Origin of the sequence: Pectobacterium parmentieri (assembly GCF_001742145.1) — a bacterium.
Taxonomy (GTDB): domain Bacteria; phylum Pseudomonadota; class Gammaproteobacteria; order Enterobacterales; family Enterobacteriaceae; genus Pectobacterium; species Pectobacterium parmentieri.
This window is the reverse complement of sequence record NZ_CP015749.1, coordinates 3918630-4149315: the sequence shown is the minus strand read 5'-3', so window position 1 is coordinate 4149315 and position 230686 is coordinate 3918630. Positions and strand designations below refer to the sequence as shown.

Here is a 230686-nt window from a genome sequence, read left to right as displayed (position 1 = left end):
TCCTACGCCAGTGGCGTCAGGCTGGACATGACGAACCGGTACTGATTCTGACCGCCCGTGATGCGCTGGAACAGCGCGTGGAAGGGTTGCAACAGGGTGCCGATGATTATTTATGTAAGCCCTTTGCACTGACGGAAGTTGCCGCTCGTCTACAGGCACTGATTCGCCGCCGTCACGGTCAGCTCCAACCTGAATTAACGCACGGTTCGGTTTCCCTTGAACCGGGCTCGCGGAGCGTCACGCTTAACTGCGAGCCGTTGATACTAAAATCCCGCGAACTGGCGCTGCTGGAACTGTTTTTGCTCAATCCAAACCGTGTACTCACCCGTGCGCAGTTAGAAGAAAAGCTCTATGGGTGGGACGATGATGTCTCCAGCAATGCGGTCGAAGTACATATCCACCACCTGCGCAAAAAGCTGGGCAGCGGGTTTATCCGTACCGTGCATGGCATTGGCTATATTCTGGGGGACGCACCATGAACCGACTCAGCCTGCGTTTACGCCTGGTTGCGGGTTTTACGCTGCTGACAGTAATGTGCTGGGGTGTAGCCAGTCTGCTTGCGTGGTCTCAAACGCGCCATAACATCAATGAACTATTTGATACCCAGCAAATGCTGTTTGCCAAACGTCTGGCCACCATGAATCCCGATGAATTGCGAATCCAGCCAGCATCTCTGCCCAAGACCAAAAGCCTGGTACATAAAAACCGAGGTAAACAGGATGATGATGCGCTGGCTTTCGCCATTTTTACCCACGATGGAAAAATGGTGTTGAACGATGGTGAAAACGGCAAAGATTTCATTTTTGACGCTACACGCAACGGCTTCACCGACGGCAAACTGCGCGATGATAACGACGCATGGCGTATCGTCTGGCTGACGACAGAGGATAATCGTTACGTGATTGCAGTGGGTCAGGAATGGGAATACCGTCAGGATATGACACTAGATATTGTGAAAACCAACCTGATGCCCTGGCTGTTCGCCCTGCCGATCATGCTGGCACTGCTGTTCTGGCTGGTGACACGTGAACTCTCGCCGCTAAAACGCATTACCGCCGAACTTCAGCAGCGCTCCCCCGACGACAGCACATCGCTGGCGACACAGCATATCCCACAAGAAGTCCGCCCACTGGTCAACGCGCTGAACCTCCTGTTTTCCCGCATCAGCGATATGTTGCTTCGCGAACGCCGTTTTACCTCTGATGCGGCTCATGAATTGCGTAGCCCGCTGGCGGCCCTGAAAGTTCAAACCGAAGTCGCTCAGCTAGCGCATGACGATGAGGCCATGCGTCGCCATGCATTAATGAATCTGGATAAAGGTATCGATCGCGCCACCCGGCTGGTAGATCAACTCCTGACGCTGTCGCGGCTGGATGCAGAATCACATCCCGAGGGAATGCAGCCCGTTCAGTTCAATGAATTACTGCAACAGGCCGCCATCGCGCATTACCACACGGCACAAACCGCAGATATTGAACTGACGCTGGATTTACCGGATACCCCAGTTATTCGGCAAGGTCATCCACTGCTGCTGACCCTGCTGGTGCGCAATCTGTTAGATAACGCCATTCGCTACAGCAATGCAGGGGGAACGGTCAGTCTGACGCTGACAGGACGCGGCTTTAAAGTAGCCGATAACGGGCCGGGCATCAGCGATGAAGCGCTGGCAAGAATCGGCGAGCGTTTTTATCGCCCACCAGGGCAGGAAAAATCTGGCAGCGGTCTGGGAATTTCCATCGTGAACAATATCGCCGCGCTGCATCACATGCGGGTTGCTTTCACCAACCAGCCCGGAGGCGGGCTGATTGTGTCGGTGAATTGGTAGAAGCTGTAGGATGTTACGTTAAGGTGTTGGGATAAGATCGAGATATACGGTCGACCACGGGGCGAGGTATCCCTGCGGGAACCTCATCCCCGTGTTTCCCTAATAACCAACAACGAGTCGCTGCATACGTGTTAGTGATAGCGAGTACAGAGAGATCACTTAAATCTCGACCTGTATCCCTAGCTCGATCAGTCTGTTTGGCGGTATTTCAAACTGATCCGCCGCCCGTAGCGCATTGCGGCTGAGCATCATGAACAGCTTACCGCGCAAGCGCAGATACCATGGACGCTCACCGATAATCAGCGATTCATTGGACATAAAGAAAGATGTTTCCATCATCTGGCAGGTTAACCCATCCTGCCAACAGCGCTGAAAGACCTCTTCTACATCCGGCGTTTCACGCCAGCCATAGCTGGCGATCACGCGCCAAAATGTTGGAGAAAGCTGTTCAACCGTCACGCGGCGGGCATTCAGCACATAAGGAGCATCTTCCGTTCGCATGGTCAACAGCACCACCCGTTCGTGCAGGATTTTGTTGTGTTTGAGGTTATGCAGCAACGCGAACGGGATCACACGAGTCGCACGCGAGAAATACACTGCCGTACCAGGAACCCGTGTCGGTGGCGATTTCTCCAGCGAGGCAATCATGGCATCCAGCGAGTTACCATGCTCATGCAACCGACGCAGTAACCTGAAACGCTCACTTTTCCATGTCGTCATGATAATAAACATCACCATGCCCAGCGCCAGCGGCAGCCAACCGCCGGACAAGATCTTGACCACGTTTGCCAAAAACATTGGCAGGTCAATCATCAGCAAACCCGCCAACAAAACCCATGCCAGATAGCGATTCCAAAGCCAGTTCTTCACCGCGACCGTACAGAACAGAATGCTGGTAATCACCATCGTGCCCGTTACCGCAATACCGTAAGCCGCAGCCAGGCTGCTCGAATGCTCAAAGCTAACAATCACGATGACGACCGCGATATAAAGCATCCAGTTAATGGCAGGAATATAAATCTGACCGGATTCCATATCTGACGTGTGTACGATACGCATCGGCGGCAAATAACCCAGCCGCACTGCCTGACGCGTCAGGGAGAAAACGCCTGAAATCACTGCCTGTGAGGCAATAATCGTCGCCAGAGTCGCCAGTATCATCAGTGGTATTAATGCCCAATCTGGCGCCAACAGAAAGAACGGGTTTTTGATGGCTTCCGGGTCTTTTAACAGCAGCGCACCCTGCCCGAAGTAATTTAATACCAACGACGGCAGCACTACCGTAAACCACGCCAGACGAATCGGGAATTTACCGAAGTGGCCCATATCGGCATACAGCGCCTCGACACCGGTAATCGCCAACACCACCGCGCCCAGCGCAAAGAACGACACCGCTTTGTATTCGATAAAGAAGCGAACGGCATACATCGGATTCAACGCCTGCAAGACTTCCGGGCTAGCGATAATGCTGCGCGCACCCAGTACGCCGAGCGTCAAAAACCAAATCAGCATCACGGGTGCAAACAGCTTACCGACGCTGCCAGTACCGTGTTTTTGAATGATAAACAGTAATGTCAGAACGACAATCGAGAGCGGGACGATATAACTGTCCATCGACGGCGCGGCGATTTCCAGCCCTTCCATCGCCGACATCACCGAGATGGCTGGCGTGATGACGACTTCCCCATAGAAGAAGCTGCCGCCGATCAACCCCATAATGACCAGCACGGACGTCATGCGATCGGAGGTATTGCGCCCGGCTAACGACATGAGGGTGAGAATCCCACCTTCGCCTGCGTTATCGGCACGCATCACATAGGTGAGATATTTCAGCGAAACCACGAGGACTAACAGCCAAAAGATCAGTGAAAGAAAGCCAAAGACCGAATCAGGCTCGACCCCAAAACCAAACTGCCCGGATAAACATTCCCTTAACGTATAAAGAGGGCTGGTTCCTATATCTCCATAAACCACCCCGATGGCCGCCAGCGTGACAGCCGGGAGCGAACGTTTATGTTCTGAGCTCATAAACCTATCTTCTGTTATTAATCAGTCCGCGAAGCGCATCATTCACAGCAACTCGTCCAAAAGAGCACAGTATGCACAAATCAGGGTAAAAACCCATTTTTATTGTGTGAGCCCTCGTACACGAAACATCCTGTAAAAGGTGGTTTATTGCTTACCTACCCCTTTAGGGTGTAATAATCCGTAAAAGTATTCTAATAAAAATCTGTGATCTGCCGTTTATTATTACTATTGTCTTTCTGAAAGTAGGTTTTTTCTGATGCACTACTTTCAATAAAGCAGTCGGATTCAAAAATAAACGATTTCAGTACATCACATCATGGGACTAACGGATTAATTATGCGTCAAACTGCGGCATTGGCTGAAAGAATTTCTCGTCTCAGCCATGCGCTAGAACATGGGCTCTACGAAAGACAGCATGCTATTCGCCTCTGTCTGCTGGCCGCACTGAGCGGAGAAAGTGTTTTTCTGCTGGGGCCACCAGGTATAGCCAAAAGTATGATCGCCCGGCGTCTTAAGTTCGCGTTTCGTCATGCGAACGCATTTGAGTACCTGATGACCCGCTTTTCCACCCCGGAAGAAGTGTTTGGTCCCCTGTCCATTCAGGCACTGAAAGATGAAGGCCGCTACCAACGCCTGACGGCAGGTTATCTGCCAGAAGCCGAGATCGTGTTTCTGGATGAAATCTGGAAAGCGGGTCCCGCTATTTTGAATACCCTACTGACGGCCATTAACGAACGACGTTTCCGTAATGGCAACAGCGAAGACACTATCCCCATGCGCCTGCTGGTCGCAGCCTCGAATGAACTGCCTGAGGCAGATGGCGGTTTGGAAGCGCTTTACGACCGAATGCTCATCCGCCTATGGCTCGATCGCGTGCAGGAAAAGCAAAATTTCCGGGCGCTGCTCGTGAATACCAGCAACGATCGCGATAACCCCGTACCTCCAGCGCTCAGCGTCAGCAATGAAGAGTATCAACAGTGGCAGAAAGACATTGATCACGTCGCATTGCCGGAAGCGGGCTTCGAACTGATTTACACGCTGCGTCAACAGTTAGATAGGCTGGAACAAGCACCCTACATTTCCGATCGACGCTGGAAGAAAGCCCTGCGCCTGCTTCAGGCCAGCGCCTTTTTCTGCGGTCGGGATGCCATTACCCCCGTTGATATTATTCTGCTGAAGGACTGCCTCTGGCATGACCAAAGCACACTGATGCTCATCGAACGCCAGCTTGAGTTATTGATTACCGAGCATGCCTATCAGCAAAAAAGCCTGCTGTTCCGTCTTCAGCAGGTGAATACCAAGCGTCAACAATACCAGCGCGAACAAAGTGAATTACAGGCATTTTCGGTAGAGAAACAGGGGCACTTTCTGGGCCGAAAATTCCATTACACCTTACCTGACACGATCGCGGCTGAAACATTGGATCTCGTGCTGCAACGCCCGTTGATCCTGCACGATATTGAAGTCAACCACCTGATCATTGAAAAGAGCGCCTTACAAGGCTGGCTGCAAAAAGGCGGGGAAATCCGGGGTAAGCTCAACGGTATTGGTTTTACCCAACGTCTCGATCTGCTGGTGGACGATCGCCAGCACCTGACTATCCGCGATATCAGCCTGCAATCCTCTATTCTTTCTCTGCCGGAAAAACGTGACTGTGCGCTTCCTGCCGAAATTACCGATGAGTATGAAAAACTGAACATGCAACTGCGCGAGCAGCGTCGCTTGTTCAGTCAGCATCAGCCTTGCCTGTTCGCCCCTAGTGAGTGGCTGGCTAAAATAGAAGCCAGCCTGCAACAGATTGCCGAGCAGATCCAGCAATCAGAGCAACAGGACTAACGCAGATGATCACGCTGGAATCACTGGAAATGCTGCTGTCTATTGATGAAAACGAGTTGTTGGACGATCTTGTCGTCACGCTGCTGGCGACACCGCAGCTCGCTTTCTTCTTTGAAAAATATCCCAGCCTGAAATCCGCGTTACTCAACGACCTCCCTCACTGGAAAGAAACCTTAAAGCAGCGCTTGCGCACCACGCAGGTGCCGCCAGAGCTGGAAAAAGAATTTAGCTGCTACCAACGTTCACAATCGATCGACAACCAGGCATTTCAGACACGCCTGCCCGCGATTATGGATACGCTGAACAACGTGGAATCACCGTTTTTGACACAGGCCTCACAGCTTATTACCTCTCCAGAGAGAACTTTAGGGCAGAAGGTAACGAGTGGGCTCCATGCGCTCTTTCTTCAGCGCTGGCGGCTGAGTCTGACACTGCAAACCATTTCACTGCATCAGCAATTGATGGATCAGGAGCGGGAAATTCTGCTGGATGAATTGCAACAGCGCCTGACCCTTAGCGGTAAACTCGAGCCGATTTTAGCGGAAAATGAAAACGCGGCCGGACGGCTCTGGGATCTCAGCGCCGCACAGCGTATTCACACCGATCCCCGCTCTCTACTGGATTTCGGCGCTTTCCTGCAACGTCAGCCCGCATTGCAAAAACTGGCGGAACGCTTGGGCCGCAGCCGGGAAACCAAATCCATCCTCACCCAGGAAGCGCCACAAGAAGCCTTCCGGGTAAGAGTACGGGAACCCGCCACCGTGCCCGAGCAGGTGAGCGGCGTGCATCAGAGCGATGATATTTTGCGTCTGATGCCCACTGAGCTGGCAACGCTGGGCATCAGTGAACTGGAATACGAATTTTATCGTCGTCTGTTGGAACACCGGCTACTGACCTATCGCTTACAAGGGGAGAGCTGGCGTGAGAAAATCACCGAGCGGCCAGTGGTTCACCAACAAAACGAACAGCAGCCGCGTGGCCCGTTTATTGTCTGCGTTGATACTTCAGGCTCCATGGGTGGCTTTAATGAACGCTGTGCCAAAGCCTTCTGTCTGGCACTGATGCGCATCGCACTCGCTGACAACCGCCGTTGCTACATCATGTTATTTTCTACCGGCGTGGTGAAGTATGAGCTGACGTCTGAAGACGGATTAGAACAGGCAATACGCTTTCTCAGCCAATCCTTCCGCGGCGGCACAGATATGAGCGCCTGTCTGTCAGCATTGTTGGATAAGATGGACGATGCACTCTGGCATGATGCCGATGCGGTGGTGATTTCAGATTTTATCGCCCAGCGATTGCCGGATGAAGTGGTGAATAAGGTGAAAAGTCGTCAGAAGCAGCTACAGCATCGTTTTCATGCTGTAGCGATGTCCGATCATGGCAAACCCGGCATCATGCACATCTTTGACCATATCTGGCGCTTTGATACCGGGTTAAAAAGCCGCTTAATGCGCCGCTGGCAGCACGGCAAGGCTTATTAAAGCAGGCCGGAAACCGACTCACGCAGCGGCTGTGGCCATACACCGCACTGAACCTGACCAATATGCGGCAATTGCAGCAGCAGCATGACCAGACGAGACTGACCGATTCCCCCACCAATCGTTTGTGGCATCTCACCGCGCAGCAGCGCCTGATGCCATTCCAGCTTCAGACGTCCTTCGTCCTGCGTCAGCGCTAACTGGCGTGTTAATGCCTCTGCATCCACGCGGATCCCCATTGATGAAATCTCAAACGCATCGTTAAGAACCGGGTTCCACACAACGATATCTCCGTTCAAACCTGCTAATTCCTGCTCACCTGGCGTCGTCCAGTCATCATAATCCGGCGCACGCACATCATGAGAGTGTCCGCTGGACAGCTTACCGCCAATCCCAATCAGGAAGACCGCCCCCAGTTCTTTAGCAATGGCTCGCTCACGCCCTTTGGCATCCAGATCGGGATAGCGCTTCAGCAACGTTTCGGTATGCATAAAATGAATCTGCTCTGGCAGGAAAGGCTGAATGCCAAACGCCTGATGTACTGCAGCTTCAGTCGCTTTAATACCCTGATAAATACGCGTGACCGTCGATTTCAGATACTCGGCATTGCGCTCGCCATCCCCCATCACACGCTCCCAATCCCATTGATCGACATAAACGGAATGGATCGGGCTCAGGCGATCTTCGTCTGGGCGCAGCGCCTTCATGTGGGTATAAATCCCTTCCCCGAAGCTAAAATCATACGCGCCCAGCGTTTTGCGTTTCCATTTCGCCAGCGAGTGCACCACTTCAAATGTGGCATCAGGCAGGGCTTTAACCTTAACCTGTACTGCTTTTTCCGTACCAGACAGGTTATCCTGCGTGCCATCGCCGATACGGCTGAGAATCGGTGCCTGGACTTCAATCAATCCCAGAAGCTGCTCCAGTTGGCTGGAGAAGAAAGATTTAACGAAGCTGATTTGCTGCTGCTTTTCGATGTACTGCTTTTTCATTGCCGCGTCTCTTATTCATCGTATTTAGTTATTCATTAAGCAATATAAACCGCCTGTCATTCAATAATCTTATGGATAAATTGCACTTGCTCCTTTAATCCGTCATTTTATAGCGGTATAAAATCATTATTCGGTAAAATAGGCGGTTCAAAGTGGCAGAAATTTATCAGATCGATAATCTCGATCGCGGCATTCTTTCCGCTTTAATGGAAAATGCGCGCACCCCTTATGCCGAACTGGCAAAACAGTTTTCCGTCAGTCCGGGCACGATCCACGTTAGGGTGGAAAAAATGAAACAGGCGGGCATCATTATCGGCACGCGTCTGGACGTGAATCCAAAACAACTGGGCTATGACGTATGTTGCTTTATCGGCATCATACTAAAAAGTGCTAAAGACTATCCCTCGGCGCTGGAAAGACTGAATAATCTGGAAGAAGTGGTCGAGGCCTACTACACCACTGGACATTACAGCATCTTTATTAAAGTCATGTGCCGTTCGATCGAAGCACTGCAACATGTACTTATCAACAAGATCCAAACAATTGATGAAATCCAGTCCACTGAAACACTCATATCCCTGCAAAACCCCATCATGCGGACGATCGCGCCATAATATTTTTTTCCTATACCCATATTATCCACAGGTAGATCCCAGTCAGATCACAGCGTACAATGTCCCGTCTTTTATCGGATGGGATCGCTATGGCAGACATTACCTTAATCAGTGGCAGTACCCTTGGCAGCGCCGAATATGTAGCAGAGCATTTGGCTGAACTGCTGGAAAAGGATGATTTTTCCACTGAAATTCTCCACGGTCCTATGCTCGATGCACTACCTGAAAGCGGTATATGGCTGATGGTGACGTCTACGCATGGTGCAGGGGAGTTCCCTGACAACCTGAAACCACTATTTGAACAGTTGGAACAGCAAAAGCCCGATCTTTCTCAGGTGAGTTTTGGTGCAGTCGGGATCGGCAGTAAAGAGTACGATACTTTTTGTGGCGCGATCCAAACGGCGGATCGTGTACTCGTTCAATTAGGTGCTAAACGGATCGGTGAAATCCTCGAGATCGACATCACCCAGCATCAGATTCCAGAAGATCCAGCAGAAGAATGGCTAGGATCGTGGGTTAATTTACTCAAATAAGATGAAATATTCGGCAGTTGAATGTGGATAACTATGCTTAAATCAGGTGTAAAAGCAGTAGTTATCCCAATAACAACCCGAGTATGTTTTTTGTCCTGTGCATAAAGCCGCATTAAGATCCCAGCTTATACTGGCTAGGATCACCGATCATTCACAGGTAAGGATCATCAGCATTCTCTTGATCTTTAATATGAATAATCACTTATCCACACAACATGACGATCCTAATAAGAGATCTAATAAAGAGATCTTTAAATAAAAAGATCTTTCTTTAATTAACGAGGATCCAACGGACTTGGTCCTTGGCTCAAAGTTGAGTAGAATCCTCCACCCCAGGGCAAACAACGATCGTTCACCACTCATCATTCGCAATAATGCGAGGAGCAGTACCATGTTTTATCCAGATCCATTTGACGTCATCGTGATCGGTGGCGGTCATGCCGGAACAGAAGCGGCTATGGCTTCTGCCCGAATGGGCCAACAGACGCTTTTACTCACGCACAATATTGATACGCTGGGACAAATGTCTTGTAATCCGGCGATCGGCGGTATTGGAAAAGGCCATCTGGTTAAAGAGATCGATGCCATGGGAGGGTTGATGGCGCGTGCCGTCGATCAGGCAGGGATACAGTTTAGGATACTAAACAGCAGTAAAGGCCCGGCGGTCAGAGCCACTCGCGCACAAGCGGATCGCGTGCTCTATCGTCAGGCCGTTCGCACCGCTCTGGAGAATCAGCCAAACTTGACGATCTTCCAGCAGGCTGTTGACGATCTGATTGTGGAAAACGATCGTGTCGTTGGTGCGGTTACCCAGATGGGACTAAAATTTCGTGCCAAAGCCGTGGTGCTAACCGTGGGTACTTTCCTTGACGGCAAGATCCACATCGGACTCGATAACTACAGCGGCGGACGAGCAGGCGATCCACCGTCTATTCCTCTTGCACGCCGCTTGCGTGAACTGCCTCTGCGCGTTAACCGCTTGAAAACCGGTACTCCACCACGTATTGACGCCAGAACGATCGATTTTAGCGTGTTGGCACAGCAGCACGGTGACAACCCAATGCCGGTTTTTTCATTCCTGGGTAACGCAAGCCAGCATCCAGCGCAAATGCCGTGTTACATCACGCATACCAATGAGAAAACGCATGATGTGATCCGTAATAATCTGGATCGTAGCCCGATGTATGCCGGGATCATCGAAGGGATCGGCCCGCGCTACTGCCCCTCGATCGAAGACAAAGTGATGCGTTTTGCCGATCGAAACACCCATCAGATCTTTCTTGAACCTGAAGGGCTGACTAGCAACGAAATTTATCCCAACGGGATTTCAACCAGTTTACCGTTTGACGTCCAGTGGCAGATCGTTCGATCAATGGCAGGGATGGAAAATGCACGTATCGTTCGCCCTGGCTATGCCATTGAGTACGATTTCTTCGATCCTCGCGATCTGAAGCCTACGCTGGAAAACAAACACGTTCATGGTCTGTTCTTCGCTGGGCAAATCAACGGAACAACAGGGTATGAAGAAGCGGCGGCACAGGGGATGTTGGCAGGGCTGAATGCGGCTCGGTTGGCTGCCGATAAAGAAGGCTGGTCACCGCGTCGCGATCAAGCCTATCTCGGCGTGTTGGTTGACGATCTCTGTACACTAGGTACAAAAGAACCCTACCGTATGTTTACATCACGCGCTGAATATCGCCTGATGCTACGTGAAGATAACGCCGATCTCCGCTTGACCGAGATGGGTCGCGAACTAGGAATGGTCGACGATGAGCGTTGGGCTCGTTTCAACGAGAAGCTTGAGAATATTGAGAAAGAGCGCCAGCGCTTGCGTGACATTCACGTTCATCCTCAATCTGAGCAGTTAGACCAAATCAATTCGTTGCTGAAAACGCCGTTGTCGCGTGAAGCGAACGGTGAAGAACTGCTACGTCGCCCAGAAGTGGATTACCTTCAGCTCACTGCGCTACCGCTGTTTTCCCCTGGGTTAGCCGACGAGCAGGCTGCAGAACAGGTTGAAATCCAAGTCAAATATGAAGGGTATATTGCTCGTCAGCAGGATGAAATTGAGAAACAGTTACGCAATGAAAATGCGCTTCTACCTGCCGATCTGGATTACAAGCAGGTGAATGGATTGTCCAACGAGGTTATTGCCAAGCTGAACGATCACAAACCCTCTTCTATCGGCCAGGCCTCGCGTATATCTGGCATTACGCCTGCGGCAATCTCAATTCTATTGATCTGGCTTAAAAAACAGGGTCTGCTGCGTCGCAGCGCCTGATTTAAGATAAACGTATCCCCTAAATAGCCGGTTATCCGGCTATTTTTATTATTAACTTCATATTTTTCATCGGGATCTTATTGTGCACAACACACTCGATAATCTGCTAAATGCGGCTGGCATTGTGATTTCAGACAAGCAAAAAAATCTTCTGATACAGTATGTTGACATGCTGAACAAGTGGAACAAAGCTTATAACCTGACGTCTGTGCGCGATCCGCAGCAAATGCTGATCCGCCACATCATGGACAGCATCGTGGTTGAGTCACATTTAAGCGGGCAACGCTTTATCGATGTGGGAACGGGCCCTGGATTGCCGGGGATCCCGCTAGCGATTGTTCGCCCTGAGTCGCATTTTACCTTGCTGGATAGCCTAGGTAAGCGTGTGCGCTTCCTGCGTCAGGTACAGCATGAATTGCAGCTTGAGAACATCACACCGGTACAGAGTCGCGTTGAGGCATTTCCGGCAGAGCCACCTTTTGATGGCGTGATAAGCCGGGCATTTGCCTCTTTGCAAGACATGATTAGCTGGTGTGGTCATCTTCCCGCCAGACCAACAGGACGGTTTTATGCCCTGAAAGGCGTACTTCCAGAGGATGAATTGTCATCCTTGCCACAAGATGTCCTATTGGATCAGGTCGTTCGCTTATCTGTCCCTGATCTGGAAGGTGAACGCCATTTAGTCGTGCTTAAACCAAACTAATTTTGTTTTTTATCAAAAAAATTATAACTAAATATTGCGTGTCAGGTTGCCACCTTGTTTATCGGTGGCATCATTCCAGAATGCATTGCGATCACTGAAATTTTACATCTTCGTTTTTTCAGCGCTGCCCTTTTACTTTCGCACTGAATAATAACGAGAGAAAATAAATCATTGGCATCAAAATTTGGTTATTTTTGTGTTAATTGAGTAAAAAAAAGATATCAATAATGTCAATAGATAGTTTAAAGCTTGTTTGTTGCGTTTTTTGAATGAATGTATTTGTAAGTTATTGAAGTTAAATTAAATAAATGACTTTTTTTGCTAAAGACAAAAAAAAAACCGTTCTGTTATAAATGGTCGTAAATCCCTTTATGTGAGTCATATCACAGATTAGAGGCCTTTAGACATTAATTGCACCAGAGATGAGGCGGGGGGATTGTTAGCAAAAATGGGGCTTCAGAAAGAAATTTAAATAATTGTTCACCTTTTGGCTACTTATCGATTGAATTCGCAGGTGTGACCCGTATAATTTGCTCGTTTTTTGCTGCTTGACTCAGTGGTGTAAAGGCAGTTTTATACGTCATTCGGTATACCTCTGAAAAGGTACGGAGAGAGCAAACGTCATGCCTGTATCCCTTTACAGCGGAAAAGCAGCCTTAAGGCTGCTGTTGTTACAGTTAGTGACTTTTGCTTTGTTGAGTGCTGTTTTCAGCCTCAATAGCGTCAACGCTGCCGTTTCTGCATTAGGCGGAGGATTGGCAGCTTGGTTACCGAATGTCTTGTTTGTGCTGTTTGCCTTGCGTCATCAATCACACAAGCCTGCTGATGGGCGTGTGGCCTGGTCATTCGCGATTGGCGAGGCGCTTAAGGTATTTATCACCATTGCACTGTTAGTGGTGGCGTTAGGGGTGTTTAAAGCGGCATTTTTTCCGCTTGGCCTGACTTATTTATCGGTGCTGGTTATGCAGATCGTGGCACCAGTCGTAATTAATCGTTACCGTAATTAACAACAAAAGGGTAAGAGACATCATGGCTGCTGGAGAAATCTCTACTCCGCAAGAGTATATCGGTCACCACTTGCACCATTTGCAGGTAGGGACGGGTTTTTGGTCGATCAACGTCGATTCGATGTTTTTCTCCATCACTCTTGGGGTCCTCTTTCTGGTTATCTTCCACCGCGTAGCTAAACGTGCGACCAGCGGTGTGCCAGGTAAGCTGCAAACGGCCGTCGAACTGGTTATCGGTTTCGTTGACGGTACCGTGCGCGATATGTTCCATGGCAAAAGCAAACTGATTGCTCCTCTGGCGCTGACCATTTTCGTCTGGGTTTTCCTGATGAACATGATGGATCTGCTGCCTATCGATCTGTTGCCACAAATCTGGGCTGGGGTCTACAGCCTGCTAGGATACGATCCGGCGCATGCTTATTTGCGCGCAGTGCCGACGGCTGACGTGAACATCACGCTGTCTATGGCACTTGGGGTGTTTATCCTGGTGTTGTTCTACAGCATCAAAATGAAAGGTCTCGGTGGTTTTGTTAAAGAACTGACCATGCAACCGTTCAACCACCCAGTATTTATTCCTATCAACCTGATTCTTGAAGGTGTCAGCCTGCTGTCCAAACCTATTTCCTTAGGCTTGCGACTGTTTGGCAATATGTATGCGGGTGAGTTGATCTTCATCCTGATTGCCGGTCTGTTGCCGTGGTGGTCACAATGGCTGTTAAATGTGCCTTGGGCTATTTTCCACATTTTGATTATTACGCTTCAGGCTTTTATTTTCATGGTTCTGACGGTTGTTTATCTCTCGATGGCATCTGAAGAGCATTGATTTTCTTTCAACAAATAACGTTTTTAACTGAAACAAACTGGAGACTGTCATGGAAAACCTGAGTGTGGATCTGCTGTACATGGCTGCCGCGTTAATGATGGGTTTGGCGGCAATCGGTGCTGCGATCGGTATCGGCATTCTGGGTGGTAAATTCTTGGAAGGTGCTGCTCGTCAGCCTGACCTGATTCCTTTACTGCGTACACAGTTCTTTATCGTCATGGGTCTGGTTGACGCCATCCCAATGATCGCTGTTGGTCTGGGGCTGTATGTGATGTTTGCGGTGGCCTAAGCGGAATGTTTTCTGCTGAGGTTAAAACATCAACTTATTTAACTTTGAAAGAGGCATTGTGCTGTGAATATTAATGCAACAATCCTCGGCCAGGCCATTGCGTTCGTCCTGTTTGTCTGGTTCTGCATGAAGTTTGTATGGCCGCCGATGATGGCTGCCATCGAGAAACGTCAAAAAGAAATTGCTGACGGTCTTGCTTCTGCTGAACGTGCCAAAAAAGATTTGAACTTGGCTCAGGCCAATGCGACAGATCAACTGAAAAAAGCCAAAGCGGATGCTCAGGTTATCATTGAACAGGCGAACAAACGCCGTGCTCAGATCCTGGATGAGGCGAAAGTTGAAGCGGAAGCTGAACGTAACAAGATTGTGGCGCAGGCGCAGGCTGAAATCGAAGCCGAACGTAAGCGTGCTCGTGAAGAGTTGCGTAAGCAAGTTGCCGTATTGGCGATTGCCGGTGCCGAGAAAATTATTGAACGTTCCGTGGATGAAGCTGCTAACAGCGACATCGTTGATAAACTGGTCGCTGAACTGTAAGGAGGGAGGGGCTGATGTCTGAATTTGTCACGGTAGCTCGCCCCTACGCCAAAGCAGCTTTTGACTTTGCGGTTGATAATCAGGCTTTGGATCGCTGGCAGAACATGCTGGCGTTTTCGGCCGAAGTAGCGCGCAATGAACAGATTGCCGAATTGCTTTCTGGTGCAGTAGCACCGATTGAGCTGTCGAAAACGTTTATTGCCGTTTGTGGTGATCAACTTGATGAAGCCGGTCAGAACCTGATTAAGGTGATGGCCGAGAACGGACGTTTACCGGTGCTTACTGAAGTGCTGGAACAATTTATTCAACTGCGGGCAGCACTAGAATCGACGGTTGACGTCGATGTGATTTCTGCCAACACGTTGAATGAGCAGCAGCTATCAAAAATCGCTGTCGCTATGGAAAAACGTCTGTCACGCAAAGTGAAGCTGAATTGCAAAATTGATAAGTCTGTCATGGCCGGCGTGGTTATTCGCGCGGGCGATATGGTGATAGATGGCAGCATTCGCGGTCGTCTGGAACGTCTGGCAGACGTCTTGCAGTCTTAAGGGGACTGGAGCATGCAACTGAATTCCACCGAAATCAGCGAACTGATCAAGCAGCGCATTGCTCAGTTCAATGTGGTGAGCGAAGCTCACAATGAAGGTACTATTGTTTCCGTCAGTGACGGAATCATCCGTGTCCACGGTCTGGCAGACGTGATGCAGGGGGAGATGATCTCTCTGCCGGGTAACCGTTATGCAATCGCACTGAACCTGGAGCGCGACTCCGTTGGTGCGGTAGTCATGGGGCCGTATGCGGATCTGGCTGAAGGCATGAAAGTAAAATGCACCGGCCGTATTCTTGAAGTTCCGGTTGGCCGTGGCCTGTTGGGTCGCGTGGTCAACACGCTGGGCGCACCGATTGACGGTAAAGGCGCATTGGATCATGACGGTTTCTCTGCGGTTGAAGCGATTGCGCCTGGCGTTATCGAACGTCAGTCCGTTGATGAGCCAGTACAAACGGGCTATAAGTCCGTTGACGCCATGATTCCAATCGGTCGTGGTCAGCGTGAGCTGATTATCGGTGACCGTCAGACGGGTAAAACCGCGCTGGCCATCGACGCCATCATCAACCAGCGTGATTCCGGTATCAAATGTGTGTACGTCGCTATCGGCCAGAAAGCCTCCACGATTTCTAACGTGGTGCGTAAACTGGAAGAGCATGGCGCGTTGGAAAACACCATTGTCGTTGTCGCTACTGCGTCCGAGTCTGCTGCTCTGCAATATCTGGCACCGTATGCCGGTTGTGCGATGGGTGAGTATTTCCGCGACCGTGGTGAAGATGCACTGATTATTTATGATGACCTGTCCAAACAGGCCGTTGCTTATCGTCAGATTTCTCTGCTGCTCCGTCGTCCGCCAGGCCGTGAAGCTTATCCTGGTGACGTTTTCTACCTCCACTCCCGTTTGCTGGAGCGTGCATCGCGCGTTAACGCCGATTACGTTGAAGCATTCACCAAGGGTGAAGTGAAAGGGAAAACCGGTTCGTTGACGGCTCTGCCGATCATCGAAACGCAAGCGGGTGACGTTTCTGCGTTCGTTCCGACCAACGTAATCTCGATTACCGATGGTCAGATCTTCTTGGAATCTAACCTGTTTAACGCCGGTATTCGTCCTGCGGTTAACCCAGGGATCTCCGTATCCCGTGTGGGTGGTGCAGCACAGACCAAAATCATGAAAAAACTGTCCGGTGGTATTCGTACCGCACTGGCACAGTACCGTGAGCTGGCTGCGTTCTCTCAGTTCGCTTCCGATCTTGATGATGCAACCCGTAAGCAGTTGAGCCACGGTCAGAAAGTGACCGAGCTGTTGAAACAGAAACAGTATGCGCCGATGTCTGTCGCACAGCAGTCTCTGGTTCTGTTTGCGGCGGAACGTGGTTATCTGGAAGATGTTGAGCTGTCGAAAGTCGGTAGCTTTGAAGCGGCACTGTTGGCTTACGCTGACCGTGAGCATGGCGAACTTCTGCAACAAATCGACCAGACTGGCGCTTATAACGATGAGATCGAGGGCAAGTTTAAAGGCATCCTCGATACTTTTAAGGCAACCCAGTCCTGGTAACGCCCGGTGGCCTGCTGTAAAGCAGGCCGCAAGGCTTTGAGGAGAAGCAAAGATGGCCGGCGCAAAAGAGATACGTAGTAAGATCGCAAGCGTCCAAAATACGCAGAAGATCACCAAAGCAATGGAAATGGTCGCCGCTTCCAAAATGCGTAAATCGCAGGATCGTATGGCGGCCAGCCGTCCTTATGCGGAAACCATACGCAATGTGATTGGTCACCTTGCGTTAGGAAATCTGGAATATAAACACCCGTACCTGGAAGAACGTGACGTTAAGCGTGTTGGGTATTTGGTGGTGTCTACTGACCGTGGCCTGTGTGGTGGTTTGAACATTAACCTGTTCAAAAAACTGCTGGCTGATATGAAATCCTGGAGCGACAAAGGCGTTGAAACTGATTTAGCGCTGATTGGTTCCAAAGCGGTTTCTTTCTTCGGTTCGGTAGGCGGAAACATTGTTGCTCAGGTTACCGGTATGGGGGATAACCCTTCTGTATCAGAACTGATCGGCCCGGTTAAAGTTATGCTGCAAGCCTACGACGAAGGTCGTCTGGACAAGCTGTATATCGTAAGCAACAAGTTTATTAATACCATGTCTCAGGAACCGCTTGTTGTTCAAGTGTTACCGTTACCGCCTTCGGATGACGGTGAGTTGAAGAAGAAAGCCTGGGATTACCTGTATGAACCCGATCCTAAGTCGCTGCTGGATACCCTGCTGCGCCGTTATGTAGAATCTCAGGTTTATCAGGGCGTCGTAGAAAATCTGGCTAGTGAGCAGGCCGCGCGAATGGTTGCGATGAAAGCCGCGACTGATAACGGCGGTAGCCTGATCAAAGAGCTGCAGTTGGTATACAACAAGGCTCGTCAGGCCAGCATTACCCAGGAACTCACCGAAATCGTCGGGGGAGCCTCCGCGGTTTAAAGCAGGTTTACGAATTACGTATTGTCGAATTACGTAGAGGATTCAAGATGGCTACTGGAAAGATTATCCAGGTAATCGGCGCCGTGGTGGACGTCGAGTTCCCGCAAGATGCCGTACCGAAGGTGTACGATGCGCTTGAGGTAGAGAACGGCGCTGAGAAACTGGTGCTGGAAGTGCAGCAGCAGTTGGGCGGCGGTATCGTTCGTTGTATCGCAATGGGTTCTTCTGACGGCCTGCGTCGCGGGTTGAACGTGAATAACCTGGACCACCCGATCGAAGTGCCGGTAGGTAAAGCAACGCTGGGTCGTATCATGAACGTGTTGGGTGATCCCATCGACATGAAAGGCGACATTGGCGAAGAAGAGCGTTGGGCTATTCACCGCGCCGCTCCGAGCTATGAAGAGCTGTCAAACTCACAGGAACTGCTGGAAACCGGCATCAAGGTTATCGACCTGATGTGTCCGTTTGCCAAGGGCGGTAAAGTAGGTCTGTTCGGTGGTGCGGGTGTAGGTAAAACCGTAAACATGATGGAGCTGATCCGTAACATCGCGATCGAGCACTCCGGTTACTCCGTGTTTGCAGGTGTTGGTGAGCGTACCCGTGAAGGTAACGACTTCTACCACGAAATGACCGACTCCAACGTAATCGATAAAGTATCACTGGTTTATGGCCAGATGAACGAGCCACCAGGTAACCGTCTGCGCGTAGCATTGACCGGTCTGACCATGGCGGAAAAATTCCGTGATGAAGGCCGTGACGTACTGCTGTTCGTCGATAACATCTACCGTTATACCCTGGCTGGTACGGAAGTATCTGCACTGCTGGGCCGTATGCCTTCTGCGGTAGGTTATCAGCCAACGCTGGCGGAAGAGATGGGCGTTCTGCAAGAACGTATCACCTCAACCAAAACCGGTTCTATCACCTCCGTTCAGGCCGTTTACGTTCCTGCGGATGACTTGACTGACCCGTCACCAGCCACCACCTTTGCTCACTTGGATGCAACCGTGGTACTGAGCCGTCAGATCGCTTCTCTGGGTATCTACCCGGCCGTTGACCCGCTGGATTCCACCAGCCGTCAGTTGGATCCGTTGGTTGTTGGTCAGGAACACTATGATGTTGCCCGTGGCGTGCAGTCTATTCTGCAACGTTATCAGGAACTGAAAGACATCATCGCGATTCTGGGTATGGACGAACTGTCTGAAGAAGACAAGCTCGTGGTATCCCGCGCGCGTAAGATTCAGCGCTTCCTGTCTCAGCCGTTCTTCGTAGCGGAAGTATTTACCGGTTCTCCGGGCAAATACGTTTCCTTGAAAGACACCATTCGTGGCTTTAAAGGGATTATGGAAGGCGAGTACGACCACCTGCCAGAGCAGGCGTTCTACATGGTTGGTTCCATCGACGAAGTCGTGGAAAAAGCCAAGAAACTGTAACGCCTTGTAGGAGGGTGACATGGCTATGACTTACCACCTGGATGTTGTGAGTGCGGAGCAGCAAATGTTCTCCGGTCTGGTGCAGAAGATCCAGGTAACGGGGAGCGAAGGCGAACTGGGTATTTATCCGGGACATGCCCCTCTGCTCACTGCCATTAAACCGGGTATGATCCGTATCGTTAAGCAGCACGGTGAAGAAGAGTATATCTACCTTTCTGGTGGCGTCCTTGAGGTGCAGCCGAATATGGTTACCGTACTGTCCGATACCGCTATTCGTGGACAGGATTTGGATGAAGCCCGTGCGTTGGAAGCGAAACGCAAAGCTGAAGACCATATCCGCAATTCGCATGGCGATGTGGATTATGCTCAGGCTTCCGCGGAGCTGACTAAAGCGATTGCGAAGCTGCGCGTTATCGAGCTGACCAGAAAAGCGATGTAACCGGTAAGCTTGAAATAATTGAAGGCCAGTCAGTTTTAACTGACTGGCCTTTTTTCTCAGCTTTTTAATATTTATAAGGTCTTTCTTTCACCACTCTCAGGAAGATTGCCTCCGGGCTGACGCCACCGAGGTGGCTGTGGCGCCGGACCCGGTTGTAGAAGATTTCAATGGAATCGAAGATAGCGGCGCAAGCTGATTCAGTGACGCTTCTTCGCGAGCGTCCCGTTGATCGGGAAAAGTTGCTCAGTCAGATTTAGGACACACCATATTTCTTCCGTCCCCACTGCAACACGATAATAATCAACTGTTCCAGAAGCTGTTGCACCTGCCGCCCCTTCTCCGGAATATAGGCAAAGTTATCTTCATCCATATAGCAGCACTGGGCCATTTCCAACTGTACCGCATGAATATGGTTCGCGGGGTCGCCATGGTGGCGGGTGATATACCCACCTTTAAAGCGACCGTTAAGTATCCGGCTGTAGTGCGGGAACGCCTCGCAGCTTTCCAGCAGTGCCTCGCTGAGTTGCGGCGAGCAACTGGCACCGTCCGCCGTGCCGAAGTTCAGATCCGGCAAGCGTCCTTCGAACAGGCGCGGCACCACGGATTTAATCGAGTGAGCATCCCATAGCAGCGCATAGCCGAATTTCTCGCGCAGACGAGCCAGTTCGTTGGCCAGAGCCTGGTGGTAGGGCTGCCAGATGTTTTCAAGAATCGCGGCCTTCGCCGCAGCGTCCGGCGCACCGCCCGGTACGAACAGGGCTTCACCGTCAAAAAAGATATCGGTAAACAGTCCGGTAGTCGCCGTACTGTAGAGCGGTTTATCGTCCGCGGGACGGTTAATATCCACCACATAGCGGGAATAACGGGCGCACAGCGTGCTGGCTCCCATGTCCGCGATGGTCTGATAGAGCAAGGGAATATGCCAGTCGGTATCTTCCAGACGCTGTGCTCTCGGCGTGAGGCCGTGGGCAACTTCCGGGGTTAATAACGTTCCCGGATGGGGCATACTGACCAGCAGCGGCAGGTTCCCTTGCCGGAAATCAAACGCCTTAATCACGATAAACCTCCTTACCTTGATAAATTACCTGTTTGGCAAGGGAGCCCCCCAGCCAGTAGCTTAGCTCCGCCGGATGAGCGATGTCCCATGCCACAAAATTGGCTTCTTTTCCGGCTTCCAGAGAGCCGCAGATCTGATCCAGCCCCAGCGCTTTTGCGCCGTTAATCGTCACCCCGGCCAGTGCCTCTTCCGGCGTCATGTGAAACAGCGTACAGGCCATGTTCATCATCAGTCGCAGGGACAACACCGGTGAAGTTCCGGGATTTAAATCGCTGGCAAGGGCTATCGGTACTCTGTACTGGCGCAGCAGCTCCAGTGGCGGTAGCTGTTTTTCACGCAGGAAGTAATACGCGCCGGGCAACAGAACCGCCACCGTGCCCTGGCGCGCCATCACGTTGATATCTTCTTCGCACAAATATTCGAGATGATCCGCCGACAGTGCATGATAGCGAGCGGCCAACGCAGCCCCATGCTGTAGCGACAACTGCTCGGCGTGGATCTTCACCGGCAGCCCCAGTCGCTGGGCAGTCTGGAATACCCTCTTCACCTGAGAGGGCGAAAAAGCCAGGTGCTCGCAGAACGCATCCACCGCATCCACCAATCCTTCCTGATGAAGTTCCGGCAGAAGTCGTTCACAAATGTAGTCAATCCAGGCATCCGCTCGATCCTGATACTCGACGGGCACCGCATGGGCAGCCAGGCAGGTACTGCGCACGGTAAGCGGCAAGGCGTCGCCTAACCGGCGGATTACCCGCAGCATTTTTCGTTCGTTAGCCAGGTCCAGGCCGTAGCCGGATTTGATTTCCAGCGCCGTCACGCCGTCCCGGCACATCGCCTCGATACGCAGCTTGGCTCTCTCCAGTAGTTGGTTTTCGCTGGCCTGCCGCGTGGCATTGACCGTACTGGCGATCCCCCCGCCGGCGGCTGCTATCTCCGCATAGCTCGCCCCATTGAGGCGCATTTCAAACTCCCGGGCCCGATCGCCGCCAAACACCGCATGGCTGTGGCAATCCACCAGCCCCGGCGTCACTACCCGGCCCAGTAGATCCACCCGCTTCGCGACGGGCAAGTCCGGCAGTTCCTCCCGCATACCAACCCACAACAGTGCTGAGCCGTGGGTCAGCATCGCACCATCATCAAGCAACTGATAATGTCCACCGGACATAGTAGCGATCCGGCAATGGTGCCAAAGGGTATACATAGTGTTCTCCTTAACGGCTGATCGCAGTGTCAGCCGCCTCTGTGGCGGACTGAATTTTTCGCAGGATATAGCCCCTCCTTCGCCGGAGAAGTTAATCCGTAATCATTGGCAGGTTGAGCCCCTGTGCCCTGGCGCATTCAATCGCAATGTCGTAACCCGCATCCGCATGGCGCATCACGCCGGTGGCCGGGTCGTTGCTCAGCACCCGGGCGATGCGTTCCGCCGCTTCATCGCTGCCGTCGCAGACGATGACCACGCCGGAGTGTTGGGAGAAGCCCATCCCTACGCCGCCGCCGTGGTGCAGGGAAACCCAAGTTGCCCCGCTGGCGGTATTCAGCAGCGCGTTTAGCAGCGGCCAGTCGGATACCGCGTCGGAGCCGTCCTGCATCGCTTCGGTTTCACGGTTAGGGCTGGCAACGGAGCCGGAATCAAGGTGATCGCGGCCGATCACCACCGGCGCTGACAGTTCGCCGCTGCGAACCATTTCGTTAAACGCCAGACCCAGGCGGGCGCGCTGCCCCAACCCCACCCAGCAGATACGAGCCGGCAGCCCCTGGAAGCTGATGCGTTCTCTGGCCATATCCAGCCAGTGGTGCAGGTGTTCGTCATCGGGGATCAGTTCTTTGACTTTTGCGTCGGTGCGATAGATATCTTCCGGATCGCCGGAAAGCGCCGCCCAGCGGAACGGGCCAATGCCTCGGCAGAACAGCGGGCGAATATAGGCCGGAACAAAACCAGGGAAATCAAAAGCGTTTTCCACCCCCATCTCTTTCGCCATCTGGCGGATATTATTGCCGTAATCGAAGGTAGGAATGTCCTGCTGCTGGAAGGCGAGCATAGCTTTAACATGCTCTGCCATTGAGGCTTTCGCCGCGTTGATCGTCTCCGCCGGGTGGGACTGCGCGCGGGCGCGGTACTCTTCCCAGCTCATACCCTGCGGCAGGTAACCGTTGAGCGGATCGTGGGCACTGGTCTGGTCGGTTACCATATCCGGACGCACGCCGCGTTTTACCAGTTCCGGTAAAATTTCCGCCGCGTTTCCGTGCAGAGCAATGGATACCGCTTTCCCTTCCGCGGTATAGCGGGCGATTCGGGCCAGTGCGTCATCCAGATCGCTGGCCTGCTCATCGACGTAGTGGGTACGTAGACGGAAGTCGATACGCGACTGCTGGCATTCAATATTCAGCGAAGATGCCCCCGCCAGGGTTGCGGCCAGCGGTTGAGCGCCGCCCATTCCCCCTAGGCCTGCGGTCAGCACCCAGCGTCCGTGCAGGCTGCCGTTATAGTGCTGGCGCCCCGCTTCAACAAAAGTTTCGTAGGTGCCCTGAACGATGCCTTGGCTGCCGATGTAGATCCAGGATCCGGCGGTCATCTGGCCGTACATCGCCAGCCCTTTGGCATCAAGTTCGTTGAAGTGTTCCCAGTTGGCCCAGTGGGGGACCAGGTTGGAGTTGGCGATCAGGACGCGCGGCGCGTTACTGTGGGTTTTAAATACGCCGACCGGTTTGCCGGATTGCACCAGCAGCGTTTCATCATCATTAAGCTGTTTCAGCACCTCGACCATTTTGTCAAAGCACTCCCAGTTACGCGCTGCCCGTCCTATTCCCCCGTAAACCACCAGTTCTTTCGGGTTTTCCGCGACTTCGGGATCAAGGTTGTTCATCAGCATACGCAGCGGCGCTTCGGTCAACCAGCTTTTAGCATTCAATGTGTTGCCGCGCGGCGCCCTGATTTCAACATCACGATAACGGGAAAATTCACTACTCATGCGGTTTACCTTCTCTGTTTGATGGCGGAATAAATGTTCACTGACGTTACGATGCTGTTTTATACATCTTGTATATACATGATAAGCACATATAGTGCCACTTTGGAAAAATGATTAATTTTTCATTTAAAACATAATGTTATTTTTTTTTGATTTTTTGTTTGCGTAGAGGGTGATGGTTTTAGCGCGATTTATTGCACCATTATTGTGCTTTTTGGTAAAAAATGATCATTTTAAGTGCATTTATGCGCGTGTTTCTGGGGAGCAGGCAGAGCGATAAACAGGCGTTAATCCGCTAATTTGTGCAGGTTTCATTAACTGTATATTATTATTATATTGTTTTTAATGGTTTTTATTTTAACAGTAAATGTTGCGATTACGTTATGGCACATGGTTTGCAGGTTGTACATACAAGGATATACATAAAGCATTTTGCATTGCCGTCACAACGGGACGGTAAATGATGACCATGAGGCGTAACGATGATTACTTTCAACAATGTGACCAAGCATTACGACGACGGCACCGTCGTGGTCGATGGCCTGAACCTTGTCGCGCCGGGAGGCAAAATTACCGTGCTGGTAGGGCCGTCTGGCTGCGGAAAAACCACCTCATTACGCATGATCAACCGATTGATCGAACCCTCTTCCGGCACGATTTTGCTCAATGGGGAATCCACCGCACAAATGGATGTTGTGCAGTTGCGTCGGCGCATTGGGTACGTGATCCAGAATGCCGGGTTGTTCCCGCATAAAACCATCATCGATAACATCGCCACCACCGCTATCCTTAACGGCGCGACGAAAAGCAAAGCCAGAGCCAGAGCGGCGGAATTACTGGCGGTGGTTGGTCTGGCGCCGCAACTGGCGAAACGCTACCCGTGGCAGCTTTCCGGTGGGCAACAGCAGCGCGTCGGCGTGGCGCGTGCGCTGGCCGCTGATCCGGAATTTATGCTGATGGACGAACCCTTCAGCGCGGTCGATCCCGTTGTACGTGAACAGTTGCAGGAAGAGTTTCTGCGCATTCAGAAAGAGGTCAGTAAGACCATCATTATGGTCACGCACGATATCGATGAAGCGATGAAGCTAGGTGATTGCGTTGCGGTGCTGAAACCCGGCGGCAAACTGGCGCAACTGGCTACGCCGGGCGAATTGCTGAATGCGCCGCAAAGTGAATTTGTTGCCGACTTCATTGGCCGCGATCGCGGTTATCGCAAACTCAGTTTCCACACCTCCGCGCCGCTGGCGGCGTTGCAGGCTGAATCCACCATTGAAATGGGCGCAACGCTTGAGTCGCGTGGTATCAACGCGCAACGCTGGCTGCTGGTCACGCAGCAGGGTAAAGCTTGCGGCTGGTTTGACACGTATCAGCAGGCGACGGTGATTACGCCAGAAAACGTGAATCTCGGCGCGACTTTTTCTCCGCAGGGCGGCACGTTGCGCCAGTTGCTGGATTCGGCGCTCAGCTCCCCTTGCCATCGCGCCGTGGTCGTTGATGAACAGCTTGTCCCGCAGGGATCGCTGGCACTGGAGCATGTGCTGGATGCCTGTAAATCCCTGACACAGGAGGCGCTATGAGGTTTGACTGGCTGTGGGGGCAAAGCGACAGGATCCTCAACCTGCTGCTCTGGCACTGCTATTTGTCGATTACGCCGATCCTGATAGGTTTGCTGCTGGCTATCCCGGTGGGCTGGGCGGTTAACAGCATGCCGAAAGTGAAAGGGGTGATCCTTAACCTTTTCGGCCTGTTGTACACCATTCCTTCGCTGGCGCTGTTCGTACTGCTGCCGCCGCTGCTGAATACGCAAATTCTTGATCCGATCAACGTGGTTGTGGCGTTGACCATTTACAGCTTTGCGCTGCTGGTGAGAACCGTGTGCGACGGGCTGGATTCCGTCGCTGAAGATACCCGGCAGTCTGCTTTTGCGCTGGGGTTCAAACCACTACAGCAATTTTGGCAGATTGATCTACCACTTGCTGTGCCGGTGATCGGTTCCGGGCTGCGTGTGGCGGTGGTCTCTAACGTCAGTATTGTGTCTGTAGCCGCGCTGATTGGCGCACCGCAGTTGGGTTCGCTGTTTACTCAGGGGTTTCAGCTCCAGTTCCTCACTCCGATTATCGCCGCGATTGTGCTGTGCATCGCGCTGGCCTTCATTCTGGATTGCCTGGTGGTGGCGATAACCCGTTCTTTAAGCCGCTGGCAACCGCAAAGGGGATAACTGATGACTGAATGGTTTTTCGATCTCAGCCACTGGTATGGCGATGACGGCATTGTACCGCTGTTGTTGCAGCATATCGGTTACAGCGCGGTGGCGCTGGCGATTGCTGTCGCCATTGCCTTCCCGGTTGGCTGCTACACCGGGCATACCGGGAAAGGGGAGGCGCTACTGATTGGCACCACCAACGCCCTGCGATCGCTGCCTTCATTTGGCCTGATTATTTTGCTGGTGATCCTGCTGGCGGGCTATTTCGAATCGGATATGGCGTTTGTACTGCCCTGCATCATCGTGCTGGTGGTGCTGGCGTTGCCGCCAGTGGCGCTGGGCGTGCACGCGGGTATCCGCTCTGTTGATCCCAGCGTGCATGACGCGGCAAATGGGATTGGCCTGACGCCGCTTCAGGTGCTGTGGCAAGTCGAGTTGCCTTGCGCGATGCCGCTAATCCTCTCTGGGATCCGCAGCGCGGCATTGCAGATTGTCTCCACCGCGACCATCGCGGCATACGTTTCACTCGGCGGTCTGGGACGGTTGATTATCGACGGACGCGCTGCCAATGACTTTGCGCAGATGACGGCCGGGGCTCTCCTTGTCGCGCTGCTGGCATTGGTCATTGATCTCTTTTTTTCGTTTTCAGGGAAAGTCGTGGTTTCACCGGGCATCACCCGGAAAACCAAAAATCAGTGATGTTTAGTCCTTTAATTACAGAAGGTTAATAAGATGATTAAGAAACGCTATTTCACGTTGTTCAGTGCCGCACTGTTGTCTGTCGCTTCTTCTGTCTGGGCTGCTGATGCCGGCCAGAAAGTGATTATTGGTTCAGCGGATTTTCCGGAAAATCAGTTATTGGCGACGATCTACGCCGGGGCGCTGGAAGCGCAAAACATTCCTGTCGAGAAAAAACTCAATATTGGCAGCCGTGAAGTCTATATTCCGGCATTGCTGGACGGTTCGATCACCGTGATCCCGGAGTACAGCGGCGCATTGCTGAGTTATCTGGATGCGAAAAGCGAAGCGCACAGCTCGGAAGATGTGGCGAAAGCACTTGCCACTAATCTGCCAGAAAAAGTAAAAATGCTGAACACTTCAAGGGCGCAGAACAGCGATGTGCTGGTGGTAACGAAGAAAACGGCCGACAAATACAAACTGAAAACTATCGATGACCTGAAACCCGTCGCCGGGCAGCTAGTGCTTGGTGGCCCGGCTGAGTGGAAAACTCGCCATGAAGGTGTTCCCGGTCTGCGTGACGTCTACGGTCTGAATTTTAAAACCTTCAAAGTGCTGGATGTTGCTGGCCCGCTGACGCTTACCGCGCTGAAAAACAACCAGATTCAGGTAGCTGACCTGACCTCCACCACTCCGGAAATCAAAAAAGATCACTTGGTTGCGCTGGAAGATCCGAAACACCTGTTTGCCGCACAGAACATTGTGCCGATTGTCGCCAGCAGCACGCTGAATCCAACCATTGAAAGCACGCTGAATAAAATCTCCGCGCAACTGACCACCGAAGACCTGATTGCCATGAACGAACAGCTTGCTGAATTTGCCAGCATTGATGATGTGGCGCACCAGTGGCTGGTTAAACACCAACTAAGCAAGTAAGGAACGATAGTGATATGACGACAACGACCCGTTCTTCCACGCCGCAAATGAATGCGGTAGCCCTAGGCACTCATGCCACTACCATTGATGAACTGGTGCGAATTGCCGATGGTGCGCCGGTTGTTCTGGCTGATGATGCGCTGATGCAGATGGATAAGGTCAGCGGTTACATTCACAACGCCATTGCTGATGGGAAGGTGATTTATGGCCTGACGACCGGCGTGGGAGACCTGGTGACCGAGCGTCTCTCTGCGGATCAAATTGCCAGCGTACAGCTCAACATGTTGCGCAGCCACGCCTGCGGCATGGGTGCCGATCTGTCGGTGCGGGAAGTACGGGCCATGATGGCGGTAATGCTGAAATCGCTATTACAGGGCTACAGCGGCGTCAGTTCCGGGCTGGCACAGCGGATATGTCTGATGCTGAACCGGCAGGTGACGCCGTGGTCACCTGCCAATGGTTCTGTAGGGTATCTGATAGCCACCGCGCACATCGGTTTATCGCTGTTTGGTGAAGGGCAGTGCTGGTATCAGGGCGAGTTATTACCCTCTGCTGAGGCGCTGGCAAAGGCGGGCATTCCGCCACGCATTCCCGGTCCGCGCGAAGGGCACGCGCTGATCAGCGGCACTTACGAAATCACCGCGCTGGCCTGTCTGGCTGTGCGGGATTTCGAGCAGTTGCTGCCTGTTGCCGATATGGCCGGCGGCATGTGTCTCGAAGCGTTGAAAGGCAACACCCGCGGCTATGACGCGCGTCTGCACGCTCTGCGTCCCCATGACGGACAACAAGAAACGGCGCAGATTTTGCGCCGTTTACTGCATGGCAGTGAGATCCTTCAGCACTACCGCGACCATCGGGTGCAGGACGCGCTCAGCCTGCGTTGCATCCCGCAAATCCATGGAGCGGTGCGCGATCAACTGGCACATTGCCGTCATATCGTCACCACCGAACTCAATTCGGTAACCGATAACCCCGTGTTTTTAATTGAAGACGATGCGCTGGTGATTTTGCCTGGCGGTAACGGTCACGGTGCACCGCTGGCGCTGGCACTCGATGCGCTGGCGGTGGCTATCGCACAGCTTAGTACTGCTTCGCAGGCACGTTCAGACCGCATTACTAACGTGTATCTCAGCGGCTTACCGGCGTTTCTGGTCGGTAAAAGTGGCGCTAATTCCGGGATGATGATCCCGCCATATGTTGCCGCTGCGCTCGCCGGGAATAACCGCAGTCTGGCGGCACCCGCCAGCGTACACACGGTGTCTACCTGTGCCGGGCAGGAAGATCATATCAGCATGGGCGTTTCCTCGGCGCGAAAAGCGATGCAGGCAGTGGCGAACGCGGTGGATATCGTGGCTATTGAGCTGCTGTGCGCCTGTCAAGCGATTGAATTTCACCGCCCGCTGCGGGCCTCGGTTGGCACGGAACTGACGCTTTCGATGGTGCGCCAGCACGTGGCGTTTCGTGAAACCGACACGCCGCTGTACACAGATATGCATGCCGTCCGGGATTTGATTTCTGGTTGTGAGCTGAGCCGCCAACTCGCGTTACTGATTAAGGAGGGGGCCGATGGGTAAAGCCACCAGCGTATCAACGGTGAGGAGACGCATCTCGCGGAACTGATTAGCCAACGAGTTCAGCCTGATGAACCGGAAACGTAGGCACTAAGCGTCGCACGGCTGTCCAGCTACGAGATGCCGCTCAGTGTGGGGCGGCTTATGAGCGGGCGTTAGCGCGATGTCAGCGTCACGCAGGCGATAAGCGCGTCGATGTCATTGACGGCAACCGTCGCCGAACTATTGATCAGCAGGCTGTCGTACTGTTGTAGGGTATGATGCTCACCCGAGACGGTGACGTTCAGAGCATTTCCGGCGTTGAACATCAGCAGGGTTCCCTGCTGATGTTGCCACTCTCCAGCTTGCATCCAGCGTACTCTCGATTCGGTGGTTTCGCGGCAGTAGATCACGTTGAAATCGAGTAACGGCCCGCCGACAATTTCGCAGGAAACGACGCTGTCGCCCTTAAAACCCATCGCCTTAAAAGGCGGGATTAATGCGCTGCGCTGACCATCGATGGTCAGAAACATGCCTTCGCCTTCCAGCACACTGATATTGCGCAGGTAGCCGGGAAAACGCGAAAACGCGCCATTTTCGCGGATTGTTGCTATCGATATACGCCAGTCATACTGTTCGCCTGCGGGAAAACGGCACACTTCGCGGGTAACGCCCTGGCCATTTTTCCAACGCATTTCGGCGTAGCCGGTATAAGGCAGCAGCCTCATTTGCACATGCTTCCTTCCAAGCGGTAGCGCGTACCTGGATAGACCAGGCGTACACTGGTGACAATTTTCTTGTCCTGGCTACCGGTCCAGGTGCGGCGGTTTACTTGCAGGCAGGGCGTGTGCTCATCAATTTCCAGATAGACGCATTCGCTACGCGGAACGTTGACAGCTTCAATAATGTGCTCACCCTCGACAATCGGTGCGATGGAAGAGAGATAGGCATTTGGGGTGATGCGGGTGAAATCCTGCTGCAGATAGTCTGGCACAATCAGTTTATTCACCATCCGGTCTTCCAGCATCACCGGAACGCCATTTTCGTAATGGCAAATCAGCGAGTGGAACAGGAGGCCGCCTTTCGGCAGGTTAAAGGTCAGCGATTGTTGGGTATCTGCATGCAGTTGTGTCAACTCCAGTACACGCGCATGATGGCGATGGCCACGGCTGGCAATTTCATCGGCGATGTTGTTAATTTCCAGCAGCGCAGATTGCCCGCGCACTTCGGCGACAAACGTCCCGACACCTTGCATACGCACCAGCAGCCCTTCAGTGGTCAGTTCACGCAGGGCGCGGTTAATGGTCATCCGGCTGTAACCAAACTGACTGACCAATTTGCTTTCGGATGGCACGCGGTAGTTCGCAGGCCAGGCACCGCTGTGGATATTGATCTTGATCGTGCTTTTCACCCTTTCATAGAGAGGGGCGGGCTGATCGAGATGAGTTTCGTCTGCGGTTGCCTTAAAAATATCTCTTTGCTCCATTAACCCTTTCCTCGCCCGGATGACCGTTGAAGTTTACTCTACGCACAATTAGATGTATATATATATGCATGTATATACATCTAAAATAGCAGCTAACAGTGAGGGATATATGACGGTATATTTCGCGACAAAAGCATTGTTGCCGCAGGGCTGGGCGGATAATGTCCGCATTACGGTTTCCACACAGGGCATGATCACTGCTCTGGAAAGTGGAAGCCAGGCGGATGACAACTGCATGTGTCTGGACGGCTTCCTGGTGCCGGGCATGCCGAACCTGCATTCACACGCATTTCAGCGCGTGATGGCGGGGTTGACCGAAGTAGTGGGCGATCCGGCGGACAGCTTCTGGACATGGCGCGATCTCATGTACCGACTGGTAGATAAAATCACCCCCGAACAACTGGAAACGATCGCCAGCTATCTGTACATCGAAATGCTGAAAGCCGGTTACACCTCGGTCGCTGAATTTCACTATTTGCACCATGATCGCGGCGGAAAACCTTACGCGCAGCCTGCTGAACTGGCATTGCGTATCTCGCAGGCGGCCAAAACGGCTGGCATTGGTCTCACATTGCTGCCGGTGCTTTACTCCTTCTCGGGTTTTGGCGGGCAGGCGGCTACCACTGGACAGAGCCGCTTTATTCACGATACGGAAAGCTATCTTGCGTTGCATGAGACGCTGACAGCGCAGCTTGCCGCTGAGCCGATGCAGCGCACCGGGTTGTGTTTCCACTCGCTGCGTGCCGTCACACCGGAACAGATGCAGAGCGTGCTCAAAGCCAGCCCACAACCGCAGCCTATACATATTCATATTGCTGAGCAGCAAAAAGAGGTTGATGACTGCGTGGCCTGGTCCGGGTTGCGCCCGGTGGAGTGGCTCTATCGCCATATGCCGGTGGATGAGCAGTGGTGTCTGGTTCACGCCACACATCTTACGCGGCAGGAAACTCAGCAGATTGCTGCGTCCGGCGCAGTGACGGGTTTGTGCCTGACCACCGAAGCCAATCTTGGCGACGGTATTTTCCCTGGACCGGACTATCTTGAGCAGAAGGGGCGATGGGGAATTGGTTCCGACAGCCATATCAGCGTCAGCGTCAGCGAGGATTTACGCTGGTTTGAGTATGGGCAGCGATTAAACAAACGGCGACGTAACTTACTGCATCTGCCGGATGAACCTTATATCGGTAATGTATTGTATCAGGGTGCATTGCAAGGAGGGCGCCGTGCGCTGGGACAGGCTATTGGTCAACTGTCGGTGGGCGATCGCGCCGATATGCTGTTGCTCGACAGTCGTGATCCATTTCTTGCCACTGCCAGCGATCGTGAGCGTCTGAACCGATGGATTTTCGCCTGTTCAACGAACCCGATAAAAAGGGTTATGACGGGAGGACGCTGGGTGATTGAAAATGGGCAACATCCTTATGAAGATAAAATAACGGCGGACTTCATTCAGGTAATGAAACGAATCGTGGCATAAACATGCCTGCTGGCAAGTAATGGTCTTTTTGCCGGAGCCGTTTTTACGGTTGGCTTCCATAGGACGACGGCGTTTACGCAGGGTGACGGCGCCGGACTCAGGGAAACGAGCAATAAGTTCTGGGTCAAGAAAATAGCGAAGAGAAGTCAAAGGATTACGGGTCTAATCGTAATGGGAAACGAGATCAATGGCCTGAGAAAGACACATAAAAGAACCCGAAAATGAAGAACATTTCCGGATTCTTATACCGCTATTGGCTCGTTCAACAGATCCTTAACGGATCAGCACTACTGTGAGAGCAGGCATTTTGTTGAAGAGGCTTATTTCTTCTTCAGGAAATCGCCAAGTACCAGATTGCCTTTGGCATCACGTGTAAACGTCTCCGGGACGATAACCGAAACGAAGTTATTTACGGTGACTTCCTTACCTTGCGCATTAACAGAACGGTCGCCCTTGATGAAGTAGTTGGTGTTATCGATATTTCCGACAACTGCATCATCATATTTACCCGCTTTGGTTTTCAGTGAAACGTTGTTCTTAAAGACACCTTGTTTTTCTGGGCCAGAGTAAGGGCTTGGGCGGAAAATGAAGTTAAAGCGCTCGTTATCTAACGCGATATTGTCTTCAACGATCAGTGCGCCAGGGTTGAAGTTATCAGTGAAACCATCAAGTTTATTGCCCACGGCAATGCTGTGTTTGACCTGATGCGCCACTGGCTGACCTTCACCCCCCATTTTGAAGCCATTGCTGGTGTTGTTCATGGCAATTGAATTCTCGATCACCACAACGCCGTTTGCACCGTCTTCAATTTTGTTAAACAGGTCGAAGCCGTCATCGACGTTGTTGTGCGAGAACGCACCGCGGATTACGTTGCCTTCACCTACACGCATTTTCACCGCGAAACCGTCAGCGTTAATTTTGCCTGGGTCCTGGTTGCTGTGAGATTCTGAGTTCAGGATCAGGTTATGGCTGGCCCACAGTGGTCTGCCAACATCGGCCGTCGAGGTCACCTGAATACCGGTATCGTCAGCGTGGTGCGCCAGAACGCGTTCGATGGTGTTGTAGCTTCCCTCTATACGGAACGGCTTCTCGGTGATTTCAATCCCTTTAACATGCCAATGGCTAGCTTTTAGTTGCAGGCCGTGAATGACCGCTTTATTACCGACGGTAAACAGGTTCTTGACAGCTTTTTGCTGGCCGCTGGCGCTGACAGGGATTTCAGTTGCGCTGTAATCGCCATCGTTGAGCCAAATGGTGCCGCCTGCTGGTAGAGCGGCGACGGCGCTGGCTAAATCGAGCGGGGCATTTTTACTGCCGTCGTTGCTGGCTGAACCTTGTGGCGAAACATACAGATTTTTTGCGTCTGCATAAGCCACTTTTTCAACTTTGAACGTGCTCTCTTTTACTGCTTTATCATCCCCTTCAGCAGGCTGGTAGGCGATCTTGAATTCAGCACTATTACCGGCAATTTTTGCTGGCAGAGAGAACGTCTCGCCAGCTTTTACCTGCTTGGCATCGCCCAGCGATTTACCGTCTTGTGAAACGGCGATCGTGCCGTTGTAATTGGCTTTAGCCTGTACAACATAGTGTTCGCTGGTGGTTTTAGGCGATGACATCACCTGTAGTAACGGATCGTAAGCCTTGACTTTAAATTCCGGTGAGGCTTTGGTTTGCGCCGGTGTCGTCGTCAACTGTGCATTGCTGACGGTGATTTTGGCGTTACGGGAGGCAAAGAAACCGACGTAGTAGTGGTCTTTATCCAGCTTGGTAACGACATCTGCGCCTTTGACTTCTTTTGATACCCAGTTATCCGTGCCTTTCGGTGCATAAGAGGTTATGAAGCCGTCGTTGGTGCGCTCCAGTTTCAGACGGAAAGTCGGGGTTTGCTCCAGATTGACATTTTCCTGGTAGCTGGTTTTGGTAATTTTCGCGCCCGCGTTGCCCCACGGCTGTGTCACGCCATTACGCAAAATCGCCTGTAGCTTGATTTCAGTATGAGATTTTTTATCCTGCGTCATGATGGCGTTCATCACCATGTTGGATGCCGCAGGGAATTCCTCATACCCTTCTTTCAACGGTTCCTGACGCGGAATGCCGATAATATCGCGCACCAGAATTCCTGCCCCTTCCTGAGCCGCAGGCTTGGCACCATTTTCTGGCCCAAATTGTTCCACGGTAATATCAGACTGAAGTGTAAAATTCACATTGGCAGGCAACTGCGTATAGAAGAACGTCAACCCATCATGGGTATTGGCAATCTTTCCGCCACGACTCTCAATCGTGATAGGTGCGGACAAATCGACATTGTCTCCCGGCGCTAACTTCTTACCGTTAATGGTGACATCATTAACACCAATTTTTTCCGGCAGAACATTGGATGAAAAGTTTACGTCTGTTGATTGACCAAAGGCGATACCGTGCCAGACGGGTGTTGATTCTGTCGCGGCGTGTGCACTGAAGCTGAAAAGTAATGCATTCGTCAACGCGACGGCTGCGAGGCGTGAAGAACGGTGTTTCCGTACAAAATCACATTTTTGTGAAGAACAACGTTTCATTGTGTCTCCTTCATTATTGAATTATTCGCCCGCGTATATTGCTATAAATGAAACGCTGTTTCTTTTGTGTGTGTCACAAATAGAAATACTTAAAAACAAAGTCTGCTTTTTATAAAACCACGTGCCATTTTTGTTGTTGAGGATCTCGTTCTTTCCTCATGAGTATTCGGGACTTTGCGAGCGACTTTCAGAAAAAGCTCACCAAAAATCATCTGCGTTATGCCGGAATTTCGGTAAACTCTGGTTATTCAGGCCGTAATCGGCTAGTCATTTTTATTCTGCGGGGCAGTGGCTTCGTATTGTCAGGATGCTTATGTCAAATAGTGCTATGAGTGTGGTTATTCTCGCGGCGGGTAAAGGAACCCGTATGTATTCCGACCTTCCTAAAGTGTTGCATCAACTGGCAGGCAAACCGATGGTTCAGCATGTGATTGATGCGGCCATGACGACAGGTGCGCAGCATGTTCATCTGGTATACGGCCACGGCGGGGATTTGTTAAAACGTGAATTGGCCGATCCGGCATTGAATTGGGTGCTGCAAGCGGAACAGTTGGGAACCGGCCATGCGATGCAGCAAGCAGCCCCTCATTTTGCCGATGATGAAGATATCCTGATGTTATATGGCGATGTGCCGCTAATTTCGTCGCAAACGCTGGGGCGTTTACGTGATGCTAAGCCGCAGGGTGGTATCGGTCTGTTGACGGTGAAACTGAACGATCCGACGGGCTATGGGCGGATTGTGCGTGAAAACGGTGCCGTAGTCGGGATTGTCGAGCACAAAGATGCCAGTGAAGCACAGCGCCAGATTAACGAGATAAATACCGGCATTTTGATTGCCAACGGTAAAGATTTGAAGCGCTGGTTAAGCCAGTTGAACAACAACAATGCACAGGGCGAATTTTATATCACCGACATTATTGCGATGGCGGCGGAAGAAGGTCAGCGCGTTGAAGCGGTCCATCCCGAGCGACTGAGTGAAGTTGAGGGCGTCAATAATCGGCTGCAACTGTCGGCGCTGGAGCGGGTTTATCAGTGTGAACAGGCGGATAAGCTGCTACTGGCTGGCGTTATGCTGCTCGATCCGGCACGATTTGATCTGCGTGGTGAACTGACTCATGGTCGCGATGTGGTGATTGATGTCAATGTGGTTATGGAAGGCCATGTTCAACTCGGCAACCGGGTGAAAATTGGTGCCGGCTGTGTGATCAAAAATTGCATCATTGGCGATGATTGTGAGATCAGCCCTTATTCCGTACTGGAAGATGCCGTTCTGGAAGCGCAGTGCACCGTTGGGCCATTTGCCCGCTTGCGCCCTGGCGCTGAACTGGCCGAGGGGGCGCACGTTGGCAATTTTGTTGAACTGAAAAAAGCGCGTTTGGGGAAAGGATCGAAAGCGGGACACCTTAGCTATTTAGGTGATGCGGATATTGGTTCCGGTGTTAATATTGGTGCTGGAACAATCACCTGTAATTATGACGGTGCGAATAAACACAAAACGATTATTGGTGATGATGTGTTTGTCGGTTCGGATACGCAACTTGTGGCCCCCGTCAGCGTTGCCAACGGTGCGACAATTGGCGCAGGCACAACGGTCACGCGCGATGTCGCAGAGAACGAACTGGTGATCGGTCGTGTGAAACAACGGCATATCTCCGGCTGGCAACGTCCGGTGAAGAAAAAATAGTCGTTGAATGGTATACCTCCGCTTGTGGCGGAGGTTGTGTTGTCTTGTGTTTTGGTCTCCCAGAGCACAAAACAAAACATAATAATCCCCAACTCTCTACAAGGCTCGGGGAACCCGGAAAAACCGGAACAATCAGGTCTAAGACATCCCTGGTGACACAATATGTCACTTTTATAGGAATACCATCGATGTGTGGAATTGTAGGCGCAGTTGCGCAACGTGATGTTGCTGAAATTTTGTTGGAAGGTTTACGCCGTCTTGAGTACCGCGGCTATGACTCAGCGGGGCTGGCGGTTGTTGACAGCGAAGGGCATGTCGCCCGTTTACGTCGTCTGGGTAAAGTACAGGTGTTGTCTCAGGCTGCTGATGAGCATGATCTACACGGCGGTACGGGTATCGCCCATACGCGCTGGGCAACGCACGGTGAACCTTCTGAAGAGAATGCACACCCGCATGTTTCTGAACATATCACTATCGTCCATAACGGTATTATCGAAAACCACGAGCCGCTGCGCGAATTGCTGATTGGTCGCGGCTATCATTTTGTTTCTGAAACCGATACGGAAGTGGTTGCCCATCTAGTCCATTTTGAACAGAAACAGAATGGCGGAACGCTGGTTGACGTCGTTAAGCGTGTTATTCCACAACTGCGCGGTGCCTATGGCATGGTGGTGTTGGATAACCGCGACCCAAGCGTATTGGTTGCTGCCCGTTCTGGTAGCCCGCTGGTGATTGGTCGTGGTGTGGGTGAGAACTTCATTGCTTCCGATCAGCTAGCATTATTGCCTGTGACGCGCCGCTTCATGTTCCTGGAAGAAGGCGATGTGGCGGAAATTACCCGTCGTGACGTGCGCGTGTTTGATAAATCAGGCCAGCTTGCTACACGCGAAGAAATCGAATCAAAAGTGAATTACGATGCCGGTGACAAAGGCGCGTATCGTCACTATATGCAGAAAGAGATCTACGAACAGCCGATGGCGATTAAGAACACCCTTGAAGGGCGTTTCAGCCACGGCGAGATCAATCTTTCTGAACTTGGCCCGAAAGCGGATGAACTACTGGCGAAGGTTGAGCACGTTCAGATTATTGCCTGCGGGACGTCCTACAACTCCGGTATGGTTTCCCGCTACTGGTTTGAAGCGCTGGCAGGGATTCCGTGCGACGTAGAAATTGCTTCCGAGTTCCGCTATCGCAAACCGGCTGTGCGTAAGAACAGCTTGATGATTACCCTGTCTCAGTCCGGTGAAACGGCGGATACGCTGGCGGCGCTGCGTTTGTCCAAAGAGCTGGGCTATCTGGGGTCGCTGGCTATCTGTAACGTTGCGGGTTCCTCGCTGGTGCGTGAATCCGATCTGGCGCTGATGACCAAAGCGGGCGTAGAGATTGGTGTGGCCTCGACTAAAGCCTTCACTACCCAGCTTACCGTTCTGCTGATGCTGGTGGCTCGTGTTGGCCGTCTGCGCGGTATGGATGCGCAGATTGAACATGACATCGTTCATGGTTTGCAGGCGCTGCCAGCGCGTATTGAGCAGATGCTGTCTCAAGACAAGCTCATCGAATCTCTGGCAGAAGGTTTCTCTGACAAGCACCATGCGCTGTTCCTCGGCCGTGGCGATCAGTATCCGATCGCGATGGAAGGGGCGCTGAAGCTGAAAGAGATCTCTTACATTCATGCTGAAGCCTATGCAGCAGGCGAACTGAAACACGGCCCACTGGCGCTGATTGATGCAGATATGCCGGTTGTCGTGGTTGCCCCGAACAACGAACTGTTGGAGAAATTGAAATCCAACATCGAAGAAGTTCGAGCGCGCGGCGGTGAGTTGTATGTCTTTGCTGACGAAGATGCTGGTTTCACCAGCAGCGAAAATATGAAGATTATTCCGCTGCCGCATATCGAAGAAGTGATTGCGCCAATCTTCTACACAGTGCCGTTGCAGTTGCTGTCTTATCACGTCGCGCTGATTAAAGGCACCGATGTCGATCAGCCGCGCAACCTGGCGAAATCTGTTACGGTAGAGTAACTTCCGATATTTTATTGGTTATTACTGTCCGCCTTATGTTTATCGACATAAGGCGGATTTTTTATATCCACTTTTTAACTGTGCTTATTACTCTGCTTTCACCGCATAGCGATTTTTTGGTAAAAATCTGAATCTTGAAATCACGTTTTTTTTGTCAAGCTATCTTTATTTTGTGTAAAATAGTTTTAATGGTGCATTAATTTTACACCTTGCATCAGCAATGTGTTTTTTGGCAGAACTGTATTTATCTATGGACAGGAACTTTATGAAAAAGCAGCTTATTTTTGCGGGATTCGCCTGTGTTTTAGCGTTGGCTGGTTGTGCTCGTACAGCGCCAGTTGCTAACGTTACGAAACCTATTGCAGCACAAATGACAACTGAACAGGTAAAAACAGCCATCCTTCAGGCAGGGTTGGAGCGCGAGTGGGCAATGACGCAAGCTTCTCCAGGGGTGATTAATGGCCATCTTGACCAACGTGGTCATGTTGCTGATATTCGCATTACCTACTCACAGACAAGTTATTCCATTAATTATGTCAGCAGTAAAAATCTCAAGGCAGCTAATGGTGAAATCCATCGTAATTATAACCGTTGGATAAATAACCTCGATCGTGAGATTCAGTTAAAACTTGCCAGTCAACAGATTAAATAATTTTAAGAGTCGGATATCTTCATTGCTATCCGGCTCTATTTTTTGTTGTTCTTTTCTGATCGTTTTGTCCGACCTCAAGGGAAAAATCAGTGTATTACGGATATGACAAAGATAATGTCAGCGCTCTGGATGCTATTACAGAAGCGCAACGAATTGCGTTTGCTCCCATGCTGTTTCAGGCCGCTATCAATCTGCGTAACCACGGTATTTTAGATTTTTTGGATAAGCGCGGCCAGCAGGGCGCAAATCTCGACGAGATTGTTGCTATCACCTCATTAAATCACTATGCCGTTGAGCTCCTGCTGGATGTCGGGCTAAGTGGTCGGATTATTATTCAGAAAGATGAACAGTACGTTCTGGCTAAGATTGGTCATTATCTGCTTCATGACCGCATGACGCGCGTTAACATGGATTTTACTCAGGATGTCTGTTATCAGGGGATGTTTTACCTTGATGAAGCCTTGTCAAAAAATGAACCTTCTGGATTAAAAGTTTTTGGTGAATGGCCAACAATATATCCGGCATTAAGCCAACTTCCGCCGCAGGCAAAAGAGAGTTGGTTTGCATTCGATCATTTCTATTCCGATGCTGCTTTTGACGCTGCCTTGCCACATGTTTTCCAGCTCAAGCCAAAACATCTATACGATGTGGGTGGGAATACGGGTAAATGGGCGATGCGTTGCTATGACTACGATCGTGACGTGAACATTACGATCCTGGATTTGCCGGAGCAAATTGCTCTAGCGACAGAAAATATCAAAGAAGCAGAGAAGTCTGACCGTATTCAGGGCTGCGCTGTTGATATGCTTTCTGATTGCCCATTGCCAGATGAAGCGGATGTATGGTGGATGAGCCAGTTCCTCGACTGTTTCAGCGAAGAACACATCGTGGCTATCTTGCGTAAAATCGCCGACGTGATGAAGCCGGATGCCAGAGTCTGTATTTTAGAGATTTTCTGGGATCGTCAACGGTGGGAAGCTGGCGCTTTTAGCCTGAATGCCTCTTCGCTCTACTTTACCTGTCTTGCCAATGGCACTAGCCGTTTCTATGCGGCCAAACGATTTTTACCCTTGTTAGAACAGGCCGGGTTTATTGTTGAAAATCAAATCGATAACATTGGTATCGGTCACACGCTGTTGATTTGTAAAAAGCGATAGCAAAACAGTATAGCCTGAATAGGTCGGACTGGAAGAAAGCAGTATGAGATTAGCATTTTCAATTATTGATTGGCAGGCCAGTGCTCCGGGCCTCAGCGGCACGGATGATTGGCTCAATTGGTCGCTGATGTCTGCGGCTATCGATGCTGAGCAACCTTTGGATAAATGTCGGCATTTACCCATGATGATGGCTCGTCGCCTTCATCAAGGGAGCCGTTTGGCGGTCGATAGTGGGTTAGCGTTGTTACGTCGCCAGGCGGTTGATGCGATTGTTTTCACCTCTCGTCACGGTGAACTAGAACGTAACCTGAGTATCCTGAAGGCGCTTTCAGAAAATGAAAATATTTCGCCTACCGATTTTGCTATGTCAGTACATAATGCGGCAGTAGGGAGCCTGACAATTACGGCAAAAAAACCGCTGGTTTCTACGTCGATTGCCGCAGGAATAGACTCTTTTCAACAAGGTCTTGTTGAAGTGAAAGCATTACAGGCTGCGGGCTACCGCACTATTCTCCTGGTTGATTTTGATGGCGCGATCCCTGATTTCTACCATCCACATGTTCCAGCAAAAATGCCTCGTTATCCTTATGCTGTCGCTCTATTGTTAGGAGATGGCGATGAGGTGGTGTGTGAATCGCGACCTCAGGTAGAACGCCACGACGGTGGCGTACCGCAAAGCCTGCTGTTTTTACATGCTTTCCTTGCCAAAAAAACATGTTTTTCCTTACCCGGTGAACGTGTTGACTGGACATGGGAAAGACATCATGTCTGAGTCATCGCTGGTTCTTTGCCCTGCCGCGCGTTTGAATCGTCTGTGGCGGCTAATGATGACCGGCATTTGTTTTGCCATGTTTGGCGTTGGCGGTTTGCTGCTTTCTCTGGTGTGGTTCAATGTGTTGCTGATTCAGCGGGATACCACTCGCCGCCGCCAGTTGGCACGCCGTAGCATTTCCGCCAGCTTCCGACTTTTTTTATGCAGTGCTCGCAGGTTAGGGGTGCTGGATTACCGTATTGACGGCATCGAAACTTTACAGCGCGATCGCGGTTGTTTGATTATCGCTAATCATCCGACGTTAATCGACTATGTGTTACTGGCGTCCGTCATGCCAGATGCAGACTGTCTGGTTAAGGCCGACTTACAGAAAAACTTCTTTTTCCGTGGCGTTATTCGCTCTGCAGATTACCTGCTTAACAGCCAATCTGATGCGCTATTACCGGACTGCCAGCAGCGGCTTGATAACGGTGATGCGATCATTATTTTTCCTGAAGGCACGCGCACACGTTATGGGGAACCTCTTGTTCTGCAACGTGGTGCTGCAAATATTGCGGTGCGCTGCGGCTGTGATTTGCGGGTCGTGCATATTTGTTGTAGTCAAGACACATTAGGAAAACAAAGTCGTTGGTATCATATTCCGCCTGAAAAGCCGTATTTCACGGTGAGCGTGCGCGAACGTATCAGCAGCGACATTTTTATGGCGCCTGAAGAGGCGCGATCCTTGGCGGCTCGCCGTTTGAATCGCCTTTTGCAGCAATCTTTAACACCAGAAAGCTGATCACCATTTGGAAATGCATATGGAAAGTCTATTTATTGAAATCAAAGAGATGATTATTGATTCTCTTAATCTTGAAGATATTAGCGTTGATGAAATAGAAACGGACGCCCCGCTTTTTGGCGAGGGTCTTGGTCTGGATTCTATTGATGCACTTGAACTGGGGCTAGCGGTTAAAAACCGTTATGGCGTCGTACTTTCTGCTGAAAGTGAAGAAGTGCGCCAACACTTCTTTTCCGTTGCTACCCTTGCCGCTTTTATCAACACTCAGCGCGCCGTAAGTGCCTGATAGTAAAATAAAATGAGTTGATGATGGATAAAAACGAAATTTATCAGGAAATTACCGGCTTACTGGTCAAGCTGTTTGAACTGGATGCTGATGAGATAAAACCTGAATCCCGCCTCTATGAAGATCTTGAGTTAGATAGCATTGACGCCGTGGATATGGTGGTTCACCTGCAAAAACGCATCGGGCGCAAAATATCGCCGGAAATTTTTAAATCTGTGCGTACCGTACAGGATGTGGTTGATGCGGTAGAAAACCTGCTCCGTGAAGGTTGATGAGTTCGCCAAGTGATACGTGTGCTGATAAGTAGTCTGAATGTATTAATGACGATTGCCTGGCCTTTTCTGGCCTGGTTTAGCATCACGCATCCTGAACATCGCTGGCTACTCGTTGCATTAGCGCTGATGTTTGTTCTACGTTTCGCCACGTTGCGTGATGATAAACATGCTTTCAAAGGGACGGCTCTGTGGCTGGCTGCGGCTGGAGTTGCGCTTTCCATTGCCAGTTTATTACTGCGTGATGGCGGTTGGCTGCTGTGGTATCCCGTTGCGGTAAACAGCGTCATGTTGTTGTTTTTTGGTGGCTCACTTTATAGCGGCATGCCGCTTGTCGAGCGCCTTGCTCGCCTTCGGGAACCGGAACTCCCGGTTCAGGCTATTGCCTATACGCGTCGCGTGACGAAGGTATGGTGTTGGTTTTTTATTTTTAACGGCAGTATCGCCGTGCTGACCTGTGTTGTTGGCGATCTTCATTGGTGGACGTTATGGAACGGCGTGATCAGCTATGTGCTTATGGGGTTGTTGATGGGGGGAGAGTGGTTGATACGCCAGCGTCTGAGGAAGTGCGTATGAACGGGCCGACTGTTCGAGCTGTCAATGACTGGCTCAGGGGAAATGATTCTCCTCAGCGCATTGTTGCCAATAATGGTGCCACCATGTTCACGCTGAGTATGCTGAAAGCACAGGTTATTGCGCTTTGTCAGCAACTAAGCCAGCGACAGGAGACGCGTTGGGCGCTGTGTTTTGAAGACAGTTATCGCTTCACGATAGGGCTTCTGGCTGCTTTGCATGCGGGAAAAACCCCCGTCATTCCTGGTCATTGTCGCCAATCAGTACTAGAAGAACAGGCGGATGAGTTTGACGGTTTATTGACGGATGTGTCGCTGCATCTGGATTGCCCCGTATTTACCCTAACGGTCGATACGGTGAACGTCGCTGAGTCTGTGTTACCTCCCATACCGGATGATGCCTGCGTTGTGTTGTTTACGTCGGGTTCTACCGGGAAGCCTCGCCAGATTGTGAAACCAGTACGCTGTCTGGATGAAGAGTCGCGTTGGTTGGCGGATCGCTGGGGCGTGCATTTGCAAGGCTGTGACGTGATTGCTTCTGTCACCCACCAGCATTTATACGGGCTGACGTTTCGCATTTGGCTACCGATGGCGCTGGGGCTGCGTTTTGATAGCCGCCAACTGCTTTATACCGAACAACTTACTTCACAGGATCGTCAGCAGCGTTCCGTGTTTATCAGTAGTCCGGCATTCTTACGCCGTATCGATCGGGCGCTTTCTGCCCCGTTGTGCTCGTTGATTGTCTCTGCGGGGGGAACATTACCCTGGCAGCATGCCGAGGCGGCAGCGACGTGGTTTACGCGCCCCATCAATGAAATATACGGCAGTACAGAAACGGGAGTTTTAGCATGGCGATCGCGCGAGGTTGATATCGTGCCGTGGCAACTGTTTCCCGGCGTGTCACTACGACGTGATGAACATGATGATTGGTGGGCACAGTCGGCACTGATCCCTAATGATCAAGGTCACAAGCTGGATGACCGATTGGCGTTTGACGACGACGGCCATTTTCAACTGTGCGGCCGGCACGATCGCGTCGTGAAGATCGAAGACAAGCGCATCTCGCTAAGCGAGATAGAACGACGCTTACTCGATCTGCCCGATATTGCCGATGCGGTTGCGCTTCAGGTGACGCGCCCAGAACGTAGCGGGATTGGTGTGGTACTGGTGTTGAATTCCCCAGACAAGGCTGCTGATTTACCGAATTTGAAACGCCAATGGCGGCATGAATTGCAAAAATGGCTGGAGCCGTTAGCGATGCCGCGTTTTTGGCGCGTCGTCGATGTCATTCCTCACAATAGCCAGAGTAAACGTGCCTGGCCGCAGATACAGGAATTGTTTCATGTTGCCCGTTGAGCTTGCCCGGCACGATGTAAAAAAGACGGATGAAACGTCTCAGGTTGAATTGATGCTACGGGTTGATCCCGATTTGTTCTGGTTCAACGGCCACTTTACGGGTCAACCGCTACTGCCTGGTGTGGCACAGTTGGATTGGGTCATGCATTACGCGACGACGATGCTGGCGCAAGGTTGGACGTTCTTGTCCATTGAAAACATTAAGTTTCAGCAGCCGATTTTGCCCGGAAAAACGCTGCGTTTGGTTCTGACATGGCATGCCGGAAAGCAATGGCTGACCTTTAGCTACATCATTCTGGATGATGATGTTGAGCGCACGGCCAGCAGCGGAAAAATCAAGCTTACGCCGATGGTGGAAGATCGCCCATGTCAGTAAATGGCGCATTCTCGCCCTGCGTGGTGATCCCCTGTTATAACCACGGTGCCATGATGGCGTCGGTGCTGGTGCGTTTAGCACCGTTAGCGCTGCCGGTTTTTATTGTTGATGATGGCAGTGATGCGGCAACGCAGCATGTTCTCAATCAGTTGGTTGCAGAAAACGATGGTGTGACGTTGATTCGGTTGGCGCACAACAGTGGGAAAGGCGCGGCGGTGATCCGTGGCATCGACGCAGCGGCGCATGCCGGGTTTACCCATGCCTTACAGGTGGATGCCGATGGGCAGCATCAGATTGAAGATGCACCGCTTTTGCTGGATGAGGCGAAAGCGCACCCAGGTTGCCTGATTTCCGGTCGGCCGCGCTACGATGCCTCGGTGCCGAAATCACGTCTTTACGGGCGCTATGTCACCCACGTCTGGGTCTGGATTGAAACGTTATCCCTTTCCCTCAAGGACAGCATGTGTGGATTCCGTGTTTATCCGGTTGCGGCGACGTTATCCCTTCTCTCTCGGACGTCTCTCGGTCACCGTATGGATTTCGATACGGAAATTATGGTGCGTCTGTATTGGGCGGGAACGCCCAGCCGCTTTATTGAAACAGCGGTGACCTATCCAGAAAACGGCCTGTCTCATTTTGATGCGTTGCACGATAACCTGCGGATTTCCTGGATGCATACCCGTCTGTTTTTCGGCATGCTTCCGCGCATTCCCATGCTGCTACTGCGGCAGCGTCAGCAACACTGGGCTGGCGTATCGGAACGCAAGGGCTTGCTCGGTATGCGGTTTATGCTGGCGGTCTATCAGCGGTTAGGTCGTGGGGTGTTTACGCTGTTTCTCTGGCCGGTTATTGCATTTTACTGGCTGACTGGGCGTACCGCGCGCGCGGCCTCTCAGTCATGGCTGCGGCAAATCGGGGATTATGCGCGTCAGCAAGCTATCCCGCTGCCTAAACCGCTCAGCAGTTATCACCATTTCCTGCGTTTTGGTCAGGCAATGCTGGACAAAATCGCCAGTTGGCGTGGCGATCTACACTGGGGACGTGATATCGATTTTGCCCCCGGCGCGCGACAAACCATTGAACACAGCAGGCAAAAAGGACAACTGATTCTGGCTTCACACCTCGGTGACATCGAGGTGTGCCGGGCGCTGGCACAGCAGGTGAGTGGGCTGGTGATTAACGCACTGGTGTTTACTGAAAATTCCCAGCGTTTTAAACAGGTGCTGGAAGAGATCGCCCCACAGGCTGGTGTGAATCTTATCCCTGTCAGCGACATCGGACCGGACACGGCAATCATGCTGCAAGAAAAGCTGGATGCGGGGGAATGGGTGGCGATTGTCGGCGATCGCACGGCGGTACATCGCCAGCGTGGTGGGGTTCGGCGTGTGGTGTGGAGCCCGTTCTTGGGAAAAGAAGCCCCCTTTCCTCAAGGGCCTTTTGTACTGGCTGCGGCGCTGCGTTGCCCTGTCTTACTGATGTTTGTCATTCGCGAGCAGAAAAAGCTGCGTGTCTACTGCGAGCCCTTTGCCGATAGCATTGCGTTACCGCGCCCAACCCGACAGCAGGCTTTGCAACAGGTTGTCGATCGCTATGCCGAACGGCTGGCGCACTACGCGCTGAAATCCCCGCTCGACTGGTTTAATTTTTTTGATTTCTGGAGCCTGCCTGATGATGACGGCCAAGCTGCTGGGAAAAAGGAGTCATAGTGCTAAACGATCCTCGCTTAAGCCATGAGGTTGAATTGACCGTATCTTTCCATGATTGCGATCCGATGGGCGTGGTGTGGCACGGTAACTATTTTCGTTTTTTTGAAGTCGCGCGCGAGGCGCTGCTCAGCAAATTTAACTATGGCTATCGTGAGATGCAGGCATCGGGCTATGTGTGGCCGGTGGTGGACACGCGTGTGAAATACCGCGCCGCATTGACCTATGAGCAACGTATACGCATTCGCGCCACTATCGAAGAAGTCGAGAATCGGTTGCGTATCGCCTACCAGATTTTCGATGCCGAAAGCGGCCAACGCACGACGACGGGTTATACGATCCAGGTCGCGGTACAGGAAGGATGCCGTGAACTGAATTTCGTTTCCCCCCCTATTTTGTTTGAGCGCCTTGGAGTGACACCATGATACGACTGATTGTCGCGGTTTTTATGCTGTTTGGCGGTGTGGCGCAGGCCGTTACGCTGGATGATTTACAACAGAAATTCAGTAGCCAGCCGGTTGTACGCGCCGATTTCACCCAACTGCGTGAAATAAAAGGGATGGCAAAGCCGCTTAAATCCGGCGGACAACTGCTGATCGCGCAGGAAAAAGGGCTCTGGTGGCATCAGGCCACACCGTTTCCGCTGACGATGGTGTTGGACGAAGCGCGTATGGTTCAGGTGATGAACGGGCAAGCGCCGCAGATTGTCACGGCGGAAAGCAATCCGCAGATGTTTCAGTTTAACCACCTGTTACGTGCCTTGTTTCAGGCCGATCGCCACGTATTGGAGCAGAATTTCTCCATCGAGTTTACCGATCTCGGTAAGCAGCAGTGGCGTCTGGTGCTGACACCAAAAACGTCGCCGTTAGATAAATTGTTCAACACCATTACGCTGAACGGCGGTGAGTTTCTCGACGGCATCGAACTGGATGACCGTCAGGGCGACATGACCAGAATTACGCTGAGCAACCAGCGGATCACTCCCCGGACGTTAAGCGATGATGAATTACAGCGTTTCGTTTTCTGACGGTATCCGTCGCGCCGCGCTGGTTTGGATTGGCTGCTGTGTGGTGTTGATTGCTACGCTGGTTCTGCTGCTGCCGAAGGCGCAGATCAACAGTAGCGTATTGGCGTTGTTACCCAAGCAGGCGATGGGGGGGCTTCCCCCTGAACTACAGCAAGGCTTTATGCAACGCCTCGATCGGCAGATGGTGTGGCTCGTTACACCCGGCAAGCAGGCTGAACCCGCGGTGGCTGACTGGTGGTTGAAACACCTGCGTGCGCTTCCCGATCTACAGCAGGTCAATGGCCCGATTGATGCCGAACAGCAGCAGCGGTGGGGGAAATTCGTTTTTGAACACCGCAATGGTCTGGTCGATTCTGTCACGCGCGCGCGGCTGGAGAATGGCGGTGTGGCGCAGGCCGATTGGGTGCTGGCGCAGCTTTATTCCGCGTTCGCGGGCGTGAGCGGTAAAGAGTTAAATCACGATCCTTTGATGCTGGTGCGTGGCTCTCAACTGGCGTTGCAGCAAAATGCCAGCCAGTTAGGATTGTCGCAAGGCTGGCTAACGGCAAAAGATGCACAAGGCCGCACCTGGTATTTTCTGCACGGTGAGCTTAGCGGGGGTTCCTTCGACATGGCGCGCAATCAGCAACTGGTTGATAAGCTCAGTGCCGTTGAGCGCGATCTGAAGGCCGCATTCCCTGATGCCGAGGTATTAACACGCGGGACGGTACTGTTCAGCAACTATGCCAGCCAACAGGCCAAAAAAGATGTCTCTACCCTTGGTGTCGCCACCGTCGCTGGCGTGCTGCTGCTGATCTTCTTTGTCTTTCGTTCACCGCGCCCGCTGCTGTTATGTGGATTATCGGTGGGCATCGGTGCGCTGGCTGGTACGGTCTTTACCTTGCTGCTGTTCGGTGAACTGCATTTAATGACGCTGGTGATGAGTATCAGCATCGTCGGTATTTCAGCGGATTATACGCTCTATTATCTGACCGAACGGATGGTTCACGGCGGCCATGTCTCCGCCCTGGAAAGCCTGAAAAAGGTGCTGCCGGCCCTTTTGCTCGCGCTGGGTACGGCGGTGGTGGCTTACTTGATGATGGCGCTGGCCCCTTTCCCGGGCTTACAGCAACTGGCGGTGTTCGCCGCCACCGGGCTGACGGCCTCCTGCCTGACCGTGGTGTGCTGGTATCCTTTTCTGGTAAAGGGACTGCCGGTCAGGCCGATCCCCGTAATGGTGCTGATGGGGCGCTGGCTAGCCGCGTGGCGGCGTCAGCGCGCCGTGCGTTTTGGGATCCCGCTGACGCTGCTGCTACTTTCTGTCGTGGGATTGCTGCGGTTGGAGGTGAATGATGATATCTCTCAGCTACAGGCGCTGCCGCAGGATCTGATGCAACAAGAGCGGCAGTTGACGGCACTGACGGGACAGAGCGCCGATCAAACCTGGTTCGTCGTCTATGGCGACAGCGCAGAGGAGACATTACAGCGTCTGGAACAGCTCGCGCCTAAACTGCGTGACGCGCAGCAACAGGCGTGGCTAAAGCAGTACCGGTTACTGCCGCTTTCTTCTCTGGCTCAGCAACAGCGCGATAGTCAGCTTATTGCTTCGGCAGCCGCAACGGTGATCGGGCGTCTTAATGATACGGGCGTTGATGTCGTCATGCCGGATATACGGCCCATGCCGGTAACGCCAGAGCGCTGGCTGGATAGCCCGATAAGTGAAGGATGGCGGTTGCTGTGGTTGACGTTACCTAATGGGAAAAGTGGTGTTCTGGTTCCCGTCAGCGGAGTAAGCGATAGCGCCGCGCTGGGACAGATGGCTAAAACCCTGCCGGGCGTGGAGTGGATCGACAGAAAAGGCACCTTTGACGCGCTGTTCGGTTTCTATCGCGCCATGCTGGGATGGTTGCTGACGGCAGCGCTGGCTGTGATTGCGCTGAGCTACGTTATTCGTCTTGGGCTGCGCCGTGGATTATTAAATGTGGTGCCGTCGGTGTTGTCGCTAGGCGGTGGCCTGGCGGCGCTGGCGCTGAGTGGTCATTCGCTGAATCTATTTTCATTGTTGGCGCTGGTTCTGGTTCTTGGGATTGGCATCAATTACACGCTGTTTTTCAGCAACCCGCGCGGTACGCCGATGACCTCATTGCTGGCGGTGACGTTAGCGATGTGCGTCGCGCTGTTGACGCTGGGTATGCTGGTTTTCAGCAGCACTCAGGCCATCAGCAGCTTCGGAATTGTGCTTTGTAGCGGTATTTTTACCGCCTTTTTGCTGGCGCCTCTGGCGTTGCCTGATTCAAAAGGGAAACGAAAATGACATTGTTGCGACGTGGGCTTCTGCTCATTGGTGTGTTGGTACTGGTTGGCTGCGCCAGCAAACAACATGATGATGGTCGGCCGCAGGCGTGGCTCAAACCGGGTGTGAAAGTTACGCTCCCTGCACCCGCCATTACCCCATCGGTCAACGAACAGCAGTTGTTGACGGGAACCTTTGACGGTAAGCAGCAATCGCTGCTGGTGATGTTGAGTGCCGATGATAAGCAGCTTTCGCTGGTTGGTCTTTCCTCTATCGGTATTCGTCTGTTCAACGTTACCTATGATGCTCAGGGTGTTCATACTGAACAGTCCATCGTCCTGCCGCAGTTACCGCCAGCCAGTCAGGTACTGGCGGATATCATGCTGAGCCACTGGCCGATCGCCGTGTGGCAGACACAACTACCAGCCGGTTGGACGCTAAAAGATAGCGATGACAAGAGACAGTTGCGGGACAATCGCGGCACGCTGATTACCGAAATTCGCTATATGACGCGCAATAACCAGCGCGTGCCGATGAGCGTTCAGCAATTCGTCTTTGGTTATCACATCGTGATTCAACATCTGGATAGTTAGCATGATTTACATTAACGCCGTTGGTGCGCTGAATGCGCTGGGCAATAATCTGGATGAGATCGCTGATAACCTTGCCAGCGGTCATGCGCCAGGCATGCGCCCTGATACCGGGTGGTTGCTGCATGATAAGCCTTGTTGGACTGGGAAGGTGGATGCGGAATTACCCGCTATCCCGTTGGAATTGGCGGCGCATAACAGCCGTAATAACCAGCTATTGCTGGCTGCACTGGAACAAATCCGGCATCAGGTGGATGCGGCTATCGCGCAGTTTGGCTCTGACCGAGTGGCGGTAGTTTTGGGCACCAGTACCTCCGGGTTGGATGAAGCCGATCGGTATGTCAGCGAAAACCTTGCCACTTATCGCTACGCGCAGCAGGAACTTGGCGATCCTTCCCGGTTTCTGGCCGCCTATCTGGCGTTAAATGGACCTGCTTACACCATATCAACCGCCTGCTCTTCCAGTGCCAGAGCGCTGATCAGCGGTAAACGATTAATCGATGCCGGGCTCGCGGATGTGGCTATCGTTGGCGGCGCGGATACGCTGAGCCGTATGCCGCTGAATGGCTTTGATAGCCTTGAATCACTCTCTTCAACGCGCTGCCAACCGTTTAGTGAAGAGCGTAATGGCATCACGATCGGCGAAGGCGTTGCGCTGATGCTGATCGGCAAGCAGCCCGATCGTGTGGCGGTTTTGGGTTTCGGCGAGTCGTCCGATGCTCACCATATGTCAGCGCCGCACCCGGAAGGCGAAGGGGCGATCCGCGCAATGACGATGGCGCTGTCGCAAGCCGGATTACAGCCTAATGATGTGGGTTATATCAATTTACACGGTACGGCTACGCGTCTGAACGACCAGATTGAGGCTAATGTGGTTCACGTCGTTTTTGGCGATCGCGTACCCTGTAGCTCAACCAAACACCTCACCGGCCATACGCTGGGTGCCGCCGGTATTAGTGAAGCTGTCCTCTGCTGGCTGCTTCTTACGCGGGATCTTCCGTTGCCTGCGCAGGATTTTTCACGTAGCTGCCCCGATGCATCGCTGCCACCGTGTGGTCTGCTCCATGAACCCGCGCCGCTTGCCCGCCCGGTGATTCTGTCCAATTCTTTTGCGTTTGGCGGCAATAATACGTGTCTGATTTTGGGGAGGGATCATGAGTGAATATCTGGCTGCGGCAGATTATCTGCCCCATTCCGCCCCGATGGTGCTGGTGGCTGAAGTGTTGCACGTTGATGATGAACACGCGCACTGTCGTGTGGCGGTCAACCGCGAGAGTATTTTGGCACCGTTTCTGAATGCGCAGGGACATCTGCCAGCCTGGTTTGGTATCGAAATTATTGCTCAAACGATCGGAGTCTGGTCTGGTTGGCACGGGCGCCAGAGCCGCGAGCTACATGAGAAGCCGCGCCCCGGTATGTTGCTCGGCGGGCGGGGTTATCACTGTAAGCAGGATGTTTTCCCTGCCGGTGCCTTGCTCGATGTGACCGTCACGCTACTGATGCGTGATGATAAAGTCGGTAGTTTTGAGGGTGAGATAGCGATCGATGGCGAGAAGTATGCCTCTGGTCGGCTGAACACCTATCAACCCGATGATAATGAGTTGAAAACACTTTTAGAACAGGGAAAGCTATTATGACAGCCGGAAAAACTATTATGAAAACCGGGAGAACAAGCATAACGCGTTCTGTGTTAGTGACCGGTGCCAGCAAAGGGATCGGTCGAGCCATTGCACTGCGTCTGGCGACAGAGGGGTTTACCGTGGTGGTGCATTATCACCGTGATGAAAACGGGGCTAAAGAAACCTTACGCCAGATTATGGAGCAAAACGGTTCCGGCCGTATTGTCAGTTTCGATATTGCCGATCGGGAAGCGTGTCGCACCGTGATTGAACAGGATATTGAGGTGCACGGTGCCTACTATGGCGTGGTCAGTAATGCCGGTATCACCTGTGACGGTGCTTTTCCTGCCCTCGACGAGCAGGCTTGGGATAGCGTGATCCACACCAATCTCGATAGCTTCTATAACGTGATCCATCCCTGTGTGATGCCGATGATTGGCCTGCGTAACGGCGGACGAATTATCACGTTGTCTTCGGTTTCCGGGATCATGGGGAATCGGGGACAGGTTAACTACAGCGCCGCGAAAGCAGGCATCATTGGTGCAACGAAAGCGCTGGCTATCGAACTGGCGAAACGAAAAATAACGGTTAACTGTATCGCGCCCGGCTTGATCGATACCGGCATGATTCAAATGGAACCGGTCGCCATTGAAGAAGCAATGAAGATGATCCCCATGAAACGCATGGGGCAGGCGGAAGAAGTTGCCGGGCTGGCGAGCTATCTTATGTCTGATATCGCGAGTTATGTGACGCGTCAGGTCATTTCTATTAATGGAGGGATGCTGTGATGCGCCGTGTCGTGGTTACGGGAATGGGCGGGGTCACCGCATTCGGTGAATCCTGGGAAAGCGTTTCTGACGGTTTGCGTGCGGGTCGTAATGCCATTCGTAAGATGCCCGAATGGCAGGTGTACGATGGCCTGAATACGCAGTTGGGTTCGCCGATTGATAACTTTAGTCTGCCAGAACACTACACGCGTAAACGCATCCGTTCGATGGGGCGGGTATCTCTGATGGCCACACGCGCCACCGAGCTGGCGCTGGAACAGGCGGGGTTGATTGGTCATCCGGTGCTGACGAATGGCGAAACCGGTATTGCTTACGGTTCTTCAACAGGGAGCACGGGGCCGGTGAGCGAATTCGCCACCATGCTGACAGAAAAGCACACCAATAATATTACCGGTACGACCTATGTGCAGATGATGCCGCATACCACGGCGGTGAATGCCGGTTTGTTTTTTGGGCTGCGTGGCCGAGTGATCCCGACATCCAGCGCCTGTACATCGGGGAGCCAGGCGATTGGCTATGCCTGGGAAGCGATTCGTCATGGCTATCAGACGGTGATGGTTGCTGGCGGTGCGGAAGAACTTTGCCCGTCAGAAGCTGCCGTATTTGATACGCTGTTTGCCACCAGCCAACGCAATGATGCGCCGGAGACTACGCCGTCTCCTTTTGACGCCAGTCGCGACGGTTTGGTTATCGGTGAAGGGGCGGGTACGTTAGTGCTGGAAGAGCTTGAGCATGCAGTGGCGCGTGGTGCGACAATCTATGCTGAACTGGTTGGGTTTTACACCAACTGTGATGCGGCACATATTACGCAGCCTCAGCGTGAAACTATGCAGATTTGTATTGAAGGATCGCTGCGCTGCGCGGGTTTGCAACCCAGCGATGTGGGCTATATTAGCGCCCACGGTACGGCAACCGATCGAGGGGATGTTGCAGAAAGTCAGGCTACCGCGGCTGTGTTCGGTAACTCCACCCCAATTTCGTCGCTAAAAAGCTATTTCGGTCACACGCTGGGTGCTTGTGGCGCGCTCGAAGCATGGATGAGTATCGAGATGATGCGTGAAGGCTGGTTTGCGCCGACGCTTAATCTACGGCAACCTGCGGAAGATTGCGGCGAGTTGGATTACATCATGGGTGAGCCACGCCATATTAAGACAGATTATATTCAGTCTAATAACTTCGCTTTTGGCGGCATTAACACATCGCTGATCTTCCGTCGTTGGCAATAATGGATTGGGGGCGTTAGCGTGGGTATCGCCAAGATGGGGCTCATGTTCTAATCTCCCCCCAGAATGGTCAGCGTTTTTTTACTGACCATTCTGGGGAGGGCTGCGCTAGTAAGTTTGCTTCAACAAGGGATCGGATGAATACTGCTCCCACTTATAATTAGGCCACAACCGCCTTAAGCCAAAATGTTCTTGCCCTTCGGTTATGTTATCTCCGCCATCATTATCTTCTGCTATTTTCTCCCAAGGATAATTTTCTGCAACCAGGCTCTTGTAACATTCTTCGTTTTCTTGCTTTTTCTCTAAGATAGAAGAGACCGCGTGGTCAGTTATTTTTACGTCATATTCAGGGTAGTGCTGGTTTTTTAAAAAATTCCATGCTTCAAATGTAATGGAATCACTTTCTATTTGTAGAATAAAACCATAGCCTTTCTCCCTTAATCCATTTTCCGTTCTATTGAATGAGGGGATTTCAATTAGGGTGCCGAATTCTTTTTGCATGGCCTCTAAAACACCGAATCCATTATGGATATGACCGGATATGACAACGGTTTTTGGGTGTTTTGATAATATACTTTTTATTTTTTCATCCTGTTCCCCAAACCCACCAAACAAATTAGAGCGCCAGTGTGTGTCATTAAGTGGTTGATGAGATATAACAAATTTCCTACCCTTGACCTTTTCAGAGACTTTCTTTTCGAACCATTCTAATGTTGAATCATCGTAGTAGGCCTGATCCTTTAGACCTCTATCCGTGTTCAGTGCGATAAAATGATGGTCGCCAATAAAAATATCAAAACATGCATGCTTTTTTTTATGATTTATTTTTTTAGCATTCATTTTTTTATATTTTTCTATAATAAATTTGTAGTAAGGGTTTTCTTTATCGGGATCTTTAGTCCATGATTTACTATCAGGGCCTCTAACATCATGATTCCCTAATATTTCTATTATCTTCTCATCTCCACCTTGAAACGTGTTTTCTACAGCACCCATGACTTTACTTATATATTCATGTCTGTCACTAATATCTCCTGGGATGATGATGTTAGATATTTTATTTTTTTCTTTTATATTATTTAATGCCTTTTTAAATGATGAGAGTAAATCATCGTTATCTATATGCAGGTCACTGATTACCGCGATAGATAACCTTTTTCTTTTATCGTCATTGCCGGGTTGGCTTATGCATAGATCGGCGGTGCCAGCATGAACAGGAAGTTGCATGGCGAGCGGCAGGAGTGCCGCAGATTGTATGAAGGCTCTTCTTTTCAATGTCGATCTCCTATTTAACACTTATGGCTAATGCCAACATGGCAACTGTCATAACGCACGCACGTCTCTCGTTTTCTATTTGGATTTTTTGACTCATTCACATCGTCATTGTCAGGTTTTTTTTTGAAAATACCATCAGATAATCAGAATATAACGTTGTTATATCCAAAAAATTAAAACTAACGTGCTAAAAGACAGGGCTTACCGTAAAACATGATTGTTACAGATTTTGTACAGCGGAAAGGAATATCCGACGTTGCTCGGTATAACAGGAAAAAACCAGGTCGGATCAGTGAGAGGAAGTCTTGTTTGTATTTCGGTGTAATAAAACTGTCATATTCTGTACATTTTACTGTCACCAAATTGTCCTATTTTTCCTCCTGCAAACTACACTCTGATTTGATAACTCTGATTTGATAACGGCTCTACGTCGACACGTCGAATATCCCACAGGAGGGATTATGAAACTGATGCGTACCACTCTTGCCAGTGTTGTTGCGGCAACCTTTTCTCTGACAGCGGTTTCCGCTTTTGCTGCTGCTAACCTCACCGGTGCCGGTGCGACATTCCCTGCGCCTGTTTATGCTAAATGGGCTGACTCCTATCAAAAAGAAACCGGTAATAAAGTTAACTATCAAGGGATCGGTTCTTCTGGCGGTGTAAAACAGATTATCGCTAAAACAGTAGACTTCGGTGCCTCTGATGCGCCTCTGGCTGACGATAAATTAGCACAGGATGGTTTATTCCAGTTCCCAACCGTTATCGGTGGCGTGGTACTGGCAGTGAACGTTCCTGGTATTAAATCTGGCGAATTGACGCTGGACGGTAAAACACTGGGTGATATCTACCTGGGCAACATCAAAAAGTGGAACGACCCGGCCATTACCAAACTGAACCCGAACGCCAAGCTGCCGGATCAGGATATCGCTGTGGTTCGTCGCGCTGATGGTTCTGGTACGTCTTTCGTATTCACCAGCTACCTGGCAAAAGTGAACCCAGAGTGGAAAGAGAAGATTGGCGCAGGTTCTACCGTGAACTGGCCTACCGGTCTGGGCGGTAAAGGTAACGATGGTATCGCTGCGTTTGTACAGCGTCTGCCTGGTTCTATCGGTTACGTAGAATATGCGTATGCCAAGCAAAACAATCTGGCTTACACCAAACTGATTTCTGCCGATGGCAAAGCGGTTAGCCCAACTGGCGCAAGCTTCAGCAACGCGGCTAAAGAGATCGACTGGAGCAAGTCCTTCGCTCAGGATTTGACCAACCAGAAAGGCGCTGATGCATGGCCGATCACCTCCACCACGTTCATCCTGGTTCATACCAAACAGGAGAAACCTGAGCAGGGTGCTGAAGTGTTGAAATTCTTCGACTGGTCGTTCAAGAAAGGCGGTGAGCAAGCCGAAGCGCTGGATTACGCCACGCTGCCAAAAGAAGTGGTTGAGCAAATCCGTGCAGCCTGGAAAACCCAGGTAAAAGACAGCAACGGCAAAGCGCTGTACTAATTATTGTATCGACAACCGTCTCGTGGGTTACCAGAGCGTGATGATGCTATCAGGTTCTGGAAATACGTCGCGGAATAACACGTCGTATCGGGGCGGAGAGGTGATAAGCCTCTCTGCCTTCAATAGTTTATCAAATGTAGTTAAATCGAGAAGAGAGACGTATGGCGGAGTACAAGCCAACTATCAAAGCCCCGGGAAAATATGGCGATATCCTCTTCAGCACGCTGGTAAAACTGGCGGCGCTGGTCACGCTACTGTTGTTGGGCGGCATCATTGTTTCCCTGATTGTGGCGTCCTGGCCCAGCATCGAGAAATTCGGTTTTTCCTTCTTGTGGACGAAAGAGTGGGATGCGCCCGCAGAGCAGTTTGGTGCACTGGTTCCGATTTACGGTACTGTCGTCACCTCACTGATTGCCCTAATTATTGCGATTCCGATTAGCTTCGGAATTGCGTTATTTCTGACAGAACTGGCACCAGCCTGGTTGAAACGCCCGCTTGGCATAGCGATTGAATTGCTGGCGGCCATACCGAGTATTGTTTATGGCATGTGGGGGCTGTTCATTTTTGCTCCGCTGTTTGCCAAATATTTCCAGCAACCGGTCGGCAACGTCCTGTCCGGCATCCCTATTGTTGGCGCACTGTTCTCTGGCCCGGCGTTCGGGATTGGTATTCTGGCGGCTGGCGTTATTCTGGCCATCATGATTATCCCTTACATTGCCGCGGTCATGCGTGATGTGTTTGAGCAAACGCCAGTCATGATGAAAGAGTCCGCCTACGGCATCGGCTGTACGACGTGGGAAGTGATCTGGCGCATTGTGCTGCCTTACACCAAGAACGGTGTCATCGGCGGGGTCATGTTGGGGTTGGGGCGCGCCTTGGGAGAAACGATGGCTGTTACCTTTATCATCGGTAACACCTACCAGCTCGACAGCGCTTCACTGTATATGCCAGGCAACAGTATTACCTCTGCGCTGGCGAACGAATTCGCCGAAGCCGAATCCGGCGTGCATACCGCGGCGTTGATGGAGCTGGGGCTAATTCTGTTTGTGATTACCTTTATTGTTTTGGCGTGTTCAAAGCTGATGGTGATGCGTCTGGCAAAAAATGAGGGGGCGAGCTAATGGCGACATTAGGCATAGAGCAAGAAGCCGCACTGGAACGCTCACGGCGTAAAATGCAGGCCTGGCGTCGCCAGAAAAACCGTATTGCGCTGTTTTTATCCATGTCTACGATGGTTTTCGGCCTGTTCTGGCTGGTATGGATACTGTTCTCGACCGTTACCCGAGGCGTGGATGGTATGTCTCTGGCGTTATTTACCGAAATGACACCACCGCCCAATACGGCGGGTGGTGGGTTGGCGAATGCCATCGCCGGAAGTGGATTGCTGATCCTATGGGCGACGCTGCTGGGTACGCCGTTGGGGATTATGGCGGGCATCTATCTGGCGGAATACGGTCGTAAATCGTGGATTGCCGAAGTGATTCGCTTCATCAACGACATTCTGCTGTCAGCGCCTTCTATTGTGGTTGGCCTGTTTGTCTACACGCTAGTGGTAGCAAAGATGCAGCACTTCTCCGGTTGGGCAGGGGTGATTGCGCTGGCGCTGTTGCAGGTGCCGATTGTGATTCGTACCACCGAGAATATGCTCAAACTGGTGCCGGATAGCCTGCGTGAAGCCGCTTATGCACTGGGTACGCCGAAATGGAAAATGATTTCGGCGATTACGCTGAAGGCATCGGTATCCGGCATTATCACCGGGGTGCTGCTGGCTATCGCGCGTATTGCGGGGGAAACGGCGCCGTTGCTGTTTACGTCGCTGTCTAATCAGTTCTGGAGCACGGATATGATGCATCCGATTGCTAACCTGCCAGTCACCATCTTCAAGTTTGCCATGAGCCCGTTTGTGGAATGGCAACAGTTGGCCTGGGCGGGGGTACTGCTGATTACGCTGTGCGTTCTGCTACTGAATATTCTGGCGCGTGTTATTTTCTCCGCGAAGAAACACTAGCTTGCTAAAAGCACTAATTTGCTAAAAACAGTAATTCTCTGAAAAACATTAAACAAATTCAAGGTGTTGCAAGTCAGCGCCAGGTAAAAGAGAGAAGTCTTGATGAGTATGACTACTGAGACATCCAACAAAATCCAGGTACGCGATCTGAATTTCTATTACGGAAAATTCCATGCGTTGAAAAACATTACGCTGGATATTGCCGCGAATCAGGTTACCGCGTTTATCGGTCCGTCCGGCTGTGGTAAATCCACGTTGCTGCGCACGTTGAACAAAATGTATCAGCTCTACCCTGAGCAACGCGCCGAGGGCGATATCCTGCTGGATGGCAATAACATCCTGACCGATAAGCAAGACATCGCGCTGCTACGTGCCAAGGTGGGTATGGTTTTCCAGAAGCCAACGCCGTTCCCGATGTCCATTTACGATAACATCGCGTTTGGTGTTCGCCTGTTTGAGAAACTGTCCCGTGCCGATATGGATGAACGTGTCCAGTGGGCGTTGACCAAAGCGGCGCTGTGGCAGGAAACAAAAGATAAGCTCCATCAGAGTGGCTATAGCCTGTCCGGTGGTCAACAGCAGCGTTTATGTATTGCGCGCGGTATTGCGATTCGCCCGGATGTCTTGCTGCTGGATGAACCTTGTTCTGCACTCGACCCGATTTCTACCGGTCGCATTGAAGAGCTGATCTCTGAGCTGAAAAAAGATTACACCGTGGTCATTGTGACGCATAACATGCAGCAGGCAGCGCGTTGTTCAGATCATACGGCGTTTATGTATTTAGGTGAGCTGATTGAGTTCAGCGATACTGATACCCTGTTTACTGCCCCACGGCAGAAACAGACTGAAGATTACATCACCGGCCGTTACGGTTGATTAGGAAAGCATCATGGATAATCTGAATCTGAACAAACACATTTCCGGTCAGTTTAACGCCGAACTGGAACACATCCGCACGCAGGTCCTGACCATGGGCGGGCTGGTGGAGCAGCAACTGAGTGACGCGATTACCGCGATGCATAATCAGGACGCGGAGCTGGCTCAGCAGGTAATTGAAGGCGATGCCAAAGTTAACATGATGGAAGTGGCGATCGATGAAGCCTGCGTGCGCATTATTGCGAAACGTCAGCCCACCGCCAGCGATCTGCGTCTGGTGATGGCGATCATCAAAACCATCTCTGAACTGGAGCGTATCGGCGACGTGGCGGATAAAATCTGCCGCACCGCGCTGGAGAAATTCTCCCACCAGCATCAGCCGCTGTTGGTCAGCCTGGAATCATTGGGCCGCCACACCGTGCAGATGTTGCATGATGTACTGGATGCTTTTGCCCGAATGGATCTGGACGAAGCGATCCGTATTTATCGTGAAGATAAGAAAGTGGATAAAGAGTACGAAGGGATTGTGCGTCAGTTGATGACTCACATGATGGAAGATCCTCGTACTATCCCCAGCGTGCTGACGGCACTGTTCTGCGCCCGTTCTATCGAACGTATCGGCGATCGTTGCCAGAACATCTGTGAATTTATCTTCTATTTTGTCAAAGGTCAGGATTTCCGCCACCTTGGTGGTGATGCGCTGGAAAAACTGCTGGCTGAGAAAGACAGAAAAGCTGAAGAGTAACGTTATTTCGCGCTTAACATCTGATAACGCCCTGCTTGCAGGGCGTTAGTTTTTATCAGGATAGTGGATCAAATCGTGGAAGCGCACCGTGGTGTCGGTAGGGTTGTGGTAGCGGTGCTCTCTGTCGGCAGCAAAGCGCAGGGCGTCACCGGTGGACAATAAGTGCGTCTGGCCATCAACGGTGATCTCCAACTGGCCTTCCAACACAATAATATGCTCGATCACCCCGTTTTCATGTGGCGATGACGTGCTGCCGGCACCTGCAGCCAGTTCAATAACCAGCATATCGAAACGCAGTTTTTCGTCGTAGGGAAAGAGTGGCACAGCGCGCATTCCTGCGGCACTTTCCCTGAACGTTGAACCTGCCCCTGAGCGATACGTCACACCTTCATCCGCGAGCGTCGGTTCAATAAAGGTAGAGAACGCGACATTCAGACCGGTCGCAATTTTCCACAGGGTAGCGACCGTCGGGCTGGATTCACCACGCTCGATTTGGCCGAGCATTGCTTTGCTGACTCCCGTTTCTTCCGCTGCTCGCGTGAGGCTCCAGCCTTTCTCCTGCCTTAATGTTTTCAATGTATCGCCAATACGACGGGTTAGTTCATCAGACATCAATGCTGGCTCCTGCTTGTGCGTTATAGCGCACACTGCTATGTTAACGCTTTCTGTGCGTTATAGCGCACGATAAGAGTGGAATGCTATACCATGCCAGTGTCATTTGCGCTAAAAGATGTCACGTTTTCGACCTTTATCGCCGGTTTTGTTGCCGTGCTGGTGGGGTACACCAGTTCGGCCGCCATTATTTTTCAGGCGGCGGAAGCGGCGGGTGCCAGTGCGGTACAAATTGGTGGTTGGTTAAGCATGTTGGGTATTGCCCAAGGGCTGGCTTCCATTAGTCTATCGCTGTATTACCGCGCACCGATACTGGCGGCGTGGTCAACGCCGGGGGCGGCGCTGCTGGTCACCAGCCTGCCGGGTACGTCGCTCAATGAGGCGATCGGCGTGTTCCTGTTTGCCGCTGCGCTTATCTTTATCTGCGGGATTACCGGTCTGTTTGCCCGCCTGATGAATGTCATTCCACAAGCCATTTCTGCTGCGATGTTGGCGGGGATCCTGCTACGTTTTGGTGCGGATGCGTTTCTTTCCCTGCAACAGGATTTCTGGCTCGCTTTTGCGATGTGCGTGACGTATTTGCTCAGCCGTCGGCTGCTGCCCCGCTTTGCTATTGTGTTAACGCTGCTTGCTGGCCTGCTGCTGGCGTTATGGCGTGGACAAATTGCGGTTGCTGATTCTCCGCTGGTATTTGCCGTGCCGGAATTTATTACGCCGCATTTTTCGTGGGCGTCTCTGCTGGGCGTCGGTATTCCGTTTTTCATCGTCACCATGGCGTCGCAGAACGCACCGGGTGTTGCCACGCTTAAAGCCGCGGGCTATCAGGTTCCCGTGTCGCCGCTGATTACCGTTACGGCATTAATCGCGTTGATATTGACGCCGTTCGGCGGTTTTTCCGTGTGTATTGCTGCGATTACCGCCGCGATCTGTATGGGGGCGGATGTACATCCCGATCCGAAGAAACGCTATCTTGCCGCCGTCGCAGCGGGCGGATTTTATCTACTGGCGGGTGTTTTCGGTGGATCGATCGGGCAACTTTTTACCGCACTGCCGCAGCCGCTGATCCACGCTATTGCCGGTTTAGCGCTGCTCAGCACCATTTCGGGTAGCCTGTACCGCGCCTTGCTGGATGAAAAACAGCGCGATGCAGCGGTCGTCACTTTCCTGATCACCGCTTCTGGATTAACGCTGTGGGGCATTGGTGCGGCATTTTGGGGGCTGATTGGGGGGATGATGACTTGGTTTATTCTGTCAGCATACGCTGACAAGGTTCGCTGAATCGTCAGGATAATCTGCCAGAATACCGAAGTAACATAAGGTTATATTATAGCTTTTTATGTTATTTCCTGCGTTTTCATCCTACTGATAGCCTGCTGTTCATACAGTAATAATTAAGGGGCAGGGAATGAAAAAGCAGATTTTGACAGTGGCTTTGTTGGCCGGGCTGGCTTCCGTTTCTGGTGCTGCACAGGCAGACAAACTGGATGATATTCAGAAGGCCGGCGTGGTGAAAATTGCCGTCTTCGACAGTAATCCACCGTTTGGCTATGTCGATCCACAGAGTAAAAAGTTGGTGGGTTATGACGTGGATATCGCCGAGGCGATTGGTAAAGCGCTGGGCGTGAAGGTTGAACTGCGTGCGACCAATCCTGCTAACCGTATTCCCCTGTTAAGCTCGCAGAAAGTCGATCTGATTGCCGCGAATTTCACTATTACCGATGAGCGCGCCAAGCAGGTTAACTTTAGTCTTCCTTACTTTGCGACCGGACAAAAATTCATCGCCCGTAAAGGCGTGTTGAAAACGCCGGACGACATCAAAACGCTGCGCATCGGTGCGGATAAGGGCACCGTGCAGGAAATTACCCTGCGTGAACATTACCCAACCGCCAAAGTAATTTCCTACGACGATACGCCACTGGCCTTTGCCGCATTGCGTAACGGCAATGTTCAGGCTATCACGCAGGATGATGCCAAGCTGGTCGGCCTGTTGGCTAACGTGCCTGATGCACAGAAGGCCGAATTTGAAATATCTCCGTTCAGTATTACCAAAGAGTATCAGGGCGTTGGTATTCCGAAGGGTGAAGAGCGCCTGACAGCGAAAATTAACGACACGCTGATTAACCTGGAAAAACAGGGCGAAGCGAAGACAATCTACGATCGCTGGTTTGGGCCGAGCACGAAATCATCTCAACCGCGCGGTGACTTCACCTTTGCTCCGTTGGATCAGCAACCTAAATCCTGATAGCTAACGTGTTCAGTGCTATGATCCTAGCCCTCTGCATTGCAGGGGGCATTTTTATTTATACCCGTCATACTTCAAGTTGCATGTGCGTTGGCTGCGTTCACTCACCCGAATCACTTACCTGAGTAAGCTCATCGGGATTCCTTCCCTTGCCGCCTTCCTGAAACTCGAATTATTTAGGGTATATATTATTTATGACAAAGAGAGATAAAACGCATGGATACGGCGCTGCAATCGCTTGAGTCGTGGCTGTTGGCTCCTCAATACCTCACCTGGCTGTGGCACGGTTTCCTGATCACGCTGGGCCTTTCCCTTGGTACGGTCGTGCTGTCTACGGTGTCGGGTTTTCTGCTGGCGGCGGCCAGAGATAGCCAGATTCATGTGTTGCGTGGCGTTGTCGTGGCATATAGCTCGCTATTTCGTAATACGCCGCTGCTGGTGCAGTTGTTTTTCTGGTATTTCGGTGCCGGACAGCTTTTCCCCTCAGAGATGATGCAATGGCTAAACGCCCCTCATGCTATTTCACTATTGGGCATGACATTAGCGTGGCCTTCTTTTGAATTTTTGGCCGGATTGGCAGGGCTGACGCTCTACTCTAGCGCGTTCATTGCAGAGGAGATCCGCTCCGGTATTCGCGGCGTGGCGCACGGGCAGAAGTATGCCGCGCAGGCTCTGGGGTTAACGGGCTGGCAATCCATGCGCTACGTGGTGCTGCCGCAGGCGCTAAAAATTGCCCTGCCGCCGCTGCTTGGGCAGTACATGAATATTGTCAAAAACTCATCACTAACGATGGCGATCGGTGTCGCTGAATTGTCCTACGCCTCGCGTCAGGTGGAGACGGAAACCTTGCGCACGTTTCAGGCGTTTGGCGTGGCGACGGTGTTGTACATCGTGATTATTGCCGTGATGGAAGGCTGGGGCATGTGGCGTCAGCAGCGTGGTCTGGCGGAGAGGCACTGAGATGGATTTTACCGTTATCACCGATAATATCGACTATTTGATGTGGGGCTCATTCCCGGATGGTCCACTGGGTGGCGCGGCGCTGACGCTGGTGATGAGCCTGCTGGCGGGTGTAGCATCTGCCGTACTAGGCACGATTTTGGGCGTGGCGCTGGCGATGTCGCGAGGCGTATGGAGCGCACTGTTGGCGATGGTGCTAGGGTTCTTCCGGGCGATCCCCGTCATCATGCTGATTTTCTGGACGTACTTCCTGCTGCCGATCGTTTTTGGCGTCGGCATTCCTGAAATCACTACTGTGGTCTGTGCGCTGGCGCTGATTGCTTCGGCGTATCTGGCACATGGCGTGAAAGCCGGTATTGTCGCGATTGGGCGCGGCCAGTGGCAGGCTGGGTTATCGTTGGGGCTGAGCCGTTGGCAGGTGTTGTGGCAGATCGTCCTGCCGCAGGCACTGCGGATGATGGTGCCTTCCTTCATTAATCAATGGATCTCCCTGATTAAAGACACGTCATTGGCCTACATTGTCGGGGTTGGCGAGCTGACGTTTCTTGCTACGCAGGTCAATAACCGCAGCATGGTCTACCCGATGGAAGTTTTCCTTTTTGTCGCGCTGGTCTACTTTGTTTTTTGCCTGTCGCTGGAGTTGCTGGCTAACCGGGTTAACGCCCGTTTTAACCAGCAGCAAAAACAGCCGAAGCGTCGTTTGCTGTGGTGGCGGAATAAGCCAGCCTGACGCTGGCTTTCTGTGGTTCGCTACTATGCCATGATATTCCAGCCTTTTTCACGCCAGATCTGCGGCAGTTCGCGCATGTCGTCGAACATGGTGACCAGTGGGTGATGGATCGGCTGGTTGTGTGGGTCGGCACAGTAATAGAACACGGGAATGCCCGCAGCGATGCCCGCCTGTGCTCCCGCGGCGGAATCTTCAACCAGAATGCAGTGTTCAATAGGAAGCTGTAACTGCTCGGCGGCGTGATACAGCACCGCTGGGTCGGGTTTCCATTTTTTCAGATCGTAGCCGCTGTAAAGATGGTCGCCAAACAGATCGAGCATGTGCGTCAGGCCGAGCGAATGCTGCATCTTACTGACTGGGCCGTTAGAAACCACGGCCATGGGGACAGTGATGGATTGCACTAATTCACGCGCACCCTCGATGGGTTGCAGGGACTCATCGAACAGACGCTTCACCTCTTGCCGGAAATGACGCTCCGCGTCTTCCACCGATACGGTTAAGCCATACTGTTGGCTGATGCGGGCAATAATTTCGTACAGCTTCACGCCCTTGTAGGTTTTTATCACCTCCTCCAGAGATAAGTTCACCCCATACGGGATGAAGATATTCACATAAGCCTGGCAACACAGCACTTCGCTATCAACCAGTGTGCCATCACAGTCGAAGAAGACGCATTCAATACGGGGCATGACTAATCCTTATCGATGAAATAGTTAAGTATAGCTTTAGGGGAAACACGGTGATGAGGTTCCCGTAGGGACACCTCGCACCGTGGTCGCCCCGATATCTCGGTTCTTAAACGATCAGAATGAGAAGACGTTCCTTACTTTAACCAATTGACTCAATATTGCGACCCATAAAGCCATTTTCACGGCGATCTTGCAGAAAATTAAGGGGTTTCAAGCGAGGGATTTCGGCGTAATAGCCATGGGGTTAATAGGTTCTTCTTATTCGATGAAAAAAAACGTGGGATCAACGTAAAAAGGTAGAATTTTGTTATAGGATACCCGACGACAGTTATTCCCTTCTTTGGATTGGTACTAATGAATAAATCACAACCCGGTTCTGCTACTGAGCAGGGCCTGCTGGAGCGCGTGTTTAAACTGAAACAACATGGCACGACAGCACGTACGGAAACGATTGCTGGTTTCACGACGTTTTTGACGATGGTTTACATCGTTTTTGTTAACCCGCAGATTCTGGGTGCTGCGGGGATGGACACCAAAGCGGTCTTTGTGACCACCTGTTTGATTGCCGCATTTGGCAGTATTTTAATGGGGTTGCTGGCTAACCTGCCTGTGGCGTTGGCTCCTGCTATGGGGCTGAATGCATTTTTCGCTTTTGTTGTCGTAGGGGCGATGGGGCTGCCATGGCAAGTGGCGATGGGTGCTATTTTCTGGGGCGCAATCGGTTTCCTGTTGTTGACGCTCTTTCAGATTCGTTACTGGATGATCGCCAATATCCCGCTTAGCCTACGTTTGGGGATCGCCAGCGGTATCGGGCTGTTCATTGCCATGATGGGCCTGAAAAACGCCGGCATTATCGTTCCCAGCCCAGCCACGCTGGTGACGATTGGTGACTTGACCTCACACAGCGTGCTGTTGGGTGCCTTGGGCTTTTTCATTATTGTGGCGCTGGCTTCACGTAATATTCACGCTGCGGTGCTGATTTCCATCGTCGTGACCACCTCAATTGGCCTGCTGCTGGGCGATGTGACTTTTTCCGGCGTGTTCTCACTGCCGCCGAGTGTAACGTCGGTGGTTGGTCAGGTTGATCTGGCGGGAGCGCTGAACCTTGGGATGTCCGGCATTATTTTCTCCTTCATGCTGGTGAACCTGTTTGACTCCTCCGGCACGCTGATCGGTGTGACGGACAAAGCCGGTCTGGTGGATGCTCGTGGTAAATTCCCGCGTATGAAGCAGGCGCTGTATGTCGATAGCATCAGTTCTGTGGCGGGTTCGTTTATCGGGACATCATCCGTCACGGCGTATATTGAAAGCTCTTCGGGTGTATCCGTGGGAGGGCGTACCGGCCTGACTGCCGTCGTCGTGGGTCTGCTGTTCCTGCTGGTGATCTTCCTGTCACCGTTGGCGGGTATGGTGCCTGCCTATGCGGCGGCTGGCGCGCTGATTTACGTGGGTGTATTGATGACGTCCAGCCTGGCACGCGTGAAGTGGGACGATCTGACCGAAGCTGTTCCGGCTTTTATTACCGCGGTGATGATGCCGTTCAGCTTCTCGATTACCGAAGGGATCGCGCTGGGTTTCATTTCTTACTGTGTGATGAAGCTGGCGACAGGCCGGTGGCGTGAAATCAGCCCTTGTGTCGTGGTAGTTGCGCTGTTATTCCTGCTGAAAATCGTGTTTATCGACGCGCATTAATCCGTTCGTGGCTCCGGGGTTTCCCCGGAGCCTCAGCCAGCAGTAACGCGGTTGGTTACTGTGATGCGGTAGAGGTGACTTTTTCTATCGTATGGCTGGTTAATTTCATATAGCGTACAGACTGGCGCTGCTGCTGTAGGATTTCCCCCGACTTTTTCATGCCCGATGCCGATGTGTATTTCCACATGACGAGTCGGTTAAGCGTGGGAATATGGGCGCAGGCCCATGCAAGATAATCATCAACATCGCTCATCACTTCTACGGCTGGCGTGTAGGTTGAACGTAGCCTGCCGGAAGCGGGGTGAAGTTTGAGGTTATGGGGAAGATGGCTGTTTGCGCCAGGCATTTTTACCAGCGACTGGCGGATGGTGCATAATTGCGTTGCCGCTTCCAGGGGGTCGCGCTGAGCGTCAATCCACGCCTGTTCAGCCTGCGTCTGTGCTTGCATCTGCGGAACGGTCTGGTTCGTTGGCCTAACGTGAACGATTTCGATATCCATACCGACGCTTCCCTCTTCGCTCAGGAGGATAGCGATCGTATTACCTGCATAGCCGATGCTGAAATTGGGCAGATTAGGATCGGCGAAATAGGGGCGTCCTTCAGGGGACACCAGCAGCGTGGGCAACAGCGGATAACCGAAAAAATAGAACATCATCTCAGCCAGCAGCGCTCGACTTTTCAGATAACGCTCGCGGCGTTTGGTTGAAAAACCTTGTGTCGATGAGATGAGCCTATCAGGCAGTCTTTGTAAGTCAGGAAGCGCTTCCGTGCTTGTCCACCTGACAAAATGGCAGGTCATTGTTCACTCCGTGATCGTGATAAAAGATGGGAACCTATCAGGTATTACCAATGCATATTATCAGACTAATATGTGAACTAAAGAAAAATCGATGGATAAATCGGCGATAATTATCAATTAGGCTCCGCGAATTTTCTGCATCAGTGTTTTGTGGCGTCCCTCTCTGTCCGTCATATTCCCGTTTGTTTAATGGTTCGGCCACCCCAATGCGGAACGCTGCTGTTTTTCCAGCGTCTGCTTACGTAGCTCATCCGCAGTCACTAACCGAAGCGCCGACGTTGGGCACACGCTGACGCAGGAAGGGCTTGGGGCTACATCGACGCATAAGTCGCATTTGTGGACTTCACTTTGCGTACTCTCGTCATTTGAGGCTTTCGTTACCACATTGATGGCACCGAAGGGACAGGCGACGACACAGCTTTTGCAGCCGATGCAGCGGGACTGAATAACCTGAATGCTATCCCGATCGCGCACCAGCGCGTCATTTGGACACACGCTGGCACAGGGGGCGTTCTCACACTGGCGGCACAGAACAGGTACGCTGACGCTGGCGCTTTTAATCACTTTCAGACGGGGAAAGAAGTGAGATGGCCGCAGTTGTGCACTTTGGCCACCGCTATGCGCGACCGCGCAGGCGATCTCACAAGTCCGGCAACCGATACATTTTTCTGCTTCGGCGATAACAAATTGATTCATGTGCGGACCTCCTCGCGTACTGCGTTTATCTCGTGGCGCTGCGGGTGTGCGGGAAGAGCACCCGTGACGGCGGTCAGCCCCATCGTTGCAATCATCCCCAATGCGGCTTTCCGCCCATCAGCAATAGCGGTAACCACCAGATCGGCACCGCGCACGGCATCACCACCCGCAAAAATACGCGGATGATTGGTTTGGCAAGGTATCTGACTATCGAGCGGGGCAGTGATGTATCCCCAATTATCCAGATCGACGTCAGCCTCTTCCAGCCACGGCATACTGTGTGATTGAAAACCAAATGCGGTTATCACGGCTTCTGCAGGCTGAACGAATTCCGAACCAGGAATCGGGCGCGGACGACGACGGCCGCTGGCATCAGGCTCGCCCAGCTCGGTTCGAACCAGACTAATACCGCACACCTCGCCCTGTTCATTGAGGCAGATTTTCTGTGGCTGAACGTTAAACATGAATTCCACGCCTTCTTCGCGGGAGTTTTTAACCTCTTTTTTCGAGCCGGGCATGTTGGCTTCATCACGGCGATAGGCGCAGGTTACGGATATCGCACCTTGCCGAACGGATGTGCGCAGGCAGTCCATTGCAGTATCTCCACCGCCGAGCACCACGACGCGTTTGCCCGCCATCGAGATATAGGGCTCATCGTCTAATTCAGGTAACCCCATGACGTGTTTGGTATTGGCGATCAAGAAGGGAAGCGCATCAAAAACGCCGGGGGCATTTTCATTATCAATGTTGGCTTTCATGGAGCGGTAGGTGCCCACGCCGAGGAAAACAGTGTCATAGTCGTCCAGAAGCTGGGCCAGAGAAATGTCTTTCCCCACTTCGGTATTCAACTGGAAGTCGATTCCCATGGCGCTGAACACTTCACGGCGATGGATCAGGACGTCTTTGTCCAGTTTGAACGACGGGATCCCGAACGTGAGCAGGCCACCAATTTCCGGGTGACGATCGAACACGACGGCCTGCACGCCATTACGTGCCAACACATCGGCACAGGCTAACCCTGCCGGGCCAGCTCCAACGATCGCGGCGCGCTTTCCGCTGGGAACAACATGCGTCATATCGGGTGACCAGCCCATCTTCATCGCGGTGTCGGTAATGTAGCGTTCAACGTTGCCGATGGTAATCGCGCCATATTCTTTGCCCAGCGTACAGGCCCCTTCACATAGCCGATCCTGCGGGCATACCCGACCGCAGATTTCCGGCAGGCTGCTGGTTTGGTGTGAGAGCTCTACGGCTTCAAGAATGCGGCCTTGCTTTGCCAGACTCAGCAATTCGGGAATATTGTTATGCAGCGGGCAGGTCCATTCGCAGATGGCGCGTTTACCGCAGGAAAGACAGCGGTCAGCCTGATCTTCCGTCTGCTGTACGGAGAAGCCATGATAGATTTCATCAAACGTGGTGGTTCTCTGCGCCAGCGGCTTTTTCTCCGCATCCCGGCGCGGCCAGTTTTTCCTTTTACTGAGTGGATTGAGCGTCAGTGTTTTCACCACGGGCGTTTCACGCTGCCAGTGTGCGGCGGAACGTTGTGCCATCACCTGCTGTTTCTCTTGGCGGCGGGTTGCTAACGTTTGTTCACTGACTAACTGCAATGCTTGCGTTGGGCAAGCTTCCACACACGCTTGCCCTTCTGGGCGGTCGGCGCAGAGATCGCATTTATGCGCGATGGTGCTGTTGTTCATCGGGTTTGTCACCATCGACATCGCGCCGAACGGGCAAGCCAGTACACAGCTTTTGCAGCCGATGCACTTTTCCTGAACGAGCTGAATGCTATTGTCTTTTCTGATCAAGGCCTGTGTTGGGCATACGCCTGCACAGGGGGCATCTTCACAGTGGCGGCATGTCACGGCGGCCCGCAGTTTTGGCGTATTGAATGCCTTGATTCTGGGCTGAAATACCGTGGTGCTATCTGGATAGCGCTCGTCATTGTGTGAAATCACACAGGCGATTTCACATGCATGACATCCCATACAGTCTTGAGTACTGGCAATAACAAATCGGTTCATTACCTTTTCCCACCCTTGATCCCTCGATCGTGGCCTTTATCCTAATAGCTGGATAACACGTCGACCTTGATATAGAGCAGGTAAAAAGTCGGTTAATGTTAAATATCACCTAGGTTATTAATGGAAATATTGAATCGTTTCAGTAAGTTGCAATGTTAGGTGAAAGTAATGGCATAGTTGCATATAACCTTGTTTTTTATCTGGTTTATTGTGATTTATCTTGGGTAAAAATTCTGATTTTCATTACTTTTGTTCATTTTCCCATGAAATAACTCGTTACTTTTACTTAGGCCCTTCATAATGTTTGGCATCATTTAAATGCAGCAAAACAGTGTTGAAGATAAATAATATCTTTACGGTATTTTCATTATTAATCAATGACATGATTTTTCTCAGGGTTAATGAATTGTCACTAAGGGATAGTGTTATGAATAAAAAGGTCGTTCTATGTTCTGTATTCATGTCGGTTGCGCTATTGAGCGGATGTGCCACAGAGTCTTCCCGTACCGTAGAAGCACAAAAAGTGACTTCTTACAGTACGCCTTATCAGGGCGTTCGCAGCCCGATTTCCGTCGGAAAATTTGAAAACCGTTCTAACTACATGAACGGTATTTTTTCTGATGGTGTTGACCGCTTAGGTAATCAATCCAAGACCATTCTTGTTAGCCATCTTCAGCAGAGTGGCCGCTTTAACGTATTGGATCGCACCAATATGGAAGAGCTGAAAGCAGAGGCGGGTATTAAAGGGCAAACGCAGACGCTGAAAGGCGCTACCTATGTTGTTACCGGCGATGTGACCGAGTTTGGCCGTAAAGAAGTGGGTGACCATCAGTTGTGGGGCATCCTTGGTCGCGGTAAAACACAGGTTGCTTACGCAAAAACCACGTTGAATGTGGTGAACGTACAAACGTCTGAAGTCGTGTATTCCGTACAGGGTGCGGGCGAGTATACGTTGTCCAACCGTGAAATTATCGGTTTCGGCGGTACGGCCAGCTATGACTCGACGCTGAACGGTAAAGTTCTGGATTTGGCTATTCGTGAAGCCGTCAATAATTTGGTTGCAGGAATTGAAAGCGGCGCCTGGCGTCCAGCGAACTAATGGAATAGGAATATAACCATGTTATCTCATAAGAAAGTTACCCTGCTATTGGCAGCGACGGTACTGGCTGGCTGCGCGTCCGCGCCGAAAACGATTTACAGTTGGGACAACTATCAGCCTGCGCTTTATGATTATTATCAACAAGATAAAGTTGGTCCAGAACAACAGATCCTTGCTCTGAATGAATCAATCGAGAAAGCGAAAGCCGCAAACAAACCTGTCCCGCCGGGGCTCTATGCTCAACTTGGGTTGCTGTACGCCAATACTGGCCGTGATAGTGAAGCTCGCCAACAGTTTGAAACTGAAAAAGCGAAATTCCCTGAATCAGCACCTTTCATGGACTTCCTGCTGAGTAAAAATAAAGGGAATATTAAATGAATCGTTTCTTAGGATTATGTGGTCTGGTTTTTGCGCTGGTGCTGACTGGCTGTGCTAAACCCGTGCCTTATGACTACACGTCATTTAAGCAGAGCAAGCCTAAGTCTATTCTGGTCTTGCCGCCGGTTAACCATTCTCCTGATGTGAAAGCAAGCTACAGCCTGCTTTCACAGGTCACCTACCCGCTGGCAGAATCGGGCTATTATGTATTGCCTGTTGCGGTAGTGGATGAAACGTTCAAACAGAATGGTTTGTCTACCGCGTCGGACATCCATGCGCTGAGCACGGCAAAGCTGCACCAAATCTTTGGCGCTGATGCTGCGCTGTATTTGGACGTGAAAGAGTACGGCACGTCGTACATCGTGATTAATAGCGAAACCCGTGTTTCTGCGGATGCACGTCTGGTTGATCTGCGTACCGGCAAACTGCTGTGGAGCGGAAGCGCAACGGCTTCCAGCAACGAGCAGCAGTCAAATTCTAACGGTGGCATCATCGGTATTCTGGTGCAGGCTGCGGTGAGTCAAATTGCGGACACGATCTCCGACAAAGGCCATGATATTGCAGGTGTGACTAGCGCACGCCTGCTGGCTGCGGGTCGTTCGCGCGGTATGCTGTACGGACCTCGTTCACTGCAATACGGTAAAGAAGCCTACTGAGTTAATTTGTGGTATATCGCTAAATTCGAGTACGTAGATGCATCATCAACGCCGTTCGTTATTGAACGGCGTTTTTATGATAAGCCTGTGATGCTATGCATCAGCGGCCTGATTACGCTGCTGTTTATGATGACGCGTTGTCCAGACGAAGGCAGAGGTTAGCAACAGGATCAGCGTGGCGACTGCCAGCACGGCGGAAAACCCAGAATCAAAAGCGGTATGTGCCTGTGTAATAAGCGTTCGCTGCATATTTTCTGGTAAGGATTCGGCAAAAATTAATGCTTCATCCAGGCTGTCATAGGCGGTGTCCGGTACAGAAAACTCAGTGGGTAGCATAAACGTCGCGGAGTAAGCAAAAGACAGCAAACTGCCCATCAATGTCACCCCCGTCGCGCCCCCCAATTCATAGGACACTTCTTCGATTGATGCCGCCATACCCGCTTTTTCAGCAGGCGCAACCTGCATAATAGTGCTCGATGCGGCTGTCATAGTTGACCCCACGCCAGCACCAATCACCGTCAAGCTGATGATTTGTATAATAATAGTTGCATTGTGTAGCAGCAGATAGCTTCCCATTCCCAGCCCCGAAATCAACAGGCCTGCCGCCAGTATTTTCCCGCTATTCACGTGCGGCAAGATCTTTCCGGTTAACGGGCCGGAGATAAAGGAGGCCAACGACAGCGGTAAAATGAACAACCCAGCCTGCAGCGGGGACAGCCCGACGACTAACTGTAACCGCTGGGTGAAAGCCAGTTCCATTCCGATTAATGCGGCTGCCGCCACGATGGCAGCGGCAACAGCGGCGCTGAAAGGCCGCAGGCGGAAGAGAGAGAAATCCACTAAAGGATGCGTGCTGTTACGCTGACGTCGAACGAATAGGGTAATGAACACCACGCCGATAAGCAGAGCGATCAGTGCATCTTCATAGGAGGGAACTCGCTTGCCCAGTTCTTTTATGGCGTAGGTTACACCAATCAAACCCACCATGATTAATAGAGAACCGATGAAGTCCCAGCGGTGTGAGGCGTTGCCCGGCCGGTGTGGAATCATGGTGATCCCCATGATGAGCGCAAGCAGAACGACCGGCACGTTAATGAGGAAAACCGATCCCCACCAGAAGTACTCAAGCAGTATCCCACCCATCACGGGACCAAACGCCGCTCCGCCGGATGCCACCGCAGCCCAGATACCAATCGCTAGCGCACGTTCCCGTTCATCGGCGAAGGTCAGACGGATAATTGAGAGGGTGGCAGGCATCATCATCGCTGCCCCGACCGCCAGCAGCGCGCGAGCGGCGATAAGAATACTGGGGCTGGGCGAATAAGCTGCCAGCAATGACGCAGTACCAAAAACAACCAGACCAGAGATAAATAAGGGCTTATGGCCTAGCTTATCGCCCAGTGTGCCCATGCCCAGCAGCAAACCGGAGGCAACCAGTGCATAAATATTAACAATCCACAGCTTATCCGATGCGGTGGCGTGCAAGTCATGGGTTAGCGTAGGGAGCGCGGTGTACAGCACTGTCATGTCGATAACAATCAGGAACAGGGCACTGGAAACAATGGCTAAAATCAGCCACTTTTTGGGTGATTGCATAGCGGGTTCTCTATCTTCGATTTTCGTTTTCATCGGTAGGGTAGCGTTCCGCTGATATAGGACTACCCTTTTTAAAAAAGGTATTTTAAACGGATGTTGATATCATGATATTAGTTTTTGTACCGAATTTACATTAATGTCCGAATTTACGCGATTACGCCCTTGTTCTTTTGCTATGTACAATAATTTGTCGGCTTCTTTAAACGCGTCATGAAAATCTTCTATTCTTTCCAGATGAAAAAAACTGACACCGATGCTGGTTGTGCATCGCACAGCATGACCATTTGAAATAGCTAATGAAGACCCTTCTATAATAGTTCGTATTCTCTCTGCTATCTCTAGGCACTCATTTTTCGAAAGACCTTGGATTATTATTAAAAACTCTTCTCCTCCCCACCGGCATAGCAGGTCTTGAGGTCGGGTATGTTGTTTAATGGCTGTGGAAAACCCTCTGATTACATTATCGCCAACAGCATGTCCATAGGTATCATTAATTTTTTTAAAGTGGTCAATATCAAGCACAAGCAGAGACATCATTTTATTCTCTCCATCACGTATGGAATTAATGATATTCATCATATGTTGATTGAGTGAGCGTCTATTTAACATACCTGTCAGTGCATCATGGTTACTAATTAACTCTATTCTTTTTATGTTTTTTCTATTTCCATTAATAAAGAAAGATGCGGTAAGGGCGGTGATGATGATAACCGATGTGTTGATTTGAAATAAATAAGATAGCTCGAACAAATACTCTTTTTCTATTTTATTATGAACGCCTATCAATCTGTTTATATAAATATAATTTAGTGCGATGCCAGTTGCAGAGCACATGACAACGATTTTGTTGAATGATAAAGATAAAGAAAGATAAATCAACGGTAATATGGCTAAGACACTCAGAGTGATGTTTGAAGATGCTATGCAAAAAATAATAATGAGAGGATACAGTATGAAAAATGGTTTTTTGATGGTCATTTTAATTGATATTTGTGATATCTTAAGGACGTTTTTTATCTTCTTTGTTATATTGAGAAATAAAAAAACAAAAATAACACCAGAGCTTAATTCTTCACTAAACCACTTTCTTGAAAGAATAAAAACATATTCACTGCTTGTTTTTGTAGATAAATGCAATCCATAAAATGTGGCTGAAAAAATAGATCCTATAGCAATGGAAATAAATATAAAGAAAATATAACTTTTACTTAATAGACTATATGACTTACCTTTTGTCTTTAAAAGTATTATTAATGTAAGCCATGCGGTAATGAAAAAAGTTGAGCCTGCTGCGCAGTAAATGACTTTTTCAAAAAAAGATTGATCGTTTTCAAGGTGAATAGAGGGTAGCAGCATGCCGATAAAACCTGTCATGCATAAAGTAACGCTATGAAATAATTTATTTTTTGTGCTTTTATCTCGACTACGATAGAGTATAAGAAAGCAAAATAAGAGGGTGTCTGCTGGCCAGAATAAAGAGGTGTCGTCAAGTAGGCGAAAAGACAAACCTAAGTAACTCATAATTAAGGTTGAACTGAAAATAATTAATAATTCATATGCGCGAATTTTCATTTTCTTTCCCGGTTAACCTATTTTGCTGGGCATCACTTTTGTATCAGAATCATCATAATTCATCTTCTTATCTTACATCATTTTATGCATCCCTGACGCAAGGTCATGATTAAGTGAACTCAATATGTGAATTCACTTAATCATGACCTTGCTCTGCTTTATCCCGAGAGACATTAATAAGAGTCGAAGGTTACGTCCCCGGAAATGCTTGAATCTCTTCTTTGTTTTTTAATATAAATAGCTGATCTTTATTGCCATTTTCATCCGTTAAGTTGATGTGGAATCGCCTGAGCGTTTCATGTAAGCACGCCAGACGGCAGGATATATTCAACTCGCCATGGGTCATACCATATTCCAGCTCCAACGCGCGTTGATGTGCTGGTGGTAATTTATCGCTAGGTGCCAAAATTAACTGAAGATAGGTATGCCACGGATAATCGCCAGCGGGATCGACTGTTGAAGGTTCGATGTTTTCAGTGCTGAGAATTCGAGTAAGCGTGAAGTCAGCAAACTGCTGCTCGATATGGCAGTAGGCACGTACTCGCCACCGTAACCCATCATTGCCTAAAGCATGTGGGGAAATGAGCCGTGGCGAATTATCCATTGATGATGAGGATTGATAGCAGATGCTCACCGCCTTTTTTTCACGAATTGCTCTAACAATGACTTCAACAACCTGTTCATTGTAGGTGTTGAGTGGGGCATCAATCCAGCACACCTCTGGGGCAGACTCAATGAAACTGGCGTCCGCTTCAAGAACACCCGTCTTCATTGCCAATAATTCCGCGAGATAGCGTTGGGCTGAATTCTGTGGGTAGACCGCAGAGAATGTTGGCGTAGCTGTGTAAGTTTTGGTGCGTCGATCGTAGATCAGATTATAGGGGGCGATCTCAATATATTTAGCGATGTCGAGCGACGCCTGAGGGATCGATAGCCCAAAAAAAGACGTTAGATCTGTACGATTTATGTGCCCATTCCACCGTAACCGAAAGTCGATGAATTGAAGCCGACGTTCCAGCCCCCAACTGCGCCCTTTCACTGCTTGATCTGAACCTGCTGCTGAAGTTTTAGTCATATGCGTATAAAAATTATATTGATAAAAAAACTATATGCATTATTATGCGCGAAACTGGCCTTAGCGTCTATCTCTGACTTTGAATCATGGGAGGGATAGCTGCATGCCGCGTTTAGACTCGATAAGAGGTGTTAAGTCATGAAACCAGCGCTCAACGATGTATTTGAATGTCATTCTGTCATCACTGGTGGGGAGATTCAGCGATGAGTTTTGTTAACTCTCATTCAAGCAGACTCAACCCAATATTGTTTAACTTACTTAAATCATTAGTTTATTTTTCCGTTTCTGTCGGCGTCGCGGCGGCAGAATCTCACTATGACACGCTAATTAGCAACGCCCGGCAGGGAGATATCTCCCCTGCGACGTCATGGCTTGATGGGCAATCCAGGAATCGCGAACTGACCGCTGCCGAGGTGACCGACTGGTTGCTCATTAACGGTTGGGCGGGAAAGGATGCAGAAGTGATCCGAATTTGGAAAACCTATTCGCCAACGATGTCACTACCTGACCCGGCACAGAGGGCGGCGGCGAAGTCCTATCGTAATCTCCGTCAGTGGCAGTCGTCGGTGGAATTATGGCAGCGGGTTTTACAACGTACTCCACGGGATGATGATGCACGTAGTGGTTTGATACTCACCCTCGCCGATGCCGGGCAGACAAAAAGGTCGCTGGAATTGGCTACGTCTCGTGTTAAACGCGAGCCAACGGCGAACCATTGGCGAGAATTAGCGTGGGTGCAGCGTATTGCGGGGCAACATACTGACTCCCTCTTTTCTATCATGCAGGCCATGCGCTACGCCCCGCAGGATAAAACACTGCTTTCTGATTACAGCGATATTCTTTCACGTAATACGATTAGCGCACCTGCATTGAACGCATTGAAGGACAGCAAACGTCATGTCTTCCAGACTGATGAAAGGCAACGCCCGCGAGAGTTGGAGGCGGCGGCGGAACTGGTCCGTCTTGCGTTTATCACGTCCACAACGGAAAACGAACGCTTCGTTGTCGCGGATCGCGCTTTGGCCCGTTATAGCAGCTTGATGAATCAATGGCGAACGCTTCCTTCGGCAAAAGCCAGCTATCGCCATGCTCGAATTGATCGGCTAGGTGCGTTGCTCGTCCGCTATCGCATGGAAGAAATTATTTCGGAATACCAATCACTCCTCAAAGAGGGGGATATTCCCAGCTATGCACGACGCTGGGTGGCTTCTGCTTATCTCTATGTGAAGCAGCCTGAAAAAGCAGAGCAGATCCTCAGTTCGGTAATACAAGAAGACCCTTCACAACACGTTCAGATAGTGCGGCAAGGCGATTTTTTCTACAGCCTCCTGGAAAATGAGAAAGTTGAGCAGGCAGCGCGGCTGTCAGCTCAGGCTGAAGAAAAAACGCCTTATAAGAAAAGAGTTTATGGCTTATCAAGCTTCATCCCTAACGACGATTGGGTTGACATCAAATACCTGCGTATACAGTCGTTGGTTTCTCATAACGATCTTCCTGCTGCGCAACGGTTGGCGGAAAATCTGGCCTTGGGCGGGCCGGGGAACCAAGAGCTGAATATACGTTTGGCCGAGATTTATCTAAACAGGGGATGGCCGCGTCGTGCCGAAACGTTATTAAAGCGAGCTGAATTGTTGGAAGCCAGATCGTTCCGGCTGGAAACTCATCAAGGGCTTACGGCATTGGAGTTGCAGGAGTGGCGCCAGCTTGATCAGTTGGCCGACGATACCGTGGCTCGCTACCCGGATGATTTCTCTGTGAAACGATTAGCGCGTTTGCGTCAGGTTCATCACATGGCGGAGCTGCGTATTTCCGGCGCTCAGGGCCTCAAGTCTGACAGTCCAGCCAAGGGCATGAATGACACTAATATTGATGCCGTGCTCTATAGCCCGCCATTTGCCGACCATTGGCGAGTGTTCTCTGGGGGGGCTTTTAATCAAAGTGATTTCACTGAAGGACGGGGTATCCATCGCACGATGCGCGGCGGTGTGGAATTTACCGACCGTGACAATTGGGCTGAGGTTGAGCTTTCACACCGAAATTTCGGATTTGGCTCTGATATCGGCGCGAGTCTCTCTTATCGACATGACATTAATGACTTTTGGCGTGTCGGCCTGAATGCTGAACGGCTAATGCGCAGCACGCCGCTACGCGCACTTAAAAATGACGTAACGGCGAATGGCGGCGGGGGATATGTACGCTGGCGGCAAAGCGAACGACGCTCATGGCAAGCAGACCTGTCGAACGGGTGGTTTTCTGATGGTAACAGACGTCAGGAGTATGCGCTGAGCGGGCAAGAGCGCCTCTTTTCATCATCGTTTTTAATCCTGGATTTCACCCCGACGATCAATTGGGGAGCAAACAGCAAGCAGGCTGTTTCTTATTACAACCCGCAGAGTTATGTGGCCGTGCTACCCGCCTTTACCCTCGATCACTTGCTTTACCGACATTACCAGACGGAGTGGCATCAAGAAGTGAAGGCTGGCGCGGGGCGTTACTGGCAAAAAGGTGAATCCGCAGGGGCTATCACCACGCTCGGATATGGGCAAAGAGTACGGTGGAATGACGTACTGGATATGGGGGTGAGTGCTCAGTGGGATAAGCGGCCTTACGACGGTAAGCGGGAACAGAACGTATCGCTGTCTTTTGATTTGAATTATCGGTTTTAAGGAGAAAGGTGATGTCATTCATACGACTACGAAACTTTGTGATGACGTTGGGGGTGTTAATGATCACCGCCTGTACACATTCCGTCGACGTGAAATATAGCTCGCCAGCAGAGCGCCCTACCTTGGTCAAAGAGCAGGCCTTGAAGGCCAATCAATATATCGTTATTGCCTATCATGATGTTGCAGATGACGGTGCCGATCAGCGTTTCATGGCGGTACGAACTAATGCACTTAATGAACACTTTGCCTGGTTAAGGGAGAATGGTTACCACCCAGTATCCGTTGATGACATTCTGGCTGCTGGCTCAGGGGGAAAACCGCTACCGGACAGGGCGGTATTACTGACATTTGATGATGGTTACAGCAGTTTTTATTATCGTGTTTACCCTCTACTGAAAGCCTATGGTTGGCCGGCGGTACTGGCGCCCGTAGGACGCTGGCTGGACACACCTGAAGATCAGCCGGTGGATTTTAGTGGTGTTCAAATACCTCGCAACCATTTTCTTACCTGGCAGCAAGTCGGTGAAATGGCGCAATCTGGCCTGGTAGAAATTGGGGCTCATACTTATGACTTACATAAAGGGATTCAGGCAAACCCGCAGGGAAATATGGAACCGGCCGCTGCCGTTCGCCGCTATTTTCCAGAAGGTAAACGATACGAAACGCGAGATGAGTACCGTCAACGTTTTGCGCATGATACTGACCTTATTACTCAACGAATCGCTGATGCTACGGGGAAAAAACCTCGAGTTTGGGTTTGGCCCTATGGTGCGGTGGGGGGGGACGCGCTAAACATTGTTAAGCAGCGTGGCTATCAGCTAGCGCTAACGCTTGGAAGTGGGCCCGCGTCGGTTGACTCGCCGTATAACGTTCCCCGCATACTGATTAACAATAATCCTGATGTACAACGGTTCGCGCTGTTGGTTAGCTATGCCCGAGAACCTGAGGTTATACGGGTTGCACATATCGATCTGGATTATGTTTATGACACCGATAAAGTGCAGCAGTCTCGTAATGTGGATGCCTTAATTCAACGCATTGCCGACTTGCGTATTAATACCGTCTATCTTCAGGCTTTCTCCGATCCGAAGGGGGATGGCAATGTACAGTCACTCTATTTCCCTAATCGCTGGATGCCCGTTCGAGAAGACTTATTCAATCATGTGGCCTGGCAACTAGCCTCGCGGGCGCTTGTTCGTGTTTACGCCTGGATGCCGGTGCTGGCTTTTGATATGGATGATGAGATGTTGCAGCGCGTTGAGCGGATCGACAGTGAGAGCGGGCAACGTAGTATCAACTACAGCCAATATCGGCGTTTATCGCTATGGGATGCGGAGGCCAGAAAGCGAATTACTGATATTTATGAGGATCTTTCCTCCTACGCCACGTTTAGTGGCATCTTATTTCATGATGATGCGGTGCTTGCAGACGATGAAGACGCAAGCCATCAAGCCATACAGGCATATCGAGAGGCTGGATTCCCCGGCACGATTGATGACATTCGTCGCAACCCCCAGCTTACGGCACGCTGGACGCGGTTTAAAAGTAAAGCATTAACAGATTTTACGCTCGATCTGGCCGCTCGTGTGCATGAGATCCGCGGCCCGCAAGTCCAAACCGCGCGCAACATTTTCGCGCTCCCTGCTATTGAGCCAGAGAGTGAAGCATGGTTCTCCCAAAATCTGGATGACTTCCTTGCCGCTTATGACTGGGTTGCCCCCATGGCAATGCCATTGATGGAAAACGTCGCGTCTAGGGACAGCGATGCGTGGCTGCAAAAACTGGTACAGGAAGTGGCTCGCCGCCCCGGCGCGCTGAATAAAACAGTATTTGAACTTCAGGCAAGGGATTGGCGTGTCCCAGGAGAACCGTGGTTAGACACCGCGCAATTGGTTAAATGGATGACCGTGTTGCAACTGAATGGTGCGCAAAATTACGGTTATTATCCGGATGATTTTCTTAATAATTCGCCTGAATTAGAGAGCATCCGCCCCATGATTTCATCAGAGTGGTACCCACTGCCATGATAGAGAGAATTTTAGCTTTCTTCATCTTATGCCTGATGCTCGGCATCCCTTTTGGCGTCATGTTCTCTTTTACAGGGGATGTCATCCTAAACTTTACCTTTTTCTGGCCTTTATTTATGTCAGGGATATGGATAACGGGTGGGCTGTATTTCTGGTTTCACCATGAACGTCATTGGCGCTGGGGGGAGGGGGTCATACCTGATGAGCCAGCCGGACGCCCGTTAGTGTCTATCTTGATCCCTTGTTATAACGAAGGGCCTAACGTGTGTGAAACCATTGAGGCGGCATTAGCACAACATTATACCCATATCGAAGTGATTGCGGTGAATGACGGCTCCAATGATGATACGGGAGAGGTGCTCGATCGGTTGGCGGACGACTATGACAAACTGCGCGTCATTCATCTTGCGCATAATCAGGGTAAAGCGTTGGCGCTTCAAACCGCGTGTGCAGCGGCCCAGAGCGATCTGCTGGTGTGCATTGATGGAGATGCGCTTCTCGATCCCAATGCTGTGGCCTATTTGGTTAACCCATTAATCAATAATCCACGGGTTGGCGCAGTAACGGGGAACCCAAGGATAAGGACGCGCTCGACGCTGGTTGGTCGCATTCAGGTTGGTGAATTCTCCTCAATTATTGGTTTGATCAAACGCACGCAGCGCGTTTATGGCAAAGTTTTTACGGTTTCTGGCGTCGTCGCCGCTTTTCGTCGCAGTGCGCTAGCAGAGGTTGGCTACTGGAGCACCGATATGATCACGGAAGATATTGATATCAGTTGGAAGCTTCAATTGCGGCATTGGTCGATATTTTTTGAGCCACGAGCCCTGTGTTGGATTCTGATGCCGGAAAAGCTATCTGGTTTATGGAAGCAGCGACTGCGCTGGGCGCAGGGCGGCGCTGAAGTCTTTTTAAAAAACTTCCGCCACTTATGGTCATGGCGCTATCGCCGAATGTGGCCGTTGTTCCTCGAATATTCTATTTCAATATTATGGGCCTTCACCTATGCCATGAGTGTCTTATTGTATTTGTTAGGCTTTTTAATAGAACTGCCTGAGGGCATCCGGGTGGAAACGCTCTTTCCTCCCGCATTTACCGGCATGATGATAGGGGTTGTTTGCTTAATCCAATTTGTAGTCAGTATGTTGATCGAACGACGCTATGAGAGGGACATTGGTAAATATTTGTTCTGGGTGGTCTGGTATCCGATGGTGTATTGGACGTTGAGCCTGTGCACCAGTCTGGTCAGTTTTCCCAAGGTCATGCTGCGTTCGCGTAAAAAACGAGCGCGTTGGGAAAGTCCCGACCGTGGTATTGAAAGAGGATAAATTATGCATTCACCTTTAATCGTGTCTGAAAGACGTTGGTGGCCACGCTTTATCGATTATTTCCTGACGCTATGTGGATGGGGAATCTTTATTTGGTTGTTTTTTGAGGTGTTTATCGACACTTTTTGGAATAACTATGCTCCAGAAGGGGCTTTCTTTACCTCAGAATGTTGGGTTATATCGATACATTTATGCATATTCCTGGTAACCGCGTCGCTCTTAGTTGCCTGGGGAAAACTGGAACACTATCGCTATCGTTCCAGAAAGGAACAAAGAACGCGTGCTGATGTACTAGATATCAAACACGTTGCCAGGAGTTTTTCTTTACCGTATGGGGTCGTTCAGGAATTGCATCGTAATAAGATCCAGCGTGTTTGGCATAATGAGCACGGAACAATTATTGGTATCGACAACGTATCAGTTGCGACCGACTGAAGACACATTGTCGTTTTATGGCGGTTGATGGCGAGAGTGGGAAAGCGCTTCTCTCTGATATCACCGCCTGTTCCTCAAACTCGGCGCTTCCTGAGCAAGAATCTTGGCTCAGGAGGTGCGCTGTTTAGCTGGCAGTTGTTCATCTGACTGTTTTTCACCTGATTGTTGCGCTGCCAGAATGTCAGCCAGATTCCCTTCAATCCACGCCGCCAACTCTTTCACCCGCTTGCCAACCTCTTTGCCTAATGGCGTCAGGCTGTATTCCACATGTGGCGGGACAACCGGATAGGCTGTTCGCAGGACAAAACCATCACTTTCCAGCCATTGCAGGGTCTGCGCCAGCATGCGTTCGCTCACGCCGCCAATCCGTCGACGCAGTTGACTAAAGCGATGTGTATCATCAAGTAATGCAATAAGGATCAGTACACCCCAGCGGCTGGTTACGTGGTTAAGTATCTGGCGAGACGGGCATTTCTCGGCTAAGACGTTGCCGGTTGGCAGAAGTGGGGGCAATAAATCTATCGATGTTGGGTGTTGACTCACTATACTTACCTTTATGTATGTACTTACTTAAAGTTAGTTTTGCCGATATTATGCCAGCCAGTGTCTGTTAATAAAAGACGGTTAATAAAAGGAGCTTGAGATGATTGCGATTACGGGTGCATCTGGCCAACTGGGCCGTTTAGTCATAGCACAACTGTTAGAAAAAGTTCCGGCGGGCGACATCGTCGCGCTGGTGCGTGATGTCAATAAAGTTGCCGATCTGTCGGCGCTTGGCGTGCAGGTGAAAGCCGCAGATTACAATCAGCCAGAGGCGCTGGTTTCCGCTCTGCAAGGTGTGGATAACGTGCTGCTGATTTCCTCCAGCGAAGTTGGGCAACGTGCGGCACAACACCGCAATGTGATCGAAGCCGCAGCGAAGGCCGGGGTGAAATTACTGGCCTACACCAGCTTGCTGCACGCGGATAAATCACCGTTAGCGCTGGCGGAAGAGCACCGTCAAACCGAAGCGTTGCTGAAAGACTCTGGTTTACCGCATGTCCTGCTGCGCAACGGCTGGTATACCGAGAACTATGCGGCCAGCATCCCTGCGGCGTTGGAGCACGGCGTATTTATCGGTAGTGCGGGCGAAGGCAAAATTACATCTGCAACCCGTGAAGATTTCGCTGCCGCCGCCGTCGCGGTACTGACGCAGGAAGGACAGGCTGGCAAAGTTTATGAACTGGCTGGTGATGAGCCCTATACGTTGGCGGAGCTGGCTGCGGAGATTAGCAAGCAGTCTGGTAAATCTATCGGTTATCAAAACCTGTCTGAAGCGGAGTTCACCGCTGCGCTGGTTTCTGCTGGTCTACCTGATGTTTTCGCGCAGATTATTGCCGATTCAGACGTCGGGGCATCCAAAGGCGGTCTGTTTGATGGCGCTAAACAGTTGAGCCAACTGATTGGCCGTTCAACAACGCCGTTGTCAGCGGTAGTAAAAGCGACGCTGAAATAACGTCTAAAAAGTAACGCGTAAAGAATCGGCCCGGAGATCATTCTGGGCCGATTGCGTTCTATTATTAGTCTGTACTCACAATCAATAGTTGGCTTTTTTATCAGGATATTGGGCGAGTTTCTTGCTCTGGACTGCTAATGTTTTTCCTCATTTTGTTAGTAAGCAGCTTGCCGACAGGTTGTTCAATGAATTGATAAAGCAACCAGCCAGCGATCAGGCTAACCGCCCCAGCGGCTATGATCAGTTGCGCAGCGCCTATCACATCGTATCGATTGCCATCAGTCCATTCATTTAGCAAGCGCAGAACTAAGAAATGAATCAGGTAAAAACAGAAAGAAATGCTGCCTAACCATTGCATTGGTTTCGCATGTAAAAATGAACGCTTTCCTTGTAGATCACTCACCGCGAGTGAGCCTATCAGTAATGTCAGCGGAATGAGAGTCACCAAATTGAGGCTAAGCAGGAACGGCATGAAAAGGTCGATGCAATATGTTAATGCGGTCAGTACCATGCTTGTGGTTACAGATACGGGTATCCACTTTCCCTCAAGGATAATACGCGACAGCAACATACCGATGACGAATTCAAAAATACGTGTTGGCGGGAAGGTATAGGAAAGCCACCATTGAATTTCACCAACGACGTGAGGCCAACCTTCAATCACCGGAACGGTGGGTAATAACGTATAGATTGCACCATTAACCGCGATTAAGGCGATATAGCATAATATTACGGACGTCCATAAAGATTCGGTCGGTATCTTTTTGACGATTTTGAGTAAGAATGGGTAAATAATATAAAGAAAAACAATAACAGATAGGAACCAACTGGGGACATTTCCGCCAATATAAATATCGCCTTGCGGTATCCATGTCTGTATCAATAATAAATTGGGTAACCAGACATCAACACGCCCAATGCTTATTATTCCAGTAAAAATAAGGAGTATAATAATAAATATATTTACAGGGTATACCTTCGCGAATCGTTTCTTATAGAACTGGAGTGGATTGCTGACTGATGGCGAGGACCAGTTCATGACAAAACCGCTCAGGATAAAAAAGAACGATACACTTACCCACCCAGCCTTACTGAGGATAAAAGAGTAGGTTGTGCCGATAGCGTCATCTGAGAACAGATTTAACATATTTCCGCTCGATGTGTGAAAGAGATACACAAGAAGAGCAGCAATAATGCGAGTGCCGTTTAGAGAAGGTAAATTCGGTAGGTGCCCTTTTGGTGTTCTCTTTATAATGAAATCACGCGGGTAATAATGCGAATTACCATTTTTTTCGATGGGATTGCTATCCATTTGTTTTTCCTATTTAAGCGCGATGCGAAAAATGAGGTGGATATCTATCATAAATATATAAAAATAAAATATTTATAATTTTCATTTGTTTTATAATAGTTAAAATAATAAGGATGCTAACTTAGTATCTCTTATTTACCTTTGGTGGTGATTATTTTTTAAAGGATGTCCCTTAAATTTACTAATAACACGATAACCTTTGGTTTACAAAATTGTTTTTTAATATTTATATTTAATTGTTTTATTTAACTATAAATTTTTGATGGTTTCTTTATATTTTTTAAACGATTAGGACATGAAGGTTAAAGAGATAAAAAATGACGGCGGGAGGGGATTTATCAGAATAGATCACGCCGAGTATCCATTTATCAATGAAGGAATCCTGTACGGACCTCGGGGATAGCTGTGATAGCAATGCCAGCATTTCTTTCTGGGGCCAAAGATATCCGCGATTTTTACACGCTATAGCCGATAACCTAATTTTAACGCCTATAGCGTGTAAATATTGTTTTACCTGCTAAAGCGTGTAATGTTTACCCTACCGCTTATAACCGGTAGGGTAAAATGATGAAGGTCACTAATAGCAAACAGCTTAGCAGCTATCTGAAAGATGTTCGTGTCACGCAGAAACTTTCACAAGGGAAAGTAGCCAGTAAAGTGGGTATTCGTCAGGATACGGTATCCAGCTTCGAGCAACATCCTGATTCTACCAAGCTAGAAACCTTCTTTAAAATCCTGTCGGCATTGAATTTGGAACTTACGGTTTCTCCCAGAAACGCAAAGGTAACCGATAATGACGTCTCTGTTGCATCATCCTGGAAGGAAGAACGGTAATGGCTGCGCTCGATGTTTACATGAACGGCTATCGGGTGGGGGCGGTTGATTTTGCCAGAGAATCAATGGAAAGCATTCTGACTGAATTTGCACAGTCTATGGGTACTGTTGTGATGAACGTCAGAAATCAACTGCCTGCGGGTTTTCCTGCCACCATTCGTGATGCAATTCAGGCTAGGGCTCGGCGATTGACGGCGGGGTGGGAATAGGCATCCTGTGGATGCCCCCGTGTGTTGGGGCCGCTACTTCCCAATACAAAAACTTGAAAAGATACGGCCTAGCAGGTCGTCAGAGGTGAATTCGCCAGTGATTTCACTCAAGGACTGCTGTGCCAGCCGCAGTTCTTCTGCCAGCAATTCGCCAGCGTAAGCGCTTACTAGCTGCTCTTTACCTTGAACCAAATGCTGTGCTGCCAGTTCCAGTGCTTGCAGATGACGACGTCGTGCCAGAAAACCGCCTTCCGTGTTGCTGGTGAACCCCATGCTTTGCTTGAGATGGTCGCGCAGCGTGTCCACACCTTCACCCGTGCGGGCGGAAAGACGGATAAGTGAGTGAGTATTCACATCTTCGATGCCAAGCGTTTCACCAGTCACGTCCGCTTTGTTGCGTACCACGGTAATCGGCAGTGTTTTTGGCAGGCGTGCCATAAATTCGGGCCAGATCTGCTCTGGTTCTGTCGCCTGCGTGGTGGTGCCATCGACCATGAACAGCACGCGGTCGGCCTGTTCGATTTCCTGCCAGGCGCGTTCGATGCCAATGCGTTCGACCTCGTCGCTGGCATCGCGCAGCCCGGCGGTGTCGATGACATGTAACGGCATGCCGTCGATATGAATGTGTTCACGTAATACGTCGCGCGTGGTTCCCGCGATTGCGGTGACGATTGCGGCTTCACGACCGGCTAACGCATTGAGTAAGCTGGATTTACCCGCATTAGGGCGACCCGCAATCACCACCTTCATCCCTTCACGCAGCAGGCTACCCTGATGCGCTTCGGCTCGGACGGCATCCAGATCGGCCATCACACCATTTAGCTGCGCTTCAATTTTGCCATCGGAGAGAAAGTCGATCTCTTCATCTGGGAAGTCGATGGCAGCCTCGACGTAGATTCGCAGGTGAGTAAGTGCTTCCACTAACTGATTTATACGGGTAGAAAAAACGCCTTGCAGGGAGTTCAGCGCTGAGCGAGCGGCCTGTTCCGAGCTGGCGTCAATCAGATCGGCGATGGCTTCTGCCTGTGCGAGATCGAGCTTATCGTTCAGGAAGGCGCGTTCAGAAAATTCGCCGGGACGCGCAATGCGCACGTTGGGCAGGGTCAGAATGCGTTGCAGGAGCAAATCAAGAATAACCGGGCCGCCGTGGCCTTGAAGTTCCAGCACGTCTTCACCGGTAAAGGAATTCGGGCCAGGGAACCAGAGGGCGATGCCCTGATCAAGCGTGGTGCCGTTGGTATCACGGAACGGCAGATAATCGGCGTGACGAGGTTTAGGAAGTTTACCCAGAATGGCATGTGCCACCTCTGCGGCTGCCCGTCCTGAAACGCGTAAAATACCCACACCTCCGCGTCCCGGTGGCGTGGCTTGGGCGACGATGGTATCGGTATTACTCATGATGTTCTCTCTGTGTTGATGCCTGTCTGCAGGCTATTTTACGTATCGTTAGGGGATAAAACAGCTTATAAAAAAATAAGGCGGTCAATGACCGCCTTACTCTTTCTATCGGCTAGCTATCAACCGGATTATTTCTTCTCGCGGCTATGCAGGCCACGTTTTTCCAGACCGCGATAGATCAACTGCTGCTGGAGAATGGTAACCATGTTGCTGACGATGTAGTACATAACCAGACCTGACGGGAACCACAGGAAGAAGACGGTAAAGATGACCGGCATGTAAGTCATGATCTTCTGCTGCATTGGGTCGGTCACGGTGGTGGGTGACATCTTCTGGATGAAGAACATCGTCACGCCCATCAGGATCGGCAGAATGTAGTACGGGTCTTGTGCAGACAGGTCATGAATCCACAGCGCGAACGGCGCATGGCGCAGTTCTACGGAACCCATCAGCATGTAATACAGTGCCAGGAAGATTGGCATCTGAATCACCAGCGGCAAGCAGCCGCCCAGCGGGTTCACTTTCTCTGACTTGTACAGCGCCATCATTTCCTGACTCATGCGCTGTTTGTCATCACCAATACGCTCACGCATCGCCTGCAATTTAGGTTGCAGTAAGCGCATTTTCGCCATAGAGGTGTATTGCGCTTTCGTCAGCGGATACATCACACCGCGCACGATAAAGGTAATGGCAATGATGGAGAAGCCCCAGTTACCGATAAAGCCGTGCAGGAATTTCAGCAGTTTAAACAGCGGCTGAGAAATAAACCACAGCCAACCGTAATCTACGGTCAGATCCAGGTGCGGCGCGACCGCAGCCATCTTGTCCTGAATTTCCGGGCCGACCCACAGGGTCGCGTTCAGATTTTGCTGGCTGCCAGCAGCAACCACAACCGGGGTAGCCTTGAAGCCAATCGCGGCCTGACCGTTGTCCTTACTGGTAAAGAACGTATTCGCGCCTGCCGTCGTCGGGATCCATGCGGTTGCGAAGTACTGTTGCAGCATCGCCACCCAACCACTGTTAGTGGTGATGTTCAGGCCTTCGTCCATATCGCCGAAGCTGTACTTTTTGTACTTGTCTTCGCTGGAAGAGAACGCCGCACCACGATAGGTGTGCAGGGCAAAGTTGCTGCTGCCGGTATCACGGTGCTTAGGCAACTCTGTAGACTGTTTTAACTGACCGAACAGCGTAAGTTCCAGAGGCTGAGCGCTGGTGTTATTGACGCTGTAGTCAACGTTCAGCGCATAGTCACCACGTTTCAGAACAAACGTTTTGGTATAGGTCACGCCGTCCGCAGCGGTGTACGTCATTGGAATGCGCAGTTCGCTCTGACCATCGGCCAGTTCGAAGCTATCTTGTGTGGCAGTAAACAGCGGACGTGGGCCATTAGCCGGGTTGTCTGGGCCGTTTTTGCCGGTCAAACCGCTCTGAGCTTGATAAACAAACTCTGGTGTGGTTTCCAGCAGATGGAAAGGTTTATCTGAACCCAATGTGTCCGGGTAAGCCAGCAGATGCGCTTGCTCGACATCGCCGCCACGCGTGTTGATGGTTAGCGACAGCACATCGGTTTTCACCGTAATCAGTTTACCTTGACCGCTAGCCGGTACGCCCTGGTTGGTAGCATCACCGGTCACTGCGTTCGTCGCCTGCTGTATGGCCTGCGTGGTTGCTGGCGGATTTTTATCCGTTTCCCAAGCCTGCCAAAGCATAAAGGTTACGAATAGCAGAGCGATGAGAAGAAGATTGCGTTGCGAATCCATCGTTAATGTTCTCTGTTATTGTCGGTTTTTGGCGGTACGGGATCATCACCACCAGGGTTCAAAGGATGGCATTTTAATACGCGTTTAAGCGTCAACCAACAGCCTTTTATCATGCCGAACCTGCGTATTGCTTCAATACCGTATTGCGAACACGTTGGCCGGAACCGGCAATGCGGTCCGAGTAACGGGCTGATAACGAGTTGATAACCGCGTATCAACCCGATCAGCAGTCGGGAGCCAAACGACAGTGCCGACGCCATAGTTTTTCCAATGCTTCCGTCAGAGTGCGGTTATCCAGTTCAGACACCCCCTTTTTCACCAGCACCACAAAATCCATTGAAGGTAATGAATGTTGGTGCAGGCGAAAGCTTTCGCGCGTCAGGCGTTTAATCCGATTGCGTTCATGAGCACGTTTTACATGCTTTTTGGCGACGGTAAGACCGATGCGGGGATGCCCCAGCGAGTTCAGGCGGCCGAGGATGGTAATTTGCGGCGTGCCAGCCCGTTGCGGCTGCTGGAAGACGAAAGTGAAATGACGGGGAGTTAACAAACGTAACTCCCTGGGAAATGCTAGCTTAACCACTCGGTGGGTTAGCTTTTATTACTTAGAAACAGACAGACGAGTACGGCCTTTCGCACGACGGCGGGCCAGAACTTGACGACCATTTTTGGTGGCCATACGAGCACGGAAACCATGGCTACGGTTACGCTTCAATACGGACGGTTGGAAAGTGCGTTTCATGGCGATTTCTACCTAAACTTGGAAAATTATAACTTCACAGTAAACGCGTTTGGCTGTTCGGCGTGAAAATGACCGACGCCTCAATCGCATATCACAGCTATATAACGGAAAGAGGCAGGATTGTAATAATTGTACAGTCCTGAGTCAATTAACATCACACTTAACACGCCAGCCATTCCCAGTATTTTTGGAATTTCTGTCTGCCAGAGCACAGAAACGGCGTAGACGCGCGGGCAGGGAATTATACGGACTCTATTGTAAAGTGCAAGGATCGTCCAACGATCTGTCCCGCAAGATCATGATCGATATCACCGTAACGATCGTGTCTCCAAGGGTATGCTTGGATGCACTTGGTAGAGGGCGAGTAAAATGCGCGCTAGCCGCCCTTCTGGCGTGTTGTGGGGAGTCGCGGTAAGAATAGCCTGTGGATAAAAAGGATCGAAACTGTGCAGAAGGGGAAGATCTCTTTGCCGGATTAGGTTATGATCCACGGTTCCATTAGCGATCCTTTTGACGGGATCGTCGGAGTAAATCGCCACGCTGCGTGGTGTGTCTGCTGTCTGCATTGTAAATGAAGCAATCGTGGATGACGCAGGTGCCAAAAAATCATGAGTCACATAAATAACGTCTTATTCTTTTCTTTTTGATCGTTCTTGTTCGAGTGGAGTCCGCCGTGTCACTTTCGCTTTGGCAGCAGTGTCTTGCCCGTTTGCAGGATGAGTTACCTGCCACAGAATTCAGTATGTGGATACGCCCGTTGCAGGCGGAGCTGGGTGATAACACTCTGGCGCTCTACGCCCCCAACCGCTTTGTGCTGGATTGGGTTCGTGATAAATACTTAAATAATATCAATATCCTGCTGAATGATTTTTGCGGGATGGATGCCCCTTTACTGCGTTTTGAAGTGGGGAGTAAACCGCTGGTTCAGGCTGTCAGCCAGCCCGCGCAGTCGCACCACAATCCTGTCAGCGTTGCGCGGCAACAGCCAGTACGCGCGGCACCGGTACGTCCAAGCTGGGATAACTCGCCGGTACAGGCAGAGCATACCTACCGCTCCAATGTGAACCCGAAACATACGTTTGATAACTTCGTTGAAGGTAAATCGAACCAGTTAGCCCGCGCAGCAGCACGTCAGGTGGCTGACAACCCAGGTGGTGCGTATAACCCGTTGTTCCTTTATGGCGGCACTGGCTTGGGTAAAACGCACTTATTGCACGCAGTGGGGAATGGCATCATTGCCCGCAAACCTAACGCGAAGGTGGTCTACATGCACTCCGAGCGTTTCGTGCAGGATATGGTGAAAGCATTGCAGAACAATGCGATTGAAGAGTTTAAACGCTACTACCGCTCCGTTGACGCGTTGCTGATCGATGATATTCAATTCTTTGCTAATAAAGAGCGTTCGCAGGAAGAGTTCTTTCATACCTTTAACGCGCTACTGGAAGGCAACCAGCAAATCATTCTGACGTCTGACCGCTATCCGAAAGAGATCAACGGCGTGGAAGATCGCCTGAAATCCCGCTTCGGTTGGGGGTTAACGGTTGCGATTGAACCGCCAGAGCTGGAAACCCGCGTAGCGATCCTGATGAAAAAGGCAGATGAAAATGACATTCGCCTGCCTGGTGAAGTCGCATTCTTTATTGCCAAACGTCTGCGTTCTAATGTGCGTGAGCTGGAAGGCGCACTGAACCGTGTTATCGCGAATGCCAACTTTACCGGCCGTTCGATCACCATTGATTTTGTGCGTGAGGCGTTGCGCGATCTGCTGGCGTTGCAGGAAAAACTGGTTACTATCGACAATATTCAAAAGACCGTGGCGGAATACTATAAAATCAAGGTAGCCGACCTGCTGTCTAAACGTCGTTCCCGCTCGGTGGCGCGTCCGCGCCAGATGGCGATGGCGTTGGCAAAAGAACTGACGAATCACAGCCTGCCGGAGATCGGCGATGCCTTTGGCGGGCGAGATCATACGACGGTGTTGCACGCCTGCCGCAAGATTGAGCAGTTGCGTGAAGAAAGCCACGACATCAAAGAAGATTTTTCCAATTTAATCAGAACATTATCTTCATAACACTATGAAATTTATTGTTGAACGCGAACGTCTGTTAAAGCCATTACAACAGGTCAGCAGCCCGCTGGGCGGTCGACCGACTTTACCGATTTTGGGCAACCTACTGATTCAGGTGACGGAAGGCGCATTGTCGCTGACCGGTACCGATCTGGAAATGGAGATGGTGGCGAAAGTAGCGCTGACGCAGCCGCATGAGCCGGGTGCCACGACCGTTCCTGCCCGTAAACTGTTTGATATTTGCCGGGGCCTGCCAGAAGGCGCAGAGATCACCATCATGCTGGATGGCGATCGTATGCTGGTGCGCTCTGGACGCAGCCGCTTCTCGCTGTCCACGTTACCTGCGGCAGATTTTCCGAATCTGGACGACTGGCAGAGCGAGGTTGAATTTTCTCTGCCACAGGCGACGATGAAGCGTTTGATCGAAGCGACGCAGTTTTCGATGGCGCATCAGGACGTGCGTTATTACCTCAACGGCATGCTGTTTGAAACCGAAGGCGAAGAGCTGCGCACGGTCGCGACTGATGGCCACCGTTTGGCGGTTTGTTCGATGCCGGTTGGGCAATCTTTGCCCTCACATTCGGTGATCGTGCCACGTAAAGGCGTGATGGAGCTGGTGCGCTTGTTGGATGGTGGTGATACGCCGCTGCAACTGCAAATTGGCAGCAACAATATTCGTGCGCATGTTGGTGACTTTATTTTCACGTCGAAGCTGGTCGATGGTCGCTTTCCTGATTATCGCCGCGTATTGCCGAAGAACCCAGATAAAACGCTGGAAGCTAGCTGCGACTTGCTCAAGCAGGCTTTCTCCCGGGCCGCGATTTTGTCGAATGAAAAATTCCGCGGTGTGCGTCTGCATCTGATTCAGAATCAGCTCAAAATTACTGCTAACAACCCAGAGCAGGAAGAAGCGGAAGAGATTCTGGATGTGCAGTATGACGGCACCGAGATGGAGATCGGCTTTAACGTTAGCTACGTACTGGATGTGCTGAACGCGCTGAAGTGCGAGGGTGTGCGTTTGCTGCTGACCGATTCCGTTTCCAGCGTGCAGATTGAAGATAGCGCCAGCCGAGCGGCGGCCTATGTCGTCATGCCAATGCGGTTGTAGAATTATCGGGCAAGTTTACTTGCCCTCCCATATAAGATATCTGCAACATGGCCCTCACTCGTCTTCTCATTAAAGATTTCCGTAATATCGAGGCGGCCGATCTGGCGCTGGTTCCTGGCTTTAATTTTTTGGTCGGTGCCAACGGCAGCGGTAAAACCAGCGTGCTGGAAGCGATTTATACGCTAGGGCACGGGCGGGCGTTTCGTAGCATCCAGGCCGGACGTGTCATTCGTCACGACCAGCCGGAATTTGTGCTGCATGGTCGGATTGACGGCACGGAAACGGAGCGATCCGTCGGGTTAAGCAAAAACCGTCAGGGCGATAGTAAGGTGCGGATTGACGGAAGCGACGGCCATAAAGTCGCTGAGCTGGCGCAACTGCTGCCGATACAACTGATCACGCCTGAAGGGTTTACCCTGCTTAACGGCGGCCCGAAATATCGCCGCGCCTTTCTCGACTGGGGCTGTTTCCATCATGAACCCGGCTTTCTTGCGGCCTGGAGCAACATGAAACGCCTGCTGCGCCAGCGCAATGCGGCGCTGCGTCAGGTGAGTCATTACGGGCAGCTCAGAGCCTGGGATCAGGAACTGGTGCCTCTGGCGGAGCGTATTAGCGAATGGCGCGCGCAGTATAGCGCAGGGATTGCCAGTGATATTGCTGCGACCTGTACACAATTTTTGCCTGAGTTTTCTCTCAGTTTCTCTTTCCAGCGTGGTTGGGATAAAGAAAGTGAGTATGCAGAACTGCTGGAACGGCAGTTCGAACGTGACCGTATGTTAGGTTATACGGCGCTGGGGCCGCATAAAGCCGACTTCCGCATCCGTGCTAGCGGCGTGGCGGTCGAGGATATGCTGTCTCGTGGCCAACTCAAGCTGCTGATGTGTGCCTTGAGGCTGGTGCAGGGTGAGTTTCTCACCCGTCAGAATGGGCTGCGCTGCCTGTATCTGATTGATGATTTTGCTTCCGAACTGGATAGTACCCGCCGCCGTTTGCTGGCTGAACGGTTAAAAGCCACCCATGCGCAGGTGTTTGTCAGTGCGGTTAGCGCTGAGCAGATAGAAGACATGATTGGTGAAAAGGGCAAGATGTTCCGCGTGGAACAGGGTAAAATAACGGTTCAATCACAGGACTAAAATGAGCGAGAAACGTTGATGTCGAATTCTTATGACTCCTCAAGTATCAAGGTATTGAAAGGGCTGGATGCGGTTCGTAAACGCCCAGGTATGTATATCGGCGATACGGACGACGGTACCGGCCTGCATCACATGGTATTCGAGGTTGTGGACAACGCTATCGACGAAGCACTCGCTGGCTATTGTAAAGACATTATCATCACCATCCATGCCGATAACTCGGTATCGGTGCAGGATGATGGCCGTGGTATTCCGACCGGCATTCATGAAGAAGAAGGGATCTCCGCTGCTGAAGTCATCATGACTGTGCTGCATGCGGGCGGTAAGTTCGATGATAACTCGTATAAAGTCTCCGGCGGCCTGCACGGCGTAGGGGTTTCCGTGGTTAACGCCCTGTCGGAAAAACTGAAGCTGGTTATCCACCGCGACGGGAAACTTCACGAACAAATCTACAAACACGGTGTAGCGCAGGCTCCGCTGGCGGTCACCGGCGAGACCAACAGAACCGGCACCACGGTGCGCTTCTGGCCGAGTCACGAGACGTTCACCAATGTGGTTGAATTCGAGTATGAAATTCTGGCTAAGCGTCTGCGCGAGCTGTCGTTCCTGAACTCTGGCGTCTCTATTCGCCTGATCGATGAGCGTGAGAAAGATAAAGCCGATCATTACCATTATGATGGCGGTATCAAGGCATTCGTTGATTACCTGAACCGTAACAAAACCCCAATCCACCCGAACGTGTTCTATTTCTCAACGGTGAAAGATGACATCGGCGTGGAAGTGGCATTGCAGTGGAACGATGGTTTCCAGGAAAATATTTACTGCTTTACCAACAACATTCCGCAGCGTGACGGTGGTACACACTTGGCCGGCTTCCGTGCCGCGATGACTCGTACCCTGAATACCTACATGGATAAAGAAGGCTACAGCAAAAAAGCCAAAGTCAGCGCTACCGGTGACGATGCGCGTGAAGGGCTGATTGCTGTGGTTTCAGTGAAAGTTCCCGATCCTAAGTTCTCCTCGCAGACCAAAGACAAGCTGGTTTCTTCCGAAGTGAAAACTGCGGTTGAATCGCTGATGAACGAGAAGCTGGTGGATTATCTGATGGAGAACCCGTCAGACGCCAAAATCGTGGTCGGAAAAATTATTGATGCTGCACGTGCTCGTGAAGCGGCGCGTAAAGCACGTGACATGACGCGTCGTAAAGGTGCGCTCGATCTGGCTGGTTTGCCGGGTAAACTGGCGGACTGTCAGGAACGCGACCCGGCGCTGTCTGAACTGTACCTGGTGGAAGGGGACTCCGCGGGCGGCTCTGCTAAGCAGGGGCGTAACCGTAAGAATCAGGCGATCCTGCCGCTGAAGGGTAAAATCCTGAACGTTGAGAAGGCGCGCTTTGACAAAATGCTTTCCTCGCAGGAAGTGGCGACGCTGATCACTGCGCTGGGCTGCGGCATTGGCCGTGATGAGTACAACCCAGACAAACTGCGCTACCACAGCATCATCATCATGACCGATGCTGACGTCGATGGCTCGCACATCCGTACTCTGCTATTGACCTTCTTCTATCGTCAACTGCCTGAAATTGTTGAGCGTGGCCACGTTTATATCGCGCAGCCACCGCTGTACAAGGTGAAAAAAGGTAAGCAGGAACAGTACATCAAAGATGACGAAGCGATGGATCAGTACCAGATTATGCTGGCACTGGACGGCGCGACGCTGCACACCAATGCACAGGCTCCTGCGCTGGCGGGTGAACCGCTGGAGAAACTGGTTTCTGAACACTATGCGGTACAGAAGCTGATTGGTCGTATGGAGCGCCGCTTCCCGCGTGCGTTTTTAAATCGTCTGATCTATCAGCCTACGCTGCTCGAAGCTGATTTGAGTGAGCGTGAAAACGTGCAGGCGTGGGCGGAATCGCTGGTTAGCGGCTTGAACGCCAATGAAGTGCACGGCAGCACCTACAGTTTTGTGATTCACCACGATGAAGAGCGCGGCGTGTTTGAACCGGCACTGCGCGTGCGAACACACGGTGTGGATACCGATTATCCGCTGGGCGCGGGCTTTGTGGCGGGTGGTGAATATCGCAAGCTGAATCAACTGGGTGAAAAACTGCGCGGCCTGATTGAAGAAGATGCGTACATCGAACGTGGCGAGCGTCGTCAGCCAGTGGCTAGCTTTGAACAGGCGCTGGAATGGCTGGTGAAAGAGTCCCGCCGGGGTCTGAGCGTGCAGCGTTATAAAGGTCTGGGAGAAATGAACCCTGACCAACTGTGGGAAACCACGATGGATCCAACCAGCCGCCGCATGCTGCGCGTGACGGTGAAAGACGCCATTGCTGCCGATGAGCTGTTTACAACGCTGATGGGGGATGCCGTTGAACCGCGTCGTGCGTTTATCGAAGAGAACGCCCTGAAGGCGATGAACATCGATATCTGATTCGGTCTACGTTGTTATCGTTATCTGAGCCAGCTCCCTGCGGAGCTGGCTTTTTTATGGCGAGATTCCTGCCCGCCACCCTTTGGGCCGTCGCAAGCGACGTTGAAAATGCTTTATCAGGCTAATGCACGGCGTTTGGCGCTGCGTATTTCCTGTAGCAGCGTGATGAAAGCGGTGATCAACATAAAGATGACAGCAGACCAGAAAATCGCGTGAGGGTGACCGTGATCCAGCATCCAGCCGAACAGCACTGGTCCTGCGGCCCCGCCCAGATTAAAGCCGGTTGAAACAATACCAAACACCCGTCCTTCCGCGCCCGGCGGTGAGGCGGCGCGCACTAACATATCTCGAGACGGTGCGATCATACCGGAGAGGAAGCCCGCGGCAGCCAGCAACGGCACTAGCGCGATGGTAGGCAAGGAATACATAGCAACGATACTGACCAGCACGGCGGTGAGGGCCAGCGCCGCCGTCGCCACCAACCCGTGGCGTTTGGTTTTATCTGCCAGTGAACCGCCAGCCAGTACGCCAAAGGCGCTGGAGAACAGAAAGGCGGTAAGCGCCACGTTAGCCTGTGAAAGTGACAAATCGTAGCCTGTGACTAACGCCGTAACCGAGAAGTTCTGGATCGAGCCCGTACTTAAATTCAGCAACAGGAACAAAATCAGCAGCGCTAAAATCGGCAACGTGAAAACAGGCGCACGCGATTTGCCCGGCTGGGTGCTCGTTGTTGCCGCAGATTTCACCCGGCTGGGTTCATCATGAGCCGTCAGAAGTAGTGGGATCGTCAGCAAACCGATGACGCCAGAAACGATGAATGCGCTGCTGATGCCAGAGAAGGCGGCAACGGACAGCAAAATCCCCGGTGCGATGGCCGTACCCAAAAAGCCGGAGAACGTATGCACCGAGAAGGCGCGCCCCATGCGTTTTTCATCAATCCCGCGCGACAGTAAGGCATAGTCCGCCGGATGATAAACCGCGTTCGCCACCCCTGCAAGCCCCATCGCGGCGACCAGCCAGGTATAACTTTCTGAAAATCCTAGCGAAAGAAAACAGAGGCTTCCGAGCGCTAAACCTGCGGTTAACGTGCGGCGTGCGCCGATGCGATCTACCATAAAACCAATTGGCGTCTGCACGCAGGCGGAGACAATGTTGAATACGCTAAGTGCAAACCCGAGTTCAACAAAGCTGATATCGCGCTGGGCTGACAGCAACGGAATGAGTGCAGGCAGCACCATCATATGGAGGTGACTCACCAGGTGAGCAGATGAGACTTGCGCCAGTAGCGGTAGTTTTATGAGTTTCATATTATCTTTGCAGCTTACGGGTCTGTAGATTTTATTATCGTGGGAACTGGCGCAGGAACAGGCCGTCACTCACAGACAAAGGGATCATAAGGTTAGCATACTACTGGTTTCATTCATGTCTAACTGAAGCCAACGTCACATTCATTCGAGGATTGCTGCCCGCGCTGGGAATAACTCACAGGCTGTTGCCAGCCTGTGAGGGACTATCGGTTGTGAAATACGTTGATCAAGACAGCTTGAATACCAGTACCGTCTGCGCGAGCTGTCTGGCCTGCTCTTCCAGCGACGCGGCAGCGGCAGTCGCTTCCTGCACCAATGCCGCGTTTTGCTGGGTGACGCCGTCCATCTCGTGAACCGCCTGCGTGACCTGACTGATACCGCGCGATTGTTCATCCGATGCGGAGACGATCTCATCCATGATGTCTTTTACCGAGGTGACGGCATGCAGCATGTCCTGCATGGTTGAGCCTGCACTCTGAACCAGCGTGACGCCGTTGTCGACACGGCTGGCGGACTCTGTAATCAGCGCGGTGATATCTTTTACGGCACTGGCGCTACGCTGTGCGAGATTACGCACCTCGTTGGCAACAACCGCAAAGCCGCGCCCTTGTTCGCCCGCTCTGGCGGCTTCTACCGCTGCGTTGAGTGCCAGAATATTGGTCTGGAACGCGATGCTGCTGATGATGCTGGTAATGTCGGCAATCTTCTTCGAGCTGTCGTCGATCTCACTCATGATGTGGACAACCTGACCAACTATCTTGTCGCCTTTCTGAGCGATGTGCGCGGCATTCTGCGCCAGTGTTGTCGCGTTATGGGCGTTATCCGCGTTCTGTTTCACCGTTGCCGTAATCTGTTCCATGCTGGCGGCGGTTTCTTCCAGCGCCGCAGCCTGTTGCTCGGTACGAGACGCTAGATCGATATTGCCTGCCGCAATCTCTGTCGCACCGTGGCTGACGGATTCGCTGGTGTTAATCAACTGCTCGGCGATATCTCTCAACTGCGTCTGCATGGCGTTCATGGCGTAGAAAATACTGCTGTCGTCCCTCGGCTGTACAGGGATGATCTGCGTTAAATTTCCCTGCGCGACGGACAGCGCGATTTGGGCTGCCTGAGCAGGCTCGCCACCGATAGGGCGGGCGACTTTGCGGTTAAAGATGATGCCCAACACACCGGAAACCACCACGATACTCAGTACCATAAGCAGTAGCGCCATGTTGCGCTGCTGTGCGGTTTCCGCCATCACCACGTTGACGGGGGCGGATAGGCCGAGCATCCAGGGCGTACCGGTATTGCCAATATTGACTGGCACATACACGGTAAACGCGGGCGTGTTCAGCACGGCGTTGTCACGTTCGATCTGATAAGGCTGACCGGTGGTGACATGCTCAAGCAGCGTCGCGTCGTTTTCAATTTTTTTAGTTACCCGCGCTTTGTCGGGATGAGAAATATAGGCACCAGTATGGGACAGTAACTGCGCGTAGCCCGTGCCCTGATAGGGCTTGATGCGGTTGGTGAGCTGTTGCAGCGTATCCAGTGAAAAATCCGCAGTGACGGAACCATAGAACTTATTGTTGATGATGATGGGCACGGCAATGGAAGTCAGCAGTACATCGACACCGTTGTAAGGGTAGCTATACGGTTCCAGAATTACTTCTTTTTGGCGTTTCTTCGGCAGTAGGTAGTAATCGCCGCTGCCGGGTGTTTCATAATCCACCAAATTATGCAGCGCAACATTGCCAGCGGTATCGCGGTCAACATAGCGGACGAAGCGGCCTTGCGGGTCTTGGTCGGGTTGGCTCGCGTATTCCCGATCTTTGCCGTCAAACGCATCAGGCTCCCATGCCAGCGACATGGAAAGAAAATCGGGGTGACTCTTCAATGCATTCTTCAGCAGCATCTCTGCAGTTTTCCGATCGGCGTTACCTGCTTCTTGCAGGCTGACAACGCTCTGCACCAGATTACGTGCTGCATGGAGTGCGACATCCAGCTTTTGCTGAATAAGATAGCTGTTGGTATACGCGGTTTGTTCAAGATACTGCTGGGCGATGGTTTTTTGCTGCTGGCCGGATTGCCAGATCAACAGACCGATAGTGAGAATAAAACCGAGTGCGATAGTGGTGACGCCAGCGAGTAACATCAATGTACGTGTACTGAGCTTTTTTTTTGGCGCGGTTGGTGAAGAATGAATGGGTAGATTGCTGTGGTGAACCGGTAACCGTGTTGTAGACATATGCGTAATATCCCCTGAGATATAAGCGCTGATACCCGTCATACTTCAAGCTGCATGTGCATCGTTCAAAACGCTAACGTTTTGTCCTGCAACCCGAATTATTTAGGGGTACATAGGTGATTTTTTAATAAAAAAATCAATCGATTGTCTTCCTGTCTGTTTTATAGTCATTCCCTTGCGTAACCCGTCATTTTTTGTGATGTAAATCACAAATAAATTATCGGCGGGAAACAACATCTCTTTAGGGGAGTCACGAAAACGTCATAAAGTAGCGTGGTGTAGGGCTGATTACGCCACGCTGCATAAGCGAGGGGTTAGGCTGCTGGACCTTTGCGAACGGAATCGCGGATGATTAATGTGCCTTTGAAGGCTGGTGCAGGTACGACGGTTTCCCCCTCTAACCGACACAGCAGTTTCTCAAGGGTGTAGTTGATCATCTCGGCGACGGGCACATGCACGGTAGTCAGTGCCGGATGGAACCATGATGCCATCGGTAAATCGTCGAACCCCAGCAGTGAAACATCCTGCGGAATCGCGAGGCCATGTTCACGTAGTGCTTTCGCCGCGCCAATCGCCATGTCGTCATTGCTGGCAACCAGTGCGCTGAAGGCGGCAGTTCGTTGAAGCAGCGCTTTTGCCGCCGCATAACCGCTATCATGGGTCCAGTCGCCTGGTGCCACCAGCCTGTCATCACAGGGAATCCCGTTGTCCACTAACGCTTGTCGATAGCCCGCCAGCCTGCTTGTACCGGTGGGGGAGTTTGATGATCCGCAGATAAACGCGATATCACGGTGACCCTGTGCAATCAGGTAATTGACGGCATCATGGCTGTGTTGCTGGTGATTGGTGCAGATACCGTTATCACTGTGCTGATGCAGTGTACGGTTCACGACCATGATCGGCTGTTCATGCTGTTCGATAATGCTTTCCAGCGCATCGATAGACAGAAAGCGCGGGTAGATAATAACGGCATCGCAGCGTAAATCGAGCAAGAATTGGATCGCTTCCCGCTCTTCTTCAGCGCTGTGTTTGCCATCCGCCATGATGAGTTGACGGCCGTATTTTTCCGTCATGGTTGCCGTTTGGAACAGTAATTCGCTGAAGTAGGGGCCGCTGTACAGTGTGTTGGTTACAACCAAACCAATGATTTGCGATTTGCTCGTAGCGAGCTGGCGGGCCAGTAGGTTGGGCCGATAACCAATCTCTTCAATGGCCTGGAATACCCGATCCCGCGTAGTTTTACTGACATAGTTATTCCCTGTCAGCACGCGTGATACGGTGGCTTTGGATACACCGGCTTTTTTTGCGACATCGAGCATGGTTACCATCGTACTTTCCGTTCTCCTTTTGCACCGCTTTATCTCATCATTATAGGGAAAAATACTCCGTTTTTATCATCAATGGCGAGTATAGGGATAAAAATACGCCCCGGTTGCGCTATTTATGATCGCCTTCAAAGAATAGTAAAAACAATATGAAACCGGTTGCATATTATTTTATGTATTGCTTGAATAATAAAAAAACAGACGGTGAGGTGCAGTATGAATAAGATTTTACTCTGTTGCGCAGCAGGAATGTCTACCAGCATGCTGGTACAGCGAATGGAAAAGATTGCTGAGCAAAAAGCGATCGCTGTTGAGATAAAAGCCGTGGGTTTTGAAGAGTTTAATGAATTAATTGATGAGTATGATTGCTGCCTTTTAGGGCCTCAAATCAAATATAAATTGCCTGAATTCAAAGCGATAGCCGATGAAAAAGCGAAGCCAATCGCGGTCATTAATATGGTTGATTACGGCATGATGAATGGGGAAAAAGTCCTCAACGATGCCTTGGCGATGATTGCATAGCATAGCGGGAGGAATAATGAGTAAATTAAGCGAGTCATTATTCAGCGTTATCGAAAATCGTATTAGCCCGATCGCAGCAAAACTCTCCAGCCAGCGTCATGTTGTGGCAATTAAGGATGGGTTCATTGCCTCCATGCCCTTTTTAATTGTCGGCTCTTTTATGATGCTATTCGCCCATCCGCCTTTTAGCCCGACGAGTGAATGGGCTTTCGCGCAGTGGTGGTTGGGAATGGTGGAACGCCACGGCGAACAGATCATGATGCCCTACAATATGACGATGGGCATTATGGCGGTGTATATCACCAGCGCCATCGCTTATAACCTGGCGCAGAGCTATAAAATGAACGGTTTTATGGCTGCCAGTCTGGCGCTGATGTCGTTTATGGTGGTGGCCGCGCCGCAGGTCGATAAGAGCTTGCCGGTCGGATCGCTGGGCGGTGAGGGGATTTTCACCGCGATTATCGTGGCGATCTACTCGACGGAGCTGATGCACTTTTTGCAGAAGCGGAATATTGGTATTCGCCTGCCGGAGCAGGTGCCGCCGAAAATCCGCCAGTCTTTTGATTTACTGATCCCGATCCTTGCCATCTTCCTGACGCTTTTCCCGCTTAGCCTGTTTATGCAGAACCAGTTCGGTATGCTGTTACCGCAGGCGATTATGGCGATCTTTGCACCGATTATCTCAGCATCCGACTCGCTTCCCGCGATCCTGATCGCGGTACTGCTTTGTCACCTGCTGTGGTTTGCCGGGATCCACGGCGCGGTGATTGTGACGGGGATTTTGCAGGCATTCTGGCTGACCAACTTAGGGATCAATCAGGAAGCGTTTAACGCAGGCGCACCGATCACCAAAATTTTCATTGAGCCCTTCTGGCAATTCTTCATTACGGTGGGAGGATCGGGGGCGACCATGGGGCTGGTTTTTCTCTATCTGCGTAGCCGCTCTGCCCACCTGCGCTCCATCGGCAAGCTGGCTGTAGTGCCGAGTATGTTCAATATCAACGAACCGGTGATTTTTGGTTCACCCGTCGTAATGAACCCGCTGCTGTTTATCCCGTTTATTACGGCACCGTTGGTGAACGCCACAATCGCCTATATCGCATTAAAAACCGATTTAGTGCACCGCGTGATTTCTCTCGCCCCCTGGACAACGCCGGGCCCGATTGGCGCAGCCTGGTCTACGGGGTGGGACTGGCGTGCGGTGGTGCTGGTGGGGGTACTGATTATCGTGTCGTCCTTAATTTATTACCCCTTCTTCAAAATGTATGAACGCCAGCTGATCGCACAGGAAGTAGGTACAGCAGAGGAGGCAGTAAGCGATGCGCGATGAAACCATTCTTGATGAAACGACAGTGATGGAACTGATTATCTATGCGGGAGAGGCGCGTTCCAGCTCGATGGAAGCGCTGAGCGCGGCCAGAAAATACGACTGGGACAAGGCTGAGGAACTGCTGAACACGGCTTCCGTGGCGGCGCGCAAAGCCCATCGAATCCAGACGGCTTTGATTGGTGCCGATGAGGGCAGCGGAAAAATCCCGGTCAACCTGATTCTGGTTCACGCGCAAGATCACCTGATGAACGCGATGCTATGCCGTGAACTGGTGGAGGAGCTGATTCAACTGCATCGGGAAATCTCTACCCTGAAACAACATGTAAATCTGAACTAACGAAAAGGAAACAAGATGTCTGCTGAACAATTACCGAAAGACTTTCTGTGGGGCGGCGCGGTAGCGGCGCATCAAGTTGAAGGTGGTTGGGATCAAGGTGGCAAAGGCGCCAGCATTTGCGATGTTCTGTCCGGTGGGGCGCACGGCGTTGACCGTGTGATTACCGATGGCGTACAGCCTGGTGTCAGTTATCCAAACCATCAGGCAGTGGAATTCTATTCACACTATAAGCAGGATATCGCCCTGTTCGCCGAGATGGGTTTCAAATGCTTCCGCACCTCGATTGCCTGGACGCGTATTTTCCCCAATGGCGATGAGCTGGAGCCGAATGAAGCGGGTCTGCAATTCTATGACGACCTGTTCGATGAACTGCTGAAGTACAACATTGAGCCAGTAATTACGCTGTCTCACTTTGAGATGCCACATCATCTGGTCAAACAGTATGGCGGCTGGCTGAACCGCAAAGTGGTGGATTTCTTTGTGCGCTACAGTGAAGTGGTCATGAAGCGTTATCAGTCCAAAGTGAAATACTGGATGACCTTCAATGAGATCAACAACCAGCGTAACTGGCAGTATCCGCTGTTTGGCTACTGCTGCTCCGGTGTGATTTTTACCGATCACGACAAGCCAGAACAGGCGATGTACCAAACGCTGCACCATCAGTTTGTCGCCAGCGCGAAAGTAGTGAAGCTGGGTCATGAGATTAACCCGGATTTCAAAATTGGCTGCATGCTGGCGCTGGTGCCACTCTACCCGTGGTCATGCCACCCGGATGACGTGATGTTTGCACAGGAAGCGATGCGTGAGCGCCACCTGTTCGGTGACGTACAGCTGCGCGGTTATTATCCGTCTTACATCCTGAAAGAGTGGGCGCGTAAAGGCTATCAGATTGATATGCAGCCGGAAGACGAACAGACGCTGCGCGAAGGTTGCACCGATTATCTGGGTTTCAGCTACTACATGAGCAACGCAGTGCAACTGGCGGCGAAAGGTCGGAAAACGGAAGACGCGATTGCTGGTTTTGACGGCGGCGTGAAAAACCCGCATGTGAAAGCATCGGAGTGGGGCTGGCAGATTGACCCGGTCGGCCTGCGCTATACGCTGAACAGCTTTTACGAGCGTTATCAGAAACCGATGTTCATCGTCGAAAACGGCTTTGGCGCGGTAGATAAGGTGGAAGCCGACGGCAGCATTAATGACGATTACCGTATCGAGTACCTCAAAGCGCATATCGATCAGATGAAGAAAGCCGTCGTGGAAGACGGTGTGGAACTGATGGGTTATACCCCATGGGGCTGCATCGACTGCGTGTCGTTCACCACCGGTCAGTACAGTAAACGCTATGGTTTTATCTACGTGGATAAACACGATGACGGCACCGGCACATTCAATCGCTCGAAGAAGAAGAGCTTTGACTGGTATAAGAAGGTGATTTCCAGCAACGGCGCTGAGCTATAACGGCGATTATAGGAAACACTAGTCACAGAGCCGTGCTTAACCGCACGGCTTTTTACGTTGCGTGTAATACGCCTGTCACCCTGCCGTATTTCACTAACGACTTCATCGCTGAATCGCGTTAGCATGAAAACAGATAACTTGATGCTGGAAAAATTATGTCTGTAAAACTGATCGCTATTGATATGGACGGGACGTTACTGACGCCCCAAAATCAAATTTCACCTGCGGTAAAAGCCGCGATTACTGCTGCCAGAGAGAAAGGCGTGCAGGTCGTGCTGGCAACCGGTCGCCCCTACATCGGCGTCGAACGCTACCTGATGGAGTTGGATTTACAGCAGGAAGGCTGTTACTGCATCACTAACAATGGTGCGCTGGTGCAACGTGCGGTCAATGGCGACTGTGTGGCGCAAACGGCGCTCAGTTTCGACGATTATCTCTATTTCGAAGCGCTGGCCTGCAAATTGGGCGTCCATTTCCACGCGCTGGACTTCAATTTTGTCTATACCGCCAATAAAGACATCAGTCCTTACACCATTCACGAATCTCACCTGACCGGAATGCCGTTGAAGTATCGCGCGGTAGAGGAAATGGATCGTAGCCTGACGTTCCCAAAAGTGATGATGATTGATGAGCCGGAGCTATTAGACCGTGCCATTGGCCAACTACCAGCGGAAGCCTTTGAACGCTACACCATCATGAAGAGCGCCGAATACTATCTGGAAATTTTGGATAAGCGTGTGAACAAAGGTGAAGGCGTGAAAATGCTGGCGGAGCACCTCGGCATTCCGCGCGAAAGCGTCATGACGCTGGGCGATCAGCAGAACGATCTGGCTATGATTCGCTATGCGGGCATCGGCGTTGCGATGGGTAACGCCATCGATGAAGTGAAAGAAGCCAGCCAGTTCGTCACCAAATCTAATACCGAAGACGGCGTCGCCTACGCGATCGAGAAATTTGTGCTTAATGCCTGATAGATAACGTTGATGGGAAGATCTATAAGGCCGTGGTGTAGCTTTATAGATCCGTCATACATTAAGCTGAATGCGTTTTACGCATCCCTTCTGCGGGCCAGGCCAATTGTATTCAAATTTGCTTTTGATAGGTGTACCGCTATCCGAATGACTTTTTGCTATGAGCGTGTCGGGATTAAATAAGGGAATCTTGTCTCTCAACGAAGGCGCGGCTTGTCTTTGCAAAAGGCAGGTGTTCATCATCTGTTATAGAGAGATTATAGGCTACTGGGCATCTGATTTTACTTAATTCAGAATATATAGCTGTGATTGATATGTTAAAATTTTTATTGTATTAGCGTAGTAATCATTGGAAATAATATTTTTTAATTAGGGAATCATATCATGAAAGCGACATTCAAACTTGGATTGATGTTTATCGCCACACTTTCCGTTTCTGCTTGTGATAGTTTAGATCTAACAAGTGATAAAGGAGTGTTTTACTACAGTAACCCAACCACTAAAAATATAACATTTAAGGTTGATGGTGATAGTCATGAAATATTACCAGGAGGGAAAGGTAATATTAAAATTTCTTCGGGCATGCATAAGTTAGAAAACAGTGCAGGTCAGGTTTTTTCATTTATGGTTTTTGATAATAATAATGGAGGGATTATCAATCCAGATAACCATGTCTATTATACGTTGTCAGAAGCTTATGCGGTTGAAGGGAAGTCTAATAAATTTAAGCCTGCGACCTATGACGTGACGATAAATGGCCATGAATTAGAAATGTCGGCCAGAAGTGCGAATGCAACTATAATTGATGCTAATATGTTTAAGTGTAGCTATCAATTAGGCGAGCCCTTCCCTGATTCGATCACAACCCATGACCGTAATTCAAATGGTAATATTCAATCAAAGTGCTTTGATAAAATAGAGTTAATTGATTACATATCAACCATATATAAAGAGGATCTCAAGCCTGTATCACCCAAGGATGAAGGTAATGATTCAATTAATATGACATTTAATTATGATATCCCTACAGTGAAATTCCTTCATGCTGACATGCAAGAAAAAGCGGATGCTATCGTTGTGTTATTAAAACAACTCAAAGAGTCTGATGATGCGGGTATTCATGAAGATATAAGTAAAAAAATCACCCAGTTAAGCATTGATTTAGTCACTGTCTATGCGAAGCATACATCTACTCTTTCAAAAGAAGAACACCAGAAATATGATGACTTCATTCGTCATTCTGGTTACTTACAAACATATGGTGTTTGGGGTAAATAATTAATACTTAATGATAAGGCAAGGGTTTTCTTAAGTTGCTGTATTCTTTAAGAGAAGACTCTTGCCTTTATTATGATGTCAAACGTGCATGGGAAAAATATATATCCATCATCCTTCAAGTTACGTGTGCGTTGGCTGTGTTACCCGGCACACTGAGATGTGCTTCGCCCGTTGGGAGCGCTGAAAGCAGCGTTAAAATTGGCCTCTGGCAGATTTGTCAGTCACCCGAATCACTGGATAATTATTTTAAATCCAGGCTCGCCGCTAGCTTTTCTTTCATCACCTGGGTGATGTGATTCACTACCTGGCTGCGAGGAATTTGAGGGGGATATACCGCACAATACGCCATTTTTATATCGGGGTTGAACGGCTTAACGATAACGGGCGAAGGGCTGTTCAGCGCGGTAATAAAATCCACTACGCCGATGCCGACGTTTCTTGATGCCAGCACGCAGCAGCTAACCATCGAGGTTTCGATAGGGTTATGCAGATAAATTTGCTCTTTTCTGGCGGAAATATCGATCTGTGCCCGTAGCGGCGTGGTTCTGCCGGGCAAAATAGCGCGGGTGTTGGTCAGGTCGGCCAGCGTAATTTCATCTGCCGTAGCAAGGGGATGATCTACCGCTAACACCGCGACAGCACTGGCGTCCGCCAGTGGTTCGGCTTCCAGACCTTTGATGCCCGGCTGGCCGAAAATAAACCCAACGTCATAGTGATTTTCAGCAATCGCGTCCGTAATGCGGCTGCTGCTTTCGATGTCTAAAAACAGAGAAAGATCGGGGTATTTCTTGAGTAAGGTAGGGAGAACCTGATCTGAACAAAGAAACGAGAGCGCCTGAACCGCGGCGATACGCAGTATGCTGCCTCTGGCGTGGCGAATCTCATCAGCAATCAGCCCGATGTGATCCAACCCCAAATAAAGACGTTCAACTTCCCGATACAGCTTCATTGCCTCGGCGCGTGGGATCAGGCCGCGTCCGTCTCTATCAAACAGCTTCAGATTCAGTGCGTCTTCAAAGTCCTTAATGAGTCGGCTGACGGCTGGCTGGGTGATGTACATCATGTTGGCGGCGGCGGTGATGCCTCCGGTGAGGATGACTTTATGGAAGGCTTCAACCTGGCGGGGATTGATACGCATGCTAGTCACCTTAAAACATAACATTTAGTTATCAATTTAACACAAAATGCAATTTTTCATTATCCAATCTGACGCATAGACTCACAATCATAAGATTTAATACACTTCATTAGTACTCAATCATGGAATAGAGGGTTAGTGAATGAAGAAATCAACGCTGGCGTTATTGTTTACCGTTTTATTTTCATCTTCACCTTTGGTTTATAGCGCGGACCTGAATATCGGTTTGGCTTCCTCCACCACATCAATGGACCCGCAGTTTTATGTGGGTGGAGCGAATAGCGCAATGGCGCGCAATATTTTTGACGGTTTGGTTGTACAGGATGAAAAACAGCAGATTGCACCTGCCCTGGCAACCAGTTGGAAAGTGATTGACGACAAGACGTGGGAATTTACCTTGCGTTCTGGCGTTAAGTTTCACGACGGCAGTGATTTTACGGCTAAAGATGTGATTGCCAGCATTAAGCGTGTTGCGCTGGCATCGAAAAACAGCCCAAGTTCTTACGCACCTTACGTCAGCGACGTTGCTGAAGTAATAGAAGTGAATCCATTAACGGTGCGGATAAAGACAAAAGAGGCTTCGCCGCTGCTGCTGAATAATTTAAGTCGGGTTTCCATTTTGCCCGCCCGACTTGAGAACGTCCCGACGGAAACGTTGAATTCAGGAAAAGAGGTGATTGGTACAGGGCCATTCAAATTTGTTTCCTGGGTGCCGGACGACCGGGTAGTCCTTAGTCGCAATGATGGTTACTGGGGAGGAAAAGCAGAGTGGGACAACGTAACTGTCCGTGTATTTAAAAACAGTAGTGCACGTGTAGCAGCCGTATTATCCGGTGATGTGGACATGATTGAAAACGTTCCAACAGCCGATAGCAGTAATATTGAGAAAAATCAGCAGTTAAAAACGATTTCAACACCAGGGAATCGTGTTATTTACCTTCACATGGACCAGCAGCGAGATGAATCACCGTTCGCCAAAGGTTCTGATGGTAAAAACCCATTACTAAAAAAAGAAGTACGCCAGGCGATGTCTTTAGCACTTAATCGCCAGGCAATCGTCGACCGTGTGATGGAGGGGCAGGCTGTTGTTGCCTCTCAGCTTGTACCGAAGGGGTATCTCGGGTATTCCGCTTCCATTCCTGCGCCGGTTTACAGTCCGGAGAAAGCCAAACAGGAACTGGCGGCGGCGGGTTACCCCGACGGCTTCACGCTGACCTTCCACGCGTCGAACGATCGTTATCCTAATGATTCTAAAATTGCTCAGGCCATTGGCCAAATGTTCACACGCGTCGGCATCAAAACCGAAGTGGTTACGATGCCCGGCAGTGTGTACTTCTCACGCGCATCCCGTCTCGAATTTAGTTTGATTATGGGCGGGGCCGCGATTGAAACCGGGGAAGCTTCTGGAGTATTGGGGCCATTGCTAGAAACCTTTGGCCCCAATGCAGGACAGGGTAATCGTGGTCGCTATTCCAATCCTGTCTTTGATAAAACGCTGAACGAAGCGCGTGCCACGTTGGATGATACCAAGCGTGATGCGCTGCTGGCTGAGGCAATGAACATCGGCATGAACGATCTGGGAGTGATTCCGGTGATGTTCTTGTCCAACACCTGGGCGATGAAAAAGCAGTATACCTACGTGGGCCGTTTTGATGCCTACACGCTGCCGTACTTTGTCCGTTCCGCGAAATAGTCACCTTTCAGTCATGATGCAAAAGGGGTGAGGCTTCACCCCTTATTACCGATAACAAGGAGAGCGGTGTGAATACATTTAGCGGTGTTTTTCCTTATCTGGTGTCCCCCGTCAAGCCTGATGGTCAGGTTGATACGCCTGTTCTGGCGCAGCTCACCGAGCATCTGATTCAGTGTGGCGTACATGGCGTGGTACCACTGGGCAGCACCGGTGAATTTGCTTATCTCTCTGCGTCTCAGCGTCTGGATGTGGTTAAAACAGTGATCGAGACGACGGCGGGTCGTGTACCCGTTATCGCGGGTGTTGCGTCGACCACCATTCAGGATGCTGTTGAGCAAACGAAACGCTACATCGAATTGGGTGCCGATGGCATTCTGGCTGTGCTGGAAGCCTATTTCCCGTTGAACGACGATGGGGTCGAACAGTATTTCCGCGCCATTGCCGAGGCTGCACAGGGTAAACCGGTGGTGCTTTATACCAATCCTCAGTTCCAGCGCTCCGATTTGAGTTTGCCTGTCATCGAACACCTCAGCCATGTCAGTAACATCCTCTATATCAAAGATGCATCGACCAATACCGGGCGCTTGCTCTCCATCATTGAACGTACCCGTGGCCGGATGGAGGTGTTTTCTGCGTCCGCGCATATTCCCGCCTGTGTGATGCTGATTGGCGGTGTCGGTTGGATGGCTGGCCCGGCGTGTATCGTCCCCAAACAGAGTCTTGCTTTGTATGAAGCCGCCCGTGCGGGTGACTGGAACAGAGCAATGGAGCTTCAGCGTCCTCTGTGGCGCATCAATGAAATCTTTGCCCGTTATTCCATTGCAGGCTGTATTAAAGCGGCGCTGCAATTACAGGGGTTTGCGGTGGGCGAACCGCTGCCGCCTCAGCAACCATTGGATGAAAAGGCACGTAAGGAGATCGCGGACGTTCTGGTATCTGTCGGCGCCCTTTAACGCAAAATAGAGATTGTTATTTTTAACGCGGTAGCCGTGCGGGCTTTCTGCACCTTGAAATTTGTCAGTACCCATTAAAAAAGAGAAAAGGAATAACCATAGGATGAGCGCTCTCCCTATTATTATTGATTGCGATCCAGGGATCGATGACGCGATTGCGTTATTAAGTGCATTTGTGGCTCCCGAGCTGGATATTCGCGGTATTTGCGCGGTGTGTGGCAATCAGCCAGTGGAAAAGACTGTGCGTAATGCGCTGCAAATTGTTGAACTGGGCCAGCGAACGGATATTCCGGTCTTCGCCGGGTGTCACCGCCCGCTGTTACGTGAACCGATCCACGGCCAGTTTCACGGCGAAAGTGGATTAGGTCAGACCGTGTTGCCGGTGCCGCAAAAGCAGGCAGAGTCGCAGCATGCAGTGAATTTTATTATCGAACAGTGCCAGCAGGCGATTGCCGACGGCAAGCCTATTACGCTTTGTACGCTCGGGCCATTAACCAATGTGGCGACAGCATTGCGTATGGTGCCTGCGATTGCCAACGGGATTGAACGCATCGTGATGATGGGCGGCGCGTACCGGGAAGCGGGTAATCGCAGCCTGACGTCTGAATTCAATATGATCGCCGATCCACAGGCGGCAAAAGTGGTATTTGATTCGTCTATTGCCATTGTTGCGCTGCCGCTGGATGTTACGCATCAGGTGATTTTGACGCCGAAGTTGGTGGCGCGTTTCATCGCGCTCTCTGGGCGTATTTCCGGCCCGCTGGGCGAAATGATGGCGTTTTGGGATCGCAACGATATTCGCCGCTATGGTTCACGCGGTGGCCCGTTACACGATCCGTTGGTTATCGCCTGGGTTCTGGCACCACACTGCTTCACGACGGAAAAAGCCAGCGTCTACATTGAGCAGGATAGCGAGCTGTGCATGGGACAAACCGTGGCTGACTGGTACGGAAAAACCGCGCGTCAGCCGAATGTGGATGTGGTGACCGGGGTGGATGCCAAGCAGGTGGTTGAACTGTTTGCTGATCTACTGAGCCGCTACGGGAAGGGGGCCTGATAGGATGCGTGAACGTATTATTATTGATACCGATCCTGGTGTTGACGATGCGATAGCCATTTGGCTGGCCTTGGCTTCACCTGAACTGGACGTGCTCGGTATCACCGCTGTGGCGGGTAATGTCCCGCTTGAAGCGACGCTGGCGAATGCCTGCAAAGTTGTTGGTCTAACGGGTCGAACCGATGTGCCGATTTTTGCGGGAGCATCGCGCCCGCTGATCCGTGAGCAGGTGTTTGGTAAATATGCACATATCGGTGCGTTTTCCCCTGAGTGGGTGCCAGATAGCACACTGTTGCCGGAGCAGGAACACGCCGTCGATTTTCTGGTGCGAACGACACGCCAGGCCGCGGCTGACAATAATCCGATCACGCTCTGTTCGATAGGGCCGATGACGAATGTGGCATTGGCACTGCGTTTTCATCCTGATGTGGCGCGCGGCATCAAACAGATTGTGTCCATGAGCTGTGCTTTTACTGCATTGGGAAATCGTGTGCCATGGGCAGACTTTAACGTTTATGCCGATCCGCATGCGGCGGACATCGTCTTTTCCTCCGGCGTCCCCCTTGTCATCATGCCGTTGGATATGACGTTTCAGGCATTGATTCAGGCGGAACAGGTTGATGAGATTGAGCGCAGCGGCGGTGCCCCGGGCAAGGCGATGGCGGCACTGTTACGCACGTTCGATCGTAATGAAGTTGCACGTTTTGGTCGTGAAGGTGGCCCGATTCATGATGCGACCGTCATTTCATGGCTACTAAAACCTGAGCTATTCCAATCGGCATCTGCACGTGTGGGCGTGGAAGTCACCGGTAAGACGGCGGGTTACGTGTTTGCCGATTTTTATCACAAATTGGATGAGCCGGATAATGCGCTGGTCATGCGAGAAATCGACGAACAAGGGTTTCTCGGCCTGATTGCCGATCGCCTGCGCTGCTATGGTTCTGAAACAATAATGGGTTCTGAGGAGCGCTAATGATAGCCTACCTGCTAAGCCGAATCGGACAAACGCTGCTAACGCTGGCTGTTATGTCGGTGCTGGTGTTTGTGGGTGTCTATCTGGTCGGTAATCCGGTCGATATGCTGTTGGGCGCGACAGCCACGCCAGCGGAACGGCTGGCGGTGATTCAGTCCTTCGGTCTCGATAAGCCCGTCTGGGAACAGTACGGGCTGTTTGTCTGGAACGCCTTTCAAGGCGACATGGGCAAGTCTTTTATCTTTAACCAACCCGCGCTGACGCTGATTTTTCAGCGCATGCCCGCCACGCTCGAACTGGCGATGGTGGCATTCGTGATGGCGCTGGTTGTCGGTATCCCGCTAGGGATTTACGCGGGTCTAAAGCCGGACAGCGCGGTGTCTAAATCCATCATGACCTTCTCCATTCTGGGCTTTAGCCTGCCCACATTCTGGATTGGGTTAGTGATGATCATGCTGTTCAGCGTGAAGCTGGGCTGGCTGCCCTCATCGGGCAGAGGCGATACGCACGATCTGTTTGGTATCCCATTCAGTTTTCTCACCCGCGACGGCCTCGAACACCTGCTTTTACCCGCGTTTAATCTTGCGTTGTTTAAGATCTCGTTGGTCATTCGCCTGATGCGGGCGGGTGTAATGGAGTGCCTTCAGCAGGATTATGTGCAGTTTGCCCGTGCAAAGGGGCTGTCAGAAACCCGTATTGTGCTGGTTCATGTGCTGCGCAACACGCTGATCCCATTGATTACCGTGCTGGGGTTGGAACTGGGGTCGCTGATTGCATTCGCCGTCGTCACGGAAACGATTTACGCCTGGCCGGGCATGGGCAAGCTGATTATTGACTCGATTGCCGTACTCGACCGTCCGGTCATCCTGGCTTATCTGATGATTACCGTTGTGATGTTCAGCGTGATCAACCTGCTGGTGGATTTACTGTACGTGCTGGTTGATCCGCGCGTGCGGCTGGGAGGAGACAAGGGATGACAGGAAATACCGTACACCAGCCCACGGCCGTGAAAAAAACATCGCATCCGGCGGTGCGCGTCATGATGGCGCTGGTCAACGATCGATTGGCGCTGTGCGGACTGATCATGTTGGCGATTTTTGTGCTGCTGGCGCTGTTTGCCCCGCTGCTGTCGCCGCAGAACCCCTACGATTTGATGCAGCTCGACATCATGGATGGTCGGCTTGCGCCGGGCTCCTCCAGTATGGCGGGTATGACCTACTGGCTGGGGACGGACGATCAGGGGCGTGACCTGTTCAGCGCCATTCTTTATGGCACCCGCATCAGCCTGCTGGTCGGCTTCTCCAGTGCGGTGCTCGCGCTGCTGATTGGCGCTTCGCTGGGGCTGATTAGCGCCTACGTTGGTGGAAAAACCGATGCGACAATCATGCGCATCGTTGATATCCAGCTCAGTTTCCCGCCTATCCTGATTGCGCTGATTTTGCTGGCGGTGCTGGGACAAGGGGTCGATAAGATCATTATGGCGCTGGTGGTGACCCAGTGGGCGTACTACGCGCGCACAATTCGCGGTTCAGCGCTGGTGGAACGCCGCCGTAGCTACGTGGACGCGGCACGCAGCATGGCGTTGTCCAACCGCCGCATCCTGTTTCGCCATATTTTACCAAACTGTCTGGCTCCGCTGATCGTAGTGGCAACGATGCGCATCGCCTACGCCATCATGTTGGAAGCTACGCTCTCGTTTCTGGGGATTGGGCTGCCCGTGACGGAACCGTCGCTGGGGTTGCTGATCTCGAATGGTTTTGAGTACCTGATGTCGGGCGACTATTGGATCAGCTTCTTTCCTGGGCTGACGCTGTTGCTGCTGATTGTGGCGATCAATCTGGTGGGGGATGCGCTACGCGACATCCTCAACCCACGGAATTAACCGGTGGGAACGCCCGTGGGAATAAGGGGTAATGAACACATGACAGCGCCGATTATGTCTGTTTCGCATCTGACCACGGCCTTTCAGGTAAATGGCGAGTGGATGAACGTGGTGCGGGATTTATCCTTTACGATTGGCGAGAAAGAGACGGTCGCCGTGGTGGGGGAGTCTGGTTCAGGGAAAAGCGTGATGGCGAAATCGATCATGCGCTTGCTGCCGCCCGGCCAAAGTCGGGTTGAGGGACAGATTCATTTTGGCGACACCGAGCTGCTGTCGCTCCCCAATAAAGCGATGCAGGATGTGCGCGGTAACCGCATCGGCATGATTTTTCAGGAGCCGATGACCAGCCTGAATCCGGTCTTGCCGATTGGCTACCAGATCACGGAAGTGCTACGTCGCCATCGCGGTATGGGTAAAGCGGAAGCGCGCGCCGAAGCGATACGCCTGTTGGAAAAGGTGCGTATTCCGGCGGCGAAATCGCGGTTGAACGAATATCCGCAAAGCTTCTCCGGCGGGATGCGCCAGCGTGTGGTGATTGCGATTGCGCTGGCCTGTCACCCTAAGCTGTTGATCGCCGACGAACCGACGACGGCGCTGGATGTGACTATTCAGGCGCAAATTCTGACGCTGATAAAAACCCTTCAGGAAGAAGAAGGGATGTCGGTGCTGTTTATTACCCATGACATGGGCGTCGTGGCGGAAGTGTCCGACCGCACGCTGGTGATGTATCAGGGCGAACTGGTGGAAAATGCCGTCACGCGGGAAATTTTTCACCATCCGCAACAGCCCTATACCCGCATGTTGCTATCCGCTGTGCCTAAATTAGGTTCGATGTCCGGCAGCGCGTGGCCGCAACGCTTTCCGTTGGTCGATCTCAAAACGGGCGAGCGCCAGCCGGTGCCGGAGGCGGTGAATACCGTGTCGGGCGAGGAGCCAGTGCTGACGGTAAAAAATCTGGTCACCCGATTTGATATCCGATCAGGTTTTTTCCGGCGATTGTCCGGGCGAGTTCATGCGGTAGAGAATGTCTCGTTCGATCTTTGGCCGGGAGAAACGCTTGCGCTGGTTGGGGAATCAGGCTGCGGTAAGTCGACCACGGGTCGGTCGATTATTCGCCTCAATGACGCCGTCAGCGGCGATATTCAACTGCTGGGAAAAAATATCCTGACGGCGGATAAGCGTGAACTGACGGATTCACGGCGGCAGATTCAGATGGTGTTTCAAGACCCGTATGAAAGCCTGAACCCGCGTATGCGGATAGGGGAAGCGATTGCCGAACCGATGCTGTTGCACGGGCTGGCGACCCGACAGAATGTGGATGCGAGAGTAAGTGAACTGCTGGAACAGGTAGGGCTATCCGGCGATATGGCCTCGCGCTTCCCGCACCAGTTCTCCGGCGGGCAGCGGCAGCGCGTATGTATTGCCCGCGCACTGGCGCTGGAGCCGAAAGTGATTATTGCTGATGAATCGGTATCGGCGCTGGATGTGTCCGTCAAGGCGCAGGTGATCAACCTGATGCTGGATCTCCAGCAGACGCTGGGGCTGTCATTCCTGTTTATCTCGCATGATATGGCGGTCGTCGAGCGTATCAGCCACCGCGTGGCGGTGATGTATCTCGGCGAAATCGTGGAGATCGGCCCACGTTCGGCGATCTTCGACAACCCGCAGCATGATTACACCCGACGTCTGATTTCTGCGGTGCCAGTGCCTGACCCAGACACCCGCCCGGTGCGTAATATCACCAATGATGAACTGCGCAGCCCGGTACGCGCCCCCGATTTCCATCCTCCCGCACGTCGCTATAAACAAGTCGGAGAGGGGCACTTCGTTCTGGAACAGGCGTAGCGTTACCCTTACCTGACTTTGCCATTAATGGCGGTTCTTTTGCGTGCGCATTGCGTATGGCTTGAACCGTCATTCTTTCTCTTCCTTTCCCTATCACTGCTGTTGGCGCGCTTTCGTCGCCTTCCACCTTCGCGCGCTCAATTCCTCTGGATGTTGAAATTCGGTAACACATGATGTTGCCAAATTGTATTTATTGTCCGTTTTGTGATCCAGATTGTAGTACAACATATTCCAGTGGTACTACAATAGACTCAAGAAAAGAGGGAAGGATGCGGTTATTGTGCAACAGTTCGACGACGTCAGGCGGCATGGCGGGTAAAGTAAGTGCAGTGATATCAATCCGTTTTGTCTCGTTGAGGTGATGATGAATAAGCAAGAATTAAGCAAAACCGACCGCATCATTCTGGATATTGGCCAACAGATCGTGGGTGGGAAGTACGCTCCGGGCACGCCGTTACCCGCAGAAGCTGAGCTGTGTGAAGAATTTCAGACCTCGCGCAACATTATTCGTGAGGTGTTCAGAGCGCTGATGGCGAAAAGGCTGGTGGAAGTGAAACGGTATCGCGGCGCGTTTGTGGCCGCGCGTAACCAGTGGAATTATCTGGATACCGACGTTCTGCAGTGGGTTCTGGCAAGCGACTACGACCCACGGCTGATCAGCGCGATGAGTGAGGTGCGTAATCTGGTGGAGCCGACGATTGCTCGCTGGGCTGCCGAACGCGCGACCTCAAGTGAGCTAGCGGTGATTGAAGCGGCGCTGAATGACATGATTTCCAACCATCAGAATCGTGACGCGTTTAATGAAGCAGATATTCGCTTCCATGAGGCGGTGCTTGCTGCGGTGCATAACCCGGTGCTACAGCAGTTGAGTGTTGCGATTAGCTCGTTACAGCGTGCGGTATTTGAACGCACCTATATGCCGGACGAAGACAACATGCCACGGACATTACGTGAGCATCAGGATCTCTACGATGCCATTCGGCATCAGGATATTGAAGCAGCGGAGCGGGCAGCGTTGACCATGATTGCCAGCTCGACCAAACGGTTAAAGGACATTACATGAGTGAAAGCTATATCGCCATTGACTGGGGTTCGACCAACCTGCGGGCGTGGCTGTATCTGGATGGCGTCTGTATCGACAGCGTGAAATCTGAAGCGGGTGTCACACGTTTGAACGGCCAGACGCCACAGCAGGTTTTTCAGCAGATCGTTGCGCCGTGGCAGCAGCACAACGTGCCTGTGGTGATGGCGGGCATGATCGGCAGCAATGCGGGCTGGCTTTCCGTGCCTTATCTGTCATGTCCAACTCGCCTGACGGATGTCGCCCATCGCCTGACGCGCGTGGAAGAAGCTCAGCCGCTGGCCGCCTGGATCGTGCCGGGACTGAGTATCGCGCAGGAAGATAATTGCAATGTGATTCGCGGTGAAGAAACCCAGTTGATTGGCGCGTATAGCGAATGTCCTTCCTCTCTTTATTTGATGCCGGGAACCCACTCGAAATGGGTGCGGGCCGATGACAGCAACGTGCTGGATTTCCGCACGGTGATGACCGGTGAACTGCACCACCTGCTGATGACGCAGTCGTTAATCGGCGTGGGGCTGACTGAACAGCAGCCATCTCCCGACGCTTTCCAGCAAGGGCTGGAACTGGGCTTTACCGATGACAACATTATCCGCTGTCTGTTTGAAACCCGCGCGGCGCATGTGCTGGGGCGTTTGGATAAAAGCGCCGTTAGCGACTGGCTGTCCGGGCTGCTGATTGGCAACGAAGTCTCACAAATGCAGCGCCACTATCAAGTGGCGGCGGGAGACACCATCACATTAATCGGCTCCCCTGCGCTGACAGCGCGCTACGAAAAAGCATTACAACAAGCTGGATTGCGCTGGCAGCAACTGGATGGCGATCGGGCTTTTCAGGCAGGAATAAGGAGCATTGTTAATGAATTGGAATACTAATCTTCCCTTGATTGCGATTCTGCGCGGTATCACGCCGGATGAGGTGCTGGAACATGTTGCGGTGCTGCTGGATGCCGGATTCGATGCGGTGGAGATCCCGCTGAATTCGCCGAACCCGTATGACAGCATTCGACTGGCGGTGGAACACTTTGGCGATCGTGCCCTGATCGGCGCAGGAACAGTGCTGAAAGCCGACTATGTCGACAAATTGCAGGAAATTGGCAGCAAGTTAGTGGTCACCCCCAACATTTCCCCCGAGGTAATTCGTCGGGCGGTGGGTTATGGCATGACGGTGTGCCCTGGCTGTGCCACCGCGACGGAAGCCTTTACTGCACTGGAAGCGGGTGCGCAATCGCTGAAAATTTTCCCGTCATCGGCGTTTGGGCCAGACTACATCAAGGCGCTGAAAGCGGTATTGCCAAAAGACGTTCCCGTCTTTGCCGTCGGTGGCGTTACGCCAGAAAACCTGAAGGATTATTTGAGTGCGGGCTGTATCGGTGCCGGGTTAGGCAGCGATCTGTATCGAGCCGGTCAGTCGGTTGAGGTTACCGCGCAAAAAGCACATGCATTTGTTAACGCCTATAAGGACGCTGTTCAATGAAAATTACCAAAATCACCACGTACCGGCTGCCGCCACGCTGGATGTTTCTGAAGATTGAAACCGATGAAGGCATTGTCGGCTGGGGTGAACCGGTTATCGAAGGCCGTGCGCGCACCGTTGAAGCTGCCGTTCACGAGCTGTCTGACTATCTGATCGGGCAAGACCCGGCACGCATTAACGATATCTGGCAGGTGCTTTACCGCGCGGGCTTCTATCGCGGTGGCCCGATCCTGATGAGTGCTATTGCCGGTATCGATCAGGCATTGTGGGATATCAAAGGTAAGGCGCTGGGTGTACCGGTTTATCAATTACTGGGTGGGCTGGTGCGCGATAAGATCAAAGCCTACAGTTGGGTTGGCGGCGATCGTCCTTCCGAAGTGATCGCTGGCATTAAGAAGCTGACCGAAATAGGCTTCGATACCTTCAAGCTGAACGGCTGTGAAGAGATGGGCATCATTGATAACTCACGCAAAGTGGATGCTGCGGTGGCCGTGGTTGCTGAAATCCGCGAAGCCTTTGGTAACAGCATCGAGTTCGGTCTGGATTTCCACGGTCGTGTCGATGCGCCAATGGCAAAAATCCTGATCAAAGAGCTGGAACCGTACCGTCCGCTGTTTATTGAAGAACCCGTGCTGGCTGAACAGGCTGAATACTATCCTCGTCTGGCCGCACAAACCCACCTGCCGATTGCAGCGGGCGAACGTATGTTCTCACGCTTTGATTTCAAACGCGTACTGGCAGACGGAGGATTGGCAATTATTCAGCCTGACCTGTCGCACGCGGGCGGTATTACCGAGTGCTTTAAAATTGCCGCAATGGCGGAAGCCTATGATGTTGCGCTGGCACCACACTGTCCATTAGGCCCAATTGCACTGGCTTCCTGTTTGCATCTCGACTTTGTGGCGCGTAATGCGGTATTGCAGGAGCAAAGTATGGGCATTCATTATAATAAAGGTGCCGAGCTGTTGGATTACGTCATTAATAAAGAAGACTTTGCTATGACTGACGGCCATTTCTATCCATTAAATAAACCGGGCCTCGGTGTGGAAATTAATGAAGAGTTGGTTATCGAACGCAGTAAAAATGCGCCAGACTGGCGTAACCCGGTGTGGCGTTATTCTGATGGTGCTGTCGCCGAATGGTAATACCGTCATACCTCAAGCTACATGGGTGTTGAGTAAGCAGTAATATATAACGCATTTCCCCGGCACAATGGAATAGAACAATCATGGATTATCATGAAATTAATTATTTCATGACGGATTACTGTTTAGTTTTTTTCTGGGGCGGGGAATGTAATTCTTCCATTTATCATGAGTACGCCATCACCGGGGATTTAAAATAAAACGCCACTATAAATATACCCGTCATACTTCAAGCTGCTTGTACGTTGGCTGCCCTTACTTACCTCAGTCGCTTATCTGAGTAAGTTCCTGGGGATTCGCTCGGTTGCCGCGTTACAAGGCTATAAATGGGCCATGCCCTAAAGTGTCAACGCTTCGCGTTGTTCAAAACGCTAACGTTTTGTCACGCAACTCGAATTATTTAGGGTATAGATAAATATAGTGAACGTGATCGGTTATTTATTTCATTAGAAAAATAAAGCATACCAATTGCTAATGTTGTTAATCGTTCAAAAATAGCGGGTAATAAGTATGGTGCCCGTTTAATAAATAACAGGAATATAAGATGGACATGACATTAACTACCCGTCCTACAAAACGGCGCTATCTCACCTTGCTGATGATTTTTATTACGGTTGTCATCTGCTATGTGGATCGAGCCAACCTGGCTGTGGCATCGGCACACATTCAGGAAGAGTTTGGTATTACAAAAACACAAATGGGCTATATCTTCTCCGCATTTGCCTGGACCTATACGTTATGTCAAATACCGGGCGGCTGGTTTCTTGATCGCGTCGGTTCAAAGGTCACCTACTTTATCGCCATTATGGGATGGTCGATTGCCACGTTGCTGCAAGGTTTCGCCACGGGTCTGGCATCGTTGATTGGCTTACGCGCCGTGACCGGACTGTTTGAAGCACCTGCGTTTCCGACGAATAACCGCATGGTGACCAGTTGGTTCCCTGAGCAAGAACGTGCTTCAGCCGTTGGATTTTATACATCAGGACAGTTTGTTGGCCTGGCGTTCCTTACGCCATTGCTCATCTGGTTACAGGAAATTCTGAGCTGGCATTGGGTGTTCATCGTCACTGGCGGCGTCGGTATTGTTTGGGCACTTATCTGGCACTTTGTTTATCAGCCACCGAAGAAAAGTAAAGGGATCAATCAGGCTGAGCTGGATTACATTGCCGAAGGCGGCGGTATTGTCGATGGTGATGCGCCGAGCGACAAAAAAACACGCACGCCATTGACGGCGGCTGACTGGAAACTGGTGTTTAACCGCAAACTGGTGGGCGTATATATCGGGCAGTTTGCCGTGACCTCTACGCTGTGGTTTTTCCTGACGTGGTTCCCTAACTACCTGACGCAAGAAAAACACATTAGCGCACTGACGGCTGGTTTTATGACGACGGTACCTTTCCTGGCGGCGTTCGTTGGCGTGCTGCTGTCTGGATTTGTAGCGGACCGTTTGGTGCGTAGCGGAAAATCGCTGGGCCTGGCGCGTAAAACGCCGATTATCTGTGGCCTGCTGATTTCAACCTGCATCATGGGAGCGAACTACACCAACGATCCGGTATGGATTATGACGCTGATGGCTGTGGCGTTCTTTGGTAATGGCTTTGCATCCATCACTTGGTCACTGGTGTCGTCGCTGGCTCCAATTCGTCTGATTGGCCTGACGGGGGGGGTATTCAACTTTGTCGGTGGTCTGGGCGGTATCACGGTGCCATTGATTATTGGTTATCTGGCGCAGGATTACGGTTTTGCTCCCGCACTGACCTACATTGCTGGTGTGGCGCTGGTCGGCGCACTGTCTTACATCTTACTGGTGGGCGAAGTGAAGCGGGTAGGGTAACTCTCGTTACTCGCGTGCAGTAGGGTTTAGGTGAAAGCCATAAAAAAACGGACTTTCCTCTTGAGTGAGGAAAGTCCGTTTAATTTTTTGATTGTCTGTCGGCCGGCATTATTTGTAGATAACGGCGGTGCCGCGCAGTTGGTTATCACCGGTGGCGGACGTGATAGTGAAGGCGCTAGCACCGGCTTTTTCTGCTTTCTGAGCCAACTGCGCTTGCAGTGAGTCCAGGCTGTGAGCAGTCGCGCTGATTACGCCCACTTTTTCCAGACTCTGTGCCTGTTGTGAAGACACCTGGTCGGCAGCGAAAGCACCGAAAGACAGAGTAGAAAGTACGACAGCAGCAGCGAAGAATTTTACGTTTTTCATGTGATAGTTCCTGTTCAATGTTGTTTGGCGTGAAAGGTGATTTCCTTTCGATGAAGAGGATACTACGCCGATGCTTTTGGGAGGTAAAACGGAGTGTTTTGAGGATATATGTCAATATTTTTGATGTTAATTCTGGCGATAAGATGCACAATCTCGCTCGCCAGAATGAAGGTTATATCGCTGCCTGCTGAGGTAAGGGCGATGAGGACGGAGCCAGTACGCGTTCCAGCACGCGGGCTTCTAGTTCCGCCAGTTTTGCCGAACCGCGGCGTCGTGGTCGTGGCAAATCAACCGTGATATCCAGCCCGACGTGCCCTTCTTCGATCAAAATAACCCTGTCGGCCAGTGCAATAGCTTCGGAGACATCGTGCGTCACCAGCAGTACCGTGAAGCCATGCTGGAGCCACAAATTTTCGATCAGGCTTTGCATTTCGATACGGGTCAAGGCATCCAGCGCCCCCAGCGGTTCATCCAGCAACAGTAGACGCGGGTGGTGAATGAGCGCACGTGCTAGCGCGACGCGCTGTTTCTGACCACCGGACAGCGCCGCCGGCCACTCGTTGGCGCGATCCGCCAGCCCGACGGAGGCCAGCGCATCCTGCGCTTTCTCACGCCAGTTGCCGCGTAATCCCAGCCCAACATTATCGATCACCTTCTTCCACGGCAGTAGCCGCGCTTCCTGAAACATCAGTCGCGTGTCGTCTTTCGCGCTGCTGAGCGGTGCGGTGCCCGTCAGCAATTCACCGCTGCTGGCGGCTTCCAAACCGGCGAGCAGGCGCAGTAGGGTGCTTTTGCCGCAGCCGCTACGGCCGACGATGGCCACAAACTGCCCGGAAGGAATGCGTAGCTGCACCTCATTCAGTACGGTACGGTGACCGTAGTGCTTGGTGATAGCATCCAGCGCCAGCGGCGTCCCCTTGGTGAGCGGAGACGGTGAATGAGATGGTGCTACAGGATCGGTAAAAGCGGTCATGATGCGTCCCCCGATGAGGTTTGATAGGCCGGATTCCAGCGCAACCAAATGCGCTCTAGCCCCTGAGCGCTGACATCGGCTAGTTTGCCGAGCAGGGCGTAAAGGATGATGGCAACCACCACCACGTCTGTTTGCAGAAATTCGCGGGCGTTCATGGCGAGATAGCCGATACCGGAGTTGGCAGAAATGGTCTCCGCGACGATCAGCGTCAACCACATGAAGCCCAGAGCAAAACGGATGCCAACCATGATGGACGGCAACGCGCCGGGCAGTACCACCTGATAGAACAGGCTAATGCCGGACAGACCGTAACTGCGCGCCATTTCCAGCAGACCGCGATCGATGTTTTTAATACCGTGATAGGTGTTGAGATAAACCGGGAACAGCGTACCCAGTGCGACTAGAAAAATCTTGGCCGCCTCATCAATGCCAAACCACAGGATCACCAGCGGGATCAGCGCCAGATGGGGGACATTGCGGATCATCTGCACTGAACTGTCCAGCAAGCGCTCGCCCCAGCGTGACAGACCGGTGATAAAGCCAAGCACCAGTCCGATGCTGCCACCGATAGCAAATCCGATCAGGGCGCGCCAGCCGCTGATTGCCAGGTGCTGCCAAAGCTCGCCGCTATAGATGAGCGACCACCCTGCGGTAATCACCGAGCTGGGCGCAGGCAGAATCCGGTTGGATAGCCAGCCGAACTCGACGGATATCTGCCACGCGACCAGCAGCGTTACGGGGAGCAGGAAAGGTGCAAGTCGTTGTGCCAGCGAGGAGAGCGTTCTTGCCATGATTGATTCCTCAGCTTTGCGAGACTTTGCGCGGTACATAGCGGTTTGCCACCACTTCTCCCGCGTTGTTTACGGCATGCAGCGGCGTCGGCTGTTGCGCCAGATCGAGGTGCGGGAACAGCAGTTCACCCACGCGATACGCCTCTTCCAGATGCGGGTAGCCAGACAGGACAAAGGTATCAATCCCAAGATCGGCGTATTCCTGAATACGCTCGGCAACCGTCGGGCCGTCGCCAACCAGTGCCGTACCTGCACCGCCGCGTACCAGACCGATCCCTGCCCACAGATTAGGGCTAATCTCCAGATTGTCCTTTTTGCCGCCGTGCAGAGCGGCCATGCGCTGTTGTCCGACAGAATCGAAACGCGCCAACGCTGCCTGTGCATCGGCGATGGTTTTTTCATCCAGATGGGAAATCAGCCGTTCGGCAGCCTGCCAGGCTTCCTCGGTCGTTTCCCGCACGATGACGTGCAGGCGAATACCGAAGCGAACCTCACGCCCCTGTGCTGCGGCTTTAGCGCGGACTTCCGCCAGCTTTTCTTTAACCTGCTCAGGCGGCTCGCCCCACGTCAGGTAGAGATCGACCTGCTCTGCCGCCAGATTCTGCGCCGCCTCAGACGAACCGCCAAAATAGAGCGGTGGACGCGGCTGTTGCACGGGCGGATAAAGCAGTTTGGCGTCTTTTACCTGAATGTGTTTCCCTGCAAAATCAACGGTTTCGCCTTCCAACAGCCTGCGCCAGATATGGGTGAATTCTGCGGAAGCTTCGTAGCGTTCTTCATGGCTGAGGAACAGCCCTTCTGCGGCCAATTCTTCCGGGTCGCCACCGGTCACCAGATTGAACAGGGCGCGACCGTTGGACAGCCTGTCCAGCGTTGCCGCCTGACGTGCAGCGATGGTGGGGGAAATGACGCCGGGACGTAGGGCGACGAGAAACTTAAGCCGCTGCGTCACCGGGATGAGCGATGCCGCAACTAGCCAGGAATCTTCGCAGGAGCGACCCGTCGGTAGCAAGACGCCACCAAACCCTTGCCGCTCGGCGGCTTGTGCCACCTGTTGTAGATAGCCGTAGTCAACATGGCGTGCGCCTTCTGTGCTGCCAAGATAACGACCGTCGCCGTGAGTAGGTAAAAACCAGAATACATTAAGGCTCATGGTGTGTTCTCCTGAACGATCTTGTTTGCGGTAAACAAAATGGGGTGTGATTAGCGAATTACGGCGTTTGGGGATGCCAGACGCGCTCCGCGATATTGACCTTCACCGGCACCAGACGGTTTGCATAAAACAGGTCGGCCGTGGATTGCTGCGCCTTGATCGTGGCGGCATCCAGCGGTTTTATGGTGGTTGGTGGGCGATGATCGAGTGCCGTTTCAATCACTTTTTCCGGTAGCCCTACCGCGTTGGCTAATAATGTGACGCTCTGCGCCCGGTCGCTGATTGTTAACGCATCGGCTTTGGTCAGTTCATCCAATACCTGACGAATAAAGCTGCCGTGTGCCTCGGCGTAAGGGCGACCCGCCAGATAGAAAGAGCCGGTTTTATCGAGTCCGCTGCTATCGACCAGCACCCGAACACCCCCTTCCAACAGCGCGGCAGAATAGTAGGGATCCCAGATCGCCCAGGCATCGACATTGCCTTGCTGGAATGCCGCACGGGCGTCAGCAGGGGTTAGGTAGGTCGGTTTGATATCGGTGAATGTCAACCCGTCGCGTTGCAGCGCACGTAGCAGCGTGTTGTGCGCGCTGGAGCCTTTCTGGAAGGCGACTTTGCGACCTTTCAGATCGGCAACGGTTTTCACCGGGCTGTCTTCCCGCACCAGAATGACTTCGGCCTGCGGCTTAGGTGGCTCTACGCCGACATACAGCAGGTCAGCGCCAGCAGCTTGCGCAAAAATAGGCGGGATATCACCGGTGCCACCCAGATCGATACTGCCCACATTGAGTGCTTCCAGCATCTGCGGTCCGGCGGGGAATTCAACCCAACTGATTTTGGTATTGGGGAACTGCTTCTCCAGCAACTGGTGCGATTTTGCCAGCACCAGACTGACCGAACCTTTCTGATAGCCGACCCGTAGCTGCGTCGGTACGCTGTCCTGCGCATAAGCGGTGGATATGAACAGCACGGCACTGGCAACCAGAATCGTTGGGATTCGGCGTAGCTGTGCCGTCACATTTTTCCATAATGGCGTGCGTTTCCCACATCCTTCCGTGACCGTTCGGTTCATCATCAATGGCATGCGTATGATCGCTCCCTTATAACGAAAAATTAAAATACAGTGAAAAAACGCAATATCAGGTGATAACCATAACAGGCAGACGGTGGGCTTTTTAAATCTCAATTTGTCGTTTTTATAGCCAAAAAGAAGAAATACCTGAAATCAATACATTTAGCGCAATAAGCGCGGCAAGGGTGATGTTTACCCGTCCTTCACGCCTGAATGACGTTTTACATGACCTACCTCACATTGTTTCCGGCAATGTCTATCATTTCGTGAACCTATTCTCATATCTGGCTTTTTTTCATGGAAAACGGTTTCCGTTTTGTTTCCAATGATTGTGTTTCCATGAACATGTTTCCAATGGTGGGATTTATTCACGACGCTTTTTATTCATGACTTACGACGGGGTGTTCAAAATGAAAAGGATCATGCTTTGTTGTTCCGCTGGGATGTCTACCAGCCTTTTAATGAGAAAAATGAAGGAGGTGGCCGATGCGCGTGGTCTGGACGTTGAGATTGCCGCCTACGCCGCCCATGAATTTGATGAACAAGTAGGGAAGTATGACGTTGTGCTGCTGGGGCCGCAGGTGAAATATATGCTGGCGTCATTCAAGGAGAAAGCCGAGGGAAAAGGCGTGCCTGTGGCAGCGATAGACATGATGGATTACGGTATGCAGCGCGGTGACAACGTGCTGGATTTTGCATTTTCACTGATCGAAACATCAGGACAACCGCTATGAGTGGCCTCTATCAGTCGATGGTTGATATCATCGAGCAGAAAATTACCCCGTTGGCTGGCGTGGTTGGGCAACAGCGCCACATCATCGCGATCCGCGATGGCTTCATCGCCGCGCTGCCTTTCATGATCATCGGTTCATTTATGCTGGTGTTCATCTTCCCGCCGTTCTCGCCGGATACTACGTTGGGATTTGCTCGCGCGTGGCTCGATTTCTCCGTTGCCTACCGTGAACAACTGATGCTGCCGTATTACCTCAGTATGGGGGTCATGACCTTCTTTATCTCCGTGGGGATTGGTGCCAGCTTAGGTAAGCACTACAAGCTGGATCCGATCATGACCGGCCTGCTGGCACTGATGGCGTTTTTGCTGGTGGCTGCGCCTTATCACGATAAGCAAATTTCTACTCAGTACTTCTCTGGTGAGGGGATTTTTACCGCCATTCTGACTGCAATTTATGCGGGTGAAGTGTATGCCTGGTTGAAAAAGCGCAACATCACGATCCGCCTGCCGAAAGAAGTGCCGACTGGTGTGGCGCGTTCGTTTGAAATCCTCATCCCTGTACTGGTCATCGTCGCGACGCTGCACCCGTTTAACCTGTTCATCCAGTCTGCGACCGGCATGATTATCCCAGAAGCCATTATGCACCTGTTGGCACCGCTGATTTCGGCGTCGGATTCGCTGCCCGCCATTCTGATCTCTGTATTCATCTGTCAGATTCTGTGGTTTGCCGGGATCCACGGTGCGCTGATCGTTACCGGGATCATGAACCCGTTCTGGATGACCAATCTGGCGCTGAATCAGGCTGCACTTTCAGCGGGCGCGCCGCTGCCGCATATTTATTTGCAGGGCTTTTGGGATCACTACCTGCTGATCGGTGGGGTTGGCTCTACGCTACCGCTGGCCTTTTTATTACTGCGTAGCCGCGCGGTTCATCTACGCACGATTGGCCGGATGGGCGTGGTGCCGAGCTTTTTCAACATCAACGAGCCGATTCTGTTTGGTGCTCCGATCATCATGAACCCGCTGCTGTTCCTGCCGTTTATTTTCGTGCCGATGGTCAACGCCGTCATTGCCTATACGGCGACGAAGCTTGGCTGGATCGCGCAGGTGGTTTCCCTGACGCCGTGGACGACGCCTGCACCGATTGGCGCATCGTGGGCGGCGAACTGGGCTTTCAGCCCGGTAATCATGTGTCTGCTGTGCATGGTGATGTCGGCCGCGATGTACTACCCGTTCCTGAAAGTCTACGAGCGCACGTTGCTGAAACAGGAGCAGGAGAAACAACAGCAGACCGCGGGCGAAGCCAGCGCATAAACACGAGTGAAGCAGAGAGGAACGTATGCACGATCATCTTCAGAACGATTTTCGCTTTCCCGCGAATTTTTGGTGGGGCAGCGCCAGTTCGGCACCGCAAACGGAAGGCGAAAGCCTCAGCTATGGTAAAAGTGCCACCGTGTGGGACGAATGGTTTGCCACGCAGCCCGGCCGCTTTCACCAGCAGGTGGGGCCGGCAGATACCTCCACGTTTTATCAGCACTGGCGTGAAGATATTGCGCTGCTGAAGGCGTTGAATCACAACACGTTCCGAACGTCGATCTCCTGGGCGCGGCTGATACCTGATGGCGTTGGTGAGCCTAATCCGCAGGCGGTGGCGTTTTATAATCAGATCATTGATGAAATGCTGGCGCAGGGCATCACGCCGTTTATCAATTTGTTCCATTTTGATATGCCGATGGTGATGCAGCGGCTGGGCGGCTGGGAAAATCGGGCGGTGGTCGTGGCCTATGCGGGCTATGCGGCGACCTGCTTCCGCCTGTTTGGCGACAGGGTAAAACACTGGTTTACGTTCAATGAGCCGGTGGTGCCGGTGGAAGGCGGGTATCTGTATGATTTCCACTATCCGAACGTGGTGGATTTCAAGCGTGCTGCGACGGTGGCGTACCACACCATGCTGGCGCATGCGCTAGCGGTGAAAGCCTACCGCGAACAGTCGCAGGATGGGGAAATTGGCATTATCCTCAATTTGACGCCTTCCTATCCGCGCTCGCAACATCCGGCCGATGTCAAAGCCGCTAACATTGCCGATCTGATGTTTAATCGCAGCTTCCTCGATCCCGCCCTGAAAGGGGAATATCCGCAGGAATTGGTCGATCTGCTGCATCGCTATGGCCAACTGCCGTCTTGCCAGCCTGACGATCGTGCGCTGCTGGCCGATGGTGTTGTCGATCTGCTGGGGATTAACTATTACCAGCCGCGTCGTATTCAGTGTCGCGACAGTCTGGTGAATCCCGATAGTCCGTTTATGCCTGAGTGGTTCTTTTCCAGCTACGAGATGCCGGGACGAAAAATGAACCCCTATCGTGGCTGGGAAATTTACGAACCGGGCGTCTATGACATTCTGACTAACCTGCGGGTGAATTATGGCAATCCGCGCTGTTTTATTTCAGAAAACGGTATGGGGGTGGAGAATGAACAGCGTTTCGACGCCAACGGCCAGATTCAGGATGATTACCGCATCGATTTTGTCCGTGAACACCTGAAATATGTACACAAAGGCATCGCGGAAGGTAGCCAATGCCTCGGCTACCATATGTGGACGTTTATCGATAACTGGTCGTGGTCGAATGCCTACAAGAATCGCTATGGTTTCGTGCAGTTGGATTTGGCGACGCAGACGCGCACGGTGAAAAAAAGCGGTGAATGGTTCGCGGTCGTGGCTGCCGAGAATGGCTTTTGACCAAAATCACACATAAAAAAACGTGGGGAACGTTTTTCAACGTCGCTTGCGACGGACAAGGATGTCCGTCATAAAAAAACCGGCTTGCCCTGATGAGGAGGCAAGCCGGAAAGAGGGTAATACGTGATGTCTTACTGGTCTATCTATGATGGCTATCGGGACAAGCTAGGGCCAACAACGTTTAGTTGAAGATTACCGCAGAGCCACGCAGTTGATCGTTACCGGTCGCAGACGTGATGGTATAAGCTTTAGCACCTGCTTTTTCTGCTTTTGCTGCGAGCTTAGATTGCAGCGAACTTAGGTCTTGAGCAGTCGCAGTAACAACACCCGCTTTTTCCAGGTTCTGTGCCTGTGAAGGAGACACGTATTCAGCAGCAGAAGCACCGAAAGTCATGGTAGCGAGAACAACAGCAGCGGCGATGGTTTTTACGTTTTTCATGATGTCTTATCCTTTTCTGATTTGATAGGTGAAAGGGGGCTGCCCTTTCGATATGAAGAATGTTACGCCGATGCTAATGAATTAAAAAACGGATGTTATTGAGGTAATCTTTCTATTTTTTTGAATAACATTTCTCGATGTTGTTTGTTTTTTTTAAATCAAAAACAATAGGTTATACATAAAACTGAAATTTATTTACAAACTATTGACTGATATTGAATAATTGGAGTGATGTCTTGCCTGTTGAATATCAAATAACGTTTAATGCTGCTGGTCATCAACTTACCAATATTAATTGCTGGTCTTGTGATGGAAACTGGCTGGTTTATGACATAAGACCCTATGGATCTTCATTCACAGGGCTGACCATTGAGCGCATACATCTGAAAAGCCTGAAAACCGAGGTGATCTATCGGGCGACGGCGGGTGCGCATGTGGGTGTGGTGACCTGTAGCCCGCAGGAACCGCTGCGCTATGTCTTTATCCATGGGCCGGAAAACCCGGATAGTGAATGGCAGTATGATTTTCACCATCGCCGTGGAACGATAGTGGCAGATCGCCAGCGTGATGAGGCGATTACGCTTGATGCCTTCTCTATTACGCCGCCATATCAGGCCGGCGCGCTGCGCGGCGGTACGCATGTTCACGTATTCAGCCCAGATGCTAGCCGCCTGAGCTTTACCTATAACGACCACGTGCTGCATGAGCGCGATCCGGCATTAAACTTGCGCAATGTGGGTGTGGCCGTGCCGCTACAGCCCGTCTCCGTTGAGAAATGCCACCCGCGTGAATATGACGGCAGTCATTATTGTGTGCTGATCAGCAGAACGATGCCGCAGCCACAGCCCGGCAGCGATGAAATCAATCGTGCTTATGAAGAAGGTTGGGTTGGCACCACGGGCTATCTCCGACAGGACGGTACGCGCCAGCGCTGGGCGCTGGCGTTTATCGGTGATACGCGGGCGGTGGATGGGACGACGATCCCTGAGGTCTTTATCGTCGATTTACCCGATGCGCTGGAAGATTACGCCAAAGAGGGCGATGCGCCACTGGCGGGCACCGCAACCTCGATGCCAGTGCCGCCTGCGGGCGTGCAGCAGCGGCGTTTAACCTTTACGCACCAACGCCGTTATCCTGGTTTGGTGAATCAGCCGCGCCATTGGCTACGTTCCTCGCCCGATGGTGGTGAGATTGCTTTTTTGATGCGCGATGAAGCTGGCGTGGCCCAACTGTGGGCGATTTCCCCGAATGGCGGTGAGCCAAGACAGGTAACGCACACAGAACACGGTGTGCAGTCTGCTTTTAACTGGCACCCTGATGGGCGTTCTCTGGCATTTGTGTGTGACAACAGCATCATGCTGTGTGATGCAAAAAGCGGTGAACTTGTTCGGATGACGGCGAGGACGGACAATGCACCGAGTGCGGATGCCGTGGTTTTTTCCCCTGATGGGAAACACATTGCGTATATGCGGGAGATTGACGGCTTTAATCAGCTTTTTGTTGTGGCCTGCTGGTTATCATGACGGCGGCGTAGCGAGTTTACGCGGGTTCATGGCGAGTACTGTGCTATCAAAGCTGATTATGCGGCATGGTGTTGTTATTAGGCATAGTGGCAAGCTGTGAACTGGCGGTCTGGTTTTGCTCTTCGCTATGTGAAATGCGTTCGCGTGTCGACAGCTTGTTCTTATCACTGCCTGCACGATAGTAGTCATAGGGCAACAGCAGCGTGTCAGTAACTGCGGAGAACGGCAAATCGATCGCGACCAGCGGCATCATGGCCCAACTGGTATCGTCGTCACGCAGCATATCCACACTGGCGAGAGTGCCGGAATAGTATCCCTGATCGCTTCCTGTATGCGTCATGACGCTGGAGCAACCGCTGGTTGCTACCGCGCCGCTACCGGTAATCATGAAAGATAACAACGCACTTTTCAGTAAAGTCATATTACTTATCCATTAAGAGCCTGCTGCCAGAGTGGGGCGAAGCCTAATACTGGTCACTTAAGTCCGCTGTTAGGGGAAACATAGGGGGAGATTCCCGCAGGGACGCCTCACCCCTGTGGTCGCCCCGTGTCTCTCGATGCTTAAACGATCGGTGCTAGGCCAAAACCTGCCTATTCTGAGTGTATGTGATAACGCCCACCGTGTGAGTGAATATTGCATGAAACGTAGCGATTTTTCTTTTTTGCCTCTTGAAAGTCTGAGGGGGGTCACCATATTGATTACAAGCCGGAAGAAAACGATACGCCGTCAGGGTATCCGTCCCGGCTATGAGCCTGTCCTTATAGGAAGGCAAAGAGTGAATCCTCGCTGCATGTTTAGGAGGCTGTTTTATGCGTAACCCCGATTTTTCCCCACTGTATCGTTCCGCTATTGGTTTTGATCGCCTGTTCAATCTGTTAGAAACCGGCCAGACCCAGAGTAACGGCGGCTATCCTCCCTACAACGTCGAGCTGGTTGACGAGAACCAATATCGCATCGCGATTGCCGTCGCTGGTTTCGCCGAGCAGGAATTGGACATCACCGCGCACGACAACTTATTGATTGTAAAAGGTGCCCACGCCGGTGAGCAGGTTGCCCGCAATTACTTGTATCAGGGCATTGCCGAGCGCAACTTCGAGCGTAAATTCCAACTGGCCGAACATATTCAGGTAAAAGGCGCCAATCTGGAAAACGGGCTGCTGTATATCGATCTCGAGCGTATTGTGCCGGAAGCGATGAAACCGCGTCGGATTGAAATCAAGTAAATCACGCGAATCGCCCGAAACAGCAACGCTATGAATTCACGTTTCGTCTGCCGAATGGGGACGACACCAGCTATGGAGCCGTGGCTGGAACAAACGATGCCCAAGGGCATCATTAATCTCGCTTCTTAGAAGGAGTTATATAATGCGTAACTACGACTTATCACCTTTACTGCGTCAGTGGATCGGTTTTGACAAATTAGCTAGCTCAATGCAGGGCAGCCAGGAACCGATTGATTTCCCTCCGTACAATATCGAGAAGAAAGACGATAACCACTATCGTATTACGCTTGCGCTGGCAGGTTTCCGGCAGAGCGACTTGGATATCGAAGTAGAAGGTCCGCGCCTGACCGTGAAGGGTAGCCCGGCACCGACCGAGAAAGCCGTGGAATATCTGCATCAGGGGTTGGTGTTTAAACCTTTCACGTTGAGCTTTACGCTGGCCGAGCATCTGCATGTGTCTGATGCCCATTTTGAAAATGGCCTGCTGCACATCGATCTGGTACGTGACGTACCGGAAGCCTTGCAGCCGCAGCGCATTGCCATCGGCGGTGGTCGCCCAGCCTTGAACCAGCCGTCTCCTGAAGATGCGTCATAACGCGACATCCGTGTTATTAACCTGATGACGTAATCAACCTCATGATTTCCCGCGCCCGTATTATTACGGGCGCGGTTTTGTGTTGCCCGCCACGTTGTTTTCATCTTCGGTTTTTATTTAACAAAGTAAGTTTCTATTGTTATAAAATAATGTAAGTTATCTATTTTTAACTCAGGCCAATCACCTAAGACTTTTACTTTAATTCTGTATTGTCCATAAGGTTCACTGCTTAAATCGACGAGACCGAAAGCCTCTGCAGGACTGCGTGATAATCGCTGGGACTCTTTATCAATATAATATTTTTGGCGATGAACTTTTTTTAAAATTAGCTTTTCAGTTAAATCATTATTTATTTTATATAGTTCAACGTTAAAAATAGGTGATTCTTCAATGTCTTTTATCGGCCCGCCACCAATAAATATATCTGAAGTATAGAACCCCACGCTTAGGTTTTCTGTCGATTTTATTTTTAATACTATATGTGATGAGGGCGATTCTAGAGGAGTTATGAGAAAAAACCTGCTGAGTGGCAATGGTGTTTTCCAGAAGGTGAAATCAATTTCATCTCCTTTTTCATATAATTTAATTGGTATGTTGATGGGGGTGTCAGTGGATATTTTTGGTGATAAGAAAAAATAAGGATTGTTGAAGGGGGGGTTTACCCATTGATATGAAAGAGTGAGTCCTACTCCCAATAAAATACCAATGAGTAATAATATTTTTTTCACGTTTAAACGGCTCCATGTTTACGAAAAGAAAGCTTAACTCATGGCTATATTTCTATCAAGATCAATAACATAAATTAGTCATCAGGGTGCTGGCGATGTGTCATAACGCCTGATGATTATCCGCACGCGGTTTTGTGTTGCCTGCCACGTTTCCCTCCTCAGTATTCTGCCTATACTCGTCATAGAGTATGGCGTCAGTGGCATTTCCCAATAAAAACGTCCGCAAAGGATACGGGTATGAGTGATATCGCACTTACCGTGAGTATGCTGGCGCTGGTTGCCGTTCTGGGGTTATGGATTGGCAACTGGCGGATTTATGGCGTCGGTTTAGGGATTGGCGGGGTCCTGTTTGGTGGGATCATCGTCGGGCATGTTGCCCATCAGTACCAGATTCAACTGAATGATGACATGTTGCATGTTGTTCAGGAATTTGGGCTGATCCTGTTTGTCTACACCATTGGCATTCAGGTTGGGCCGGGCTTCTTTTCCTCTCTGCGCGTATCTGGCCTGCGTCTCAATGCGTTCGCCCTGCTGACGGTGTTTCTTGGCAGTGTGGTGACCGTCATGCTGCACAAACTGCTCAATATTCCTTTGCCCATTATTCTCGGTATTTTCTCCGGCGCAGTAACCAACACGCCTTCGCTGGGCGCGGGCCAACAGATTTTGACCGATCTCGGTTCGAATTCAACCCTAGTGAACCAGATGGGAACGGGCTATGCGATGGCGTATCCGCTGGGGATTTGCGGTATTTTATTGGTGATGTGGCTGATGCGCGTCCTGTTTCGTGTCGCAGTGGATAACGAGGCAAAACAGTTTGAGGTTAGCAGCGGCCAGCACCATGAACAACTGCTCACGATGAATGTGTCGGTGACGAATACCAATCTGCAAGGATTGGCGATTCAGGATGTGCCGATTCTAAACCGCGACACGATTGTTTGCTCCCGCCTGAAACGCGGTGATGAGTTGATGGTGCCATCGCCGCAGACGCTGATCCAACTGGGTGATTACCTGCATTTGGTGGGGGCGAAACACGATCTGGAGCAGGCGCGTCTGGTCATCGGCAATGAAGTTGAGACGTCGCTCTCGACGCGGGGTACCGATCTGCACGTTGAACGTGTGGTAGTGACCAATGAGAAGGTGCTGGGCCGCAAGATTCGCGAGCTTAACCTGAAGCAAAACTATGATGTTGTGATTTCACGCCTGAACCGTGCGGGGGTTGAACTGGTTGCCAGCAATCAGGCTAGCCTGCAATTTGGCGATATTCTGAATCTGGTGGGGCGGAAAACGGCGATCGATGCCGTTGCGGATATCGTGGGCAACGCACAGCAAAAACTCCAACAGGTACAGATGCTGCCCGTCTTTATCGGCATTGGGCTAGGTGTTCTGCTGGGCTCTGTGCCGCTGATGATCCCTGGGTTTCCTGTGGCGCTGCGGCTTGGGCTGGCTGGCGGACCGCTAGTTGTGGCGCTGGTGCTGGGGCGCATCGGTAGTATCGGTAAACTTCACTGGTTTATGCCACCCAGTGCGAATCTGGCGCTGCGTGAACTCGGCATTGTACTGTTCCTGTCGGTAGTGGGGCTGAAATCCGGCGGCGATTTCGTCGATACATTATTGAATGGTGACGGCGTGTGGTGGATTGGCTATGGTGCGCTGATTACCATTGCGCCGCTGCTGCTGGTCGGCATACTGGCGCGCACGCTGGGTAAGATGAACTACCTGACGTTGTGTGGCATGCTGGCTGGCTCGATGACCGATCCCCCTGCATTGGCGTTTGCCAATGGGCTACACCCGACCAGCGGCGCAGCGGCGTTGTCTTACGCTACGGTTTACCCGCTGGCGATGTTTCTGCGAATTATGTCACCGCAGCTATTAGCCGTGTTGTTCCTCTCTCTTTAAATGTTATCAGTTAGATAAAAAATAATATTTTCTCGCCAAATAATGGCGATTTGTTTTTTTATTTTGAATAGAGAAATACTTGAGTGAATAAATAAGGAATGGATAACTGGCTGTCTGGAAAAGAATTATATTACCATTATTATCTATAAGGCTTTTGTATCATTGATTTGTCGCTAGCTTCGTTAACTTTATGTTCACGAAATGTCAATTATTATTGAATTTTAAGGGTTTTTATCGGGAAATTAAAACCACGGCAGTTTCTTAAATAAATTAATGAACCACTTTATTAACTAAAGTAACGCTATTTCGCAGGCGCATTATAATACTATCTCTTCATTAATCACTTGATTTGATCAGACGAGAGAAGCACCCTGAACCCTTGTTTTCTCGTCTTTTTTTCCGCAGATGATTCCTGTTGCGTGGTTTCAGCAGGGTGACGAAGGAAGAATAACGAAATATCCACTCCTCCGCTCGGGACATCCGTCGTGAATACAGCATTCCGTTTTAATGAAGAGTGGTGTTCTTATGTCTGCGAATAACAGCAGGTTGATAAAGCTTCTAGTTATCCTTTGTATTGCCGGTGGCTTATGGCTATTACCGGTTCCCGATGGGGTTAAACCCGATGCCTGGCATCTGATGGCGATTTTTATTGCCACAGTGGTCGGTCTGATTCTCTCTCCTTACCCGCTTGGCGCGATGGCGATGTTCAGCCTGACCACGGTCGCCATATTAGGGTTATTATCTATTAAAGATGTGTTGGCGGGTTTTAGCGATCCCACCATTTGGATGATCGCCTGTGCCTTCTTTATCTCTCGCGGTTTTATCAAAACGGGCTTTGGTCGGCGTATTGGTCTGCTGTTCATCAGCAAGTTGGGGAATAGCTCTCTCGGTCTGGCGTATGGTCTGGTGTTTACCGATCTGTTGTTCGCTCCGGCGATGCCTTCCACATCTGCACGCTGCGGCGGGATCATCACTCCGCTGTTTCGCTCGATTGCCGAAGCCTATGATTCTACGCCGGAAAAAGGCACGCAGCGTCGCATTGGTGCGTTCCTGGTGCAGTCCATTTTCCAGTGTAACGCCGTGACTTCCGCGATGTTCATGACCTCCATGGCGGGCAACCCAATGGTGGCGAAGCTGGCTTCCCAGTTTGGTATCCACATCAGTTGGACGGATTGGGCGTTAGCGACACTGCTGCCGGGCTTCCTGTCTTTGGCGCTGATCCCTTACCTGATCTACCGCTTCTATCCGCCTGAACTGAAGAAAACCTCAGAAATGCGTGCGATCGCCGTCGAAAGACTGCGCGAGATGGGCAAAATGACCCGCGATGAGTGGGTCGTGCTGGGCGTGTTTCTGGGTCTGGTGACGTTCTGGGTATTGGGCTCTACGCTGAATATCGACGCGACTCTGACTGCGCTGGCTGGCCTGAGCGTGCTGTTGCTCAGCCGTGCGCTGACCTGGGACGACGTGGTCAGTGAGAAAGAAGCCTGGCACACCGTGGTATGGTTTGCCGTGCTGATGACGCTGGCTGGCCAGCTTAACAAAATGGGTCTGATTGCCTGGTTGGGCGGATTGGCCGGTAATGCGGTCAGCGGAATGCACTGGCTGCCAATGCTGGGTCTGCTGCTGCTGGTTTACTACTACAGCCACTACCTGATGGCGAGTGCGATTGCCCACATCAGTGCCATGTACGCAATTTTTGTCTCTATCGCACTGGCAGCCGGCGCACCGCCGATGCTGACCGTACTGGTGTTCGGTATCTTCAGTAACCTGTTTATGTCTACGACCCACTACTCCAGTGGCCCGGCACCCATTTTGTTCGGCACAGGCTACGTACCGCTGGGAACCTGGTGGAAGATCGGCTTCCTGGTCAGTCTGGTTATCATCCCTATTTGGCTGGGCGTGGGTAGTATGTGGTGGAAACTGCTCGGTTTCTGGTAACAACGTAGATACCACGGGCTTTCCTGATGCGAGACATTCCTGACACAAAAAATGTACCGCAATAGGTTAAGCCTGATTTCATTTCTTTAAGCCTACGCCCTGTCCCTGTGACGGGGCGTATGCATCACGACACGCGAAACGCGGCGAAACAGTATAAGATAACGGTGTGATGATGTTTGTTTCGGAGAGTGACATGGGCAAGAAAAAGGCACCGCTAAAGCTGGGTACATCGGTGTTTTTGATGGTGTCAGTGGTACTTGGCGCGGTGTTGTTGGTGGTCTATTCCCTGCTGTTTTTTCGTATTAATCAGCTTTCGGAAGATCATCTGCGAGAAAAAGCCTTTGCCATTGCTCGCACATTTGCGTCCTCTCCCGTTGTTATTGATGAACTCAAAGGGATTGGCCGACCGGAGGAAGTGCAGATTGCTGCGGAGACTATCCGCCAGCGTAATCAACTGCTCTTCGTCACCGTCACGGATATGGATACGGTGCGCCATAGCCACCCTGAACCGGAAAGAATTGGCGAATATTTCGCGGGTCGGGATATCTATCCCGCGCTGTTGGGCATGGAGAATACCGCGATAAACCGGGGTACGCTCGATCCGGCGCTGCGGGTATTTACGCCGGTTTTTGACAATAACCATAAGCAGGTTGGCGTTGTTGCGCTGGGGATTGCCCTAACCAGCGTGCAGAAGGTGATCAGCGATAACCGCTGGATGATTCCCTGGACGTTATTGGCGGGGGCGCTGGTTGGCTGGTTGGGTACGCTGATTTTGGTGAAGATACTCAAGCGTATTATGCTGGGATTCGAACCGTTTGAGATATCGAACCTGTTTGAACAGCGCAACGCGATGCTAAAACACATCAAAGAAGGGGTTATTGCGGTCGATCAACATGGTCGGATTACGGTAATCAATGATGAGGCGCGACGGCTTTTTCGGCAGAATCATCCACAGGGCAGTGAAAAGCCGGTGCTGAAGCCAACTGAGCGAGTCAGCGAACAGTGGCTTGAGCATCTGCATTTGAAACAGGTGCTGGAGAGCGGTACGCCGCGGCGCGATGAAGAGATTAACTTTAACGGGCATCTGCTGCTGACCAACACGGTTCCGGTTTTTGTGAAGGGCGATATTATCGGCGCGATTGCGACGTTCCGTGATAAAACGGAGATCAGCCAGTTACTGCAACGGTTGAGTGGGATGTCCTACTATGCGGATGCGCTGCGTGCGCAGTCGCATGAGTTTATGAATAAGCTGCACGTCATCTTAGGGATGTTGCACTTAAAATATTACTCGCAGTTGGAAGACTATATCCTGAAGACCGCCAATAATTATCAGGCGGAGATTGGTTCGATTATTCGTAAAGTGAAATCGCCAGTGATTGCTGGCTTCCTGTTGGGTAAAATCAACCGAGCGCGCGATCTCGGCATTACGCTCTCCATCAGTGAGGAGAGTCTGCTGCCGGATACCGATGATGTCGATGCCACGAATGAATTGATTACCGTATTGGGTAATCTGATTGAGAATGCGATGGACGCAATTGATGAGCAGGAAAACTGTGAAATCAGCGTGAGTTTCCATCATCAGAATAGCCGCCTTCACTGTACCGTGGGGGATGACGGCCCTGGCATTTCGTTGGAAAGTCAGGCGCGCATTTATGAACAGGGATTCTCTACCAAAGGCAGCGGGCGCGGTATTGGCCTGTACCTGACCAAACAGAGTCTGGAGAAGATTGGCGGCACTATCGAGTTTGAATCAGAACCTGATGTGTACACCCAGTTTTTCGTTACTATTCCTTATCAAGCAAGGCTGTTTGACCATGATTAATGTACTGATTGTTGATGACGATGCCATGGTTGCAGAGCTTAACAAATCTTATCTGAACCAGGTTTCTGGATTTAGCTGCTATGCGACTGTCCCCACGTTGCAGCAGGCGCGCAACCTGCTGATGCAACCTGACTCGGAAATCGATTTGGTACTGCTGGATATTTACATGCAGCAGGATAATGGACTGGATCTGCTGCCGACTATCCGTGAATTCAGTGAAAAGACGGATGTCATCATCATCTCTTCTGCCAGCGACGTGTATACCATCAAAAAAGCGCTGCACTACGGCGTGGTGGATTATCTGATTAAGCCTTTCCAGTTTTCGCGTTTCGAACAGGCGCTTACCGCCTATCGCGAAGAAGCGAACTTGTTCAAGCACCGCGATTTTGTTGCGCAGTCGGACATTGATAGTCTGATTCGCCGCACCAGCGGTAGCACGGCCAGCGAGCGCAAGAAATTGCCGAAAGGGCTGACCAGCCTGACATTGCGTACCGTCTGCGAGTGGATTGAAGGCAATCAGGGCATCGAGTTCTCTACCGAAATGCTGGCCAATGCGATTGGCATTTCGCGCGTTTCCTGCCGTAAATACCTGATTTACCTGTCTGACACCAATATCCTGACCACCAATATCCTGTACGGTTCGACGGGGCGGCCGGTTTACCTGTATCGCCTGTTGCCAGAAAAGCAGGACTCATTGCGTCAGTACTGTGAATGAAGAGCTGTGAATAGGTAGCTGTAAATAGAGTTGGCAGAAACAGAAACAAGGCGGGAGCGATCCCGCCTTGTGCTTATATACAATTCAGTGATGATGAAACCAGATGGAGCCGGTTTAGTGGAACACGATAAATTTATGCAATATGGCCGTGGGCTAGGGTTATGGCGTAACCCACGGGAAAATATTAAGCCCGAACCAATAAATTACTTCAGGGATGACCCGATTTACCTCACGTCCTCAAAAGGAGAATGGGTTAATCAAATTCAAGAGTGCAAGAAAGAAATTAACCCATTAGAGAATGGCGTATTTATCTGGACAGAAATTAAGGGTACAGGCCACGCCTTTGTCTCAGTGCATGAGGGTAATAATGCCTCTGTTTTTACCTATGGCCGCTTTGGTCGACGGTCTGGTGTTGCCGGAGCTGTTGGTGATGGCATCTTAAATTTTTTGCGATTTGAAGATGCGCGGAAATATTATAGAGAAGAACTGTACAAAATGGAGGCTAAGGCATTTGTCATTACAGATGCAGAGCCTGCAATTGCAAGAAGGTATTTTGAAACGTTGTGGAGTTCAGGGGACAAGGTGAAAGAAACCATCAAGATGGGAAAAAGCACTAAAATAAACGGACGTACAATCGATCAATATGATGTTACAGGCGTGAACTGTACAACTCATGCAACAAAAGGCGTGAAGATTGCGGGATCAAAGATATTTGAGGGAGGATATACAATTAGCTCTCAGATACGGATTAATTACGAAGAAGATTTTGCTGTGCCGGTATCGCTACAGCGATATTTAGAACGAAAAAATGCTGAACCATCGATGCTTGTTGTTGATATGACCAGTGAGTTTAGAAAGCAGTACCCGAATACTGATAATGACACACCGATAAGCGAAGATACCACGTTAAGAGTCGTGTCCGAGGTCGTTTCTGGTATAGGTAACATTTCACCTTATTCTGGCGGTACTATCGATGGCTTATTAGACGGGATGCATGATGTTAACAAGTAAGTGCAAAGCATTTATTCGATGGGGCAGTATTTTCCTTGTCTCTTTTTTTTATTTGATTAGCATTGCCATTTTTTCTTTTGGACATGTTCACGATAAGGAAAGAATGGTTTTTCTATCTGATAAAACCGTGTCAGTTGAATACCATTTTGCGATATTGGCTGATATGCAAGAGTCTATGAACTCCATGTATTTAGCCACACTAATTGGTTTCCCAATTAGTGTGATCCTGATTATGATCATTTTCAAAAAGGTTAGATAAGAGCGCGGTTGATGGGGGATTAGCGTAGCTCTGCATTCAATAAGGTTTCCCCCTGGTTGGGGGAAACCGTGATACTGAGATTAAGCAGCCCAGCTCAACAGCAGCGTAGCGGCGATGACGGTAGATGCGCCGCCGATGCGCGTAGCGATCTGTGCGAACGGCATCAGAGACATCCGGTTAGAGGCGGATAGAATTGCTACGTCACCAGTACCACCTAGCCCGCTGTGGCACGTGGTCACGATGGAAGCCTCAATCGGGTACATATTCAGATAAGGTGCAATCAGGAAGCTCACCAGCGCCATGGACAGCACCACAGAACCACAGACGATCACATAACCCACAGAGAATACGGCGACGACGCTCTCCAACGGGATATATAGCATGCCAAGCCCGATCATCAGCGGCCACACCAGAGAACTCGATACGAATTTGTAAACGCTGTGTGCACCGGTTTCCATAATGGCAGGAATAACGCGTCCGTATTTGCAGAAAACGGCGATCAGAATCATCAATACTGGACCAGGGATGTGAACCAGTTTCTCAAACAGACCACCGACGATGAAGAAGGCGCAAATCATCAACAGCCCGCCGCCCATCAGGTGAAAATCGACCGGTTTTGGTGCATCGTTTACGGCAAACATCGCGTTGTCTTCATCGCTGCGAACCAAGCGGCCTTCACCGTTCAGATCCTTACGGCGCATACCGAGACGAGACAGCACGCCAGCACACAGAATTGCGAAGATGTTACCGACAACGGCTGCGGGGGCTAACTGAGCGACATAAACGTCTGGGCTTTGTCCCAGAATGGCAGAGTAGGCGAGGGACAGCGGCAGGATGCCTTCACCAATACCCCCACCGATGATTGGCACGATAATGAAGAAGAAGGTGTGATAGACGCTGTAACCGCACAACTTACCGACCAGCAAGCCGGTTGCCAGCGCTGTCGCGGTGCCGATGACCAGCGGAACGAACATGCGCACCATCCCCTGAATCAGGATTTTGCGGTTCATACCCAAGATACTGCCGACCACCAGACAGGCGATGACGAAATACAGGAAATTCGCCTCTTTCATCAACAGGTGTACGGTTTTCATGGTGTTGTCATTGAATAAATTAAAATACACCATAACGGAAGGCACCATCAGGCACAGAATCGCTGGTCCGCCGATATCCTTGAATACGGGGATGTTGCTGCCAATGTGCGCCAGTAAAAAACCCATTGTCATGATGACGGCGAAACCGCCAATCATGTTTTTAGGCAAATATCCCTCATAGGCAGCGATAGCGACAATCGCGGCAATCGCTATAAACAGCGCAACGGGAACGGAGCCAATTTTCTTTTTAAAGAAGTCGCCGATAAACGATGACTGTGTTTCCAGAGCGAGATCGTTCTCACACAAAATATCAGTTTCAGTTTTTTTCATTATATTCACCCTGCTAGGACAGTTGGTACAGAAAGAAATTACACCCCTGCCGTTACGATATTAATGGTGCATCGTTATCGACATGGATTATGACGTTTTTCTCATCGATATCCGTATGTTTATCGAACGTCGCTAATGCCGATGGCGGCGGGGTGTTTATTATCAGAAAGCAGAAAAATACGTTTTTTTTGTTTTTTATCAATTGGTAACAAAAAGATAAAAAATGATGGATGTTATTTAACAGTGAACCACTTCTGAGGGTAATCTAGCATGAGTAAATGTTAAAAATAATATGTTAATTACGTATTTGTGAACTTATCAGCAACTCTATTTTAAATAACTTACGTCATTTTTTTGTAATTAAAATAATTATTCATGGGAGGTTAGGGGATTAAAAATAGGAGGGAGATAAATCATAGGATGAAAAATACCACTTTATGAGAATAAGTAAATAGCGTGTTCCATTTTAATGAAAATATTTATTTAACTAAAATACCCAATTAATTATTGAGCAATATCATTTTCTCGCGGGTTATCCTCTCAATAAGGAGATAACCGCGAGAGCTAAACAGTGATGCCAGAGAAGCACGAAGGGACAAGAGAGTCCCTATTGGGTAGGCTAATGCATTATCTTTTCAAACGATAAATGTCGTTAAAACGGACGTTCATTCCACCACATTGACCATTTAGTTATATAAATATCAGCATCGATGAGTGAAGGATAACATCGCGTCTGACATCGGCGAGAAAGGGGCGACACCGATTGTGTATGGCAGATTGAGTAAAAGCAGAGTGGGTGTTGCACGGAATAATAGGTTTTTGGCCCGTTGAAGAGGGGAAAGCAAAGTTTTTTTATGTAGCGTAGATAGTCATTCAACGCCTTATGGCGTCATGGTGAATATCAGAATTTCTTATCATCTGTCAGAATTTTCACCTGTTGTTAACGTTTTTAACAAAAAATAGTGCTCAGATCTTGGACATGTAAGACCAGATGACTATAGTTTTTTTAATGGTGATAATTTCTTTTAGTAGACAATGTGTCGGTTTTTATAGCTGGTTTTTAAAAAAATAACAGAATATACGACTTAAATTATGTGATAAGTATGTATTTTATGTATTAACAAAATGTAAGGAATTTTTGTAAATCCTTACAGCTTATATTGACGTCACCTCCATCTGTTGAGAAATTGAGATAGTCATAGGGATATAAGGAGGAAAGCAGCGGCTTGTTTGAATGATCCTACGTCTTCATTCAGCATCCGTGAACGGGTTGTGACGCTTCAAGGTATAGGTTGTCATTATTATGACTATATTGAATAGCGTGGCGACGATTTGTTCTGGTGACCACGATTCCTCCCCCAGTATTTTAATTTTGCCTTCGGGCGACAGGGTACAGACCGCAGCACGTAAAAATACAGGTCTGCCCAACCCTACCCAATTGATTTCGAGATGCATGACAGGACATCAGCGTTGTTAACACCTGCGTTTTTTCTCGATCGCGCTTTTAACGATCGTGTTTTTAATCACCGGGTTAACGTGTATGCAGCTTGGCATCGGACGGGTATAGCACACAACATCATCCACAATGGAGCATAAGTAATGGAAAAATCCCTGGTTAAATCAAGGGTGCTGAAGTTCGGCCTTGGCTTACTCGCCCTGTCCGTCGCTGCGGGCGTTCAGGCAAAAACGTTGGTTTACTGCTCAGAAGGTTCTCCGGAAGGTTTTAACCCACAGTTGTTCACCTCCGGTACGACATTTGATGCCAGCTCTATTCCTATTTATAACCGTCTGGTGGAATTTAAAGACGGCACCACGGACACTGGCCCGGGTTTGGCTGAAAAATGGGATATTAGCGAAGACGGCAAAACGTATACCTTCCATTTGCGCAAAGGCGTGAAATGGCAAGATAACAAGGATTTCAAACCTTCCCGTGAATTCAATGCTGATGACGTGATTTTCTCCTTCATGCGTCAGCAGGATGCCAACCACCCGTACCATAAAGTTTCTGGCGGCAGCTATGAATACTACCAAGGTATGGGTATGCCAGAGTTGGTTAGCAAAGTCGAAAAAGTAGACGATTATACCGTCCGCTTTGTGCTGAGCCGCCCTGAAGCGCCATTCCTGGCAAACCTGGCGATGGACTTTGCTTCTATCATGTCTGCGGAATACGCGGATAAGATGCTGAAAGCCGGTACGCCAGAGAAGATTGACCTGAACCCAATCGGTACAGGCCCGTTCCAGCTACAGCAGTACCAGAAAGATTCCCGTATTTTGTACAAAGCCTTTGAAGGCTTCTGGGGCAGCAAGCCGGGCGTCGATCGTCTGGTCTTCTCTATCACGCCAGATGCTTCCGTGCGTTACGCCAAGCTGCAAAAAGACGAATGCCAGATCATGCCGTATCCAAACCCGGCCGATCTTGCTCGCATGAAGGAAGACAAAAATATCACGTTGATGGAACAGCCTGGCCTGAACGTTGGCTATTTGTCCTACAACGTTGAGAAAAAACCGCTGGATAACGTCAAGATTCGCCAGGCGCTGAACTATGCGGTCAACAAATCTGCCATCATCGAGGCGGTCTATCAGGGCGCGGGTCAAGCAGCAACCAACCTGATCCCGCCGACCATGTGGGGCTACAACAACGACGTTAAAGACTACAGCTACGATCCTGAGAAAGCGAAAGCCCTGCTGAAAGAAGCGGGTATGGCTGACGGCTTCACTATCGACCTGTGGGCAATGCCGGTACAGCGTCCGTACAACCCGAACGCACGTCGTATGGCGGAAATGATTCAGTCCGACTGGGCGAAAGTGGGTGTGAAAGCCAAGATCGTCACCTACGAGTGGGGCGAGTATCTGAAGCGTGCGAAAGACGGCGAGCACCAGACCGTGCTGATGGGCTGGACGGGCGACAATGGGGACCCAGATAACTTCTTCGCAACCCTGTTCAGTTGCGACGCAGCTAAAAATGGCTCCAACTACTCCAAGTGGTGTTACAAGCCATTTGAAGACCTGATCCAGCCGGCGCGTGCCGTTTCCGATCACGAAAAACGTATTGAATTGTACAAGCAGGCGCAGGTTGTGATGCACGATCAGGCTCCGGCGCTGATTGTCGCGCACTCCACCGTGTATGAGCCAGTGCGTAAAAACGTGAAAGGTTATGTGGTTCAGCCGCGTGGCGTGCATAGCTTCAACAACGTGACGTTGGATTAAGTCAGCCACTCGATTTTCACGGACATTGAAAACCCCGACCTTGCAGTTTCTCGTTAGAGGAACTGTCGAGGCGGGGTTTCTTGCCCGTTAAACTTTTATGGCTGATTTCCCTGCCCGCTACCCTGCGGGCCGTCGCACACGACGTTTAAAATCGCGTCTGGCGATTTTTTAGCTGTGAGCAATGATAAGCCTGATGGCCAATGAGCCAACGGGCATGAATAGAGAGTTCGGGATATGTTGCAGTTCATACTCCGGCGTTTGGGTCTTGTTATCCCAACGTTTATTGGTATCACCCTGTTGACCTTTGCCTTCGTGCACATGATTCCGGGCGACCCGGTCATGATCATGGCGGGGGAACGTGGTATTTCCGCCGAGCGCCATGCGCAATTGCTGGCTGAAATGGGGCTGGATAAGCCGCTTTGGCAGCAATACATCCACTATATCGGCGGTGTGTTACAGGGCGATCTGGGGATCTCCCTCAAGAGCCGCATCCCGGTGTGGGAAGAGTTTGTGCCTCGCTTCAAGGCGACGCTGGAACTGGGTATCTGCGCGATGCTGTTTGCTATCGCGGTTGGGATTCCAGTAGGCGTATTGGCTGCGGTCAAACGCGGTTCCATTTTCGATCATACCTCTGTTGGCCTGGCGCTGACGGGCTACTCCATGCCGATCTTCTGGTGGGGCATGATGCTGATTATGCTGGTCTCCGTTCAACTCGACCTGACGCCTGTTTCGGGACGCGTTAGCGATACCATTTTCCTCGATGACAGCATGCCGCTCACCGGCTTTATGCTGATCGATACCCTGTTCTGGGGCGAAAAAGGCGACTTTATCGATGCGGTTGAACACATGATCCTGCCTGCTATCGTGCTGGGCACCATTCCGCTGGCGGTGATTGTGCGTATGACGCGCTCCGCGATGCTGGAAGTGCTGGGCGAGGACTACATTCGTACCGCCCGCGCCAAAGGGCTGAGCCGCCTGCGCGTGATTGTCGTGCACGCGTTGCGTAATGCGATGTTGCCGGTGGTGACGGTGATTGGTTTGCAGGTCGGCACTATGCTGGCTGGGGCGATCCTGACGGAAACTATCTTCTCCTGGCCGGGGCTGGGGCGGTGGCTGATCGATGCATTGCAGCGTCGTGACTATCCGGTGGTTCAGGGCGGCGTGCTGCTGGTGGCAACCATGATTATTCTGGTTAACCTGCTGGTGGATGTGCTCTACGGCGTGGTTAACCCACGCATCCGTCACAAGAAATAAGGGGAGGCTAAGATGACACATGTCACTTCACCTGTTGTAAACAGCGCGCCGAAGCCGATGACCCCGTTACAGGAATTCTGGCACTATTTTAAACGCAACAAAGGGGCGGTTGTTGGCATGGTGTATGTCGCACTGATGCTGATTATCGCCATGGGAGCCAACGTGTTGGCTCCGCACTTACCTGCCGAGCAGTTTCGCGATGCGCTGCTTCGTCCGCCGGTCTGGCAAGAGGGCGGAAGCTGGCAGTTTATTCTGGGAACGGATGACGTCGGGCGTGATGTCCTGTCCCGTTTGATGTATGGCGCGCGCCTGTCGCTGTTGGTCGGCTGTCTTGTGGTGGTGCTATCGTTGGTGTTGGGGGTGATCTTCGGCCTGCTGGCGGGATATTTCGGCGGGGTGGTCGATGCGCTCATCATGCGTATCGTCGATATCATGCTGGCACTGCCAAGCCTGCTGTTGGCGCTGGTACTGGTCGCCGTCTTCGGGCCTTCAATTGTGAATGCGTCGCTGGCGCTGACCTTCGTGGCGTTGCCGCACTATGTCCGTTTGACGCGCGCGGCGGTGCTGGTGGAAGTTAACCGCGATTACGTCACCGCTTCACGCGTGGCGGGCGCTAGCTCGGCACGCCAGATGTTCATCAATATTCTTCCTAACTGTCTGGCACCGCTGATTGTGCAGGCGTCTCTCGGTTTTTCTAACGCCATTCTTGATATGGCTGCTTTGGGTTTCCTCGGTATGGGCGCACAGCCGCCAACGCCAGAGTGGGGCACCATGCTGGCGGACGTTTTGCAGTTTGCGCAAAGCGCCTGGTGGGTGGTGACGTTCCCCGGTCTGGCAATCCTACTGGCGGTATTGGCGTTTAACCTGATGGGGGACGGCTTGCGTGACGCTCTCGACCCCAAACTCAAGCAGTGATAGAGGTAGAGAGATGGCGTTGCTCAATGTAGATAAACTGTCGGTTCATTTTGGTGATGAGGATCTACCGTTTCGTGCGGTCGATCGTATCAGCTACCAGGTTGAACAAGGTCAGGTCGTCGGTATCGTCGGGGAGTCTGGTTCCGGTAAATCCGTCAGTTCGCTGGCGATTATGGGATTGATTGATTACCCCGGTAAAGTGATGGCCGACAAGCTGGAATTTAACCAGCGTGATTTAACGAAAATTTCTGAGAAAGAACGGCGTAATCTGGTGGGCTCGGAAGTCGCGATGATTTTCCAGGACCCGATGACCAGCTTGAACCCGTGTTACACCGTCGGCTACCAGATTATGGAAGCCATCAAGGTGCATCAGGGCGGTAACCGCAAAACCCGTCGTCAGCGTGCGATTGACCTGCTGACGCTGGTTGGGATCCCCGATCCGGCTTCGCGTCTTGACGTGTATCCACACCAGCTTTCCGGTGGGATGAGTCAGCGCGTGATGATCGCGATGGCGATTGCCTGTCGGCCAAAGCTGTTGATTGCGGACGAACCTACCACAGCACTGGATGTGACTATTCAGGCGCAGATTATCGAACTGCTGCTCGAATTACAGCAGCGCGAGAACATGGCGCTGATCCTGATTACGCACGATTTGGCGCTGGTGGCCGAAGCGGCACACCACATCATCGTGATGTATGCCGGACAGGTGGTGGAATCGGGTAAAGCGGCGGATATTTTCCGTGCTCCCCGCCATCCGTACACTCAGGCGCTGCTACGTGCGCTGCCGGAGTTTGCGGTGGATAAAGCCCGTCTGGCATCGTTGCCGGGCGTGGTGCCGGGTAAATACGATCGCCCGAACGGCTGTCTGTTAAACCCACGCTGCCCCTATGCGCAGGACCGCTGCCGTCAGGAAGAACCTGGGCTACGCGATATTCCTGGCCGTCAGGTGAAATGTCATACACCGCTGGATGATGCGGGGAGGCCAACCCTATGAGTGAACTGAATGCCACATCGCAGCCGTACTTACTGCATGCGATCGATTTGAAAAAACACTATCCGGTGAAAAAGGGCTTTTTTGCGCCGGAGCGGATGGTGAAAGCGCTGGATGGCGTGTCTTTTACGCTGGAGCGCGGTAAAACGCTGGCGGTGGTGGGGGAATCGGGCTGTGGAAAATCTACGCTGGGTCGCCTGCTAACGATGATCGAAACCCCGTCAGAGGGCGAACTGTACTATCAGGGACAGGATCTGCTGAAACCGGATCCTGAAGCGCAGAAGCTGCGTCGCCAAAAGATCCAGATCGTTTTCCAGAATCCTTACGGATCGCTGAATCCGCGTAAGAAGGTTGGCCAGATCCTGGAAGAACCGCTCCAGATCAACACCGAGCTTTCGAAAGCAGAACGCCGTGAAAAAGCGCTGGCGATGATGGCAAAAGTGGGGTTGAAAACAGAGCATTATGATCGCTACCCACATATGTTCTCCGGCGGGCAGCGTCAGCGTATCGCTATCGCCCGTGGGTTGATGCTAGACCCAGACGTGGTGATTGCCGATGAACCGGTTTCGGCACTGGATGTGTCGGTGCGCGCGCAGGTGTTGAACTTGATGATGGACTTACAGCAGGATTTAGGGCTGTCTTACGTCTTTATCTCGCACGACCTGTCCGTGGTCGAGCATATCGCCGATGAAGTGATGGTGATGTATCTGGGCCGCTGTGTTGAGAAGGGCAGTAAAGATGCCATTTTCAACAATCCGCGGCACCCTTATACGCAGGCGTTACTGTCCGCGACGCCGCGCCTGAATCCGGATTTACGCCGCGAGCGCATCAAGCTGATCGGTGAGCTGCCTAGCCCGCTGAACCCACCGCCGGGCTGCGCGTTCAACGCCCGCTGTCAGCGCTGCTTCAGCACCTGCACGCAGTTCCAGCCACAGTTGAAAACCTACGGAGAACAGCAGGTTGCCTGCTTCGCCGTCGATCAGGACGAACAGGGCACCGCAGTCGCCTAGCTTACCTCTGATGCTCCCACGCTGTTGAAGCGTGGGGGCTTATGGCTTTAATCTTATTAAATTCATCATGGATAACGCTGCTCGGAATAACCATTAGGATACTTCTTCATTATTGATTTCAAGTCACCACTCTCATAACAAAATGAAATACTATGAGTAGAGAAATCCGTATGGTCATGCTCTTTTTCATGAACAACAATATCAACCAACATGTCACCGCTGTAATTATAATTTGAAACGCTTGAGCCAAATTTACCATAACTCAGTTCTTTGATAATTTTCCCTCTATCAAAAAGAACATCTATAACAAACGCTAAAGAGTCTACATTGTAAAAACCAATGATTCTAACAACAGAGGTAGAATAAAAATAAAAATCGCTATATTGAATAGACCCAGTTGAGCCAAATCTTTCAACCAGAACAATCTTTCCCTCTGAATCAAACTGCCAAACTTGAATATCTTTTTTTCTTGCTGGAAGGGACGTTAATTCTTTACCTAGCTTAAAACCGAATCTTTCTGCTTCAAAAGGTCTGAAGTTAATCAATCTTCCCTTACTTATCTTCTCTTTAGTTGCCGTATCCTTTACGTCGTTACGGAATTTCTCTAAAAAATGAAGGGACGACGAATTTATTTTTTCAAACTCATACCTAATTTCATCCAAACCTTTCATGTTTCTACCTTGAAATAAAAGCCTATTATTTTATACATAAATATATATTGCAAAACTCATTTTTGAAAGATGCTTTATCACCGATATATCTAAGCCTATCAGAGGCGTTTTCCTTGTAAACATCTGTCGGGGTGGAGGGTGCGCTGGCCGACTTGTATCTGTGGGATCGTTTCCTGTTTACAGGTCTAACTAATACTAATCGCTTCTTTTCCATTAATCAGAACGTCAAAACAAGATTCTATATCCTGACCATATTTATAAACACATTCATCAAAAGCGCCATATATAGCATCGTTGCCATACATTAGGATAATGTGTCCATTATCACATTCTCCTATAGGGAATAATGAGCATTGTGTTATTTTTTCATAGTGTTCAACCTGTTCTTTATGTATTTCCATCATGGATTTTTCAGGGTTTATATAGAAAAATTTGCTCGCTTCATTATTGTTTTTATAAGCAGAATGGTATCCTTGCAGCCCATTATATTTCTGGAGGAATTGAATCAATCCCTCTGAAGGAAAATAGCCAAAACTATTTATAGTAGAGATGCATTTAGATAAATTAATGTCTAATCTTTTTGTTTCACCATATTTTAACGCTAACTCAATTAATTTTTTCATATAAATATCTACTTGTGGGAATTATGCTAAATTACATAGTTTGAAAATCAGTTCAGGAAAGTTATTTTTGCAAAGGAAATCGCCTCAGTATTCAATGAATTTTTATAGGAAAATGAGGAAAATGAGGAAAATGAGGAAAATGAGGTAAATGTATGGGTGAATTAAAATATTAATTTATTTGTGCTGTTTTTATCGAAAATATCCTCATTGCAGATTGTAATGTTTTCAGAAATCAGATCAATAACAACATAAAAATTGGATGTTGATTTAAAATAAAGGCTGTTATTTATTTTTATTATCTCTATGAATGGATTAGATGTTGTTGAGTAAATAATAATTTTAATGTTATTGTTTATATCTGTTTTGACAATAAACCCTTCATTGCCCATTTCTCCTTCACCACACAGGAAAATATTTTTTTCATTCACCAATAATCTATTATTTATCTGAATTTCAGACCATATTTCATCATGCTTACTAATAATTTCACTGAATGTTGACGTTTTCCCATATGATATAGAATATTCTTTTTTAAAAGAATGTAATAGCGAGTTATTCTCGATAAAATCTATATCTATATGCTGAACCGCGCCAGATTCAAAAATGATTAAATCTAAACCTGGCAATTTATTTTCAAGCCACTTTATTTTCAGTTCGTCTATCATGTTGTATCTTTCTCTATATCATAAAATATATCTTTAATGTTTTTTATAAAATCAATAATTTGTAATACCCTCACATCAGCCTCTTTATAAGCGTGGCAGTCTTCTTCCAATTTATTCATCATGAATAAATAGTGAGTGTCCATGTTCTCTATTGCATCATAGGATTTTTGGCTGCAAAAATAAATCATTCTTAGTAAAAGTGGCTTGAATTTTTCATTATCGAATGATTTTTCGTATCCATAAATATGGCTAGTCGCATTCATCAATAAAAAACCCTGATATGTAAAGCCCTTGTCTAGTAAAAAATATAATTCATCTGATATTAATACTTTATAAAAGATTAGTGAGGTAGTAGAGGTAACAAGTAACGCATCATTTTTAATAAAGTAAGTCGCTTCATTTTGTATTGAAACATTAGATGAGAAATCATGAACGCAGTCATATAGGTTAATGCTAGAAAGAGAGTTGATGTCAATACTGGGGTTATCGAATGATTCTTTTAAAACCGATGGAATGGTTAGTAATAAAAATGAAGTTTGACCGGTGATCTTATCTGATAAAAACCAATCTAGTGAGTCCATTTCACTAAAGTTACTACTGCCAAAATTTTTTCTGATATCTCTCTCTAATGCATAAATGTCAGCATACTGGCTCTTCATTGAAATATTGAAGCCAGCAAGATCCCAAAGAATCGGTTTCACCTATTATCTCCTATCTTCCAAGCGTTACAGGTTTTGCAGGAAGTAGAAATCGACCGCCTGGTTTTGGTCTATTCCCCTGTTGCGTCATGCCATTTGTAATTATAAGCTAGGATCGCTGACTCATCCTTACTGCCCCGCGATAGCCTCTTGTGCCAGGAGAGGCTATCAAATTATTCATATACTTTTGCAGCCTGCAATATGTCAGCCAAACCGGCCCAATCAATATTAGGCTCTGGTCTATTTATGTTTTTATAAAATCCATCCATATCTTCAATCCAGGATGCCATCGCCTCTAAATAACGTGGAAGATCATTGTTTTGCCATTCATTGGGACTTTTTCTTACGTCATTGGCCAGGAAATTTATCAATTTTACAATGTCTTCTTTATTTCTCACTGGAGATTTAGTTAAATCTATCGGTGGATGAAAATCATCTTTCATATCAACTCACTATAGTTTTTTATGCCATTTTAACATAATATTTTAACCGAGTGTATTCGTGGCTATTTCCCTCGTTAGCTTGCTACCTGCCTGAAACTAAAATTATTTATAATATAATTAGCTGTTAATTTTTTTATAGATATTAGCCTCGTAACAATATGTGAAACCGTCAACTTCTTCATCCGGTTTTTCGGCAGATAAAATAGTAATGGTAGATATTGATCCCGCAACCCATAGCTTAAATACCTTCTGTTGCTCACATACATAAATAAATTTTTTATCAAAATCAAAGTACTCTACTCTGAGAAAATCCAATCCTTCTTGATCAAGCAGTCTGTCATCGGCATCAAAAATAATAGATTTTTTGTCGGAATAATAACCTCTATATAATATATTGTTTGTTTTCGCAGAGTGAATAACCAGATAACCCTTCTTTGTTATGCCATCAGGGAGGATGATCTCAAACCCAGTTTTATAAAGATTGGATCCTGAAGGGTGATAGAACGGATTGTATTGGTAGTCTTCATAATTAAGTACGCTAGATATTCTTTTATTATCTATCGAAAAAACACGAAATGCACCCGCCATTTTAAATTCATTGGCGTTTACATAATTAGTAACGCTCATGCATAACAGCAGCAGAAAAAAACGTATCATCTTACGCTCTCTTTTGGGGTGTAAATTTTCTCATGATTTTAATTGAAAAAATTTTCAAGTTTGGTTCGTGATGAACGGGGGTTAATAAATATTAAAATAATATGAGGACATTTTCAATGTTGATATGAATCAGTATCGATCAATGGGATTGGTGACATTGAAGCGATATAGTCGTGTTGCTATTTATTAATTGTTAATTATTAAAATAAGAAATCTAATAAAATGAGAATTTCCTTTCCTTTTTTCTCATGAATGTTTATACAAAATAATAATTACATCGATAAGATATCATCAATGCAGTCGAGTATCTCTGAGGAAGTCGTTGTCTGTAAATCTTCCCTCCACTGCTTTATTTTATTTAAACTTAGCGACAATCCTATATTGGATTGATATATATAGATATCACACATTGTGCTAATTGCATCAAATTTAGTATTATTATCATCACTCTGATCAAGTACGTTAAACAATAAGTCCCATAAAGCTTGGATAGTCTCACTATCAGCAATGATTTCTCTTTTATAAGGAGACGAAAACAGATCCCCAACCCCACAAATTAATTCATTTATGTTTGAGTCATTATTTTTTAAGGCATTATTAATTTCTTTTGTTCGGTTATTTATAAAAACATTTCCAGCATGCACACTATTTTACCTTAGGGAAATTGTAGGCTGATTTATAAGAATATTAACATCATTTATGAGAAGAGGACTCTTCGCCGCCGACATGGCTACCGCACGCACCGGATCTCCCCAGAGCGGCACGTCGCTATCCCGATTACTGCAATACCTGAGTGGAGAGCTGTGTCTGCCCACACCGCCGTTCAGGCAAAAACCCGGCACGGTGGCCGGGTTGAAGACAGGACGATTAGGCTTCGACCGGCGCACGCCAGTCGTCAGAGCCAGAGGTCCCAGCGACAGTGTGATCCCAGTCGATTTTACGGTAAGCCAGCGAGACTTCAATCAGTTGGGTGTAGTCTAGCTTGGCCGGGTCCTGACAGTGTGGCATTTTGCAGTCGATATCAACAATGGTGGCATCGGTCAGGATGGTAGAGAAGAAGTGTTCCTGCTTGCCTTCCACTGAGGTGCGATACCACTTCAGGTTGTTTTTGCTGAATAATCACTTAAGTCATATTTTACTTAAGCCAAATTTGAGCAAGAAGTTGCGCAGAATACGCAGTTATTCTAAAAGTTTCCCTTAAGTTCATAAGACCATCGTCTCTTTTAAATGAATTAACTATTAATCAGATAAAAATGAAAGTTTTTATCGATTTGATGTGGGAAAAATAATCATCGTTATCAATTATTAGCTACCGACAGAAATTGCTTTTTCGACTTCTTCCGCCAGTATCGCAATACCACGTTCGATTTTTTCCGGCTCTGGCACATAGTTCATACGCATGCACTGATGAGCGTGTGGCCATTCTTGCTCCAGACCGGGGAAGAAATAGTGACCCGGCACCATGAGAACTCCGCGTTTTTTCAGGCGCTGGTACAGCACTTCCGTCGTGATAGGCAACTCTTTGAACCACAGCCATAGGAAGATCGCACCTTCCGGTTTGTGAATCAGGCACTGTTCGGGCGACAGATAGCGGCGAATAATCGCGATGGTTTCCGTCACGCGCTGCTGGTAGAACGGGCGTATGACGTCATTAGATAGGCGTAGCAGATCGCCACGCTGAATCATCTCATGCGCCAGCGCCGGGCCGACCGCGCCTGGTGACAGACTAATGATGCCGTTCATGTTGCCGATCGCTGAAATCACTTTTTCATCTGCAATCACGATACCGCAGCGCGAACCGGGCAGACCCAGTTTGGACAGGCTCATGCACAGGATGATGTTCGGGTTCCACAGCGGCGTGGCATCACTGAAAATGATACCGGGGAAAGGCACGCCATAGGCGTTATCAATCAGCAGAGGAACCTTGTGCTGCTGCGCCAGAATATCCAGACGCATCAGTTCGTCGTCGGTCAGCACGTTACCGGTTGGGTTGGTTGGTCGGGATACGCAAACTAGCCCGATATCATCGGTAATCGACAGATGATCGAAATCGACGTGATATTTAAATTGTCCTTCAGGTAACAGTTCGATCTGCGGTCGAACGGAAACGAACATGTCTTCGTCCAGCCCGGAATCTGAATAACCGATATATTCCGGCGTCAGCGGAAACAGCACCTTTTTCAGGCTGCCATCGCTCTGGCGGCCTGCAAACAGGTTAAATAAGTAGAAAAATGCACTCTGGCTGCCATTTGTCAGCGCAATATTCTGTGGTCCAATCTGCCAGCCTAATTCATTACTCAGGAGTTTGGCCAACGCATTAAGCAGCGTATCCTTACCTTGCGGGCCGTCGTAGTTGCATAGCGCTTCCGTCAGTTTCCCTTGTTCCAGCATCTCCTGACAGAGCTGTTTGAAGTAGCTATCCATCTCTGGAATGTGCGCCGGATTGCCGCCCCCCAGCATGATTGCGCCTGGCGTGCGCAGCCCTTCGTTCAGGTCGTCCATTAATTGGGTGATGCCAGCGTGGCGCGTGAATTTCTTGCCGAAAAGAGAAAAGTTCATAGTTTATTTATCAGTGGTCGTACACAGGTTAGCGGCAACCATAGCGCTTGCGCTAATAGGGTGCAATGTGGTCAAAAAACAATCTTGTAATTTTTTATATCGAAAAAAAATTAAATTTCAGGATTAATCTCTGATGCGCGACGACAGAGAAAATGATTTTTTGGCGACATGATTTATTTTGCTGAAACGATGTCAGCTTTTTCCGATCAATATCTCAATAATTATGCAAAAATTTATCCTATTTACATGTAATAGGTGATAACAATCAGATAAATGACGCGACAATACTGAATTTATCCATCTGGTGATAACTATCACATTCTGACCATTCGCTGATTTGTAGTCTTTAGCTCGCATTAGCTAAAACAATTCAGCATAGAGGGATGGATAACATGAAAAAATTACTGGCTATGGGCATTACACTGGCGCTGACATCATGGCAATTATCGGCACAGACGTTTGTGCTGACAGATGCTGAAAGCAGTGTGGAAAAGGGAAATTGGCAAATCAGCAGTGATGCTCTGAAGATCAAAAACCAGCATTTCAGCATTGAACAAAAAGTCCTGCACGGTGGACGTCAGGAAGGCAGCAAAGTGATTACAATTACCAGTCAGAACGGACTGAAAATTGCTCTCAGCCCAACGCGAGGAATGAATTTACTGCATGCGGCAGGTAAAAACATTCGTTTGGGGTGGGATTCGCCGGTTGACGAGGTCGTAAACCCGAATACCATCAATCTGGAAAGCCGTAATGGACTGGGTTGGCTGGAAGGTTTCAATGAGATGATGGTGCGCTGCGGCTTCGAGTGGACGGGTCACCCGGTCGTCAGTGATGGCATGATCTATACACTGCACGGTCGTGCGGGTAATACGCCTGCCTCAAAAGTGGTGGTGGAAGTCAGCGATAGCGCGCCGTATACCATTACGGTGCGGGGTCTGCTGAAAGAAAACAGCTTTAAGAAGTCAAATCTGGAAACCTGGACCGAACTGCGTTACGTCCCCGGCAGTGAGTCGTTTACCGTACACGATGTGCTGACCAACAAAGCCGACTATCCGCGTGACTATCAGATTATCTACCACAGTAATTTCGGTACGCCGATTCTGGAAGAAGGCGCGCGTTTCGTCGCGCCAGTAAAAGAGATTTCTCCATTTAACGACCACGCCAAGGCGGGTCTGGCAACCTGGCAAACCTACAAAGGGCCGACAAAAGACTTTGATGAGATGGTGTTCAACATTACGCCATATACCGATTCACAAGGTAAAACGCTGGCGGCGCTGGTGAACAAAGCGGGAGATAAGGGCGTGTCGATTGCCTTTGATACTCATCAGTTGCCGTTGCTGACGCTGTGGAAAAATACGGATACGGAAAAGCAGGGCTATGTGACAGGGATCGAACCCGGAACTAACTACGCTTATCCCGTCACGATTGAACGTGAGCAAGGGCGAGTCAAAAAGCTACAGCCCGGACAGAGCACCACGTTTGAGCTGACGTACAGCCTGTTGAGCAACGCAGAGGCGGTACAAAAAACGGAACAGAAAGTGAAAGCCATTCAGGGCGACAACAAAACCACGCTGACGGAAAAACCGATCGCCGTCGAGTAATCGCCATCTATGCCGACCACTGATGTGGTGGTCAGTGCAGTCGAACAGTTTGGGTATGTATTACCTTGCAAGGGGAAACAGCGCCCGCCGGGCGCTGTCGATCATCATTATCCTCGCGCTTTCACCGTCTGACGCATCCCCTGCGCCAAAATATCGCTCAGGTCGGCTGTCACCTGCTCCACTAAACCTGACCGCTGAGTGAGATCCTCCCCCCAGTGTGCGGTATCCGCGAGTACCTCGTTGACCAATTCGCGCACGGTCAGATCGGTTCCCACGCGTGGCCATAGCTGGCGGTAGCGGGTGAGCCACTGCTCATCGTCCTGCAAAGGATAAGTCTCGCCCGCTCGTTCTCCGCGGTAGAAGGCAATCAGTGCGGCCAGAGCAAACGTCAACCGTACCGGAAAATGCCCGTCGCGGTGCCCTGCCAGCAACTGCGGTAGAATACGTGTGCGGAATTTAGTCATGCCATTGAGTGCGATGGAGAGCAACTGATGGCGAATATAGGGATTCTGAAAGCGTCCGGTGACGGCATCGGCAAATTCACGCAATTCATTCGCCGGTAAATCCAGCACTGGAATGATCTCTTGCTGGAGCGTATTTTCTACAAAGCGACGCACATCGACATCCTGCATGGCTTCACCTACCGTACCCAGCCCGCAGAGCCAGGCAACCGGAACCAGAGCGGTGTGTGCACCATTCAGAATCGCCACTTTACGTTCTTTGTAGGGTCTGATGTCGTCAACAATGCGGATATTCAGCGGGCATTCTGCAAGTTTCAGCTCATCCGCCAGCCAGTCGGGGCCTTGAATGACAAAGAGGTAAAAATGTTCGGCGGTATCCAGAAAGGCATCGTGATAGCCCAGTTTCTCTTCCAGCGCTGATGATTCTTCACGCGGGTATCCCGTTACGATCCTGTCCACGAGCGTGGAACAGAAGGTATTTGCTGTCTCAATCCAGTCGATAAACGCGGGTGAGAGTTGCCATTCCTGAGCATAGCGCAGAACCAGGGCTTTGAGCGCCTCTCCGTTATAGTCGATCAGTTCGCAGGGAATAATGACCCAGCCTTTATCGCTTTCACCGTTAAAATGCGTAAAGCGTTCCAGCAACAGGCGTGTCAGCTTGGCAGGAAAACTGACCGGCGGCGTATCGTTGACGCTGTCGCCAGCGTGATAGCTGATGCCCGCTTCCGTGGTGTTTGAAAAAACAAAACGAATGGCGGCGTTATGGGCCAGTGCCAGATAATCGGCAAAATGCTGATAGGGGTTAATCTCGTTATTGACCGAGCGGATCAGCCGCGCATCGCTGACGGCCTCGCCCTGTTCGTTAAGCCCTCGGATGACCGTGGTGTAAAGCCCATCTTGCGTATTGAGCGATGGCGGAAAATCCGTATTAATGGGGCGCACAATCGTTACGCCAGCCTGAAGATCGGTCTTCTCATTCAGCACATCCAACTGCCAGTCCACAAAGGCGCGCAGGAAGTTGCCTTCACCAAACTGAATCACTTTTGTTGGATAGCATGCGCCGGGAAAGTCTTTCCGATTCAATGTTTTCATGATTATTCCCCCATCAGAATGTGATGACGCCTTTGATCAGCTCACGGTTGTTAATGACATCCTTTTCATAGATGTCAGCCAATGTGGCAAAGGGGTAACGGTGCGTCAGCATCATTTCTGCGGTGAGTTTGCCTTCAGACATCAGACGGCCCACTTTGGCGAAATCTTCCGGTGTGGCGTTACGGCTGCCCATCATCGTGGTTTCTTTCTTATGGAATTCAGGGTCGGAGAACTGCAAATCACCTTTAAACAGACCGACAAACACGATGCTGCCACCGTGGCGGATCAGGTTAATGGTGTTGTTCATCGCATGCTGGTTGCCCGTGGCATCAATCACTTTTTCTGCCAATGCACCACCAAATTCGGCGCGTAGCTGAGCCTCAAAGTCCTCGGCAGAGGGATCGACGACCGGCAGATTCAGGTTGGCAATGACATGTTCGCGGCGGGCAGCGCTGGTATCTGCAACCACCACCTGAGCGCCGTCCGCTTTGGCGATGGCCGCTGCGCCGAGGCCAATGGGGCCAGCACCGACGACCAGCACCTGTTCGCCACGTTGCACTTTCGCCCGGCGAACGGCATGTGCGCTAATGGCGTAGGGCTCGATTAATGCTGCCGCTTGTGGATCGATCCCTTCTGCAAGCAGTACGTTTGTGGCGGGCACAGCCAGATATTCGCTGAATCCGCCATCCTGATGTACACCAATGACTGAAATTTTCTCGCAGCAGTTGGTACGGCCGCTCTTGCAGGCAGGGCATTGCTGGCAGGCTACGTAGGGAATGACGGCAACCTGCTGGCCTTTTTTAAATTGATGTACGTTTTTGCCTGTATCGACAACCTCACCACATATTTCGTGACCTAATACGCGTGGGTAGCTAAAAAAGGGTTGATTCCCTCCCCAGGCATGAATATCGGTTCCGCAAATACCCACAGACTTAATTTTAATTAATGTTTCATTCTCACCCGGAATAGGTATTTCACGTTTTTTCCAGACAAGTTTTTTTGGTTCCTGGCAAATCAATGTATTCATTGTTGACATGATTATTCTCTCCTGTTTTTTGTTTTTTCAGATATTGATGAAAAAAAATATTGATGAGAGACAGGCGCTGTAAATTGTGAATGCGGACTCATAAAAATGTTTTAAATCGGTTTTTAATGTATGAAAAAAGGAGATCTCTCATGAGCCGTTCACAAAATTTACGTCACAATGTTATTAATCAGATTATCGACGATATGGCCCGTGGTCATATTCCGTCGCCTCTGCCGTCGCAAAATGCGCTGGCGGAGATGTATAACATCAGCCGCACAACGGTGCGTCATATTCTGGTTCATCTGCGTGACTGCGGTGTGCTTACACAGGTTGGCAGCGATTATGTGATTGCCCGAAAACCCGACCATGACGATGGGTTCACCTGTATTACCGCGCCGATGGATGAGCAAAACCGTATTTTCGAGCAGGCGTTTTTCACCATGATCAACCAGCGTCAGCTCCGTGTCGGAGAGGTCTTTTCAGAACTACAGCTCGCGCGTGACGCGGGTGTCAGCCCGGTAGTGGTGCGCGAGTATCTGTTAAAATTTGGGCGCTACAACCTGATTCAGAATGAAAAGCGTGGGCAGTGGAGTATGAAAGAGTTCGATCAGGCATACGCGGAACAGTTATTTGAATTGCGGGAAATGTTGGAGACGCATGCTCTGCAACATTTCCTCAATTTGCCGGACGATGACCCCCGCTGGCTACAGGCCAAAACCTTGCTGGAGCGCCACCGTATGTTACGTGACAGCATTGGCAACAGCTTTCGTATGTTCTCGCAGCTTGACCGTAACTTTCATGCACTTTTACTTTCTGCTGCCGAAAATGTCTTTTTTGATCAGTCGCTTGAAATTATCTCCGTGATATTTCATTTCCACTACCAGTGGGATGAAAGCGATCTCAAACAGCGCAACATCATCGCGATTGACGAGCACATGACCATCCTCAGCGCGTTGATTTGCCGAAGCGATCTGGACGCTACGCTGGCGCTGCGTAACCATTTGAATTCAGCTAAACAATCGATGATTCGCTCAATTAACCAGACGGTTCAGGCCGATCATTAAAAACCGATTAAAAACCATAAACCATTATCAAGAGCACGGTTTTATCAAAATAAAAACGCCTGAGAAATATCTCTTATCTATGCTCACGAGAAGTCGACTTTATTAATAAAAATTCGTGAGTGGTGATGACGTATTTCATTGCTTTCCGTTTAAAACCACTTTACTCAACCCTGCGCTGAGTAAAGATAAAATTATAATATCCAGGAGCCAGACGTGGAAAAGAATAATATAACGCTAGACCCGCGTTCTTCGTTTGATACCCGTTCTTCAGCACCGCCAGAGGGAATGATTCAGCGCAGTAGTCGAATTAAACGTATTCAAACTACCGCAATGATTCTGCTATTTTTTGCCGCAGTGATTAATTATCTCGACCGAAGTTCTCTTTCGGTGGCTAACCTAACGATTCGTCAGGAATTGGGGCTGAGTGCGACAGAAATCGGTGCATTGCTCTCCGTTTTCTCTCTTGCCTACGGGATTGCGCAACTCCCTTGTGGACCGTTACTGGATCGTAAAGGCCCGCGCATTATGCTGGGACTTGGGATGTTTTTCTGGTCACTGTTTCAGGCGCTGTCTGGCATGGTACACAGCTTCACCCAGTTCGTACTGGTCCGTATTGGTATGGGGATTGGCGAAGCACCGATGAACCCATGTGGCGTGAAGGTGATCAACGACTGGTTTAACATCAAAGAACGTGGCCGCCCGATGGGGATCTTTAATGCGGCTTCAACGATTGGTGTTGCGATAAGCCCCCCCATTCTGGCGGCGATGATGTTAGTCATGGGTTGGCGCGGTATGTTCATTACCATTGGCCTATTCGGCATTTTCCTCGCCATCGGCTGGTATATGTTGTATCGCAACCGTGAGCAGATTGAACTCACCGCTGATGAGCAGAATTACCTGAACGCGGGTAGTGTGAACGCTCGCCGCGATCCGTTGAGTTTTATTGAATGGCGCAGTCTGTTCCGTAACCGCACGATGTGGGGCATGATGCTGGGTTTTAGCGGCATCAACTATACCGCATGGCTATATTTGGCCTGGCTGCCTGGTTATCTACAAACGGCTTATAATCTGGATTTAAAAAGCACGGGTCTGATGGCCGCGATCCCCTTCCTGTTTGGTGCCGCTGGGATGCTGGTGAACGGCTATGTCACGGATTGGTTAGTGAAAAAGGGAATGGAACCGATCAAGAGCCGTAAAATCTGCATCATTGCGGGTATGTTGTGCTCTGCGGCTTTTACTTTTGTGGTGCCACAGGCGACAACCTCAATCGAAGCAGTGTCACTGATTAGTATGGCGTTGTTCTGCATCCACTTTGCGGGAACATCGTGCTGGGGGCTGATCCATGTTGCTGTCGCGTCGCGTATGACGGCATCGGTCGGCAGTATCCAAAACTTTGCTAGCTTCATCTGTGCATCATTCGCCCCGATTGTGACCGGCTTTATTGTCGATACCACGAATTCCTTCCGTCTGGCGCTGATCATCTGTGGCTGTGTGACGGTATTGGGCGCGCTGGCCTACGTCTTCCTCGTTCGTCAACCGATTAGCGATCCTCGTAAGGATTAGTTCTCCGCCGCCCCGCATCCTTATTTGTTCCTTTCTTTTGCGGGGCGGTTTTTTATCACGTTGCCTTGTGACGGTGCGTATAGAACGTGCCGGGTCGCAAAGGTGGCATGATATGCTCGCAATTTCTCATGCCTTTCCTACGCTTTTTACTGCCGTTAGTGAGTTTGTTAAGCCGCTGCCGTTTGTTGGCGCGGACGTTGCAAAACCTTGTCGAAAGGGTAGTCATAAAATACGGTGAGTAACATCAACGGGGTAAAGGGGTCTTCATGAGAATAAAAAACACGGTATTGGGATGCAGGACGTCAGGAAAATGGCTGCTGTCGCTGAGTGTGACTGCGCTGCTGGTGAGTGGAACCGTGCAGGCGGCCTCTGCCCCCGCAGTGGAAGCGAAAAACGGTATGGTGGTCAGCTCACAGTATCTGGCTTCGCAGATTGGCGTCGATATCATGAAAATGGGCGGCAATGCGATTGATGCCGCCGTGGCCGTGGGCTATGCGCAGGCCGTGGTAAATCCCTGCTGTGGCAATATCGGCGGCGGTGGATTTATGACGCTGCATCTGGCCGATGGTAAAGACACCTTTATCAATTTCCGTGAAACGGCACCCGCGGCGGCCAGCGCCAACATGTATCTGAATGCGGATGGGAGCGTGAAAAAGGACGCGAGCCTGTACGGCTATCTGGCCGCCGGCGTACCGGGAACGGTGCTGGGGCTGGATACTGCGCTGCAAAAATACGGCAAATTGACGCGTGAGCAGGTGATGGCACCGGCGATTAAGTTGGCGCGTGAGGGCTTTGAACTCACACGTGCGGATACCGACATTTTGGATACCACCATCAAACGTTTTAAGGCCGATCCTGAAGCCGCGCGCATCTTCCTGCGCCCTGACGGCAGCCCGTTGCAACCGGGTGACAAACTGGTGCAAACCGATCTGGCGAATACGCTGGCGGCGATTTCTGCTAAAGGGCCGGATGCCTTCTACAAGGGCACGATCCCACAGGCAGTGGAGCAGGCGGCGAAGCAGGGCGGTGGCATCCTGACGGCGGCTGATTTTGCCGATTATCGCATTACCGAAACGGCACCAGTAACCTGTAACTATCGTGGTTATCAATTTGTCTCTTCACCGCCGCCCAGTTCCGGTGGCGTCACGATGTGTGAAATTCTCAATATTGTCGAAGGCTATGATCTGAAGAAGACGGGCTTTAATTCGGCAGCCACCGTTCATGTGATGACCGAAGCGATGCGTCACGCATACATGGACCGCAATACCTACCTCGGTGACCCGGCGTTTGTCAGCAATCCTGTCGAACGTTTGCTGAGTAAGGATTACGCTGCCGAAATCCGTAAACAAATCGAACCGGAAAACGCGACGCCATCCAAAAACGTACAGCCGGGGATTGGCCCGCACGAGCGACCGGAAACCACGCACTATTCTATTGTGGATAATCAGGGCAACGCGGTGTCCACCACGTATACCGTGAACGGGCGTTTTGGGTCGGTGGTGATTGCGCCGGGTACGGGCTTCTTCCTCAATAACGAAATGGATGACTTTACCGTTAAAGTTGGCGAGAAAAACCTGTACGGATTGGTGCAGGGGGAACGTAATTCGATCGCCCCCGGTAAGCGCCCACTTTCGTCCATGAGCCCGTCATTGGTGACGAAAGACGGCAAAATCTTCATGGTGCTCGGTTCGCCCGGTGGTTCACGCATTATCACTATCACGCTGCAAACGGCGCTAAACATCATCGACCACGGCATGGCACCACAGGAAGCGGTAGATGCACCGCGCATCCATCACCAGTGGTTGCCGGATGAAGTGTATTACGAACAGCGCGGGCTGTCTGTCGATACGCTGAACTTGCTGAAGCAGCGCGGCTACAAAATGGTAGAGCAGACTCCCTGGGGCGCAGCGGAGCTGATTCTGGTCGGTTTACCGGGCGCGGCGGGCGTGACACCAGCGGATTCGGGTAATGACTCGGCGGTATCCGGTAAAGTGCGCGAAGGCTACCTGTATGGAGCAAATGATATCCGCCGCCCGGCAGGGGCAGCGATAGGGTATTGATGTTAAGGGGCTTCGGGGGAGGCGGTTTGCCGCCCCTGATGTCAGTGATGTCATGCTTGTGATGACCAAGTAATCAGAGAAAAGATTTGGTCGCTGATTGCTCTCATTTCTGCAATTCATAGACTTTGAACGTATTCTCGCTATCGAGACTGATCAGCTTATTTTCTCCAGCACGGCGGAAAATGAAATCACTTCTGCGTTCGATAGCTTCTTTTTCCAGATCGCGTGGAATACGAATCAGGCCATTATCGAGCTTAGCCTTAACCGATGGGCTTCCTTTGATTATCACCGTGCCATTTTTTGTGATAGTAAAATCAACGTCACCACCGCGTGTTGCATAATGACCTACCGGCAAACCAGATACTGATGAGGCAATATCATTTGCTGTGAGCGAACGTAAGTCATCTGCTTTTTGACACACTGAGTGGTCCCACACGCGTGTATTACAAGCCAGTTGCAGTGCGTCTCTTGCGGCAAGATATTGTCCATTATTCCACAATGACCTGGCAGCATTATTACACATTAATTCTGATAGCCCAGACCTGCATGATTCAGTAATGGCTTCGATCCACTCTGGATCTGATTTTAGTGGCATATCGAAATTTTTTGTTTCTTCTGTAATGGTATTTATTTCATTCTGAAAGAAAATACGATTATGCCAAAGTTGGCAGGCTGCATAAAAATTATCTTGGCATAATTCCTTTAGTGTATCCCCATCACTTTCTACTATTAACCAAGAGCACGTATCTATATTATCCCAACATTCTTTTCCTATTTTACTTTTCGGTATGCCAATATTATCTTTACAGTTTTTTTCTTCTGTTAAGACGTACTCTTCATTAAAGTCGTTAACTTTTTTCTGTTCGAATAATTCATTTATTTCTGGTGGGGTTAAACTATCAATTGAGATTATGTTAACCTTTCCATTATCCAGAGTATAGCGTGATGTAATGTATTCATCTTTGTATTTTTTTTGCAAAACCTGTGAGTTTATTACATAAGCTTTAACTCCACTGTCATTGGTATAAATTCCACAGGTTAGCCCAGAAGAAGGTTGCGCGAGGGCGGGGAATACGAAGAGAGTTATGGTGAAAAGGAAAAATATACGTAACTGCATGAATAAAGACATCGTGTTTCACTCCATTGATGTGTATATTTATTGCCGCAATCGCTTGGCAAGAGCGCAAATCATACTCGTATTGCGCTTTCATGACGAGTCTATTTGTTATCTGTTTTTATTGTTCTATTTGCTATGCTGATTTTTATATTTTGTGAGGGGAGTGAAATAATGTTTTGGTGAATTATTTGTAATTATTATTCAGTGAAAATTCTTTGTCACAGTTTTCAATGTAACATTTGAACAGTCACCCATTCTCTGTGTGTTTCAATAAAATGTTTGGGATTATATCTTTTGTGATATTGATCATAGGGCTTCCGCTGTGATGGAAACCCTATAAAGTTTGAACTGGGAACGGTTACTTAAAGTCCGCGTAAGGCGTAAGCGGCTGCGGCGGGCTGTCGAGATCGCCCTGCCAGCCGGCCGCGGAGTAGCGCAGGTAGAGGAGGCCGTGGCTTGGGGTGTAATCTTTCGCTTGCTGAATATCAATACCGACACCCAGCGTCCAGTGTGAGCTGAGGCGGCGTTCGACGACTGCACGTGCCGTATAGCCGAAGCCGGAACTGCTACTTCCCTGCTCGATGGTGTCTCTGTCGGTGAGCGCGGCGTTACCGAGCAGGCCAGTTAGCGGGTAGCGGCGCTGGTTTTTGGTGGAGGAGCGTGACCACGATAGCGATCCGCCGAGTTCCCATGACCAGTTTTCTGTCCGCTGCCGATAGTTCACTGGCACGCCCAGCGAAAAGTATTGCTGCGGGCTGTAGTAGCCACCCTGACCGAGTGAGTAGCCGCTTAAGTCTTTCTGGTGACGCCACCACATGCTGTTCAGGCCGACCGTGACGCGTCGGTTATCTTCGTTAATCAACTTGTAGTAGTAGCCTGCCATCGCACGGGCGCGATCGTTATCGGCCACGTTTTTACCGGTAATCTGGTGGACGCTGAAATCACTCCAGACGCCGTGTGCTTCGCCTCGATCGTAGCTCAAACCAAGGCTGACACCCGTTGCACGCACGCCACCCCAGGTAATGCCAGTGCCTGGATCTCTGGTGCCGCTAAATGCCAGTAATGAGCTGGAGATCGGGCGGCGCGAGGCGGTCGCCGTCCAGCCGATTTGCCGCCAGTCACCGCTGTAGCTTGCGCCACCGACGATATCGACCACGTCAAAGCCGAGCGGCGTGGTGCCGATATCCGCTGACCAACGGTCGTTTTTCCAGCCTGCGGCGACGCTGGTGCCGGTGGCTTTCTGCGATTTGCCGTCGAAACAGTCCCGCGTGGCGCAGGTGCCGAAGGTTTCCCGGTAGGCACCGGTACTGTCCGTCGAGAAGGAACCGGCGTTCATCTGCACGGTATCGGTGCGGAAGAAGGCACGGCCATCGTACAGCGGCATATCTACCTGCAACAGGGTGTTGTGGGCGCTTAGGTCGGAAATCCCCCCGGTGCCGCTCGAACTTGAGTAATCATGATCGAGGGTGACGGTAATATCCTGTTTGCGATACAGGTCTGCGGCATCGGCGCGGATGCTGCGTTGTAGCCAGTCGTCGCTGCGGTTATTACGCGTCAATCGGGTGTAGTCATCGTCGCTTTGCGGTAGCGCGGGAGTCATGCCGCTGGCGACCATGGCCTGTTTATAGTCCTGCTGCGCCTGTTCAGGTTGTGATTGCTGTTGTTCAACCCGTGCCGCATCGCGGTAGACCAATGCTTTTCCCTGACCGATCGGTTCTTTCTGTGCATCGATTTTTAGCTGACGGAAAAGCGCTGTTGATTTTTGCGGATTGCCTACCGCTTGCCAGGCGTTGGCGACGCGCCGCTTGCCGTTGAGTGTGTCCGCTGCCTGCGTTGGGAGTTGGTTCAGACGCTGGCGAGCGTCATCTTGGCGGCCCTGCGCGATAAACGCGTCGATCTCGCCCAGTTGTGCGTCAGGGTTCTGTGGTTCTCGCGTGCGGATGCGTTGATATTCGGTCAGCGCTGTCGTGTATTCCCCCCGCGCCAGCGCCCAGTCTGCCAGTAGCAGATCGATACGTGTATCCACCGGTTGCTGGCGCAGGAATGCAATGGCAGCGGGTTCGTCACCCACATCGCGCATCGCTTCTGCTTTCGCCAGCGTGGTCTGAATGGTCAGGCGCTGAGATAAATCGCGCATGTCAGCGCTCCACTGCGCAGTAGGCAGCGCGTTCAGGTGAGCGAGTGCTTGCTCATCGCGGTTAGTGGACGACAGGTAAAGTGAGTAGACGTAGTTCTTCTCCGCGCTGGCTGGTGGCACGGCAGTAGCACGTTGTACTGTGTTGTCCGCCTGCTGTGTTTGCCCGAGTTGGCGCAGTGTCTGGGCATAGTGATAGGCCAGCCAGACATCGTTCGGGTCCTGCTGATTCGCCTGACGGTATTTCTCCTCCGCCTGCGCCCACTGCTGCTGTTCCGACAACTGGTCCGCCTGCTGCTTCAGGATATCGAGTTGCAGTGCGGTAAGTGTTTCCCGCATCGTATTCTGCTGGCTGCGCGACAGGCTGTTGAGGTAAGCCAGCGCTTTCTCCGGCGATTGGCGTTGGTAAATACCGACCAGACCGCGCAAGGCGTTGTCATTGCCGGGTTCGAGGTGCAAAGCCTGTTGATAGAACTGCTGGGCGGTGGCATCATTTTTGCTGGCAACGGCAACATCGCCTAGACCAATCAGCGCATAGGCATTGGTATTATCCATCTGGCGTGCCTGCTGATATTTCTGCTGCGCCAGCGGTAGATTGTTGGCCTTCAGCGCGTTGTCACCTTCCGCAATGGTGGCCCAATACTGTGTGCTTTGGATGAGCCCTTCCCATTTACCGCTGTTCAGGCGATTTACATCTGCCTGTAATGCTTTTTGGAACTGCGCCAGTGCTGTTACCCGATCGCCAGCGCGCAGGTAAATCAGACCAATTGCGCCGATCAGTTCAGGATCGTTTGGCGTGGCGGTCAGCGCTTTATTTAACTCGTTAAGTGTGGCGCTATTGCCACCGCCACCCTCAATCTGCGCCAGCGCACGCAGCCGCCCCTGATAAACAGGGTCGGCGAGTATTCCCTGCCGACGACTGAGTTCTTTACGTGCGGTTTCTGCCTGTTCACCTTCATCAAACACGGCCAGAAAACGGCTTAGTTCAGCCACGCTTTGCGGTGTGACCGGCATCCGGCCGATAATTTCCAGCCATAGCGACGCGGCCTGCCCGCGACCGACGGGATCGCTAGAAAGCTGTTTCAATAAAGGGTAGGCCTGCTCATTACGATCCTGACTGAAAAGTAGACGTGACAGCACCATGCGCAGCGGGACGTTGTTAGGGTAAATGCGATCCAGCGCCTCTAGTTGCTTAATGGCGACGGGTTCCTGATTGGGTAAACGCGAGATCAGACGCCAATACTCCACGGCAAGATCGAGCGTGGGCGGATCACCGTGAAAGAGCGCGTCGTACTGCACTTTGGCTTCCGCATAGCGCCCAGCGGTAGATAACAAGCGCGCCTGTTGTAATTGTTTACGCGGCTCTTCTTGCGTTAACGCCAGCGTTATTTCTGACTGACGGTAGACTGCGGAGTCAGGTGCCACAGTTTTCAGCTTTTCCAACTGCAGACGCGCCTGCGCCTGATCGCCTTGACGCAGCACCAGCCGTAGTCTGGCGGCGATAACATCGGGGTTATCCGGGTTGATCAGTTCCAGTCGATAGAGCGACTGGCGCACGAGATCGTCTTTGCTGCTGGCCTCTCCCAAACGTACCTGCTCCATCAGGAACTGCTCTGGTGACGCGGTTTCTGCGCTGTAGGCCTGTGGTGCTGCAACCAGCAATAACGGGAGGAGGCGCAGCCAGTTTACGGTGTTGTTATGCATTGGCTGCCCCGCGACGGTAAAAGTTGGCCTTGTGACGTGAAGCGGTAGCGCTTCTCATCCCATCCCTGACCAAAGAGCGTCAGAGAAGCCGAGAAATAGGCATCGTCACCCGGTGGATCCGCGGCGAGCCGTTGTCGCTGGATGGTCAACGCATCCGGCTGACGGGATAGCATCGGGAGCAGCGAGGCGGAAAATCCTACCGATCCCTGCCCGGTGACGGCACCTGTTGCCGTGTCCGTTTTTTCAGGTGGCAACCCTTGTTGGACCGTCTGTTGAATCATGGGCTGAAACTGTTTGATCAAGTCGGCTTTTCCTCTGCTGCTATCGGCCATCATCCCTACCCACAGATAGACGCGAATGGCGTCATAGCTGCCGATATTGGGTTTGGTGGTATCGGGCTGCCAGCCTTTGTCTTTTTGCCAGATGACCCAATCAGGCGAAAATCCTTTCGGTGCGGTTTCCAATAGCAGGCGCTGCGTGGTGCGCTGCATGCTCTTCCACGTTTCACCCAACGGCGCAAAGCGGGCCAGCAATTGCGGCGGCAGGTAACTGGGGTTTAAACGCCAGCTCTCTTTCTCTGTGAAACCGACTTTGCCGGGCAAGAGCATCATGCCCAGACCCGGAATATTAACGACCTCTTCCCTGGCAATACGTTTAAGCAGCGTGGTGCCCAGCGTTTTATAGCGGGTATCTTTCCACAGTCGGCCCGCTTCAAGCAGGTTATAGGCGATCCACAGATCGGCGTCGGACGCGGAGTTAGGGTCTAGCACCGTCCACTGTTTATCTTTGCTTTCTCCCCATAGCCAGGCGGGCAGATTGGCCCCTAAATCGCCAGCAGACAGGTTGTTTTCCGTCCATTGCCGCAGTCGCTCAAACATTTCTCGATCGTTGGCGACCAGGGCAAAGAACATGGCGTAACTTTGCCCTTCGGAAGTGGTGATTTTATTGGGGGAGGTGGTATCAATCACCCGCCCTTGCTCGCTGATGTAATGCAGTTTGTACTGTTCCCAGGCGGGCCAGTCGCAAACGGCTGCGGCGGCAACGGAGACCCATAGCCACAGCAGCGTGGGGATCAGGTAGCGCAGCACATGTGGCATGGTGCGTTAATCCCTTTCGTCTGGTGACAGGCGACGGCGGCTGAAGAATTTCAGGCCACGCCACAGCAGCCAGGCAACAATGATGACGGTAAGTGTTGAGATGACGGCGAGCCAGATGGGATGTTGCGCCAATGCATGCCAGATGCGTTCCCACCACGGCAGATGGCCGACGTAATAAACGTCACCGACCCGCAGATTATTGATGCCCGATTCGCGGATGACGGAAACGGAACCAAATAGCGACGCTCTTTTCTCGCTGTCGATCAGCGTGTTGTTGAGTAGGGTATAGCCCTGTGGGCTATCGGCCAGCAGGGCAACAACGCTGCGCTGGTCGTGATACGGAGACTGGAAGCCGATAATCGCCGACATGGCTCCCGTACCGCTGACGGTGGTTTTACTGTCTGGTTTCGCATCAGAGTCGGGCGAGCCCATATCCGGGATGGCGGTCTGACGTGTTGGCTGTTTGATCCAGCTTTGCGTTTGCTCAACCAGCAGATTGATTTTGCCGTCGTCGTGCAGTTCAGGCGGGATAGCACCGATCATCAGAATATCACGGTCCTGCTTGTCGACCTGTGTCCAGTCGTCGCTTAGCTGTACCGCCAATGCCGGGTAGCCGGTTTGTGCCCCAATGTTACCGATAGCGTTCAACATTGCGCTGACCTGAGCCGGCTGCGGCTGTTTGTTCACCAGCACCAGCGTTTGTGACAGGTCAGCCAGTCGGCTGAACGGGTAGCCGGCATTGGCAAAGGCGCGCAGGTCCGGCATCGCCATAAAGTGGCGATAGCCAGAGAAGTTAATGGTTGAGTTGCTATCGATGACGGCGTGGTTCACGACCGGTGTATAGGTTTCACAGCGGTCAGCGGTGCCGCTGGAAAGCAGCGTGGTGTAGTTGAAATCAAAGCGCAGTTGGTTGGTAGTACCCAGTTTCAACGCCGGGATGGTCAGGTTTTTGTTGGAATCCCATAATCCCTGTGTGAGCGGCAGGCGCATTAACAGGGAACTCTGATCGTGTTCCGGTGCCAGCGAGAAGGCTTGTACAAACTGGTTGTTTAGATTGATGCTCAGACGCGAACCGTCCTGCACCTGCGGCGCGGTGTAGCGATATTTCAGGCGCATGTCGATACCCTGACTGCGGATCAGAAACAGGTCAGGCGGCAAATTCAGGGTCAGTGAAATCGGCCGAGGCACAATGCCGTCGGTTTGTAGCTGTTCGTTATATTGCTGAAGCTCGGCGAAGGTCATCGGGCGGTCGGTGCGTACCCAGTTTGGCGCATCATACGGCTGACGTGGGGCGAGCTGTTCTACCTTATCGATAGTGACGCTCTGCCCACGGAACAGCGTGTTGCCCTGGGCTATGCCCTGTACGGCGGTGAGCAATTCATTGTCATCACGCCCCTGAACCAGCAGCAGTTTAACGTGAGGATTGTCAGGGTGGCTGATAATAGACACCGTCGGCCCGTTCACCGCCGGGGTATCGTGCAGGAAATCAGGGCGCTTATCGTTGGTGGCGAAAACAATGCCGTGGCGATCTGGCAACTGGTTGAAAAGAGCAGGGAAGGACTGCCCGCGCCATTGTGCTTTGCTGCCAAACCAGGAGGCGAGCATGGCGGCGGCACGCTGTTGCACCAGATCTGGCTGGCCGGCGAAGACAATAGGCAGCGTTAACGGTCGGGTATCGCGGCTGTCAAAAAACGGTGCAGGGAACGGCGACAGGTCATCCTTCAGCGTCAGCTTCTGGAATTGCAGATTGAGTGCGCTGGCTTTGCTGATATCCAGCCATAGGCTGGTGCTGGCTGGATTTTCACAGATGTTTTGATAATGGCCGACGAACACCAGTTGCAGGCTGTTGAAGTCCGTGATGTAGTGCGGATCGATAGGAATACGGACGCGGTTGGATTTACCCATCTGCTCTTTGCTAATCGTGGTGACGCCCATCAGCTCATTGTTCAGATAAACCTTGATATGAGACTCGGTGGGGATCAGCGCGGGCGACGGCGTAAACTCAAGATCGAGCGAGGCTTGCGTCACGACTTCATCGCTGCGAACGCCGAACTCAATCTGTCCGTCGGGATTGATGCCGCGTAGCGCAAATGTGCCCGGCGCCGGCGCGATTTGCGCAAACGGCAGCACCGCGTTACGCACGGCGGCGTTATCCTGCGGTTGTGCCAGCGGGATTGCGGGCATGCTCGTGGTCGACACGCCAGTCGCTGGTGTGGCCGTTGCGGGCGTTGTGGTGGCAGCATGGACGGGCGACTGGGCGGAACCTCCCGCCGTCAGCGTTTGTGCGTGCGGCGCGGTGACAGCCTGAGATAATGAGCTGACGCCTAAAGCCAATGCGGTGAACCAGATTATTTTTTTCGTCATCGTGTCATCATCAATGTTAAGGGTCTTTCTCTTGGTCGGGAAAAAGACCGTTGGTCACGGCCTGTGAATGGCAATCAAGCCACTGTCTTTTCTGTAAACGGGTTCTCTTGTGCAAATCGCGTTTCATGGGTAGACGGAGTCTTACCCCGATATACGGTCTTTTCCGGCCGCGCAGCGTCTGGCTGGTCGGTAACGGTGCGTCTTCCTACATAGCGCGGGATGAATGACACGACCCACACCACGATGTTGAGGAAGGCCAGGATAATATTGCGTATCACTGGCGGTGCGTAATCTGCCAGACGCAGGTAGCCACGAAAGCCGAGAGCCAACACATCAACCAGACTTTCGACAGGTTTATCCTGCGGGAAACTGTCTTGCCAGAGCGCCCAGGTATCGGCGCGCGCAAAGGTGCATTGAATGAAATCGATGTGCTGACGGGTGGTCAGGTTGGTCATGCGCAAGCCAATTTTGTTGTCGAACGCGCGGGTGACGCTGAAAGGGAAGGCGTACTCCTGCTGACCGCGTTTTAATAACAGCGAGACGCTGTCCCCGATTTGGAGAATGCCTGATTCACGGGTTTCAACGCCGACACCGCCATCGGAATAATCGCGCAGGACGCAGGGGAAAATGTGGCCATCGGTGCGCAGAATGGCGGCAGACATCGACATCTCCACCCGGTGTGCCTGCCGCACCTGTTTGGCCTCTACCGCGACCGCGACGGCGCCCCCTAGAATGGTCATGTTATACGTGACCCAGAGCAGGCTAATGAGCACGGTCATGATCTCTTCCGTCGGCCCGTCAATCAAACGCCAGATGCCATACACCACGCCGGCAATATTCAGTAGCACCAGCACCAGATAAGGTCGCGTGATCACCCAATCGACATGCTGTTCTTCAACCAGCCCACCTTTGGCTGTCACGTTGAATTTCCCTTTGTGCGGATTGAACAGCGCTACGGTGGTCGGGCGGGCGATGTACCACGCCAGCACGGTCTCATAGATCTCACTCCAGAACGAGTGACGGTAGCGTCCCTGAATACGCGAGTTGGTCAGGCTGGCATGCACCATGTGTGGCAATACGTAGAGTGCAATTGCCAGCGCAGGGGCGAAAATGATGTAAGCGTGTATCAGCAGAAACGCCAGCGGGGCGGTCAGGAAGATCAGCCGGGGAATACCGGATAGAAAGTGCATCATGGCGTTGGCATAACACAGCCGTTGCCCCAGTTTCAGCCCTTTACCTAACAGCGGGTTATCCAACCGGAAGATTTGCACCATGCCGCGTGCCCAGCGAATGCGTTGCCCGATGTGGGCCGACAGGCTCTCGGTCGCCAGTCCGGCCGCCTGTGGAATGCGGATATAGGCCGAGCTGTAACCACGGCGATGCAGACGCAGCGAGGTGTGGGCATCTTCTGTCACTGTTTCGACCGCGATACCGCTAATCTCATCCAGCGGTTTCCGCCGTAGGATGGCGCAGGAGCCGCAGAAGAACGTAGCATCCCACATGTCGTTACCGTCCTGAACCAGACCGTAGAACAGCGTGCCCTCATTGGGCGTGCGGCGGAAGCGCCCCAGATTGCGTTCGAACGGGTCGGGTGAGAAGAAATGGTGCGGCGTCTGTAACATCGCCAGCTTTTTGTCTTTAAAAAACCATCCCATGGTTAACTGCAGAAAGGAGCGGGTGGGGACATGGTCGCAGTCGAAAATGGCAACGAACTCGCCTTTCGCCTGCTTCAGAGCATTGTTGATGTTACCGGCTTTGGCATGTTCGTGCGTGACGCGGGCGATGTAATGGACGCCGACCTCCTCTGCGAAGGCTTTAAATTCAGCGCGGCCTCCATCATCCAGAATATAGATGTTGAGTTTATCTTTAGGCCAATCGATACCGAGTGCGGCATAAACTGTCGGTTTCACCACGCTCAACGGTTCATTGTAGGTCGGGATCATCAGATCGACGGTTGGCCACGTTGTGCTGTCTTCAGGCAGCGAAACAGGATGACGGTTCAGTGGCCAGATTGTCTGGAAATAGCCCAGAACCAACACCACCCAGGCGTAGGTTTCCGCTGCCAGCAGCAGCAGGCCGCACACCAGACTGACGGGATCGTCCCAGTTCAGCGTTTCGGTGTAGCGCCACCACAGATAACGGCAGGAGACTGTGAAAGAAAGGGCGATCATCATGAGCGTCGGCATGCGTCCCGGCATGTTGCGAACGAGCATGGCGATCCCCCACAGCAGCGTCATGAAAATAAACTGCGATAGCAAATCAAACGGCTGCGTGATGCACAGAAACGCCAGCGCTGCACACAGCAGACTCAGTGCCACCGTGACCAGCCTTTGTAGGCGGTTCATCCGCGTGGTGCCTGATTCACTGTCTTCACGGTCGTCAGTATTCACGTGGCTAAAGCGGGTAAATAGCGTTTGCTGCGCGTTCATGTAGCGCTGCCGCCAGCGCGGTAGCGCGGAGAAGTAATTACGCCGTGATGTGGGTAACTGGCCGTTTTTGATGGTCAGCAGCCAAATACCCTGTGTCAGATAGCGAAGCACATCGGCTGGACGCGGGCGCTGAGGCGAAATGTGCGGGAACCAATAGGTCCGCTGTGCGCGAATTTGTTGCCAACCATCAGACTCCAGCCGCAGGAAGATCCAGCCGAGTATTGCAAGCAGCGTGGCGAAAAAGGCGGCAAAGGCGGAGGCCCCCTGCTGACGATAGCCGCGATAGCGCTGTTGTATCGCCTGTCTGGCGGGCGGAACGAGGAATACGCGCAGGATGCCACTCATACGCCGTTTTCCTTCACGTGAATCAGGCACCAGTTTGCCAGCGTCATGATCTCTTCTGCCGCCACGCTATCCGGGCGGCATTCGCCCAGCGGTTGTTTCAGCATCAGTGATTCTGACAACGCTTCGTCACGGTGTACTACCAGCGGCAGCAGGTGTGAAAGCGTGTGCAGCCAGAGTTGGTGCAAATCCTGCTGGAGCGTACTGAGGGTAGAAAACTGATTAACCAGAAAATGGCACTGACGTGGTAACGCCTGTTGATGTAACCGTGAATGGCAGTTGGCATCAGCCACCACCACCTGAAAAATGGTGTTCGCAGTAGCTAACGCCTGGCGCGCGAGCGGACTATTGTCTGCTGGCACGTCGATCAGTACCCAGCGGTGGTGGCCCGCCGCGCTGAGCTGCGTTAGATTGTTTTGCCAGAGTGCGGCGTGCTGGTGGTAATGCTGTTGCAGCGTGGCGACTTCCTGCATGCTCAGGCGACCAAACGGCAGAAAATCCAGGCCGGGGAGATACTGCATGGCACCGGTTTGCCACGGCGCGCCGTCGGCTTCCGCCCGTGCCCAGCCGCGGCGCTGTTCAAATGGCATATTAAAGTTAATTCGTAGCAAATTGTCTGGCGAAAAATCAATTACCAGCGCAGATTCGCCCAGCCGTTGGAAAGCCCATCCCAATGCGGCGGTTATCGAGGTTGTTCCTACACCTCCGCGGATTCCTTGCAATGCAATAACGGGCATTGTCAGTCGCTCCCAGCCGGTTCTTTTAATTCATCCAGCAGCGGCCAGCGAGCCATCATTTGGCTCAGACGTGCCTGACGGGAAATATCGATATAGTTTATTTCAGGCAAAGAAAAAGCCTGACTGAGGACCCTAAGATCGTCATCGGCTCTTGCATTTTCGGTTAAATCGGCGCGTGCGCTGGTATCTATACGAGTCGGTTCGTTATTCATCCCATGTCTCTGAAATAGGCTATCCATTATCATTGGGAACGATATATCCGTCATACTTCAAGCTGATTGTGCGTTGGCGAGCTTTACTCGCCCCAATCACTTACCTGAGTAAGTTCCTAGGGATTCGCTCAGTTGCCGCCTTCACGCAACTCGAATTATTTAGGGTATAAAGGGAAACATCTTAATAGCAGATGTAGTGGTTCTTTTACTGCGCCCACACCTATGAAGGCTTACGCCTTTGCTTCTTTAATAAAATAGTCGTGCAGGCCAATTAACTATAGCAACGAATTGCTGATTGCAATGTGGACAGATAAAAATAGTAATGAGATCTTTATTCCCGCAATACTTCAAGTTGCATGTGCGTTGGCTACGATACTCGGCACACTGACGTGAGCTTCGCCCTGCTGGGGCCGCTGCAAGCAGTGTTCAAATCCGCCTCTGGTAGATTTGTCACTCACCCGAATTACTTACCTGTGTAAGCTCATCGAGATGAAATGAGAGACATCCTGTCTCTCACCAAAGGCCAGTCGCTGGCTGGTCAAATTTGTTCCAGACGAATTTGTCCCTCTCTTGCCGCCTTCCTGAAAATCGAATTATTTTGGGTATATTAAGGGGGCGGAATAATTAATGGCGGGACGTTGTGATCCTCCAAGGGACTGCTAGAGTTTATTTTGATTGGTTGGTTGCCGCCATTAACGGAAAAGAAATCAGTCTATGAAGCAGAACTTTTTATTAGGTATCCGTCACCTTTGGGATGAACTGGCTACGCTCCAGTTGGCGGGCTTTTATTGGGTGAATATTGATCGACAGGTTGATGCCGCATTATTTTGCCAACAAATGATGCACAGCCAAAATAACGACGCGAGAGTGGCGTTAATTGGCTGCGGGGAACGGTCTGACGCGCTATTGGCGACATTGTTTAATACCGAAACAAAACAGTTATCTTGCTATATATTGCCGGAAAATAAGGCCGCGTTGCTGAATTTAACCGATGACTTGATGCGCGCATTACGTCCGAAACATCGCCTGTTAGTGCTTTATGCTCCCGCCAGCCTGTGGCGAGATATCTCACCGGAAAGACTACAGCGTTGGGTGGATGACACGGCAGTATGGCTACATCAGCGCCAGTGTACGCTGGTGATCCTCAGCCATAGCAGCGGCGTAACCCGGCTGAGGAATATGCTGATCTCCCAACATCGCGGGCTTTACGGCTTGGCCAGCCTGCAATGGCAGCAGGATCGCGCACAGTATCTGGTGTCATGGTGGGCAACGGAAAGAGGCGTGTGGGCGAATAAGGTACAAATGCTGCAACCCGATAAGGATGGCTGGCACATGCTGACGGAAGAGGAACCTGCTCTCACGCCGTCTCTGAATGACGATGGGCTCTTTCTGATGGAAAAGAGCGTGATGGAAGGGGCTCCCGCGCTATCAGAAAACTGGCAGCTAATGGACGACAATGACATTTTGGTACAAACCGGCATGCTGACGAATGCGGCCACCCTCGTTTTTGCACTCAATCAGACTATTCAGGTGGATACCCTCGCCAAACAGGTTCATAGCCTGCGGCGGCAGCGTGGTGAATTGCTGAAGATTGTGGTGCGGGAAATGAAGCCCTGCCTGCGTGCCAGCGACGAGCGTCTGTTATTGGCGTGTGGCGCAAATCTTATTGTCTCCCATTCAGAACCGCTATCTCGCTTCCTGACGCGGATTGAAAGCGTGCAAGGGCAGCGCTTTACTAAACATGTTCCTGTCGATGTCGAGGTCCTGCTGACCACCATGCGGCCGTTGCAGATTAAGGGCTATCAGCCGCCTGAGACTTTTCGGCAGTCTGTGCAGATGTTGATTGATAGTACGTTGATGCCGGAAGGCAGCAAAGGCGTGCTGGTGGCATTTCGCCCGGTTCCGGGGGTGCGAGCAGCGCAGGTGCTGACGCTGTGCACGCTGCGACGTTTTGGCGATGTCGTCACGATCGCACAGGGTCGTCTGTTTTTATTCCTGTCCAATTGTCGTCTGAATGAATTGGATATCGCGTTGAAATCTATCTTCCGTCTGCCGGTAGATGAAGTGTTCAGTAATCGGATTGTGTGGTCACAAGACTTACAGATTGTAGCGGAAATCAAATCGTTGGAGCAGGACAGTACGTCCGGACAGGAACAGCAGATTAATGATTATGTCCAACTGCAGCAAACCGAATCTGCACCACGCCGCCAGACGCCACGGCGTGAGCCTATTGCTATTGATTTACTGTCGCCCGATTTACTGACCCGTGTACCGGGAGAATTATCATGATGAATCTGATTGATATCGTTCAACTGGTGCTATTAAGCGCGGTCGTCTTCTTTACGCTTGGCTATCTGGCGCACCGTGTGATCCCTCACTGGCTTCAGTATTGGAAAAACAGGCTATTGTCGCCACGCTACCTGAAGCCAGCCAGTGTCTGGATGCGTAGCTCTTCTTCAACCAAGCCGACTTCAGCAGAGACTAAAAAATAAAATGGACGAAAAAACACGTAAGCAACAACAGGACACGCAAAAACAGCAATTATGGCGCTACTGGCGTGGGCTAGGTGCCTGGAATCTGTATTTTTTGCTGAAATTTGCCCTGTTGTGGTTTGGGTACCTGAATTTTCATCCGCTGCTTAATCTGGTCTTTTTGGCGTTTTTGCTGCTCCCGATCCCCAATGTCACACTGCACCGCTGGCGTCATATTATTGCCATTCCGCTCGGTATCGGGCTTTTTTACCACGATACCTGGCTGCCGGGCATCAACAGTATTCTCAGCCAGGGGACACAGGTTGCTGGCTTTAGTACCGCCTATTTACTGGAGCTGTTAAATCGCTTCATTAACTGGCAAATGGTCGGTGCGGCGGTGGTTATCACCGTGACCTACCTGTTCTTCGCGCAGTGGGTTCGCATTACGGTATTTACCGTGGCGGCGCTGGCGTGGCTAAACATCATCAATCTGGCGGGGCCTGCCGTTTCGCTGATGCCTGCGGTAGCGACGACGCCAGCCCCCTCGGCAGCGGGTTCCCCAACTGGCGGAGGAACCGCGCTGTCCGAAGCCACCTTACCGCCTACGAATGCGAATCTTACGGCTTATCTGAACCAGTTTTATACGCGAGAAAAAGCGCGAACCACGGCGTTTCCTACCTCGCTGCCGCAGGATGCACAGCCTTTTGATCTTCTGATTATCAATATCTGTTCGCTGTCATGGTCGGATATAGAGGTGGCGCAGTTGGACAACCATCCGCTGTGGAAGAAGTTCGATATCCTGTTTCGACAGTTTAATTCCGCTACTGCGTATAGCGGACCAGCGTCAATTCGCCTGCTGCGGGCAAGCTGTGGTCAACAGTCTCACACCGATTTGTACCAGCCAGTGAACCAGCAGTGCTTCCTGTTCAGTAATTTGGTGAAGCTGGGTTTTGAAGAGCAACTGATGCTCGATCATTCCGGCATCTTCGGGAATTACCTGCGTGAGGTGCGTGAAGAGGGTGACATCCAGATTCCGATGCTGTCGCAGGAGGGCATCAGCCACCAGATTACCTCGTTCGACGGCGAGCCGATTTATAACGATTTGGAGCTGCTAAATCGTTGGCTGGGCGAGCGAGATAAAGCGACGACGACGCGTAATGCGACGTTCTTTAACCTGATTCCGCTGCATGACGGTAACCGCTTTGTAGGCACCAACCAGTCGGCTGACTATGCGCCACGTGCAAAGATCCTGTTTGACCAACTGGATGCCTTTTTTGACGTGTTGCAAAAATCTGGTCGCAAAGTCATGGTGGTGGTGGTACCGGAGCATGGGGCAGCGCTGGCTGGCGATAAGATGCAAATGTCTGGGTTGCGCGATATCCCCAGCCCGAGTATCACGCATATTCCTGTCGGTGTGAAACTGTTTGGTTTGCAGGCACCGCATCAGGGCAATGCGCTTGAGGTGACATCACCGAGCAGCTATCTGGCGATTTCGGAGCTGGTTGCACGGGTGGTGGACGGTAAAGTGTTCACTGCGCCTTCTGTGGATTGGCAAACGCTGGTGAGCACACTGCCACAAACGGAAGCGATCTCGGAAAATGAGAACGCGATCGTGATGCAATATCAGGGAAAACCCTACATTCGTCTGAACGGCGGAGACTGGGTGCCATACCCGCAATAGCGTAACCATCATAACGTAATGCCGGTGGTTCAAGCATCGAGGTGCACGGGCGACCACAGGGGGAACCTTCCCCTGTGCTTCCCCTAAGTACGGGCTTAAGTGACCAGCGTTAGACCGTCAGAACACATCCTATCGGGTTGCCGCTGCCCGCCTTTCTTCATCACGTGTTATCTTCGCTCTCCCCCTGAATAGCTATGCTGGCTTATGCAGGGGATATCCCCTATTCTGAGGCCGCGTTACGGGAGCCTAAGATTAAGATGAAATCCCCTGAGTACCAGCAGAAAACCGCGTTGAGGCGGCGATAAGCTGACTTATACTATTTGTAGCGTGTTACTGCGTGTGGCGGCGCGTTTTTCGCGCGGCGTATTGCCCGCCTATTTTTATTTGGTGGGACAGGTGTTCAGGTTTGCATAACAGGTTGACGGAGAAAGCGCTTGCGGCTCAGACGTTCATTAACGATTAAACAGATGACAGCCGTGTCTGCCGTGGCACTGGTAACGATCAGCCTGTTTATCGTCATACAGCTTTTTCACTTCGTTCATCAGCGCCGTGAAGATTATGCCAAGCAGTTGGAGAGCATCGCGTATTCCGTGCGTCAACCGCTGACGGATGCGGTGCTACAAGGTGAAGTGCAACGTGCAGGTAATATTCTGGATAGCTTGCTCCCCGTTGCCTTTCTTAGCCGGGCAGATGTATTGCTGCCTGATGATTTCCAGACGTTACACGCTAATTTCCCGAAAGAACGTCCGGTGCCGGACTGGATCGCGCGGTTCTTTAAGCTGCCGATCCGCATCTCTATTCCACTCTATTCGCCGCCGCAGACACAATATTCGGCACCGCTGGCGCATCTGGTCTTGCAGGCGGATTCCTATCGGATGTATCAATTTATCGTCAGCACCTTTTCAACCATGCTGGCGACGTATCTGCTGTTGGCGTTGATTATGTCGATCGCCATTACCTGGTGCATTAACCGGCTGCTGATACACCCGCTGCGTGGGATTATTGTCGAGTTACAGAATCTACCGCTGGACGCGGTGCTTCACCGCCCGCTCACGCTGCCGCCCTGGCATCAGGATGATGAGCTGGGGGCGCTGGTGCGCAGCTATAACCGTAATCAACAGTTGCTGGAGCAGTCTCTCTCTGCCGGAGCGGAAGGCGCGGGGCTACCGGGCAACGCACATTTTATACGACGCCTTGAACAGCGTCTGGTGGACGCTACTCCGTTTAGCCTGCTCATTTTTGGGCTTGATTCCTCAGCCTGCCAGGGCGATATGGCCGCGTTGGCTAAGCAACTCCATGCGGTGATAGAAGAACAAAATGAGGCAGGGAGCATGTATCTGGCACGCCTCGATGGTGATGAGTTCGCTATCATCGGGAAAACACTGGGATCCGCTGGACGAGCGCAAGAGTGGGCGCAAAACGTAATGCTGGCAATTAATTCTCCCTTTTTACCTACTGGCTCCCAGCCTGTGCGGGCTGTCAGCACGGGTATCCTGACGATTACCGACCCTCAACCAGAGGAGGCGGCGCTGCTTTTGTCACAGGCGCGTTTTGCCATGCAACTGGCGCGGCGTGATAAAAAATGTGGTGTTCATCTCCTCATCGCGTCTTCCTGAGCATTAACAGGTGACGGAAATGTTATTTTTCATAACGACGTTTCCTGATCCGCGTTTTCCCCGTGTGACGGGGGTTTAAGGGCTTTTTACGAGTTTTTTCTGCTGTAAAAATGTGCATCTGTTACAAGTAAATTGCACTGATGTTTCTTTATAACTATTGCTGACGTGATTCAGCTCTTGTTTTTAACCTATCGTTCACAAACTAAACTTATAAAACATTCTCAGCTTGTTATTGCAATGTTACTTTCCGGCGCAATCACAGGCGGCATTTTCGTACCCTATTTCCCTCCTGTGTTTTCGCCACCATAGGACGTATGTATGAAAACATCTATTTTTAAAAGTCTTTATTTTCAGGTTCTTGCCGCTATTACGATAGGGATCCTGCTGGGGCATTTCTACCCCCAGCTTGGCGAGCAAATGAAGCCGTTGGGCGATGGGTTTGTTAAATTAATTAAAATGATTATTGCGCCGGTTATCTTCTGTACGGTAGTCACCGGCATCGCAGGCATGGAAAGTATGAAGTCGGTCGGTCGTACTGGTGCGGCCGCGCTGCTGTATTTTGAAATTGTGAGTACGATTGCGCTGATTATCGGCCTGATCGTGGTTAACGTTGTGCAACCTGGCGTGGGCATGAACATCGACCCGAGCACGCTCGATGCGTCTGCGGTGGCGGTCTATACTCAGCAGGCTTCGCAACAGGGTCTGATTCCGTTCCTGATGGATGTGATCCCTGCGAGTGTGGTCGGTGCGTTTGCCAGCGGTAATATCTTGCAGGTTCTGCTGTTTGCTGTGATGTTCGGCTTTGCGCTGCACCGTCTGGGGCCAAAGGGCAAAGTGATTTTTGATGTGATCGACAGCTTCTCCAAAGTCATTTTCGGCGTCATTAACATGATCATGAAATTGGCTCCTTTGGGTGCGTTCGGTGCTATGGCTTTCACCATCGGTAAATATGGTGTCGGTACGCTGGTGCAGTTGGGACAACTGATCCTCTGCTTCTACATCACCTGTGTTCTGTTTGTATTTCTGGTGTTGGGCAGTATTGCGAAAGCAACGGGCTTCAGTATCTTCAAATTCATTCGCTACATCCGTGAAGAACTGCTGATCGTACTGGGTACGTCCTCTTCTGAATCCGTGCTGCCACGTATGCTGGAGAAGATGGAGAAGGTGGGTTGTAAAAAATCCGTCGTCGGTCTGGTCATTCCTACTGGCTACTCGTTCAACCTTGATGGCACCTCCATCTATCTGACGATGGCGGCGGTGTTTATCGCCCAGGCAACCAACAGCCACATGGATATCTGGCATCAGATTACGCTGCTGGTGGTGCTGCTGCTGTCCTCTAAAGGCGCAGCAGGCGTGACGGGAAGTGGATTTATTGTGCTGGCAGCAACGCTGTCTGCCGTAGGCCATCTGCCTGTTGCGGGTCTGGCGTTGATTCTGGGTATTGACCGATTCATGTCAGAAGCGCGTGCGCTGACCAACCTGATTGGTAACGGTGTTGCGACTATCGTGGTAGCAAAATATTGCCGCGAGCTGGATGAGAAGAAACTGGACGCTGAGTTGTCTGGTAACAATAAGAGCGATAACGCGGCCACGCCGACAGCGCAGTCGTAATTCCAATACGGTTTTCTAAATCAGTTCCCCACGGTGTTAACGATCCGTGGGGAATTTTTTTGTTTGTAAATTTCTTGCCTGTAAACAAACCGAACCAAATCGTTTCTCCCTCTCTTCTTACCCGCCGAAAAACGTAAAAATATTGTTAAATATGACTATTTTTATCTTTTTTGCAGATTATTTCGCCTCCTGAAGTGACATAGACAAAAGCGCGCTGTCCAAGGGAATGGTACACTTCGCGTCTTTAATTTTTTCCGTGATATATCCACGAGAGTGTGCGGTGGCAGACGCAAGGCCACTATAATGATCAACAATAACCACATTAATATGTTGGATAGCTATGAGTAGGGGTTCACATGCAGGGCACCAAAAAGGCGCTTTTCGTTGGTGGTATGTTGCTGGCCGTGGTCAGCAGCAGCGTGCAGGCTGAAGCACTACAGCCCGATCCTGCCTGGCAGCAGGGTAAACTGGATAATGGTTTTACCTGGCAGTTATTAACCACGCCACAGCGCCCCGGCGATCGGGTTGAGTTGCGTCTGGTTGTTAATGCCGGATCGTTGCTGGAAAACGCCCAGCAGGTGGGCTTTGCGCATTTTCTTCCCCGCCTGGCTCTTGCGCCCGGCGATAAGCTATCCGCTGCCCAGTTACCTTCCATGTGGCTGCGCGACGCTAATAGCTCACGCGTCCTTCCCCCGGTCGTTGTCTCGTATGATTTCACGTCGTATAACCTGAGCCTGCCGAATAATCGTCCCGAACTGCTGAAAGAAGCGCTGACGTGGCTGGCGGAAAGCGCAGGGCATATGACGTTCGACGAAAAAAGGCTACAGACCGCGCTGAAGGTGCCCGATCAGGTTGCCACCTTCCCGGTTAACCCGCAGGATCCGAGCTGGCGCTATCGCCTGAAAGGGTCGCCTCTGCTGGCGCACGATCCTGCTCAGGACGTTAAACCGCCGCTGAATGGCGAGCAGATCCAGCAATTTTATAAAACCTGGTATACACCAGATGCGATGACGCTCTACATCGTTGGCCATGTTGATAACCGCAGCGTGCTCGAGCAGATCGGTAAAGCTTTCTCTCCGTTGGAAGGGAAACGCGAAGCGCCAGCGCCGTTGCCGACATTAAGCCCGCTGCCGCCGCAGGCGATCAGCCTGATGAATAACAACGCCCAGCAGGATACGCTGTCGCTGATGTGGGATGCGCCGTGGCATCCGATTCGTGAGTCTCAGGCGCTGGTGCGCTACTGGCTGGGTGACATGACGCGAGAAGCGATGTTCTGGCACCTGCAGCAGGTGCTGGAGAAGAGTCCGCAGAAGGGTAACAACCTCCGTTTCGACTGCAACGTGTTTTATACCCGTTCTCAGTGCGCGATTCATATGGATGTACCGAATAGCGAGAGCGTTGAACCGGGCGTGACGTTTATGGCACGCGAGCTGGCTACACTGCGTGAAAAGGGGCTGACACAACAAGAGTTTGACGCGTTGATCGCGCGTAAGACGGACGAGCTGAACAAGTTGTTTGCCACTTATGCGCGTACCAGCACGGACATCCTGATGGATCAGCGCCTGCGATCTCAGCAAAATGGCGTGGTGGATATTGCTCCCGAGCAGTATCAGAAACTGCGCCAGACTTATCTGTCGGCCTTGACGCTGGATATCCTGAATCAGGAACTGCACCAGCAACTGGTACAAGATACGACGCTGATGTTGATCCAACAGCCGGGTGAGCCTGAAGCGAATATGAAGGCGTTGCAGGAAGCCTACGACCAGATTATGACGCCAGCCGTTGAGCCGGTTGCCAGTGCGTCTGCATCGGCTTCGGAAAAAGCCAAACTGCAGGACAAGGTTCCTGTCGCGCAGTAAACCCGCAATTAGTAACGAAAAAAGGCCGCAGTCGCGGCCTTTTGCTTATTATCACACTACGTCATGCTTACGCAGGCATTGCGTCAAGCGGGATGATCGCGCCACGGTATTGAATGACCGTGCTAGCCGTCAGGTGACCGCGCTGTGCGGCTTCCTGTGTGCTGCCGCCGTTCAGGCGTACTGACAGATAGCCCGCGCTGAAGGAGTCGCCCGCTGCGGTGGTATCAACCACTTTCTCTTTTGGCAGTTTGATTGCCGGGACATCAACCAGCGCTTGTCCGCGTTCTGACACAATGCAGGAATCGGCCCCACGTTTGATGACCACTTCGCTAACGCCCAAACCGTGCGTGCGTTCCAACACGTCTTCCAGCGGCTTTGTGCCCCACAGCATGTCTTCGTCATCCAGCGTCAGGAAGGCAATATCCGTACAGGACAAGATGTCGGTGTAGGCCTGTTGCGTCTCTTCCTTGCTCTGCCACAAGCGTGGGCGGTAGTTGTTATCAAAAATCACTTTACCGCCGTTGGCGCGGCAGGCGCGCAGCAGGGCGAGGAGACGCTGACGGCTTTCGGCGTTCAGGATCGCCAGACTGATGCCGCTCAGATAGAGATAGTCAAATTGAGCCAGCGCCTGACCGATTTTTTCTGCTTCCGGGCTGTCCAGCCAGTAGCGGGCGGCGGCATCGTTGCGCCAATAGTAGAATGTGCGCTCGCCGCTATTGTCGGTTTCAATGAAATATAAACCGGGCAGTTTGTTGTCAAGGCGCTGAATCAGGTCGGTTTTCACCCCTTCGTTTTGCCAGGCGGCAACCATCTCGGTACTGAAGCTATCGGTGCCGAGTGCGGTCACGTAATGCACGCCCAGCTTCTCAGCGTTTACCTGACGGGCAATGTAAACGGCGGTGTTCAGCGTATCGCCACCAAATCCACGGTTAAGATCCGTGCCCTTCTGCGACAGTTCGATCATGCATTCGCCGATTACGGCAATGTTAGTAGTTGTCATCACTTTTGGCCTGTTTGAAAAGGTACCCTGGAACGCGAATTATTCGGGTATAAAAACGCGAAATTAACCTCAGTCTCAACATTACGTGAGACTGAGTCAATAGCCTTGAAACGATGTTTTATTTTTTCATGACGCAGATCGGAAAACCAGCGCTTTCCCGCTGTTTTTAGTGCGGAGAGGGCGGTTCTTTCTCTTGCTCGTTCTGGTCTGTCGAGATATCGCCTTTATAGTTCGCCGTCGCGATCCAGGCGGCGCAGAAAAGCGTCAGGCGCGCGAAGAAATAGAAGAACGCCATCAGGCCAATGACCGAGCCGAACGCAGCTCCTGAAGGAGAACTAGCGAGTTTAGGCAGTGCGACAGTCATTGCGAACTTGATAGCTTCAAAACCGACGGCGGCAATCAACGTGCCGCGAAAGAGCGCTTTGCGCTTGGGTTTATGACGCGGTAAAACAAAAAATATCCATAGAAATAACAGGTAGTTGGCGAAGATAGAGATGGATAGTGCAATCAGCGTTAATGCGGGGCGCAACCACTCGATGCCATCTAACCCCAGCGCGGTCACAATCATGTTTTGCGCGGTGCCCGCAACGGAGGTCAGGAAAAGCGTGATGATGAGCGCTATGACCAAACCTGTCAGCGACAGGAAATCCCGCGTGTACTGAAAGTAAATCTTCTCTTCATCTTTTGGGTTCCGTTCCCATACGTCGCGCGACTGGGCGCGAATCGCTTCACGCAGGTTTCCCATCCAACTGATGCCGGAATAGAGTGCGATCAGTAAACCGGTAAGCCCGACGGTGGTACGCTGCTGCACGGCGGTGTTGACGGTACTTTTCAGCGTATTGGCCAGATTGGGATCGCTGATACTGTTAACAATGCGATTGATCAGTCCAGTCAGCAGGTCGGGGTTGGAGGCCAACACGAAGCCCACGGCGGCAAAAGACACCATGAGAATGGGGATCAGCGACAGAAAGGAAAAATAGGTAATCGCCGCGCCAAACTGGTTGCCCATGCGATCGTTGAAACGTTCGCCTGCACGAATCAGGTGTGCCACGCTGGGAATCGCCTGAATGCGAGCGGCCAGACGTTTGCTTTTGTCCAGAAACGAAAGAGGCTTCTGTGGCGATTTATCCCCTGCTGGGGCTGACGATGTTGACTGACGCTCCGGGTCTGCCGGTACAGGCATTGCGTTTCTCCTGTGTTCGGGATTAGTTTATTAGCATAAGGTTGATTATAACCAACAATATAAGAATGTTACTTTTCGATGTTTTTCTGAACGTACGTCATACACGGACGTTAAGCGAGTGAATTTTCCATGCCAACACCTTCCCCATCCGAACCGGCGTTGAGTGGTCTGCGCCTCAATTTACGCATCGTTTCGATTGTGGCGTTCAACTTCGCCAGCTATCTGAACATTGGCCTGCCGTTGGCGGTACTGCCGGGGTACGTGCATGACCACCTTGGCTATAGCGCATTCTGGGCCGGATTGGTGATCAGCCTGCAATATTTCTCCACGCTATTGAGCCGTCCCCATGCCGGTCGCAGCGCTGATGAAAAAGGGCCGAAGAAAATCGTCGTCTGGGGATTGGTGGGCGTTATGTTGAGCGGGGTGTTTTACCTGCTTGCCGCATTTAGCGATGCATCGCCCGCGATCACGCTGCTGCTACTGTGTCTCGGGCGCGTCGTGCTGGGTGCAGGACAGAGTTTCGCTGGTACAGGTGCAACGCTCTGGGGGGTTGGCGTCGTGGGTTCCCGACATATCGGGCGCGTGATTTCGTGGAATGGTATTGCGACTTACGGCGCAATGGCGATTGGCGCACCGCTCGGCGTCTGGCTCAATCATGTTGGCGGGCTAAAGCTGCTCTCCGTGTGCATCATTTTGAGTGCGGCCGTGGCGATTATCTTTGCGCTGCCGCGTCCAGCCGTGCAGGTCGCGCCGGGGAAAAAGATTCCCTTCCGCGAAGTGCTGGGGAAAGTCTGGGTTTACGGCATTATTCTGGCGATCGCCTCCGCGGGTTTCGGCGTGATCGCCACGTTTATCACGTTGTTTTATGCCGATCGTCATTGGGATGGGGCTGCGCTGACGTTGACTATTTTCAGTTGTGCTTTTGTTGGGGCGAGGCTGGTTTTCCCCAACAGTATTCAGCGGTTTGGCGGACTGCGCGTAGCGATGGCGTGCTTTGTGGTTGAGATCGTGGGCCTGCTGCTGGTGTGGGGCGCGACGCAACCGCTCATGGCGGAAGTGGGGGCATTCCTCGCGGGAGCGGGTTTCTCTCTGGTGTTCCCGGCATTGGGCGTCGTTGCCGTCAAGGCGGTATCACCACAGAATCAGGGTAGTGCGCTGGCAACCTATACGATATTCCTCGACCTGTCATTGGGCATCGTCGGGCCAGTGGCGGGCGTGCTGATGAGCTATACCGGTATCGCCTCTATTTATCTGGCGGCGGCGTTGCTGGGGCTATGTGGTCTGGCGCTGACGTGGCGACTGACTCAGCGCCCTGCCATCGAACAAGAGTAGCCACCGAGGTGGCTACTCCCAGACGATAAGGCCGATTATTTCAGCTTCAGCGTGTGGATGATGCCTTCTGCTTCGCTCTGTGCCTGTTGCTGATTGCCGGCTGGCAGCGTGATCTGCAAGGTCAGCAGTTGGTTTTCCACTTTGCCTAACACCACAGAGGAATAAGCCTGCTGTCCGCTGCTGGTGATAATGCTGTCGAGCTGTTGCAACTTCTTGCCGTCAACGTCGATGGTTTTGTTGGTAACGACCTGAAGGTTGGCGTCACGCGTGCGCTGATGATCTTCCAGGCGCTGCGCCAGCACGGTCAACTCGTCTGTGGTGTCATCGCCCAGAATCACGATGACGGCTTTCTGCCCGTTGTCATTCGCGTAAACGTGCATGTTGTTTGCTTGTGTACCAACTTTACCGCTTTGGTCACTCATATCGGCTGGTAGAGTAAACGCAATTTTACCCTCCAATAATTCAATGTTCTGGCCCGCGCTGGCTTCTGCGGCGGGTTTATCTTGTGCACCCGCTTTTGCGGCGTCATCCGTTTTGCCATCACAGGCAGCAAGCAGGCCGACAAGCAGGCCGACACCGAGGTATTTGATTACATTCGACATAGGTTCCCTTTCTCTCGTTTTTGAAACAGGTCATCTTTTGAAATAGGTAATAACAGTATGGCACCTTATTCAGATAGCAAAAACAAGCGTTTTGTTGTTGCAAACCGTTGTTGACGCCTGCGTTTTTTTACAAAACGATAAGTGATTTAAGGAGAAAAGGCGGCGTAAATTGCCGCCCGAATGGTATTAATGGTGACTGCTGACGGAGTGATAGCCGAGACTGCCTTTCTGCTCACTCAGACGTTTGAGCACCATGTTCAGCATGACGCCGTACATCGGCAGGAAGAAGGCCAGGCTGATCAGCAACTTGAAGGCGTAATCCACCATCGCAATCTCGATCCAGTTTGCTGCCATGAAGGCATCGGTGCTGCGGTAAAACGCGATGAAGAAAAAGGCCAGCGTGTCGCTAAAATTACCAAACACGATTGAAACCGCGGGTGCCACCCACCACGCGCGTTTCTGACGCAGCCGATTGAAGACGTGGACATCCAGAATCTGGCCCAGAACATACGCCATGAAGCTGGCGCAGGCGATACGTGCCACGACGATATTCACCTGATTCAACGACTCAAATGACTGCCACGATCCCTGATAAAACAGTGATGAAATGAGATAGGAAATCACCAACGCAGGCACCATGACGGTCAGAATGATACGACGCGCCAGCGGCGCACCGAAAATGCGAACCGTCAGGTCAGTGGCCAGAAAAATAAACGGAAAGGTAAATGCGCCCCAGGTGGTATGAAAACCGAAAATCAATACCGGGAGCTGAACCAGATAATTACTCGACGTAATGATCAGGACATGGAACAACGACAGCCAGATCAGCGCCGTAAGCCGCTGCTGGGGAGTAAAACGATACATAATGTGACCTTTTTGGTTATTGGGGTTAGGGAACCCAAGGGATAACGTGCAGATTTATGCTGCAACGCGGCGGCATAATACGCAATTGTTTCGCTAATGCAATGTGTTTTACCGAGAACGGATGGTTGTTTTGTGCGCAAACGTTGTCGTCGCTTGCGTCGGGAAATCCTCCGCGTAAACTAAGGCGGTTTTTTGATTCCAGCACTGAGAACGTTGATGACCGATCCCTTTACCAACCCGGATAAAACCCTTGATGCCCAGGGGCTGCGTTGCCCTGAGCCTGTGATGATGGTACGTAAGACGGTACGCCAGATGGAAACCGGGCAAACGCTGCTGATTATTGCCGACGATCCGGCCACCACTCGCGATATTCCCGGTTTTTGCGTGTATATGGAGCATGAGCTTCTGGCGCAGGAGACCGAGCAGCTTCCCTATCGGTATCTGCTGCGCAAGGGTCACTGATACTCGTCATACTTCAAGCCGCAGGTGCGCGGCGTTGCACCGCGCACCGTAGACTGCGATTAGTCCTGTTTTCTCAGCAGCCGCAGCGCGTTGGCCGTGACCAGTGCCGTTGCGCCCGAATCCGCCAGCACCGCCAGCCACAGCCCGGTAATGCCCAGAATACTGGTGACCAGAAATACCGCTTTCAGCCCCAGCGCGATGGTAATGTTCTGACGAATATTACGCTGCGTTGCCCGTGACAAGCTGATCATGGCCGCTAGCCCGGTCAGGCGGCTGTGGGTTAATGCTGCATCGGCGGTTTCCAGCGCCACATCCGTACCGCTTCCCATCGCGATGCCGATGGTTGCGGCTTTCATGGCTGGCGCGTCGTTGATACCGTCGCCCACCATTGCCACGGGGTGCTGCTGACTCAGTTCGCTGACTGCTGTGACCTTATCGGCAGGGAGCAGGCTGGCTCGGTAATCGATCCCCAATGTCGCTGCAATCGCTGCCGCTGCGCGGGGATTATCGCCCGTGAGCATGACGCCGCGGACCCCCAATTGCTGCAAGGCATCCAACGCTTCACGCGCATCGTGGCGTAACGTATCACTCAATGCCAACAAGCCGAGCAGCCTGTCGTCTTCTTGCACCACCACGACGGTTTTCCCTTCGCTTTCCAACATATCGACCCGTTGCAACCAGTCGGCATCAAGCAGATTGGTTGCGATGCGGCTTGGGGCGCTGACCTGAATCCGTTTGCTGCCTATCGTGCCTTCAACGCCGACACCCGCCAGCGCTTTACGGTTTTCCGCCAGCGGCAGGAACGTGCTGCTGGATAACGCATGCTGGACGATCGCCTTGGCAAGCGGATGGTGTGAACCTGATTCCACCGCAGCGGTGCGCGTCAGCAACGCCGTTTCGCTAATACCTGCTGCGGGTAACACGTCCGTCACCTGCGGCTTGCCTTCCGTCAGCGTGCCGGTTTTATCAAATGCGATAGTCTTGATGCTGCCCAGCGATTCCAGCGCTGCCCCGCCTTTAATTAGCGCTCCACGGCGTGTTGCGGCGGCCAGCCCAGAGGTAATCGCCGCAGGCGTTGAGATCACCAGCGCACACGGACAGCCGATTAACAGCAGCGTCAGACCGCGATAAATCCATTCTTGCCACGGTTGTGCCAGCAGCAGCGGCGGCACCAGAATCACTAACAGCGACAGCAGCATAATGGCAGGTGTGTAGTAGTGGCTGAACTTATCGAGGAAGCGTTCTATCGGTGCGCGGCGCTCTTCTGCTTCTTCTATCAATTGCAGAATACGGTCGATGGCACTGTTGCCCGGTTGTGAAACCACTCGCAACTGCACGACCCGATCGACACACAAGCTACCAGCGGCAATTTTTTCACCGGGTGTGCGCTCAATCGGCACCGACTCGCCGGTTAGGGCGCTTTCATCAAAGCTGGCGTCGCTGTTCAAGAGTTCTGCATCGGCAGGGAGCCGTTCGCCGGGAGCGACTTCAATGACATCGCCGGGCACCAGACTCGCAACAGGGACGAGGCGTCGCTGCCCGTTTCCTACGACCGTAGCATCTTCAGGAAGCAGTGCCATCAGTGCGGTTACGCCCCGTCGTGCACGGTTTGCCGCGTAAGATTCCAGATATTCGCCCAGCATAAACAGCAGCAAAATAACGGTGGCTTCGGTGGTGGCACCAATCAAGAGCGCTCCGATGGAAGCCACGCTCATTAGCGTTTCAATCGCGAAAGGCGTACCCGTGCGAATGAGCTGCACCGTTTTTTTCAGGATTGGAATCAGCCCGACAAGGGTAGTTGCGATAAACGCGATCTGCCCGCTGCGCTCGCTTAGCAGGGAAAGTCCCCAGCTTGCAGCAGCCAGCAACGTGAAAAGTATTAAGAAACCATATTCATGCACGAAACGACGCACGGTAGACGTGTCGGGTGGTGCGATGGGGAGTGCAGTGTCCTGCAAGGTGAAGCCAGCTTGCTGAACGGCATGTTGAACCTGAGGACGGATATCGGTGTAGGCATCAACCACCAATTTTTCGGTGGCGAACAGCACTTTGGCTTGTTCAATTCCGGTGAGATTTTTTACGGCATTTTCGATTTTACGTGCGCAACTGGGACAATCCATCCCGCTGATTTTCCAACTGAAACGCTGGTGGGATCGGGGCCTGTCGCTGTCGCCACCGTCGGGGTCGTCTGAATCCGCGCTACCGCCGCTGTCTGACGAGTGCTGCTCTGTGCCACATGCGGTCTGAACGGTGGCATCGGACGTATGCTTGGTTGAACAGCAACTGTGGTCGGCGTGGTTCGAATGCTGGGTGTGCTCGTTGCAGCAGCTTTTGGCGCTGCGTGGCGCGTGGTGAACGCTGTTATTGCAGCAGGCTGATTTCTCAGTGCTGTGGTGATGCTGATGAGAGTGCATGTCTTCCTCCTGGGTTATTAGTGATAGCCATTCTCATCAGGAACTTTACACCGCCGCTCAAGGCTTAGCCAGCCTTTCGTGAGCGTCGCGAACGTCAGAAATAGAGGGAGCGCACGATCAGGAAATGGCCGCCAAAATAGCCCGCCGCCACTATCGCCTGATGGGCGCGGAACGGGAAACGATAATGGTGAATCAGCCATATCGCATGGGCGATAAACAGCAGTACGGTGCCCGTTAGCAGGGAGAAGTTCGCGCTTGTCCCCAGTGCAAAATAACGCTCACCGGCAATCCACACCATCAGCGTTGTCATGATAATAAACGCGCAGGCAGGCCAGCGTTGTGCATCTAATCGCCCCCAGATAATGGCGATAAGGAGTGCGGCCACAACGATCAGCGTCAATGCCAACGGCCAGAAAAAGGTGAACGAGACTTGCCCGGTAAAAAAACCGATGGTGTACAGCAGGTGGGAGAGGAAATAGGCCGCAAAGGCGTAAAGCAGGCGCTGAGTCGGGAGCAGCAGCAGGGTATCTGCCACCAGCGTAGCCAGTAGCCCCAGCACGATCAGATAGCCCGGCACGCCGAGCAGTGGTGTCTGCCAGGCTAGCGCCAGCAGCAATAGCATTGTGACGGGTTTGAATAACCAACGCTGCCATGTTGGGCCACGATAGCTGGCGTCCACATACAGCCAACCAGAAAAAAGCACAGCAATAAATGACCAAAGCATAGCGTGTCCTTTTTGTGTTTTTGTTTGTGTCAGGATAAAAATAAACCGTTCTTTATCCAGTGTAGGGGATTGTGAGGAAGTTAAACAACACGGCGTGAGACGGATGCGCCTTTCGTGAGCTTCATGTTATGTTATCGCCCGTTTTTACGCCGCGACGTCTCTGAAGGGAGCATTGTGTTTAATGAGTAATGAATCCGCACTTTATCGTATTCAATTTATAAATAACGGTAAGAATTACCAGCTTTACGTGCGTGAGTTGGTGCAAAGCAGCCTGTTTGGTTTTATTGAAATTGCCGACTTTGTATTTGATAGCCAGTCTACGGTGTTGGTTGACCCGTCAACCGAGAAACTGAAAACGGAATTCTCCGGCGTGAGCCGCAGTTTCATCCCGTTACAGGCGATTATTCGTATTGATGCCGTGACGGAAAAAGGCAGCGCCCGCATTTCTGATTTAGGCGATAACGTCACCGCGTTCCCTTACCTTCCCGGTAAAAAGTCCTGATTTTTGCGGTGCGCCCTCTGTGGGACGAAAGGGCACGGTATTGATGCCTGGTGCCCCAGGAAATATTGTGCCCCAGTAGCGCTTACGGCTTCGGTGGCTTGGGCTGTTTTTTCTGCCACGCCAGCAGTTCAAACACACCAAAAAGGAAAATACGCGCCTGAAGCGTCCGGTCCAGCGCAGGGCTGTCTTTCGGTTGGCTGGATTTCAACAGCAGCAGTTGAAAACCGTGCATCAGGATCATAAACACCATCGCCACGGTCATGAAGATATTCAACGGCTTGGGAAACGGCTGAATCAGATTAAGCAACAGGAATCCCCACACGCCCAGCATCAATAATCTGCCAAGGTTAATCAAAATCATCTCTTACCCTTACGTTGCTGCAAAGATCACTGACGGATATACAAACGGTAGGCGACCTGACCCGCAATTTTTTCACGGTGCAGTTGCCAATTCTCCGGGATGGTCAGTTGCGCATTTTCCGCCTCTGTTTCCACGTAAATCCACGCGTCTGGTGCCAGCCAGCCCTGTTGTTCCAGCAGAGCAAGCGTGTTGTTCAGCAGTTCTTTGCGGAACGGCGGATCGAGAAACACGACGTCAAACGGAGTACCCGGCTTCGCCAGCCAGCTCAGGGCATCAGTATTGACCACCTCAGCGTTTTCCGCCCGAAGCAGTGCCAGATTTTGCGTTAATTGCTGGGCGACTGCACGCTCCATCTCCAATAATGTGGCATGAGCCGCATAACGAGACAGCGCTTCCAGCCCGAGCGCACCGCTACCGGCAAAGCAGTCCAGACAGCGCGCCTGCTGAATGACGGGGGCTAGCCAGTTAAACAGCGTTTCCCGCACGCGATCGGTCGTGGGACGTAAACCGGGGCTATCAGGAACCGGGAGTTTTCTGCCGCGCCATTGACCACCGATGATTCGGATTTGTCCGGCGGCTGACGATGCATTTTTTTTAGCCATAGCTCACAGGGTTATTGTTGTGCCGCATCATCATGGTGTGGATGCGGGCAGAAAATTTCTGGCGCTATTCTAGCGGCGGTTACGTGTCGAGGGAATGTTAAGATGGACGTTAAGGCGCTTAAGCCAAAATTTTGTGCTGTCGGCGGTCTTCTGGTAACGCGCGACGTTTGACACACTTCGTAACGGACATTGCCTTTCGTTACGAAGATTGTCGGTAGCACGGAGAATTGTCCGTCATTGCCCCGCTGGCTGCGTGTTGCTGTCGGCAGGAAAGTGTTAAACTTGTTGTTTAAATATAATTTTCATTGATTGATTCGCAGCGTGGAGCGCGATTACACATGTCAAAAGAAAAGAAGCGCGGTTTTTTTTCCTGGCTGGGACTCGGGAAGCAAGAAGAAAAACAACAAGAGCAACCGGTCGTTGAAGATGTGCCCGTTGCTGAATCGGATGCCGCCGCATCGACTCACCAGACCGTTGAGCCTACGCCAGAGTGCGTAGAGCAACCGCTGCCGGAAGAATCCGTATCTGAAGAAAGTCGCGCCGTTGAAGAAAATAGGGTCGTTGAAGAAAAGATAGAGGTTGAAGCGCAAGCGCTGGACCTACTGGTCGCCGAGCGTGAGGTTACCGTTGAGGCAGACGATCGTGACACGATCGAACATGATGTTCTTGATCGAAATATCGCCGATCCGATCGTGCAGGTCGAGATCGCAGAAAGTGTGACGGTGGTTGACGCGGAGTTGGGCGTCGCGCAGTTGGAAGAGCAGGATGAAGAACAGGAAAGTGAGCAACGGGATGACGTGCCTGTTGTGGCGCAAGAGCAAGAACGCCCGACGAAAGAAGGTTTCTTCGCTCGGCTGAAACGCAGCCTGGTGAAAACGCGCCAGAACCTCGGTTCCGGATTTATCGGATTGTTTCGCGGTAAGAAAATCGACGACGATCTGTTTGATGAACTGGAAGAACAACTGCTGATTGCGGATGTCGGGGTTGAGACCACCCGTAAAATCATCAGTAGCCTGACGGAGCACGTCAGTCGTCGCCAACTGAAAGATGCTGATACGCTTTTTGTTAAGCTGAAAGAAGAAATGGCGGAGATTCTTGCTAAGGTGGACGCCCCGCTGAATATCGAAGGCAAAACGCCGTATGTCATTCTGATGGTTGGCGTTAATGGCGTGGGTAAAACCACCACCATCGGTAAAATGGCACGTCAGTTCCAGGCGCAAGGCAAATCTGTGATGCTGGCGGCGGGAGATACCTTCCGTGCGGCAGCCGTCGAGCAGCTTCAGGTCTGGGGACAGCGCAATAACGTGGCAGTGGTCGCGCAACATACCGGTGCGGATTCGGCATCGGTGATTTTCGATGCGATTCAGGCCGCGAAAGCGCGCGGTGTGGATGTCCTGATTGCGGATACCGCAGGGCGTTTGCAGAACAAAGCGCACCTGATGGAAGAGCTGAAAAAGATCGTGCGCGTGATGAAGAAGCTGGACGAAGACGCACCGCATGAAGTGATGCTGACGCTGGATGCCAGCACCGGGCAAAACGCGGTGAGTCAGGCCAAGCTGTTTAATGAGGCGGTTGGGCTGACGGGCATTACCTTGACTAAGCTAGACGGGACCGCGAAAGGCGGCGTGATTTTCGCCATTGCCGACCAGTTTGCGATTCCTATCCGCTATATTGGGGTAGGTGAAGGCATTGAAGATTTACGGCCATTCAAGGCCGACGATTTTATTGAGGCACTTTTTGCCCGAGAGGATTAAAACGGATGATTCGTTTTGAACAGGTCAGTAAAGCTTACCTCGGTGGGCGTCAGGCATTGCAAGGGGTGGATTTCCATCTGCGCCCAGCGGAAATGGCGTTCCTGACCGGCCATTCCGGCGCGGGGAAAAGTACCCTGCTGAAACTGATTTGTGGCATTGAACGTCCCAGCGCGGGTCAGATTCTGTTTGGCGGCCACAATATTAGCCGCCTGAAAAAACGCGAAGTCCCGTTTCTGCGGCGTCAGATCGGTATGATCTTTCAGGATCACCACCTGCTGATGGAGCGCACGGTCTATGACAACGTTGCGATGCCGCTCATTATCGCAGGCGCCAGCAGTGAGGATATTCGTCGTCGGGTATCTGCGGCACTGGACAAAGTAGGCCTGCTGGATAAAGCGAAGAACTATCCAATCCAGTTATCCGGCGGTGAGCAGCAGCGTGTGGGCATTGCGCGCGCGGTGGTGAACAAACCCGCGGTGTTGCTGGCGGATGAACCGACCGGTAACCTGGACGAAGCGCTGTCAGAAGGGATTTTACGCCTGTTTGAAGAATTCAATCGTGTCGGTGTCACGGTACTGATGGCGACGCATGATACTGGGCTGATCGCCCGCCGTCATTACCGTGTGCTGACGCTGTCGGATGGCCGCATGGTGGGGGGAAACCACAATGGCGAATAACGTCCGTAATGCGAAAAAGCCTGTCGCAAAAGCGAAAGCACTGCGCGGTGGCTGGCAGGAACAGTGGCGCTATGCCTGGACCAATACGCTGGCCGATATGCTGCGCCAGCCGTTGGCCACTTTTCTGACCGTGATGGTCATCGCCATCTCGCTGGCGTTGCCCAGCATCTGTTATCTGGTATGGAAAAACGTGAGTCAGGCCGCCACACAGTGGTATCCATCGCCGCAGTTGACGGTGTATCTGGATAAATCGCTGGATGACAACGCGGCGCAGGCCGTCATCACGCAGCTTCAATCTGAAGACGGCGTCGATAAGGTCAATTACCTGTCGCGTAATGAAGCGATGGGCGAGTTCCGCAACTGGTCCGGTTTTGGCGGCGCGTTGGATATGCTGGAAGAAAATCCGCTGCCGGCAGTCGCGATTATCACGCCGAAAATGAGTTTTCAGGATTCGACCACGCTGACAACGCTGCGCGATCGCGTGGCGGCGACGCAGGGCGTGGCTGAAGTACGGATGGACGACAGTTGGTTCGCACGACTGGTGGCGTTGACCAATCTGGTCGGGCAAATTTCTGCAACGATTGGCGTCCTGATGGTTATTGCCGTCTTTTTGGTGATCGGTAACAGCGTGCGTCTGAGTATTTTCAGCCGCCGTGAAACCATCAACGTGATGAAATTGATCGGCGCGACGGACGGTTTTATTCTGCGTCCGTTCCTGAACGGCGGTGCGGCAATGGGTGTCGGCGGTGCGGTGTTGTCGCTGATCCTATCGCAAGCGCTGGTCTGGAAATTGGATGCGGTGGTGGCGCAGGTTGCTGCCGTCTTCGGTACGACGTTTGCCGTCAAAGGGCTGAGCTGGGACGAGTCCCTGCTGCTGCTGTTAATCGCCGGTATGATTGGCTGGTTGGCCGCCTGGTTGGCAACGGTACAACATTTACGCCGTTTTACACCACAGTAAGCTTTTTCTGGTATAATTTTCCCCTGTAATTCAGACCGTATTGCAGGGGAAACCTCCTCAGCGACATCTCTTCTTTGTACTTCCCGCTGTGTTTTCCCTTTGATTCACCGTTCGTTTGTCTCCTGCTTGATCTCTGGCATGAGGTGAATAAAATGATAGGAACTTGCGAGCGAAATCACAGTCTGAATAGACGGATTTTAAGGTATTCGATAAATACGCTTTAAGGTGCCGCATTTTGCCATTTTCACGCAAAACGATGCGGCGAAGCAGTGCTAAGATAGCCGATTGTAATATGACGAGTAGAGCAACTGAGAGGGTTGAATGACCAAAGATATGCAAACTTTCACCTTAGTTCCCCAGGGCAGTCTGGAAGGGTATATTCGTGCCGCCAATGCCTATCCGATGCTGACGGCGGAGGAAGAGCGGGCGCTGGCTGAACGACTGCATTATCAGGGCGATCTGGAGGCTGCTAAGCACCTGATTCTGTCACACCTGCGCTTTGTTATTCACGTTGCCCGCAATTATTCCGGTTACGGCCTGCCGCAAGCGGACCTGATTCAGGAAGGGAACATCGGCCTGATGAAGGCGGTACGTCGCTTCAACCCTGAAGTTGGCGTGCGTCTGGTTTCTTTCGCCGTGCATTGGATCAAAGCTGAAATTCATGAATACGTGCTGCGTAACTGGCGTATCGTGAAAGTGGCGACCACCAAAGCACAGCGTAAGCTGTTCTTTAACCTGCGGAAGACGAAAACACGTCTCGGCTGGTTTAATCAGGATGAGGTCGAACTGGTCGCGCGTGAACTTGGCGTGACCAGCAAAGACGTGCGTGAGATGGAATCCCGTATGGCGGCGCAGGACATGACGTTCGATCCGACGCCGGAAGAAGATTCTCACGACGGCAAAGCGATGTCGCCAATGCTTTACCTACAGGATAAATCGTCTGACTTTGCCGGTGGCATTGAAGAAGACAACTGGGATACGCATGCGGCCGATAAGCTCACCTACGCGCTGGAAGGGCTGGATGAACGTAGCCAGCACATTATTCGCGCGCGCTGGCTGGATGATGACAACAAATCCACCTTGCAGGAACTGGCCGATCAATACGGCGTTTCCGCAGAGCGTGTGCGTCAGTTAGAAAAGAATGCGATGAAAAAACTGCGAGCGGCGATAGAAGCCTAATCGTTTTCATCGTCTCTTGGTAAGCGACCGGGTAATGCCCGGTCGTTTTGTTTTTGTCTGCTGTGAGCGTCAGGAATTCGAGGGAGGTTTATGGCTTCTCTGGATTGATGACGTCAAGGATCAGCGGTGTTTCTTTTCTGCGGATATAGCGCCAGCCGCCGGATACGGGTGAGAAGCCGCAGGACACCATAAAGCGTGCCAGTACTTCTTCTTTGATCGCGGCATGATTGGCCGTGGCCAGCCACCACTCTTTAACTTCAGGAAGCTGACGACGCGCTTCGTCAATCAACAATTGTCCTACGCCACGTCGGCGCGTGACTTCTCGCACCATCAGATCGCTCAGTTCCGCATATTCCCCTTCAATCTCGACCAGCACTCCGCCTAATAGCCGATCGTTAAAACGAGCGGTAAACAACCGCCGATCGGGCGTGAGCCCTTCTTCGAGTAATTCAATGTTCTGATGCGGCCAAATTTTCGCCAGATCAATTTTATCCTGAGAGCTGAGCCGGGTGAGGCATTCAACGGTTAGTTTCATTTTTATCGGCACTCCATCATGTGAGTGAAGAATAATGTAGTTGTTTTGTAGTGGAACAGTTGTGTAATTTGAGCGTTATGGTTAATAGGGCAAATGTTTTTCGTATTCTTTGTTTTTCGAGTAATCCATCAACAATTAATGCATAAAGTAGAATATCTGACTATATATAAATTAAATGCTGGTTTTTGCATCTGGCATTTTATGCTGTTTGCTCCGCTTGTTTCTGACAGTGTTAGTTGATTTGCAGCATAATATTCCTGTTTAATAATATGAAAAATAAAGCCTTATTAGAAATTATTACTAATAATAACCTAAGCCTTTCTTACTTATAAGAAAATAGCCAGGTTATGGCGGATGGCGGTCAGGTTTTCGGCAATATCCATAATGACAGATGGGGTAAAAAGAATGAAATTCAGTAAAGGTAAAGTATTGCTGATGAGTTGTGTGGCGGTGGCGTTTAGCCATGCCGTTAATGCTGCCGATATTAAGGTCGCGGTTGTTGGTGCGATGTCTGGTCCCGTTGCGCAGTATGGTGATATGGAGTTCATTGGTGCGCGCCAGGCCATTGCTGACATCAACGCAAAAGGCGGCGTAAACGGTAACAAGCTGGTTGGCGTTGAATATGATGACGCGTGCGACCCTAAGCAGGCGGTTGCTGTCGCGAACAAAGTTGTCACTGACGGTATCCGTTATGTGATTGGTCATCTGTGTTCCTCCTCCACGCAGCCTGCGTCTAATATCTATGAAGAAGAAGGCGTGATCATGATTACGCCTGCGGCAACCAACGCCGATTTGACGACGCGCGGCTACAAAATGGTGCTGCGCACGACGGGGCTGGACTCCGATCAGGGGCCAACTTCGGCTAAATACATTGTCGAATCCCTCAAACCGCAGCGCATCGCCGTGGTTCATGACAAGCAGCAATACGGCGAAGGCCTAGCCCGCTCTGTTCAGGATAGCCTGAAAAAAGCCGGCGCGAATGTTGTGCTGTTTGAAGGTGTGACAGCGGGTGACAAAGATTTCTCCACGCTGATTGCACGTATGAAGAAAGAGAACGTCGATTTCGTTTATTTCGGCGGTTACTACCCGGAAATGGGGCAGATTCTGCGTCAGGCACGTCAGGCTGGCATGACCACCAAATTCATGGGGCCAGAAGGCGTGGGTAACTCCTCGCTGTCCAACATCGCAGGCGATGCGTCTGAAGGTATGCTGGTGACGCTGCCGAAGCGCTATGATCAGGTGCCAGCTAACCAACCGATTGTGGATGCGCTGAAGGCCAAGAAACTGGATCCAACGGGCCCGTTCGTCTGGACGACCTACGCTGCGCTGCAATCGCTGACCACGGCGATGACTCGTACCGGTAGCGATGAGCCGGAAAAACTGGTCGCGGATCTGAAAGCAAACTCCGTGGATACCGTAATGGGGCCATTAAGCTGGGATGCAAAAGGCGACCTGAAAGGGTTTGAATTTGGCGTATTTGAGTGGCACAAAGACGGTACTTCCAGCGCAGTGAAATAATCATCATGCCGGGGAGGCGGTAGCGGATGAATGTGCCGTTGTCTGCCTCTTTTGCGTGGAGAGCATTCTCCGCTTTCTGAGTGTGTACCACTACGAATCCCTCAATACCGAAGCCCCCGTTGCCGCAAGGCGCGGGGGCGGCATTTAAGGTTAAGGTATGTCCGAGCAGTTCCTCTACTTTCTTCAGCAGATGTTCAACGGCCTGACGTTGGGCAGCACCTATGCGCTGATCGCCATTGGTTACACCATGGTCTACGGCATTATCGGCATGATTAACTTCGCACACGGCGAGGTTTATATGATCGGTAGCTATGTCTCCTTTATTGTTATTGCGGCCCTGATGATGATGGGCATCGACACTGGCTGGCTGCTGATTAGCGTTGCCTTCATTGCCGCCGTAGTGATTTCCAGCGCTTATGGCTGGAGTATCGAACGGGTGGCCTACCGTCCCGTGCGAACGTCAAAGCGTCTGATTGCCCTGATTTCTGCCATCGGGATGTCGATTTTCCTGCAAAACTACGTCAGTCTGAATCAAGGCTCACGTGATGTTGCGCTGCCGAGTCTGGTGACCGGCCAGTGGGTGCTGGGTGAAAGCAATGGCTTTACTGCCACCATTAGCACCATGCAGTTGACCATCTGGATTGTTACATTCCTCGCCATGCTGGCGCTGACGCTATTTATTCGCTATTCCCGTATGGGACGCGCCTGTCGTGCCTGTGCGGAAGACTTGAAAATGGCTAGCCTGTTGGGTATCAGCACCGATCGCGTCATCTCTCTGACCTTCGTCATTGGCGCGCTCATGGCCGCCGTTGCCGGTGTGCTGCTGGGACAATTTTACGGTGTCATCAACCCCTACATTGGCTTCATGGCCGGAATGAAAGCCTTTACGGCTGCGGTACTGGGTGGGATTGGTAGTATCCCAGGTGCGATGATCGGCGGGCTGATTTTAGGCGTAGCGGAAGCGCTGACGTCCGCTTACCTGAGCACGGAATACAAAGATGCGGTGTCATTTGCGCTGCTGATTGTGGTGCTGCTGGTGATGCCTACTGGCATTCTGGGTCGCCCGGAGGTTGAGAAGGTATGAAACAGCTCAACCTGTTTAATGCGTTAGTTTCCGCGTTCATGCTGCTGGTGCTGGCCTCGTTTTTAATGGGCATGCAACTGGCGCTGGATGGCACCAAACTGGTAGTGCGCGGTGCCGATGAAGTTCGCTGGTATTGGATTGGTGCGGGCTGCATCGTGGTGTTCTTCTTTCAATTGATCCGCCCGTTCTTCCAGCAAAGCATCAAGAAATTTTCCGCACCGTCGCTGGTGCTGCCCAGTTTTGATGGCAGTACGCCACGGCAGAAGGTATTGGCTGCCGCGTTGATTATCGCCGCTATTGCCTGGCCGTTTCTGGTCTCGCGCGGTACGGTGGATATTGCCACCCTCACATTGATTTACGTGATGCTGGGTCTGGGCTTGAACGTCGTCGTGGGGCTGTCCGGTCTGCTGGTGTTGGGCTACGGCGGGTTTTACGCCATTGGCGCGTATACCTATGCCTTGCTGAACCACTATTACGGATTGGGTTTCTGGGAAAGTTTGCCGCTGGCGGGCATGGCGGCGGCGCTGTCCGGCTTCCTGCTGGGGTTCCCGGTGCTGCGTTTACGCGGCGACTATCTGGCGATTGTGACGCTCGGGTTCGGCGAAATTGTCCGTATCCTGTTGCTGAACAATACCGAAATTACCGGTGGCCCGAACGGCATCAGCCAGATCCCTAAACCGACCTTCTTGGGTCTGGAATTTGGCCGCAGCGCGCGCGATGGCGGTTGGGATACGTTCCATAATTTCTTCGGTCTGCAATATGACCCCAGCGATCGCGTCATCTTCCTGTATCTGGTCGCGCTGCTGTTGGTCATATTAACCCTGTTTGTGATTAATCGTCTGCTGCGGATGCCGCTGGGCCGCGCCTGGGAAGCGCTACGCGATGATGAGATCGCCTGTCGTTCTCTGGGGCTGAGCCCAACGCGCATCAAGCTGACCGCCTTTACCATCAGCGCCGCATTCGCTGGGTTCGCGGGTACGCTGTTTGCCGCGCGTCAAGGGTTTGTCAGCCCGGAATCGTTTACATTTGCTGAGTCGGCCTTTGTGCTGGCCATCGTTGTGCTGGGCGGCATGGGCTCGCAGTTTGCGGTCATTCTCGCTGCGATCCTGCTGGTCGTGTCTCGCGAACTGATGCGTGACCTGAATGAATACAGCATGCTGTTGCTGGGTGCATTGATGGTTCTGATGATGATTTGGCGTCCGCAAGGCTTGCTGCCGATGACGCGTCCTGAGATGAAGTTGAAAGTCGCGAAGAAGGAAGAGCAAGCATGAGCACGCAGCCACTATTATCAGTCCGAGGTCTGATGATGCGTTTTGGCGGCCTGCTGGCGGTCAACAACGTTGAAATGGACATTCATACTGGCGAAATCGTCTCGCTGATTGGTCCGAACGGTGCAGGGAAAACCACGGTCTTTAACTGCCTGACCGGTTTCTATCGCCCGAGTGGCGGCACCATTATGCTGCGCGATCGTCATCTGGAAGGGTTACCCGGACAGGCCATTGCCCGTATGGGGGTGGTGCGCACATTCCAGCACGTTCGTTTGTTCCGTGAAATGTCGGTGATCGAGAACCTGCTGGTTGCGCAGCACCAGCATCTGAAAAGCGGCGTGTTTGCCGGGCTGTTGAAAACACCGGGTTTTCGCCGTGCCGAAGCGGATGCACAAGAGCGCGCCGCGGTGTGGCTGGAGCGTATCGGTCTGTTAGATTTAGCGAACCGTCAGGCGGGGAATCTGGCTTACGGCCAGCAGCGCCGTCTGGAAATTGCCCGCTGTATGGTGACGCGGCCTGAGCTGCTGATGCTCGATGAACCCGCCGCGGGTCTGAACCCGAAAGAAACTGACGAGTTAAATCAGCTAATTGTGGAACTGCGCGATAGCCATCAGGTGTCTGTTCTGTTGATTGAACATGATATGAAGCTGGTCATGGGGATTTCCGACCGGATTTATGTCGTCAATCAGGGAACGCCGCTGGCACAAGGCACCCCGGCTGAAATTCGTAACAACCCGGATGTCATCCGTGCATATTTGGGTGAAGGATAACGTTTATGCTGTCATTACATCAGGTTTCTGCCCACTACGGAAAAATTCAGGCGCTGCATCAGGTTAGCCTGCATATTAATCAGGGCGAGATTGTCACGTTGATCGGTGCTAACGGTGCCGGTAAAACCACGTTGCTGGGCACGCTGTGCGGCGATCCGCGCGCAACGGAAGGCTCGATTACGTTTGACGGTAAGGACATCACACACTGGCAGACGGCGCAGATTATGCGCGAAGCGATCGCGATTGTGCCGGAAGGTCGTCGCGTCTTTTCCCGCATGACGGTAGAAGAAAATCTGGCGATGGGCGGGTTCTTTGCCGAGCGCGATCAGTATCAGGAGCGTATTGCGCGCGTCTACGATCTGTTCCCGCGCCTGTATGAGCGACGCGCCCAGCGTTCCGGCACCATGTCTGGCGGTGAGCAGCAGATGCTGGCGATTGGTCGTGCGCTGATGAGCCAGCCGCGTTTACTGCTGCTGGACGAGCCATCGTTGGGGCTGGCACCGATTATTATTTTGCAAATTTTTGATACTATCCAGCAACTGCGCGAAGAGGGCATGACTATCTTCCTGGTGGAGCAAAACGCCAATCAGGCGCTGAAACTGGCTGACCGGGGTTATGTACTTGAAAACGGCCATATCGTATTGGAAGATACCGGTGCGGCATTGTTAGCTAATGAAGCGGTACGTTCGGCCTATCTAGGCGGATAATGTTAATAAAATAGTCGATATCGGGCCGGTTTACCGGCCTGTTTCGTAGAAGGGTTAAGAAGACATGGCCATTGAAGGGTTGTTAGCGCACCGCATCGCCCAGTTAAAAAGTTCCGCCATCCGTGAACTGCTGAAACACAGCAAGATGGAAAACATTATCTCGCTGGCTGGCGGGATCCCATCAGATGCATTGTTTGATTTCGAAGGGTTAAATCAGGCCACGCAGTTAGCGATTACCGAACAGCCGAAAACGGCATTCCAGTACGGCTTAACCGAAGGCAGCGGCATACTGCGCGATCGCATTGCCGATCTGTGTGCGGTGCGCGGCGTAAAAACACGCGGCGACGATATCGTAGTGACGGCAGGTTCACAGCAGGCACTGGACCTGATTATGCGTGCGATGATCGATCCCGGCGATGTGTTCGTCGTTGAACGCCCAACGTATCTGGCGGCGCTGCAAACGCTGGAACTGGCGCAGGCGAATGTGATGTCGGTGTCATCCGATGCCGACGGCATGGTGGTTGATGAGCTGGAAGAGCTGTTGAAGAAACAGCGCATCAAGGGCGTCTATATTGTCCCGAACTTCGGTAACCCGAGCGGCGTGACGCTGAGTTATGAACGTCGCCTGCAATTGGTTCAACTGGCGGAGCGCTACGGTTTTGTCATTATCGAAGACGATCCGTATGGCGAATTGCGTTTCACCGAAGAGCGCAACCCGACGCTGTTCCAACTGGCGCAGGATAAGCTGGGCAGCACGGAATACGTACTGTATACCTCCACGTTCTCGAAAGTGTTGGCTCCGGGTCTGCGTCTTGGTTGGGCGATTCTGCCGGACTGGCTGTTGCACAAGGTAGCAATTATCAAGCAGGCTGCCGATTTGCACGCCAGCGCGCTGTCGCAGACCGTCGCAGAATGCTATCTGGGGCTGGGCCGTTTGGATACGCAGATCGAAAAAATTCGCCATGCCTATAAGCATAAAGGCGAACTGCTGGCACAGCTTATTGAGAAAGAGCTGGGTGATGTGATCACCTTCAACCAGCCGAAAGGTGGGATGTTCCTGTGGGCGAAGTTCCGTCAGGACGATTTCAACACCACGGAATGGCTGAAGAAGACGCTGGAACAGGGGGTTGTCTTCGTTCCGGGTGAGTTCTTCTTCCCAGATAATATCGATTACTCAACGCTGCGTCTGTCCTTTGCAACGGCAACGGATGAGCAAATGCATGAAGCGGTGGCGCGGCTGCGTCGGGCGCTGTAATTGCTGATAGCAGGTAATCTGTTGATGTGAAAAGCCGCTGATATTTCAGCGGCTTTTTTAGTATTAATCGTCTTTTTTAGCGTGAATCGATTCTATGCTTAAAAGGTTTCCCAGTTCTGGTGACTCGACTTGCCAGCTAACGTCAGTCTCGGTCTGGATTGCGTAGCTACCGGTGGTGCGGCTCGCTGTGGCTGGACGCCGTCAATTTTGAAAACCCCCATCAGTTCAAGCAGATTTTTGGCCTGTTGGCTCAGGCTATCTGCGGCGGAAGCCGACTCTTCAACCAGTGCCGCGTTCTGCTGAGTGACCTGATCGAGTTGGTTCACCGCATCATTGACTTGAGAAACGCCCTGTTCCTGCTCATGCGTAGTCAGGCCGATCTCCGTGATAAGGCTGGCGACTCGCTGCGATTGTTCCACAACTTCTTCTATGGTGATGCCCGCTTCGTTAACGAGCGCCTCACCGGCTTCCACTTTTCCTACGCTAACGCCAATCAGATCCTTGATTTCACGCGCAGCAGAAGCGGAGCGTTGAGCCAATGAGCGAACTTCTCCGGCGACGACTGCAAACCCGCGTCCCTGTTCTCCCGCTCGCGCGGCTTCGACAGCGGCGTTGAGTGCCAGAATATTGGTTTGGAAAGCAATACCGTCAATCACGCCAATAATATCGCCGATTTTACGTGAACTAGCCGTGATCTCTTCCATAGTCCGCACGACGTTGTTGACGACATCCCCTCCTTTACGGGCGGCGGCACTGGCTGAGTTGGCGAGCTGTGCGGCGGTGCGCACGGTGTCGGCGTTCTGTTTAACCGTGGTATTCATTTCTTCCATGGAAGCAGCGGTTTCTTGCAGGTTGGCGGCCTGCTCTTCTGTGCGCTGGCTGAGATCGGTATTCCCCATCGCAATCTGACTAGCGCCTGTGGCGATAGACTCGCTGCTTTGATGGACTTGCCCAACGATATTGCTCAGGCTTTGGCGCATTTCCTCCATCGCAGCGAGGACGCTGGTGGTGTCTCCGGCGCGTCGTTCAATAGCGATGGCAAGATTCCCTTGTGCAACCTGGCGGGTAATCTCCAGCGTATAGGCGGGTTCCCCACCAAGCTGGCGCTTGATTTTCCGGGTAATCCACCAGGCAACAACGCCTCCCAGCAGAGCAGAGCCCAGTGCGATGATCAGCATTAGGGTGCCAGCGCGTAACGCATTATTCTCAGATTCATTGGCGAGCGTGACAGTCAGTTGTTTTTGCATCTCAACCATTTTATCCAGCGTATCGAATACGCTTGCTTGCGTGGTGCGTACCTCCGTCAGCAGGACGTTACGAAATGCGTCGTGTTCGCTGGTCATAGCCAGAACGATGGCTTTCTTCATGCTGCTGGTATACGCGGGGCGAGCCTGCTCGAACGTGGCGAGCAGTGTTTTAGCCTCGTTATCCACCGCGTTTTTGCGTATTTGTACGAGTAAATCGCTATTGCGTGCGATGGTTTTCTCAATGCGATCTTGTTCCACCTTCATTTGCTGTTGGTCGGTTAGTAGCGCAATATTTCTGATGGATCGTGCCGCGATGTTGACGTTGTCTTTAACTTCCTGCATGAGCAGGAGATTGGAAATACGCATTTGTGACAAAAACTGAATATTTCCCCCGAGCTTTTCTAATTGAATGCGACCCAATATGGCGACTAAAAACCCAATAACGATAATGAGCGTAAATCCTGCCCCTAACATTTTTCCCAAACTTATATTCTTCATGATGTTCCTTTTTTATTTATTGAGATCTGACACAGCAGGTGTCGTTTTTTTATGCTAGGGGCGATGGTACAGACGCGATTCGCCCCACGAACTCTATTGTTTTTATCATTCCGCTTATCTCCCAACATTTCTTCGAGGCAGGAATGTCGGCGACATGTGTGCCCAGTCGCTGCATTGGCGAAAGGAAATAATTGTCGCGTTCAGACACGTATGGAATGCCTGTTGGGGATATTTACAGGCTAAGGGAATGACAAATAAAGTGTAGACAATAACGTGATAGGTTGATGGCAGAATAAGCGTAATAAAACCCCCCTGATTTATTATCCGGCGGAAATTTAATATTATTTTCTTATGGTAATTAGGATGGATTAATAAATATCAATCAACAAATTAATACCCAGCAAGGAGTATTTTCTTTCCTTATCACTATTAGTTTGTAACTTGTTATTTCTAATTGTGATGTTTATTAATTATCGCGGTTTTTTTAGCCTTATTATTTATTCTTGCTATCCCTATACTACAAAAAACCGCTGAAGGCTCAGCGGCTTTGTTTTTATGATAAAACATTGAAGGAGACGATAGTTTGGCCGTCTTCGTTAAAAGGTTTCCCAGTTATTGCTGCTGGCGTTACCTGATTGGCTGGCTAGAGCCAATCTCGGTGCAGTTTGCGGTTTCATCGGTGATGTCAGTCGCGGTGCTGGTGCTTGAACGCCGCTGATTTTGAAAACGCCCATTAATTCCAGCAGCGTTCTGGCCTGCTCACTCAAGCTGTCAGCGGCAGAAGCTGACTCTTCCACCAGTGCGGCATTCTGCTGCGTCACCTGATCGAGCTGATTCACCGCATCATTCACTTGGGCAACGCCTTGTTCCTGCTCGTGTGTTGTCAGGCCGATTTCACTGAGCAGGTTAGCAACGTGCTGAGATTTTTCGACAATGTCTTTGATGGTGATACCTGCGTCGTTAACCAGTTTCTCACCCATTTCTACATTCGCTACGCTTACGCTAATCAGATCTTTGATTTCACGCGCGGCGGAAGCGGAACGCTGTGCCAGAGAACGCACTTCACTGGCGACCACGGCGAAGCCACGGCCCTGTTCACCGGCTCTTGCTGCTTCAACGGCAGCGTTGAGGGCCAGAATGTTGGTCTGGAAAGCAATGCTATCTATGACACCGATAATATCGCCGATTTTACGCGAACTGGCGGTGATATCTTCCATTGTCCGTACAACGTTATTGACTGCATCGCCGCCTTTCTGCGCCGTAGTGCTGGCAGAATGGGCTAACTCTGTTGCGGTGCGCACGGTCGCCGCATTCTGTTTCACCGTGGTATTCATCTGTTCCATCGAGGCGGCGGTTTCCTGAAGGTTCGCCGCCTGCTCTTCCGTGCGTTGGCTGAGATCGGTGTTGCCCATTGCGATCTGTGTCGCACCCGTGGCGATCGATTCGCTGCTCTGATGTACCTGACCGACAAGATTGCTCAGGTTTTGACGCATATCTTCTATCGACGCCAGTACGCTGGTGGTGTCTCCGTCGCGTAGTTCAATCGTAACGGCCAGATTCCCTTGTGCGACCTGACGCGTTACTTCCAGCGTGTAGGCCGGTTCCCCCCCGATTTGGCGTTTAATCGTCCGAGTGATCCACCATGAAATCAGTATACCCAGCACGACGGAAAGCAGGGCGATGATGACCATCAGCGTACCCGCATTATTCGCATTTTTTAAAGATTGATCGGCGATTTCAACCGTGAGTTTCTCTTGCCAGTTAACCATGTTATTCAAGGCGTTAAAGACAGAATCCTGCTTGGCTTTTACGTCGGTTAATAACAGGTCACGTGCTTCGTTATTCTTGCCTGTCATCGCCAGCGTAATAGCCTCTTTCATGGCGACGCTGTAAGCTGGGCGTACCTGTTCCAGTATGGTTACCAGCCCCTTAGCATGCTTATCGACAGTGCTATCGTCTATTTTTAATAGCAGTGCGTTATTGCGAGAGATTAGCTCCTCGATACGCGCTTTCTCTTCCTGCATTTGCCTCTCGTCTTCCAGCAATACCAGATTTCTGACAGCAATCGCATTGGCGTTAATGTTGTCTTTAAACTCTTCCATCATCAGGAGGTTGGCAATACGGACTTGCGATAACACTTGAATGTTTTCGCCGAGTTTGTCTAACTGGATACGACCAAATATCGCCACCAGAAAACCGATGGCAATGACCAGAGTAAAGCCTGTCCCTAGCATTTTACCCAGGCTGCTATTTTTGATGAGATTCATGGTGTCCCTTATTATATGTTGAAAACGACTATTGTTAGAACTGGTATGCTTGTAATGTGAAATAAACGTTGCGAGAACATATTGATTTTGCAAGTGCCATCGCGTTTATGTGTCCTTTTACTCATTGCCCGTTTCCTTGTGGTAATAAACGTAAGCTGTGCTTACTGGTTCCTGTGACGTTATTCGCTAAGTGATGATGGATGAAATGCGGTGTACTGTGAGTGTGAATTCGTTCGGAAGAACATTTGCATATAAGGAGAAATGATGGCGCAGGAGTATAAAGGGATGAAAGGAAAGCCGCAATATCGATAGGGGTTATACTTCACGCGAGCGGGGAGGGAGGTGTAATGTTAAATTGACAACCATGTTAATAAACGTTGCGATTATGATTTTTTGCTTATTTATTCAGCCCTAAAGCGATATTTGTTTTCATTTATTCTTTTTTTTTGAAGGATATGGTGTTTTTACCATCATATATTTGATGTTCTTTATAATCTCAGATCGCCGCTTCTCTTACTTTCTATTTATTTTATTCTATTTCACTTGGTATAAAGCCAATTGCTAATTTTTATTTTTTATTAATTGCTTTTCCCTATTGAAAGCGTTGGTCATTTTCTTCAATGCATAGCGACTCTTTTTTCAATCAATAGTGGAAACGTACTAAGTGGTGATGTGAGGTGTTCAGGTTCAAAAGGGATAAAAAACCGCTGATTGCTCAGCGGTTTGGCTTTCTTTTACTTAATCGTTAAAAGGTTTCCCAGTTTTGGCTACTGCTTCCCGTTTTGCTTTTAGGATTAGCGAGGGAAAGCGTTGTGCTGGTGGGCCTTTTCAGCGGCGATGCAACATGCTGCGACGACCCGCCTTCAACGACGAAGACTTTCATCAGCTCTACCAGATGGGCGGCCTGATCGCTCAGGCTATCGGCAGCGGAAGCGGATTGCTCGACGAGAGCAGCGTTCTGCTGGGTGACCTGATCGAGTTGGTTAACGGCATCATGAATCTGTGAAACGCCGGATTCTTGTTCCTGCGTGGTGACGCCAATTTCGTTGATCAAGTCGGCAACGTGGCGGGCTTGACGCACTAACTCTTCGATCGTCGTTCCCGCATCGCTGACCAGAGCAGAACCCGTCTCGACTTTCTTGACGCTGTGGCCGATCAGCTCTTTAATCTCTTTGGCGGCGGTGGCGGAGCGCTGTGCCAGCGAGCGCACTTCGCCAGCGACTACGGCAAAACCTCGTCCTTGCTCACCCGCGCGTGCGGCCTCTACTGCGGCGTTGAGCGCCAGAATATTGGTCTGAAAAGCGATACCATCAATGACGCTGATGATGTCACCAATTTTTTGCGAGCTGTCAGTAATTTCTTTCATGGTGATAACGATATTGTTGACGGCTTCACCACCTTTAGCCGCAGTATTGCTGGTGGCCTGCGCCAGTTGTGCAGCGTTACGCACCGTATCTGAGTTCTGTCTCACGGTTTGGCTCATTTCTTCCATTGAGGCAGCGGTTTGTTGCAGGTTGGCTGCTTGCTCTTCCGTGCGCTGGCTGAGATCGGTGCTGCCTGCGGCGATCTGGCTGGCTCCGGTCGCGATGGATTCACTGCTTTCACGCACCTGTTCAACAATACCACTCAGGCTCTTGCGCATGTGGTTCATGGCGGATAACAGGCTGGTCGTGTCGCCTGTCGCCAGATTAATCGGTATGGCGAGATTACCCTGGGCGATTTCCTGTGTGACCTGTGTGGCATAGGTGGGTTCGCCACCCAGTTGCTTTTTGATGTGGCGAGTAATCAGCCAGGCGATGCACACACCAATCAATGAAGCGATGCCTGCCAGTATCAACAGTGAATTGCCATCATAGTAAGACTCTTCAATCGCATTGGTGGCCGTTTGCGTGGTGTAGTCTTTCTGCAATTGAATCATGGTGTTCAGATTGTTGAAAAGTTTGGTTTGTATCGGCTCAAGCTGGGTTTTGACTAACTCGATGGATTCGGCCTGTTTATTGTTGAGCGACAGGGCGACGGATTGACGGCCTACGGTGGCAAATGCAGTGCGGTTTTGTTGAAGGTCACCCAGAATATTGCGAACCTCTTTTGCTTGTAAATTCTCTTCTAGTTGAGTGACGAGCTTTGCGTTTTTGGCGCTCGTGGTTTCAATCAGTTTTTGATTGTCCTCCAGAACCGTTTTTTCCGTTGTGATAAGCATGCGTAACGTGGCTTTGATCGTGACGTTCAGATTATCTTTCAACTCTTGTAGCACGATGAGGTTGGCAAGGTGGTTCTTGGCAAGATTGTCAGTGGTATTCCCGAGGCCAATCAGATGCGTTCTGCCGAAGATGGCCACTAATAGGCCGATAATAATAACAATGGCAAAACCCGAACCGACCTGAGTGCCCAGTTTCATTTTTCTTATACGCTGCATGTTATCCCCATGACCTATTTAAAAGGTATATCGTTATTACGTGAGTTTTTTTATTCTCAGGAAGCAATGTACTGGCGTGGTTCCCGATCCTTTAGGTGAATAACTGACCCGTTCAGTCTGAAATATCGGCATTTTTGGGGAAAACATTGATTTTAATTCTTACTGCTGTGGCATGGCGCACGATGATGAGGAAAAACGGCAAATGCTGTGTGTGGCGGGAGGTGAAAGAATATAAGCAGGGGGATGCGTGGCATCCCCCTGTGGGTAATTAGAACTGTTCCCAGTTTTGACTGTGGTTTCCTGTACCGCTTTTATGGTTCGTTAGGGAAAGCTTTGCGCTTGAGGGTCTTTTTAACGCGGGCGCAATGCGCTGCGACGTTCCGCCGTCAACGATGAAGACTTTCATCAGCTCTACCAGATGGGCTGCCTGATCGCTCAGGCTATCGGCAGCAGACGCGGATTGCTCAACGAGCGCGGCGTTCTGTTGCGTCACCTGATCGAGTTGGTTAACGGCATCATGAATCTGTGAGACGCCGGACTCTTGTTCCTGCGTGGTGACGCCAATTTCGCCGATCAGATCGGCAACGTGTCGAGCCTGACGCACTAATTCTTCGATCGTCGTTCCCGCATTGCTGACCAGAACAGAACCCGTCTCGACTTTCTCGACGCTGTGGTCGATCAACGCTTTAATCTCTTTGGCGGCGGTGGCGGAGCGCTGTGCCAGCGAGCGCACTTCGCCCGCCACCACGGCAAAACCACGGCCTTGCTCACCCGCTCGTGCAGCCTCTACTGCGGCATTGAGCGCCAGAATATTAGTCTGGAAGGCGATGCTGTCAATGACGCTGATGATGTCACCAATTTTGTGTGAGCTGTTGGTGATTTCTTGCATGGTAACAACAATATTGCTGACGGCTTCACCGCCTTTAGCGGCAGTGTTGCTGGCGGCCTGCGCCAGTTGAGCGGCGTTACGTACCGTATCCGAATTCTGGTGTACCGTTTGGCTCATCTCTTCCATTGAGGCGGCGGTTTGTTGCAGGTTGGCCGCCTGTTCTTCCGTGCGCTGGCTGAGATCGGTGCTGCCTGCGGCGATCTGGCTGGCGCCGGTTGCGATAGATTCACTGCTCTCACGCACTTGTTCAACGATACTGCTCAGGCTTTTACGCATACCATCCATTGCTGCTAGCACGCTGCGATCGTCTCCAGAGCGGAGATTGATCGCGACAGCCAGATTTCCCTGCGCAACCGCTTGGGCGATCTGTGCGGCGTAAGTCACTTCGCCACCCAGCAGGTTCTTTATCGTGCGGGTGATCAGAATGGAGATAAAAATCCCGATGAATACTGAGAACGCAGCAAACAGCAGCAGCATATTTCCATCATCCTTGGCTTTATTCATAGCGTTGGTCGTCATTTTCATCGTTTGCTCTTTCTGCAACGCAGTCAGCCCGTCCAGAGCCGCGAAAACGGACGCCTGTGCGGGTGGCATTTCATTGACCATGACTAATGTTGCCTGCACTTTTTCTTCGGGCACCCCGGAGAGGCTTAATGCAATGGCCTTATTCACCGCTTGCAGATAAACCGGCCGTGCCTGTGTGAGTTGTTCCAGCAGATCACGAGCCTCCGGTTCGGCAAGCTGTTTATAGACTTTCGCCAGCGCTTCATTATTTCGGGTAATCTGCTGATCAAACAGGCGTTTTTCTTCCTGTATACGGGCGTTGTCTTGTGAGAGACCGATATTACGGACTACACGGGCGACAACCTCAAAACCACTTTTGGTGTCCTGAATGAGAAGCAGGTTGGTCAGATTTTTTTCAGAGAGTGATTCAATATCCTTACCCAGATTAGCGAGGTGTACGCGACCCAGAACGGCGACCATCAGACCGATGATAATGACAGAGGCGAAGCCAGAACCCAGCATGGTGCCAAGCTTCATTTTTGCTAAAAAATTCATAGTGTTCCTTTATTATTCTTCATCGATTGATACAGGCTTAGCCTCATGGATTGGGCTGCTATCTACGATAGGTCAGGAATAGGACGTATTTCTGATGACATGCACTGTTGATGACATAGTGTATGTATTATGCAGACTTGCCTGGCAGGAGAGCACGCTGTCCCTTGCCATGAGCACATTATAAAGGCAGCACATGGATAGGCAGATGTGGAATATAAGAGTAAAACGGGCGTATTTTTTGGCATAACGAGGAAAACCGCTGAATATCGGCGGTTTTCCGTAGTGAAACGTTGAAAAGCTTACATGACCAGCCAAAGCGCCCAGGTAAAGAGGAACCCGGCCAGCCCGAGAAGAGTGGTTAACACCGTCCAGGTACGCAGGCCATCGGCGACGGATAGCCCCAGATATTTGGTGACGATCCAGAAACCGGAGTCATTAACGTGCGACAGGCCCAGCCCACCAAAGCAGGCAGAGAGCGTCACCAGCACCAACTGCATCTGGTTCAGGCTGCTGACGGCTTCGCTCAGCAGGCCACAGGTGGTGAGAATGGCGACGGTGGCAGAACCTTGTGAGGCACGCAGCGCCAACGACAGAATAAATGCGGCAGGCACCAGCGGCAGATGAATGCTGGTCAGCGTATCCGCCAGCGCTTTACCGATGCCTGACTCCACCAGCACCTTGCCGAACACACCACCGGCACCGGTCACCATAATGACCATCGCTGCGGCAGGCATGGCATCGCCCATGACACCGCTGGCCTTTTCCAACGACCAACCGCGACGCAGAGCGATCAGCCAGAACGCTAATGCCAGTGCAATCAGCAGCGCCACAGCGGGAGATCCAACCAGTGACATCACGTTACGCACGGGATGTCCGGCTGGCAAAATGGTTGCAGACACGGTGCCGAGCATAATGATGGCGATAGGTATGGCGATCAGCGCGGCGATCAGCCCAGCCGAGGGGGCAGAGACGGGTGCCGTATCCGGTGTGCTGTCTTCCGGCTTCGCCAACTGTAGCTGCTCCAGTACCTCGACGGAAAGCGCATATTTGCGGCGGTTCATGGCTTTGGCTGCCCAGTAGCTGATGATGCCGACTGGAATCGACACCAGCAGGCCGATGATGGTCAGCCAACCGATATCCGCATTCAACAGGCCAGCCGCGGCGACTGGGCCAGGGTGGGGCGGCAGTGCAACGTGTACCGTCAGCATCACGCCTGCGACGGGCAAACCGAATTTAATCGGGGAAACTTTAGCGACTTTCGCAAAGCCGTAAATAATCGGGGCGAGAATAATAAAGCCGACATCGAAAAAGACCGGAATACCAAGAATAAAGGCGGCAATGGTTAATGCGGCCACCATTAATCCCGGTCCCATTAATTGGGCAAAGCGGTGTGCCAGGGATTCCGCGCCGCCGGACACTTCGATCATCCTGCCGAGCATGGCTCCGAGGCCGATAATAATTGCCACCGAACCGAGAATACCGCCCATGCCGGAGGTAATCACTTTCATCACCTCAGCAGTAGGAATACCGGTTGCTAAGGCAACAAGTAAACTGACAACCAGCAGGGCGACAAAGGGCTGAATTTTAAATTTAATGACCATCAGCAGCAGGAGTAATACCCCGGCGATAGCGATGCAGAGTAAGAGCGAGGTGGCCATGTTCTTATCCTCATTGACCCATTATTTTCAATTCAGAGGCTGAAAAGGTGTTGGGTTATTGTTTTATTTGAAGAAAAGGATGACCTGATTCCCACATTAAAATAATGCGGGAACCTGACCTTTTCTCGTATTTTATCAAGGTGTCTCTGGTGTTTGCTTTTTTATAAAATAGTAATGCATTGCCGCGATGGTTTATTTTTCCAGCCAGGGTTTAACCCATCCCAGCCCGTCTTCCGTTTTGCCTCGTGGGTTATATTCACAGCCAATCCAGCCGGAATAATTCACGCGATCCAATTCGGCAAAGATAAACGGGTAATTAATTTCCCCCTCATCGGGTTCATGCCGTGCAGGAACAGAGGCAATTTGAATATGTCCGATACGGCCATCCAAATCGTGGATAATTTGCGTCAGGTTGCCATCGACAATCTGCGCGTGGAAGAAATCCAACTGGATATAGACGTTCGGCCGGTCGATCAGATTAGCTAATTCCAGCGCCTGATATTGACTGGCGAACAGATAATTCGGTTTCACCTTCGCGCTCAGTGCCTCAATCATGATATTGATACCGTGCGGCGCAAACTTATCGGCGGCGTAGCGCAGGTTATCGATAAAGGTTTGCTGATAGGCTGCACGGTCTTCACCGGGTGGAACGACGCCCCCCATTACCAGCACCGAAGGACAATTCAGCGCCAGTGCATATTCCAGAGCGTTATCAATATCCCGGTGCGCATCTTCAACACGGTCGGGCAGGGCAGACACGCCCCACTCGCCTGCGGCGATATTGCCGGGCGCGGTATTGAACAACACTTGCTCCAAGCCATTTTCCCGCAGCTTTTCCGCCAGCAGCGATGCCGGATATTCATAAGGAAACAGGTACTCGACCGAAGTGAAACCCGCATCGGCAGCGGCTTTAAAGCGATCGAGAAACGGCACGTCGGTAAACAGCATAGAAAGATTGGCAGCAAACTTAGGCATGGTTAACTCCTCGGCTCATCAAGAGAGCTCGGCAATATCGTCAGCGGTGAGGTAGCGAATTTTTCGGTCACCGAGAATAAAAATCAGCTTGGCGGTTTCTTCCAGCTCTTCCATGTTGTCCGCCGCCGCTCGCAGATCCTTACCGGTGACGACCGGGCCGTGGTTAGCCAATAAAAACGCTTTATAACGCGAGGCCAGCTTTGCCAGATCTTCACCGAGTCGCGCGTCGCCGGGGCGGTAATAAGGGACGACGGGTACTTTACCGACGCGCATCACCACGTAAGGCGTGAACGGCTTGATGGCGTCCTGTGTATCCAACCCTTCCAGACACGAGAGCGCCGTCAGGTAGGTGCTGTGCAGGTGAACGATCGCTTTGCATTCGGGGTCGTTACGGTAAATCGACAGATGGAAGCTGACCTCTTTCGAGGGTTTATCGCCGGAAATCCACTCACCGCTCAGACTGACTTTGGACAGCCGCTCGGCATCCAATTCACCGAGGCAGGAGCCGGTTGGCGTTGCCAGTAGCGTGCTGTCATCCAGTAACAGCGAGAGATTGCCAGCCGAACCAGTGGCGTAGCCACGCTGGAAAAAGGATGCGCCCAGCTTGACCATGTCCGCGCGTGCGCGCTGCTCGCTGTTCAGCACTGCTTCAGTGCTGTGGTGTTTTTCACTCATGCGGCAAACTCCTTTTGGGCGCGGGCAAAAAAGTCTTCATCACCGAAGTTGCCGGATTTCAACGCCAGCGAAAGCGGATGATTGGTAGAACGTACCCACGGCACGCCGGGAGAAATAGACGGCCCGATATGGAACGCGTGAATACCCAGCGTTTGCACCACGATGCTGGAGGTTTCCCCACCCGCGATAATGAAACGCTGAAAGCCATCCTGCTGAAGCTGATGAGCGACAGCGGCAAACAGTTGTTCTACTGCCTGGCTACTGGCTTCCGCCCCCCAGCGCTGCTGAATCTGCGCCAGTTCGTCGGGTGACGAGGTGGCATACAGCAACGGCGCGAGCGCGTCGTCACGATGTGCTTTTACCCAGTCAGCCAACTCCTGCACATAGGCTTTCTGAGCGTCATCGCTTGCTAAGCAGCGGGCGACGTCAATGGCACGACCCGCCGCCTGTTTCAGGTAGTGAGCGACCTGCTTGTTGGTCATCACTGAGCAGGAGCCGGATAGCACAACGCCTGCACCGGATTGTGGTTTCCCCGCCTCGGTGGCGGAACCGGTTTGTGTCGCGGACTCCGCCCACTGGCGTGCCAGACCAATCGCCAGACCGGAGCCGCCGGTGACCAGCTTCATGTCGCGCAGCGCCTCGCCCTGCGTCAGCAGGTGCTGCTCGTTCAGCGTATCCAGCACCACATAGCGCATACCCTGTTCTTTCAACTGCGCCAGCCGCTGTTTGACGGCCTCTGCACCCTGATCCATCACGGCATACGGCACCAGTCCACAGCGCCCGGTTGCCTGCTGCTCCATCACGCGCATCAGGTTGCTGTCTGTCATTGGCGTGACCGGATGGTGGCGCATTCCAGACTCGGACAGCAATTGATCCATCACGAATAAATGCCCCTGATAAACGGTTCTTCCGTTCACCGGCAGCGCTGGAGAGATGATGGTTTGCGTTTCGCTAAGCTGATCTAACAGCGCATCGATTACCGGACCGATGTTGCCTTTCGTGGTGCTGTCGAAGGTAGAGCAATATTTAAAGTAGAACTGCTGGCAGCCCTGCTGTTGCAGCCACGCCAGCGCCTTAAGTGAATCCGCCACGGCCTGTTCCGCCGGGCAGGAACGCGACTTCAGGCTAATCACCACGGCCTGCGTGTCGACCTTAAAATCGGACGGCGGTACACCGTTGAGTTGCACGGTCGGCAGCCCGTTGTTGACCAGAAAGCTGGCGATATCTGTGGCACCGGTAAAATCGTCGGCAATCACACCTAGCTTGATCATGGTGCCTCCTTCTTTTCCGGCAGCGTAATGCCGTTAAAAATTTTGATGACCGCACTGTCGTCTTCTTTACCGAACCCAGCGTTGCTGGCGGCGGTAAACATGTTGAATGCGGTGGAGGCCAGCGGCAGCGGGAAATGGAGTGATTTGGCCGTGTCGGTGACCAATCCCAGATCTTTGACGAAGATATCAACGGCTGATTTTGGCGTGTAGTCGCCATCGACAACGTGGCGCATGCGGTTTTCAAACATCCAGGAATTTCCAGCGGCATTGGTCACCACGTCATACATGATATCCAGTGGGATATCGGCACGGGCGGCCAGCGCCATCGCTTCTGCGCCGGCAGCAATGTGTACGCCTGCCAACAACTGGTGGATAATTTTAACCGTTGCACCCAGTCCGATGTCTTCACCGATGCGATAGACCTTTCCCGCTACGGCATCGAGTACCGGCTTCAGCTTCTCAAACGCCAGATCGGAACCCGATGCCATCACCGTCATATCGCCTGCGGCGGCTTTCGCTGCACCGCCGGATACCGGTGCATCCAGCATGATGAGTTGATGTTCGGCCAGACGCTGCTCGATATTTTTGGCATCCTGCGCGGAGATCGTGGAAGACACCATGACCACAGTGCCGGGCTTGAGCTTAGCGGCGACCTGCGGTTCACCGAATAGAATCCCGTTCACCTGCGCGGCGTTCACCAGCAGCAGCACGACGGCATCCAGCTTGTCAGCGAAGGCATCAATACGTGTGTCGGTCTGCGCCGCACCTGCCTGACGTAACCGCTCCAGTGCCTGCGCGTTGATATCGACACCGTATGTTGTCAGGCCCGCGTTGATACAGGACGCCGCAGCGCCAAAGCCCATGGAACCCAGACCGATAACGGCGACAGCATAATCAGAAGTCTTTTTCATCGTGGTTGCCTTGTTAAAATTAGTGATTTTTTGTTCTCTGGTGTTAAATATAAGGACTACCAGAACAAATTATGGTGATTTTTATCACATAAATTAACATTGAGATCGTGATGATTCAGTGTAGCGGAACATCATTTGATATGTGATCTTGTTTATTTTGTATATTTATCAATTTCTTATGTTTATTTTGGTATGATGAAATGATGAAGGCTGTTATGTCTGACGTGGCTTGTAGCGTGAATTTATGGTAATTATCGTCATTAAATGGGGTGTTTCTCACAATCTTTACCAAACCGATTTTATCTGATTAGCATTGATCAAACAGGGAAAGGACAGCGTGATTCCAGTAGAACGTCATCAACAGATTCTGGCGCTGATTGCCGAGCGCGGCGCAGTAAGTATTAACGAACTGATCGAGCGGCTGGGCGTGTCACATATGACGGTGCGGCGCGATGTGCAAAAACTGGAGCAGGACGGCCTGCTGCTGAGCGTCTCCGGCGGTGTGCGTTCGCCTGAACGGCTAGCCATTGAGCCATCGCATCAGGATAAATCGGTGATGTTCAGCCAGCAGAAAGCGGCGATGGGTAAACTGGCGGCGCAGCACATTCCGTTGAATAGCTGCATTTATCTGGATGCGGGCACGACCACGCTATCGCTGGCACGCGAGCTGGCAGAACGCGACGATCTTCTGATTGTCACCAACGATTTTGCGATTGCCGCTTTCCTGATTGAATCCAGCCAGTGCCGCATGATCCACACCGGCGGCACGCTGTGTCGGGAAAACCGTTCCTGCGTTGGGGAAGCCGTGGCGCAGGCGCTGCGCAACCTGTTTATCGACATCGCGTTTATCTCTGCCTCGTCATGGAGCCTGCGCGGGTTGTCCACGCCCAACGAAGACAAAGTGGTGGTGAAACGTGCGGCGGTGGAAGCCAGCAGAAAACGCGTACTGCTGTGTGACACTTCAAAATATGGCCGCATCGCCACCCATCTCGCCACGCCGCTTAGCGTATTCGACAGCATCATCACAGACGCTGGTCTACCGGCTGCTGCTAAAGAAGCCTTGGGTAAAATGGGAGTTGAAGTGCTCATGGCGGGGTGAGGGTGTTGTTTATGCGAATGTTTTAGATATATGAAAAGAAGAATGAGCATACTGTTAAGTATCTCGATCCTAAAACCGTTATCGTTGATGTCATTTGAAAATAGCCCTGAATACAGCAGCAAGCGCGTTTGAATGTATGGTGATGTTCCGGTGTGTAGCATTTTTGTACACGTCATGTAGGGTTGTATAGAGATTCACTACACAGGCATGATGATGAAACCTGAAACTAAAGAAGCGCCAATCAATATTCGAGCCAAAGCCTCCCAACGGGATTTGCTCGATATGGCTGCAAACCTTGTGTCAAAATCACGTACCGACTTTATGCTTGAAGCAGCCTGCCGCGAGGCGCAGGACATCTTGTTGGATCAACGTTTGTTTATTCTGGACAACGAACAGTTTGATGGATTGTTGGCCGAGTTGGATGCGCCTATCACCGCAGAGCGTCATGCCCGCATTAACGATCTTATGTGTCGTCAATCGCCATGGGAATAACAGCACCAGAGCCATTACTGATAATTGTTCTTGGTGGCATGCTATTGATTGAATACATCCTTATTTAGCCACTTTTTAAATATCAAAAAAGTGGCACATAGGTTCCATTTGCTGATGCAGGATTCGGATGATAAGAAGATCTTCTTCTCGTATGCGGTAGAAAATAGCGTGTTGCCTATGATCGAATCGGCGCACACCTTGGCTAATTTCAGGGTACTCTTGGCCTATATAAGGGGATTCTGCTAGCAGAATCAGCGTATTCTCTAGCGACTCTGTATAATTGTCAGCCTGACTGATGCCGTAGTTGATCAATGTGTACTCAAAGATGCCTGCGAAATCTTCTGCTGCAAGATTAGAGAGTTTATACATTCCGTTCGCGCTTCTTTTTTGCCGCAATTTCACGCAGCGTCAACGAACTTTCTCCACTTTGCTCCCCTGCATAAATCGCTTTTTTCAGAGCCTCTGTTTTGGATTCTTGTTGTTCAAGAAGACGAAGCGCTGACCTGATGACTTCACTGGTAGAACTATAGCGACCGCTATCTATTAATTTGGAGACAAAATCATCCAGTTGTTCGCCGATCGTAATACTTGTCGTTCTAGGCATAAAAACCTCCTGTGTTATCTATTAACACAGATGGTAGCACAGAACAGCCTACTTAGTAGCCAATAAGAAGACCTCCTTCCTCTGTCACTTTTCCGTCATCTTCCAGTTATTTTTCTGTCATGCACCCGTGTCATGTTTACCTTCGCATAAAAAACGCCGTGATGATGGCGAACTTAATCGATTGCAGGAGACAGGCATGTTCAACAACACAACTCGTAAAACACATGCTATTCGCACCGCTGCGGCGTGTGTGGCATTCGCGCTGATGAGCGCGAGTGCGCAGGCCGCGACAGAAATTCCTTTCTGGCACTCTATGGAAGGCGAGTTAGGGAAAGAAGTGAATTCTCTGGTTGACCGTTTTAACCAAGCACACAGCGATGTAAAAATTGTACCGGTCTACAAAGGCAACTACGAACAGAACCTGGCTGCTGGGATTGCGGCCTACCGCGCGGGGAATGCACCCGCCATTTTGCAGGTCTATGAAGTCGGTACCGCCACCATGATGGCAAGTAAAGCCATCAAGCCTGTCTTTGAAGTGTTCAAAGACGCTGGCATTAATTTCGATGAGTCGGTGTTTGTGCCGACCGTCTCCGGTTATTACACCGATGCGAAGAGCGGCCGCCTGCTGTCGCAGCCGTTTAACAGCTCGACCCCCGTGCTGTACTACAACAAAGATGCCTTCAAGAAAGCCGGTTTAGATCCAGAACAGCCGCCGAAAACCTGGCAACAGATGGCTGACTACACCGCCAAATTGCGCGCAGCCGGGATGAAATGTGGATACGCTAGCGGCTGGCAGGGCTGGATTCAGATTGAAAACTTCAGTGCCTGGAACGGTCTACCCGTTGCGACCAAGAATAACGGCTTTGACGGCACCGATGCGGTATTGGAATTCAATAAGCCTACGCAGGTCAAACACATCCAGCTATTGCAGGACATGAACAAGAAGGGTGATTTCACCTACTTCGGGCGCAAGGATGAGTCGACCGAGAAATTCTACAACGGTGACTGCGCTATCACGACCGCGTCTTCTGGGTCATTAGCGGATATCCGCCAGCACGCCAAATTCAACTATGGTGTCGGTATGATGCCGTATGACGCCGATGCGAAAGGCGCACCGCAGAACGCCATTATCGGTGGGGCCAGCCTGTGGGTGATGGGCGGTAAAGATGCCGCGACCTATAAAGGTGTCGCTGAATTCATGCAGTTCCTGGCTGAACCGGAAAATGCCGCTGAATGGCACCAGAAAACCGGCTACCTGCCGATCACCAAAGCGGCGTATGAGCTGACGCAGAAGCAGGGTTTCTACGAGAAAAACCCCGGCGCGGATATTGCTACGCGTCAGATGCTGAACAAGCCACCGTTGTCGTTCACCAAAGGTCTGCGTTTGGGCAACATGCCGCAAATTCGTACCGTCGTGGATGAAGAATTAGAAAGCGTATGGACAGGTAAGAAGACGTCACAGCAGGCGCTGGATAGTGCGGTAGAACGCGGTAACGCGCTGCTGCGCCGCTTCGAGCAGTCAACGAAGTAATACGCTGTTGTTGAGTAATACCGGGCCGAAGGGAATCGGCCTGTTTCTTTTCTGTTTGCAATGAGTTACCGCATGACATCATCCCGCCCCGTTTTTCGCAGCAGTTGGTTGCCCTATGTGCTGGTGTTGCCCCAACTGCTGATTACCGTGATTTTCTTTATCTGGCCGGCTGGTCAGGCGCTGTGGTATTCGGTGCAGAATCTGGACCCGTTTGGGTTATCCAGTGAATTCGTCGGCATGGAAAACTTCAGGCAACTGTTCACTAACCCTTACTACCTTGATTCGTTTTATACCACGCTGATATTCAGCTTTCTGGTGGCTGGGTTTGGCATGCTGATTTCACTCTTTCTGGCCGCGCTGGTGGATTATGTCATTCGTGCCAGCCGCCTGTATCAGACGCTGATCATCCTGCCCTATGCCGTGGCACCTGCCGTCGCCGCCATACTGTGGATGTTTCTGTTTAACCCCGGACTAGGGCTGATTACCCATTTTCTCGGGCTGCTGGGCTATACGTGGAACCACGCGCAGAACAGCGGGCAGGCGATGTTTTTAGTCGTACTGGCATCAGTCTGGAAACAGATTAGTTATAACTTTCTGTTCTTCCTTGCTGCGCTGCAATCGATCCCCCGTTCGCTGGTGGAAGCGGGCGCGATTGATGGCGCAGGACCGGTGCGGCGGTTCTTCAATCTGGTGCTGCCGATGATCTCGCCGGTGAGCTTCTTCCTGCTGGTCGTCAATCTGGTGTATGCCTTTTTCGATACTTTCCCGATTATCGATGCCGCGACGGGCGGTGGACCGGTACAGTCGACGACTACGCTGATCTACAAGATTTATCGTGAGGGCTTCGCAGGGCTGGATCTGTCCAGTTCGGCGGCGCAGTCGGTGATACTGATGCTGCTGGTGATCGGGTTGACCGTTATTCAGTTCCGTTTTGTGGAACGGAAGGTGAATTATCAATGAAGGTGAATCTATGAAGGTCGATGGCAATGATTGAGAATCGTCGCGGGTTAGATATTTTCAGCCACGTCATGCTGATCGTCGGCATCCTCGCCGTACTGTTTCCGTTGTACGTGGGGTTTGTCGCTGCCACGCTGGATAATCAGGAAGTCTTTCAGGCGCCGATGACGCTCATCCCCGGTTCTCACCTGTGGGAAAACCTGCGTTATATCTGGCTGCACGGTGCGGGCAACAACACCACGCCGTTTGGGCTGATGCTGCTTAACAGCTTCGTGATGGCGCTGGCGATTACGGTAGGAAAAATCACCGTATCGATCCTGTCCGCTTACGCCATCGTCTATTTTCGTTTTCCGCTGCGTAACTTGTTCTTCTGGATGATTTTTCTGACGCTGATGCTGCCGGTGGAAGTGCGTATTTTCCCGACGGTGGAAGTGATCGCACGGCTGGACATGATGGACAGCTACACCGGTTTAACGCTGCCGCTGATGGCGTCGGCGACTGCAACGTTCCTATTCCGTCAGTTCTTTATGACGCTGCCGGATGAACTGATGGAAGCCGCGCGTATCGATGGTGCCAGCCCGATGCGCTTCTTTTTCGACATGGTGCTGCCGCTGTCGAAAACCAATTTGGCTGCGCTGTTTGTGATCACGTTCATCTATGGCTGGAACCAGTACCTGTGGCCGCTGCTGATTATCAGCGATGCCAATTTGGGCACCGCTGTCGCTGGGATTAAAAGCATGATTGCCTCCGGCGATGGCGCGACCCAGTGGAATCAGGTGATGGCCGCAATGCTGCTGACCATGCTGCCACCGTTGCTGGTGGTGCTACTGATGCAGCGTTGGTTCGTTCGCGGTCTGGTCGACAGCGAAAAATAAATAGGTCACACCGTTGGTAAACCTCTTCATAGAATGAGAACGGTGATAATGGGATAGAAGAGTAAAGCGTTTGCGCCATGGATGGCGCAATCCGAGCGTACAGGGATGTATTCACAGCGTCTTTACGATCTACCCATTATCACCGCACCGCTCGTCAGGTTTAGCAGCGATTTATCGAGACGAATTTCGGAAACGCTTATGGCATGTTTAAAACTTCAGGCCGTCACCAAGTCGTATGATGGCAAAACACAGATTATCCAGCCCATCGATCTGGACGTC

Annotated in this window: 204 protein-coding genes and 1 pseudogene (2 of these 205 only partly in view); 130 read left to right on the top strand and 75 right to left on the bottom strand. The window is 51.3% G+C overall.

Annotated elements, in window-relative coordinates; all coding sequences use genetic code 11:
• Nucleotides 1–479, top strand: partial view of a quorum sensing response regulator transcription factor QseB gene (gene qseB, locus A8F97_RS18800; protein ID WP_014702117.1) — the 3' portion only. Its footprint begins 184 nt before the window's first position; 479 of the gene's 663 nt are visible here — the last part of the coding sequence; the start codon falls outside the window, past its left edge; its stop codon occupies nt 477–479.
• Complete coding sequence (gene qseC / locus A8F97_RS18795; protein ID WP_033072411.1) at nt 476–1825, top strand: quorum sensing histidine kinase QseC; 1350 nt, start codon at nt 476–478, stop codon at nt 1823–1825. Before qseB ends, qseC begins: the two co-directional genes overlap by 4 nt.
• Before the next feature lie 159 nt (nt 1826–1984).
• On the opposite strand, the gene kup is transcribed toward qseC, so the two are convergent.
• Nucleotides 1985–3853: a low affinity potassium transporter Kup gene (gene kup, locus A8F97_RS18790; protein ID WP_033072410.1), complete on the bottom strand. Its 1869-nt coding sequence runs from the start codon at nt 3851–3853 to the stop codon at nt 1985–1987.
• 336 nt (nt 3854–4189) lie between these two features.
• Between kup and ravA the strand changes: the two genes are divergently transcribed.
• Nucleotides 4190–5689: an ATPase RavA gene (gene ravA, locus A8F97_RS18785; RefSeq protein ID WP_015731565.1), complete on the top strand. Its 1500-nt coding sequence runs from the start codon at nt 4190–4192 to the stop codon at nt 5687–5689.
• A gap of 5 nt (nt 5690–5694) precedes the next feature.
• Complete coding sequence (viaA, locus tag A8F97_RS18780; RefSeq protein WP_015731566.1) at nt 5695–7173, top strand: ATPase RavA stimulator ViaA; 1479 nt, start codon at nt 5695–5697, stop codon at nt 7171–7173.
• Here viaA and asnA read toward each other — a convergent pair.
• Nucleotides 7170–8162, bottom strand: coding sequence for an aspartate--ammonia ligase (gene asnA, locus A8F97_RS18775; RefSeq protein WP_025920133.1), 993 nt, complete (start codon nt 8160–8162; stop codon nt 7170–7172). The two genes, viaA and asnA, sit on opposite strands and share 4 nt — an antisense overlap.
• 206 nt (nt 8163–8368) lie before the next feature.
• Here asnA and asnC point away from each other — a divergent pair, with 206 nt between their 5' ends.
• The 13 genes from asnC to A8F97_RS18710 all read left to right on the top strand — a co-directional run bounded on the left by asnC (nt 8369) and on the right by A8F97_RS18710 (nt 19833).
• Nucleotides 8369–8776, top strand: coding sequence for a transcriptional regulator AsnC (asnC, locus tag A8F97_RS18770; protein ID WP_228729514.1), 408 nt, complete (start codon nt 8369–8371; stop codon nt 8774–8776).
• An 89-nt stretch (nt 8777–8865) separates the two neighbouring features.
• On the top strand, nt 8866–9309 hold the full coding sequence (gene mioC, locus A8F97_RS18765; RefSeq protein WP_014702123.1) for an FMN-binding protein MioC: 444 nt from the start codon (nt 8866–8868) through the stop codon (nt 9307–9309).
• 391 nt (nt 9310–9700) lie between these two features.
• Complete coding sequence (mnmG, locus tag A8F97_RS18760) at nt 9701–11590, top strand: tRNA uridine-5-carboxymethylaminomethyl(34) synthesis enzyme MnmG (RefSeq protein WP_014702124.1); 1890 nt, start codon at nt 9701–9703, stop codon at nt 11588–11590.
• A gap of 82 nt (nt 11591–11672) precedes the next feature.
• Nucleotides 11673–12293, top strand: coding sequence for a 16S rRNA (guanine(527)-N(7))-methyltransferase RsmG (rsmG, locus tag A8F97_RS18755; protein ID WP_014702125.1), 621 nt, complete (start codon nt 11673–11675; stop codon nt 12291–12293).
• Nucleotides 12294–12916: 623 nt separating this feature from the next.
• Nucleotides 12917–13300: a F0F1 ATP synthase subunit I gene (atpI, locus tag A8F97_RS18750; protein WP_005976539.1), complete on the top strand. Its 384-nt coding sequence runs from the start codon at nt 12917–12919 to the stop codon at nt 13298–13300.
• Nucleotides 13301–13322: 22 nt separating this feature from the next.
• Complete coding sequence (atpB, locus tag A8F97_RS18745) at nt 13323–14123, top strand: F0F1 ATP synthase subunit A (RefSeq protein ID WP_014702126.1); 801 nt, start codon at nt 13323–13325, stop codon at nt 14121–14123.
• Nucleotides 14124–14172: 49 nt separating this feature from the next.
• Nucleotides 14173–14412: a F0F1 ATP synthase subunit C gene (gene atpE / locus A8F97_RS18740; RefSeq protein WP_005976545.1), complete on the top strand. Its 240-nt coding sequence runs from the start codon at nt 14173–14175 to the stop codon at nt 14410–14412.
• A gap of 63 nt (nt 14413–14475) precedes the next feature.
• On the top strand, nt 14476–14946 hold the full coding sequence (atpF, locus tag A8F97_RS18735) for a F0F1 ATP synthase subunit B (RefSeq protein WP_005976547.1): 471 nt from the start codon (nt 14476–14478) through the stop codon (nt 14944–14946).
• A gap of 14 nt (nt 14947–14960) precedes the next feature.
• Nucleotides 14961–15494 (top strand): F0F1 ATP synthase subunit delta, encoded by a 534-nt coding sequence (gene atpH, locus A8F97_RS18730; RefSeq protein ID WP_014702127.1) that lies wholly within the window; start codon nt 14961–14963, stop codon nt 15492–15494.
• A gap of 12 nt (nt 15495–15506) precedes the next feature.
• A complete protein-coding gene (gene atpA, locus A8F97_RS18725; protein WP_005976551.1) occupies nt 15507–17048 on the top strand; it encodes a F0F1 ATP synthase subunit alpha in 1542 nt (513 codons plus the stop codon).
• Nucleotides 17049–17100: 52 nt separating this feature from the next.
• Complete coding sequence (gene atpG / locus A8F97_RS18720; protein ID WP_005976554.1) at nt 17101–17964, top strand: F0F1 ATP synthase subunit gamma; 864 nt, start codon at nt 17101–17103, stop codon at nt 17962–17964.
• 47 nt (nt 17965–18011) lie between these two features.
• Nucleotides 18012–19394 carry a F0F1 ATP synthase subunit beta gene (gene atpD, locus A8F97_RS18715; RefSeq protein ID WP_005976556.1) on the top strand — a complete coding sequence of 461 codons (1383 nt, stop codon included), beginning with the start codon at nt 18012–18014 and terminating at the stop codon, nt 19392–19394.
• A 19-nt stretch (nt 19395–19413) separates the two neighbouring features.
• On the top strand, nt 19414–19833 hold the full coding sequence (locus tag A8F97_RS18710; protein ID WP_005976558.1) for a F0F1 ATP synthase subunit epsilon: 420 nt from the start codon (nt 19414–19416) through the stop codon (nt 19831–19833).
• 253 nt (nt 19834–20086) lie between these two features.
• On the opposite strand, the gene hutG is transcribed toward A8F97_RS18710, so the two are convergent.
• From hutG to hutU, 3 genes are all read right to left on the bottom strand, one after another.
• Entirely contained in the window at nt 20087–20890 is an 804-nt protein-coding gene (gene hutG / locus A8F97_RS18705; protein ID WP_015731568.1) for an N-formylglutamate deformylase, read from the bottom strand.
• A complete protein-coding gene (hutI, locus tag A8F97_RS18700; RefSeq protein ID WP_025920134.1) occupies nt 20883–22091 on the bottom strand; it encodes an imidazolonepropionase in 1209 nt (402 codons plus the stop codon). The genes hutG and hutI overlap by 8 nt, the downstream gene beginning before the upstream one ends.
• 91 nt (nt 22092–22182) lie before the next feature.
• Nucleotides 22183–23859: a urocanate hydratase gene (gene hutU / locus A8F97_RS18695; protein ID WP_033072409.1), complete on the bottom strand. Its 1677-nt coding sequence runs from the start codon at nt 23857–23859 to the stop codon at nt 22183–22185.
• A 482-nt stretch (nt 23860–24341) separates the two neighbouring features.
• On the opposite strand from hutU, the gene A8F97_RS18690 reads away from it, so the two are divergent.
• From A8F97_RS18690 to A8F97_RS18670, 5 genes are read left to right on the top strand one after another with little or no spacing between them, the layout of a single operon-like run.
• Entirely contained in the window at nt 24342–25436 is a 1095-nt protein-coding gene (locus tag A8F97_RS18690; protein ID WP_033072408.1) for an ABC transporter ATP-binding protein, read from the top strand.
• On the top strand, nt 25433–26077 hold the full coding sequence (locus tag A8F97_RS18685; RefSeq protein WP_025920135.1) for an ABC transporter permease: 645 nt from the start codon (nt 25433–25435) through the stop codon (nt 26075–26077). The genes A8F97_RS18690 and A8F97_RS18685 overlap by 4 nt, the downstream gene beginning before the upstream one ends.
• A 3-nt stretch (nt 26078–26080) precedes the next feature.
• Entirely contained in the window at nt 26081–26761 is a 681-nt protein-coding gene (locus A8F97_RS18680) for an ABC transporter permease (RefSeq protein WP_015731571.1), read from the top strand.
• Nucleotides 26762–26794: 33 nt separating this feature from the next.
• Nucleotides 26795–27676, top strand: coding sequence for an ABC transporter substrate-binding protein (locus A8F97_RS18675; protein WP_033072407.1), 882 nt, complete (start codon nt 26795–26797; stop codon nt 27674–27676).
• Between the two features lie 47 nt (nt 27677–27723).
• Nucleotides 27724–29250 (top strand): HAL/PAL/TAL family ammonia-lyase, encoded by a 1527-nt coding sequence (locus A8F97_RS18670; protein WP_033072520.1) that lies wholly within the window; start codon nt 27724–27726, stop codon nt 29248–29250.
• Between the two features lie 152 nt (nt 29251–29402).
• Here A8F97_RS18670 and A8F97_RS18665 read toward each other — a convergent pair whose 3' ends face one another.
• A complete protein-coding gene (locus A8F97_RS18665; RefSeq protein ID WP_033072406.1) occupies nt 29403–29954 on the bottom strand; it encodes a HutD/Ves family protein in 552 nt (183 codons plus the stop codon).
• Entirely contained in the window at nt 29951–30712 is a 762-nt protein-coding gene (hutC, locus tag A8F97_RS18660) for a histidine utilization repressor (RefSeq protein WP_014702139.1), read from the bottom strand. The genes A8F97_RS18665 and hutC overlap by 4 nt, the downstream gene beginning before the upstream one ends.
• Before the next feature lie 109 nt (nt 30713–30821).
• On the opposite strand from hutC, the gene A8F97_RS18655 reads away from it, so the two are divergent.
• Nucleotides 30822–32189: a formimidoylglutamate deiminase gene (locus tag A8F97_RS18655; RefSeq protein WP_014702140.1), complete on the top strand. Its 1368-nt coding sequence runs from the start codon at nt 30822–30824 to the stop codon at nt 32187–32189.
• 320 nt (nt 32190–32509) lie between these two features.
• Here A8F97_RS18655 and pelX read toward each other — a convergent pair whose 3' ends face one another.
• The gene (pelX, locus tag A8F97_RS18650) at nt 32510–34744 is read right to left on the bottom strand and encodes a pectate disaccharide-lyase PelX (RefSeq protein WP_014702141.1); all 2235 of its coding nucleotides are present in this window, start codon (nt 34742–34744) and stop codon (nt 32510–32512) included.
• A 313-nt stretch (nt 34745–35057) separates the two neighbouring features.
• Between pelX and glmU the strand changes: the two genes are divergently transcribed.
• The 20 genes from glmU (at nt 35058) to A8F97_RS18550 (ending at nt 53898) form a co-directional block, all read left to right on the top strand.
• Nucleotides 35058–36428 (top strand): bifunctional UDP-N-acetylglucosamine diphosphorylase/glucosamine-1-phosphate N-acetyltransferase GlmU, encoded by a 1371-nt coding sequence (glmU, locus tag A8F97_RS18645; protein ID WP_014702142.1) that lies wholly within the window; start codon nt 35058–35060, stop codon nt 36426–36428.
• 188 nt (nt 36429–36616) lie between these two features.
• Nucleotides 36617–38449, top strand: coding sequence for a glutamine--fructose-6-phosphate transaminase (isomerizing) (gene glmS / locus A8F97_RS18640; RefSeq protein ID WP_014702143.1), 1833 nt, complete (start codon nt 36617–36619; stop codon nt 38447–38449).
• A gap of 265 nt (nt 38450–38714) precedes the next feature.
• On the top strand, nt 38715–39101 hold the full coding sequence (locus tag A8F97_RS18635) for a hypothetical protein (protein ID WP_014702144.1): 387 nt from the start codon (nt 38715–38717) through the stop codon (nt 39099–39101).
• 89 nt (nt 39102–39190) lie between these two features.
• Entirely contained in the window at nt 39191–40258 is a 1068-nt protein-coding gene (locus A8F97_RS18630; RefSeq protein WP_014702145.1) for a methyltransferase, read from the top strand.
• Nucleotides 40259–40301: 43 nt separating this feature from the next.
• The gene (locus A8F97_RS18625) at nt 40302–41030 is read left to right on the top strand and encodes a beta-ketoacyl synthase chain length factor (protein WP_033072405.1); all 729 of its coding nucleotides are present in this window, start codon (nt 40302–40304) and stop codon (nt 41028–41030) included.
• Nucleotides 41023–41811, top strand: coding sequence for a lysophospholipid acyltransferase family protein (locus A8F97_RS18620; RefSeq protein WP_015731578.1), 789 nt, complete (start codon nt 41023–41025; stop codon nt 41809–41811). The genes A8F97_RS18625 and A8F97_RS18620 overlap by 8 nt, the downstream gene beginning before the upstream one ends.
• A 19-nt stretch (nt 41812–41830) precedes the next feature.
• Nucleotides 41831–42097, top strand: a complete 267-nt coding sequence (locus A8F97_RS18615; RefSeq protein WP_005976573.1) for a phosphopantetheine-binding protein — start codon at nt 41831–41833, stop codon at nt 42095–42097.
• 23 nt (nt 42098–42120) lie between these two features.
• Nucleotides 42121–42369 carry an acyl carrier protein gene (locus A8F97_RS18610; RefSeq protein ID WP_005976575.1) on the top strand — a complete coding sequence of 83 codons (249 nt, stop codon included), beginning with the start codon at nt 42121–42123 and terminating at the stop codon, nt 42367–42369.
• Between the two features lie 12 nt (nt 42370–42381).
• Nucleotides 42382–42945 carry a COG4648 family protein gene (locus A8F97_RS18605; protein WP_014702148.1) on the top strand — a complete coding sequence of 188 codons (564 nt, stop codon included), beginning with the start codon at nt 42382–42384 and terminating at the stop codon, nt 42943–42945.
• Nucleotides 42942–44297, top strand: a complete 1356-nt coding sequence (locus A8F97_RS18600) for an AMP-binding protein (RefSeq protein WP_033072404.1) — start codon at nt 42942–42944, stop codon at nt 44295–44297. Before A8F97_RS18605 ends, A8F97_RS18600 begins: the two co-directional genes overlap by 4 nt.
• On the top strand, nt 44284–44673 hold the full coding sequence (locus A8F97_RS18595) for a 3-hydroxyacyl-ACP dehydratase FabZ family protein (RefSeq protein WP_014702150.1): 390 nt from the start codon (nt 44284–44286) through the stop codon (nt 44671–44673). The genes A8F97_RS18600 and A8F97_RS18595 overlap by 14 nt, the downstream gene beginning before the upstream one ends.
• On the top strand, nt 44664–46379 hold the full coding sequence (locus A8F97_RS18590) for a glycosyltransferase family 2 protein (protein ID WP_025920142.1): 1716 nt from the start codon (nt 44664–44666) through the stop codon (nt 46377–46379). Before A8F97_RS18595 ends, A8F97_RS18590 begins: the two co-directional genes overlap by 10 nt.
• A complete protein-coding gene (locus A8F97_RS18585) occupies nt 46379–46801 on the top strand; it encodes an acyl-CoA thioesterase (protein ID WP_014702152.1) in 423 nt (140 codons plus the stop codon). The genes A8F97_RS18590 and A8F97_RS18585 overlap by 1 nt, the downstream gene beginning before the upstream one ends.
• Complete coding sequence (locus A8F97_RS18580) at nt 46798–47403, top strand: LolA family protein (RefSeq protein ID WP_014702153.1); 606 nt, start codon at nt 46798–46800, stop codon at nt 47401–47403. The genes A8F97_RS18585 and A8F97_RS18580 overlap by 4 nt, the downstream gene beginning before the upstream one ends.
• The gene (locus tag A8F97_RS18575) at nt 47375–49696 is read left to right on the top strand and encodes an MMPL family transporter (protein ID WP_050512697.1); all 2322 of its coding nucleotides are present in this window, start codon (nt 47375–47377) and stop codon (nt 49694–49696) included. The genes A8F97_RS18580 and A8F97_RS18575 overlap by 29 nt, the downstream gene beginning before the upstream one ends.
• On the top strand, nt 49693–50268 hold the full coding sequence (locus A8F97_RS18570) for a DUF3261 domain-containing protein (protein ID WP_015731585.1): 576 nt from the start codon (nt 49693–49695) through the stop codon (nt 50266–50268). The genes A8F97_RS18575 and A8F97_RS18570 overlap by 4 nt, the downstream gene beginning before the upstream one ends.
• Before the next feature lies 1 nt (nt 50269).
• Nucleotides 50270–51427 (top strand): beta-ketoacyl-[acyl-carrier-protein] synthase family protein, encoded by a 1158-nt coding sequence (locus A8F97_RS18565; RefSeq protein WP_033072403.1) that lies wholly within the window; start codon nt 50270–50272, stop codon nt 51425–51427.
• Entirely contained in the window at nt 51420–51902 is a 483-nt protein-coding gene (locus A8F97_RS18560) for a hotdog family protein (protein ID WP_014702157.1), read from the top strand. Before A8F97_RS18565 ends, A8F97_RS18560 begins: the two co-directional genes overlap by 8 nt.
• A gap of 38 nt (nt 51903–51940) precedes the next feature.
• On the top strand, nt 51941–52672 hold the full coding sequence (locus tag A8F97_RS18555) for a 3-ketoacyl-ACP reductase FabG2 (RefSeq protein WP_015731587.1): 732 nt from the start codon (nt 51941–51943) through the stop codon (nt 52670–52672).
• Nucleotides 52672–53898: a beta-ketoacyl-ACP synthase gene (locus A8F97_RS18550; RefSeq protein WP_014702159.1), complete on the top strand. Its 1227-nt coding sequence runs from the start codon at nt 52672–52674 to the stop codon at nt 53896–53898. The genes A8F97_RS18555 and A8F97_RS18550 overlap by 1 nt, the downstream gene beginning before the upstream one ends.
• Nucleotides 53899–54003: 105 nt before the next feature.
• Here A8F97_RS18550 and A8F97_RS18545 read toward each other — a convergent pair whose 3' ends face one another.
• The gene (locus A8F97_RS18545) at nt 54004–55170 is read right to left on the bottom strand and encodes a metallophosphoesterase family protein (protein WP_033072402.1); all 1167 of its coding nucleotides are present in this window, start codon (nt 55168–55170) and stop codon (nt 54004–54006) included.
• Nucleotides 55171–55631: 461 nt separating this feature from the next.
• Between A8F97_RS18545 and pstS the strand changes: the two genes are divergently transcribed.
• From pstS to phoU, 5 genes are all read left to right on the top strand, one after another.
• On the top strand, nt 55632–56672 hold the full coding sequence (gene pstS / locus A8F97_RS18540) for a phosphate ABC transporter substrate-binding protein PstS (RefSeq protein ID WP_014702161.1): 1041 nt from the start codon (nt 55632–55634) through the stop codon (nt 56670–56672).
• Between the two features lie 161 nt (nt 56673–56833).
• Nucleotides 56834–57793 (top strand): phosphate ABC transporter permease PstC, encoded by a 960-nt coding sequence (gene pstC / locus A8F97_RS18535; protein WP_014702162.1) that lies wholly within the window; start codon nt 56834–56836, stop codon nt 57791–57793.
• Nucleotides 57793–58680 carry a phosphate ABC transporter permease PstA gene (gene pstA, locus A8F97_RS18530; RefSeq protein WP_014702163.1) on the top strand — a complete coding sequence of 296 codons (888 nt, stop codon included), beginning with the start codon at nt 57793–57795 and terminating at the stop codon, nt 58678–58680. Before pstC ends, pstA begins: the two co-directional genes overlap by 1 nt.
• A 102-nt stretch (nt 58681–58782) precedes the next feature.
• Nucleotides 58783–59556, top strand: coding sequence for a phosphate ABC transporter ATP-binding protein PstB (gene pstB / locus A8F97_RS18525; RefSeq protein WP_005976611.1), 774 nt, complete (start codon nt 58783–58785; stop codon nt 59554–59556).
• 13 nt (nt 59557–59569) lie between these two features.
• Complete coding sequence (phoU, locus tag A8F97_RS18520; protein ID WP_014702165.1) at nt 59570–60301, top strand: phosphate signaling complex protein PhoU; 732 nt, start codon at nt 59570–59572, stop codon at nt 60299–60301.
• Between the two features lie 45 nt (nt 60302–60346).
• On the opposite strand, the gene A8F97_RS18515 is transcribed toward phoU, so the two are convergent.
• Nucleotides 60347–60913, bottom strand: a complete 567-nt coding sequence (locus tag A8F97_RS18515; RefSeq protein WP_014702166.1) for a helix-turn-helix domain-containing protein — start codon at nt 60911–60913, stop codon at nt 60347–60349.
• Between the two features lie 93 nt (nt 60914–61006).
• Between A8F97_RS18515 and A8F97_RS18510 the strand changes: the two genes are divergently transcribed.
• The 4 genes from A8F97_RS18510 to A8F97_RS18495 all read left to right on the top strand — a co-directional run bounded on the left by A8F97_RS18510 (nt 61007) and on the right by A8F97_RS18495 (nt 64845).
• A complete protein-coding gene (locus tag A8F97_RS18510) occupies nt 61007–62191 on the top strand; it encodes a benzoate/H(+) symporter BenE family transporter (RefSeq protein ID WP_033072401.1) in 1185 nt (394 codons plus the stop codon).
• A gap of 127 nt (nt 62192–62318) precedes the next feature.
• Nucleotides 62319–63155, top strand: coding sequence for an ABC transporter substrate-binding protein (locus A8F97_RS18505; protein WP_014702168.1), 837 nt, complete (start codon nt 62319–62321; stop codon nt 63153–63155).
• Between the two features lie 216 nt (nt 63156–63371).
• Entirely contained in the window at nt 63372–64115 is a 744-nt protein-coding gene (locus A8F97_RS18500; protein WP_014702169.1) for an amino acid ABC transporter permease, read from the top strand.
• A gap of 1 nt (nt 64116) precedes the next feature.
• A complete protein-coding gene (locus A8F97_RS18495; protein ID WP_033072400.1) occupies nt 64117–64845 on the top strand; it encodes an amino acid ABC transporter permease in 729 nt (242 codons plus the stop codon).
• 23 nt (nt 64846–64868) lie between these two features.
• On the opposite strand, the gene yieH is transcribed toward A8F97_RS18495, so the two are convergent.
• Entirely contained in the window at nt 64869–65534 is a 666-nt protein-coding gene (yieH, locus tag A8F97_RS18490; RefSeq protein WP_033072399.1) for a 6-phosphogluconate phosphatase, read from the bottom strand.
• 354 nt (nt 65535–65888) lie between these two features.
• Between yieH and A8F97_RS18485 the strand changes: the two genes are divergently transcribed.
• Entirely contained in the window at nt 65889–67226 is a 1338-nt protein-coding gene (locus tag A8F97_RS18485; protein WP_015731592.1) for an NCS2 family permease, read from the top strand.
• A 55-nt stretch (nt 67227–67281) separates the two neighbouring features.
• On the opposite strand, the gene A8F97_RS18480 is transcribed toward A8F97_RS18485, so the two are convergent.
• From A8F97_RS18480 to aegA, 3 genes are all read right to left on the bottom strand, one after another.
• A complete protein-coding gene (locus tag A8F97_RS18480; protein WP_014702173.1) occupies nt 67282–68025 on the bottom strand; it encodes a 4'-phosphopantetheinyl transferase family protein in 744 nt (247 codons plus the stop codon).
• A 186-nt stretch (nt 68026–68211) separates the two neighbouring features.
• The gene (locus tag A8F97_RS18475) at nt 68212–68721 is read right to left on the bottom strand and encodes a 4Fe-4S binding protein (RefSeq protein ID WP_005976632.1); all 510 of its coding nucleotides are present in this window, start codon (nt 68719–68721) and stop codon (nt 68212–68214) included.
• On the bottom strand, nt 68718–70742 hold the full coding sequence (gene aegA / locus A8F97_RS18470) for a formate-dependent uric acid utilization protein AegA (protein ID WP_033072398.1): 2025 nt from the start codon (nt 70740–70742) through the stop codon (nt 68718–68720). The genes A8F97_RS18475 and aegA overlap by 4 nt, the downstream gene beginning before the upstream one ends.
• A gap of 427 nt (nt 70743–71169) precedes the next feature.
• Here aegA and A8F97_RS18465 point away from each other — a divergent pair, with 427 nt between their 5' ends.
• From A8F97_RS18465 to A8F97_RS18455, 3 genes are read left to right on the top strand one after another with little or no spacing between them, the layout of a single operon-like run.
• Nucleotides 71170–71841 carry a CsgG/HfaB family protein gene (locus tag A8F97_RS18465; protein WP_014702176.1) on the top strand — a complete coding sequence of 224 codons (672 nt, stop codon included), beginning with the start codon at nt 71170–71172 and terminating at the stop codon, nt 71839–71841.
• Nucleotides 71842–71859: 18 nt separating this feature from the next.
• Nucleotides 71860–72219, top strand: a complete 360-nt coding sequence (locus A8F97_RS18460; protein ID WP_014702177.1) for a DUF4810 domain-containing protein — start codon at nt 71860–71862, stop codon at nt 72217–72219.
• On the top strand, nt 72216–72875 hold the full coding sequence (locus A8F97_RS18455; RefSeq protein WP_014702178.1) for a DUF799 domain-containing protein: 660 nt from the start codon (nt 72216–72218) through the stop codon (nt 72873–72875). Before A8F97_RS18460 ends, A8F97_RS18455 begins: the two co-directional genes overlap by 4 nt.
• A 93-nt stretch (nt 72876–72968) precedes the next feature.
• Here A8F97_RS18455 and A8F97_RS18450 read toward each other — a convergent pair whose 3' ends face one another.
• From A8F97_RS18450 to A8F97_RS18440, 3 genes are all read right to left on the bottom strand, one after another.
• Nucleotides 72969–74471: an MFS transporter gene (locus tag A8F97_RS18450; protein ID WP_033072518.1), complete on the bottom strand. Its 1503-nt coding sequence runs from the start codon at nt 74469–74471 to the stop codon at nt 72969–72971.
• Nucleotides 74472–74573: 102 nt separating this feature from the next.
• Entirely contained in the window at nt 74574–76043 is a 1470-nt protein-coding gene (locus A8F97_RS18445; protein ID WP_015731595.1) for a GGDEF domain-containing protein, read from the bottom strand.
• Between the two features lie 190 nt (nt 76044–76233).
• Nucleotides 76234–77118: a BrxR family helix-turn-helix transcriptional regulator gene (locus tag A8F97_RS18440; protein WP_014702181.1), complete on the bottom strand. Its 885-nt coding sequence runs from the start codon at nt 77116–77118 to the stop codon at nt 76234–76236.
• Between the two features lie 203 nt (nt 77119–77321).
• Here A8F97_RS18440 and pgaA point away from each other — a divergent pair, with 203 nt between their 5' ends.
• From pgaA to pgaD, 4 genes are read left to right on the top strand one after another with little or no spacing between them, the layout of a single operon-like run.
• A complete protein-coding gene (pgaA, locus tag A8F97_RS18435) occupies nt 77322–79784 on the top strand; it encodes a poly-beta-1,6 N-acetyl-D-glucosamine export porin PgaA (protein ID WP_033072397.1) in 2463 nt (820 codons plus the stop codon).
• 11 nt (nt 79785–79795) lie between these two features.
• Nucleotides 79796–81811: a poly-beta-1,6-N-acetyl-D-glucosamine N-deacetylase PgaB gene (pgaB, locus tag A8F97_RS18430; protein ID WP_015731598.1), complete on the top strand. Its 2016-nt coding sequence runs from the start codon at nt 79796–79798 to the stop codon at nt 81809–81811.
• Nucleotides 81808–83136 carry a poly-beta-1,6-N-acetyl-D-glucosamine synthase gene (pgaC, locus tag A8F97_RS18425; RefSeq protein WP_014702184.1) on the top strand — a complete coding sequence of 443 codons (1329 nt, stop codon included), beginning with the start codon at nt 81808–81810 and terminating at the stop codon, nt 83134–83136. The genes pgaB and pgaC overlap by 4 nt, the downstream gene beginning before the upstream one ends.
• 3 nt (nt 83137–83139) lie before the next feature.
• Entirely contained in the window at nt 83140–83571 is a 432-nt protein-coding gene (pgaD, locus tag A8F97_RS18420) for a poly-beta-1,6-N-acetyl-D-glucosamine biosynthesis protein PgaD (RefSeq protein ID WP_014702185.1), read from the top strand.
• A gap of 108 nt (nt 83572–83679) precedes the next feature.
• Here the strand turns inward: pgaD and A8F97_RS18415 are convergent, their stop codons facing one another.
• Nucleotides 83680–84114 (bottom strand): winged helix-turn-helix transcriptional regulator, encoded by a 435-nt coding sequence (locus A8F97_RS18415; RefSeq protein WP_033072396.1) that lies wholly within the window; start codon nt 84112–84114, stop codon nt 83680–83682.
• Between the two features lie 100 nt (nt 84115–84214).
• Here A8F97_RS18415 and A8F97_RS18410 point away from each other — a divergent pair, with 100 nt between their 5' ends.
• On the top strand, nt 84215–85066 hold the full coding sequence (locus A8F97_RS18410; RefSeq protein WP_014702187.1) for an SDR family oxidoreductase: 852 nt from the start codon (nt 84215–84217) through the stop codon (nt 85064–85066).
• 100 nt (nt 85067–85166) lie between these two features.
• On the opposite strand, the gene A8F97_RS18405 is transcribed toward A8F97_RS18410, so the two are convergent.
• The gene (locus tag A8F97_RS18405) at nt 85167–86378 is read right to left on the bottom strand and encodes an acyltransferase family protein (RefSeq protein WP_025920158.1); all 1212 of its coding nucleotides are present in this window, start codon (nt 86376–86378) and stop codon (nt 85167–85169) included.
• 567 nt (nt 86379–86945) lie between these two features.
• On the opposite strand from A8F97_RS18405, the gene A8F97_RS18400 reads away from it, so the two are divergent.
• Both A8F97_RS18400 and A8F97_RS18395 read left to right on the top strand, forming a co-directional pair.
• Nucleotides 86946–87212, top strand: a complete 267-nt coding sequence (locus tag A8F97_RS18400) for a helix-turn-helix domain-containing protein (RefSeq protein ID WP_025920159.1) — start codon at nt 86946–86948, stop codon at nt 87210–87212.
• Nucleotides 87212–87421, top strand: a complete 210-nt coding sequence (locus tag A8F97_RS18395; RefSeq protein ID WP_014702190.1) for a hypothetical protein — start codon at nt 87212–87214, stop codon at nt 87419–87421. The genes A8F97_RS18400 and A8F97_RS18395 overlap by 1 nt, the downstream gene beginning before the upstream one ends.
• A gap of 33 nt (nt 87422–87454) precedes the next feature.
• On the opposite strand, the gene mnmE is transcribed toward A8F97_RS18395, so the two are convergent.
• The 5 genes from mnmE to rpmH form a co-directional block, all read right to left on the bottom strand.
• On the bottom strand, nt 87455–88819 hold the full coding sequence (gene mnmE / locus A8F97_RS18390; protein ID WP_014702191.1) for a tRNA uridine-5-carboxymethylaminomethyl(34) synthesis GTPase MnmE: 1365 nt from the start codon (nt 88817–88819) through the stop codon (nt 87455–87457).
• Between the two features lie 128 nt (nt 88820–88947).
• Nucleotides 88948–90579: a membrane protein insertase YidC gene (yidC, locus tag A8F97_RS18385; protein WP_025920161.1), complete on the bottom strand. Its 1632-nt coding sequence runs from the start codon at nt 90577–90579 to the stop codon at nt 88948–88950.
• Nucleotides 90580–90581: 2 nt separating this feature from the next.
• Nucleotides 90582–90839 (bottom strand): membrane protein insertion efficiency factor YidD, encoded by a 258-nt coding sequence (gene yidD / locus A8F97_RS23575; protein ID WP_010281237.1) that lies wholly within the window; start codon nt 90837–90839, stop codon nt 90582–90584.
• Nucleotides 90803–91162 (bottom strand): ribonuclease P protein component, encoded by a 360-nt coding sequence (rnpA, locus tag A8F97_RS23570; RefSeq protein ID WP_071822913.1) that lies wholly within the window; start codon nt 91160–91162, stop codon nt 90803–90805. Before rnpA ends, yidD begins: the two co-directional genes overlap by 37 nt.
• A gap of 18 nt (nt 91163–91180) precedes the next feature.
• Complete coding sequence (gene rpmH, locus A8F97_RS23565; RefSeq protein ID WP_005976668.1) at nt 91181–91321, bottom strand: 50S ribosomal protein L34; 141 nt, start codon at nt 91319–91321, stop codon at nt 91181–91183.
• Nucleotides 91322–91994: 673 nt separating this feature from the next.
• On the opposite strand from rpmH, the gene dnaA reads away from it, so the two are divergent.
• Genes dnaA through gyrB form a run of 4 tightly spaced genes read left to right on the top strand, consistent with a single transcriptional unit; the run spans nt 91995 to nt 98066 of the window.
• Complete coding sequence (gene dnaA / locus A8F97_RS18375) at nt 91995–93392, top strand: chromosomal replication initiator protein DnaA (protein ID WP_005976670.1); 1398 nt, start codon at nt 91995–91997, stop codon at nt 93390–93392.
• Nucleotides 93393–93396: 4 nt separating this feature from the next.
• Nucleotides 93397–94497 carry a DNA polymerase III subunit beta gene (gene dnaN / locus A8F97_RS18370; RefSeq protein ID WP_005976672.1) on the top strand — a complete coding sequence of 367 codons (1101 nt, stop codon included), beginning with the start codon at nt 93397–93399 and terminating at the stop codon, nt 94495–94497.
• 47 nt (nt 94498–94544) lie between these two features.
• Nucleotides 94545–95630, top strand: a complete 1086-nt coding sequence (gene recF, locus A8F97_RS18365; protein ID WP_012821863.1) for a DNA replication/repair protein RecF — start codon at nt 94545–94547, stop codon at nt 95628–95630.
• 18 nt (nt 95631–95648) lie between these two features.
• Nucleotides 95649–98066 carry a DNA topoisomerase (ATP-hydrolyzing) subunit B gene (gene gyrB, locus A8F97_RS18360; RefSeq protein ID WP_014698370.1) on the top strand — a complete coding sequence of 806 codons (2418 nt, stop codon included), beginning with the start codon at nt 95649–95651 and terminating at the stop codon, nt 98064–98066.
• Between the two features lie 116 nt (nt 98067–98182).
• Here the strand turns inward: gyrB and A8F97_RS18355 are convergent, their stop codons facing one another.
• The 3 genes from A8F97_RS18355 to A8F97_RS18345 all read right to left on the bottom strand — a co-directional run bounded on the left by A8F97_RS18355 (nt 98183) and on the right by A8F97_RS18345 (nt 102931).
• Nucleotides 98183–99373, bottom strand: coding sequence for an MFS transporter (locus tag A8F97_RS18355; protein WP_033072395.1), 1191 nt, complete (start codon nt 99371–99373; stop codon nt 98183–98185).
• Between the two features lie 226 nt (nt 99374–99599).
• The gene (locus tag A8F97_RS18350) at nt 99600–101603 is read right to left on the bottom strand and encodes a methyl-accepting chemotaxis protein (protein ID WP_033072517.1); all 2004 of its coding nucleotides are present in this window, start codon (nt 101601–101603) and stop codon (nt 99600–99602) included.
• A gap of 314 nt (nt 101604–101917) precedes the next feature.
• Nucleotides 101918–102931, bottom strand: coding sequence for a LacI family DNA-binding transcriptional regulator (locus A8F97_RS18345; RefSeq protein WP_014698373.1), 1014 nt, complete (start codon nt 102929–102931; stop codon nt 101918–101920).
• A 213-nt stretch (nt 102932–103144) separates the two neighbouring features.
• Between A8F97_RS18345 and A8F97_RS18340 the strand changes: the two genes are divergently transcribed.
• The 6 genes from A8F97_RS18340 to A8F97_RS18315 all read left to right on the top strand — a co-directional run bounded on the left by A8F97_RS18340 (nt 103145) and on the right by A8F97_RS18315 (nt 108824).
• Complete coding sequence (locus A8F97_RS18340; RefSeq protein WP_012821868.1) at nt 103145–103450, top strand: PTS sugar transporter subunit IIB; 306 nt, start codon at nt 103145–103147, stop codon at nt 103448–103450.
• Between the two features lie 16 nt (nt 103451–103466).
• Nucleotides 103467–104780 (top strand): PTS sugar transporter subunit IIC, encoded by a 1314-nt coding sequence (locus A8F97_RS18335; protein WP_033072394.1) that lies wholly within the window; start codon nt 103467–103469, stop codon nt 104778–104780.
• The gene (locus A8F97_RS18330) at nt 104770–105117 is read left to right on the top strand and encodes a PTS lactose/cellobiose transporter subunit IIA (protein WP_033072393.1); all 348 of its coding nucleotides are present in this window, start codon (nt 104770–104772) and stop codon (nt 105115–105117) included. The genes A8F97_RS18335 and A8F97_RS18330 overlap by 11 nt, the downstream gene beginning before the upstream one ends.
• Nucleotides 105118–105132: 15 nt before the next feature.
• A complete protein-coding gene (locus A8F97_RS18325) occupies nt 105133–106575 on the top strand; it encodes a 6-phospho-beta-glucosidase (RefSeq protein WP_033072392.1) in 1443 nt (480 codons plus the stop codon).
• 155 nt (nt 106576–106730) lie between these two features.
• The gene (gene yidA / locus A8F97_RS18320) at nt 106731–107546 is read left to right on the top strand and encodes a sugar-phosphatase (RefSeq protein WP_033072391.1); all 816 of its coding nucleotides are present in this window, start codon (nt 106731–106733) and stop codon (nt 107544–107546) included.
• Between the two features lie 384 nt (nt 107547–107930).
• Entirely contained in the window at nt 107931–108824 is an 894-nt protein-coding gene (locus A8F97_RS18315; protein WP_025919928.1) for a hypothetical protein, read from the top strand.
• A 241-nt stretch (nt 108825–109065) separates the two neighbouring features.
• Here the strand turns inward: A8F97_RS18315 and A8F97_RS18310 are convergent, their stop codons facing one another.
• A complete protein-coding gene (locus A8F97_RS18310; RefSeq protein ID WP_012821874.1) occupies nt 109066–109962 on the bottom strand; it encodes a LysR family transcriptional regulator in 897 nt (298 codons plus the stop codon).
• A 142-nt stretch (nt 109963–110104) separates the two neighbouring features.
• On the opposite strand from A8F97_RS18310, the gene A8F97_RS18305 reads away from it, so the two are divergent.
• From A8F97_RS18305 to A8F97_RS18250, 12 genes are all read left to right on the top strand, one after another.
• Nucleotides 110105–111655, top strand: coding sequence for an ABC transporter substrate-binding protein (locus A8F97_RS18305; protein ID WP_033072390.1), 1551 nt, complete (start codon nt 110105–110107; stop codon nt 111653–111655).
• Nucleotides 111656–111723: 68 nt separating this feature from the next.
• Complete coding sequence (locus A8F97_RS18300; protein ID WP_033072389.1) at nt 111724–112608, top strand: dihydrodipicolinate synthase family protein; 885 nt, start codon at nt 111724–111726, stop codon at nt 112606–112608.
• Between the two features lie 103 nt (nt 112609–112711).
• Nucleotides 112712–113665, top strand: a complete 954-nt coding sequence (locus tag A8F97_RS18295) for a nucleoside hydrolase (RefSeq protein WP_033072388.1) — start codon at nt 112712–112714, stop codon at nt 113663–113665.
• A gap of 4 nt (nt 113666–113669) precedes the next feature.
• Nucleotides 113670–114638 (top strand): nucleoside hydrolase, encoded by a 969-nt coding sequence (locus A8F97_RS18290; RefSeq protein WP_012821878.1) that lies wholly within the window; start codon nt 113670–113672, stop codon nt 114636–114638.
• Complete coding sequence (locus A8F97_RS18285; protein ID WP_012821879.1) at nt 114638–115615, top strand: ABC transporter permease; 978 nt, start codon at nt 114638–114640, stop codon at nt 115613–115615. The genes A8F97_RS18290 and A8F97_RS18285 overlap by 1 nt, the downstream gene beginning before the upstream one ends.
• Nucleotides 115612–116520, top strand: a complete 909-nt coding sequence (locus A8F97_RS18280; RefSeq protein ID WP_014698379.1) for an ABC transporter permease — start codon at nt 115612–115614, stop codon at nt 116518–116520. The genes A8F97_RS18285 and A8F97_RS18280 overlap by 4 nt, the downstream gene beginning before the upstream one ends.
• Nucleotides 116521–116559: 39 nt before the next feature.
• The gene (locus A8F97_RS18275; protein ID WP_033072387.1) at nt 116560–118365 is read left to right on the top strand and encodes an ABC transporter ATP-binding protein; all 1806 of its coding nucleotides are present in this window, start codon (nt 116560–116562) and stop codon (nt 118363–118365) included.
• 364 nt (nt 118366–118729) lie between these two features.
• On the top strand, nt 118730–119428 hold the full coding sequence (gene dgoR, locus A8F97_RS18270; RefSeq protein ID WP_005976717.1) for a D-galactonate utilization transcriptional regulator DgoR: 699 nt from the start codon (nt 118730–118732) through the stop codon (nt 119426–119428).
• Nucleotides 119425–120321, top strand: coding sequence for a 2-dehydro-3-deoxygalactonokinase (locus tag A8F97_RS18265; RefSeq protein WP_014698381.1), 897 nt, complete (start codon nt 119425–119427; stop codon nt 120319–120321). Before dgoR ends, A8F97_RS18265 begins: the two co-directional genes overlap by 4 nt.
• Complete coding sequence (locus A8F97_RS18260; protein WP_012821883.1) at nt 120305–120922, top strand: 2-dehydro-3-deoxy-6-phosphogalactonate aldolase; 618 nt, start codon at nt 120305–120307, stop codon at nt 120920–120922. The genes A8F97_RS18265 and A8F97_RS18260 overlap by 17 nt, the downstream gene beginning before the upstream one ends.
• A complete protein-coding gene (gene dgoD, locus A8F97_RS18255) occupies nt 120919–122067 on the top strand; it encodes a galactonate dehydratase (RefSeq protein ID WP_012821884.1) in 1149 nt (382 codons plus the stop codon). Before A8F97_RS18260 ends, dgoD begins: the two co-directional genes overlap by 4 nt.
• A gap of 544 nt (nt 122068–122611) precedes the next feature.
• Nucleotides 122612–123901: an MFS transporter gene (locus A8F97_RS18250; RefSeq protein WP_005976725.1), complete on the top strand. Its 1290-nt coding sequence runs from the start codon at nt 122612–122614 to the stop codon at nt 123899–123901.
• 108 nt (nt 123902–124009) lie between these two features.
• On the opposite strand, the gene bhsA (A8F97_RS18245) is transcribed toward A8F97_RS18250, so the two are convergent.
• The 5 genes from bhsA (A8F97_RS18245) to A8F97_RS18225 form a co-directional block, all read right to left on the bottom strand.
• A complete protein-coding gene (gene bhsA / locus A8F97_RS18245; protein WP_012821886.1) occupies nt 124010–124267 on the bottom strand; it encodes a multiple stress resistance protein BhsA in 258 nt (85 codons plus the stop codon).
• Between the two features lie 172 nt (nt 124268–124439).
• Nucleotides 124440–125240, bottom strand: a complete 801-nt coding sequence (gene ssuB, locus A8F97_RS18240; RefSeq protein ID WP_014698383.1) for an aliphatic sulfonates ABC transporter ATP-binding protein — start codon at nt 125238–125240, stop codon at nt 124440–124442.
• Nucleotides 125237–126031, bottom strand: a complete 795-nt coding sequence (ssuC, locus tag A8F97_RS18235) for an aliphatic sulfonate ABC transporter permease SsuC (RefSeq protein WP_012821888.1) — start codon at nt 126029–126031, stop codon at nt 125237–125239. The genes ssuB and ssuC overlap by 4 nt, the downstream gene beginning before the upstream one ends.
• A gap of 10 nt (nt 126032–126041) precedes the next feature.
• Nucleotides 126042–127184 carry an FMNH2-dependent alkanesulfonate monooxygenase gene (gene ssuD / locus A8F97_RS18230; protein WP_025919934.1) on the bottom strand — a complete coding sequence of 381 codons (1143 nt, stop codon included), beginning with the start codon at nt 127182–127184 and terminating at the stop codon, nt 126042–126044.
• A gap of 58 nt (nt 127185–127242) precedes the next feature.
• Nucleotides 127243–128265 (bottom strand): sulfonate ABC transporter substrate-binding protein, encoded by a 1023-nt coding sequence (locus tag A8F97_RS18225; RefSeq protein ID WP_012821890.1) that lies wholly within the window; start codon nt 128263–128265, stop codon nt 127243–127245.
• Nucleotides 128266–128663: 398 nt separating this feature from the next.
• On the opposite strand from A8F97_RS18225, the gene A8F97_RS18220 reads away from it, so the two are divergent.
• From A8F97_RS18220 to A8F97_RS18210, 3 genes are read left to right on the top strand one after another with little or no spacing between them, the layout of a single operon-like run.
• Entirely contained in the window at nt 128664–128987 is a 324-nt protein-coding gene (locus tag A8F97_RS18220) for a PTS sugar transporter subunit IIB (protein WP_012821891.1), read from the top strand.
• Entirely contained in the window at nt 128984–130300 is a 1317-nt protein-coding gene (locus A8F97_RS18215; protein ID WP_012821892.1) for a PTS cellobiose transporter subunit IIC, read from the top strand. The genes A8F97_RS18220 and A8F97_RS18215 overlap by 4 nt, the downstream gene beginning before the upstream one ends.
• Before the next feature lie 25 nt (nt 130301–130325).
• Entirely contained in the window at nt 130326–131723 is a 1398-nt protein-coding gene (locus A8F97_RS18210) for a glycoside hydrolase family 1 protein (RefSeq protein WP_014698385.1), read from the top strand.
• Between the two features lie 181 nt (nt 131724–131904).
• Here A8F97_RS18210 and bhsA (A8F97_RS18205) read toward each other — a convergent pair whose 3' ends face one another.
• Nucleotides 131905–132162, bottom strand: a complete 258-nt coding sequence (gene bhsA / locus A8F97_RS18205) for a multiple stress resistance protein BhsA (protein ID WP_005976743.1) — start codon at nt 132160–132162, stop codon at nt 131905–131907.
• 236 nt (nt 132163–132398) lie between these two features.
• On the opposite strand from bhsA (A8F97_RS18205), the gene A8F97_RS18200 reads away from it, so the two are divergent.
• Complete coding sequence (locus A8F97_RS18200) at nt 132399–133685, top strand: DUF3748 domain-containing protein (RefSeq protein WP_193412823.1); 1287 nt, start codon at nt 132399–132401, stop codon at nt 133683–133685.
• A 46-nt stretch (nt 133686–133731) separates the two neighbouring features.
• Here the strand turns inward: A8F97_RS18200 and A8F97_RS18195 are convergent, their stop codons facing one another.
• On the bottom strand, nt 133732–134106 hold the full coding sequence (locus A8F97_RS18195) for a YceK/YidQ family lipoprotein (protein WP_012821895.1): 375 nt from the start codon (nt 134104–134106) through the stop codon (nt 133732–133734).
• Between the two features lie 389 nt (nt 134107–134495).
• Between A8F97_RS18195 and ibpA the strand changes: the two genes are divergently transcribed.
• Both ibpA and ibpB read left to right on the top strand, forming a co-directional pair.
• On the top strand, nt 134496–134909 hold the full coding sequence (gene ibpA / locus A8F97_RS18190) for a small heat shock chaperone IbpA (protein WP_005976748.1): 414 nt from the start codon (nt 134496–134498) through the stop codon (nt 134907–134909).
• Between the two features lie 142 nt (nt 134910–135051).
• Entirely contained in the window at nt 135052–135504 is a 453-nt protein-coding gene (ibpB, locus tag A8F97_RS18185; protein WP_033072385.1) for a small heat shock chaperone IbpB, read from the top strand.
• Between the two features lie 113 nt (nt 135505–135617).
• Here the strand turns inward: ibpB and A8F97_RS18180 are convergent, their stop codons facing one another.
• Nucleotides 135618–136232: a hypothetical protein gene (locus A8F97_RS18180; RefSeq protein ID WP_025919943.1), complete on the bottom strand. Its 615-nt coding sequence runs from the start codon at nt 136230–136232 to the stop codon at nt 135618–135620.
• A 237-nt stretch (nt 136233–136469) separates the two neighbouring features.
• On the opposite strand from A8F97_RS18180, the gene A8F97_RS18175 reads away from it, so the two are divergent.
• From A8F97_RS18175 to A8F97_RS18155, 5 genes are all read left to right on the top strand, one after another.
• Entirely contained in the window at nt 136470–138128 is a 1659-nt protein-coding gene (locus A8F97_RS18175; RefSeq protein ID WP_033072384.1) for a putative transporter, read from the top strand.
• Nucleotides 138129–138653: 525 nt separating this feature from the next.
• A complete protein-coding gene (locus A8F97_RS18170) occupies nt 138654–140066 on the top strand; it encodes an anion permease (RefSeq protein ID WP_005976758.1) in 1413 nt (470 codons plus the stop codon).
• Nucleotides 140067–140259: 193 nt separating this feature from the next.
• Nucleotides 140260–141888 carry a sensor histidine kinase gene (locus A8F97_RS18165; protein WP_012821899.1) on the top strand — a complete coding sequence of 543 codons (1629 nt, stop codon included), beginning with the start codon at nt 140260–140262 and terminating at the stop codon, nt 141886–141888.
• Nucleotides 141881–142603, top strand: a complete 723-nt coding sequence (dcuR, locus tag A8F97_RS18160; protein WP_005976762.1) for a two-component system response regulator DcuR — start codon at nt 141881–141883, stop codon at nt 142601–142603. The genes A8F97_RS18165 and dcuR overlap by 8 nt, the downstream gene beginning before the upstream one ends.
• 117 nt (nt 142604–142720) lie before the next feature.
• Complete coding sequence (locus A8F97_RS18155) at nt 142721–143614, top strand: hypothetical protein (protein WP_033072515.1); 894 nt, start codon at nt 142721–142723, stop codon at nt 143612–143614.
• A gap of 339 nt (nt 143615–143953) precedes the next feature.
• Here A8F97_RS18155 and A8F97_RS18145 read toward each other — a convergent pair whose 3' ends face one another.
• The gene (locus A8F97_RS18145; RefSeq protein ID WP_012821901.1) at nt 143954–145297 is read right to left on the bottom strand and encodes a 2-hydroxycarboxylate transporter family protein; all 1344 of its coding nucleotides are present in this window, start codon (nt 145295–145297) and stop codon (nt 143954–143956) included.
• 1599 nt (nt 145298–146896) lie between these two features.
• On the opposite strand from A8F97_RS18145, the gene dppA reads away from it, so the two are divergent.
• The 5 genes from dppA to dppF all read left to right on the top strand — a co-directional run bounded on the left by dppA (nt 146897) and on the right by dppF (nt 152674).
• The gene (gene dppA, locus A8F97_RS18135) at nt 146897–148504 is read left to right on the top strand and encodes a dipeptide ABC transporter periplasmic-binding protein DppA (protein WP_012821902.1); all 1608 of its coding nucleotides are present in this window, start codon (nt 146897–146899) and stop codon (nt 148502–148504) included.
• A gap of 234 nt (nt 148505–148738) precedes the next feature.
• Nucleotides 148739–149758, top strand: coding sequence for a dipeptide ABC transporter permease DppB (dppB, locus tag A8F97_RS18130; protein WP_012821903.1), 1020 nt, complete (start codon nt 148739–148741; stop codon nt 149756–149758).
• A gap of 12 nt (nt 149759–149770) precedes the next feature.
• Entirely contained in the window at nt 149771–150673 is a 903-nt protein-coding gene (gene dppC, locus A8F97_RS18125; protein ID WP_012821904.1) for a dipeptide ABC transporter permease DppC, read from the top strand.
• A 13-nt stretch (nt 150674–150686) separates the two neighbouring features.
• Entirely contained in the window at nt 150687–151667 is a 981-nt protein-coding gene (dppD, locus tag A8F97_RS18120; protein WP_012821905.1) for a dipeptide ABC transporter ATP-binding protein, read from the top strand.
• Entirely contained in the window at nt 151664–152674 is a 1011-nt protein-coding gene (gene dppF, locus A8F97_RS18115; RefSeq protein WP_025919946.1) for a dipeptide ABC transporter ATP-binding subunit DppF, read from the top strand. Before dppD ends, dppF begins: the two co-directional genes overlap by 4 nt.
• Nucleotides 152675–152739: 65 nt before the next feature.
• Here dppF and A8F97_RS18110 read toward each other — a convergent pair whose 3' ends face one another.
• The 9 genes and pseudogenes from A8F97_RS18110 to A8F97_RS18070 form a co-directional block, all read right to left on the bottom strand.
• The gene (locus A8F97_RS18110) at nt 152740–153345 is read right to left on the bottom strand and encodes a hypothetical protein (RefSeq protein ID WP_012821907.1); all 606 of its coding nucleotides are present in this window, start codon (nt 153343–153345) and stop codon (nt 152740–152742) included.
• A 185-nt stretch (nt 153346–153530) separates the two neighbouring features.
• Nucleotides 153531–153968, bottom strand: coding sequence for an SMI1/KNR4 family protein (locus A8F97_RS18105; protein ID WP_033072382.1), 438 nt, complete (start codon nt 153966–153968; stop codon nt 153531–153533).
• 161 nt (nt 153969–154129) lie between these two features.
• On the bottom strand, nt 154130–154633 hold the full coding sequence (locus A8F97_RS18100) for a hypothetical protein (RefSeq protein WP_033072381.1): 504 nt from the start codon (nt 154631–154633) through the stop codon (nt 154130–154132).
• Complete coding sequence (locus A8F97_RS18095; RefSeq protein WP_033072380.1) at nt 154630–155334, bottom strand: hypothetical protein; 705 nt, start codon at nt 155332–155334, stop codon at nt 154630–154632. Before A8F97_RS18095 ends, A8F97_RS18100 begins: the two co-directional genes overlap by 4 nt.
• A 170-nt stretch (nt 155335–155504) precedes the next feature.
• The gene (locus A8F97_RS18090) at nt 155505–155774 is read right to left on the bottom strand and encodes a DUF7660 family protein (RefSeq protein WP_033072379.1); all 270 of its coding nucleotides are present in this window, start codon (nt 155772–155774) and stop codon (nt 155505–155507) included.
• Nucleotides 155775–155891: 117 nt separating this feature from the next.
• A complete protein-coding gene (locus tag A8F97_RS18085) occupies nt 155892–156401 on the bottom strand; it encodes a hypothetical protein (RefSeq protein WP_227001562.1) in 510 nt (169 codons plus the stop codon).
• Between the two features lie 302 nt (nt 156402–156703).
• Nucleotides 156704–157075, bottom strand: a complete 372-nt coding sequence (locus A8F97_RS18080; protein ID WP_033072377.1) for a hypothetical protein — start codon at nt 157073–157075, stop codon at nt 156704–156706.
• A 223-nt stretch (nt 157076–157298) separates the two neighbouring features.
• Nucleotides 157299–157535 (bottom strand): annotated as a pseudogene (gene tssD / locus A8F97_RS18075) (type VI secretion system tube protein TssD); the annotation flags it as partial.
• 201 nt (nt 157536–157736) lie between these two features.
• A complete protein-coding gene (locus A8F97_RS18070; RefSeq protein WP_033072376.1) occupies nt 157737–158990 on the bottom strand; it encodes a valine--pyruvate transaminase in 1254 nt (417 codons plus the stop codon).
• A 392-nt stretch (nt 158991–159382) separates the two neighbouring features.
• Here A8F97_RS18070 and A8F97_RS18065 point away from each other — a divergent pair, with 392 nt between their 5' ends.
• Nucleotides 159383–160591 carry an aldose 1-epimerase family protein gene (locus A8F97_RS18065; RefSeq protein ID WP_033072375.1) on the top strand — a complete coding sequence of 403 codons (1209 nt, stop codon included), beginning with the start codon at nt 159383–159385 and terminating at the stop codon, nt 160589–160591.
• A 107-nt stretch (nt 160592–160698) separates the two neighbouring features.
• On the opposite strand, the gene A8F97_RS18060 is transcribed toward A8F97_RS18065, so the two are convergent.
• Both A8F97_RS18060 and A8F97_RS18055 read right to left on the bottom strand, forming a co-directional pair.
• Nucleotides 160699–162144 carry a tagaturonate reductase gene (locus A8F97_RS18060; protein ID WP_033072374.1) on the bottom strand — a complete coding sequence of 482 codons (1446 nt, stop codon included), beginning with the start codon at nt 162142–162144 and terminating at the stop codon, nt 160699–160701.
• Between the two features lie 13 nt (nt 162145–162157).
• Nucleotides 162158–163180 carry a zinc-binding alcohol dehydrogenase family protein gene (locus A8F97_RS18055; protein WP_014698401.1) on the bottom strand — a complete coding sequence of 341 codons (1023 nt, stop codon included), beginning with the start codon at nt 163178–163180 and terminating at the stop codon, nt 162158–162160.
• A 140-nt stretch (nt 163181–163320) separates the two neighbouring features.
• Here A8F97_RS18055 and A8F97_RS18050 point away from each other — a divergent pair, with 140 nt between their 5' ends.
• From A8F97_RS18050 to ggt, 3 genes are all read left to right on the top strand, one after another.
• Complete coding sequence (locus A8F97_RS18050) at nt 163321–164235, top strand: GntR family transcriptional regulator (protein WP_012821919.1); 915 nt, start codon at nt 163321–163323, stop codon at nt 164233–164235.
• Nucleotides 164236–164448: 213 nt separating this feature from the next.
• Entirely contained in the window at nt 164449–165798 is a 1350-nt protein-coding gene (locus A8F97_RS18045) for an MFS transporter (protein WP_033072373.1), read from the top strand.
• A gap of 266 nt (nt 165799–166064) precedes the next feature.
• Nucleotides 166065–167858 (top strand): gamma-glutamyltransferase, encoded by a 1794-nt coding sequence (ggt, locus tag A8F97_RS18040; protein WP_050512695.1) that lies wholly within the window; start codon nt 166065–166067, stop codon nt 167856–167858.
• 103 nt (nt 167859–167961) lie between these two features.
• On the opposite strand, the gene A8F97_RS18035 is transcribed toward ggt, so the two are convergent.
• From A8F97_RS18035 to bcsR, 7 genes are all read right to left on the bottom strand, one after another.
• Complete coding sequence (locus A8F97_RS18035) at nt 167962–168987, bottom strand: hypothetical protein (RefSeq protein WP_033072372.1); 1026 nt, start codon at nt 168985–168987, stop codon at nt 167962–167964.
• A 346-nt stretch (nt 168988–169333) separates the two neighbouring features.
• On the bottom strand, nt 169334–172813 hold the full coding sequence (gene bcsC, locus A8F97_RS18030) for a cellulose synthase complex outer membrane protein BcsC (RefSeq protein WP_014698404.1): 3480 nt from the start codon (nt 172811–172813) through the stop codon (nt 169334–169336).
• Nucleotides 172795–173910 (bottom strand): cellulose synthase complex periplasmic endoglucanase BcsZ, encoded by a 1116-nt coding sequence (gene bcsZ, locus A8F97_RS18025; protein WP_033072512.1) that lies wholly within the window; start codon nt 173908–173910, stop codon nt 172795–172797. The genes bcsC and bcsZ overlap by 19 nt, the downstream gene beginning before the upstream one ends.
• Before the next feature lie 6 nt (nt 173911–173916).
• Entirely contained in the window at nt 173917–176274 is a 2358-nt protein-coding gene (gene bcsB, locus A8F97_RS18020) for a cellulose biosynthesis cyclic di-GMP-binding regulatory protein BcsB (protein ID WP_033072371.1), read from the bottom strand.
• A gap of 74 nt (nt 176275–176348) precedes the next feature.
• Nucleotides 176349–179048, bottom strand: a complete 2700-nt coding sequence (gene bcsA / locus A8F97_RS18015; protein ID WP_033072370.1) for a UDP-forming cellulose synthase catalytic subunit — start codon at nt 179046–179048, stop codon at nt 176349–176351.
• Nucleotides 179045–179782, bottom strand: coding sequence for a cellulose biosynthesis protein BcsQ (bcsQ, locus tag A8F97_RS18010; RefSeq protein WP_033072369.1), 738 nt, complete (start codon nt 179780–179782; stop codon nt 179045–179047). The genes bcsA and bcsQ overlap by 4 nt, the downstream gene beginning before the upstream one ends.
• Before the next feature lie 2 nt (nt 179783–179784).
• Nucleotides 179785–179994, bottom strand: a complete 210-nt coding sequence (bcsR, locus tag A8F97_RS18005; RefSeq protein ID WP_012821928.1) for a cellulose biosynthesis protein BcsR — start codon at nt 179992–179994, stop codon at nt 179785–179787.
• A 714-nt stretch (nt 179995–180708) separates the two neighbouring features.
• Between bcsR and bcsE the strand changes: the two genes are divergently transcribed.
• The 6 genes from bcsE to A8F97_RS17975 all read left to right on the top strand — a co-directional run bounded on the left by bcsE (nt 180709) and on the right by A8F97_RS17975 (nt 189232).
• Nucleotides 180709–182283: a cellulose biosynthesis protein BcsE gene (bcsE, locus tag A8F97_RS18000; protein WP_033072368.1), complete on the top strand. Its 1575-nt coding sequence runs from the start codon at nt 180709–180711 to the stop codon at nt 182281–182283.
• Nucleotides 182280–182486, top strand: a complete 207-nt coding sequence (gene bcsF, locus A8F97_RS17995) for a cellulose biosynthesis protein BcsF (RefSeq protein ID WP_012821930.1) — start codon at nt 182280–182282, stop codon at nt 182484–182486. The genes bcsE and bcsF overlap by 4 nt, the downstream gene beginning before the upstream one ends.
• Nucleotide 182487: 1 nt before the next feature.
• The gene (bcsG, locus tag A8F97_RS17990) at nt 182488–184146 is read left to right on the top strand and encodes a cellulose biosynthesis protein BcsG (protein WP_033072367.1); all 1659 of its coding nucleotides are present in this window, start codon (nt 182488–182490) and stop codon (nt 184144–184146) included.
• Nucleotides 184147–184613: 467 nt separating this feature from the next.
• Nucleotides 184614–185762: a diguanylate cyclase domain-containing protein gene (locus A8F97_RS17985; protein WP_050512694.1), complete on the top strand. Its 1149-nt coding sequence runs from the start codon at nt 184614–184616 to the stop codon at nt 185760–185762.
• A 318-nt stretch (nt 185763–186080) separates the two neighbouring features.
• Nucleotides 186081–187373 (top strand): dicarboxylate/amino acid:cation symporter, encoded by a 1293-nt coding sequence (locus tag A8F97_RS17980; protein WP_012821933.1) that lies wholly within the window; start codon nt 186081–186083, stop codon nt 187371–187373.
• Between the two features lie 356 nt (nt 187374–187729).
• The gene (locus A8F97_RS17975) at nt 187730–189232 is read left to right on the top strand and encodes a M16 family metallopeptidase (RefSeq protein ID WP_033072365.1); all 1503 of its coding nucleotides are present in this window, start codon (nt 187730–187732) and stop codon (nt 189230–189232) included.
• A gap of 67 nt (nt 189233–189299) precedes the next feature.
• Here the strand turns inward: A8F97_RS17975 and kdgK are convergent, their stop codons facing one another.
• Nucleotides 189300–190232 carry a 2-dehydro-3-deoxygluconokinase gene (kdgK, locus tag A8F97_RS17970; protein ID WP_012821935.1) on the bottom strand — a complete coding sequence of 311 codons (933 nt, stop codon included), beginning with the start codon at nt 190230–190232 and terminating at the stop codon, nt 189300–189302.
• 166 nt (nt 190233–190398) lie between these two features.
• Complete coding sequence (gene yhjD, locus A8F97_RS17965; RefSeq protein ID WP_033072364.1) at nt 190399–191415, bottom strand: inner membrane protein YhjD; 1017 nt, start codon at nt 191413–191415, stop codon at nt 190399–190401.
• A gap of 129 nt (nt 191416–191544) precedes the next feature.
• Between yhjD and A8F97_RS17960 the strand changes: the two genes are divergently transcribed.
• Nucleotides 191545–192747, top strand: coding sequence for an MFS transporter (locus A8F97_RS17960; protein ID WP_025919963.1), 1203 nt, complete (start codon nt 191545–191547; stop codon nt 192745–192747).
• 35 nt (nt 192748–192782) lie between these two features.
• On the opposite strand, the gene A8F97_RS17955 is transcribed toward A8F97_RS17960, so the two are convergent.
• Both A8F97_RS17955 and A8F97_RS17950 read right to left on the bottom strand, forming a co-directional pair.
• Nucleotides 192783–193349, bottom strand: a complete 567-nt coding sequence (locus A8F97_RS17955; protein WP_012821938.1) for a DcrB family lipoprotein — start codon at nt 193347–193349, stop codon at nt 192783–192785.
• Between the two features lie 186 nt (nt 193350–193535).
• Nucleotides 193536–194213 carry a 7-cyano-7-deazaguanine/7-aminomethyl-7-deazaguanine transporter gene (locus A8F97_RS17950; protein ID WP_025919964.1) on the bottom strand — a complete coding sequence of 226 codons (678 nt, stop codon included), beginning with the start codon at nt 194211–194213 and terminating at the stop codon, nt 193536–193538.
• A gap of 216 nt (nt 194214–194429) precedes the next feature.
• Between A8F97_RS17950 and tusA the strand changes: the two genes are divergently transcribed.
• On the top strand, nt 194430–194675 hold the full coding sequence (gene tusA / locus A8F97_RS17945) for a sulfurtransferase TusA (RefSeq protein ID WP_014698415.1): 246 nt from the start codon (nt 194430–194432) through the stop codon (nt 194673–194675).
• Nucleotides 194676–194734: 59 nt separating this feature from the next.
• Here tusA and A8F97_RS17940 read toward each other — a convergent pair whose 3' ends face one another.
• Together A8F97_RS17940 and A8F97_RS17935 are read right to left on the bottom strand one after the other, a co-directional pair.
• The gene (locus A8F97_RS17940; protein ID WP_025919965.1) at nt 194735–197089 is read right to left on the bottom strand and encodes a zinc/cadmium/mercury/lead-transporting ATPase; all 2355 of its coding nucleotides are present in this window, start codon (nt 197087–197089) and stop codon (nt 194735–194737) included.
• 94 nt (nt 197090–197183) lie between these two features.
• The gene (locus A8F97_RS17935; protein ID WP_012821942.1) at nt 197184–197813 is read right to left on the bottom strand and encodes a lysoplasmalogenase; all 630 of its coding nucleotides are present in this window, start codon (nt 197811–197813) and stop codon (nt 197184–197186) included.
• 181 nt (nt 197814–197994) lie between these two features.
• On the opposite strand from A8F97_RS17935, the gene A8F97_RS17930 reads away from it, so the two are divergent.
• Nucleotides 197995–198315 (top strand): DUF1820 family protein, encoded by a 321-nt coding sequence (locus tag A8F97_RS17930; protein ID WP_005976419.1) that lies wholly within the window; start codon nt 197995–197997, stop codon nt 198313–198315.
• 82 nt (nt 198316–198397) lie between these two features.
• Here the strand turns inward: A8F97_RS17930 and A8F97_RS17925 are convergent, their stop codons facing one another.
• Complete coding sequence (locus A8F97_RS17925; protein ID WP_161546507.1) at nt 198398–198673, bottom strand: DUF1145 family protein; 276 nt, start codon at nt 198671–198673, stop codon at nt 198398–198400.
• A 29-nt stretch (nt 198674–198702) separates the two neighbouring features.
• On the bottom strand, nt 198703–199278 hold the full coding sequence (gene rsmD, locus A8F97_RS17920) for a 16S rRNA (guanine(966)-N(2))-methyltransferase (protein WP_010306568.1): 576 nt from the start codon (nt 199276–199278) through the stop codon (nt 198703–198705).
• Nucleotides 199279–199616: 338 nt separating this feature from the next.
• On the opposite strand from rsmD, the gene ftsY reads away from it, so the two are divergent.
• The 4 genes from ftsY to rpoH all read left to right on the top strand — a co-directional run bounded on the left by ftsY (nt 199617) and on the right by rpoH (nt 203846).
• On the top strand, nt 199617–201032 hold the full coding sequence (gene ftsY, locus A8F97_RS17915; RefSeq protein ID WP_033072363.1) for a signal recognition particle-docking protein FtsY: 1416 nt from the start codon (nt 199617–199619) through the stop codon (nt 201030–201032).
• Between the two features lie 5 nt (nt 201033–201037).
• A complete protein-coding gene (ftsE, locus tag A8F97_RS17910) occupies nt 201038–201709 on the top strand; it encodes a cell division ATP-binding protein FtsE (protein WP_005976428.1) in 672 nt (223 codons plus the stop codon).
• Nucleotides 201699–202667, top strand: a complete 969-nt coding sequence (gene ftsX / locus A8F97_RS17905; RefSeq protein WP_012821944.1) for a permease-like cell division protein FtsX — start codon at nt 201699–201701, stop codon at nt 202665–202667. The genes ftsE and ftsX overlap by 11 nt, the downstream gene beginning before the upstream one ends.
• 321 nt (nt 202668–202988) lie before the next feature.
• Nucleotides 202989–203846, top strand: a complete 858-nt coding sequence (gene rpoH, locus A8F97_RS17900) for an RNA polymerase sigma factor RpoH (protein WP_012821945.1) — start codon at nt 202989–202991, stop codon at nt 203844–203846.
• An 88-nt stretch (nt 203847–203934) separates the two neighbouring features.
• On the opposite strand, the gene panM is transcribed toward rpoH, so the two are convergent.
• Complete coding sequence (gene panM / locus A8F97_RS17895; RefSeq protein ID WP_012821946.1) at nt 203935–204381, bottom strand: aspartate 1-decarboxylase autocleavage activator PanM; 447 nt, start codon at nt 204379–204381, stop codon at nt 203935–203937.
• 405 nt (nt 204382–204786) lie between these two features.
• Here panM and A8F97_RS17890 point away from each other — a divergent pair, with 405 nt between their 5' ends.
• From A8F97_RS17890 to A8F97_RS17865, 6 genes are all read left to right on the top strand, one after another.
• Nucleotides 204787–205899: a branched-chain amino acid ABC transporter substrate-binding protein gene (locus tag A8F97_RS17890; protein WP_025919969.1), complete on the top strand. Its 1113-nt coding sequence runs from the start codon at nt 204787–204789 to the stop codon at nt 205897–205899.
• 157 nt (nt 205900–206056) lie between these two features.
• Entirely contained in the window at nt 206057–206983 is a 927-nt protein-coding gene (gene livH, locus A8F97_RS17885; protein WP_005976436.1) for a high-affinity branched-chain amino acid ABC transporter permease LivH, read from the top strand.
• Nucleotides 206980–208254, top strand: a complete 1275-nt coding sequence (locus tag A8F97_RS17880; protein WP_012821948.1) for a high-affinity branched-chain amino acid ABC transporter permease LivM — start codon at nt 206980–206982, stop codon at nt 208252–208254. Before livH ends, A8F97_RS17880 begins: the two co-directional genes overlap by 4 nt.
• Nucleotides 208251–209021, top strand: a complete 771-nt coding sequence (livG, locus tag A8F97_RS17875; protein ID WP_012821949.1) for a high-affinity branched-chain amino acid ABC transporter ATP-binding protein LivG — start codon at nt 208251–208253, stop codon at nt 209019–209021. Before A8F97_RS17880 ends, livG begins: the two co-directional genes overlap by 4 nt.
• A 5-nt stretch (nt 209022–209026) precedes the next feature.
• Nucleotides 209027–209728, top strand: a complete 702-nt coding sequence (gene livF / locus A8F97_RS17870) for a high-affinity branched-chain amino acid ABC transporter ATP-binding protein LivF (RefSeq protein ID WP_005976440.1) — start codon at nt 209027–209029, stop codon at nt 209726–209728.
• Nucleotides 209729–209792: 64 nt separating this feature from the next.
• Entirely contained in the window at nt 209793–210983 is a 1191-nt protein-coding gene (locus A8F97_RS17865; RefSeq protein WP_012821950.1) for an aminotransferase-like domain-containing protein, read from the top strand.
• Between the two features lie 98 nt (nt 210984–211081).
• Here the strand turns inward: A8F97_RS17865 and A8F97_RS17860 are convergent, their stop codons facing one another.
• From A8F97_RS17860 to ltnD, 9 genes are all read right to left on the bottom strand, one after another.
• Nucleotides 211082–212728: a methyl-accepting chemotaxis protein gene (locus A8F97_RS17860; protein WP_033072362.1), complete on the bottom strand. Its 1647-nt coding sequence runs from the start codon at nt 212726–212728 to the stop codon at nt 211082–211084.
• 596 nt (nt 212729–213324) lie between these two features.
• Complete coding sequence (locus tag A8F97_RS17855; protein WP_033072361.1) at nt 213325–214995, bottom strand: methyl-accepting chemotaxis protein; 1671 nt, start codon at nt 214993–214995, stop codon at nt 213325–213327.
• 745 nt (nt 214996–215740) lie between these two features.
• Entirely contained in the window at nt 215741–217411 is a 1671-nt protein-coding gene (locus A8F97_RS17850; protein WP_012821953.1) for a methyl-accepting chemotaxis protein, read from the bottom strand.
• A 268-nt stretch (nt 217412–217679) separates the two neighbouring features.
• On the bottom strand, nt 217680–219359 hold the full coding sequence (locus A8F97_RS17845; protein ID WP_033072360.1) for a methyl-accepting chemotaxis protein: 1680 nt from the start codon (nt 219357–219359) through the stop codon (nt 217680–217682).
• A 299-nt stretch (nt 219360–219658) separates the two neighbouring features.
• Nucleotides 219659–221017, bottom strand: coding sequence for a GntP family transporter (locus A8F97_RS17840; RefSeq protein WP_033072359.1), 1359 nt, complete (start codon nt 221015–221017; stop codon nt 219659–219661).
• Between the two features lie 192 nt (nt 221018–221209).
• Nucleotides 221210–221992 (bottom strand): 2-oxo-tetronate isomerase, encoded by a 783-nt coding sequence (gene otnI / locus A8F97_RS17835; protein ID WP_014698424.1) that lies wholly within the window; start codon nt 221990–221992, stop codon nt 221210–221212.
• An 18-nt stretch (nt 221993–222010) separates the two neighbouring features.
• The gene (gene otnC / locus A8F97_RS17830; protein ID WP_033072358.1) at nt 222011–222667 is read right to left on the bottom strand and encodes a 3-oxo-tetronate 4-phosphate decarboxylase; all 657 of its coding nucleotides are present in this window, start codon (nt 222665–222667) and stop codon (nt 222011–222013) included.
• Nucleotides 222664–223938, bottom strand: coding sequence for a 3-oxo-tetronate kinase (gene otnK, locus A8F97_RS17825; RefSeq protein ID WP_033072357.1), 1275 nt, complete (start codon nt 223936–223938; stop codon nt 222664–222666). Before otnK ends, otnC begins: the two co-directional genes overlap by 4 nt.
• Complete coding sequence (gene ltnD, locus A8F97_RS17820) at nt 223935–224849, bottom strand: L-threonate dehydrogenase (protein ID WP_033072356.1); 915 nt, start codon at nt 224847–224849, stop codon at nt 223935–223937. Before ltnD ends, otnK begins: the two co-directional genes overlap by 4 nt.
• Nucleotides 224850–225186: 337 nt before the next feature.
• On the opposite strand from ltnD, the gene ygbI reads away from it, so the two are divergent.
• Nucleotides 225187–225948, top strand: a complete 762-nt coding sequence (ygbI, locus tag A8F97_RS17815) for a DNA-binding transcriptional repressor YgbI (protein WP_014698428.1) — start codon at nt 225187–225189, stop codon at nt 225946–225948.
• A 213-nt stretch (nt 225949–226161) separates the two neighbouring features.
• Complete coding sequence (locus A8F97_RS17810; protein WP_012821961.1) at nt 226162–226440, top strand: type II toxin-antitoxin system TacA family antitoxin; 279 nt, start codon at nt 226162–226164, stop codon at nt 226438–226440.
• 75 nt (nt 226441–226515) lie between these two features.
• Here the strand turns inward: A8F97_RS17810 and A8F97_RS17805 are convergent, their stop codons facing one another.
• Together A8F97_RS17805 and A8F97_RS17800 are read right to left on the bottom strand one after the other, a co-directional pair.
• Nucleotides 226516–226809, bottom strand: coding sequence for a type II toxin-antitoxin system RelE/ParE family toxin (locus A8F97_RS17805; RefSeq protein WP_012772866.1), 294 nt, complete (start codon nt 226807–226809; stop codon nt 226516–226518).
• Nucleotides 226802–227044 (bottom strand): type II toxin-antitoxin system ParD family antitoxin, encoded by a 243-nt coding sequence (locus A8F97_RS17800; RefSeq protein ID WP_012772867.1) that lies wholly within the window; start codon nt 227042–227044, stop codon nt 226802–226804. The genes A8F97_RS17805 and A8F97_RS17800 overlap by 8 nt, the downstream gene beginning before the upstream one ends.
• Before the next feature lie 196 nt (nt 227045–227240).
• Between A8F97_RS17800 and ugpB the strand changes: the two genes are divergently transcribed.
• From ugpB to A8F97_RS17780, 4 genes are all read left to right on the top strand, one after another.
• Nucleotides 227241–228575, top strand: a complete 1335-nt coding sequence (ugpB, locus tag A8F97_RS17795; RefSeq protein WP_012821963.1) for a sn-glycerol-3-phosphate ABC transporter substrate-binding protein UgpB — start codon at nt 227241–227243, stop codon at nt 228573–228575.
• 72 nt (nt 228576–228647) lie between these two features.
• A complete protein-coding gene (gene ugpA, locus A8F97_RS17790) occupies nt 228648–229535 on the top strand; it encodes a sn-glycerol-3-phosphate ABC transporter permease UgpA (protein ID WP_033072355.1) in 888 nt (295 codons plus the stop codon).
• Between the two features lie 26 nt (nt 229536–229561).
• Entirely contained in the window at nt 229562–230407 is an 846-nt protein-coding gene (gene ugpE / locus A8F97_RS17785) for a sn-glycerol-3-phosphate ABC transporter permease UgpE (RefSeq protein ID WP_014698433.1), read from the top strand.
• A gap of 198 nt (nt 230408–230605) precedes the next feature.
• Nucleotides 230606–230686: the 5' end (the start) of a sn-glycerol-3-phosphate import ATP-binding protein UgpC gene (locus A8F97_RS17780; RefSeq protein ID WP_033072354.1), read on the top strand. 993 nt of this gene lie beyond the right edge of the window; only the first 81 of its 1074 coding nucleotides appear in the window; the start codon lies at nt 230606–230608; the stop codon falls past the right edge of the window.

Coding starts and splice junctions, on each gene's coding strand:
- otnC (WP_033072358.1), bottom strand. CDS start 222,667: ATGAGTGAAAAACACCACAGCACTGAAGCAGTGCTGAACAGCGAGCAG.
- atpD (WP_005976556.1), top strand. CDS start 18,012: ATGGCTACTGGAAAGATTATCCAGGTAATCGGCGCCGTGGTGGACGTC.
- A8F97_RS18310 (WP_012821874.1), bottom strand. CDS start 109,962: ATGCGTATCAATCCCCGCCAGGTTGAAGCCTTCCATAAAGTCATCCTC.
- A8F97_RS18595 (WP_014702150.1), top strand. CDS start 44,284: ATGTTGCCCGTTGAGCTTGCCCGGCACGATGTAAAAAAGACGGATGAA.
- viaA (WP_015731566.1), top strand. CDS start 5,695: ATGATCACGCTGGAATCACTGGAAATGCTGCTGTCTATTGATGAAAAC.
- A8F97_RS18500 (WP_014702169.1), top strand. CDS start 63,372: ATGGATACGGCGCTGCAATCGCTTGAGTCGTGGCTGTTGGCTCCTCAA.
- ugpE (WP_014698433.1), top strand. CDS start 229,562: ATGATTGAGAATCGTCGCGGGTTAGATATTTTCAGCCACGTCATGCTG.
- A8F97_RS18090 (WP_033072379.1), bottom strand. CDS start 155,774: ATGAAAGATGATTTTCATCCACCGATAGATTTAACTAAATCTCCAGTG.
- ftsE (WP_005976428.1), top strand. CDS start 201,038: ATGATTCGTTTTGAACAGGTCAGTAAAGCTTACCTCGGTGGGCGTCAG.
- A8F97_RS18060 (WP_033072374.1), bottom strand. CDS start 162,144: ATGAAAACATTGAATCGGAAAGACTTTCCCGGCGCATGCTATCCAACA.
- A8F97_RS18570 (WP_015731585.1), top strand. CDS start 49,693: ATGACATTGTTGCGACGTGGGCTTCTGCTCATTGGTGTGTTGGTACTG.
- rsmD (WP_010306568.1), bottom strand. CDS start 199,278: ATGGCTAAAAAAAATGCATCGTCAGCCGCCGGACAAATCCGAATCATC.
- hutC (WP_014702139.1), bottom strand. CDS start 30,712: ATGGAGCAAAGAGATATTTTTAAGGCAACCGCAGACGAAACTCATCTC.
- ibpB (WP_033072385.1), top strand. CDS start 135,052: ATGCGTAACTACGACTTATCACCTTTACTGCGTCAGTGGATCGGTTTT.
- A8F97_RS18065 (WP_033072375.1), top strand. CDS start 159,383: ATGAAAAAATTACTGGCTATGGGCATTACACTGGCGCTGACATCATGG.
- dcuR (WP_005976762.1), top strand. CDS start 141,881: ATGATTAATGTACTGATTGTTGATGACGATGCCATGGTTGCAGAGCTT.
- A8F97_RS18170 (WP_005976758.1), top strand. CDS start 138,654: ATGTCTGCGAATAACAGCAGGTTGATAAAGCTTCTAGTTATCCTTTGT.
- atpB (WP_014702126.1), top strand. CDS start 13,323: ATGGCTGCTGGAGAAATCTCTACTCCGCAAGAGTATATCGGTCACCAC.
- pgaD (WP_014702185.1), top strand. CDS start 83,140: ATGCATTCACCTTTAATCGTGTCTGAAAGACGTTGGTGGCCACGCTTT.
- bcsA (WP_033072370.1), bottom strand. CDS start 179,048: ATGAGTGGCATCCTGCGCGTATTCCTCGTTCCGCCCGCCAGACAGGCG.
- A8F97_RS18495 (WP_033072400.1), top strand. CDS start 64,117: ATGGATTTTACCGTTATCACCGATAATATCGACTATTTGATGTGGGGC.
- bcsR (WP_012821928.1), bottom strand. CDS start 179,994: ATGAATAACGAACCGACTCGTATAGATACCAGCGCACGCGCCGATTTA.
- A8F97_RS17975 (WP_033072365.1), top strand. CDS start 187,730: ATGCAGGGCACCAAAAAGGCGCTTTTCGTTGGTGGTATGTTGCTGGCC.
- bcsC (WP_014698404.1), bottom strand. CDS start 172,813: ATGCATAACAACACCGTAAACTGGCTGCGCCTCCTCCCGTTATTGCTG.
- A8F97_RS18260 (WP_012821883.1), top strand. CDS start 120,305: ATGAATTGGAATACTAATCTTCCCTTGATTGCGATTCTGCGCGGTATC.
- ggt (WP_050512695.1), top strand. CDS start 166,065: ATGAGAATAAAAAACACGGTATTGGGATGCAGGACGTCAGGAAAATGG.
- A8F97_RS18305 (WP_033072390.1), top strand. CDS start 110,105: ATGAAGAAATCAACGCTGGCGTTATTGTTTACCGTTTTATTTTCATCT.
- dgoD (WP_012821884.1), top strand. CDS start 120,919: ATGAAAATTACCAAAATCACCACGTACCGGCTGCCGCCACGCTGGATG.
- A8F97_RS17845 (WP_033072360.1), bottom strand. CDS start 219,359: ATGAATTTTTTAGCAAAAATGAAGCTTGGCACCATGCTGGGTTCTGGC.
- A8F97_RS18395 (WP_014702190.1), top strand. CDS start 87,212: ATGGCTGCGCTCGATGTTTACATGAACGGCTATCGGGTGGGGGCGGTT.
- A8F97_RS17880 (WP_012821948.1), top strand. CDS start 206,980: ATGAAACAGCTCAACCTGTTTAATGCGTTAGTTTCCGCGTTCATGCTG.
- dgoR (WP_005976717.1), top strand. CDS start 118,730: ATGAATAAGCAAGAATTAAGCAAAACCGACCGCATCATTCTGGATATT.
- A8F97_RS18560 (WP_014702157.1), top strand. CDS start 51,420: ATGAGTGAATATCTGGCTGCGGCAGATTATCTGCCCCATTCCGCCCCG.
- A8F97_RS17850 (WP_012821953.1), bottom strand. CDS start 217,411: ATGCAGCGTATAAGAAAAATGAAACTGGGCACTCAGGTCGGTTCGGGT.
- bhsA (WP_005976743.1), bottom strand. CDS start 132,162: ATGAAAAACGTAAAAACCATCGCCGCTGCTGTTGTTCTCGCTACCATG.
- A8F97_RS18050 (WP_012821919.1), top strand. CDS start 163,321: ATGAGCCGTTCACAAAATTTACGTCACAATGTTATTAATCAGATTATC.
- A8F97_RS17865 (WP_012821950.1), top strand. CDS start 209,793: ATGGCCATTGAAGGGTTGTTAGCGCACCGCATCGCCCAGTTAAAAAGT.
- phoU (WP_014702165.1), top strand. CDS start 59,570: ATGGATAATCTGAATCTGAACAAACACATTTCCGGTCAGTTTAACGCC.
- dppF (WP_025919946.1), top strand. CDS start 151,664: ATGAGTGAACTGAATGCCACATCGCAGCCGTACTTACTGCATGCGATC.
- A8F97_RS18285 (WP_012821879.1), top strand. CDS start 114,638: ATGATAGCCTACCTGCTAAGCCGAATCGGACAAACGCTGCTAACGCTG.
- A8F97_RS17890 (WP_025919969.1), top strand. CDS start 204,787: ATGAAATTCAGTAAAGGTAAAGTATTGCTGATGAGTTGTGTGGCGGTG.
- gyrB (WP_014698370.1), top strand. CDS start 95,649: ATGTCGAATTCTTATGACTCCTCAAGTATCAAGGTATTGAAAGGGCTG.
- A8F97_RS18175 (WP_033072384.1), top strand. CDS start 136,470: ATGAGTGATATCGCACTTACCGTGAGTATGCTGGCGCTGGTTGCCGTT.
- atpG (WP_005976554.1), top strand. CDS start 17,101: ATGGCCGGCGCAAAAGAGATACGTAGTAAGATCGCAAGCGTCCAAAAT.
- rpoH (WP_012821945.1), top strand. CDS start 202,989: ATGACCAAAGATATGCAAACTTTCACCTTAGTTCCCCAGGGCAGTCTG.
- A8F97_RS17855 (WP_033072361.1), bottom strand. CDS start 214,995: ATGAATCTCATCAAAAATAGCAGCCTGGGTAAAATGCTAGGGACAGGC.
- A8F97_RS18680 (WP_015731571.1), top strand. CDS start 26,081: ATGACTGAATGGTTTTTCGATCTCAGCCACTGGTATGGCGATGACGGC.
- bcsF (WP_012821930.1), top strand. CDS start 182,280: ATGATGAATCTGATTGATATCGTTCAACTGGTGCTATTAAGCGCGGTC.
- A8F97_RS17960 (WP_025919963.1), top strand. CDS start 191,545: ATGCCAACACCTTCCCCATCCGAACCGGCGTTGAGTGGTCTGCGCCTC.
- atpH (WP_014702127.1), top strand. CDS start 14,961: ATGTCTGAATTTGTCACGGTAGCTCGCCCCTACGCCAAAGCAGCTTTT.
- ssuD (WP_025919934.1), bottom strand. CDS start 127,184: ATGAGCCTTAATGTATTCTGGTTTTTACCTACTCACGGCGACGGTCGT.
- kdgK (WP_012821935.1), bottom strand. CDS start 190,232: ATGACAACTACTAACATTGCCGTAATCGGCGAATGCATGATCGAACTG.
- A8F97_RS18455 (WP_014702178.1), top strand. CDS start 72,216: ATGAATCGTTTCTTAGGATTATGTGGTCTGGTTTTTGCGCTGGTGCTG.
- A8F97_RS18035 (WP_033072372.1), bottom strand. CDS start 168,987: ATGTCTTTATTCATGCAGTTACGTATATTTTTCCTTTTCACCATAACT.
- asnA (WP_025920133.1), bottom strand. CDS start 8,162: ATGAAAAAGCAGTACATCGAAAAGCAGCAGCAAATCAGCTTCGTTAAA.
- A8F97_RS17955 (WP_012821938.1), bottom strand. CDS start 193,349: ATGTCGAATGTAATCAAATACCTCGGTGTCGGCCTGCTTGTCGGCCTG.
- A8F97_RS18070 (WP_033072376.1), bottom strand. CDS start 158,990: ATGAACTTTTCTCTTTTCGGCAAGAAATTCACGCGCCACGCTGGCATC.
- ssuC (WP_012821888.1), bottom strand. CDS start 126,031: ATGGCAAGAACGCTCTCCTCGCTGGCACAACGACTTGCACCTTTCCTG.
- pgaB (WP_015731598.1), top strand. CDS start 79,796: ATGTCATTCATACGACTACGAAACTTTGTGATGACGTTGGGGGTGTTA.
- A8F97_RS18625 (WP_033072405.1), top strand. CDS start 40,302: ATGAGATTAGCATTTTCAATTATTGATTGGCAGGCCAGTGCTCCGGGC.
- A8F97_RS18275 (WP_033072387.1), top strand. CDS start 116,560: ATGACAGCGCCGATTATGTCTGTTTCGCATCTGACCACGGCCTTTCAG.
- A8F97_RS18575 (WP_050512697.1), top strand. CDS start 47,375: ATGATGAATTACAGCGTTTCGTTTTCTGACGGTATCCGTCGCGCCGCG.
- A8F97_RS17810 (WP_012821961.1), top strand. CDS start 226,162: ATGAAACCTGAAACTAAAGAAGCGCCAATCAATATTCGAGCCAAAGCC.
- A8F97_RS17930 (WP_005976419.1), top strand. CDS start 197,995: ATGAGTAATGAATCCGCACTTTATCGTATTCAATTTATAAATAACGGT.
- pstC (WP_014702162.1), top strand. CDS start 56,834: ATGGCGGAGTACAAGCCAACTATCAAAGCCCCGGGAAAATATGGCGAT.
- dppC (WP_012821904.1), top strand. CDS start 149,771: ATGACACATGTCACTTCACCTGTTGTAAACAGCGCGCCGAAGCCGATG.
- A8F97_RS18450 (WP_033072518.1), bottom strand. CDS start 74,471: ATGCAATCACCCAAAAAGTGGCTGATTTTAGCCATTGTTTCCAGTGCC.
- pgaA (WP_033072397.1), top strand. CDS start 77,322: ATGAGTTTTGTTAACTCTCATTCAAGCAGACTCAACCCAATATTGTTT.
- A8F97_RS18145 (WP_012821901.1), bottom strand. CDS start 145,297: ATGAAAAAAACTGAAACTGATATTTTGTGTGAGAACGATCTCGCTCTG.
- A8F97_RS17840 (WP_033072359.1), bottom strand. CDS start 221,017: ATGGCCACCTCGCTCTTACTCTGCATCGCTATCGCCGGGGTATTACTC.
- A8F97_RS18195 (WP_012821895.1), bottom strand. CDS start 134,106: ATGACTTTACTGAAAAGTGCGTTGTTATCTTTCATGATTACCGGTAGC.
- A8F97_RS17805 (WP_012772866.1), bottom strand. CDS start 226,809: ATGTATAAACTCTCTAATCTTGCAGCAGAAGATTTCGCAGGCATCTTT.
- A8F97_RS18610 (WP_005976575.1), top strand. CDS start 42,121: ATGGATAAAAACGAAATTTATCAGGAAATTACCGGCTTACTGGTCAAG.
- yidD (WP_010281237.1), bottom strand. CDS start 90,839: ATGGCGTCGGCACTGTCGTTTGGCTCCCGACTGCTGATCGGGTTGATA.
- A8F97_RS18100 (WP_033072381.1), bottom strand. CDS start 154,633: ATGATAGACGAACTGAAAATAAAGTGGCTTGAAAATAAATTGCCAGGT.
- A8F97_RS18440 (WP_014702181.1), bottom strand. CDS start 77,118: ATGACTAAAACTTCAGCAGCAGGTTCAGATCAAGCAGTGAAAGGGCGC.
- otnI (WP_014698424.1), bottom strand. CDS start 221,992: ATGCCTAAGTTTGCTGCCAATCTTTCTATGCTGTTTACCGACGTGCCG.
- bhsA (WP_012821886.1), bottom strand. CDS start 124,267: ATGAAAAACGTAAAATTCTTCGCTGCTGCTGTCGTACTTTCTACTCTG.
- A8F97_RS18165 (WP_012821899.1), top strand. CDS start 140,260: ATGGGCAAGAAAAAGGCACCGCTAAAGCTGGGTACATCGGTGTTTTTG.
- A8F97_RS18220 (WP_012821891.1), top strand. CDS start 128,664: ATGAAAAGGATCATGCTTTGTTGTTCCGCTGGGATGTCTACCAGCCTT.
- recF (WP_012821863.1), top strand. CDS start 94,545: ATGGCCCTCACTCGTCTTCTCATTAAAGATTTCCGTAATATCGAGGCG.
- A8F97_RS18690 (WP_033072408.1), top strand. CDS start 24,342: ATGATTACTTTCAACAATGTGACCAAGCATTACGACGACGGCACCGTC.
- livF (WP_005976440.1), top strand. CDS start 209,027: ATGCTGTCATTACATCAGGTTTCTGCCCACTACGGAAAAATTCAGGCG.
- A8F97_RS17950 (WP_025919964.1), bottom strand. CDS start 194,213: ATGTATCGTTTTACTCCCCAGCAGCGGCTTACGGCGCTGATCTGGCTG.
- atpI (WP_005976539.1), top strand. CDS start 12,917: ATGCCTGTATCCCTTTACAGCGGAAAAGCAGCCTTAAGGCTGCTGTTG.
- yhjD (WP_033072364.1), bottom strand. CDS start 191,415: ATGCCTGTACCGGCAGACCCGGAGCGTCAGTCAACATCGTCAGCCCCA.
- A8F97_RS18400 (WP_025920159.1), top strand. CDS start 86,946: ATGAAGGTCACTAATAGCAAACAGCTTAGCAGCTATCTGAAAGATGTT.
- A8F97_RS18350 (WP_033072517.1), bottom strand. CDS start 101,603: ATGTCTACAACACGGTTACCGGTTCACCACAGCAATCTACCCATTCAT.
- kup (WP_033072410.1), bottom strand. CDS start 3,853: ATGAGCTCAGAACATAAACGTTCGCTCCCGGCTGTCACGCTGGCGGCC.
- A8F97_RS18290 (WP_012821878.1), top strand. CDS start 113,670: ATGCGTGAACGTATTATTATTGATACCGATCCTGGTGTTGACGATGCG.
- bcsQ (WP_033072369.1), bottom strand. CDS start 179,782: ATGCCCGTTATTGCATTGCAAGGAATCCGCGGAGGTGTAGGAACAACC.
- ugpA (WP_033072355.1), top strand. CDS start 228,648: ATGACATCATCCCGCCCCGTTTTTCGCAGCAGTTGGTTGCCCTATGTG.
- A8F97_RS18250 (WP_005976725.1), top strand. CDS start 122,612: ATGGACATGACATTAACTACCCGTCCTACAAAACGGCGCTATCTCACC.
- bcsZ (WP_033072512.1), bottom strand. CDS start 173,910: ATGCCACATGTGCTGCGCTACCTGATCCCCACGCTGCTGTGGCTATGG.
- A8F97_RS18485 (WP_015731592.1), top strand. CDS start 65,889: ATGAATAAATCACAACCCGGTTCTGCTACTGAGCAGGGCCTGCTGGAG.
- A8F97_RS18445 (WP_015731595.1), bottom strand. CDS start 76,043: ATGAAAATTCGCGCATATGAATTATTAATTATTTTCAGTTCAACCTTA.
- yidA (WP_033072391.1), top strand. CDS start 106,731: ATGTCTGTAAAACTGATCGCTATTGATATGGACGGGACGTTACTGACG.
- A8F97_RS18340 (WP_012821868.1), top strand. CDS start 103,145: ATGAATAAGATTTTACTCTGTTGCGCAGCAGGAATGTCTACCAGCATG.
- A8F97_RS18685 (WP_025920135.1), top strand. CDS start 25,433: ATGAGGTTTGACTGGCTGTGGGGGCAAAGCGACAGGATCCTCAACCTG.
- yieH (WP_033072399.1), bottom strand. CDS start 65,534: ATGCCCCGTATTGAATGCGTCTTCTTCGACTGTGATGGCACACTGGTT.
- A8F97_RS18225 (WP_012821890.1), bottom strand. CDS start 128,265: ATGCCATTGATGATGAACCGAACGGTCACGGAAGGATGTGGGAAACGC.
- pgaC (WP_014702184.1), top strand. CDS start 81,808: ATGATAGAGAGAATTTTAGCTTTCTTCATCTTATGCCTGATGCTCGGC.
- A8F97_RS18580 (WP_014702153.1), top strand. CDS start 46,798: ATGATACGACTGATTGTCGCGGTTTTTATGCTGTTTGGCGGTGTGGCG.
- A8F97_RS18345 (WP_014698373.1), bottom strand. CDS start 102,931: ATGGTAACCATGCTCGATGTCGCAAAAAAAGCCGGTGTATCCAAAGCC.
- A8F97_RS18405 (WP_025920158.1), bottom strand. CDS start 86,378: ATGGATAGCAATCCCATCGAAAAAAATGGTAATTCGCATTATTACCCG.
- A8F97_RS18665 (WP_033072406.1), bottom strand. CDS start 29,954: ATGAGGCTGCTGCCTTATACCGGCTACGCCGAAATGCGTTGGAAAAAT.
- A8F97_RS18550 (WP_014702159.1), top strand. CDS start 52,672: ATGCGCCGTGTCGTGGTTACGGGAATGGGCGGGGTCACCGCATTCGGT.
- ftsX (WP_012821944.1), top strand. CDS start 201,699: ATGGCGAATAACGTCCGTAATGCGAAAAAGCCTGTCGCAAAAGCGAAA.
- A8F97_RS18655 (WP_014702140.1), top strand. CDS start 30,822: ATGACGGTATATTTCGCGACAAAAGCATTGTTGCCGCAGGGCTGGGCG.
- A8F97_RS18600 (WP_033072404.1), top strand. CDS start 42,942: ATGAACGGGCCGACTGTTCGAGCTGTCAATGACTGGCTCAGGGGAAAT.
- A8F97_RS17940 (WP_025919965.1), bottom strand. CDS start 197,089: ATGCACTCTCATCAGCATCACCACAGCACTGAGAAATCAGCCTGCTGC.
- aegA (WP_033072398.1), bottom strand. CDS start 70,742: ATGAACCGATTTGTTATTGCCAGTACTCAAGACTGTATGGGATGTCAT.
- A8F97_RS17980 (WP_012821933.1), top strand. CDS start 186,081: ATGAAAACATCTATTTTTAAAAGTCTTTATTTTCAGGTTCTTGCCGCT.
- livG (WP_012821949.1), top strand. CDS start 208,251: ATGAGCACGCAGCCACTATTATCAGTCCGAGGTCTGATGATGCGTTTT.
- A8F97_RS18295 (WP_033072388.1), top strand. CDS start 112,712: ATGAGCGCTCTCCCTATTATTATTGATTGCGATCCAGGGATCGATGAC.
- pstS (WP_014702161.1), top strand. CDS start 55,632: ATGAAACTGATGCGTACCACTCTTGCCAGTGTTGTTGCGGCAACCTTT.
- A8F97_RS18335 (WP_033072394.1), top strand. CDS start 103,467: ATGAGTAAATTAAGCGAGTCATTATTCAGCGTTATCGAAAATCGTATT.
- tusA (WP_014698415.1), top strand. CDS start 194,430: ATGACCGATCCCTTTACCAACCCGGATAAAACCCTTGATGCCCAGGGG.
- pstA (WP_014702163.1), top strand. CDS start 57,793: ATGGCGACATTAGGCATAGAGCAAGAAGCCGCACTGGAACGCTCACGG.
- A8F97_RS18105 (WP_033072382.1), bottom strand. CDS start 153,968: ATGAAAAAATTAATTGAGTTAGCGTTAAAATATGGTGAAACAAAAAGA.
- dppA (WP_012821902.1), top strand. CDS start 146,897: ATGGAAAAATCCCTGGTTAAATCAAGGGTGCTGAAGTTCGGCCTTGGC.
- A8F97_RS18480 (WP_014702173.1), bottom strand. CDS start 68,025: ATGACCTGCCATTTTGTCAGGTGGACAAGCACGGAAGCGCTTCCTGAC.
- A8F97_RS18620 (WP_015731578.1), top strand. CDS start 41,023: ATGTCTGAGTCATCGCTGGTTCTTTGCCCTGCCGCGCGTTTGAATCGT.
- A8F97_RS18505 (WP_014702168.1), top strand. CDS start 62,319: ATGAAAAAGCAGATTTTGACAGTGGCTTTGTTGGCCGGGCTGGCTTCC.
- A8F97_RS18635 (WP_014702144.1), top strand. CDS start 38,715: ATGAAAAAGCAGCTTATTTTTGCGGGATTCGCCTGTGTTTTAGCGTTG.
- A8F97_RS18315 (WP_025919928.1), top strand. CDS start 107,931: ATGAAAGCGACATTCAAACTTGGATTGATGTTTATCGCCACACTTTCC.
- glmS (WP_014702143.1), top strand. CDS start 36,617: ATGTGTGGAATTGTAGGCGCAGTTGCGCAACGTGATGTTGCTGAAATT.
- mioC (WP_014702123.1), top strand. CDS start 8,866: ATGGCAGACATTACCTTAATCAGTGGCAGTACCCTTGGCAGCGCCGAA.
- A8F97_RS18330 (WP_033072393.1), top strand. CDS start 104,770: ATGCGCGATGAAACCATTCTTGATGAAACGACAGTGATGGAACTGATT.
- A8F97_RS18110 (WP_012821907.1), bottom strand. CDS start 153,345: ATGAAAGGTTTGGATGAAATTAGGTATGAGTTTGAAAAAATAAATTCG.
- atpA (WP_005976551.1), top strand. CDS start 15,507: ATGCAACTGAATTCCACCGAAATCAGCGAACTGATCAAGCAGCGCATT.
- ssuB (WP_014698383.1), bottom strand. CDS start 125,240: ATGACCGCTTTTACCGATCCTGTAGCACCATCTCATTCACCGTCTCCG.
- bcsE (WP_033072368.1), top strand. CDS start 180,709: ATGAAGCAGAACTTTTTATTAGGTATCCGTCACCTTTGGGATGAACTG.
- A8F97_RS17935 (WP_012821942.1), bottom strand. CDS start 197,813: ATGCTTTGGTCATTTATTGCTGTGCTTTTTTCTGGTTGGCTGTATGTG.
- A8F97_RS18265 (WP_014698381.1), top strand. CDS start 119,425: ATGAGTGAAAGCTATATCGCCATTGACTGGGGTTCGACCAACCTGCGG.
- A8F97_RS18410 (WP_014702187.1), top strand. CDS start 84,215: ATGATTGCGATTACGGGTGCATCTGGCCAACTGGGCCGTTTAGTCATA.
- ugpB (WP_012821963.1), top strand. CDS start 227,241: ATGTTCAACAACACAACTCGTAAAACACATGCTATTCGCACCGCTGCG.
- A8F97_RS18515 (WP_014702166.1), bottom strand. CDS start 60,913: ATGTCTGATGAACTAACCCGTCGTATTGGCGATACATTGAAAACATTA.
- A8F97_RS18210 (WP_014698385.1), top strand. CDS start 130,326: ATGCACGATCATCTTCAGAACGATTTTCGCTTTCCCGCGAATTTTTGG.
- A8F97_RS18510 (WP_033072401.1), top strand. CDS start 61,007: ATGCCAGTGTCATTTGCGCTAAAAGATGTCACGTTTTCGACCTTTATC.
- mnmE (WP_014702191.1), bottom strand. CDS start 88,819: ATGAGTAATACCGATACCATCGTCGCCCAAGCCACGCCACCGGGACGC.
- bcsB (WP_033072371.1), bottom strand. CDS start 176,274: ATGACGAAAAAAATAATCTGGTTCACCGCATTGGCTTTAGGCGTCAGC.
- dppB (WP_012821903.1), top strand. CDS start 148,739: ATGTTGCAGTTCATACTCCGGCGTTTGGGTCTTGTTATCCCAACGTTT.
- asnC (WP_228729514.1), top strand. CDS start 8,369: ATGGAAAATGCGCGCACCCCTTATGCCGAACTGGCAAAACAGTTTTCC.
- A8F97_RS18460 (WP_014702177.1), top strand. CDS start 71,860: ATGTTATCTCATAAGAAAGTTACCCTGCTATTGGCAGCGACGGTACTG.
- ravA (WP_015731565.1), top strand. CDS start 4,190: ATGCGTCAAACTGCGGCATTGGCTGAAAGAATTTCTCGTCTCAGCCAT.
- bcsG (WP_033072367.1), top strand. CDS start 182,488: ATGGACGAAAAAACACGTAAGCAACAACAGGACACGCAAAAACAGCAA.
- A8F97_RS18215 (WP_012821892.1), top strand. CDS start 128,984: ATGAGTGGCCTCTATCAGTCGATGGTTGATATCATCGAGCAGAAAATT.
- pelX (WP_014702141.1), bottom strand. CDS start 34,744: ATGAAACGTTGTTCTTCACAAAAATGTGATTTTGTACGGAAACACCGT.
- A8F97_RS17800 (WP_012772867.1), bottom strand. CDS start 227,044: ATGCCTAGAACGACAAGTATTACGATCGGCGAACAACTGGATGATTTT.
- A8F97_RS18085 (WP_227001562.1), bottom strand. CDS start 156,401: ATGAGCGTTACTAATTATGTAAACGCCAATGAATTTAAAATGGCGGGT.
- A8F97_RS18475 (WP_005976632.1), bottom strand. CDS start 68,721: ATGAATCAATTTGTTATCGCCGAAGCAGAAAAATGTATCGGTTGCCGG.
- ibpA (WP_005976748.1), top strand. CDS start 134,496: ATGCGTAACCCCGATTTTTCCCCACTGTATCGTTCCGCTATTGGTTTT.
- qseC (WP_033072411.1), top strand. CDS start 476: ATGAACCGACTCAGCCTGCGTTTACGCCTGGTTGCGGGTTTTACGCTG.
- A8F97_RS18615 (WP_005976573.1), top strand. CDS start 41,831: ATGGAAAGTCTATTTATTGAAATCAAAGAGATGATTATTGATTCTCTT.
- mnmG (WP_014702124.1), top strand. CDS start 9,701: ATGTTTTATCCAGATCCATTTGACGTCATCGTGATCGGTGGCGGTCAT.
- A8F97_RS18565 (WP_033072403.1), top strand. CDS start 50,270: ATGATTTACATTAACGCCGTTGGTGCGCTGAATGCGCTGGGCAATAAT.
- livH (WP_005976436.1), top strand. CDS start 206,057: ATGTCCGAGCAGTTCCTCTACTTTCTTCAGCAGATGTTCAACGGCCTG.
- pstB (WP_005976611.1), top strand. CDS start 58,783: ATGAGTATGACTACTGAGACATCCAACAAAATCCAGGTACGCGATCTG.
- panM (WP_012821946.1), bottom strand. CDS start 204,381: ATGAAACTAACCGTTGAATGCCTCACCCGGCTCAGCTCTCAGGATAAA.
- A8F97_RS18710 (WP_005976558.1), top strand. CDS start 19,414: ATGGCTATGACTTACCACCTGGATGTTGTGAGTGCGGAGCAGCAAATG.
- A8F97_RS18465 (WP_014702176.1), top strand. CDS start 71,170: ATGAATAAAAAGGTCGTTCTATGTTCTGTATTCATGTCGGTTGCGCTA.
- A8F97_RS18675 (WP_033072407.1), top strand. CDS start 26,795: ATGATTAAGAAACGCTATTTCACGTTGTTCAGTGCCGCACTGTTGTCT.
- A8F97_RS18325 (WP_033072392.1), top strand. CDS start 105,133: ATGTCTGCTGAACAATTACCGAAAGACTTTCTGTGGGGCGGCGCGGTA.
- otnK (WP_033072357.1), bottom strand. CDS start 223,938: ATGATCAAGCTAGGTGTGATTGCCGACGATTTTACCGGTGCCACAGAT.
- ftsY (WP_033072363.1), top strand. CDS start 199,617: ATGTCAAAAGAAAAGAAGCGCGGTTTTTTTTCCTGGCTGGGACTCGGG.
- ltnD (WP_033072356.1), bottom strand. CDS start 224,849: ATGAAAAAGACTTCTGATTATGCTGTCGCCGTTATCGGTCTGGGTTCC.
- hutI (WP_025920134.1), bottom strand. CDS start 22,091: ATGTATACCCTTTGGCACCATTGCCGGATCGCTACTATGTCCGGTGGA.
- A8F97_RS17860 (WP_033072362.1), bottom strand. CDS start 212,728: ATGAAGAATATAAGTTTGGGAAAAATGTTAGGGGCAGGATTTACGCTC.
- atpE (WP_005976545.1), top strand. CDS start 14,173: ATGGAAAACCTGAGTGTGGATCTGCTGTACATGGCTGCCGCGTTAATG.
- A8F97_RS18280 (WP_014698379.1), top strand. CDS start 115,612: ATGACAGGAAATACCGTACACCAGCCCACGGCCGTGAAAAAAACATCG.
- dnaN (WP_005976672.1), top strand. CDS start 93,397: ATGAAATTTATTGTTGAACGCGAACGTCTGTTAAAGCCATTACAACAG.
- dppD (WP_012821905.1), top strand. CDS start 150,687: ATGGCGTTGCTCAATGTAGATAAACTGTCGGTTCATTTTGGTGATGAG.
- A8F97_RS18355 (WP_033072395.1), bottom strand. CDS start 99,373: ATGAAACTCATAAAACTACCGCTACTGGCGCAAGTCTCATCTGCTCAC.
- yidC (WP_025920161.1), bottom strand. CDS start 90,579: ATGGATTCGCAACGCAATCTTCTTCTCATCGCTCTGCTATTCGTAACC.
- A8F97_RS18055 (WP_014698401.1), bottom strand. CDS start 163,180: ATGTCAACAATGAATACATTGATTTGCCAGGAACCAAAAAAACTTGTC.
- hutU (WP_033072409.1), bottom strand. CDS start 23,859: ATGAGTAGTGAATTTTCCCGTTATCGTGATGTTGAAATCAGGGCGCCG.
- A8F97_RS18590 (WP_025920142.1), top strand. CDS start 44,664: ATGTCAGTAAATGGCGCATTCTCGCCCTGCGTGGTGATCCCCTGTTAT.
- A8F97_RS17985 (WP_050512694.1), top strand. CDS start 184,614: ATGACAGCCGTGTCTGCCGTGGCACTGGTAACGATCAGCCTGTTTATC.
- glmU (WP_014702142.1), top strand. CDS start 35,058: ATGTCAAATAGTGCTATGAGTGTGGTTATTCTCGCGGCGGGTAAAGGA.
- rpmH (WP_005976668.1), bottom strand. CDS start 91,321: ATGAAACGCACTTTCCAACCGTCCGTATTGAAGCGTAACCGTAGCCAT.
- A8F97_RS18670 (WP_033072520.1), top strand. CDS start 27,724: ATGAATGCGGTAGCCCTAGGCACTCATGCCACTACCATTGATGAACTG.